Genomic DNA, 230,686 nt, shown 5'->3' with positions numbered 1-230,686 from the left:
ACGAATATCAGCCTCACGTGCTTTATTCATAATGGTCTCCATCAACACACTCCCTACCCCTTGCCTTTGTGATTGATGGTGACAATAGAAATGATCTATCAGTCCATCGTCTTGTAAATCACTATAACCCAGTATCTGAGTTTGGTTTGTCACCACAAAAGGCTTACATCGAGCAATATACGTTTCGAAAGCGGATGTCTCTAACTCATCACGAGCCCATGCTCTAATCTGCATCTCATTGTAATCATTGCGATTTACAGTGCGAATTGTTTGCCGATATAATTCCAATAACTCATTTGCATCGTCTTGCGTCGCTGCTCTAACCGACAATCGCATATCTAGACTCCTTTATGTGACCGTTAATTCTCGCAATTAATAGTAGCAAGCTAAAGATGTTTAACGGGGTTCAATGTTAAGGTTACTAGACGGTAACCAATTGAAAAATATCTTTTTGTGTACTAGATATTAAAACTCATAGATGAAGCTATCCGGAAGCCATTATGCCCGAAAAAAATAACAAAGTGCTGGTGCTGTACGCACATCCATCTCAGAGACGCTCAGAGGTCAATGCTCCGATGTTTAGAGATGCCCAATCCATTAAAGGAGTCACCGCGGTCGATCTGTATTATGAGTACCCAACTTACAACATTAATATCGACAGAGAACAACAACGATTAATTGATCACGATATTGTTATTTTTCAATTCCCTCTCTATTGGTACTCAACGCCTTCTATCCTTAAAGAATGGCAAGACTTGGTATTAGAGTATGGGTTTGCCTATGGGCAAGATGGCACGGCATTGCATGGTAAGACTTTTTTATGTGCAATCTCTGCTGGCGGTAAGGCAGATGCTTATCAAACAGATGGCTACAACCATTTCACTATTAGAGAACTACTCCAACCATTAGAACAGACTGCCAGTTTGACGGGCATGACCTATTTACCGCCTTTCTGCCTTTTTGGTTCACGTACCGCTCAAGAAGAGAGACGTATACCGGAGCACAGAGAGCGTTGGAAAACGCTTTTAAACCTGCTTGTTACCAGCGAATTCGATATCGAACGAGCAAAACCTCTCGAAAAACTTAACCATTATTGGCCACAAGAACAGACTGTCGAATCAGATAAGGACGCATCATGACCGGTTACTTTCTCCAGGCTTTTGTTTATCTTATAGCCGCCGTCATCGCAGTACCTATTGCTAAGCGCTTAGGTTTAGGCTCCGTACTTGGTTACCTCATTGCCGGGGTGGTTATTGGGCCTATTATTGGTCTCGTGGGCGAAGAAACTACTACCATTCAGCATTTTGCTGAGTTTGGTGTCGTTATGATGCTGTTCTTGGTTGGCCTAGAGCTAGAACCTAAGATGCTTTGGGGCATGCGTCATAAACTTATCGGTCTTGGTGGAATTCAAGTTGGTGGCACAGCAGCGGTGGTTATGGGAATAGCGCTAATGCTCGGACAAAGCTGGAGCATTGCCGTGACTATTGGCCTTATTTTCGCTCTTTCTTCGACAGCAATTGTTCTGCAAACCTTTAATGAAAAAGGACTGTCGAAAACAGAAGGTGGTCAGAGTGCATTTTCAGTCTTGCTATTTCAAGACATTGCCGTAATTCCAATGTTGGCGTTCATTCCCTTGCTCGCCTTACCAGAACTAGTTGAGCAAGCGCAAAGTGCCGCGGCCCAGGCTGCTGAGCATCATGACGAATTAAGCTTGGTGGCCGGACTTTCAGGGTGGGCTTATGGCCTAATCATTACTGCTTCAATTGCAGTGGTCGTCGTTGGCGGGCATTTCCTGAGTCGACCTTTGTTTAGGTTCGTCGCATCATCTGGATTGAGAGAGATCTTTACTGCTACTGCGCTTATGCTTGTTATTGGTATTGCAGCCTTGATGAGCTTGGTCGGCCTATCTCCTGCCCTTGGTACATTCTTAGCCGGTGTCGTATTGGCAAACAGTGAGTTTAGGCATGAACTGGAGTCAAATATCGATCCTTTTAAAGGGCTTCTCTTAGGGCTATTCTTTATTACCGTTGGCGCAGGTATTAACTTTGGTATCCTATTTGACGATTTTTTTGTCATTGTTGGTCTAACTTTGGGTGTCATGCTACTTAAGGCCGCAGTGCTGTACGCACTCGCGATGATTTTCAAAATCAAAGATAGTGCCCGATGGTTATTTACCTTGAGTCTTGCTCAAGCCGGTGAGTTCGGTTTTGTTCTCTTAAGTTTCTCAGTTCAGAATCATGTACTGCCTACCGATATTGCGCAAACGCTATCATTAGTTGTTGCGTTATCTATGTTCTTAACTCCTGGTCTGTTTATTCTGTTTGATAAAGTCATCTTGCCTAAATTTGAGAAAGACAGTAATGACCGTGAGGCCGACACAGTTGAAGAACGAGGCACGATCTTGATTGCGGGTATTGGCCGCTTTGGGCAAATCGTCAATCGTCTTTTGGTCGCCAATGATGTAAAGACGGTGGTACTAGACGTACGTGCTGAACAAGTCGATAACATGCGCCAAATTGGCACCAAAGCTTATTTTGGTGACGCGTCTAAGCCAGACATCTTGCATACTGCAGGAATCGAAGATGTGAAACTACTTGTTATCGCTATTGATAACCAAGAAACCAATGTTGAGCTTGTAAAATATGTTAAACATACGTACCCTCACGTCAAAATTCTTACTCGGGCATTCGACAGAGGGCACGGTTACCAACTAAGGCAAGCCGGTGCAGATTATATAGAGTCTGAAACCTACCATTCAGCCTTAGAACTTGGAGCTAAGACCATGAAGTGCCTTGGTTTTCACCCATTCTTTATTGAACAGCAGAAATCTATCTATAAGACGATTGAAGATAAACAATCCGACCGTCTATACAAAGCGTGGGCGGACGGTGCTGATGGTGAAGAACGCTACGATAACAACTACCGAGACTTATTCATCGAATTGGAAGGGTTCATAAAGGATGCCATGCAAGTCGATCGAAATGACAAACATTCTCGCGAGCGTGGATGGACTCCACCTCCAAAAGGATATGCAGATAAGTTAGAGGAATAAAGCGTAAGTAGCATTGATCTTTGCTTTGTTCAGTCCCCTGTAACTAATGGACTCATAAGCTATGATGTGAACAGAGACGGGCATTTAGCCCGTCTCTCCTTTTTCACAACAACACAATGATAAGTAAATCAGCACAAATAAAGAGAACAACGTGGATAAAGATTCAAGACAGTTAGCCAAACAATTGTTCAACATGACCCTTCCTATGGTGCTGGGTGTGTTATCCCTCATGAGCTTTCAATTAGTCGATAGTGCCTTTATAGGACAATTAGGCGTCCTACCTCTCGCTGCTCAAGGTTTTACCTTGCCGATGCAAATGGTCATTATTGGTATCCAAGTAGGTCTTGGTATAGCCACAACAGCAATCATTTCTCGCGCTTTGGGGGCCAATGACGAGTCTTACGCAAAGCAATTAGGCGGATTGATCCTTGTTTTCGGTAGTCTAGGTGTTGCGGCAATTGGCGTACTCATTTGGCTTATTCGACACCCAATCCTCGCCATGCTGAGTGCACCTGAATCCGTCTATCCCGTAATTGATAGCTATTGGCCTTATTGGCTTCTAAGCTCTTGGGTTGGTGCGGTGCTGTACTTCTACTACAGCGTCTGTCGCGCTAATGGGAATACGGTTCTACCAGGAATGATGATGGTCGCAACGAGTATCATTAACTTAATTCTCGATCCATTGTTTATCTTTACTTTTGACTTAGGTATCAATGGTGCGGCGATAGCCACGATCGTCGCCTTTGGTATTGGTATCGCTTTTGTCGCCCCAAAGGTGGTCAGCAAGAACTGGGCATCATTTGACTGGAAAGATGTCAATGTTGTAAACAGTTTGAAGTCGATTTGGAAAATTATGGCGCCCGCGATGGTCAGTCAGTTACTTCCACCGCTCTCCTCCATGTTGGCTACTAAACTACTCGCAACATTTGGCACCGCTGCAGTAGCTGCATGGGCACTGGGCTCTCGTTACGAGTTTTTTGCCATTGTAACCGTATTAGCGTTGACCATGTCTATGCCGCCTATGGTTGGTAAGCTATTGGGGGCTAAAAACCTTACGGATATCAAAAAACTCGTTAACCTTGCCGTAAGTTATATTCTTGCGTTCCAACTCTTAGTCGCCATTATTACTTACTTGTTTGCCGGCCACTTATCAATACTGATGACCAGTGAAGACAATGTACAACAGATCCTCAATTATCATCTTATTTTAGTCCCTTTCAGCCTTGGGCCTTTGGGCATCTGTATGTTAATGGTGTCTATATCTAATGCGCTTGGCAAAGCAAAAACTGCTTTGACCATTTCAGCGCTTCGTTTATTTGCCTTCTTCTTGCCTTGCTTGTGGTTAGGGTCACAGTTTGGAGGAATCGAAGGACTCTTTTGGGGCGCTTTGGTCGGAAATGTCCTTGCGGGTCTAAGCGCTTGGTTCACATACAGTTATTCTCTAACGCAATTAGAAAAGTCCCTTTCTAGATAAGGCTCAATTTCTATTCCACTTGTACTAACTAATTTTGTCAAAACAGCCCTCCTTTGCTACGTTTAAAAGACGTAGTGAAAGGAGAGGTACAATTAATGAAAATAAACGTTCAGACCCACCACGTTTCAATTGGCGAAGAGTCTCGTCAAGAGATTGAAAACAAATTTGACAAAGTATCAGCTCACTTTCCTCAGTTGATCAGCTGTGACATCATTATCAAGAAAGAACATGGCCAACACGAAGTGGAGGTTTTCACCAATTATGAGGGTGTGAGAGTATCAGCTAAAGCCACTCACGATATTATGTACCCAGCCATTTCCGCAGCGTTGAAGAAGCTTGAAACAGGTTTGCGAAACCGAAAAGGACAACTAAAAACTGACTTGCATGCCAAACCGACGAGCACCAAACCAGAGATCGCGTCAGACATCATTCAAGAAATGAAACTCACTTAGCCTACCCTTTAAATACAACCTAAAAAGCCGGCTCTTAGCCGGCTTTTACTCGAAGGCTTATTGCAATTCAATAACTTATTTATTCTCATTCATAAATTCTTACACTGACTTTTCTAATCTAAATATCTGCTTTATTGCTAACAATATCGAACTCAGCCGAGCATTTCTCTAAAGTTCGCTCCTTTCTAACCATAGTGGCGCAAAATGACAAATTTAATAATGCGTTGTCATTACTATGTGCTTAACGCTTTAGGAGGCACGATATGACATATAGAGAATTTCAACACACCGATACTTACAAACTGATGATTGGCACAGGGGAGTTAATCTCATCTATTGCTTCCTTCCTTTTGACACTAATCACAACGATGACCAAAGCCGGAGTATGGCTTACTAAAAAGACCTACTCATGGATCGCTAAGCGATAATCCAACATCAACTCAACCAGAGACAGCGAATGAAAAGCAAAATAACTCTTGTTTTAGCATTGGCAATTGGATGTGCCTCTCCTGTTACGCTAGCTGCAAATAGCCAAGGAACATCGATAACAAATTCGAACCCACTCTTCCAGCAGATGAAGGCACTTCAGCAGGACATAAATACATTACAAAAGCAGGCTGAACTTAACCGTTTTGAAGAAAGCATTATCGACCGAAAAAACGACGCGTTAAGACAATCACTTGCAGAACAGTTGAAGCATACAAATCAGGTGGATGAGAACAAGCAGCTTGTCACACAACAAATTCACCTATTACAAAGCTTACTCTCGGCAAACAACCAAGACCTTAAACGACTTTCCGATACATCCAAAGTTGCCAGCGACACAGAAAAAGACGCCGTTCAGTTTGCAATGCAAAAACGTATTACGGCGATGGACGAGTATTATGCGGATCTATCCACTACGTTATCTTGGGCCGCTGAATTAGGGATCGACATTTCAAAAGCGGAAAATCAATTAGAGCAAGACTTACAGAAACGTGCTGACTTTTTATATAACTCTGTTCTTTTCTTAGATAGCCAACTAAGTGACATTAATGACCGACTTGCTTATGTTCCAGAAGAAGGTAAAGCAGCATTACAAGAAGATGGCATCCGAATTACTGGTCAGATTAATTTACTTATTCTTAGCCTAGAATCGAGTATTGCCCTGCTGGAAAATTACGGCGTTGATACTACAGAGTATAAACAGCTGCTATTTACAGTAACGGGTGATATTAGCACTGATGTACTCGATTTCAGCGTTATCATCGGGCTCATGAAAGAGTGGTTAGGCGCCTTCAAGGATTGGGCGATGGAGCATACTCCGTCACTAATTGTGAAGATATTCGTCTTTGGTGTCATCCTCTGGTTGTCACGTTCATTCGCTAAAATTGTTGGTAAAGCGGTAAGAAAGAGCGTCAGCCACTCAACAATGAAATTTAGTGTATTGATGCAAGACTTCTTTGTTTCAATGGCACAAAAAGGAGTAACAGCCCTAGGACTGCTTATAGCCTTATCACAGCTTGGTATAGAGCTAGGCCCGCTGTTGACTGGTTTTGGAGTGGCAGGTGTAATTATTGGTTTTGCATTACAAGACACCTTGTCTAACTTCGCTTCAGGCATGATGATACTCATCTACCGTCCTTTTGATGTAGGAGATCTAGTCAAGGTTGCCGGCATATCAGGAACAGTAAGCCACATGAGCTTAGTATCAACAACCATACGTACTGTTGATAATCAAAGGTTAGTCATTCCGAATAATAAGATTTGGGGCGATACTATCAATAATATCACTGCGGAAAAAACTCGACGTGTGGATATGACCTTTGGTATCGGCTACGGCGACGATATAGACCAAGCGAAACAGGTCTTTTCAGATATCTTGCAACAGCACCCGAAAGTGCTTAAGTCTCCCGAGCCGATGATCTATGTACATACGCTTAATGAAAGCTCTGTCGATTTTATTGTTCGACCTTGGGTACGAACAGAAGACTATTGGGATGTCTATTGGGAAGTGACCGAAGAGGTGAAGAAACAACTGGACCGCAATGGGATCAGCATTCCGTTCCCACAAAGAGACGTTCACGTATATCAACATGACCTCTCTCAAAATACTACATTAGATCTAGTCACGCAGGTCGCAAGCAAATAACCACTAATGCGAACTTCACCCGAAGTTCGCATTAGTTTTAATTATGAAAAATTAAAATATTTATCGTGATTATCATCACACTTTTCTATTGATTGATTCTATTTCAAACTCTAATATCTGCGCCCTACCGCCCATAGTGGCGAATTTGAACAACAAAAAGCACGAACCACGCAGAGACGAGACAAAAACGAAATGGCATCCAAATATCCATTAGCTAAGCTGACCTTTTTAATCGCAATTTTGACAGCCGTTGGTCAAATGACGCAGACAATGTACGTGCCGTCAATTGGGCAAATGGCGCAAGAGTTCCGCGTTAATCCAGCGATGCTACAGGCAGTAATGGCGTGCTACTTGATTCCTTATGGTTTGTCTCAGTTCATCTATGGCCCACTGTCGGATCGATTAGGTCGCAAGCCAATTATTATCGTTGGCCTTGTTATCTATCTAATCGGAGCGCTCATAAGCTTGTTCGCCCATTCTTTTGAGCTCTTTCTTCTGGGCAGCTTCATTCAAGGAGCGGGAATTGGTAGTGGCGGTGCTATGTCACGAACTCTTTCTCGAGACTGCTTTTCAGGCGAAGAGCTACACAGAGCCAACAGCATCATTAGCATGTGCGTAATCTTTTCGCCATTGCTCGCGCCCGTGCTTGGTGGCGTGTTAACTGAAACTATGGGTTGGCGCTCTAGCTACCTGTTTTTGACTCTGTTTGCCGTTGCTGTTGTCATAGTAATGGTTTCTAAATTGGTCGAAACTCTACCAGTTGAGAGACGTAGTCAAAGTTCAGCGATGGATAACTATCGATTTGTGCTTTCTGATAAGCGTTTTCAAGGCTATGTCATTTGCCTAGTTGCTACCTTTGCAGGCGTTGCCGTGTTTGAAGCGGCTGCTGGAGTGTTGTTTGGTGGCGTTCTAAAGCTTTCGGCCCTGACGGTAAGCATCCTGTTTGTGTTACCAATTCCGGGTTATTTACTCGGTGCTGGATTCTCTTCCATCATCGCAAAACGTTATAGCAACAACGCAGCGTTTAAGTTTGGTTTAGTTTCGATAATAGTAGGGGCAGCGGTCGTGCTTGTGCCTGGGTTACAAGGCTCGACCGACGCTTGGACACTTACTATAGGCTCTACCATTTACTTCCTTGGCGCAGGTGTTTTATTCCCTGCTGCGACTACCGGAGCCTTAACCCCTTTTCCAAACCACGCAGGAACAGGTGGTGCTGTGTTAGGGGGGATGCAAAACCTTGGTGCAGGTTTAGCAACCTTAGGCGCATCTGTCATACCCGCTACTAGCCAGCTACCACTAGGCGTAATCATGTTGATCATGGCGTTGTTAGCTATGTGGGGCTTGCATATCGCTAAGCGCGACAATGGTCCAGACAATGCTGACAACCCAGTAATGGTTTGATGTAGAGAAGAAACAAAGGCTATCTCACTTCTAAGGTAGCCTTTGCTTAACCCCTTCATTCACCAGACGTCCCTCTCAAAACGAACACTTAATCAATCTCAGCTCTCTTCACATCATCCTGAACTCAATCAAAGAGCAACACGCCCCTCTCAGTTTTCGAAAATAAACCAGCTTTTATTTTTAATTCAGCCAGTTAACCTTGTATTCTACATTTCTAATATTAAACTAGGTCTGTATCTCTGATTCACCCCAAGGAAGGAGTTATTGGAGTTGAAACTGAATTGCGTGCTCACTTTTAAAACTATGCTCACTCGCATGGTTGTTCTGATCATATTACTAGGAGCCACGCACGCTACTCTAGCTCAGTCAGATACCTATACTGTCGCAGCTCATGAACAAGACTTTATCGCCCGTTTTATTTTCTCTACCATTGAAAAACAATCCAATATTTCTTTTCAATACGCCGACTACCCTGTATTTAGTGAACGATTAGAGGCTGTTGAAGACGGCAAAATAGACTTTGTCGCTAACATTACCTACACCAAGAGTCGAGCTTCACGATTCATCTTCTCGGAACCCATCAACATTGAACCGACCTATTTATTTAATAGAGACGGCGAGTCGTTTGATGAAATGCATGTCATTGGAACGACAATGGGAACAGCGTTTAACGACATAATACAGAGATACTACCCTGATAAACGTGTATTGGGGTTCAATGACAATAAAGTTGCATATGAGAGCTTATTGGCCGGTAACATTGATGGCTACATTGGTACTTTCCTACAATTAGAAAACTTTTTATCAGCGGGCTTTAAAGCAACATCGATCAACGACCAAGTCTCTATTCCACCTGTATCGATTATTACTAACAAACAACAGAACAAACCACTATTAGCGCTTTTTAGTGACATTATTGCAAAAGACTCTGTCCAAAAAGAAATTCGTCGTTACATCGACAGTTACATTACCGAAATCGCCATTAAACAGCTCAGAGATAAAGTTAAATCCAGTGGACTAGACCTTGACTCTGTTATTGAGATTTATCTTAACCCTCGCCCACCGTATGTGTTTTCAGACTCAAATGGACTACCTGTGGGTATTTCGGTTGAGTTTGCTAAGCAAATTTGCAGTCTCAACCAACTAAAATGCCGGATGGTCTACGACCCTACAGAAACGTGGTCAGCCTCTTTACAGAAGCTCACTTTAGGTGAACGTGACGTTACTAGCCCTATTGCTGATATAAAACACCGTCAACGTATACTTAACTTCAGCCGTCCCTACGCTTCCATTCATGGTGTTATTGCCAAACGCGTTGGCTATAAAGAAGAAGTCTATCGGCATATCTCCGAATTATTCGCGGAAAAAGTTGGAGTGGTTGAAAACGATGTATTTGCATCCATTACGCGACGTTCGTTACCCAACAAAACTCTTGTTTACTATGGTGATACTAAAAAGCTTATTAGCGGACTCAATACCGGAGAAGTCGATTACGCCATTACCAGCCAAGTCACCTTAGATACATTGTTGTACGAACAAAATATTACCAATGTGACTCAAGACCGTTACTTTCGCCCTTTTTATCAATCTGAATTGAGTTTTGGATTTCCTAAAACTGAGCGTGGCGAGATTCTCGCTCAGTTGTTTAATAGAACCTTAGACTTTATCGATGCCAACTCAATCAACCGCCGTTATCAACCACCAGCAAACTGGCGTGAACTGAATGAAAAAGAGAGTGACAAACGTCGCTTGAATATCATCAATGCGCTGTTAGCACTGCTAGTGCTAGTGACGTTTTTCTTCGGTTACATTACCAATCATCGAGCCAATCATGATGCACTGACTAAACTCAAAAATCGCCATGCTTTAAACCGTATCCGTAAACAAGCTCTCGAAAAAGGCCATGGATTGATTTACATCGACCTTAATCGCTTTAAACACATTAACGACACTTATGGTCATACTGTAGGTGACCAAGTATTGCGTTGCTACGCCAAACGCTTAAAAGAAACCATTGATGGTCAAATTTACCGTATTGGTGGTGACGAATTCGTTGCTATTACAGAGTTCGACCCTAATGAACTTAACTCGATACTAAACCAACTAGAAAGCTATCCATTTATAGTACGCGGCTCTGGGGTTGTATTGACGCTTTATGCCTCTGTTGGAGTTTTCTTGCCAGACACCAGTGAACTCAGTATAAAGCAGTTACTTATCTACACCGACTTCGCAATGTACGAAGCCAAACGTAATGACAAGGTCCGTAGTGTCATTATTGACGAGGATAAACTCCGAGATCTCGTTGCCGTCCATGACCCTAAAAAACGCTCACACCGTGATGTCCCTGAAGGATAAATGACACCTCATAACCTCGATTTCATCATGCATCTTGGTAGGAGATAAGTCCTTAAAAACACAATTACTAACAGAAAACTATACTCATAACCTTATGATTTGATGTCATTTATAACACTTAATACCAGATTGCGAATATAATAGTGTAAGTGAAATAAACAATAACAGGAGACCTTATGACTGCAAAACAAAATGCTAGCCAATTCGTGTCTATAATCTCAACCATACTTGTCATCGGACTCGCTATCTATCTTGGTACTCTAGTGAAGTCTGTTGATACGATAGAAGAGAAGCTTAGCCATCAGGCGCAACAAATCGAAAGAACTTCCCTTAAAGCAACAAATGGTAGCGTTGGTGATACCGTGCGTTCCTATGTCCCTGTTTATTCGCACATTTATACCGATGGTGGTAAAGCTGTATTGTTGGAAAGCACCTTGGTTGTACGTAATACTGACCCTAGCTCAAGTATTAACATCCATAGCATCAATTACTATGACACCAACGGCCAACTTGTTCGTCAGTTTGTCTCTGAAGGGTACAAGCTTGAGGCGATGTCCAGTTCTGAATACTTGGTTGAGAAACGAGAAGTCAGTGGAGGCGCAGGGGCCAATTTCTTAATCGAATGGTCGAATCCAAACCAAGCGTCAGCCCCTATTTTTGAAGCGGTCATGATTGGCTCTGGCCATGGAAAGGATATTTCATTCACTAGTCGAGCTCCGCTATAAAAAAACACCCCGCATACTGCGGGGTGTTTTCTTTCAATCAAACCACTGTAACTAGTTGGCCTGTTCGTTTAGATAAGCTTGAAGTGAGATGTTCGTCCATTCGCGCATCTTCACTAGATAATTGGCTTGTGAATCAAGAATCTCTTTCGCCAATTTATCGTTAGCCGCCTGTTGCTGAAGCAGTTCCTCATTTGCTGCTTTTAGAGCATTGATTACTTCTGGCGGGAAAGAACGGACTTTAATATTCGGATACTCTGAACTCATCTTAGACCAACTGTTCGCGTTCTCATGCAAAGCTTGGGTATACATATCAAACGCCGCAACGCGGAACGAAGTTTCTAAAATGATTTGGAGATCTGCTGGCAGAGATTCCCACACTTTCTTGTTGACTAAGAATTGAGTCTCAGAGCCTGGCTCATGCCATGCTGTGTAGTAATAAGGTGCGATTTTTTGAAAACCCATTCGTAGATCAAAGGCAGGCCCTACCCACTCTAATGCGTCAATTGTTCCTCGCTCTAATGAGGTATACAGTTCGCCCGGCGCGATGTTGGTTGGTTTCGCGCCAACTTTCGCTAACACCTCACCTGCAAACCCAGGGATACGCATCTTCAACCCTTGCAGATCTTCAACGGTGTTGATCTCTTTTTTAAACCAACCTCCCATTTGAATATCTGAATTACCGCCTGGAAAAGACAGTAGGTTGTGCGGCGCATAAACTTGTTGCATGAGTTCAAGACCATCTCCATGGTAGAACCACGAATACTGCTCCATCGTTGTCATACCAAATGGCATCGATGAGAAATACAGCGTATTAGGTACCTTACCTTTCCAGTAGTATGAACTTGAATGACCAAGGTCATATTGACCCGACTTAACCATATCAAACACACCTAAAGGTGCTTTGTGTTTGTTGGCTGAGTCGATTCGAATGATCAAGCGTCCATTCGACATTTCTTTGGCTAACTTCGCCATATTCTTGCTCGCATCACCCAGAATTGGCGTATTAGGCCCCCAGGTTTCTGCCAGTTTTAAGCGGTAAACTTTATCGTCAGCTTGCACTTGAAAGGTTGCCACAGCAGTGAGAGATGCAATGACGATAGTACTCAGTCGACGAATGGTTTTTTTGAATTCCATTTCTTAGATTCCTATGTACGTTATTGGATAGCTCAACAACAATGGATGTAAACATTATGTATGTCAAAGTGTTATGATTTAGGTGCCTTTGGCTTTAGTGGTCAATACGTCTAATATTTAACCATATATCCAAATTTTATCCTTCACGTTACCTAACGACTCTATTTAACTCCAACCTTTCTCTAGCCCAAAATATTCCATTCTGTTTAACAAATTGATAGTTCTGTCACGAAATCTCTGTTATTAATAGCTAAATTGTTAAATATTCTAAAAAGCATCACTATGGACTGGGCAACGCTCTCAATATTCATCCCCACTTTTTTCTTTGTTTCCATTACGCCAGGTATGTGCATGACACTGGCTCTTACAATGGGCATGAGTATTGGCTACCGACGTACGCTGTGGATGATGGTCGGTGAGTTGCTCGGTGTTGCCGCCGTCTCTCTTGCCGCTATCTTAGGTATCGCTGCCGTCATGTTGAAATACCCAGAAGTATTCACTGTCTTTAAAGCCATCGGCGCGACTTATCTGTTCTACCTTGGTATCCAAATGTGGCGTTCACGCGGCAAACTAGCCATCACTTCTGACGTTGAACAACAAACCGAGCACAAAGATTGGGATCTAGTCGTTCAAGGCTTTGTTACCGCTATTGCCAATCCCAAAGGTTGGGCATTTATGATTTCGCTGCTTCCCCCATTTATCGACCAGTCAAAGCCAATGTTTGGACAAGTATCGATCATGCTCGGAATTATTTTGGTCAGTGAGTTTGTTTGTATGACGATCTACGCGACTGGCGGAAAAGGATTGAAACGAACATTGGGTAATGCAAACAACGTACGGACCATGAACCGCATTGCGGGAACACTCATGTGTGGCGTTGGGGTTTGGTTGTTTATTGGATAAAAATGGGCTCCGATTTGGAGCCCATTTATTTTATTGCGTTACACCTGCAATCACTGAAGGCTCTCCTGTCACCTCAGGCATACTACCGATATCGGCACTACCCGTGACAGAAGTTGGTACCGCAACGGCAGGGTCTTGCAAGGTTAATGCGTTGCACTCAGACGTTGCCAAAGGTTTCATCAACTCTTCAATTTCACGAGCCTTTATAACGTATTGACTGCTTCCTCCCATAACTACACCATCACCGATTGAAAAGGCAGCACGGTAGTGGTCATCTTCGTTATTTTTGATGCTTGGAATACCCCACAGATCACCATTCCCTCCATAATTAAGCATAAAGGTTTGGTTCGCATAGTTACCAGCATCACCATTTCGATCATTGTTAGTAGTATGAACATAACTAAACTGAATTGGGCGGTCGAAACTGACGATATCCCCCGATTCATCACGCACTGTAGTCAATCGATTCCACTCATTGACCCCTGTTTCCCACACATAAAATTCTTGCACAACGTTAGGATCGTAGATTTCCCATGGATTAGAAATAGACTGCGACGATAGAACCATTGGTCCTGTTCTCAATCCCCAATGGTGAGGTGTAGATTCAAGACTTGATGAGGTAACAGACGAATCGAAATGAACCGCTTCGCCACTGGTTACGCTAACGAGCGTCAGTGCGTTAACACCATCAATCGAGAACGTAAATTGATAAGCAGTGCCATGTACAGTTTCAAATGGGCTATTCTCTCCCCAGTACTGGGCGATATGTTGGTCATCAATGGTGCCTATAGGGCAATTATCGTAACAAGTTAGCGTAATGGTGCCGTTGTTAGGTAGTGCAGCATCACCGCTTTGTGACCCATCAATAAAGGTTTGAACATAGTAAGTTATGCTATCCTCTCCGTTGAGATACTTCACCTCTCCGCCGAGCTGCTCAGAATACATATATAGACTGTCGTAATCGCTAAGCGATATCACGATTGGTGTCTCTAACTGCGTCACACTCGGACCATTATCCGTCCAGGACAACTTACCAACTTTAACGAACTGTTGGTTGCTATAGTTCACGACCCACTGATCGAAAGAATTGTCCTGATAGACATCATCATCCCAATAGTTAAAGTCGATCCCTGATAATTCAGTGAGCGCTAACGAGTTCACTGTGTTCTTTATTAAACGACCTGGCGCTGTAACGATAGTCAGAGTTTCCTGCTGTTCGTCGTTATCTTTCACTACGGTGTCACCATTACTGAACTGATGGCCGCTTTCGGTCCAAAGCCCCCAGTAACCTATAAATCCATAGCTATCGTTATTTCCATTATCCGTAGAATCATAGCGAATAGGAAAACCACTATTGAGTTCGACAGCGGCCCCTGTCGCTGAATCAAATAGGTCATATCGATGTACGTGTGATGTAAATTCTGTGCGACTCAGACATTGAGAGCCAGTTGCAAAGTCTCCCGACTTATAGGGCAAATCATCAAAACCGCCATTGGTACTCTGAACCAATACACGATTTTCATTGAACGCAAGTGCAAACGTCTGTCCTCCACTACCATATTGACCTGAGTATTCCATCCCCGTTAACGCAACACCCGAGGTTCTATCTTCTGACATGACAACACTGGCACATTGTTTGTAGCTTTCATTACCGCCATGGCTACCCTGCTCATAAAGCGTGAAACCAATTTGTCCATCAAGATCGGAAATCGTTTTGACTTCACCTCCTCCTGATTGATTGTTTTGGTCGAAGTTATCAAAGAAGTCAAAGTTAAAGGTGAAGTCTCCAAAGGGGTTGGCATCAGTAGCGCCATTGCGGATTTCCGCTTTGAACTTGATCGCTTGTTCCCCTTCGTCACTTTGTCCCATATCTGGAAGCCAAACACTGACGAGTAGAGGGTCTGAGTCAGACTCTCGAACCACCGTACTTACCGCCTTCATTAACTGGGTTTGATTACTCGCGCCTGATGATTGTCCGCTATCACCGGATTTATCTTCATCAAAACACAGCGATTCATCAGCTAACACCAAATAAGGGCCTTGGTTAGCAAACTCAACACTGTTGAACTGCGCCGTAAAGCACAGGATGCTGTTCACGAGTTCAATGGGTTCCAATGCTTCATTCCAGACATGTGTACGCTGCTCTGCGAGCGTATAATCTGTGCCCGCGTCATTGTATTCGGCTTGAATAGTGAGAGGGGCTATCGCCAATACAAGGGGGATTAGTTTAATCGTTTTCATTGGTCACTACCTCCAATTGTTCAGGCAGCGAAAGCTGAGATGTCGGAATGGTTTGAGTCTGATTACCTGAGCTGGAGTCTCCTCCACTTCCATTACAACCGAAGAGTAGTCCTAGGACAAAGGTAGCGATTACTGCTTGGATATGAAGTCGTTTCATATCTCCTCCTTGTAATTCAAATTACGAACGTAATTCCCGCCAACTAACCTTATTTATAATGTGGTTATAAATACCCTAGGATAATGTGAACATAAGTTTATAGAACAAAATTCCATATAGATATGGCATTTGCTTATAAACCATACAGTTTTCATGGTTTATGTAGGTAAATTACAGAATATGTAAAAACAGCACTATTGTATTACAAATAAACCTATACTAACGTGCGCTCTCCCCTGTTGCAAAACGATTGCTATTCTTTTCTCCTATAAATAGCCTCTTCTACTATTAACTTGTTGATTAGTTAATCACCCGACCTACCCCTTTAGAGTAGTTTAAAAGTGTAATTGATTTACATCATGTTTTAATTTTCTTTCACATTTAACAATGCGCGAAGATTCGAAGAACTAACACTTAGGTATTAATATGAGCAAGATGAAGCTTGTCGTGATAGGAAACGGCATGGTTGGTCATCGTTATCTCGAGGACTTAGTCGAGAAAACTGATATGGCCAACTATGAAGTCACCGTTTTCTGCGAAGAACCACGTGTCGCGTATGACCGTGTCCACCTCTCCTCTTACTTTTCACACCACACTGCAGACGAACTTTCCCTAGTTAAAGAAGGTTTCTATGAGAAGCACGGCATCAATGTTCTTATTGGTGAGCGCGCAATCAACGTTAACCGCGAAAACAAAATCGTTTATTCAAGTACTGGTCGTGAAATTAAGTACGACAAGCTTATTCTCGCAACAGGTTCCTACCCATTTGTACCACCTATTAAAGGTAACGAGAGCAAAGACTGTTTTGTTTATCGTACTATCGAAGACCTTAAAGCTATTGAAGCAACGGCGAAAAAGAGTAAACGAGGCGTTGTTGTTGGTGGCGGTCTACTAGGTTTAGAAGCAGCCGGGGCACTTAAAGCACTGGGCGTCGAAACACACGTTGTGGAATTCGCTCCAGTATTAATGGCGGAACAGTTAGACCTTCAAGGCGGTTTGCAACTTCGCAACAAGATTGAGCGCATGGGCGTTCAAGTTCATACAAGTAAAAATACGCTTGAAATCAAAGCTGAGGGTAATGAAGCGCGCAACACTATGGTGTTTGCTGACGGCACTGACCTTGAAGTGGATTTCATCGTATTCTCTGCTGGTATCCGTCCACAAGACAAGCTTGCTCGTCAGATGGGCTTGGGTGTTGCACCTCGTGGCGGTATCGAAATTAACAACTTCGCTCAAACTACTGACCAAGATATCTATGCTATTGGTGAGTGCGCTTCATGGAACCGTACTTTCTATGGTCTAGTTGCTCCTGGTTATAAAATGGCGACGGTTGCGGTTGACCACCTAGTAGGTAACGACAGCCAGTTTGAAGGCGCAGACATGAGCGCTAAGTTAAAACTACTTGGCGTGAAAGTGGGCTCTATTGGCGATGCAAACGGCCGTACCCCTGGTTGTAAGAGCTTCGTATACCAAAACGAAGAACAAGAAGTTTACAAGCGTCTGATTGTTTCTGAAGACGGCAAGAAGTTACTTGGCGCAGTAATGGTTGGCGATACGTCTGATTACGGCGATCTACTTCAACTTAAGCTCAATGACATCGAACTTCCAGAGCACCCTGATACTTTGATTCTGCCCGCGCATGCCGGAGCTGAAAAGCCGACACTCGGTGCAGATTCTCTACCTGAGTCAGCGGTTATCTGTTCTTGTTTCGATGTTACTAAGGGCAAGATCGCACAAGCCGTTGCTGACGGTCACCACACGATTGGCGATATTAAAGCAGTGACTGGTGCAGGTACTGGCTGTGGCGGTTGTATCCCTCTTGTTACCTCTGTCCTAAACGCTGAACTAGCAAAATCAGGCATCGAAGTTAAAAACGACGTATGTGAACACTTTGCTTACTCTCGCCAAGAATTGTTCCACTTAATTCGTATCGAAGAGATCAAGACGTTCGAAGAACTGCTTGAGAAACATGGTAAAGGTTACGGCTGTGAAGTGTGTAAACCACTTGCAGGCTCTATTTTAGCGTCTTGCTGGGGCGAGCATATTCTTAAGCCTGAGCTTGTGAAACTGCACGATACCAACGACAACTTCCTCGGTAATATTCAAAAAGACGGTACTTACTCTGTCATTCCTCGTATGGCGGGTGGTGAAGTTACTCCTGAAGCACTAAAAGTGCTTGCTGAAGTAGCAGCAGAGTACAACCTATACACCAAAGTCACTGGCGCCCAGCGCATCGGTCTGTTTGGTGCGCAAAAAGACGATCTTCCTGCTATCTGGAAAAAACTGATTGAGGCTGGCTACGAGACTGGTCAAGCGTATGCAAAAGCACTTCGCATGGCGAAGACCTGCGTGGGTTCAACATGGTGTCGTTATGGTGTTCAGGATTCTGTTGGTCTGGGGTCACGCATCGAGAACCGTTACAAAGGTATTCGTACTCCGCATAAGATGAAGTTTGGCGTTTCAGGCTGCACTCGTGAGTGTGCTGAAGCTCAAGGTAAAGACTTAGGAATTATCGCGACAGATGCTGGCTGGAACATGTATGTATGTGGTAACGGTGGTATGAAACCACGTCACGCAGACCTACTTGCTTCTGACCTAGACGAGGCAACGCTAATTCAATACATCGACCGTTTCATGATGTTCTATATCCGTACTGCAGCGCCGCTACAACGTACCTCAGTTTGGATGGAAAACATGGAAGGTGGCGTCGACTATCTACGTGAAGTGATCGTTGATAACAAACTTGGAATCAACGAACAGCTAGAAGCCGATGTGCAACGTCTAGTGGGTGATTACAGCTGCGAATGGAAGAACACGATTGAAGATGAGTCTCAGCTTAAACGCTTCTCTCACTTCATCAACAGCGATCTTCGCGATGACAATGTGGTTTTCGTTCAAGAGCGTGAGCAACACCGTCCAGCGACATTTACAGAGAAGCACCCTGAAGCTAAGGGTGACATCCTACACGTTGAGTTGGAGAAGTAATCATGGCATTTCAAAAAGTATGTGATATCCAAGACATCATCCCTGGCACTGGCGTATGTGCTTTGGTGGATGGCCAACAGGTTGCTATTTTCCGCCCAACGGCTGCTGAAGAAGTGATGGCGATCAGCAACATGGACCCATTCTACCAATCTAACGTGCTATCACGTGGATTAATTGTTGAGCACCAAGGTGAGCTTTGGGTAGCAAGCCCTCTGAAGAAACAACGCTTCAACCTAGCAACAGGTATTTGTATGGAAGATGAGCGCTTTACCGTGAAAGCATACAAAACTCGTATTGCCAAAGGTGCAGTAGAAGTTTCGGCGTAAGCCAAGAGACTGAATAGCCTATAGGGGTTAGAAGCCCTAGCCCCTATCACTATTCAATCTTTACTTTTTAACTTTAACTTTTAATAGGTACAATTCTATGTCTGCTGATTTTAAACCTGCGCAATTTGTGCAAACCATGATCGACGTTGGCGAAGCGAAAACAAAAACAAGCACTCGCGACCTCCTCCTTCGTGGCACAATGGCTGGTATCATCCTGTCTTTGGCGGTAGTTGTTGCAATCACAACCATCGTTCAAACGGGCATCGGTATCGTGGGTGCGCTCGTCTTCCCCGTTGGTTTCGTTATTCTAAGTGTGATGGGCTATGACCTTGTAACGGGTGTATTCGGTCTTGCACCATTGGCTAAATTTGCTAACCGTCCTGGTATTACTTGGAACCGTATTTTCCGTTGTTGGGGACTTGTAGGTTTGGGCAACCTAATTGGTTCTCTTATCGTTGCTTACCTTGTAGCAGTCTCGCTAACTGGTAACTTCTCTCTTGAACTTAATGCGGTTGCTAAGAAGTTTGTAGCGGTATCGACAGCTCGTAGCCTTGGTTTTGAAAACATGGGTATGGACGGATGGATCACCTGTTTCGTACGCGGTATCTTTTGTAACCTGATGGTATGCCTTGGCGTTATCGGCAACATGACAGCACGTTCTGTATCGGGTCGTGTAGCGATGATGTGGTTCCCTATCTTCATCTTCTTCGCACTAGTCTTTGAGCATACTGTAGTAAACATGTTCCTATTCCCACTAGGTATGATTCTTGGTGCTGATTTTGGTATCGCAACTTGGTTGAACTTCAACCTAATCCCAACCATTCTTGGTAACATCGTTGGCGGTCTTATCATGACTTGTCTCCCGCTTTACCTAACTCACGCTAAAACTGCACCATCTCTAGATGCACAAGCAGACGCAGAAGTGTCAGTGAACGCTGAACCAGCACTGAGCAAATAAGCTTATTGGGCCTCGTACTATGTGCGAGGCCTTGTTGATAGCTTCTTTGGCTATAAACAGTATTAACTTTGCCATTATCTGAGTTTTACTTTTTATATCCAAAATTTGAAATTGATAGGCATAACTATGACCACTCATCAAACATCTTTAAACACTGGCTTCGTTTCTCTAGTCGGTGCAGGGCCGGGAGACCCTGATTTGTTGACAGTGAAAGGATATCGCGTAATTCAATCGGCTGATGTTGTCGTTTTTGACCGTTTAGTCTCTAAAGAAATTCTTGCACTTGCCAAACCAGATGCTGAGATGATTTATGTGGGCAAAAAGCTCGATTACCACTGTGTGCCTCAAGATCAAATTAACCAGATCTTAGTTGAACAAGCACAGTTAGGACTCAAAGTGGTGCGCCTCAAAGGCGGCGACTCCTTCATCTTTGGTCGTGGCGGCGAGGAGCTGGAAACACTGGCAGAAAATGGTATTAGTTTTGAAGTGGTTCCAGGCATTACCGCAGCGGCTGGTGCCACAGCCTATGCTGGCATCCCCCTCACCCACCGCGACCACGCTCAAAGCGTACAGTTTATTACCGGACATGTTCAAAAGGACGGCCGAGAAATTGAGTGGAGTTCACTGGCTCAATCAAACAATACACTTGTGTTCTACATGGGTCTGAAGCAAAGCGGCCGTATCACTGATAAACTAATTACCCATGGTCTTGACGAAAATACGCCGTGCGCAGTGATTGAAAACGGTACACGCAAAGAACAGCGCGTTTTCCAAGGGCCACTTAACACGCTGCCTACAATGGCAAGTGAGGCTGAAAGTCCTGCATTGATCGTGGTTGGAAATGTTACTCAACTACACGATAAACTAAAATGGTTCTAATCAAACGTTCTTGAACCTTTCAGGCCAGCTCAGAGTAGCTGGCCTTTTTATGCGTCCATACTAATAAGCTCCGCTATCTCTTGTGGTAAGCTGTCTCATTTCTGCTATCAATTGACATTATCCTTTCTCACCATCGACTAGCTCTGACATATCTTTACTAAACTTAACTAACCTATACACGACATTCATGTCCCTAACTGCAACAGGTTGGTTCATTATGAATAAGACTTCTGTTTTTTTACTTGTGAGTTGTTTAATCCCTTTCTCATCTGCTTATGCCGACTTGACGATTAAAAGCGATCGAATGGAGATCAGCGAAGACTGTCGTCAAATTGAGGGAGACGTTGTTACCTTGCGCTCTGAGGACTGTGGAGATAACAAAGGGGGAAAAGACAAAGGCGATAAGGAAAATCGCAGTATTCATGGTGATGATAATCCAGGTAAGGGACACGATAAGAACAAAAAAGGGAAAGATAAAGATGATGACTAAGTCATCTGTCCTTTCATCGCAGTGAATATAGGATTTAAGTTATGAAACATGCTGGACTTACAGTATTAGCGAGCTTTATCTCGCTTACTCTTGTTGGTTGTGGAGGTGATTCGGGGTCTTCATCGTCCACTACTCCAATAACGTTAAGCGTCACAGATGCGCCAGTTGATGATGCAAAAGAAGTCGTTGTAACCTTCGGAAAGGTTGCACTACTACCGCAAGGCAGTGGCTCACCACTTGAATATGATGTATATCTAACCGATGAGAATGGTAATCCCATCGATGAAAATGGCAACCTCATACCAGATGGAGAAGAGCGAGTTCCTCTGAGTGTAAACTTACTTGATTACCAAGGTAGCGCATCACTGCCACTAATAAAAAATGAAGTTGTTCCTGTCGGTAGCTACAAACTGTGCGTGTTTGCCAACGATGGTGATCACCCAGAGTACCCGTCATACGTGGTAGAAAATGAAGCCGACCTTGTCCACCCTGAATTAACTGTAAAAGGTGAAGGTTCTTGCCCGCAAGGCGTTGGAAAAATAGATAATGCAGGCGTGCTTTACTTCAATAATGCCTTTACTGTGAACGCAGATAATAACGACTTTGCTTTGGAGTTTGATTTAAGACGAGGTTTACGTGAAGACCCTCAGTCTGCAGGAGACTATGTTATTCAAAGAACTTCCGTCAGCCTGATCAATACGGTAACAACCGGTAATATTGAAGGCACGGTGTCTTTGGATACCTTCACGAACTGTAACTCACCTACCGTAGATCCAGCTGTTCAAGCCGTGTATCTATATGATGGAAGTGTTACTCAAGACAATATGGCACCAATATACGGCACCGATGAGACTAAACCATTATCCTCAGCCGCAGTTACTTTAAGCGACGATCAAAGTATCTATCAATTTTCATTTGGTTTTTTAGAGTCCGGCACATACAACTTAGGTTATACATGTACCGCTCAGCATGATGATGACGTTGACAACGCTGATCCAGTTGCTGCCGGTTTCAGCATTTATCAAGTAGAGGCGGCTAGTGTCGCAGTGGGTTCTGATAGCAACGTGACATTCGCCGTACCCTAGTTGCTCCGGTCTTTGTTTAAGAGGGCTTTATGTCCTCTTTTTTATGCACTTCATCCTGATATGACCTAAGATCTTATAAATCCATACTACTTGGTGTTCTCAAGGCTTGTGTTCAAAGGTTATATAAAAACAAACAACCAATACGACTTGGCATTTTTGCTATTGCTTGCCACCCTGATCGGCCTCTTTTGGGTCTTTCAATATCCGGCTATTGTCGATGGCCCGCAGCACGCCTCACAATTAAAAATATTAGATCGGCTGTTGCAAAATCAATCGTTTTACCAAGATCGATTTTGGATAAACTGGTTCACGCCTTATGTGCTACCTAACCTTTTAATGCTTCCAATTGCACACTTATTTGGTCCTATTATCGCTATAAAAGTCGCGATAACGGTATACCTTCTGGTGTTTGCCTTTGTAGGACGAGCACTTGTGTTACATTTTAAAAGACCACGACAAGTTCAGTTGCTCAGCTTATGTTTTCTATACTCACCAGCGCTCTACTGGGGATTTATCCCATTTTTACTCACTCTATCTATTGGAACAATCTGGTTATATTTCGTCATTATCCGAAGAATAAAGATACAATCCATGGCAAGTCTCATTTTTTCGTTCTCTCTTATTTTTGGCCATGCCATTGCCTGGGCTCTCATCGTTTTCAATATCATGGTCTTACATTTTACTCGTAATCACTTTTCCTCCAAAACGGTGCTTCAGGTTATTCCAATTATTAGCCCGATATTCCTAGTGTTACTTTGGACCATTTTCTCAGTTAGTACTGAGTCATCCTCAAATGAGATTTCGGAATTAATCTTTGGTACGCCAATAGATAAATTAGGTACAATGACACTCGTTGTTCTTGGCGACAACACAAAATATCTATCAATCGTAAAGGTTTTATTATTGGTGTTTATTTTTACTCGATTTGTTTTTGTGGACAAGAATAACAAGGTGCTTAATGCACTAATTGCAGCCAATATTTTACTATTCTTTATTTCACCATATATTGCCTTCTCAACCGCTTATATTGCTGATCGACTGTTACAAGTGAGCATACTTTTCATACCTCTCTTCATTTCTAATATAAAATCGACTCGAGCCTTTAACTTAAGTATCCTGATCATGGTTATGTTTTCAATTATGGCCGTGTTTACTAATCAGCTTGCAGTTAACCGAGAAAACAAGGATTATCACAAAATAATCCGTACCATTCGCAACACATCGGACATATTCTATATATCTAAGTTTGATGATCTAGGCTACTTTAATATCACTTCTCGTCCATTACCATTGTTCCTTCACACTCCACACTGGCTTTCCAATACCCTTGATATAAATATTGACTACAGTTTCGCTTATGTACATAACATTATGATCAGAACAAAACATGGGGATTACCCCTGGACAGGACAAGTGAGTTACAACTATGACAATTTAGATTGGGAGAAGGTGCAAGCACTCAATTACGATTATATTATCATCCGCAACTGCACATTAACGGAAGAGGAAATTCTCACCATCCAAGATCAAAGTCAATACGGTTTGCGAGTATCAGCGAAGTGTTGGCATTTGTTAGAAGCCCCCAACAGGAAATAGTGGCAAAAAAAAGCGGCCAAGCATCCATACTCGAACCGCTTTGAAATGTCGCGAGTAAGACTAATTACTTGTGACAATTACCTCTTTCGCCCTAACCTCAGCTAAGGCTCTATCCAAATTATCATTCGCCAATTTATAGTATGAGGGTTTCGAATCTATGGCTTGTTGGAAATAAGGAATGGCTTTCTCTGGCCTCCCTTTTAACATTAGAAAATAACCTACGTTATTTAGCGCCTCGAAGCGTTCCATATGACGAGAGAACATATTTAAGGCTTGATTTTCTTGTCCTTGTGCCAGATAAATCAAAGCCATGTTATTCTGCGCCTTTTCATTCGAAGGTTCACGTTTCAGCGCATTTTGTGTATATCGAGCTGCCTTGGTATAGTCACCTGACATGTAATACGAGTAACCTTGATTTATAAGAACTTTTGTCATTTGAGGCGCTGCAATGGATGCCTTATCATATAATACTCTTGCAATATCATACTTATTTTCCACGTCAGCAATAATGCCTAGCCCCATATAAGATACAGCGGGAGATTGTGAATCAACAACAAGCGCCTCAACACTTTGTTTATTCAAACTGTTGTAATCGATCATCGCTTTTGAACCTAGGCGTATTTGATCTGCATTTACCGAGCGTAAAAAGTAACTCTCTCCTTCTTCTACTCTCCCAAGTTGGGTATACAGATTCCCGAGCTGTTGCAGCGCCATAACATTATTTGGGTTTTCCTTAACTGACATCAAGAATGCTTTTTCAGCAAGTTCATTATTGCCTCGTGACAGGTGAATTTGCCCAATGGTATATAGCGTTTTGTCTTTGTAGTCTAGAGGAGAAAACGACATTGAACGGATATACTCATAGAGCGCTAAGTCGATATTGCCCGCATTGAGTGCGGCATCACCGCGTTGAATGGCTTCAACTTCAGAGACGGGAGGAGGCCCTTGGGTTAACGTCTCTATAGGTCGCCCTTGATATAACGATGTGTCATAATTTGGTTTGTTACTGCTTGATGAGCATGCTTGCAATAGCAGCAAGGTTATCATCAGCAAAGCCCATTTGATTCCCTTCATGTTGCGCTCCTTACTCGAAATTTTTGAGTATGATAAGTATAGACGGCCCTATTGCCACAATGAAAAAGCATGGCCAGATAAACAGGAACATCGGAAACATCATTTTAGTTGGGATTTTAGCAGCAATCTCTTCTGCAGCTTGGTTTCTCTTATCTCGATAATCTTCCGTATACTCTCTTAAGGTATCCGAAATTGATCCACCTATTCTTGATGCATGTGACAGCATACTCACCAAGCCTGCAAGTTCCGTTAGACCCGTACGAGTTATCATCTCTTCAAATGCAGTGGGAATTTCAACACCAGTTTTAACCTTTACACAAATAGTTTCCAGCTCATCGCCCAGTTCTGGATGAGAGATATAGATCTCGTCGGCAACTCGTCGCAATGCCGCCAAGAAACCCAAGCCAGACTCAGTACAAACGACCAAGAGGTCAAGCGCATCCGGAATACCGCGTCGAATCTTATTCTGTCTAGCTTTACCTTTTTTTCTAAGAATAATGTTAGGCAAAAATAACCCAGCGAACACAACACAGGCTAGGTAGAAGTTGAGCATGGATGAATCGTTTAACGTGAGATACAAAACACCAGCAACAACGAGTGACACGACAAATGACAGTAATTTCAATGCATAAAAGTTAGCAATTGCGCTTTTTTGATGGAGTCCCGCGTGCATCAATTGATGTCTTATATTCTCGCGCTCTTTGCCACTTTTCGGCATATACAACGGTGATATCGATTCCAACGTATCTTTTACTTTACTGCCTTGTCTCTTAACCTCTGGGTCCGATAAATCATCCACTCTTCGATTGATATTGGATCGTACTCCACTCAAAACGAATCCCAAGGAGAAAACGGATAATGTTACGGCAATTAGTATGCCGACGAGCATTAGTTGACCTCTGGTAATGCTAATTCCGGTAAGGTTCGAAAGTAGCTCTTCCATGACTACACCTCCACATTAACCACTTTGCGTATCCAAAAAGCACCGATAACGAGGCTAACCATACCAAAACCGATGATCTTTAATCCTCTTGGATCCGTGTATAAGGGCTCTACGTATTCTGGATTTACAAAAGATAACCCACCAAATAAGACAAAAGGAGCGAGAACCAGAATCCACGCAGACAGTCGACTCTCTGCAGATAGTGTTTTGATTTTTCTTGCTAGTTTGAATCTCGCCCTTAGCACTTCTGATACTTTATGTAGATTCTCAGATAAGTTGCCCCCTGTGTCTTTCTGTAATAGTACAGCAGAGGAAAATGCCAACATAGATACGGTAGGAACTCGATCCGCCATATTCAAAATGGCGACTTTGGTGTCATAACCAAAGTTAAGCAAGTTAAAAGTATTGGTAAACTCTTCACCTGCTGGTGCGGGCAATTCTTCCCCAACCTCTCTAAACGCCTGAGTAAGCGGTTGCCCTGCTTGCAACATGCGTCGAATAATATCAAGCGCTTCCGGCAATTGTTCTTCGAACTTGGTTAATCGCCTAGTTATTTTCCAGTTAACAAAAAACACAACTGACATTACGATGAGTACAAACCCAATCACTAAGAAGTACCAAAGTACGGAAAAATACAGTCCAATAACGGCTAGAAAAAGACAGGCTAACGATGTTCTTGCAGCGATATCACTTAACGCAATAGAGATCCCTGCAAGTTCTAACATTTTTTTCAAATTAGCAAAGTAAGGAATAGCAACAAGTCTCCGATCTAATGGAGAAAGCGACTTGTTGTAATGCTCTTTTAGTAAGTTAATACTTTCCGTGTCTATATTTGACTTAGTCTTGTTTAGTCGTTTTGCAAGCTCCTGGTGCTTTGCTCTTTGACCCGCAGCGGGCAAAATTAACGCCTGGGAAATTAGGAAAATGGAAACAAACAGCAAGATGAAGAACAACGTTATATCAACAGTCATACGTCCTCCTAACCTTGGTTATTTTTTAATTCATTAAACAATTCAAATGGTAAATCAATACCTCGCTTCACTAAGCCTGAGTGACACTCAGGAACTACGCCAGTAGCTTTATATTCGCCGATGACGTTACCTTGTTTATCTACCCCTTGACGTTCAAACCTAAAAATCTCAGACATGGTGATGACCTCACCTTCCATACCATTGATTTCCTGAATACTGACCATACGACGTTTACCATCTTCTTGACGCTCCATCTGAACAACAAGATGAATAGCAGAAGCTATTTGCGACCGTAAGTTCTTGGTTGAAATATTCCATCCAGCCATTGAGAACATATTCTCGACCCGACTCAAGGCATCCCTCGGTGTATTGGCGTGAATAGTCGCGAGAGAACCATCGTGACCTGTATTCATAGCAGATAACATATCAACCGCTTCGCTCCCCCGCACCTCACCGACAACTATACGGTCGGGGCGCATACGCAAGGAGTTTTTAACTAATTCTCGTTGAGTAATTTCCCCTTTCCCCTCTAAGTTTGATGGGCGAGTCTCTAGACGGATAACATGAGGTTGTTGAAGTTGCAGCTCCGCAGAGTCTTCTATCGTAATGATCCGTTGGTCTTCAGGAATAAATCCGGAGAAAATATTTAGAGTGGTCGTTTTACCCGAACCAGTTCCTCCCGATATAAGAATGTTCATCTCTCCTTTTACCGCTCCCTTAATAAACTGAGACATCTGCGGCGAAAGAGAATTTAATTCCAGCAAATTATCCATTGTTAGACGATCGACGGCAAAACGACGAATGGAGACAGAAGGGCCATCGATAGCAAGAGGAGGAATAATGGCATTGACGCGCGAACCGTCCTGTAAACGAGCATCAACCATAGGGGAGGCCTCGTCGATTCTGCGTCCTACCAAACTAACAATTCGATCAATGATGTTTCTAAGGTGTCTATCATCTAAAAACGTATAGGGCGTGCGCTCCAGTTTACCTCGACGCTCAACGTAGACATTTTTGCTACCATTAACCAATATATCTGAGACCGAGCTGTCTTTAAGCAATGGTTCTAATGGTCCTAAGCCAAACACCTCGTCCTCAATTTGCCCCAATACACGTTTACGCCCTTCATGACTGAGTGGATGATGATTGTCATCGTTCATTAGAGTTTGTACAGCGAGATGAAGTTCCTTCTTTGCCGTCTCTTCATCCAAACTCGACAGCAGCCCCAAATCGAGAGTTTCTAGAAGCTTCTTGTGGAAATAGTGCTTAATCTCTAAATCCTGCTCTAGTTGCTTTCGAGTTTCATCAACAGCTCGCTGTTTAACCGCCTTTTCCTCAGACTCGGCATTAGTGTTAGTCTCGCTGCTTAACGTTACGACACTCTCATCGGAAGCAAATTGCGGTTCCTCATCCAGCGCGTTAGCTCTTTTTTCGAAATCTGGATTGATGTTTTTTCTACGAAATAACATGGTATACCCTTTCCTTAGGTTTCCTATTTAAACAACTTGGACAACCACCCCTTATTTGTGGATTCTTCGGGTTGAAGCGAACCACTGAATTTTTGCAGCGCTTTGCTTATCGCACTGCGTTTCTTGAAATTCATAACTGGCTTACCCAAATTGGCACTTTCATTAGCAACCTTAAAATCATTGGGAATAAGTTGGATATCTAGCTTCGGTATTGTGTTTTCGATGTCTTTGATGGTAATAGACTGTCCCTTTTCATAGCGATTAACGATGAGTTCAATTGATTTTTCATCATGACCAAAATCGAACTTTAACGAACGCACTAGTTGATTGGCGTTTTTAAGGGACATATAGTTTTGTTGTATCACTAAGAAAACACGTGTGGCTGGCGTCACTAAGTTCGCAAACGCGGGCTCTATCCCACGCGAATAGTCAATAACGATATATTTGTAAAATTGCCTAAATAAAGGCACGATTTTCTGAATTTCTTCCATATGGTCAATCGCGGCACTGCCTTGTCCGGTAGCAAAGCCTATTGTGTGCAATTTGTTGTCATACTCAGTGACAAAGCCACTTAGAGATGCTTCATCTAATTCCGATAAGCTATCTATCGCATCTAACATGCCATATTTAGGTGACAGATCTAGATATTCAGCTAGCAGTCCAAACTGCGTATCTATATCGATAAGTAGAACTTCACCAGGATGGTTATCAGCCAACTCGATCGCGACATTCATCGCAATCGTAGATGCACCATTACCGCCCTTAGTATTAACAAATAAGAAGAGCTCCCCCATCTTACGACGTACGATCTTTTGCTCGGCAATTTGTCTCAAAAGAGGTAGTAAATCAGCCATGGAGCAGTTGTCACTCAAATAATCTGAAGCCCCTACTCGCAATGCGATTCGAAGCGCCGAACTGTCTGTTTCATCTCCAAAAACAATGAGTGACGTGTCCATATCACCAAATGGTAGAGTATAATTTTGCATCTCTGCTACCTTCGACGACCATCCTTGTTTAGCTTCCACAAATATAGCATCGGGCGCATGCAGTAATGACAGTGATTCTTGGCTCACCAAACTAAGGCTTAAAGTCTCAACAACGGTATTAATGCTCTTCGATAACTCTCCCACAATATGCTGTTTAAACTCGTCCGTGACATTAAATACCCATACTGTTAGATTCGTTCTCAAAGAAAACTGAATACTTTCCGCACTCATTCTATTGATTGGTACTGGTTCACCCATTTCGCTCTCCTAGCAATCTTCAACGACACCTGCCGTTTCGCCTGTATTCGGTCGCACAATCCCTAAGCTTTCAACTGGCAATATTGTGGGAAAGCTTGGTGTGCTTATCGCTCCCGCTGTGCCGATGAATGACAACAAAGGGAAGAATTGGAATTGATACCCCGTAATTTCAGCCCTGACAAACCTAACTTGTGACATGACAAAATTCTGGTCGTCTTCAGACAGGGTCGAGAAATTGTCTACATTGACCGCTGCACCAGTGCTATCAACATAATCAATAGATAGATTTGTCGCCACGAAACCTACAGGCCTATTTTCGGATACCTCTGGAAGATCTGCGATATCATCGCGGTCAGAAATAGAGCAGACCACAGCTAAACGTGCAGCTTTTCTCGACATTTCATTTAGCATCTGCATCGAAAATACGTAACGGCCAAACTCAAATGCTGCAAACATCAGGATTAAAGCCCCTAGTAACACGAGGCTGAATTCGATAATTGTTATCCCTGATTGAGATTTTTTATCATTACTCATAATCCAGTCTCCATTACTGCTGAAGCTGAAAAATCTACTGACATATCAACACCTAAAAACGGTATCGTTGCAAAGTAAGGGACGTAGCTATAATCAGCAGTTACCGTGACTACGTCACTAACATGGGTGACGGAGACGCCATCAACAACAAGCCCCGGCAACAGAGCATCGCCAACCGCTGGATTGCGACCATAAACGACCATGTTTTTTATTTCGTCGACAGGCGCAATTTGTTGTGTGGTTGCCGTTCCGTAAATACTGGTTACCGCAAAACGTGCCCCGTTCCTAACCGCTTTATTGAGCGTTTGGTAGTCCACAAACATGCTGCCGATCTCGATGTACAAAGCCATAAATACAATGATTAATGGAGTAATCAGAGCAAACTCTACCGCAGCAAGGCCATTTTGTTTCTTGAGTCCTTTCATATCATGACTCTCCACTCAATGGGTCACGGTACAACTGTATCTTGAATATGCCCTCGCTACTTGGTGTTACACCGGTCGTACCATTTGTGATGGTGCAATCTTCAATAAACTCGCCATAAACGCCATCTTTAGCACCGTTATTATTTGGCGCTTTCTGCAAGAGGAAAAAGCACCCAACAGCAAGCAATGGTAATTCAGTGGTACCTCCACTCGCGCCATCGCAATCTACCATCGGAACTGGCAAAATACGTCGTCCGTTTTCACCACTTGTGCAACTGCCACTGGCACTTCCACTACATGACGCCGATTCGGTTTCATAGTCGGCGTGCATCCACGAGTTGTCATAAACCACATCACCATTAGCGTCTGTTTCCGCGAGCGTAGTTGGCTCTTTAACATAAATATCTGGTGGATATGCTGAAGAGTTCATTCCGCCGCCCGAGTAGTCACCAAACCTTGTGTTTAACCCTTGGCCTACCGGACCAATACTTGCCCCCGGTTTCGTCGTAACAGTGCTAGTAATATCTACGCAACCAACAAATCCACCCGCTAAATATTCGCGTACCGAAGAGCCACCACTACCGAAATCAAGTAGCTGAAAGTTACCAGGCCCCATATCTGTTGAATTCTTGTCGGCGACTTTCAATTCATATACCGTTTGAAATGTATAACCCAGAAAGTCATTGGCTCCACTTACAGGAGCAGCGCACACGGCCATTGGGACAACATTACAAGCGTAGATAATTGTTGAACTAGGTCCTGCGACAGCGCTCGCAGCACCCGCTTTGTCAAAACCAAAATAACCAAGAAAATAGGAATTAAGAGGAACGTCAGCTACCGAAACCCTTATATAAGTATCTAAGCTATCATCGTAAGTACTTCCAAAATCCTGTGGGTCATTGGAAAATTGAACACTGATCGATTCGGCTGGTATGTCTATTTCTGTGTTCCCGCTTGCGGCGTACATAGTTGTTAGAGTTTGTATCGCTATAGATTGAGCGACAGCGTCGGTTTCACCGGCACTCACCTTAACGGCACTCGCTAACGCAGCTGCATCAACTCCATTTTGTAATCTTGTCTTGCTGAGCAGAGCATGGTTTACATCCACCGCAAAAGCGGCGAAGACTAGAAAGACGACTAAAACCATAGTGATCAACACCAAAGTTAGTCCTTTTTGATTTCGTCTAGAACGATATCGAATTCTATGTTTAAACATGCTGAACCTCCTCATCTCGCAAGATTAGTCAGCAGTAGTTCGTTCCTTTACGAGGTCTTTCCCGAGTACTTTCTCAGCTTCACCATCGTAAGCGGATTGATCGACATATGCATCGTAAGCAACTTGCATACGAGCCCCTGTTCCTGTTGGGATAACATCTTTGTTACGCGCCGTTGCGCCATGGTCGTAAGTTTGGGCATGACGTACCTTCGCGACGGAATGCCCTAGAGGTGCGTCATTTGCACATCCAACAATGACCAAACAACAAATTGTTAAAAATGCAGTTTTCATAGTGGTTATCCTTATCCCTAGAGGTCATGACCAAAAGAACCTTCAGACCCGCCTTGGGTAGAGGGAATCTCTTGTTGATTAGCAGGTTCATAAGCCGTAGTCGCTTCGTCCATATCAGCGATATAAGAGCCTTTACCAAGTAGATAGAACTCCCAATCATTAGGTTTAACGAAAGCATCTGTCGGCAAGACAACCTTGCTTCTATCGATTGGCCTTGCCAATCTTGGTGTAACCAATATGACGAGTTCCGTTTCGCCCGAAATAAACTCTTGGCTGTTGAATAATTGTCCCAATACAGGTATCTCACCTACTCCAGGCATTTTGGATGAAACATCTCGTACGTTTTCACTCAAAAGCCCAGCTATCCCAATGGTTTGTCCATCTGCCAACTCTAAGGTTGATGCCGCTGTTCGTTTGGTAATGGGTGGAATCACGTAAGTGGCATTTGTCTCGATCGGGTCTAGTGTCAAAGATCCTGAGTTGGCGATTTCACTCACATCTACAGATAACACTAAGTTGATTTTCTGATCGGTAAGAATGGTCGGCACAAACTTCAGCCCTACACCATATTCTTTATATTCAACAGTGATACCGTCTCGATTAGGAACTGGAATAGGAAATTCCCCGCCCGCTAAAAACTCCGCTTTTGAACCACTAAGAGCGGTTAGATTTGGCTCAGCGAGCACCTTCGCCACACCATTTTCTTTCGCTATATCAAGAGCAAGTGTGAAGAGCGTATTTCCATCCAAAAATGTGGCAAGTAATCCCGTTTCATCGATTGATGGCGAACCGAAAATTGGGCCAATTCCGCCACCAACATCATCGATAATTGCACCGCCGCTAGTTGCACCCCAACCAAAATTCCCGTTCTGATTAAAGAAATGGAAGTCTGAATCAAACCGGCGAACCAAGCTGCGCTGAACTTCAGCAACAGTCACTTCTAGCATTACCTGCTGGGCACCGCCAATTGACATAAGGTTGATTACTTTAGTTTCATCAACCACCGCATCAGATGAACTAGTCCCAGCATCAGCAGCCTCACCAGCTGTAAAGGTTTCAGCCACTTTTACTGCACGATTCATTACCTCTTGGCTACTGACTTGACCACTCAAAATGAGTTTTTCTTGTGAACTGTGTACTTCAATGGTTTCATTGGGCAAAAACTCATAGAGCTTTGATTTAACGCCATTTAAATCGTGTGTTACTTCAACATCAATGGACTCAATTAGACGTCCTCTACTGTCCCACGCCATCAGGTTGGTGGATCCCAGTTTTTTACCAATCAGAAATACCTCGTTGGAGCGCAACATCACAATGTCTAAGACTTCAGGGTCGCCAAGAGATACCCTTTTTGCTTTACCTGCCAAAATCACGTTTTTTGACTTATGGTGAGGTACTTTGACATATTTGCCACTTTGCGTTGCAGCGCTTAAATTTAGCGTGAATACTATCGCCGCTATTAGGAGCAAAATCCGTTTCATAATTTCTCCTTAGTCTCTAACTCTAATATTGGAAGACTGCGTCCCTTTAATAATGGTGACACTAGGAGGGGCGACATAACGCGTCTTGGCAATGGGTTTGTCTTGCTGTTGGGGGTTTCTCAAGGCCAGCTGTATCTCACCGCTACTTTTCGCAGTCAGTAATTTCTCAGCTTCCTTAGGGGTGACTTCCAACGTCACCGCTCTTACGATTACGGGCTTGTTATCTTTTGTACGAGCGGTTTGGTCGACAGCTAACACCTTGATATTTTTGAGTACCGTCGAGGTTCTAGCTCTTGTTTTACCTTGTTTTACGGTGTTCATTACATCCACTTTATTGCCTGGTAATAGGAAGCCCGCAACACCGATTACATCATTAACACGAATGGTAATTGCGCGTTTGTCCTCTGCAATAACGGAAGCTAATGTGGAACCTTCTCCGGGCAAAGCGATACGATAATTATGAAGAATTTCGCCTTGATACAACGGCGAGTTAGCTATCTTGCCAATGACTTCTTCAAGGGTTACAAAATGATGCTCATCACTCTTCCAATCTTTTTCAAGCAACTTGATAGACAAATGCTTTGCTTCAATTACCGTACCTGCTGGAATATCTTGTTCAACAAACACAACAGGCTCACGTTCAACAACTTCAGTGACGACCTCCGGTTTAATCTGATCATCCATCCATTGTTTAGCAAAGAAGACGGCGGCTAAGCCCAGCGCTAGGGAAAACATCATTAACAAAAATACTTGACTACGACTCATCTAAATTCCCTCCAATCCATCGGAAGTAAAGTAGAGTCTCCAAGACGCCTCTAACACATTGGGCGTTATCTCAGGCTCTCTCTCTTCAAACTTAATAATGTCCCGACATATACCAATAATGTCCTTAGGTATGCAGGGATAAAATGGCACCCGAAACTGGCGATGCAGTAGTAACAAGTGCTCAATAGTTAACGTACTAACTGAATAGTCATCCCTCTCAATAATCGAGTGAAACAATTCTAAATAGGTTTCTTCAGTAAGCGGTCGGAATTCAATTTTGTAGCCTAATCTACGTAAGAAGGCTGGATCGGCAATTTCCAACGGACTTAGATTAGTCGAAAAGGCCAATGTCAGAACAAAAGGAATAGAGAACTGTTGGCCATTAGGAAGAACTAAATAATCCACACTGTACTCCATTGGAACTATCCAACGATTGAGTAGTGTATCGACAGGAACGGTTTGTCGACCTAAATCATCAATAATTAGCAGCCCATTATTCGCTAACATTTGGAGGGGAGCCATCCACACTCTATTACTCTCAGAGTGGTTAATCTCCAGCATATCCATTGTAAGTTCTCCACCAACCTGGATATTTGGTCTCTCACATAGCGCCCAACGTCTGTCGTATTGCTTACTAAAACTAATTGTTTGTGCCGTTGAGTTGTTGTCTAGACGCGTATGATGTAATTCCGAAAATACTTTTATGACACTACCAGATGCGTACACTGAGTAAGGAATATATACTGACGTATCGAATGCATTCAGTAGTTGAGCCGCAACGTAGCTCTTACCGGTGCCCGAATTACCATACAACAACAGTGCCCTACCCGAATTAAGAGCAGGCCCTAGTACATGCACCATGTACTCAGCACCATGAACACCTGTTAAAGCATGTATCACATTATTATATGAAATATTATTTTTTCTAATATCTTGCATCGAGACAATATGGTAGTAATCCCCTAAAGATACAGGTGCTGGGCCAATATAAGCATCTTTTAAGAACGCTAATTCCGCTTCCTGCAAACCTTGTCCAGAAAGACCATACAAAATACGACTGGTGGAAACGACTTCGCCTTGGTTCAATGACCCATCAGAACCCGGTTGATAGACTTCGATTAGAGAACGCTTTCTTAAAACATCAAGCAACTCTTGTACTAAGTGAGTACTCAAACCGATTAATCCCGATAAGCCTAATAAGTCAATTTTGGTTTCATGCGATAAATGCTTTATTAATAAATTTTCTAAAACGACTTGCGGAATACCCAGTTCTTCAATTGACACAGGTACTGTTGGAGGCTCTATTTGTGGTGATAGCTGTGGTTTATTTTCAACGGATGTTATTGCGTTCATTCGTTATTCCTCTAGCCAATAATTGGGTACACAGCGAGTGCGACTACAATTGCCGGAGCAAAGGGAATTCTCATTTCGATAGCATCAATTGGTGCACGAGTTAAGCGCCCATAAATGTTGTGTGCTAGATATTGATTAACGTGTTGTTTTATATCTAGTTGAGAAATAGCCAGTTTCTGTGCCAAATAGAATATACTTTGAACTGCACCCATTAGGATTATCGCACTAGCAAACGGAAGCAGGCTTTCAAGCCCTACCCAAAAACCAAGTGCACCAATTAACTTGACATCACCAGCTCCCATTAACCTACCAAGATATAGTGCAAAGCATACTAAAAATGCGACTACGCCGCCTAACCAATACTGCGAAGGAATATTAAGCAACCCATCATGGATAATATAGAGGTCGCCGAAAACAACAGCGAGTAGCAAAACCACTAACTTATTTGGGATTCGACACTCCTTTGCATCAAAGACAACAATAGCAAACAGAACACTCCATATTCCGATGTACATAATTAACTTCCTAGAATAGTGCAGGTGATACAAGAACCACCTGCGTTATAATGATTTTAATATGAACTTTACTGTTTAAGCTTCTTAACCACCTGACTCAGCATCAGAGATAACATTATCAAGCGCTGTTTTTAGAGCATTCCAAGGTGATGCAGCGGCGAACGCTAAAATAATCAGAGCTGCCCCTAGTAAATATTCAATTAAAGTAAGACCCTCTTCGTCGCTCAGAAAGTCCTTAACAAGCGTTTTTATAGATGACATGGTGTTCTCCTTCATAATGTCTCGCTTTAAGCCCTTTGAAGTTAGTTAACTGTCATTTAAATAGTTAGGATAATTATGATTAAAAGTAGGATTTTTATGAGACCTTTGAAAAACCAAATAAATACAAAATCGATATTTAAGTTTATACGGACCTAAACTTTCGTATTAATTATTAATATCACCAATCTAGATATGAATTAGTTTTTACATAAGATATTGAAACAATCGTTGATAATATTTTGCCATACCAAAGTAAAGGTAGTGCATTCCTAATTTGAGTTTCAGATTGCAAAATAATAGAAAAACAACAAGTTAACGAACATAAGTGTTTCATTAATGAGAAAGGAAATATGATTAAGTGGTATTTTTATGCTCTAAACTGGATTTTTTTGCGGTTGCTAATAGACTAAACGTATAGTTTACCGACATTGTCGCAAATATGAGAGTGGAATATGACCTATTGGATTGGAAAATCAACCTTGTTTCTACCAAAAGTCATACGTACGTTTCTCGCAGAGAGATTAAATTTAGTTGACGTGGAGGTAGATATTTCTGTGCTTACCGAGCCTAGAGAAATCGTTTTTTTCTTTTATTGCGACTCAGAGATGGATGAATCAACACTATTGATGTCTCTAAAAATATGTAGAAACCTTTCGAAATCTCTAGTCCTTTTCCATGATGGAAATTTGCCTGACGCCTATTTGGAGAGTGATTTAGTATATGCACATATAGACTTAGGGTCGGAGCATGCCCTAAAAAAGACATCAATTGTTATTCAAAACTTAGAGAAAGAGACTGGCATAAGTTTGGTCAACAGTAGTACCAATACTTCCCCTCAAAATACGTCTAACAACGTTGGAGACCGCGTTAGCAAAGAGTCCAACGCGATTCATAATGCTATCGATTTTATTGAAGCAAATTTCACCGATAACCTAAAAGAGGTCGATGTAGCTGAGCACTGCCACCTTTCAACACAACATTTTTCTCGTACTTTTCATAAAGTAGTTGGCAGTAGTTTCCGTGACTATCTTGCCGAGAAACGCCTAGTTCACGCAAAAAGCCTGCTTTTGGAGAGCCCACAAGTTCAGATTTCCGCTATTGCTTACCAATGCGGATACAAAGACGTATCCTATTTTTCTCGTGTGTTTAAGAAAAAGACTGGGATGAGTCCAGGCACCTTTAGGAATTTCCGTGGCGAACTGAAAATCAATTAGTGTGAACCCGTTCTATCTGCCTTCCTCCCCTACTTCGCTACCAACGGCTTTCTAACTTTTAAGACTCTTTGATAGTTTCCTTTTCTGGTTTTTGCGTGCCTGTGAGTCGCTTCCTAAACTTGAATAACAACACGAAGCCAGTGCTTACTTGTTTATTATTAAGGGATTAAAAATGACAAGCCAACACGTTGCAGTACTAATACCATGTTTCAATGAACAAGGAGCTATTGGTCAAACGATTGATGAGTTTCGAATAGCGCTGCCTGATGCGCAAATCATCGTGTACGATAATAACTCTAATGACGAAACCGTCACAGAAGCCAAACAACACGGCGCTTTAGTCTTCCACGAGCCTCGTCAAGGTAAGGGAGAAGTCGTTAGACGAATGCTAGCTGACATCGAAGCTGATATTTACATCATGATTGACGGCGACAACACCTACGATGCAACCATTGCACCCACTCTAGTCAATACTCTCGTTACTGAAAAGTTGGATATGGTCATAGGAACTCGAAGTTATGTCGAATCTTCTTTCCCACAAGGACATATACTCGGCAATAGAGTCTTTTCGTCACTCATTAATACTTTTTTCAACGCTGAGTTAACGGATGTTTTTACTGGTTATCGTGTGATGAGCCGACGGTTTGTAAAATCAATGCCTCTTGTAAGTCTAGGCTTTGAGATCGAGACGGAGATTACTGTACATGCACTGCAAACGCGCGTTGCATTAAAAGAAATTCCTACCGAGTACCGTGCCAGACCTGAAGGGACCACCAGCAAACTGCGAACATTTAGTGACGGTTTCAAAATCTTAGGCTTTATCTTTTTTCTTCTGCGCGATGTTAAGCCGCTACTGTTTTTTAGTCTCTTATCCTTTGTCTCAGTCGTCATAAGTTTATCTTTAGGCATACCCGTGATTTTAGAGTTTCTGGAGATTGGATTGGTACCTAGGTTTCCTACAGCTATCCTAGCCAGTGCATTTGCCTTGATTGCCGTAATTTGTTTGGTGGTAGGAATCGTACTAGATAACGTTAGTAGAGGTCGACTAGAAGCTAAGCAACTTCGATATTTGAATGTATCTAAACCTTCTTGAACGAACCATAAACAGAGCCCGCCGTTAATCTCTTCTAATTTGGCTCTTTTATTTAACCTCATATAAGAACAAGTTGGCGCCATCACTAGACACCAACCTCAGCCAATCTGGGGGATGCCTGGAAAGAAGACGCATGACAAGACTGCCTGTCAAAGCATCGCGCTTTAAGTAAGGGATTTGACGATCTGACGCATCAAATAAGACATAGTCAATCTGTTCACCGCTTAAGATTTGATGGCTTCCCTTCATATCATCTGAAAGTAACACATTTAAGTACAGCACATTTCCTCTAGTGTTCCTATGGTACGGGCCAGCAATCACCGAATGGTCCGTCAAGCTCAATATCTGTGCCCCTTGTTCCATCGGAGCAAACACTTTACTCGACGGTAATTCTTGTTGTTGAATAAAAGGAACAACTTGCATTCTTTCTAGATCACTGACTTTCTTCTCATCTAATTGCTGCTGATTAATAAACATTTGAGCAGTCAACGCAGCTACCATCGGAGAGATCATCAGTACCAATACTAGCCTCAACACTGGGACGTTGATTCTAGACAATAGCCAATAACCTAATGCTGCCTGTAGTGGAATCGCCACCAACGAGCTAAACGCCAAAGTCCTTACTTGCCAAAACAAAGCGGGTAGCAAAGTCGCAATAAATACCCCCCACAGCAGCCTTTGGGTTGTTGATTTGAGACAAAAGAAGCTCAGTAGTACCGGTAAGATGCTGACCGCATAGACGACATTTTGCTGAGTAAATTTCTGCGCGAGCGTCGTATCTCGCCAGCGCAACGGATCGATTAGCGGTTCCGCTTCAATGACATGATTAAGCCAATAGACCTTCAAAATCTCCGGATAGTTCGCATAAGGGGAACGTAGTGGTTCTGAGTTCCAGATAAGCATCAGACCAAATACCGCGAATGCAGCAGCAAACAATGTAATGACTGTCGCCCTGCGACTTACAACGCTCAGAACGACACTGGCAGCGAGAAAGTAACTTAGCAATCCTATGGACACAACATCATATTTGGGTTGGGAAAATTGAGAACTACCGTAAAAGACGCCCACACCTATACAACCTAAGACGAAGATAGCGAATGAGGAGTCACGTAACCAAGTCAGCCTCTCTGGCTGTTTATTAATATTTACCAGACAAAAGACACCTAATAACAAAACGAAAAAAGGCAGTACTTCCAACCCAATTGCTAGAGACAATGAAACACTAACACTTGTTAAAAAGATAAATGCCCTTCGTCCTATAACAGGGGAAGCAAATGCGTACATAAACAACGAGAACATGACAAGTTGGATATTGTGGTGATCAATTTGTCCCGGAAAGCATTTGGCAGCGGCCAATGAAGTGGATGAGAATACCAAAGACAGAAACGCTTGCGGTTTTCCAAACAACTCAAATGTCAATTTCCCCCAAACAATCATAATGACCAGTAGATAACCTAGAGGAACGAAAGTGATGGCAAGATGCATCGCTGCCGTATCGCCAAACACAATAACAGTCAGATAATAAACCAACAGAAGAGGGATATCTGGCAATCTAGACCAGTGGATAATGATGCCATCTTGAGGGTTAAAGTCTTGAAGTGGTCTTATGTACCATGACGGAGACGCAATAAAGGTTTGAAGTTGATGTAGCCGTAGAAAGTTATCGTTATCACCCAAGTTCCATTGAGTAACCTCGGGCCAGAATTTGATGCTTAATGCGATGACCACAAGCACGCATAAAAGAGTGAATAGGTTAGAGTCACTGATTGTTTTTTGAGTTGAACTCTCATCTAACACGGGCATCTACCTAAGCATCTGATAGTTATAGTAAGCTTAGTAGAAGAAAAAAGGCACGCAAGCGCGCACCTCAGTAGATCACGAAATCAATAATCGTTGTGTTACTTTCATGCTAGTTCAGCATACTCACCATACAAACAAATTGGTTTCGATCGAATGTCTTATCAAATTCTTCGTGCTTTTGAGAGGAATAGACCTTACCTTCAGCGGTCCAATAATCTCCCTTCGCTAAATCTGCATACAGTTCCAAATATTGATAGGCGGTTTTACTCGGTAATTTGGAAGATAGCTTCTTCTCGCAATACTCCGTAGCCTCGTTGCGGGTAAGGAAGACTTTTTGAGCCGTTTTGTTACCTCTATAAACCGGATAGAGATAAGTAAAAGCCTGGTCTTTGTAGACCACCGTATTGGTATAGAGCGAATCACTTCCTACAAGACTTTTCTGTCGCGCTGAAGTAATAACCGCTTGAGCTTGTCGAGCGACCTGATGGTTTGTAGCGGGTGTTTTTGACTTCGCAACTGCCTTAGGAGAGAGGTTGGAAACCTTTTTTGAGAACGGAAAAAAGTAGTCCCCCCCGTTTTCAACATGTATGCGTAGTGACTGCACCTGCCCTTTGTTGGTTGCCTTGATATTGTATATCCCCGAATAATCGCCATCGATGTCTACCAACTCTCCACTACCGACGTTTTGGTCGTTAATGTAAAATTCGGTTTGTTTCGAATTAGAGCGTAATACGAATCTGACTTTCTCCAGCCCCAGCGCCTTTCTTAGTTCAACTTCAATATTTTTACTGTAGAGTCGTTTATAGCTTGCATCAACATTATAGGTTACATCACCATTCAATTTTTGAGTGGCGTCTACTACTTTGAAATTCACCAGTTTGATTCTCGATAAGCCACCTTTACTCAAAGTAAAAGCGTTTTTCATTGACGGCAAATTGCGATTTACACAGGAAGACATGCTATCAGCGACATTACATGACAGCTTACCTGTGTACGTGTCATCTATAACATGACGAGATTCATTAATATGACGAGCTTTAATTTTCTCATACAGTGACAAAAGCTCTTCATTCTTGGTTCTTGCCAATCGTCCAACCAGTTGCTGCCCCTGTGAAAGGTTCTGCTCAGTTTCAGCCAATGACTTTTCAAATGAAGACAGCTGATGCTTCAATGTCGAAATATTGGCTGACGAACTGCGGAGAGTCAGCATTAGAGATTCGTCGTAATTGCCATTGATCAGACCGTTTTGCAGTTGAACGGTATCTGATTTAATCATCTCAATATTATTCGCTATCTTAGTTTTTGCCGATTCTATATCAGAGTTTAATTGATTGTACTTACTGATACTCTCATCAACTCCAGCAGCCTTATATTGGTCTTCATAAGCGGCATTGATATTATTGATCTTAGTCTGTTCCTCAAAATCAATAAGCTCCGATGACGCGACGACACTGCTCCAAGTCATCACGACCATAATGGCTATCGTTGTTTTGTATTTATCCACTGCCACTCTATTGCTATCCACCATGACTCCATTCTGTTTGATGTGCCACCTCGCCTAAAAAGACAAGATGACCACTTAGTTATTGAATCATTTGTCCACTGATTTGACCGTGCTATCGGAAGTAACCCAGATCTCTGAACGTCGGTTTTGCGCTCGGCCTTCTGTCGTTGAGTTCGTAGCAATCGGCTTGGTTTCGCCAAAGGAACGCACAACAATATGACTCTTATCCACGCCTTTTGAAATTAGGCCATCAGAGGTTGTTAACGCTCTTTGCAGCCCAAGTGCTTGGTTATACCCTTCAGGTCCAGTACTGTCAGTGTGTCCATCTATAGTGATATTGCTAGCTTGTTTCCCTAGCGAATCTGCTAAACGATTTAATGCTTCACTACCCATGGAAGTGAGATTGGATTGGTCAAAACCAAAATGAAGACGTGCCACTAAGCCTCCTTGTTCTGCCTTTCCACGCTCATCACCTATCCAAGTTGCGCAATCTGACTGATTTAAAGCAAAATTAGATTCCCCTTCCAAAAGCATTTTAAGGTCACTATCATCTGACTTTTGTTCTATTTGCAAAAAGCCCTGTCGATGCTGCGCAATACCTGTGATATTCCCGACTGTGACACTGTGTTGATATTCACTAAAGGTGTTGTCGCAATAAACGCTTTGCCCCTCTCCTGCCTTTGCGGCCAGACTGTATGGCAACGTCGACATGACAAGTGCACCAATCACTAACTTTTTCATATTTTCCTCTAGTACAACTTAGTTATTCCGCTTGTTTTAGAGCCCTTGCGGATGAGTTCTTCTATCTTTTTAATCAATTCATCGAGGTTGGATACGTCGATAATGTCTTCGTTGGGGTCAACAACACAGTCTTGAAAACCACTTTGTTGAGAAGCTTGAAAGTTAATACCTATCACACCTATGTATAAGCCGGGTATTTGCTGCCTTGCTTTATTACACATGCCAGCATTCACTAGTCCCCTCAAAATGCCGTTGTTAGGGCTCTCTTGACCATCGCTTAATATGAGCAGCATTTTTATTTTCTTTGTATAGGCTTGCTGCTTATCTTGATCGGAACTATTGGGGTCGCCTTGCTTAAGAATTTGTGCTCCCCTCAATATTCCTTGGAATGCAGCGGTGCTTCCGTTCGCCCACATTGGTGAAATGGCATTGAGATTGGATAGTTTGTTAGTTAACGCAATATTGTGAAACTGTGTGGAGCTTTGGTCACCAAAACCCGCGAACAATTGGACGCCGTTAATTCGATAATAGTTAGATGACAACCCTGACTTGTCGCTAAACATAGTGGATACTGTCTGATTGAAATCAACATAATTGTAGTCATCTGGATAGTAGTAACTTCTCGACAGAACATCATTTATTCGTTTTGCATATTGCTGGTTATTCAGCGCTTCTTGCGGGCAATAACGGGCATTGTAGTAGCAGTTTTGACGACGATTCCAACTCCAGTTTCTTACAGGTTTACAGTTCCCCGGATTATTGGCACAGCTTGATACTTGATTCCACGACTCACCGCGCCAGGCATCCCATGGTACTTGGTTGTAGGTGTATGTAGAACGATTAGCGTGAGTATCGTTTCTGTAGCTAAGTTGACTCGTTGACCTAGCATTTTGAGAAGATATGACTTCTCTAGTGCGAATATTGAACGGAACGAAACCTACACGGTTAAGCAGTTTATTTGCTGTCGAGTCTTGTCCTTGTTCATCGCATACATCTTCCACATTGCCGTTTACTTGGTCACGGCGAATTGATGTACAAAGAATTTTGTCTGATATCTGATTAATGGCTGTTTTTAGGTCATCGATCTTTCTATTTCGATTAGTACCCCATCGGCTATTCATTGAACCAGAAAAGTCGGAAACAAACACGATATCGATATTATTATCCCCCAGATAAACTGGGTATTTTCTCGCTAAGGAGCGTCCTGCTAGATCTTGCTGGTCACCGAACGATGGTATAAAACTACTCGCAAACCAAGAATCATGTGTCGTTTTAGCGTTAACCGTATATTGGATATACTCCAGAACACCTGCATTTTGGTTCTCTGCCTGATGAAATCGTTGCGCGGTCAGCGCCGTTGACTTGATATCGCGTACATAGTTTTCAATATATTTAGTCGCAAGATTGTTAGCGAGCGTTGGCTGATCTTCAATTGTTACGGCTAAAGCGGCTGCTTCAGCAGCATCCCTCAGACGACTAGTTTCTTGAACATAACGTGTCCCTTCAACTGCCCAAAACGTAAAGCCCATAATAGGTACAAGCATCAATCCCATCCAGATCGCGGCGACCCCTTTCTGACGACGGAGACTTCGATGCTGATAACGCTGCATTCTCATTACACTATCTCCCAGGCATTATTGAAGACGAAACAATCTTAACGGTGGTACTGGTACCGCCATTAATAAAGGGTTCAAACCAAGAATGTTGCTGCTGACATATGCTCACTCTATAGAGCGGAAAGATAACCCCTTTTTCCACAGGAGCTAAATCAGCGTGATCTTGGAGTGAGTCAGTCTGGCAATTTAAGCTATTAAATTTGTTACTAGTAAACCCAACCACGGTCGTTTTATTAGTCAGCGATTCAATTTTAAGTGCTACGTTTCCAGGCGCTGTATTTAGCATTCGACTCGCAACTTGAGTAAGGTTGACTAAATCAGAACTGGTTACTGTTAGATTCTTTCCGGCAGCAACATCGGCATCGAAATAGCGAGTACGTTCTTTGATTACGTTGGCGAGCGCGAAACTAGACCGATCCAACTTGGCTCGAACCAGAAGCTGATGACTCAAATCAGTTGAAAAAAGATAGACAGCACACAGTGCCATCATGACGAACGCCAATTCGATCGCGAAAGCTCCTCTTTGGCGACGTTTGGAACATATACCGTGATTATGGAGCGTCATCTTTCCACCCCTCATGTTCTAAATTGAGCACCATGGTACGAGAGATGGTGCTATCAGACGTTCCCCAAAACTTGAGCATTGGAGAATAATGATAAGTAACGGTGATTTCTGCCAAATCATAGTTGAAGTTCAGCCCTTGGCTCGAATGCCCTCGGTTAGCAATGAAATCGTCATAGGTTTTGAAGTACTTACCATCTATAGAAAATCTCGAGCTATCGATTAAGAAGTGCCATAAGTTTTTATCGTCTTCGATAAGCGTCTTGAATTTTGCTTCGTATTGTTGATTTATGCCCTTTCCTTCATAGATTTTGGTGTTCCGAATCGTTTCTCTCAGTGAATACTCGGTCATATTGACGACGTAGATTTGGTAACTAGATTCGAAAATAGCAAATGTAGCGAAGATGAGTACGATGGCTCCCAAAGCAAACTCAACTGTTGTAACCCCTTTTTGCTTGTACAGGCGATTCATTGTTAACTCCGGTACTGAGTAAGTTCGGCGCTGATATCACGCAATTCTTGGTCGGAAAACTCACCCTTTAGCAGTTTTCTCGCAGCTTCCACACGCTGCACTTTCATAAGTGCAATGGCTAAGTTCGCTTTGATAATCTTATTACTCGGATTTTCTTTGAGAATTGGAGTGAGCGTTTCTACCGCCTTTTGGTAATCACCATTCGCCATATGAATCATCGCTAGATTGTTCTTAATGACAACATCGTCATAACCACGCAGCCTTGCTTCATTCAACTGCTTATAGGCTTCTTTGTAGCTACCAGCCTTGGTATACGATACGCCTAACAACACGTGAACTTGACCGGATTGATTGCCCGATTTAATAGAGTCTAAATAGGCATTAATCGCATTATCGGTGTCGTTCTTTGCATCAAAAACCTGTCCCTCTAGCTGGTACAAACTTGGATTTTTGACGCCTTCTTGCTGTAAGTGCTGGACGTAAAAATCGGCAGACTCTAAGTCCCCCTTATGAAAGTAGGCCCAAGCTAACTTTTCTTTTACTTGAGGATCTTTCGATCCTTTTTCCAACTCAGACTTGTAATAACTGATCAAACCGTCATAGTTTTTCACCTTTTCCATACTGGCAATTTGATCTTGTTGCTCACTCTCTGGAGATGGAGCAGACTGACATCCGACTAATGAAATCAGTAATACTAAGACGATATAGAACGGTTTTCTAATCACGCGTTACCCTCCTATATTTATGGACATTTGCATAATTCCCGGCGCAAGAATTAGAATTACGATTGGAAACATAATGAATAGAATCAGTGGGATACTCATTTTTGCGGACAATTTCCCCACTTTTTCTTCCACGGTAAGAATTTGTACTTTTCGCATGTCTTCTGCCAGATCACTCAGTACCTGCGCCACGGACGTACCGTATTGCAGGTTTTGAATAATAGTCAGTACAAAACTTCGCACGGCAGGCGTAGGTATGCGATCACTGAGGTCATTCAGTGCTTTTTCTAGACCATGTATTTTGGCGGAATCAGAAGTGCGCTTAACCTGATAGCAGAGATCAGAGTCAAACTCTGCAAGCTCTTTTCCTAAATAGATCAATGCGGCTTCGGTGGTCATACCGGTTTGTACACACACTGACATCATGTCCAGCAAATAAGGAAGCTGAGCGGACGTTTTTCCGATGAGTATCTTGCGTCGCATCTGCAACAGCATGTCAGGAACGACAATCACCGCGACAAGAGATACCAACACCGCTAATAACTTGTTACTGGCTGTCATATCCGTCACTAACACTAAAACCGACAACACGACGAGAACCGCTAACTTGGCTGGGAAGTAAAATCTTGCCCACTCAGTGTTGTAATAGCCTGCTTCGATGAGCTTCTGCTCAAGCTCATGTCGGTGCTCTTTACCAAACCGAACAAAAAAACGATTAACACGAGAGGAAGAGTTTAAAGTCTGTCCGCCAATATAGTCCTCTACCTTCTTACGCCTCTGTTCTGCTCGCAAAGACTCAAAAATCAGAAATAATAGGGAAACAAACAGAATAATAAGCGCCGTCAACAGCATCATGCGCGCACTCCCCTTACCAATAACCAGACGATAGACAAGCCGATGAGTTCACTACCAAGAACATAAAAAAGGACGTACTGACCTTGCGGATCATTTAAAACAAAGTCGACGTTCGCTGGGTTTACGTAATTTAGAATAACGGTAAAAATAAGCGGAATAGCCGCGACAATTTTCGCAGAAATCCTCGCTTCTGAAGTCATGGCCATTTTCTTTTTCTCTAGCGTCCTAGAATCAACCAATACTCTTATGAGGCGAGCTAATACCCCTTTAAGTTGTCCTCCACGAGCAATGTTTGCCCTAATAGTCACGGTGAAAAATAGAAACTCAGGATAAGGGTAATTTTTACAAGAACGTTGCAAGACGACTTCCGGTGATTCGCCCAGCTTCAGCCTATCGCCCATTAACTTAAATTCACGGCCTATCGGATTGTTCATTGCTTCACCGACATAACTAATCGCTTGCATCAAGCTATCACCCGCCGTTACTGCACTCATCAGAATATTCAGAGCATCAGGAAAGGTATTTTCAAAATCACGTCGCCGTCTTCCCACCAAAAAGCGATAACCGAAAACAGTGAAAATGAGGGAAAGACTAAGCACTAACCAAAAATTGGTCATGGATAACAATTCAATGACGATATACCACGATGCGATAATGCTGCCTGTAATATAAAGAGCAATATAAAGCGAAGAACGTGGCCCCAATATGGTGAGCGTCGGTGAAATCGACTCCTTAAATTTTTGCCAATTCTGCTTTCTTACCAAGGATTTAACGTTAATAGCATTTAAGTTTTCCGCTTCAGCTTCTTCGATATTGAAAAACTGATCGACTTTTTTGACTTTAGAGTCTCTCAAAAGAATGATGACTAAGGCAAAGAGGACTAGCGACAACCAAAGCATGTTATTGCCCCTTAAACGATGCCATTAGGTCATCATACAACCCGAAAAACTGTGCTTTCTTCACCAGTTCCGAGCGCTGCATAATGCCGTTAGTAACGAAATCACCCTTAACTGCCTCACCATAATGCGCATCGTCATAGCGAAAACGGTAAATTTCTTCCATCACCACACTGTCGCCTTCAAGCCCTACAATCTCAGAAATGCTGGTAACTTTACGGGAACCATCACGTAAACGGTTAACCTGTACCACCATTTGAACTGCACTGACTATGGTTCTCCTAATAGCGTCCAAAGGCTGATTTAAGTTCGCCATCATGACCATAGATTCAACACGAGCAATAGCATCGCGTGGTGTGTTGGCGTGCAACGTTGACATCGAACCATCATGTCCCGTGTTCATCGCTTGTAGCATTTCAAACGCTTCCGAGCCACGACACTCACCGAGAATAATACGATCTGGTCTCATACGAAGTGCGTTGATCACCAAGTCGCGTTGCGTGACGGCACCGGTTTGCTCAATACTCGAGGTTCTTGTTTCCAATCGAACTAAGTTAGGCTGTTGAAGGCGCAGTTCAGCGGCATCTTCTATGGTTATAATGCGTTCATCTTCGGCAATGTACTGAGACAAGGCATTAAGTAAGGTGGTTTTGCCTGAGCCCGTACCACCAGAAATTAATACATTAATTCGACAACGAGAAGCAATCATCAGCACTCGCGCCATGTCTAAAGACATAGAGCCAAAACCAATCAAATCCTCAAAACCAATGTTCTGCTCGCGGAATTTACGTATTGAAATAGACGTGCCGTCTAGTGCTATAGGAGGAATAACAACATTGACACGACTACCATCTTCTAGCCTGGCATCCACCGTAGGAGAAAGTTCGTCAACACGACGCCCAACACGCGATGCAATACGTTTTGCAATCGCCAACACCTGCTCTTCGTTGACAAATGTCACCTCAGACTTCTGCACTTTACCGTGTCTTTCAAAAAAGATGTTGTTAGGACCGTTCACCATAATATCGGTAATCGACTGATCCTCTACCAAAGGCTGCAAAGGACCTAGGCCAAACAACTCATCCATTAAGCTCTTTACTAAGCCTGATTTCATCATGGATGTGATAGGTCTTTGATAGCTATTGGCAAGAAGATCCACAGCACTTTGTATCTGAGACTCTAGGTCTCGACGACTCATTTTCTGAACCGCCTCTGCATCTAAGGCTTCAAAAATCTGACCACGAAATGCGAGATATAAGTCTTTGTTAGAACTCATTTAGCGCGCACCTTCTTTAACCAAGAGCCCATGCCTTTAGTATCCACTGGCTGACCATTAATTAGTTTCACCAGTTGCTCTATAGAACGACTGATGTGGCGGTCGTGTTTGTGTCCACGTTTGCCGTCAATAATGATGTGAGACAGCGACTTACAGTAGGCTACTTCCAAGTCGACATCCGCACCTAGATACTTCGTTAGATCTGGCTTTTGCAGCACATACGCGTTTTCAGGTCGGTGATAGTTCACCACCGTAATAACGCGGGTACGCGAAGATAGTGTGAGTTGTAAGTTAGCGACTTTCTCAAAAAGTCGCTTTGCACTTCGGACCGATGATACCGAGGCGTCTAGTACCAATACGACGACATCGAAGTTTTCAACAAGCAACTGAGGCTCCACTTTAAAATCGACGCTTCCGGAGAAGTCTTCGATAATAAAGTTGGTATTTCGCGCGAGTAACTCACACAGCGTCTGGTTGTAGGTGAGAATATCGTTTTGATTCATATCACCATCAATGGCCAGCAAGCGAAGGTTTTTTCTAGCGCTAAACAGATAACTTAGTGCCCCCTCTTCATCCATCTCATGCAAAGGTGCGGTAAACTCGTCAATCGCTCGAGGCTTAAAATCCTTGAGTGCAAGCAAAACATCAATATTGGTACCGGAATATTGGTGGTCCACAAGAATGGTGTCGGTCCCATGAGAAGAAAGCAGAGAGCTCAGTTCTGTCGCCAAAAATGATGCGCCGACACCACCTTTGGAGCCGACTACAGCCACGCGCTTAGCTTTTCGCTTTTGACTAACACCGGAAAACGTTTTGAGGTTCTTGCTCACGTGAGTTAAGAAATCAGCAAATTCCTGCTTGTTAACTGGCCAAAAAACGTAGTAAAAGCCCATATCTTTAAGTGAACGTAAAGTAGAAATAGCATCTTCTTTACCGATAACGATCACACCTTTATGCGTAGGCAGTTTACTAGCAAACGCTTTCGCATCTTCTACGACATTATTCGATTCATTTAGCTCAAGAATAACGATGTGACTACTTTGTTGCTCAGTTAACTTCGTCAGTCCAGCTGTGGTTTTCACACATGCCGGGTCATTCCAGCCTTCAAATCGGAATACTTCTTGTACAAGATTCAAACACTCCTGCGATTGATAAAACAATGTACAACCCGCAACCCCTGTTGGTGTTTTCGGAACCGGCTTTGCCTTTGTGGTTAGTGCTTTAGTAAGGTCAAACATCTTATTCTCCTACCAATCGAGACTTGTAGGACACTTGCTTCAAACGCATTGACTCAACAAAACAGTCGGGCTGTCCAATCTGGTGTTGTATCTGCGCGGGTGCGCAATATTGCGTTTTCAGTCGAGTTAACGCGACTTGAATCTTGAGATCACTACGCATGGTGCGAACGTGTTTGAACTCCACTCTTTGCGGCGCAACTTTGTGAGACGGATACTGGTCAAAGATCTTCTCTAACATCTTTTTGCTGCGAGTGTCTTTATAGTCGATTACGTAAGTAGCCTCTTTATCGGTCGACTCAATGTCCTTTACCAATGCGCTAATTTGTTTAGCCGTTTCATCATAATTTTTAATTGCAAAGTCGAAATTATGATGTTCTTGGTAGGTAATAGCCTCTGCACCATTCCCACCAAAATAGCGTTCAGAGGCACAGCCTAATAAAGTTGATACAAGGAAGACGATTATGATTAGCTTCTTCATTGAATGAATCCTCCTTGCGATAACAGGCGAATAGTGGCATCTGAAGACGCTACAGATTTTCCATCTGAGTCAACATTTAGCCAACGCGCCAAGGTCGAAGTTTTCTTAATGTATGGCAGTTGGATATCTTTCGGTTTCATAGGCTCTACCAAGTTCACGGTAGCAACAATGATGAGCTCGGTTCGTTTTCGTTGAGTGGTTGCTTTTCGAAACGCAGCACCGAGTACAGGCACATCACCGATAAATGGGATTTTCTGCATTTTTTCTAGGTCACTACTACTCATCAGCCCACCTAAAATGAAGCTGTCACCATCCGCTAATTCAACCGTCGTCATGGCTCGTCTGGAAGCTAATTGAGGTACCTTGACACCAGCCGCTTCAACATAACTTTCCACTTCACTAACTTCTGGAGAAAGCTGCATACGAATTTTGTCTTGGCTGAGCACCTTCGCGGTTAGATCGAGCTTGATACCAAACTCTTTAAACGTAATGTTCACGTTGTTGCTTGTTGACACTATTACGGGAACTTCTCCACCGACGAGAAAACTCGCCGACTCTCCAGACAACACGGTTAGATTCGGTTCTGCAAGCACTTCTGCAATGCTGTCATTACCTAGTGCAGTGATAAGCGTACTAAGATTTGCGGCATCAAATTGGTCAAAGACAAACTCTCCCACACTTGAGCCTACTGAGCTCCAATCTACACCGACCGTTTTACCAAACGATTCAGTTACCTGAGCAACGGATATTTTGACGTTAACTTGTTGGGTAGTGGCGACCTCAATACGTTCAAGAATCCCTTCCCAAGTCATATTGCGAGCAAAGACCATACTTTCCGGCTCTTTGCGTTCCATATGTTCAGATTTAAATTCCAACTTTTCCGTTTTATCCCACTTCTCGATTTTTTCACGTCCAAGAAGCGTTGCCACTAGACGGTAGATATCGTCTCGAGTTTGCTCCGAGTCCACAACACCACTAACCGCAACCTGCTCACCTACCGACTGAACCTTGACCTTCGCGTCGGGAAAGTGGAACTTGAGCTGACGGCGTACCTCGGTTAAATCGAGATCAACAATAATGCGGTCTGAAAGCAGAACATCATTGTTTGTACCGTAAACGATTAGCCTTGATTGCCCTACACCATTGGCAAAGACCACAAGCGTGTTGTCATTGATAATTTTGTAGTCTGCGATTGCGGGGTTACTAATGAAAACCTTGCCAATAGGCATTTTCAATTGAATATGTTGGCCATCGTTAAGAGTAATTGAGCGATCCGCCGCGTAAGCGTGTTTCACCCAAAGTAAACCTATGAGCAAGGATGTAATGTAAACCCACAGTACTTGCTTGAGTCGATGTTGCATCATCATTACAAAGCCTCTCTCGGATTTTTTTCGTTACCACGTAACTCTTCAATCCCTGTATAATTGTCAATAATGTTACGCACTTCCACGTACTCTGGTTGCTTATAGGTCTGGCTTCGATAGATTTCGATATGCATGGTTCGTTGCGCTAGCGCAAGCTTTGCTAAATCGTCGGGCTTTACTTCAATCACCACGGTAGTAAGCCCATTTTCCTTTGTTGGAGACCGAGCGGTAACAGAACTATCATCGCCTTCGTCATCACCCAAGTTAAGCACTTTGACATGCTTTAGAAACATCGAAGCTTTCACTCCTCTGAAGCGTTTTGGTTTATCAACATTTCCAGCTAAGTTATCGTTTGGCGAGCTTACAGTTAGAACATCAATGAACGAACCGGGGCGAATGTAATCATTGATAAGGTTTTTATCACTGACTTCGAGTGGATATAACGTCATTCCCTCAGTGACCAGCAAGTCGATATAACCCGATTGACCTGGGGAAACCTGATATTCTGGTAGCACGATCTCGCCCGGTGTTAGACTCCGGTTTAATAGCACAGATGGGGAAAAACTAATTTTCGCGTCCTCTCTAACGCCAAGGCTTAGTGCCTCACTTAGAGGTAGCTGCTTTTTTACCACCCCTTGAGCAGTGATTGCATGACCCTTTTCGTAGGCTTCTTTGGCCATCCAAACAGCAACATGCTCTTCGTCTTTGTTTTCCGCCACTTCAGTGACAGTAGTCGGTTGAGGTTTACTTTTGAATAAGTCGACAACGCCTAGCGCACCTACTACCAACGCTACAACAGCGACAAGTAATACCAGTCTAGATCTCATAACTTCCCCATTCTTCGAGATTTAAATATGCTGCGCACTTTGAGTAAAAATGACTAAATAAAATCCGACACTAATTGCTATCCCATAAGGGATACCCTCTTGTTTATGATATTTGTTGCCTAATATTTTTTTGCTTGTCCAATAAACCATGGCTATTATCCCACCTACAAAACCTGTAATAATGTACGCCCATGGTAGATAATTAAGTGGAATTGCAAGAGATAAGATTGCAGCATATTTGATATCACCGGCACCAATCCATATCAAAGAATAAACCAACAGTCCAATACCCAGCACAAGCAGAAAAGTCGTAAATTGAATATCTGAAGGAGACAAAAAGCACTGAACTAAGAGTAATACCAGTAGCATATAATTATGTATTTTTCTGTAATGAAAATCGACAATAGCGATAACCAAACATACAAACATCAATACTAAGAGATACATTGCATTACTCGAATTTTGTGATTTTTAGACTTTTGGCCGCGAATTTCCTATGAGATTCGTGATATTCCTTACCAGACTAATGATAGTCACTAGTCTGGTAAGGAATGTAGTTATAATAACCACAAAGCACGCGACAGCGTTACGGAGTCGTTTTACCCGCATTTTTAATTGTAGTTGCTATATTTGCAAAGGCTGTTTTCAGTTCACCGATAAAGCCCGTCGAACCTAGCGCCACGGATAGTAACACAGCCATAGCTACACCAATCAATCCATACTCAATTGCAGTTACACCGCGTTGGTCATTTTTAAATTGTGATAAAAACAAGCTTGTTTTTACATATAGTTTGGTAATCATTTTAACTTCCTTTAAGTCGATTTACAAAAGCTTGCTCATTCTAATTAATACTTACATCCAACGAAAAATACCCCCTATCGATAAAGTCGATAGACTTAACAAACAATGTTCAAAATGAGAAATCAAACAACAACAAAGAAAACAAACAAACACTTAGATAACATATAGTTAGGAATAAATGTTATACTTTTATTACAACTTAAGTACAGATAACATATTTCATACTGTGAGATGTAGATCATTAATAGAGCCATTACTTTATTGTTGATTATAATTATTCTTAGCACAAAAAGAGATAGATGCGATGATAATTTATGCAATATAGGAATATATCCATAACGTAGTTAATATTATTAATTACTAATGCTTTATAAAACGAGTTGAAATACGGGTATCATCACGCTATTGTGTTGCAAATATACAATTTACATAATTATAATCTGCTTGCTTTATAAAGGTTGGTTGAATCATGAAACTGCAATTCGAAAATATTGTTTCGTTCGTAGCTGTAGTTGACGAAGGTTCATTTAGCTCCGCTGCTCGTAAGCTTGGTAAATCCCAATCTACTGTTAGCACTGCTGTTCAGAATCTAGAGTCAGACTTAGGCTTCAATTTATTTAATAGACAACACTCTAAAGTCTGGTTAACTGAAAAAGGGAAACGCCTATTCCATTTATCGACACCGGTCGTGTCGAAGTATCGTGAGTTGATTACAACTGCGAAGCAAATGAATATATCAGAGCAAATTGTCTACCGTGTGGGTATTGACCCTTTGGTGTTCAATAAAGAAGTGAAGAAAACACTGTTGGATTTCTCTGAAGCATTTCCCAACGTCGATTTGGTCGTTGTTACTAAACCAAGTTTTGTTTTGGGTAACTACATTAATGAGGGGAAAATAGATCTTGCGTTAGGGAACCCTTATCACAAGACTGATAATGACTTTAACATTGACGAACTCTTTCACGTGAACTGTTGGTGGGTCGCTCATGAAGACTTAAAATCCGTTGATAGTCATCCTTCCCAACGAGTGCTGTTAATGGATGGCATTGAAGAGTTACTCAATCTCTCAAACATAGCCTCATACAACTTATGGAGGCTAGATGACTTAGGAACCATTATCGATCTGTGCAAAGCTCAGCGCGGCATTGCTTTTTTACCTGAGTTCCTTATCGAAAAAAACATGAAAGACAGCAAACTAAAAGTGATTACCGACCACCCCGATTTCTTTGGCAAAAAAGTTGTTGCCTCCCTTTTCTGGCCGGTACATTCTGACTTCAGTTTGTTTAATCAATGGATCAAAGGAAAACTACAAACTAGTGTAAGTCGAAAACAATCATTCATTGCAGATTTAGCCCAATAAGTCCCCCCCACGCTCAGTATACATCACACTCTGGTCAGCAGCATTGCACGCTCAGAGTGTGATAATGATGCTTTGTTCTCGTAAGCCTTAGAGCCAGTCAAAGATAAAGCTTTAGGCATAAAAAAGCCGTCACCTAGCGATGACGGCAATATCTAACAGTGGATATGGAATTTACACAACAGCTGGGTAAGTTTTGTACTTCACACCCATCATCTGTTCCATGCAATGTACAACTTGGCAACTGTAGCCAAATTCATTGTCGTACCAAATGTACAATACGCAGCGATTATCTTGTGCGATTGTTGTTTGGCCGTCAACGATACCCGGATGACGAGCGCCAACTAAATCAGTCGAGACAATCTCTGTTGAATCGGTATAGTCAATTTGTGCCGATAGAGATGAGGTGAGAGAGATTTCACGCAAGTACGCATTGAGCTCATCTTTTGTGGTTTCTTTTTCAAGATTTAAGTTCGCCACCGCCATCGAAACATTAGGTGTTGGGACACGAATAGCGTTACCACTTAGTTTACCTGCCAGTTCCGGAAGCGCTTTAGCAACGGCTTTTGCTGCACCCGTTGATGTTAAAACCATATTCAAAGAAGCAGAACGTCCGCGACGGTCACCTTTATGATAGTTATCAATAAGGTTCTGGTCATTCGTATATGAGTGAACCGTCTCAATGTGACCCGAAATAATGCCATACTTATCGTTAACCGCTTTTAAAGTCGGGGTAATCGCGTTGGTAGTACAGCTCGCTGCCGATACAATAGTATCATCCTCTAGAATCGACTCATGGTTCACACCAAATACGATATTTTTGATGTCACCCTTGCCTGGAGCAGTCAGCAACACTTTATTTGCGCCATTGCACGCTACATGCTGACTTAAACCTTCAGCGTCACGCCACACACCAGTATTATCGACAACCAGTGCATTGTTGATTCCGTATTCGGTATAGTCCACGTCAGAAGGGCTGTTGGCATAGATAATTTGAATATAATTACCGTTGACAATCAGCGCTTTATTCTCTTCATCAACCACTATGCTGCCATTGAACTGGCCATGCACAGAATCGCGACGCAAAAGGCTAGCGCGTTTTTGTAAGTCACCGTCACGACCACCACGAACTACAATCGCTCTGAGAGTCAGTGGGTAACCTGGACCACTTTTCTCGACCAAGATACGAGTTAGTAAACGACCAATACGACCAAAGCCATATAAGACGACATCACGAGACTCAAGTGCACCATTGCTCTCAATGCTCTCAACTAATGCTGTCATTAAGAAATCATCGATGTTTTGTTCATTATCGTTATTCGCCCAATACTGTTGAGCTAGTTGGCCGATATCGATGCAGCATGGAGACAGGTTTAATTGAGACAGTTTTTCGATGAGAGGAGCAGTTTGAACAATGTTGATGGCTTGAGGGGAATAGTGGCGTGATACGCGATGAGTTTTAATAATGTCGATGGTCGTTGCATTGACGAGGGTTTTGCCGAACAACAGTATTTCAACGCCCTTCTCTCTATACAGTCGACCTAAGATAGGTAGCATGGACTCAGCGAGTGTTTGGTTTAGTTGCCACTGATTCTGGTGAATTTCAGTTTGCGAGATGTTGCTATTACTCATAGTAACTGGGGGACCTCTATAAGTTAAAGGCTCGTTACTCTTGAATGTAGGGTACAAGAGATAAGGAGCTGTTTTGGGGATGTAATTGTGTTGTTATTTTTTATGCGCGGAAGTGTAACAAACAGAGACTTAATCTGCTAGTAAAAATAATTGGCAGAATATATAAAGAAAAGTGTGACTTAAGTAGAATTAATGCTGGGTCGATACCGACCTTAGTCGTAAAAGAACCTAACTAAAGTTGAGCTTATTTTTCGCATTCAATCAAGAAGAGAAATAGCTAATTCAACACTATTCCCCTCATTAATGCGTTAATAGGGAATCTGGTGGTTAGTTGGACTCGAACTCCTCGTGATCTTGCTTTTTGATCACTTTGTGACCATCTTCTGCCACCCCTCGCTTCCAATAGCTACTGATATAGATGTCTTGCCTTGGAATCTCTTTTTCGTTGCGGAAATAACGGCGAAGTGCTCTCATTTCATCAAACTCACAAGCGCACCAAACGAAAGGCAAACCTGTTAACCAATCTAAATTTTCTGACGTTTTAGACAGAGAGTCAGTCGTCCAAATCAGTCTGATGCCCTCTGGGGCTTCCAACGTTTGTTCATCAGCGCTATCTTCTAGTTGAATCACAGCATATCCTTTTGCATCGCTTGGGAGCAGTTTCAGCTTAACCGCCAACGCTGGTAAGGAGGTCATGTCTGCATTAAAGAAAAACCAGTCTTTACTAGTATCAACATCTTGAAGAGTTCCTGGCCCCATGATGGATATCATATCGCCCTCTTTCGCAGAATTCGCCCAACGAGCGCCAAATCCACACAACTTGTCTTCAGTAATGTGAGTGACGAAATCGACATCCATTTCACCTGACTCGACATTAAGGCTTCTTATGGTATAGGTACGTAATTTGGGGCGATTATCTTCCGAAAGTCCGGTGATATCTGTACCACCATGTTCATTAAACAAGAACTTAATATAGCCACCGACACTATCCGATGGAAAGGCCTTCAGTTCTTCTGAATAAAAAGAAATACGTAGCATGTTAGGAGAAAGTGGATGCACTTTAGTGACTTTGAGAGTCTTAGGACGTGGCTTTTTCATGATTTTCTCTTAATGATTATTGTTTTCATTTAAGTCTATCATAACAATTCCAATTATTACGTTCTATTTTCGTTGCTTTACACTTTGCGCTCTTTAACTAACGAGTTTCATCGACTCAAATACCTCCCAAACTTCGCGTTTAACATCATTTCATATGGAATGCTATAAAACACTGCTCATTATTTGACCAGCTTCAAATTTACTCCTATGTTTGATAAACCGCTCACGGCAAAGGAGGTAAAACATGAAGAAAATGAGCAAGGCATATCGCATGCAAATCATCAAGGAAGTAGCTGAGAAAAAACGCCGCAACCAGTTCGATGATCCTATGGCGGTCTACATCAACCATCTATTAGATGAAAGACCACAAGCGGATAATGTCGTTGAATATAAACAAGAATTCAGTGGAAATTACTTTGATGAGAGCATAGGGGGATGGATCAGTAAAACTTGGCAGAGCAAATAACATATTCGCTTCACTCAACCACATGATTAATCTAATCTGAAAACTTGGGACTGAGCAGACAAGCTCACTATGAGGCGCCAGAATCTAGCGGCGCCCCCCAGAGCTTACTTCTTATATCACTATCCTTTTCTAACCGCTATTACCTCGATCTCTACTTTCGCATCCATAGGAAGACGCGCGACTTCTACACAAGATCTTGCTGGGAAAGGAGCATTGTGGGCGTTAAAGAATGCTTCATAAGCGGCGTTGACTAAAGCAAAATCGTTGAGGTCCTTAACAAACACGGTCGTTTTTACAATATTACTTGCTTCTAAGCCAGCTTCCTTAACGATAGCTAATGCATTGGTTAATGACTGAGTCGCCTGCTCTGCCACATCTTCAACCATTGCTTTAGTTTCAGGGTCAATTGGCAACTGGCCAGAAGTAATGACCATATCACCAAATGTAACGCCTTGAACATAAGGGCCGATAGCAGCTGGTGCGTTATTTGTAGCTATTGCTGTCATAGTTTTCTCCTCTTGTTTTTATCTAGTTAAGCTAGCTCGTCTTTTGCAAACACAAGCTAGCTGCGAATAGTTGTTTGTGGATTAACCAACAAACGTCGGCAACAGACCCATCATAGAAAGGATGTGGAATACCGCGGTCAGGACACCAAAAGTAATCACTAGAGTAATCATCACCTGACCACCTGGTGCTTTAAACCCTTCAGCTCCTGCATGCACTTCACGTGTTTTCTTCGCCAATAATGCTGGGATAATACATGCCCATACCGTTGCCGCTGCACCTGCGTAACCAATAGCGATAACGAAACCAAATGGGAATAGTAGAGACATAACAAGTGGTGGTAGGAAGGTAACTAGCCATGTTTTGGTACGACCTTGTTTTGTATCTTCGAACTTAAAGAAGTCTGCTAGGAAATCAAAAACACCCAGACCAACCCCAATAAATGAGGACAAGATCGCTGCCATTGAGAAAGTATTGATTGCGTTAGCGACTTTATCCGACTCGATTACTGAACCGAGAGCCTTTAGCAATGCATCGACATTACCACCCTGCTCGATAACTGGGCCGAAGTTTGCTCTAGGAAGGTTGCCGAAAATACTAAACAGCCAGAGGAAATAAAGACTAAGTGCGATAACGGTACCGCCAAGAATGGCGTATTTGGCTTTTGTCTCTTCACCGTAATAAGCGCGCATTGAAGACACTGAGTGATGGTATCCAAATGAGGTCAATGCTACAGGCAGCATTGCCATTGCGTATGGCGCATAAGCATTCTCTTCACTAATAGTATCGAAAAGTACCGCCATATTTACTTTCACCGCTAGGCCTGACACACCAAACACAAAGCTTAGAATCATGAAAGCAATTAACACAACAGAAATTCGGTCTACCGCACGAGTTGAATGCCAAACAAACGCAGAAAAAATTAAGACAAAAAGAACGGATGCGATTTTAGCATTAAAACCGAGTACATCCTGTAATATAAGTCCTGAAGAAGTGATGTAGGCGTAGAGTAAAATACCACCCACGAAATAAACGGTAATGTTGTTAATAAGATTAATCTTATCGCCTAATAAGTCCTTTGTAACTGTGTCAAAAGACACTTTTAATTCGTAGTGTTTGAATGCTTCTAATAGCATCCAACCAGAAATCGTCATGACCACCATCGTTATTGCGATGGCTAACATCGACCAAACAGTCCAAGCGCCAGCACCTGCACTCGGTAGGCCTAACATACCAGCACCTACACAGACACTCGCTATAATACAGGCACCACCTATAAGAGACGGATTCTTTTTCATCATTCTGTTCTCATCAAATTCACGTTATTAGATTAGGGAGACTTCCCTACTTCTCTGCTTTTATTTTTTTGTATTGCTAGAGAAAAAGAGCGCAGCCAAATGACTGCGCTCTGAAGTGATTATGCTTCTTCGAGCACTTTCGCTTCTGCTGAATTAACTACGGGTTCAACTTCTTCTAATCGAGCAGTAAAGTGGCGTAAAACTTCAGGTTCATAAGTGAAATCCAATCCTTTAACTTTATGCGCGTTCTCTTTCACTTTCTCAAATGCTTCAATAACGTAATCCATATGCGTTTGAGTATAAGTGGCACGTGGAATTGTTAAGCGAAGCAATTCTGCTGGACATGGATGCTGTTTACCAGTTGCAGGGTCACGACCTAGAAGTAGTGAACCGATTTCCACTGCACGGATGCCAGCTACTTTATAAAGCTCACAAGCAAGAGCGTGTGCAGGGAATTGGTCTGCTGGAATATGAGGTAGCAATTTACCTGCATCAACGAACGCAGCGTGACCACCCGCTTGCTGACAGACGACACCTATCGCTTCTAGACCATCGACTAGGTATTGGATTTGGTTGATGCGGTACTCTAACCAGTCTTGACGCATACCGTCGTAAAGACCGACTGCTAGACGCTCCATAGCGCCACCTTCTAAACCACCGTATGTAGGAAAACCTTCTTGAACCACACATAGAGTACGACAGTCAGTATATACATCCATGAAAGATTCATCTTTGAAGCACAATAAGCCGCCCATTTGAACCATCGCGTCTTTCTTCGCAGACATTGCTAAGCCATCAGCATACTTGTAAGACTCACGAGTGATCTCTTCGATAGTCCAATCTTTATATTCAGGTTCACGTTGTTGGACAAAGTATGCGTTTTCAGCATAACGAGCAGAGTCCATAATTACCGGAATATCGTATTTTTGTGCGATCTCATATACCGCTTTTAAGTTAGCGATAGAGACTGGCTGACCACCCGCAGAGTTACACGTGATTGTACTTACGATATAAGGTACGTTAGCTGGACCAGCTTCGATGATGGCTTCTTCTAGCTTCTCTAAGTCAAAGTTACCTTTAAAGTCTGCATTTACTGCTGTATCAAACGCGTCTTTTGTATAAACGTTCTTCGCTACGCAACAGTTCACTTGAGTATGACCTTGCGTGGTGTCAAAGAAGTAGTTAGACAGTGCTACCATCTTCGAACGGTCCAAACCTTTCTCTTTTTCACGCTTTTTAATTAGTACTGGGATGTAAATCTGTTCAGCACCACGACCTTGGTGAGTAGGAATGGTCAGTTCATAACCAAAGATATCTTTTACCGCATTAGCTAGAGCGTAGTAACTGCGACTACCGCTGTATGCTTCATCACCGCGCAGCATTGCTGCTTGCATATCTTGAGTAATTGAACCTGTTCCACTGTCTGTCAGTAAATCAATAAATACATCTTCACTATCTAGTAGGAATGGGTTCATGCCCGCTTTAATAATTGCTTCTTCACGGTACTCACGTGTAGTACGTTTTACTGGCTCAACAACGCGAATACGGAACGGTTCTGGTAGATGTTTGAAGTTTTCCATTTTAATTTACCTAATATATTTATTTCTTATCTAATATTTAATTAACTAACAGCAAGACAAGAAATATATTTAAAGAGAACCCTATCCAGAATATATCCAGATACGATTTAATTTTGTTTCTATATTTAATCTATGAACGTATTTAAACCATTACGATGCAAATGCACGTTATTGCATATTAATTCGTTAGGTATAGCTGCACATAGGCTATGCGCACTGGACAGTGCGAGAGACAGGGTTATCTCGAAGGGAAGAAGAAAGCGATTTTGTAATCTAGAGTAATCCAGATACTTGTGATGTTGAACTTTTCCATTTGTTTACCTACTTGATATGTTCAATACCTTGCTGAGTGAGGTATATTCCAAAGTAACTAAGTTAATTATCTATAACTAACAGCATCTGTCATCACTATAGAATATAATTTGAGAAGTCGCTAACAAAAAAACTGTACTTGAAGGATATATAGCTGTTTTATAGAGATTATTTTTGACGGTGATCAATACAGCGTACTAGTAAATAAAAACACCACAGAATAAATTAATTTAACTTTATAAAAGTAATTATTATTGATTCATAAATTCGATAACTCGCGCCATCATAGGGTCAAAGTAAGGATTCCAACTCAATCTTGCACTGATAGTATCTTCATCAAACAATCCCCAGGCTGAATAAGACAAAGTTGGCATCTTAGCGCAATCGACCATATAGACCTCTCCTTCTTGAGAACCACCGCATTGTCTCATCCACCCTCTGCGCCCATACAGGATATTATCATTACGATATAGCACAGAAATGTGTGAACCACTCTGTATGTTGGAATCCGGTAGTTTCATACTAAATTGCACGAAGCGCGGATCTGAGTAGTTCTGTTCACCGAACCAAATAAGTGAACTATTCTCGTTACTAAATCGTGTTTTAAAGAGGTCGTAGATAACCTTGGAGTTTATCAACTCATCCGTTTCGGTCACTAACAGCAGCGCTGGCAATTCAAAAGGTTTCTCCTTTAGCGCGTCTTGAACATCAACCGCAGTTTGGTAATACAGCGCTGCCCCATTCATTGCCAATGAATCATAACGGGTAAAGTTCTGCTCTTTCTCGAGACTTACCCAGTCGACAAAATGACGCGCAAAACTCGCCATTGAAACTAGTGGGTCTTTTGGCGCAAATGCTGGCGAAAATAGCACAAGCCCCTGAATTGCTTTAGGATGAGCCAAAGCGTATTCAGTCACCAAATTGGTGCCTGTTGAAAAACCGCCCAACCATATTTTGTCGACGTCATCACGCAGCAGGTTTACTTGATGTTCCACCGCTAAACGCCAGTCTTCATTGGTTGGGTTCATGAGATCAGCAGGTCGAGAGCCGTGACCCGGTAACAGCATGACATGAACTAAGTAACCATGTTTTACTAAGTACGGCGCTATGTCGACAAAGGAGTAAGGCGAGTCTCCTAGTCCATGGACCAGCAATATCCCTTCCCCATTCGGATTGTCAGGTATCAGCCGATAAGGGCTAACAACATCCATTTCGACTTGGTAACCGGCTCCGTGAAATACGCGAGTCTCATCAAGCCAGGTTCTAGTCTCATCAACATATTCTTCAAAACTGGATTGTGTATAGGGGGCAATAGAGCCCGAACTGGTATACATTTCGGGCTCTTGTTGGATAATTTGATTACTGCAACCAACCATGACGAGTGCAACGATGGAAACGAAAAAACTTGTTACTCTACTATTTTGCACTATACCGTCCTTGTTGTTGGCAGCGATACGAACTTAGCTGCTCGTGGATTGATGATCTCTGAAGTAACTTTCTGCATCCATAACTTTACCATCCGGGAGCGCACATTTACTGGAATCTTGCATATAGACACCACCTGTCGATTCACAATATCTTGCCGCCTCGTTTGGCGTTTCTTTGTGGTTCTCTCGGTAATAATCCCATGCGTCAACCGTCTCACCCGATGTTAATGTACATTGACCAGTTTGAAGATCATAAGAACCATGCTCTTCACAATATACTGCTGCAGGATTAGCCATCCCGATAGGTTGCTCTTTGTCAGTCTGGTCGCTGCTTGAACATCCAGCTAATGCCAGCGTAGATACCGCAATAAGACCAGCAAGGTATTTTAAGCTATTCTTTTTCATATTATTTCCTCTTACTTACCTTAGATAAAGTTAGATGAATCTAATCAAACTTCAACCTTTTCCGCACATTGTGTGGGTAATCTAAGTTCTAGTACCTTCAAAGAATATTTGAAACTGCATCAAATTCCACGATGTTTTTACTTGCGGCTGGTTTCGCTATCCTCCGGGTAACACCCGTTAAGTAGAGACACGTTTATGAACATTGCTGACAACGCTAAAAACCGCTATTCAACCAAAGTATTCGACCCATCTTTTAAGCTATCTTCCCAGCAGGTAAATGCGATTAAAACACTCCTCCGATTCAGTCCATCCAGTGTGAACTCTCAACCATGGCACTTTATCATTGCCAGTACTGACGAGGCCAAGCAGCGTGTTGCTACTGCCACACAAGACCGATACAGTTTCAATGCTCCTAAAGTGCTTAACGCTTCTCATGTCATCGTATTCTGTACAAGAACAGAAATTGATGACAACTACTTACAGTTGTTGCTAGAAAATGAAGAGAAGGACGGCCGCTTTGCTACCCCAGATGCAAAACAAGGACAACAGAATGGCCGACACTACTTCGTTGATATGCACCGCTCCGACTTGAAAGATGCTCAGCATTGGATGGAGAAGCAAGTGTACCTGAATGTAGGCACGCTCCTACTTGGCGCTTCGACTCTGGGCATTGATGCCGTGCCTATCGAAGGGTTTGACAGCGCTGTTCTTGATAAAGAATTCAACTTAGCCGCGCAAGGATACCGTAGCTCAGTTATCGTACCGCTCGGAAAACATAGTGAGCAGGACTTCAATGCAAAACTTCCAAAGTCGAGACACAGCTCAGACTACTTGTTCAGTGAATGTTAGCTATTTAAACGAGGTAAACAATAACTAGCCTTATACGATTAGGGCTAGTTATTTAAAATATGACTGACCTTATCAAACTGACTTTGACACTTCTCTTTCAAGAACTTTTGGAATTCTCGAATAATTGGTCTTAACTGCCTCTTATCAGCACATACCATATACAGCGGCACCGACTCACCTTGCCAGTCAGGCAGAACTTTTCTCAGTTTCCCCTCAATAATGTCCTGACTAGCGTCGATTAACGACTTATTTACGATTCCTCTGCCTTTTAACCCCAAACGCCTCACGACATCACCATCATTAGCTGATATCGCTCCTTTAGTCTCTATAACAACTTGCTGAGAATCGTAGGATAATGGCCAATGGTTATGTACTGAGCCCGCCACCATAAAGCTGATGCAGTTATGTTGATTCAAATCGTTTGGATGTAGCACTGGAGAGTGATGACGAATGTAGTCTGGGCTAGCACAAAGCACTCGAACATTCTGCGGACATAGCGGTATTGCTACCATATTGGAATCTGGAAGTTCGCCATATCGAATAGCAACATCAATTGGTTTGCTATACATATCTACCAACTGATCAGATAACTCAAGACGAACTGTGACGTTTTCATGTAAGTCAGTGAACTCATTAATCCAATCAAGCAGTAAGTTTCGTCCAAAGTCAGACGGTGCAGACACATAAATGTTACCTGTTAGCGCACCACGAGCATTTGCGATCTCCTCGACACCTTCATTCAAAGTTGCAAGAGCGCAATTAACTTTAGTTAGGAATAACTCCCCCTCTCCAGTTAAGCTCAATCTTCGTGTTGTTCGAACAAACAACGGGAAGCCAACTTGCTCTTCTAAACGCTTTATTGATGCACTAACGGCTGCAGGCGTCATATCCATTTGATTCGCTACTTTAGAAAAACTACCTTGTTTGGCCGTTTCGGCAAACAAAGTCAGTTCGTTCAGTGCTTTCATGTTACTTTCACCATATTCACTACAATCCTTTCCATCATATACAAAAAATACCTCGACTCATAAAAGAAGAGGTATTTTTAACTAACATGTTGATTGTTTAATCAAAGTTGATGGCAAGCTTACCGATCATTGCGCCACTTTCCATCAACCGGTGCCCTTGCTTTAAGGACTCGGCATTGAAGCCATTGATCTCTTTGGTCAAGGTTGATTGGATTCGTCCAGAATCAATAAGATTAGCGACTTGTTTTAAAATATCACCTTGTTTGTACATATCCTGTGTTTTGTATATTGAGCGTGTAAACATAAGCTCCCAAACAAAACCGACTGATTTACCTTGAAGCTTACTAAGATCAATACCGCTATCAAATTCAACGATTGAACCGATCATGCCTTGAGGTGCAATAAGTTCTGCCATTGCATCCCAATGACCTACCGTGTCAGCGACGTTGAAAATATAATCTACCGTTTCAAACCCTAGGTCATGAACAGATTCAACCAAGTTTCTATGATTAGCCACATAGTCTGCGCCCATCTCTTTTACCCAAGCTTCAGTCTCTGGGCGTGATGCTGTCGCAATAACCGTTAAGTTAGTAAGTTGTTTTGCAATTTGAGTAGTAATGGAGCCAACACCACCAGCGCCACCGATAATTAATAGCGTCTTACGCTCTGACGAGTCTACACGAAGACGATCAAACAGAGCCTCCCACCCTGTTAGCGCAGTCAACGGGACTACAGCCGCTTCTGCGTCAGTAAGTCCTTTTGGGGCTCTCGCCACAATTCTAGAATCAACAGCATGATATTGTGCATTGGTGCCTGGGCGAGTGACATCACCCGCGTAATACACTCTATCGCCCTCAGTGAAGTTTGTAACCTTACTGCCCACTGATACCACTTCTCCCACGGCATCAAAACCCAGAACACGTGGACTTTCTAATGTTTTATTCACTGCTGAACGAACACGTATTTTTGCATCTGCAGGGTTAACGGAAACGGCCGCAACTTTTACAAGTAGGTCAAATTCGCTGATTTCAGGCATAGCCATTTCAAACTCATACAAGCTGTTTTCTTCATCAATAGTTTTTGATTCATTAAAACCGATTGCTTTCATCATTGTTGCCATAACGTGTTCCTCTATAGTGTCTAGCTGCAAGTGTTCTTGCTCAATGACTTAACTATAGGTTGAGAGAAGGAAGCTAAAAACCACCAAAGACTTGAAACACTTTCAAATAAAAACCGATATATCTATCGGACTCTAAAACCCAGATGATAAGTATTCTTATCTTTACTTAACTTTACACACGTGCATGTAGAACAAAAAAAGAGCATAAGGAATAATTACCGCCATAATCCCACAGAAAAAATACGGACTAATATGCTCAACAATAAACTTAGTAAACCTACCATGGTGTTTCATTGGCTAACTGCTGTTTTCTTCATTGCGACGCTTGCCATAGGGCTTTATCTCGGCGAGATGGTTAATGGCCCGGACAAAAATGAGCTAAGGAATCTTCATAAATCACTCGGAGTGTTTGTGATGTTTGCAGCGTCAATCAGGCTACTTTGGCGCCTGAAAGAAGGCATGATCGGTACCGTCAAACAGCTACCTGCGTGGCAAGAGAGATCTGCCCACTTTGTTCATTGGTTTTTACTGCTAGCTACAATAATGATGCCTCTCTCTGGAATCACTATGAGTATCGGTGGAGGACGTTCGGTCGAGTTTTTTGGTGTAAGTCTTATCTCAGCGGGAGAAAAAATCGAATGGCTACAACAAATTAGCTCTACCATTCACTTCTCATCGGTGAACATTGTAATCGCTATACTTGTATTGCACATTCTGGCGGCCCTAAAACACCAACTAGTAGATAGAGATGGCACACTCTCACGTATGTTAGGTAGAAGCTAAAATCATAATTTCAAATGATGAAAGCACCACTTCTTGGTCTTTCATCATTTGGTGTCATTAGAAGACGGGGCGTAATTATTCGATTGTGAGAAGGTAACGGGGAGTATGTTACTTGTTTCTCTTTCCAATTCCTTGAAAATTCATGAGTAAATTATTAATAGAGGTTCTCACTCATGAATGGCATTCGACTGTGGCATTTCGCACAAGCTTCTCTTGGTATTGTCCAATGGGTTGGTATCGCAATTCTTCTCAACCCAATCATTATTGAAAGAACATCTAGTGGCGCACTACTAGGCCAAGTCATGGCGCTCATTGGGGGAGCGGGTTTGTTAGCACCGCTGATTGGCGGGATGGCTGATCGTTATTGCTGTCATCGTCTGCTACAACGAATGGCCTTGTTTATTCATTTTATTGCTCTGTTAATTCTTTACTTCGCTGAGACAACCGCAGCGATCTACTGGACAGTGGGTATACTGATAGGCATTGGTAGCGTCGCATTGTTAGTACTGAATCCGACCTTCGTCATTGCGTCTAGCAAAAACCAAAATGATGAAGGCCGCGGTCTGGCCAGTTTGTATCAATGTCAGTTCTTTGGTGTTGTCGTAACTGGTTTACTTATTTCTATTGCAGATTTCTACCATGTGCCAAGTGACGATCAACTGCTCATACTAATGTCTTTGGTCATCATCGTGCTTTGTTTGGTTTCTGTTTGCCCTCCTCCATCCATTGAAACAGATAAATCCTACGTTGAGGGTGCTGATAGGAAATCAGGTAATGTTGCCACTTCACAACAAGGTGCAGCACCTTGGTTCCTCTTTTTGTTGGCAGTCTTCTTCTCAATGTTTCTCTCTTCTAACCTGATGGAACTGGGTCCTTTGCTAATCAAAGAGGTGTATCAAGTCAACATCGGCAATTCCGCTCTTGGTATGGCCATCTCTGCCATTATCAGCATTTTTATGCTCGAATCGGCAGGGAGATGGATGCAAAGAAGTGGGCCATTTAAAGTTTGGTATGCCGCTCAAGTGATTTATCTAGTGGTCGGCACACTATTTTGGTTAACCGCTGGAAATGATGTTCACGCTTTCGTGCCTATCGCACTGTTAGTGTTACTCATGCAAGCTATGTCTTGGAATGACATGATCATTCCATCCATCGCAGGACGTTTGAGCCCTAACTCTCCAGCGCTGACTCAAGGTCTTTTGATGTTATGCATGGCGGGTGGTTTTGGTGTCGGAGCAATGCTCGCCGGTTTATCCATTGATAAGTTCGGCTACGCATCAGTATTCACCTTGTCATTAATCGGGATTATCATTGCACTCTTGTGTATCGGATTACTTACCCTATCTACCCAAAAAAATCGACGTACCATTTCTGCCTCTTAAAGCGCCTTTCCTCTACATTCCCAAAGCACAGTAACTCGATACTGTGCTTTGATATTGCTCACATTCTTCCTTAACTACCTATACTCTTTAGTATCTAGTGCTAATCTTAGAATATTATCAAGGGCTTAGTTCAAGGAAGACACAATGGCCGATCTATACTTGGCATCGACCAGTGAGTTCACTGCCAAAGATTATAAGAACAATGAGTACCTAGTGACTCATGCGACAATACAAGAGCGGTTCTTTGAACCTTTTGAGATCAACCTACAACTGGTAGCAAAAGGACTCTCTGCCTCTGATCAACTCGGTCAGACAATGACACTCAATCGTTACACTTTTGAGTCAGGCTCACAAAGCCTAGTGCGTAGCTTTCATGGCTACATCGCAAAGATCGTTTGCACAGGTTTCGATGAAACCCAACAATATGCGTTTTACAACATCACTTTACGGCCTTGGCTATGGTTACTTAACTTTTCTAAGAAAAGCCGTGTTTTCCAAAACCAATCAACCAAAGATATTGTTTCTTCTGTGTTTAGTGATGCCGGTTTCTCAAGCCTGTTTACGGCGAAATCTCTACCAAGTACCAAGCGTGAGTACTGCATACAGTTCAATGAAACGGATTATGACTTTGTCTGTCGGTTGCTTGCTCAGGAAGGGGTTCAATTTCACTTTGAACACACATCAAGCAGCCACAAACTGATATTACAAGACGCAGAGAAACCTTACAGTAAAGCGGATATCAATAAGTTCGATATGGCTAACCTGCCGTCTGGTAGTAACCCACTCATTCAATCTTGGCATTCTGATCTTCAGTTTCATGGAACAAGTTTGGAGCTCACTGATTACGACTACAGTCAATCTAAGTTGCTCTCCAGTAAAGCGAGTAAGTCAAGCAACAAAATCGCCAATAACACCAAACTTGCCGCAACACATTTTTCTAACGATAGTGTTTCTGGAGACATGACTGATCTGTCCACTCTGGTCAAACGTCGAGTGGAAGCGATAGAAAGTCGGTACAGTACAATGCAGGCATCCAGTGATGTAGACGCGTTTTATGTGGGACAATACTTTTCCCTGGCCAGTCACACAGACAACGCGCAGTTGGGTGAATACTTAGTGGTCTCGCAAACTGTTCAATATGATGGGCAGTCAAGCGGCCAGTCGAATTGTCAAACTCAACTCACTGTAGTGCCCAATTCCACTCCCTATTTACCGGTCGTCATTGACAAACCCACTATTCAAGGCGTTCACAACGCCGTAGTTGCAGGAAAAACAAGTGGTGATATTAGTCAAGATGACCAGGGAAGAGTAAAGATCCAATTTTTGTGGGACAACGAAACAAGCGGCGATGATACCAGTTGCTACGTTCGCGTTGCTCAATTAATGGCGGGGAAAGGTTATGGGACACAGTTTATCCCACGAGTTGGCCAAGAAGTGCTTGTCACTTTCATTAACGGCGATGCGGATAAGCCAATTATTACTGGCTCGGTATACAACAGTCAAAATGCCCCTCCATATAAGACAGCAAACTCTACTCAAACTGGTATTAAGACCATGCTTAAAGGTCAGAGTAACGAATGGTACTTCGACGATAAAAAAGATAACGAATTGTTTTATCAACATGCCGCTAAAGACTTTACCTTAGAAGTAGAAAACAATGTCACCACGACCATCAAAGGTGAAGTCGCTTATAAAGCGACCAAAGCTATTACCTATACCGCTGAGGATGCGATGACGATGAGCGTTGCTAAAGCGTTTAGTGGCAAAGCCAAGACCGTCAGCATTGAGGGCGAAGACTCTCTAGAGCTAAAAGTGGGCTCAAGCAAAATCACCATCAGCTCTTCCTCTATCAAGATTGAATCTAGTGCAATCGAAATTAAAGCTTCTAATGCACTTAAACTTCAAGGCATGACGTTGGATGCCAAAGGCTCAACGTCTGCCAAACTGTCAGCTGCGTCTGTAACTGTTGACGCCTCGGGAAGTGGGACTATAAAAGGGACGAGCTTGACATTAGACGCCCAGACGACATTAACCGCTCAAGGAAAGCTCTCAGCCGATCTCAAGTCAAACCTAAAAGCATCCATTAACGGTGCGGTCATGTCCGAAGTCAAAGGCGCTATAGTGAAGGTAAATTAATGATGACTCAACAACTTCAATATCGAAAGATACCCTACGTAAACCCTGAGCAAATAACGCCTTTGTTTAGCGCTTCGGAGGACCTCAGCGAGATACTGGTTCAATCGCAAAGCATTGAAGATTTTATAGCGACATTGCAAGAGAAAGAGCTCTATTTCGATCTGGTTCAGTTTCTTGCACATGCTCTACCGGTAAGGGAAGCCATCCTTTGGGCTTACTTATGTCTAGAGATTCGGATGCCGGACTGGAACAAAACACAACAAACCTGTCTTGCAAGCTGCAAACAATGGGTATTTGAACCAAGTGAAGAGGGAAGACGGCGCTGCGAACTCTATGCAACTCGATTAGAGTTAAAGTGCGCACCATCTTGGTTAGCACAAGCGGTATTCTGGAACGGTGCTGGTAGTATTGTGTCGCCTGAACTCCCCAGTGTACTCCCCGACCCCAAGCTATACGCCAAAGCCTGCGCTGGCGCCATTAACACCGCTGCTGCGATACCTGAATGGGACAAGCATGACGACTATTATCAACAATCCATCGCAATCGCTCTTAACATAGCTAATGGAGGCCTAGGAAACTCATGACGTTGCCAGCAGCTCGTTCAACAGACATGCATGTCTGCCCAATGCAAACCCCAGCAGTCCCCCCTATTCCACACGTAGGAGGGCCAATTATTGGGCCTGGCGTACCAACCGTTTTAATCGGTAACATGCCTGCCTCAGTTATGGGAGACATGTGCACATGCGTAGGACCACCGGACAGCATTATTAAGGGCAGCGCTACCGTGCTTATTTGCAATCGGCCAGCAGCGAGATTAGGCGACACAACAGCACATGGTGGTACCATTGTTGCGGGAATGCCCACAGTACTAATAGGGGGATAAGCCCCTAATTTTATTATAGTTAATTGGCTATCGTGTGTGACATAGTTCCAATATTCCTACCGAAAAATGAAAAAATGACAAAATTTCACTAATTTCCGAGACTTTCTGAAAAACGCTTCTAATATTAAAGCAATGTAATCATGTTGTTAAGCTATTGACACTTTCAAAAGTAAATAATTTTGTTAATTGCTTTGATATGCATAAATGAAATAAACCAAGGATTGGTATGTACAGTTTCGATGACCTCTCAGGCGCTCTATCGGAAGACGCTCCCAGTGGACAATACTTAAAGCTTGATCGTGGCGAATATAGAGCGATCAGAAATGGATATAACACTGCACTTTCATCTTTCAGGCAAATGCTAGAAGCTCCAGATGCATTTGCTGACGAAGAGAAGTCTGAACTCAATGCTCAAAACTGGCAGCAGTTTAGAGAACAGCTCAACGAAGCACTCGGTTCAAAAACAAAAGATACGGAACTTTGGAGCTGGTACATCACTAGCTTGTCATTTGACCGAGAACCTATACCGAAGCTGATTGAAGGTTTTAAACTTCTTCAAAACTACATTGATAACTTCTGGGATACCTTGCACCCAACCCTGCCTGACAATAAGGTCAAGGCGACGGATGAGCCTGGAAAACAGAAGGAACTAGTAGAGTTTCGCATCAAACCGTTATCCCAGTTCATCGGTGATGCACCCGAAGCCTCCGCGCTATTTATGCCCACACAGTTCATTCCCCTTGTTGGCGACATCACTTATTCTCGCTATTTCCAAGCAGAGCGTAGCGGCACATTAAGTGATCTGCAAAACGAAGCTAACGATGCTTTTAGCCTTGAATGTACCGACTTGATTCTCAGCCTCGGGCAATTGGTAGAACAGGTAAATCAGGTAGAAATTGTGCTTTCAGAACGTTGCCAAAGCGATGGCGTACAAGCACTCAGCTTTAAGTTCGTCCGAGAAATCTTCGAAAGTCATTTAACGGCACTGCGAACATTAGTCGGTAACCAATATAATCAGTGGCCATTAGACGAAAAGCACTCTGAAGCAGCTTCTGACGAGACTCAATCTAAACCAGACAACTCTGAGCCGTCAGACGCTAACGATAATATTGACTCAGTCAGTTCTAATCCTGATACCGTTAGTCTTCCCGATGCGACGCCGAATAAAGCACCGGTATCTCCACCCCCAATTTCAGCGACAGTTTCAACTATCTCTACACAGCCTCTAACAAGAGACGCCGCTTATAATCAATTGAGAACTCTAGCGGACTTTTTTAAGCAAACTGAACCACATAACCCCACTAGTTACCTACTTGAACGGGCAATTGTTTGGGGACAACTACCCTTACCAGAGCTGATGAAAATTCTGGTGGGAAACAATTCCAATGCACTTAATCAGATCGATTCACTGATTGGAATGAATGACACCCCTATAAACATGGAAAACAACTCACTATCAACTCAGTCTGGTGGTCACTCTCAGCAGTACACAGAGTCTCCTACTAGCAACTCGGATGATGCCGAATCCTCGGCATCAAACCAATCCAACAACAATGAAGTAACTCAAGCTACCGCAAATTCAGACGTTTCTGATTTTGAATGGTAACGGTTTAACGCGATACGCGAAGGAGAAAACTGATGGCTTCTATTTTTATGAGAATTGACGGAACCAAACCTAAAGGTGCAGCAACCGTTGAGAAAATTGGTGGTAAAGATGGGTTCTTTGCCATTGATAATGTGTCTTGGAGCGCCGTTCGTGGCGTAGGTATAGATGTTGGTAACGCCAATAATGCTGACCAAGGTATGGTGGCTCTAGGGGAAATCACTATTGGCCGTGGCTGTGATGGTGCCTCACCTTATCTAACGACTTTCTTATATGCGCCTGGTGCTGAAGGTAAAACCATTGAAGTGGTAATGACTAAACCAAATCGCGAAGGCTCTGGTGCTGATCCGTACCTTATCTTAACGCTGAAAAACGCACGTATGTCTAACTACACAATGACCGGAACAAACGGCTCATTACCAAGTGAGAGCTTTGCGCTGACCTACACCGAAATTTCTAAAGCTTACTATATCGAAGGAGAAGGCGGAAAAATCGAGAAAGGCCCAGAAGTCGGCTTTGACGCAACTGAAGCGAAAGTCACTTCAACCGCTAGCTAATTAATCAAGGAGAGATGTTGTGGCACTAAATTCTCAGCACAAACGCGTAAGTAAGAACCGCGTTAGCATCACATATGATGTGGAAACCAATGGAGCAGTGGAAACAAAAGAGCTGCCTTTTGTTGTGGGTGTAATCGGTGATTATTCTGGTCATAAACAAGACAAAGAAGATGTTGAAGATCGCACATTCTATAACCTAGACAAAGATAACTTCGATCATGTTATGAAACGCGTTGGTCCTGAGTTATCTATGAAAGTAGACAATGTTCTTGCCGAAGATGATAGTCAATTTGAAGCAAGCCTTAAGTTTAATTCTATGAAGGACTTCGAACCTGAAGCCATCATCGACCAAGTTGAGCCTTTAAAAAAGCTCGTAGAGACTCGCAACCAGTTGAAGGTATTACTTTCTAAAGCTGACCGTTCTCGTGATCTAGAGAAGCTATTGAAAGAAGTGCTGCAAAGCGCAGACACCATCAACGCTTTGTCTCAAGAACTTGGTATTGAACAGAAAGGAGCAGAAGAATGAGCACTGAATCAGACGTACAAGGCCAATCGTCCGTTGAGGAAGGCTCACTGAGTTTCCTTGACAGAGCGATTGAAGCCACAACACAAACTCCTGCGGATACAACTAAAGAGCTGTTTTCAGTACTTGCTGAACAGGCCCTTTCAGGCACCGTAACGTGGGATAAAAACTTAACTAAAACCATTGAAAGTGCTATCGGCGAAATCGATAAGAAGCTGTCAAAGCAGCTTTCTGCGGTGATGCAACAAGACGACTTTCAAAAGCTTGAAGGCTCTTGGCGTGGTCTACAAAAACTCGTCAAAGAGAGCGATACTGGGCGTTCATTGAAAATCAAAATGGTTGATTTCTCACAAGACGAACTACTTGAACAATTTGAAGATGCACCGGCGATCGACCGCAGCCCTCTTTTTAATGCTTTGTACCAAGATGAATATGGTACTGCAGGTGGCGAACCATACGGTACATTCATTGGTGACTATGAGTTCAGTGCAAAAGATGAAGATGTAGCACTTCTTCGCTATATGGGCGAAGTAGCTGCGGCTTGCCACGCTCCATTCATTGCCGCAGCCAATGCACAAATGTTTGAGTTCAATGACTTTTCTACATTTGAAGAAGGCAAACCTGTCGCAGCAGGCTTTGACTCTCCTGCATACGCTGCTTGGAACTCGTTCAGAGAAAGTGATGATGCGCGTTATGTCACTCTAACACTTCCTCGTACTATGGCTCGCTTACCATATGGACAAAAAGGGCTGAGCACAGACGTCTTCGCTTATGAAGAGCTGGATGTGGATATGGATGGTAATCCGAATCCGAAAAATAACGATGAACTTGTCTGGTCTAATGCGGCGTATGACTTAGGTCTTAAAATGACTCAAGCATTCACTGCCTACGGCTGGTGTACTGCTATTCGAGGCCTTGATAACGGCGGTAAAGTAGAGAACCTACCTAACCTAACCTACAAGACTGAGGCTGGCGATTTAGTCCAGCAATGTCCAACAGAAGTGAATCTCACCGACGAACGAGAGAAAGAACTCAGCGACCTTGGTTTCCTTCCTCTAGTCCATTATAAGAACACCAACTATGGCGTTTTTATCGGCGGACAAACCACCCAGAAACCGAAAACCTATACCGATCCCGATGCAACGGCTAACGCTGCTATATCTGCACGACTGCCATACATCATGGCAAGTGGTCGAATTGCCCACTATTTGAAAGTAATGGGACGTGATCGTTTGGGTTCGAACATTGAAGCACCCGATATTCAACGTGAACTTCAACTTTGGATCGACCAATACACCAATGCTGGTGCGATTGGTAACGATTCTCGAGCTCGTACGCCACTGGCAGAGTCTCGTATTGAAGTGGTTGAACAACCAGGTAAACCAGGGGCTTATTCTGCGATTGCACACCTAAGACCATGGCTTCAACTCGAAGAACTCACCACCTCTGTTCGCATGGTTGCGAAGATTCCTGGTTAATTGTGATAAGCCGCAACCCTTGTGGTTGCGGCTAAATGCTGCGGTAGTTGATGTAGATGTTTAGTACAGACTGGCAAAAACAATTTAACGCGCTCGACCCCAAACAAGACTCATACTTGTTTGATGCACTCGCAATGATGGTCGAACTTGCTAAAGAAGAACACCACCACTCTACTTATTCAGCAGAGCGTCTTATTGCGCAAATTACTCAACTCATTCTTGCCTTAGATGAGCGTCTTTCCAAACAAATGGATCTCATTCTGCACAATGACGACTTTCAAGCTCTAGAGGCCAGTTGGCGTCAAGCGCTTTATCTCGCAACACAACCCGTCAGCAGGCAAAGAACCAAACTCAAAATTCTTGATATGAGCTGGGAAGAGATATCAAACGACCTCAATCAGTCATATTCCATCAAACAGACTTTTTTGTTCAATACCATTGGCAATAAAGAACTGAATACACTGGGTGGACAACCCTTTGGTTGTATCGCCTTCACACACCCTATTTCCATGGACCTAGATGTCAATAGCGAATTTGACGACATCTACACATTGGGTCTAATTGGTCAGTTGGGCGAACAAACTTTATGTACCATGCTCGCTTCCCCTGATTCACTTTTTTTCGCTGACTCTGGCGCCGACTGGCTTTCCAATACTCAAAGAATAGAAAAAGTCTTAAACGGCCCCGATTACACTGCTTGGCAAGCTCTGCGCAAGCAACCTAGTGCTCGTTTTCTTGGCTTAGCGATGCCACGCATCAAATTGCGTCAGCCGTACAAAGATCATCGCTGTGGATTCCTTTACCAAGAAAAAGGCGCCACGTTATGGGGATACGCCAATATTGCTTTCTTATCAACGGTTATGAAAGAACACCATCGTATCGGTTGGTTTGGCTTCTTAAAAGCTCGTTGGAGTGATAAAGAACAAGGGGCTCTTCTGGCTTGGAAACATAAAACATCTGAGCTTACCTACAGCGAATGTGACAGCTATTTGTTTGGCAGAATCGCTAGCTTCTATTCCAATCAAGGTTTTATCTCTCTCGCGAGAAACGCATTAACGGGCAAGCTCTACTTCTCTGGTAACAATTCTGTGTGGGCACCATCAGATAGTGACAACGATAAAGTTTTGGCTCAACTACAAACGACACTGATGTGTTGCCGTGTCGCCCATTTTCTCAAAGTTCAAGTACGCGAAATGATTGGTAGCTTCAGTGATGCGCGCGAATGCGAACAGTTTCTCCGTAACTGGATTGAGAAATTCTCCAGTAACGTGAACTACGCCAACGAAGAGACCTTGGCAAAATACCCGCTCAGCAAAGCACACATTGCCGTTAACGAGATAGAGTCCCTTCCCGGCCATTTCTCTTGCACGTTACGAATGGTTCCCCAATATCAATTCGACCATTTCAACGGTGAAGTGGTATTAACTACGGAACTTGGGGAGGTGGGCCAGTGAGTTTCTACAATGCTTTTATTCAATCATCTCGCCAAGACGATGAGATTGACGATATTCGCTACCATCTGACTCGATTGTTAGAGTCTGAAGCACCGTTAATTGCTGTTGAAAACAGTCTTTCTGAAGTCAAACGTTCTAGCTTTACCTTCGGTATTACCGATGTTCAGCTACTGACCGCTAACCTCGACCAAACACAGTTGGCAAGAAAAATAGAAACATGGCTTACCACATACGAGCCGCGATTATCCGATGTTTCCGTAGAAATGCTAGAGCGCCGTGAAGGTCAAAACTGTATTCAATTTACTATTTTGGCCAAGCATCTATCTCAGGATGGTGAACAAACCCTCGTCTTTGACTCGAAAATAGCGCTTGGTGACTTCAGTGCCAACATATCAGAGGAAGAATATGACTGATCCTTTGCTTCGATATTATGAAAGAGAGTTAGCTTTAGTAAAGCGTTCCTTAGGATTCTATGCCGAGGAGCACTCTCATATTGCCTCGCTACTAGATATGCATCAGGGGCAAATCGAAGATCCCAGCCTAGCTCGTTTGCTGGACGGCGTAGCCCTGCTCAATGCCAAAACAGAAATGGAATTGGAGACCCAATATTCTCAAGTTATCGATAGCTTGATAGACGTGATATACCCTTCCATCAATCAACGAGTTCCAAGTATTGGTTACGCAGAGCTGAATGCACCGGATGGTATTACAGAGCATGCGAATATTCCAATGGGCAGTCAATTCTCAAATATGATTGGGGAGCAAGAGTGCTTGTTTCAAACGGTTGATAACTTAGCAATCAACCCATTCACCATAACAGATATTTCAGCAACCACAGCACCGTTCCTAGTCCATAAGCCAGAAGAGGCGGAGCTGGCCAATGCTGCACTTCAGATTCAATTATCAACGGGGGATGAAGGCGTCCACTTTTCCTCGCTAGCTTGTTCTGACTTAAACTTCTTTGTAAAAGGTTTTGCTAACAACGCAGATTTATTAGTAGAACTTCTGCTTTCAAACTGTCTTGCTATCTCTTTGTCAGACAGTGAAAACAACACTATTTCTGAGTTAAGCGGTGTGCAATTACAAAGCCGTGTCGGCGATCCTGAGTTCAAGTTTTTACCCGCAAAAGGTAATCAGTTTGATGGTTTTCAAATCATAAGAGAGTTTTTCTTATTCAAAGAAAAGCGACAGTTTTTCGTTATAAGAAACTTTGCGAGCGCTATTAGCAAGGTTAACGACCATCAATGTACTTTGAATATCTTCCTTAATGACATTCCTTCTGAGTTTTTACGTTTATTTGATACCGACGTCATTCGTCTTAATGTTGTACCGGTAATTAATACTTTCGAGCACATTAGCGAACCGATTACTGTAGACGGACGTCGCCTCGCTTATCCTATTCAACCTAATAGTGCTAATGATTCTGTCATCGACATCATCAAGATCCAATCAGTCAAACAAATCACCGCGTACGGCGATGTCGAACTTGTGCCTATTCTAGGGGACAAATACAAACACAGCAAAAAGACTCTCGGTACAAGTACCGCTTATTGGGAAGCGAAAATGAACTTAGAGCGACAGTTTGAAGTCGTCGTTTCGGAGTCTCTTTATCAATCGGAAAATGCCACGCTAATTGCCCGCTTATTGTGCTGCAATGATAAATTAGCCTGTAGCGCGTCTGGTGAACTTGAATGCCGAGAGAGCATTGATCTTCCCGGTGTCATGACACTGATGTATCCACCATCCGCGCCTCAAGATGTGCAAAATAGTGAAAAGTCATTAAGCCAGCTGATTGGACTTTTAACATGTAACTTTAACTCCTTGCTGCAAAGCGATGATCCTGCCTCCATGCTAAAAGGGATTTTTAAGCTATTCGCTCATGATGCAAAAAACCTCGATGAAATAAACACCATCAACAATGTGAAATTTCAAACGCAAGTCTCTACGCTACGGGTTCACAATAAGAATGTCTTTGTTCCAGGAACAGAAATCACTGTAGAGCTCAACTCTGAGATGCCCTACCACTCGTTCTCAATGGTCATGAACGAGTTTTTCAAACAATTCTGCAGCTTTGACCGCTATATACAGCTTAATGTCAACTTATATGGCAAACCACAAAGCGGGCTCTGTTTTGCTAAAGTTCACGGGAATCAACTATGTCTTTAAACCTGTCTAGTTCACCTATGAACCGCCTCCGCAATCAGCCCGATGATTTTGAGTTTGCTCAAGCGATTCGTGTTCTTCAGTCATATTGTGCTGACCATCCTCAGAACCGCACTCGATTGAAACTAGAATCAGAAGCCATTCCCAGTGGGGACTTAAGTGACATTAGTAAGATAGAGGTTACCAATAGACAGATACGTTTATCTATCGCAAAGACTGCCTTGTCCGGCGTATATGGTGTCATCCCTGATTACATCTATGAAGAACTGCTTGAAGCATTACATCAGGAAGACGAAGGATTAAAAGCCTTTCTTGACGTCTTCAACCAACGTCAGTTTGAGCTTACTTACAAGCAAGAGACACGCGCTTGGTTACTGCTTCAAAGTGAGCAAAATAATAAGTTAAGTACCACACTTTATCATTTGTCAGGCTTAGAAAATAGCAATCGACATTTGATTCAATACACCATGTTGCTCGGTCAAAATAGCCGAAACATTCGTACGTTAGAGCAACTATTAAACGACTACTACGAACTGAAGATATCGGTACAAGTCACTCCATACGAGACTCGAAAGCTACCTGAAGCCGCAACCAGTAATATTGGTAAATCTGTTAGGTCTAGGAAAAACAATAAATTAGGTCACGGTTTATTAATAGGAAGTCGCTGTGATGTTCCTAGTGCCAGCATTAAAGTTTATATCGAGCCTCAGAATAGACGCGAAGTCGAACAGCTCAAACGGGATTCAAGATTAGCAAACGATGTGAAATCAACGGTTCAACATTATCTCAAAGATGACACTCCAGTAACGATCTATCTACTCATTCTTAGGCAGCATCTAAATGCGCCAGTTCTTAGCTCCAACGCTTTAACCTCTGCGAAGCTGGGAGAAGTCGACTGCTTAGCTCCTGAGCGTTTTCCACAATCCAAGGTACGAATAAGGCTACGCTGATCTAGCTTTAGGACTCTAGGGATATCAAAAAAGGGAATTTATACATGGCACAAGTAACACTCACTAATTTAGTTAGCAAGCTCTCACCCGAGTTAAAGCAGGCTCTAGAAGTATCGGCTGGAGCAGCAATGAACCAAGGGGTGCCCGCTATCGAAGTAGAGCATTGGGTTTTGCAGCTCATCTCGCAGAAAGACAAAGGTCTAGAAAATCTCTGTCGTTCTCAAAACATTGCTCAAGATGCTTTGGTTAGTGAACTCACGGATAAAATCACTCGTCTTCCTAAAGGAAGTGAAGGACAACCAACTTTAAGCCATGAGCTCACTGAATTGATTAAAGATGCGTGGATGATTGCCTCGGTAAACTACGGACATAGTGAAATAATCAGCCTGCACCTTATTCAGTCCATGCTTCAACAAAACGTGATGGGTGTTTCCACGTTGAAGCTTGAGAGCTTGAAAGATGTTTCCACTGAATCTTTACAGGGTCTTATTCGAAAAAGTGGTGCTTCGACTTCTACCACCTCCTCTGGCACTAGCACTGGCGGCGAGTCATCTAGCGGTGGCGATGCGCTCTCAAAGTACACTATCAACCTGACCCAACAAGCTCAAGATGGCAAGATCGACCCCATTTCTGGACGCAACAGCGAAGTGCGCAAAGCCATTGATATTTTGTGCCGTAAGAGACAAAACAACCCTATCTTCGTAGGAGAACCCGGCGTCGGTAAGACCGCAGTGGTTGAAGGCTTAGCACTTCGAATTGCAACTGGCGAGGTGCCAGCGGCGATTCAAGGTGTTCAAATTCATTCTCTCGACCTTGGGCTCCTCCAAGCGGGTGCGAGCGTTAAGGGTGAATTTGAAAACCGACTAAAAGATGTCATTAACGAAGTTAAAAACTCCGAGGAACCCATTATCGTCTTTATTGACGAAGCACACACGTTAATTGGTGCTGGCGGTGCAGCCGGACAAAATGACGCCGCTAACCTGCTGAAACCGGCCTTGGCTCGTGGTGAGTTCAAAACCATCGCAGCAACAACTTGGGCGGAATACAAAAAGTACTTTGAGAAAGATCCTGCTTTAACCCGAAGATTCCAAGTTGTCACCATTGAAGAACCAAACGCAGAAGATGCAATGCAGATGCTAAGAGGGGTTGCCGACTCACTTCAAGGACATCACGGTGCATTCATTACCGAATCAGCCATTGCAGCCGCCGTTAATCTATCAATACGCTATTTACCATCACGACAACTTCCAGACAAAGCCATTAGCTTGCTCGACACTGCAAGTGCTCGAATTGCCTTAACTCAAGGCGCAAAGCCAGAAATTATCGAGTCTTTAGAACAGATGATTCGCTATCAAGAAAACGAATTAATGGCATTAGCTAAAGAGCAAGCTCTATTCGGTGGCAATGAAGCCGATATTGCAGAAGTTACGCAGCAAAAAGAGCAAAACCAAAACAAACTCGATGCGTTAAATGTCCAGTGGAATCAAGAAGTTGAACTGGTTGATAAAATTAAAGCAATACAATCTGATATCAGCAACGCGAGCAAAGAAACCGAAAACCCTGAGCAACATACTGCAGAACTGAACAAACTGCGAGACGAGCTGGCAGAACTACAAGGTGAGACGCCTCTGGTTCACGCATTAGTTGATGAAGGAACGATTGCTGAAGTGATTGCAAACTGGACCGGAATTCCCGTTGGAAGCATGCTGAGTGATGAAATTAAGAAGCTGCTTACTCTGGAATCCGAGCTCGATAAGCGTGTGATTGGGCAGAATGTAGCAAAACAAGAGCTCGCTAAAGCAATTCGTATTTCTAGAGCAGGCTTGACCGACAACCGTAAACCTATCGGCGTGTTCTTGATGTGCGGCCCAAGTGGTGTTGGTAAGACTGAAACCGCCATGGCACTTGCAGAACAACTCTATGGTGGTAGCAACGACATGACCATCATTAACATGACGGAGTTTAAAGAAGAACACAAAATATCAATGTTGCTCGGTAGCCCAGCGGGCTACGTGGGCTTTGGTGAAGGCGGAGTGTTAACCGAAGCGATTAGACGTAATCCATACTCTGTTCTGTTACTTGATGAGATGGAGAAAGCCCACCCCGGTGTCCATGACCTGTTTTATCAGATCTTCGATAAAGGACATATCAAGGACAGTGAGGGCCGCAGTGTCGATTTCAAAAATACCATTATTATCATGACGTCAAATGCGGCTGACCAAGCTATTTGCGATGCTTGCGACGAAGCTGAATCCCAGCTTGATAACAGCACGCTGCTAGAAATGATTCGACCTGATCTTCAACGTTACTTTAAACCCGCATTCTTAGGCCGCACAACTATTGTGCCTTACTACCCACTTAACGATAGTGAGTTAGGCAAGATAACCGAAATATCACTGAATCGTATTAAGAAAAAACTGGCTGAGCAATACCAAGCATCATTCCGATGGGATGAGTCATTCATTAACTATGTTGTGGAGAAAAACAACGATCCAACAACTGGCGGTCGCGCGGTAGAACAGATCATTAATCGCTCACTCATGCCCAAGTTAGCTGAAGAGTGTATTAATCGCTTGAGCAGACAAGAAGCCATAAATCATGTAGAGGTCTCCGGCGATGACAAAAATGGTTTCTCTTTAAGTATTAGCTAACAAAGAGGCGATAGTGATGAGTCGACAAAAAACGAACAATAAGAGTGAAAATACAAACAGCAAGTCTCGCGGTATGTTACCGGGGCTTAGCTTCAAGCTTTCTTTCGCTATTTTTGTCGTCTTGTCACTGTCTATTTTCCTGACCGCCAGCCTAAACTACCTTAATTTTGATAAGCGTTTAACTGAGACGACTGACTCCAAATATAAGGTGGTGATGCAAGAAACGTTGTCCGACATCAACAATGCTATTGCCTTCGGTGTTCCTCTGCATGGCATCAGCAATGTGCAGTCTTTATTGGAGCGTCATTTAGCCAGCGTTTCTGGCCTTATCGCTCTTGAAGTTACCGATAGACAAACTGAGCGACTCTACTTTGCCAACCAAGCTGAGGTCTCGATCACTGAGAGCCAAACTAAACAGTTACGCACACCTATTTACAATGCATTCGGTCAGTTGGACGGCGAGATCTCACTCACATACTCCCTCGAACATTTAGGCTCGTTGCGCAGTGGGCTCATTTCAAAAAGTGCGTTCTACGCTGTAATTTGGATAGCTATTGCAACACTGTGTAATTTAATTTTCATTCACGGTATCACAAAGCACATGTTGCGCCGAACCTCGGAGATCGATCAATGCTTGTCTTCGAAGGAAATTGCAGGATGTAAATTTGAACTTGCGAGCCAAATTATGGAGGGCAACCAACAACACTTGACCCGTTGGCAAAAATTCAGACAAAGACACACCACTATGTTGATTCTAGTGTTGGCGTTCACCACCACTTTTGTTGCCAACTTTATGACTTCATTACAAATGATGGACTACTTCGCGGATATCTATCAACAAGAATTAAATGAAAAAGCCTCCATTATTGCCTACTCACTCGTACAATTGCTAGATTACCTCATAGCAAACGGCTTTGATGTCGCTAATCTACGTGGCCTTGGTAATGAATTAGCCAACTATTTGGCCAATCACAACGACATTATCGCGATGTCTATCGTCCAAGAGTCACAAACATTAGTGAACGCTGGTGCTCAATTAGATGAGTTGCAACTCAACACCCATTTGTTTCCACTCAATAACCACGACACCATCGCCTTAACCATATCCTCTGACAAGAATCTCGTTGCCACTCTCCTCAAAGAGAACTTGCTCGATATGTTATCCATCTTGGTTGCCTCTTTGCTAGTCGTTACTGAAGTGATTCTTTTCCTATGTAACTATATGATCATGTCACCGTGGCACCAATTAAAACAGTTAGTTGCTCGGCTCAGTAAGGGCTTTTCGGACACAACAGCCAAGGTCACAAGCCGCGATGAAATCAGCTCGCTGCTTGAGAAAATAAACCGAGCAACCCTAACATCGAACACCCCGCAAACATCTGTAATTGAACATCAGAACTATCGCTTTGTCCGCCTGCCCTTATTTTTGTTTGTCTTTGCCGAAGCGGCGTCTCTGTCTTTCTTTCCAAATTATGTATCGACTTTAGTCATGGATGTCTCTTGGATACCATTAAGTATGCAAGCGAGTTTTCCAATCTCGTTATTCATGTTGGTCTGGGCGATTTCTCTACCCTTTGCGGGATACTGGTCGGATAAATTGGGACGACGTAAGGCGCTTATCATTGGTGGTTTGGTTATTACTGTTGGCATGGTTTCCACCAGTTTGTGCAATACATTATCCGCGATGCTTCTCAGCCGAACGATTACCGCATTAGGTTATGGATTAGTGTTTATTTCAGCGCAAGGTTTTGTCAGTGACTATACCGACAACTCAAATAGAACCAAAGGCATGGCGACATTCTTGTCTTCGTTCTTCTCGGGCTCTTTATGCGGAGCAGCAATAGGAGGCTTACTTGCTGACCGTATTGGATATAGTGGCACCTTCTTCTTGGCTTCGGGGATCAGCATCGTTGGCGTGTTGTTAGTTTGGAGCTTCTTCGAACAAGGCGACAATAACCAGTCTTCAGTGCCAATTAAGCTATCCGACTTTAGTGATCTGTTGAGCAATAAACACTTTGCTGTTATCAGCTTTTGTAGCGCTATTCCAGCCAAAGTAGTTCTAACAGGCTTTCTCTATTATTTATGCCCCGTTTATCTGCAGCACCTTGGCGAGAGCAATGCCATGTCTGGACGTATTTTGATGATCTATGGGTTAGCCATTGTGGTTATCTCTCCCTTAACCGCGATATGGATAGACAGGTTTAAAAACAAGCTTGTCTTCGTAGTGATTGGCGGGCTGTTGTCCTCATTTGCTTTGCTCAACATCTATTACTCTAATGGCACCCTTGGATTACTAGTTGTTGTTCTCGTTGTTGGTGTCGCTCACAGCATCGGTATTTCACCACAGATCCCTTTGGTGATGAGTCTAATGAAAGTCTCCACCAGTGAACGAGGTAAAGCGATTGGTATCTTCAGACTAACAGAGAGAATCGGTAATGTGACAGGCCCTGTATTAACCGGCGCATTACTTGGCATTTATGGGTTTATTAACACCGTAATGATCCTCGGCGGACTGCTATTTTTCAGCACCATAAGCCTCGTATTGGCCTATTACTTTTGGCAAAAGAAAGACAAATTATTTAGTGACGTTGAAGGGGCTTCCGCATGATTAAATCGCTTCAATCCATCGTCTTAATCGTAACCTTGCTGCTTTCGTCGGTAGTCACGGCCACCAATGAAGATATTCCTGCATCTAAATTACAGGACTCCAAACATGTCGTCATGCTGCTTTGGCGAGGAGTGACACAAGCAGAGCAAGGCTTTATTGATGAAATGAATAAGAATGATAACGTCCGAATCACTATTTTAGATGCAGATAAGAACCGAGAAACTTTGGCTAAGCACATCGACTCCCTTGAAGGTCTTAGACCTGATCTTGTTTATACCTTTGGGACGACCATTACCTTGTCACTTTTGGGTAGTACTAATGCCCCTACAAAGTTTAAAAATAGCGGTGAAATTCCGGTTGTCTTTAATATAGTGAGCGACCCAATAGGTTCAAAAATAGTAGACAGTGTAGATAGTACACAAAGAACCCGAAACTATACCGGGGTTAGTCATATTGTCCCCTATGAAGTGCAGCTTAATGTCATCAAGGAACTGGGAAACATTCGTACTGTTGGTATTTTGTTTAATCCATTAGAAAACAATTCGCAAATAGCGGCGAACACTTTGCTGGCCGTAGCGACACAAAACGGTATTAACGTCAAACGCTACCCAGTCCAGAAAAGGGCTAACGGCATAGACGAGAGCAATATTCAATCTTTGGTCGCTGAAATGAAGAACGATAACGTGGATTTAGTGTACCTACCAGCGGACTCACTACTGATATCGAATGCTAAAGTCATTACGGATATTGTCCACAGTGCGGGGCTACCTACTTTCTCAGCCACAGAATCACCAATACGTAATAGCGGCGCGCTTGTTGGTGTTGTTAGCCGTTATTACTATGCTGGTCAATTTGCAGCCTTTAAAGCGCAGCAAATACTCACCGAAGATACTTTTGCTGGAGATATACCCATTGAGACACTCCAACAGTTTTCGTATATCGTTAATGCCGATACCGCAAACCTAATTGGGTATTTCCCCCCCGTTTCTATGTTGAAAATTTCAGAGTTAGTAAGGAATAAGGATGTTCTTGAAACCCCATAACATGACAAGTTATCTATCTTTTTCAAGGCGATGTACCTTGTTGCTAGCTAGTACCATAATTTCACATGGTGCTGCGGCCAATACCATAGGCCCATCTAGATTGATGTTAACAACCCAAGACTGGCCCCCCTATCAATATTATGAACATGCCGAGATGAAAGGTGTCGCGATTACTACAGTGAAGTGCGCACTTGGCTCAATGAGTCAACCATACCAATTTACTATGACCAGTTGGTCTGATGCCCAAATGCGAGTCCAAAATGGCAATCAACATGGTTTTTTTGTCGCGACTGAAACACTGGAACGAAATGAGTATGCAGCAGTTTCAACCCCGATTGCCGAACAGAAGATTAACTGGTACTTCGGAGCGGGTGTTGAACCCAAAATCACCGAATTGAATAAACTCAACCTCAAATTTTCTGCAAAATTTGGGTCAAATAAGTGGTTTTGGCTTAAAAGACAGGGATTTAACGTAGTGAAGCAGCCAAGAGATGCTAAAGTTTTATTAAAGCTGTTAAAACAACGTGAAATAGACATTGCACTTGAAGACCAACTGGTTTTTGAAAACGAGTTAGACGTAGCTGGATTATCCAAAGACTACTTTCGCTCACAGCATATGGAAACAAAGAAGATGGGGGTCTACTTTTCAAATCGATTCCTCAAAGAATACTCCGGGTTCTTAACAAGCTTTAATCGTGCAGTGGAAAAGTGTAAGGGGTAACCATGGCCATTAGTATTCATTTAGTGTCAATTCCGGAGCAGGAAGCCGTCGCATCCCGAATTGTCCACCTTCCAGAAGAAGGTGGTGTGATTGGCCGCAGCCCAGATTGTGATGTAGTTCTGCCAGACCACTCCAGTCGAATATCGCGTAAGCATGCTGCCATCACGCTCACCAGTGACGGTTACTTTATTCAAGACTTAAGTCGCAATGGCATTAATCTAAATGATAAATCTGTCCAAGGCGGGCTGCAGCTGCCCGTTAGCGACGGCGATATCATTACAATAGCGGACTATAGCCTTCTCGTCAGCACCTTGACGGCTTCTAAAGCCCCTGCTGCTAACAAAGAAGTCGATGTGCTTGATACTCTTAGTTTCAACATAGACGCCAGCGACGATGTTGATTTTCTTGAAACCAGTTCACTTAGCTCAATACAAGTCGAACCTATGGCCAACGAGTTTTCTACTCAGAATGTACTGGCCGAAGACCCATTTTCAACTGATCCTTTCGAAGGTTTTGAGCAAGAAGAGATTTCTCGATTTGAAGAGCCAGTAAACAACGTACAGCACGTCAACTTTAGCGAAGAAACAGTACCCTCTTCGACCATTGAATTCGTTCCCATGAATAGAGAAAACGATGACATTACTTCATCGTTACAGCAGCTCATTGCGCTATCAAAAGAAAACCAAAGCCTGTTGCAAAACCCATCATTCCAACACGACCAGCTTTTTACAGCCTTGGAACAAACAATAGAGCAATTTTTAGATGAGTTCTGCCCTGAGCAACTGGAGTCTCAGTTTAATGAATATGTAGGCAATAGTCTGTTTGTTAACAAAGAGAAGCGTTACTGGCGTATTTACAGAAAGACCTTCGAGCGCAGACAGAAAAATGGCGATTTTCGCCGCCAATTTAAGGCGCTGTTTATCGAAAATATGCAGCGTGGAGGAGAAGACTAATGCGGTTTTCAATGCTACCGAGCACTTTGTTAGTACTCAGCATTACAGCATGTTCTTCCGATCCTGTCCCTGTGACCACGGCCTATAGCATGACTGTTAATGCGGACGATACCATTAATAAATATCAATCTGACTCGGCTAACCCTGTCGTAGTGAGATTATATCAACTCGCGAGTAAAGAGAGCTTCGAACAAAGCAGCTTTATTACTTTATATAACACTGACCACCAAGCACTTGGAAGTAGCTTGGTGGTCAAACAAGTTTTACCGTCAGTGATGCCCGATAGCAACCAAACTATCTCGCTAGATATCAACAAAAATACCCAATACATCGCCGCATTAGTCGAGTATGCCAACTACCGTGAAAGTAATGGTAAAGCAGTAACTGCTGTACCCACTGATGGAGAAAGTAGCATCGCGCTTAGACTATCTGGACTTAATGTAGAGCTTGACATAGTTGCTCCAGAGTCCAGTTGGTGGCAGATATTCTGATAGAACGATAAAAAGGATTTTTCGTGGACGCGCATAAGAAAGTAGTATGGAAAGAAGGCATGTTTATTGCCCCTCAACATTTTCAACAGCAGGATAGATTTGTCCAAAACTATGTGAGACAAAACGTCGACACACTCTCACACTTTGCCCCGTTTTTTGGTCTAACAGAGCTCTCCATCAACACTGACCTACTAAAGATTGGGAAATTAGCCATCACTCAATGCTCAGGAATTTTTCCTGACGGCACGCAGTTCAATACCGTCAAAGAGGTGGCCATAAATATCCCTGTTGGTACCGTGGATAACACGATTTATCTTGCTCTCCCTCTAGCTCTGCAAGGCAACAACGATTATTGCGAGGATGAGAGCGGGACGAATCGCTATGTCACCAAATCCATCAATGTATTTGACTCAGCAACTCATGAAAACACCAGCCTTGAAGTGGATGTCGCAAGATTAAACGTTCAACTTCTGTCTGACCATGATGACCACTCAGGTCACTCGTTGATTCCAGTCGCTCGCATACTTGAATGTACTGAGGCAGGCGAGGTTATTTTAGACCGAGCATTTATCGCAGCGTGCCTTCACTACGGCGCTTCACGTTATTTGACGGATAAAGTCAAAGAAACTCACGCTCTACTGGTCAGTCGAACACAAAACTTATTTAAGCGTATTCAAGCGGGTCAGAGCCAAAAAAGTGACCAATCGTTGATGCTTGATTACCTATGGCTGCAAACTTTGAATAGTTGGATGCCTTGGTTTGATTTGACGTCACAAAATGAGCGATACAGCACTTATGATTTATACGTCCACCTCAATCGTTTTCGTGCTGAGTTGATGGCATTAAGTCCTGAACTCGCACCAAAAGCGAGCGCGCTAAAAGTAGATAAGTTGTACAGTAACTTCAGTCCACTTTTCGCCGACTTACGTAACCTATTGACGCTTGTTCAACAAGACTCCGTGATAGAGTTCACTTGGGATACCGCATTGTTTGAGAAACGCCGACTACTTCGAACAATTATTAAAGACCCACTATCTGTCCAATCAAGGCGCTTCGTACTCAGCGTGACCTCGTCATTATCAGCAGGTGAACTCAGTGACACCTTTATAGCAGCGGCTAAATTAAGCAGTAATACTCGCATTGTTGAATTGGTTCGCAACTCTCTCTCGGGTATCAGCCTCACCGCTCTTCCTGTCGCACCAAGCGAACTTAAACCCGTTCAAGGTACTACCTATTTTGAACTCAATACTTCAGACCCCATGTGGCAAGAGATGTTAACGATGAGGGATGCTTTGGCACTTCACGTCGATACTCGCGTGCCTGATCTTGAAGTACATTTATATGCGCTGAGGTAATCCATGCTCGACTACTTGGATGAAGAGACCGTCATTTGGGAACAAGACCCAAAGAAGAAACTGTCAGAAGTTAGCTCTGATAAGCCTGCGGTATTTCGAACGCCAGATGCTACGCAAATAGAGTTTCTTAAGCACTTCGACAAATCAGAAAATCAGCTTATTAATATCAGTGCTGAGCTCTTGGCGGTGACATTAAAAATCGACAGTATTCCCGAACCAGATGATATAGCCGAGCTAAGAGAACAATTGGTAACGAGGATTAGTGATCTCAAGGACAAGGCGAGTCACCTCAATTATCCTGTGGCTGTCATCGATAAGCTGTGTTTCTTATTTGCTGTAGTTCTTGACGAATTTATCGTCTACACCGATTGGGGTGAAAAACGCGGTTGGGAAAACAAAACTCTTCTCAGCGAGCTGTTTGGAATGAGAAACGGTGGTGAGCTGTTCTTCTCTGTGGCAGAAAAAGCCGTAAGACAACCCAATAAAATGATCGACCTTATCGAGATCATCTATCTTTTCTTGAGTATTGGATTCAAAGGGCAGTATCACTCACAAGGTTCTGAACAGCTTAAACGCTTTATCCACCAGCTAGAACAGATATTAAGTCAATACCGCCAATCGACTCGCATTCACTGTCAAACTCGCGTGGCCCACCCTAAAGTCCGCCGCCCTAGCCGCAAAAAGCGCTATGCCGTTATCAGCTTGCTGTTCGCTACACTTATCGGCTCAACGTTAACCCTCACCTACTTCTGGTATAGTAAAACGCTACCACAACGATCCCGAGATTTTACTTATCTGCCAGATTTCAGCCAGCGATATATTCTGTCTGGGCAAGTTAACGATATTGTGTTTATTTCAAGCGATAGCGACCTTTCGTCCCCTCCTATTAGAGGGAGCCGAGTAGAAGCTCAACAGAGTCCACGTGTTGCCGCCTCTCCAATCAGTAAAGACTCTAAGCTTTGGTTAGTTCAGCTCGCTACCTTCTCAAATGAACAAAATGCACAACTGTTTATTGAGCGTTTGAGCGCTAGCAAGTACGAGCCCCGAGTCGATAGTTACAAACAGTATTTTAGAGTAGTCGTTGATGTTGATGATCGTTCGCAAGCGATTGAAACCCAGAAATGGCTCAAAGATAACCAAAATATCGATTCAATTGTGATCAAGACAAACAAAAAACAATAACGATCTAAAGACAGTTTTCAGGGAAGAAAATAGACATGGCAGATGGAAAAAAAAAGAAGACAACTGCAAAGCCATTAATTAGCGGTATTTCCTCCGGATTTTTGCTTTGTATATTACTGTTGGTAACCGTGTGGCTTACGCCAGCACTTAAGACCTACCTCGTCATAGCGATTGCTCTTTGCATCATTCTATCTGGCATCCTCGGTTTCTTCGTCTATTGGTTTAGCCGAAAGAACAGTAAGCCTAACGACCCTGATGAGAACAAAAAGAAAGAGCTTGTTACTAGACGATGTCAGTTGCTACAAAAGCACTTTCAAAACGTACTTAAAGTTCAGAAGACAAACAAAAGACTACAGAGTCGTTATGATTTACCCGTTTACCTTTGGTTCAGTGATAAACCTCAAAACGATTTCAATGTCATCACTCAAATGGGCTACGAAGCCTACCAAGTAGACGAGTTTGGCAATGATATCGAGTTTCCTATCCTTTTCTGGCTCAGTGAACACTCGTTAGTTATATCGGTCAGCCAAGGAGATGACCAACACCCAGAATACCTCAAGACGCTCTACAATTGTTTAAAGAAATGGCGTCCTAGGCAGGCTCTCAATGGTTTACTACTAGCAACCAGTGCCGACGCACTACTGGGACAAAAAGAAGCCATAAAGATGAGAGCGGATCAGATAAAAGCCGATTTAACGCGATTAAATAGAACCTTTGGTTTGTCTATTCCGGTGTACAGTATTATTACTCACAGCAGCAGCATCAGTGACTTCTGCCAATACTTCTCTGGTTTTGAAGACGCGAGGCGTGAAGATGCATTTGGCTCTATGATGCCCTTTCGAGAACACGGTGGTATTGACGCGGACTGGTATGATCATGCTTATGATGCCTTGATAGGTCAATTAATTGCTAATATGACTAGTGCCCTTTCAGGACAGCTCAACCTAGACTACCGCAAGTCTATCGCCGCTGCTCCACTTCAATTTGGACTGTTAAAACAAAACTTGTGGCTGCAACTAAATCGTATATTTGGCGTCAATCAACTGGGTGATGGGTTGATGTTCCGTGGCTTTTTCTTCACTCACGAAGGAAGTGATAGTAAGAACGTCGATGCACTAGCCGCAACAATCAGCAACGACTTAGGTCACGAGTTCTATCATCCAAAATCTAGTCAGCCAGTTCAGCAAGTACTTTTTGCCCAGCATCTTATGACTCATGCATTGATCCCTGAACAAATGCTTGTGGGAGTAAATAAGAAGAAAGAAAACTGGCTGCTGACCATGCAAACTACTTATACGCTTCTTTGCGCCTTATTGTTAATTGCCATACTCGCCATCATCAAATTTGATTTCGATTTCCAAAGCCAGCGGGAAGCTCGCGCAGATGCTCTTCTAGAGCGCTACAAAGAAGCCATTACCGCGTCACCTTATGACGTGGAAAATCTTGCAGACAATATTCCTAACCTTTATTCACTTCGCAAGATCTACGAACTTTATAATAAGCCCGAACCTTGGTACGTCTTACCGTTCATGCCTTCTTACACTATTAAGCCAGAAGTCGAAGTAGCCTATATCACTGAGTTACAAGCCGTGTTGATGCCTTCTTTAGAAAAGTCGTTGGCCAATGACTTATTCGTATACGTAAATCTTGAAGAGCAAGCGACAACACTTTCATTACTCAATAGTTATCGTCTGCTATTTACTCCTAACAAAAACAATACCGAGGAACTTAGAGCCTATTTTGTTCAATCTCTGGAGGATCAAGGAGTAGGTACAACGAGTACTCTCAATCAATTGACCAGTTTACTTGATGATGCCTTCTCCAATCATTTGATACCTGAAGAATCTAATACTGACTTGGAGCAACTGGCTCGTAAAGTCATTAATCAAACAGGTATTGAAACGCTGCTGTATCAGCATATTAAGAGTCAAACCAAATACGCCAATCGAATAGATATTCGCTCAGAGCTTGGTAGCAACTACTCTCAAGTCTATTCATTTTCTTCTGGCTATGTGGGTTACCTTGTTCCCCATATTTATACCCCGAGTGGATTTACCGAGTTAGATCTTTCCGTAGACTCCCCTATTATCAAGGAAGCTTTATCAGCCTACGCAGGTGTTGCCGGCGAAGCACCGAGCGCATTGGAAATGTATCGGATTAGTCGAGACCTACGCCAACTCTATAAAAATGACTACATCAACTATTGGAAAGACTTCACCAATAACATCGTCGTCAATCCGGTTAAAGATGACACTGAACTCAGTCGCCTTCTAACGTTGTTGACCAACGCGGGAGATAACCCGATCCAAAATTATTACAATACAGTCAGTAAATATACGACGATAAACCTAGAGCCAGTAGAACCTACTAAAGACGAGAAAGCTGCCGAAAAAGAACAAACACCAATTGACCAAGACCAAATGGAAGCGATGAGACTGATTAATGTCAGTTTTTCCGACTTTCATAGCTATGTCAGTTCAGTAAACGACGCACCAAAACCAGTAGACCAATGGCTAGCTGCAGTCAAAGCCGCGAAAACTTACCTTGATACTTTCTATCAAGCTGAAGATGCACGCAAACTCGCTTATGACACGTTGGCAAAGCCATTACAAAGCTCCAACCCTATAGCCGCTATACAGCTCATCGCCTCAACACAACCCACTATGACTAAGAGTTTGTCTGATGCGATTACTCAACTTAGCAATGATGCCGTGTTATCGCTGGCGCATCAGCATTTGAACCTGCAGTGGAAAAATTCAGTACTAACCACATTCCAGTCGAGCTTAGCCAGTTACTACCCATTCAGCAAAAATGCAGAAACCGACGCAAGTGTTGCTGACGTAAAAGCTTTCTTTTCTTCAAGTGGCGCTTTTGAGGCTTTCAATAAAAAATACTTAAACTCATTCTTACAAGGCACGGAAGGAAGTCCTTACCTTCCAGGTCTGCTTCCTCGTTCTGGGTTAGAGATCACACAAGAAGTCTGGGATATGGTTGATGTTGCTAATCAAATACGCAGCGCGCTATTTCTGGCATCACCAGACAATGTTTCGGTTAAATTCCAAATGAAAGCCTTAACAATGAGTCCAAAAGCGACAGAATTTATGATTTATAGCGATCAACCACTGTTCACCTACCGACATGGGCCAACCTTGTGGAAGTCTATCAGTTGGGATGGAGAGCAACAGGCAGAAGATAACCTCAATATTGAACTTAAAGATAGCGTAACATCATTGTCCCAATCCAATTTCAGCGGTAACTGGAACTGGTTTAAGCTTATCAACTCACAACTGGTTAAGGCGGATAATCAAGGCGCGGAGATTTCAGTTGGCAACAAAGGCGAGCAAATTCGCCTTTCGGTGAAGACGCAGGGTCAAGTAAACCCATTTACACCCAATTTCTTTACTCAATTTAAGTTACCTGAAAATATCTAACGATGTTTCGAGTTGACTTTAGACATGATCAACAAGGGCTGTCGCTAATAGCGTCAGCCCTTGAAGCTCAATCTGGAGATATTCAATGGCATTCAGACCATGTTTTTGAGTACCACTCTGCTAAATTCGGTCATTTGAAAGGTCGCTTAGGTCGAGGCATGACCGCTAAAAAACAGCTACAACTTGAAGCCGAACTAACTGCGCTCATTTCCCCCAAGGATGTGTCGCCTCGACAGTCCTTGGCTTCACTCGGTGAGACTCACTTACTCCTAAATACTTGGATAGAAGGTGAAACGCTGAGTCAACTCGTGCGAAGCAATTCTCCACCGGTAAGTTGGCATCATGATATCGAGCAGCAACTCCAAGTTCTTCATCGTGCTGGTTACGTGCACGGTGACATTAAGCCCGGCAATATCGTAATTGGATCAGATGGGCACGCGACACTAATTGATCTTTCAATGGCTATCAGAATTGGCTGTTCGTTGGAAACACTACCTTTTCATCACTACTCACCGTCATACTCTCCACCACAGCAAATAGACGCTGTCGGTAACATAGTGCCGCTGTTGGATTGGTATGCATTAGCCATCTGCTACTGTGCCGCCCATCGTGCGCATCCTTACGAGGGCTTAGATATTACTCAGCATCAAACAAGCAAAAAGTTGACGTTTTTTTCACACTGCCGGACCAGTTATCAGAGAATTATTACTCACACGCTAGCTGAGTTTCAGAAAGAAAAGCAAAATTCGTGTCATATCACATACTGGATGGACCATTAAAGCCGATTACTCATATATAATTCGTGACAATTGAGTTTAATCTAAGAGTATTATGTTTCTAGCTCCTTACGTTTCTACTAACAGCGAACAATTCGAGTTCACACGCCAACAAGCTAGCCACTTTGCGAAAAAAGTAGCGGGCGACTTTAACCCTATCCATGACGAAGACAACAAGCGTTTCTGTGTTCCTGGCGATCTACTGTTTGCAGTATTACTGCAAAAAGAAGGAATCAGTCAAAAAATGCGCTTCGACTTCTCAGGAATGGTCAGCGATGGCGTCGCTCTAAACGTTGTAGAAAAGGGCGAAACAGAAAGTACCGTTGTCGATCAAACTGGCAAAGAATACCTTCAGATGACTCACGATGGTGAGACAAGCCACAACCAGGAGTTTATCGAACACGTAGTCACTAACTACGTTCAGTTCTCTGGTATGAATTTCCCTCACATCATGGTTCCGCTCATGCAAGAGCAACAGATGATGATCAACTGCCAGCGCCCTCTAGTTATTTACGAGAGCATGGAAGTGGAATTTGAGCACCTGAACCTCACCCACCCTGAAGTTGAGTTTACTGGCGCGACTTTTGATGTAGAAGGTAAGCGCGGTGTGGTCACGTTGAACTTTGCATTTAAAGAAGACGGGGTTGTTGTGGGCAAAGGCATTAAGCGAATGGTTGCTAGTGGTCTTAAACCTTATGACAACGATGCAGTTGATGACCTAGTATCACGTTTCAACGAAAGAAAGACCTATTTTCTTGAGCAGTTCAACAACGCGGCCTAATCAAAATTAAAAGCAAAAATGAACATTCAAAGCCTCGACTTATGTCGAGGCTTTTTGGTTTGTTATGCACGCATTTTCCACTAGTTGAGCGTTATAGAAGCCGATTGAATATCTCGGTATTGCTTTAAGCTATCGAAATAGTAATGTGCTTTCTGCACATGCTCGAGTTCTAGCATCCAAGTGGCGTTTCTTTGGCAGCAACAAAACTTAGCGATTTTGTCGAGCAGTGCATTGCTTTGTTTGTCCAATACTTCTCTGACACTATGTATCAGAGAAGTTTGCTCAATTGAAAGGAATTGAAAGGTAGCATGAGCATTGTTTAGTACACCAAACGCTTGGTGTTGCTTACCTAATTGATTAAAAATAGCAGACTGTGATACCGCTGCGTCATAAAAACCGGTCAACATGCAGGCAAACTGGCAAGGCTTTATACTTGTATCATCAAGAGCAGCATAAATATGTTGAGGAAGGTGGTGCAAAACTTCATCAAAAAGATGGTACGCCTCTGGCCAATGACCTTGTTCTACTAATTGTTCTGCTTTTAAAAACCGATTCCAACACGCCTCAATATTCATCGCTAAATAGTTCCAGTCCACAATACCGGCAACTATTTAAATGCAAATCAGAATCAATTGCAAATAAATATCATTTGCAATTCTATATCCAACGCCTCACTTTCGCTTTATACGAAAGATAATCATCACCAAATATTTTTTCCAATGCCCGCTCCTCGGGTTTAATCTGAAAACGGTTCATATACGGTACAAAAAACATCGACAAGAGCAGGCTCAACCCATCTTCTAACCAAAAACCCCAAGACAATAACAACGTAAATAAAGCAACATACATCGGGTTTCGAGTTTTCGAAAAAATACCAGTGTCGACCACTCTGCTTGCTTTACTCGGCTTAGTCGGATCAACCGTTGTTTTAGCCTTCTTAAACTCAAGTACGCCTGAAATACCCATGTAGCCACTAAAAACAAACAGTGCTGTAACCCAAATCGATTTAAGCGGAATATGCATATATAGCCAACCATTATCAATAGCGGCTAGTGCATACATCGAAACAGCAAACAGGATAAACAGGAGTACTGGGGGGATTTTTAGTTCAAGCGCTTTCATTGATTATTCCTTTATCAATAATAGAAGCGCCCCAATTTGGGGCGCTTCAAACAGTTAGTTCAGTAGTTGTAGCAGAGCCTGTACAGGATGCTTGACCTTCACATCTTCAAACCTTTTTACCTGACTTCGACAAGAATAACCTGTGACTAGGCAGCGATCTTTTGGCAACTTGTCCAAATTTGGTTGCCAACTTAAGCCATAAATATCTTTCGACATTTGCAGCTTGTCCGATTCATGCCCAAACGTTCCTGCCATACCACAACAACCTACAGGTACTGTTGTAAGTCGACCGCCAAAATGTTGGAAAATAGCACCCCACTCTTTTTCCGCATTAGGCATTTTGGTTTTCTCTGTACAGTGCGCGAACAAATACCAATCCGCTTCATCCACCATCTCAAGAGCGTTTTTGTCTTGTACCAAAGGCATGAGCCATTCGTGAGCGGTTAACACATCAAATGTCCCACGTTCGTCTTTAAGAATCTCTACATATTCATCGCGGTAGCACAACACGAGGGCGGGATCGACTCCAACCAATGGAATGTTCAACTGAGCCACCTGTGTTAAGAAATCCGCCGTTGATTTTGCCCCTTTTGCAAACTGACTCAAAAAACCTTTAATGTGAGCTGCTTTGCCATTGGGCTTAAAAGGTAACAACACCGGTTTCTTACCCATTTTGAGTATTAGCTTGGCAAAATCTTCGACCACTTCAGCATCGTAGAAACTGGTAAAAGGGTCTTGGACGATGCATACATAGTCACTGCGTTGACTCGCAGGAATGCCCTGTAACTGCTCCAGGCTAAACTGAGCAACAGGTTGCGATTTCAAACGTTGTTTGAGAGTAGGAACAGAAAGAAGCGGCGCGTCAATGTAGCCAACTGTTTTCTCCGTGAGCGTCTGTACAACTCTCTGATTCAATCCGAAATTAACCACCTTGGGGAATTTGGCCATATATGGCAGTAGTGTCTCGATATTTGCCACTAAATAATCTTTAGCAGGTCTTTGATATCTTGAATAATAAAGGTTTAGGAATCGAGCTCTGAAGCTTGGTACATCAACCTTAATTGGACATTGGCTAGCACACGCTTTGCAAGCGAGGCAGCCATTCATGGCATCATATACTTCGTGGGAAAAATCATATTCATGACGTTTATTAAACGTGTTACGCCACTTCTCAATTAACCCTTTCGCACTATTTGAGCGATTAATATTGGTTTCTAACTCAAGGACATCGAAGCCCTGTTCCGATAGCTGTCTTAACCACTCGCGCACTAAGCCAGCCCTACCCTTTGGTGAATGACGTCGGTCTGCAGTAACTTTCATAGAAGGACACATAGGCGAAGCGGTGTCATAGTTAAAGCACAGACCATTACCGTTACATTCCATTGCTTGGGCAAAACTATCACGAACTTCAATAGGGATCTGTCTGTCAAATGTTCCTCGCTTGGCATCCGAGACTTTAACAAGCTCATCCGTACTCTCTAACGGAGTACATATCTTACCAGGGTTCATTTTGTTCAACGGATCACACGCGGCTTTAATGCGTCTGAGTTCATTAAACAGTTGCTCACCGAAGAAGTCAGGGCCATATTCAGAACGGAAACCTTTCCCGTGCTCCCCCCACATAAGGCCACCGTACTTGGCGACAAGCTTGACAACTTCATCCGAAATTTGATGCATCAGCGACTCTTGTTCAGGGTCGCACATATCAAGCGCGGGCCTTACATGGAGGACACCTGCATCCACGTGACCAAACATGCCATAGTTCAAACCGTGCCCATCGAGTAAATCGCGAAACTCGGCAATAAAGTCAGCCAAGTTCTCCGGTGGCACACAAGTATCCTCAGCAAACGCGATTGGTTTCGCGCTTCCTTTCACGGCGCCCAAGAGGCCAACCGCTTTCTTACGCATGTTATAAATACGTCCAAGACTAGCAACATCACTGGTCACTTGGTAACCAATGATACCATCCTGCTCTGTCTTTAGTTTTTCATCTAGGCTTTTAGTTAAAGCAGCTACCGCTCGGGTCACTTCCTCTTCATCTTGTCCCGCATACTCAACCATATTGATGCCCTGCATTTCTTTGCCTGGAACATCACTAATTAGGTCGCTCACTGTATGCCAAACAATGTCCTGCTTGGCCAGATTCAATACGCGAGAATCAACCGTTTCCACAGATAATGCATTCGCTTCAACCATGAAGGGAGCATTTCTCAATGCAGCGTCAAAACTGTTGTACTTTACATTGATGAGAGTACGAGCTTTAGGTATTGGTGTAAGATTCAGCTTAGCTTCAGTGATAAATGCCAGTGAACCTTCTGCACCACAAAGAATTCGCGTAGCATTGAAACTCTCTGTCTTTGGATCATAAGCGTTTTTTAGATCATAGCCGGTTAAGAAGCGATTTAATGGTGGAAACTTTTCGTCAATCAGTACTCGGTTTTGCTTACATACCTGTTCAGCAACCTGCAATGCATTGGCAGCGAAACTGTCTTGCTCTAGCTGATTCAATGAACCGTCACTTTCCAAAAGCGAACCGTCAGCAAACACCGCTTGCAGCGATAGCACGTGATCCGATGTTTTACCGTACTTTAATGAGCCTTGACCGGACGCATCGGTATTGACCATTCCACCCAGCGTCGCCCTATTACTGGTAGAAAGATCTGGGGAAAAGAAAAAACCATAAGGGCGCACTGCATCATTTAGCGCATCCTTTACAATACCAGTTTGAACTCTCACCCACCCTTCTTGTTCGTTAATCTCAAGAACCTGATTCATATGTCGGGATAAATCGACAACAATGCCTGACGTCAAGGACTGGCCATTAGTTCCTGTACCCCCACCTCGCGGAGAAAAGGCAATAGCCGCGAATTTTTCTTGATTAGCAAGTTTACCTATAAGCTGTACATCTGCTGTTGTTTTTGGATGTACTACCGCTTGCGGCAATTTTTGGTAAACGCTATTGTCCGTTGCAACGGCAAGGCGACTCGAATACTGGGTTTCAATATCCCCGGTAAACCCTTCAGCTTCTAGCTGTTTCAGATAAACCACTACGGCGGGATTAATATCGGTTTGAGAGTGTAATCTTGGTAACATTTAGCTTCCTGCCCCTAATTCTGCTGATCCGCTCAGCAAAGGAGTGTATGTAAAATAAAAAGTTCACCTACTTAGTCGCATGGTCGTTTAAATAAACGCGCTTTAATTGTTGTACGTAGCTGAAACCGAATAGATTTTATAGGTACTGGACACTTTACAACAATTAAAAATGTGATCAAATCGGAAAGTCATAGCGATTGACTATGGTTTATGCCTTTTCAAGAGGTTTGCTTCGTGACACACTCCTTTAACCACGGAAGAAATGATTAAACGAAGTAATCAATAATGAAAAAAACCAAAGTAATCACCACCGAAGATATTCTGTTAAAACTCTGTCAGTCCGTTTCAACTGTTTTGACCTCTGCTACACAATCAAGTGTGACATACTCTGCAATGGTTCAGAAAATCACCAAAACCACGTTAAAACCAGACTTTGGCTGCTTCGTCCTCTTTGATGGCGGTTTCTCGGGTTTAGTGGTTATTAATTTCACTTCACAAGCAGCTCTTGAAGTTTACAGCAATTATATGCGTCACATGGGTATGCCTGAGGAAGAGCTCGCAATCCACCACAATGCAGATGAAGTTGGCGATGTCCTCGGCGAACTCATGAATCAGCTTGTCGGCGACTTCACCAACAAAGTTCGCAAAGAACTGCAAACCAACATTACCCAAAACCAACCGAAAATGTTGTCGATCAACAAGCAAGTGGTTCTGTCAGTCGACACCAACTTAGAACGACCTCAAGCCCGTCGAGTTACTTTCTCTACTGCTAACAACAACATTTTTTATCTTGAATTTGCTATGGACAAAACCGAGTTTATTCAAATGGAAGAGTTTGAGGTTCAACCAGATGAATGCCCAGATGCCATTATTGAACAAGCCATCGCAGCCAAAAAACTGCGTACAGATACCAAACCAGAAAACGACAATCAAGATTTGCTCGATGAACTAGGTATTTAAGCGGCGGCTCTACTATTTCTTTTGGGACTCGAGTTACCGCTCAGAGTCCCACCCAGCACCTTCTACCCTTCCCCTTTTAGCTGAAAATCGTTAAAATAGTGCCCTTTTTCTTTCGCGGTACAGAGAACTCAGATTGTCGATGGATAAACAGAAAGCCCTTAAAAAGATTGCTAAGTGCTTAGAATTAGGTAACTCAGCGAACGTCAATGAAGCAGCCAATGCCATAAAAATGGCACACCGCCTCATGCTCAAATACGGCCTAGATAAGGACGATATTGAGTTTATTAAGATGGGTAAAACACAATCGACGCACTTACTGCCTACAACGATAAGTTCTACATTGCTGCGCGTGATCCGAGGCATCAATACCAAATTTGGTGTCGAAGCTGTTTTACTCAACCATAAAGGTCTAAAGCGAGTTGAGTTTATCGGCGAAGCCGACCGGGCCATCTTTGCTGCTTTTGCTTTTGATATCATTTATCGTGAGATGAATGAGCAAACGGGTCAGTTTAGAAATAGCTTCGCAGGCTCTGGTACTTCAAATACAGAAGTGACAAAACGAGTTAATTCGTTTGTCTCCGGGTGGATAGAAGGCGCGCTAGAAAAACTGCCTGTCATTGCCCCTGATGATGAGTCGGCAAATAAAATTAACAACTATATCGATAAAGAGTTCAAAAACATCGATAGAGAGACATTCAAACAGCAGCTAAAAGAAGCGATGAAAAATATCACCGCTGACTACGAAGTTGGGCTGAAAAAAGGTCGAAAAGTATCGGTTAATCGCCCGATTGACGGCGCTCAAGCACCAAAGATGCTGAAATAGAAAGACCACACAACAAGGAGAGCGATAAATATGAGGATCAACTTGGCAAAGACATGCTCCAAGTTACTGTTTGCTTTTATCGTTCTGTTACTTTCATTCTCCTCACTTGCCTCCATTGCGCAGCTTGAACAACAAGCGCAACTTAACAATGCTGAAGCTCAGTACCGTCTAGGACTGGCATATGAGACTGGTGAAGGCGTGCGTAGAGATCTCAGTTTAGCGGCTCACTGGTATCAACAAGCGAGCGAAAACGGACATCACGCAGCAACCTATAATTACGCACAAGCACTAGAATATGGACGCGGTATAAAATCCAATCCTGCAAAAGCCGTTTTACTCTATACTAAGCTCGCCGCTGAAGGCGACTCTTCTACTTACGGAAAAATCGCTCGGCTTTACCGCGATTTTAATATCGATATTGCCAACGAAGATCAAGCCGTGCTTTGGTATGACCTCGCAAGAACCCAATCAACCGAGTTTGACGCCGAATACGCGCTCGCTTTGAAAAAACAATTCGATGCTCATCAGTTAAAGCAAATTGCCGCACTTAAGCAGCAAGAGCAATCAGTCATAGACACACAGAAGAGCCTAACAACATCTAACTCAGTATCAGCTAACTCAAACATAAACTGGTCATTACACCTAATCTATATCTCAATGTTGTTGAGCGCTTGCTTCGCCGCATTGATCTTTTTCAAGAGATTTAATACAGCAAGCCAACACCGGCACTCATCTATTCAAGAAATGAAAACAAGGCTCTCTCAACAACAAGACCTGATCACTAAGCTCAAATTACAACTTAAGAACGCCGCAAATCTTCAGAAAAGAGCATCATCCACAGCCTCTAGTTCAACAACTTCTGCACTTAATGATGCTTACCTTCGTTTTGGCTTCACTCAAGGACAAATTAACAACTTAACACCGAAGCAAGTAAAAGCACGCTATAAGCAGTTGTGTCGTATTTATCACCCTGATGCTCAGGGTAGTGATGATGAAATGAGGCAATTAAACCTTGCTTTCAAAGCCATTGTGGAGCATCTAAAAGCCACTCAAAAGATCCATTGATATCCCAATTTCTCAGAAAATCGCGATCTTGAAAAACATTTGAAACAAATTAAGAAACATTTATTTAACATTGCATGCAATTTTATGTCATAATACGTCCCGATAATAACACCCGTACAAATAAGGGTGGGGAGTAAAAATGCATACATTCACTATCGAAGGTTTCTGTGATTGGTGCCAAACGCCAAGTTTTGTGACCAAGCATGAGTATATAGACGGTCTATGTCACCACTCATGTGAAAAGTGTCTGAGTTTCGCCATTATGGACGTTAAGCAGTTCAATCAAGCAGAAATCGAATTTAGAAACCGATCGTCAGCTCAATCCTAAAGGAACCGCGCCTCTCTTAGAGAGGCGTTTTTGTTTCTCAATATCCTTATCTATTGTCACCCAGTAAAAACCATTGCTCTATACCGTGTTCTTATACAGTAGTTGTTGGCTTATAACTGTGTAAAACAAAAAAGTATGAGATTGTCGACCATTCCATTCGAAATTTTAACTATTTAATATCAATAACTTAAAATTTTCCGTCGTTTTTTTATGCAGAAAGTGCTTGATCTTTTTACTCTCAATAACTACTGTATACACATACAGCATGTATAAAGGAACAGGGTTATGTTGCTCAACAATACAATTCACTCACAATACAATGTCCCAAACCAATACCGAGTTTTTGATGATCAAGGAACGTCACAACAGCTTCGTCGAATTCAGGATGATGTACTTGAAAAGGTTTCGCAACTGGCCTCTAAGCCACAGTGGATTTTGTTGACGGCAGAATGTCCTCGCCCTTCAATGGGACAAATCATGCACTTTCATAAGCTAGGTAATCATATGGTTCAGATGAAGGCTTCATTACATTTGTCGCAGTATCAGGTTGTCAAAAAAGCCATCCGCTCAGGTAACGCGTGTGCTGTTATCGCAAATGGTGACTTCTCAGTAACAGAACAGAATCAACTTCAAGAATTAGCCGCTGACCATCAATGCGAAGTCATCTTTCTGGGTAAAGACAGTTATTTACATTGATCCATATTCCGACCACTCGTTAAGTTAATCATGTAATCCACTTTTTAATAACGGTAAGTACTTGTTCAATAGTACTTACCGTATTTTTTGTCCTCTCTTTAGACAACTTATATAAAAATTGCGCAAACGTTTGCTATTTTTCTGGCAGCTTCGAATAGTTCTGGTATGATGCGTGCAGCAAAGAGTACTACCACTCCCCACAATCGTCGCACCTTGTACGACACAACATTAGATAGGAATGTCTCCATGAGTCTCGCTGATCAAGTTCTAGCTGTAAACGATGATCTACCAATCCGCACTGATAAGCCTGTTCATAGCGGCAAGGTTCGTTCGGTTTATTGGTTGACCGAAGAGGATAGCCGCCGCCTAATCAAGGACAAAGGCTACGATGTTGCAGAAGATGCACCGTTAGCCATTATGGTTATCAGTGATCGAATTTCTGCCTTTGATTGTATCTGGCGAGGTGAAGGTAACTTAAGGGGTGTTCCTGGCAAAGGCGCCGCACTCAACGCGATTTCTAATCACTGGTTCCAATTGTTTAAAGATAATGGTTTAGCGGATAGTCATATTCTAGATATTCCTCATCCATTTGTTTGGATCGTTCAAAAAGCAAAACCAGTAATGATCGAAGCTATCTGTCGCCAATACATTACCGGTTCTATGTGGCGTGCTTATGAGAAGGGTGAGCGCGAATTCTGCGGTATCACTTTACCTGAAGGCTTAAAGAAAGACTCCAAACTGGATAATGTCCTCATTACTCCTTCAACAAAAGGTATATTACGTGGTATCCCTGGTGTCCCTGAAGCAGATGATGTAAACATCACACGCGATAATATTAGCGACAACTTTGCAGCGTTTAATTTTACGAATGCAGCCGACATCGATGGCTACGAAAAACTTCTTAAAGAAGGCTTCTCCGTCATCAGTGATGCTTTAGAAGCTATCGATCAAACGTTTGTGGATACCAAATTTGAATTCGGCTACGTTACCGATTCAAAAGGCGAAGAAAAGCTCATCTATATGGACGAGGTTGGAACTCCGGATTCTTCCCGCATTTGGGATACTAAAGCGTATCAAGAAGGCGACATTGTAGAGAACTCAAAAGAAGGCTTCCGCCAGTTCCTGCTAAACCACTTCCCTGACCCTGATATCCTTTTAAACAAAGAGCGTATGTCAGAACGCGAAGCTCTTGCAGCCGATAACGAACTTCCCCTATCTGCGCTTATGGATGTATCCAAAACTTATGTTGGTATCGCTGAGAAGATCACTGGTCGTAAGATTGAATTGAGCAGCAATCCAAAGCAAGAAATCATAGATATTCTTCGTACCAACTACGACCTCATAACAGACTAGATCTCTGGTCACAACACACATCAAAAAGGGAGCTTAAAGCTCCCTTTTTGGTTAAACGGCACAACGTGATTTAGTGAAATTCAGCGATTAATATATCTTCGTTAGGTATCACGACAATTTTCACGTTACCTTTATCTTGAATAAGCTGAATCTGTTCAGATTCTAGTGAGTAAGGCATAACAACCTTAAGACACGCGATATTTTCTTTGCGAGCGATTTTCATCAGCGCGACCAAATTCGACTCGTCACTTCGTCGACTCGATAATACACTCAGCGCTTTCTCCCAAAGACGGCTATCTGGATCAATATTCTGATTTTTTGTACTCTCTTTCCACGCTTCGCCAAACACTGGCGCTACAGAAGTCAGCGCTTCAAGGAACGTCCATTTTTTACTACAAGATGCACCGAGGAAACTGGTGTAATCAAATTCTACCGGCGATATTTTCTTGTCACACATAACCACTCCCAATTACAGAATGCTATGCAACTACTATTATTCAAACTTTCTTATATAGCAATAGGATATATAAAAATCATCTTTTATACCCTACTTAGGCATCAAAAGGTGATATAAAAATCCAAATAGCAACATAATGTGAACAAAAGTACATCACCACAATGCCACTTGGTTAACTATGTCTGGAACATCTATCAATAGCAGCATTCATCCATCTTTTATTGAGTAAAACATCACGGACTCAACGAAGATCTAACACTCGACTCGCCTTCTTGTACTTTACTTTCCATCCAGACCAAGCGGGCAGTTCTTTGCGTTTAGGATCGTCTTTTCGAGAACCTGAATGGAAGTGAACGTGTATAAGCTTGCCTTTGCCAAAATACTCGACAGTTAAACGCAGACCACTTAACTGAATGACCAATGGGTACTTAGCTGCAAAATCTGAATACTCCCAATCTGGAACACCGTTAAACACAAAATCTTGCTCATCAATAAGCTCAAGATCTTCAAATGAACTTACACCGAGCAATGACAATTGTTCAGCTATCCAAGACTCCAACGTTATGTCATATACCGACTCGGTTTGGTCAGATAGACCTAGTTCAACATACAGCTTCCAATGCAGCATACGTTCGGTAAGCTGTTCTGCCAACGTGGGAAAGATAGCTCCTTCAATGATCGATTTAGCGATGGCTTTCAAAGCGACATCGCCTTCAGGTGCAATCCTGCGCTCCGCCAGCTTGCGACCTGCATACATCAGATGTTCGCAATGTTGAAGACCCTCGTCGGTCTCGATAGTTTCTCCGCTCACCCATTCCCCAACATTAAGTTCTTTAAGCTGAGTTATGTCCACTGGTAAAAGTAATGTGGCCAGTGTCATCGTCTGTTTAACGCCTCGGCCAGGTAAACTATGAGTGGCTAATACCAGCCCTGCTTCTGTTTTCGGTTTAATTCGATTCTGTCTTCCTAACAGCACTTCGACAAAACCGTTACCAAAAGCGTCACGTCGCCGCTCTCTTCTCACATACAGCAAGGCGTTGTTCGTTTGGATAATTTGCTTTATCAATTCATCACGTTGATATCGAGAAGCCACTTCCAGACTCGGCAATTCAAATACACTACGCATCTGCTCCGATAACCCTTGTGCTTCACGCAAACAATCTTGGTCGACCGATAGACCTGAGTATTGTTTGCCTCTTACTAGGCCAATTAGAATACTAGCGTCACAACCTAACGGCTCTTCTAGGTCAAGCTTGACAAGTAGCTCTTCATTACTAGTGATCTGAAACAGCTTACCTGTTGCACATAGTGCGGCAGTTAGGTCAATCATAGCTTCTTTCAGTGCTCGTGAAGGCATCTTAGTGACCAAATCAGCGTAAATAGTATCAATCGGTAACGGGTATAGCTTTTTACCATGCTCGGTTATGCCATTGTCATCTATCGCACCAAGTTGTAATAGTTGTTCATTGGCGGCTAAAAGTGATTTTTCAGGTATCGCATCAATGAATTCAAGATCGTTAAGAGCTAACCCACATGTCGCAGCAGCCAACATAGGCTCTACAATAGATTCACGTTGAAGTTCTGGTGGGGTGACCAAATCAAGAGCAGCATGCTCGCCATAAAGACGGATACATATCCCTGCCATTACTCGTCCTGCTCGGCCGGAGCGCTGAGCAGCACTAGCCTTAGAAATATGAGCCAACATTAACGTAGTTTGCCCGTTACGCTGTACATTTCTTCTTTCCAACCCTGAATCCACAACCACTGCGATATTAGGAATCGTCAAAGAGGTTTCCGCAACATTTGTTGCAATCACGACCTTGCGCTTATCTTGAACTGACATCGCAACAGAACGCTGTTGCTCGGTCACTGAAGCATGCAGCGGCGCGAGAATAAGGTCGTACTGCTCCGCAAGGGGTTTTAGCGAGGATACTACCTGCTGAATTTCCTTTCGCCCAGGAACAAACACCAAGATATCTGCTGCAAGGTCGTCTAACAATGGCTCAATCGCACTTTTTACACGTGTTTCTAGATGCCTTGCATCAGGCAGTTGTCGACTGTCGTTTCGATGGTGCTGAACTGCCACATCAAACACTCTTCCTTGTGCAACCAAGCGCTCGGCATCAAAGTAGTCAGCTAGCTTTTGACCTTCAATGGTAGCCGAAGTAATCACTGTTTTATGGGTTTGATTGCGCTTTAACATTGAAACCAGTAAGTCGGTGTCCCACCGTCGCTCATGAAACTCATCCACAATAACCACATCAAAGCTTTTCAGGCGGTCTTCCGCATACCATCTCAAGGCGACACCTGGCGTGACAAACACCACTTTTGACGCCTCGGTATAACAGTTTTCAAGCTTGATAGCATAACCAACGCTTTCTCCAACCTTTTCACCAAGTCCATGCGCAACAAAACTTGCCAGTGATGTACAGGCAATTCGTCTCGGCTCTACCACCAGCACTCGTCCTTGCTCCATCGACCAAAGAGGCAGTCTCGTCGATTTTCCTGAACCCGTTTCAGCTTCAACGATAAGGTGTGATTGTTTCAGGGCTTGCTTAAATTCTTGTTCAATAGAATCAATAGGTAAGACTGTCATTTTGCTTTGCTATTCAAGGTCGTTGTGAAGGAGTATACCCATAGCAAGATTAACATTCGACTCACTTCGCGTTTTACCGCAAACCGAATACAAATAGTTAACATTTCGTCATCGCTTAGAGTGTGTAATTGTGTTAAATTAACCCGCAAATTGTTCCCAATCCCAAATGACTGTTCCTAGACAGGTAACCTAATGAACAACAACAAAAGACCGCTCTATATCCCGTACGCGGGCCCTGCACTTCTCAGTACCCCACTTTTGAACAAAGGCAGTGCATTTTCTGCTGAAGAAAGAATGTCCTTTAACCTTGAAGGGCTTCTACCTGAAACAACAGAAACAATTCAAGAACAGGTAGATCGCGCATACAAGCAATACACCAGCTTTGAAAGCGATATGGATAAGCATATTTATCTGCGTAACATCCAAGATACTAACGAAACTTTGTTCTATCGCTTAGTACAGAACCATATCTCTGAAATGATGCCGATTATCTATACGCCTACTGTGGGCGCTGCGTGTGAGAACTTCTCCAACATCTATCGCCGTGGTCGTGGTCTTTTCATTTCTTACCCAAATCGTGATCGCATTGACGATTTGCTAAACAATGCACGTAACCACAACGTAAAAGTAATCGTTGTAACCGATGGGGAGCGTATTCTAGGACTGGGCGACCAAGGGATTGGTGGTATGGGCATTCCTATCGGTAAACTGGCTTTGTACACAGCATGTGGCGGCATCAGCCCAGCTTATACACTGCCTATTGTTCTTGATGTTGGTACGAATAATCCACAACGTCTCGCGGATCCAATGTACATGGGCTGGCGCCATCCGCGTATTACTGGCGATGAATACCGAGCGTTTGTAGAAGACTTTATTCAAGCGGTTCAACGTCGTTGGCCAGATGCACTCGTTCAGTTTGAAGATTTTGCACAGAAAAATGCAATGCCGTTACTTGAACGTTATAAGGATCGTATCTGCTGTTTCAACGATGACATTCAAGGTACGGCAGCGGTGACTGTAGGCTCTCTACTTGCAGCATGTAAAGCAGCAGGTAGCAAGCTTTCAGAACAGCGAGTCACCTTCTTAGGCGCAGGTTCTGCAGGTTGTGGTATTGCTGAAGCGATCATCGCGCAGATGGTGTCTGAGGGCATCAGTGATGCACAAGCACGCTCTCAAGTATTCATGGTTGACCGTTGGGGGCTCCTACAAGAAGGCATGCCTAACCTACTCGACTTCCAACAACGTCTGGTACAAAAACACGAACAAACCAAAGAATGGACATCAGAGAACTCAGGCTTCTCATTACATGATGTCATTCGTAATGGCAAACCTACGGTTCTTATTGGTGTGTCAGGTGCGCCTGGTCTATTCAGCAAGGAGATCATCCAAGAGATGCATCAACATTGCGACCGTCCAATCGTATTCCCGCTATCTAACCCAACTAGCCGTGTTGAAGCGACACCAAATGACATCTTACGTTGGACAAATGGCCAGGCATTGGTTGCTACAGGCAGCCCATTCGACCCAGTTGTTGTTGAAGGTAAAACCTACCCTATCGCGCAATGCAACAACAGCTACATCTTCCCTGGTATTGGTCTAGGTGTACTTGCAGCGCAAGCATCACGCGTTACAGACGAAATGTTGATGGAATCGAGTCGTGCTCTTGCAGAGTGTTCTCCTCTTGCACAGAAAGGCTCAGGTCAATTGTTACCACCACTTGAAGAGATTCACTTAGTGTCTAAGAAAATTGCTTACGCAGTGGCGAAAAAAGCTATTGAACAAGGAGTGGCTAAAGAACGCTCAGATGAAACTCTGCGTGAAGCTATTGACGACAACTTCTGGCAGCCGGTTTACCGTAAATACAAACGTTCAGCATTCTAATCTGAATCGACATCACATTTAGGCTCTTGTTTACAAGAGCCTTTTTTTTGTTTAATAGTCAGCTCATTTCTATCGTTATACTGCAGCAAGGGACATTGACATGCTCGATTTTTTCGCTCCGGGAGGACGCTTTATTGCTCCTTATCTTTTTGAAGTTTCTACGGCACTAATCGCATGTTCTCTTGTCGTACTAGGTGCGGATATCAACCGCCTTTTGAGAAACGCATTGCGAGATACAAATTTCGTAATTCGGACGGTCTGCTTTATACTACTCAATGCATTTGGCTATGGGTTGATCATTATTAAAGCCACCCCATTGTTAAAGAACGTATTAGTTAATACAGAACCAGGCTTGATGTTCGCCATCGTGGTTCTAAGCTTTGTGAGTATAGGTATTTGGGCTCAAAGGAATCGTCAGATTTAGTGACCTTTAGATTTAACAAGGAAACGTTGTTATCCAGCACCGTGCTTTCTTTCTTCAAGAGAGCACTTCGTATCGCTTGTTATACACTTGTTTTGTTCGTCGTATTCATCGCGTCTATTGACCGCTGGGTGAGTTGGCAGGCGGAAGATCGTATTCTCACCTCTATCGACGATATTGATAATGTTCAGGTCGCAGTCGTTCTTGGCACGAGTAAGTATCTAGGTCGAACTCTCAACGAATACTATTCCCATCGTATTGAGGCGGCGATTGACCTTTACAACGAAGGTAAAGTGTCCCATTTCCTACTCAGTGGCGATAACGCCCACCGTTCATACAATGAACCATGGACAATGAAGCGCGATTTGTTGAGAGCAGAAGTTCCTGAGCCTGCTATCCACTTGGACTACGCCGGATTTAGAACGCTGGATTCTATTGTTCGCGCCAAAAAGATCTTTGATACTGATGACTTCTTAATCATCACGCAGAAGTTTCACTGTGAACGTGCTTTGTTTATCGCACGATCATACGATATCAATGCAACGTGTTTAGCGGTGTCTGGACCGACATCCAAGTCAGGGTTTTCAGTAAGGTTGAGAGAAGTATTTGCCAGAACCAAGGCGTTTTTGGATTTGTATATTATGAATACTCAGCCGAAGTTTTTGGGGCCGAAAGAACCGATTGTTTCTTTGAACAGGACTCTAGATTCAGCTAATGAGTCACAGTAAAAGTCCACGTTCCTTTTGACAACTTTACAAGTATCTCCATTAAAAAGGGCCCTGATAAAATATCTAGGGCCCATACGACACTCTTTAAACTAGAGCTTTATAGGATATCAATATAGCCATCGTTACCGTGAACTTGTTCCACATTTTTAACGATGGTAAATATATCGTTATCAATATCCGTATCATTGTTCACAACTAGAGAGCTATCATAAACCTTATATTCCTGCTTATAGGCAGGGCCATTCGCTTCAACATGAATATGCGCCGTAGCTGCATCGAACAATAACTTATCCTGACCGTGTCCACCGTCAACGTAATCTTGACCGTTACTGGCATAAACCGTGTCATCACCATGCATGACTTTAATAATGTCATTGTAATCGGAACCTGTAACCTCATCTTGTCCCGCTCCACTCGACTTGTCGTTGTAGGTCATTCCATGCCCTAGCCCGCTAAAGTCAATCACATCATCTCCACGAGTACCGTATAGTACTTCTACACTGGTAACCGTGTCTGTTGACGTAACGCTGCCAGCCAACATGGTGTCAACGCTAAAGGTATCTTCATCAACAACCTTTACGTTTAGCGAATCTGCATTCTTGAAAGTATCGTTGTACCAAAGCGTATCTACACCATCACCACCGTTGATTACGTCACTTTCTGCATGGATAGCAAGATGAGCTGGAGCATATTCATCCGCTCGAATGTAGTCATCACCACCGCCAGCAAGAATGATGTCGCTCCCAGCACCACCATCTAGAGTATCATTCCCGGCATTGTAGGTGTCCTCAATACTGTTATCACCAATTAGGACATCATTTCCAGTTCCACCGGTAAGCTTGTCATCGCCATCAGCACCAACCAATAAAGTATCAACACCATCTTGCGCCACTAAATTGTCATAAGCGTTGTGCCCAATTTTAAGGGCATAAGTGCCGTCGGAAAATGCTGCATTTTCAATCTCTTTAAGTTGATCTGTACCATCTCGATCAGAGACTTTATCGACTACAGTCAAGCGATTCATGAAGTGGTATTCAGTTACCGAGCCGCTGAAAGCAGCAGTATCTTCCCCTTCCCCACCATTGAGCGTATCGTTACCTGCGCCTCCGACTAAAATGTCATTGCCAGCACCGCCATTCAGTACGTCATTTCCTCCCTGATAGTGGAAATTCGTACCATTGTCGCCAAGAAGAACATCGTTACCAGTGCCACCATTCAGCGTGTCATGACCATGCATGCCAACCATTATAGTATCAACACCATCATGCGCGGTCAGATTGTCACCAGCGTTGTGACCACGCATCCAAGTGAACGTGCCTTCATCAAAGGCAAGTTTCTCAAAGTTAGAAAGGTGATCAACACCATCTCGCTCGTTTACAGTATCCGTTACCTTTATAAATCCATAAGTCTGGAAGTTATAATCTAGGACTGAACCACTGAAACCTACGGTATCTATACCTTCGCCGCCGTTGATTTTATCGTTACCTCCAGCGCCAAATATAACATCATCACCCGCTAAAGCATCGATGCAATCGTCCTCAGAAGTCCCCTGTAATTCGTCCGCAATACTTGTTCCATAAGTACAACTAGGGTCGGTGAGTCGAGCGATAATTGCCGCATTATCAGGTTGACCATCTAACAGCGTCAGTAGATTTTGAATAGATGGATCCGCAGCTAAGCCGTTGAGTGTAATACTTGTTCCTAAATTAGTATCACCTAAAAACGTAAGTACCAAATCACTGCCATTCGATGTTATCGTCATGTGATTTTGAATAGACTCTTCAACAAAGCTATTCGCATCTGTTACCTTTTCTGAATCAAAACCAATCTTCTTATCGAGTTTATCCGTTATTCTCGATACTTGACTATCTAGCTTAGCCTCTATTTTGCCCTCACGAGCTTCTACCTTGCTCTCAAGAACATCGCCGTCGAACTTGGAAGACAGCTTTGCTTCTACGATATCATTCTCCAAAACAAAATGTCGTCTGTTGAAGACCAGTTGGAGCGAATCTTCACCTAACTCGAAATCCTTAATTACGTTATCACCTCCTCGAAGTATTCTCATAGAGAACACGTCTGCGCCACTACCTCCCGAAACGGTATCATTGCCTACACCACCAAAAATAAGGTCATCACCGCCTTCACCGTTTACCTTGTCATCGCCACGATTTCCTTCAAGAATATCGTTTCCCCGTTGGCCATTGACAGTGTCATTTCCTTGTTTACCTAAGATATGATCGTCTCCGAGACCGCCTGTCTTGAAGTTGTTCCTGTGATCGAGAACGATAGTGTTATATCCGTCCGATGCCATTTTTTGCCTTCCTTTGTTGTTATGTGCACTTATCTCTGTTTGAGATATCCATGTAATCTATGATGGTTTACTCATTAGATCTCTCTCATCCCTTTCTCCATACTCTGTATCAGCGGAGAAAGTAGATAATCGAGAACAGTGCGTTCCTCTAGTACTATTTGTGCTTCTACCGGCATACCCGGTTTCAGATCTAAGCCGAGATCCAGAAGCTCCGTTGCATCGAGGGCTATCTTTCCTTGATAGAAATGACCGCCTAGCCGCTCATCTACGATGCTGTCCGCGGAGAGGTGTATAAGCTCACCTGTGACCGCTGGGACTTGTCGAAAGCTGTATGAAGTCAGGCGGATGTTTGCCGACAAACCTTCATACACCGATTCGATATCCTTGGGTTGAATGTTGACACTTGCGACCACTCGGGTGTTATTGGGGACGATCTCCAGTATCGTACTCGTTGGAGCAACAACACCACCTTGAGTGTGAATAACGAGATTAATCACATCGCCTCCAACTGGAGCGCGTACTTCTATGCGGTCGTTTAACGTATTAGACGCTTTTAGCTGTTTTAAGATTGCTTGCTCTTCCGAAACTAGCTCTTGCTTTTTCTCTTGAGCGGTACGCATAAAGTCTATTTTTAGTGCGTCCACTTGGGATTCAAGCTCAGCAACTTTGTTATTGGTTCTTTTGATTCGAGTACGATGCTCAGCTATTTTTGCCACCAAGCTTGAGTACTCTCTCTTTAGTTCAAGAAAGGCAACTTTCGATACATACCCTTTTTCTAATAGAGCAGAGTTCGCTTCGATTTCTTCGTTGAGCAATGTCAGAGAATGTTCATCGCTTGAAAGCCAAGCCTTGTAGCTGTCTCTGTCATTCTCTGATTGAGCCATTTGCTGGCGAAGTGACATCATTTGTTCTTTATGAATCAGACGATTCTGGTTCAATAGTGATGCTTGATCACGACGTATCTGACTTTGAATCGGAGTCAGGTTCTCCTCGTTCCCCCAATTAAGCGCCTCTCCTGAAAGCTCTGCGTCAATTCGAGCTAGGCGAGCTTGGACGATAAAACGTTTTTGATTCAGTTGTTCGAGTTGGCTAACAAGCAATGGATCCGAGAGCACCAGTAACAAGTCGCCTTTTTCAACACGCTGACCCTCTTTGACGAGAAGCGTTTCGACTACCCCTCCGGTATGATGTTGCACTTTCTGATTCTCGAGCTCTGTCACCAATTTCCCCGGTGCCAACGAGGCTGAACTTAATGGTGCGCTATAGCTCCAATAGCCAATTCCAATAAAGCAAACCAACAATACCAGCCAACCAAACAGAATGAAGTTGGTCAAAGAGAGATTGAACGAACGAGATGTCTCTGAATGATTTAGTTTCATGACACACTCCCTATGCTGTTTGCTGACGATGTAGGAATTTTTAAGATCTCGGTCGTTTTACCGTATTGCTGGAGGCGTCCTTCACCTAACATCATGCATAAGCTGGTATGCTGAATAATCGACATACGGTGTGAAATGACAATGACGGTAATTTGCTTGTGATGTGCATGAGCAATGAAATCGATCAGTGCCGCCTGCCCTGGATGGTCAAGATTAGAATCGGGCTCATCCAATATAAGTAAGGCTGGTTTTGTATAAAGCGCACGAGCCAAGGCAATTCGTTGCTGTTGTCCGCCAGACAATCGGATTCCTAGTGCACCAACCAGTGTTTGATAGCCATTTGGGAGTGACAGAATCATCTCGTGAACACCAGCTAATTTGGCTGCATCGACGATGTCCTTCGCCTCAACATTCTCGTCGAATCGGCAAATATTTTGCGCAATCGTGCCCGATAGCAACTGACTATTTTGGGAAACATAGCCAACTTGCCTCCCTAATTCTGATACTTGGCGCTGGTTAAGTGTTGCGCCATCAATGCGTACCTCACCGCTTACCGGTTTAACCAAACCTAGAACAGCTTTGACCAATGTTGATTTGCCTACACCGCTACCTCCAACAATAGCTACCGATGCACCAGCAGGAATGGAAAAAGTAACATCTTCGAGCAACGGCTTCTCACTGCCTTGGTGACCTAAGAAAACTTTGTCGAATCCGACTGCGCCTTTAATCTTTGGTAATTCGACGACTTCTTTTGGTTGTTCGAGATAAGACTTGCGTAATCTTTGATGTGCTTTCCAACCTTCTAGCCAGCTTTGCCAGTTATGGATCGCCTGCTCAACTGGCGCTAAAACTCGGCTCATAATCATCGAAGCGGCAATCAATACACCCGCACCAACTTCGTTCTCTAATACCAGAATGACCGAAACGCATAGCACACCAATTTGCAACAGCATCCGAGCATACTTAGCAAGTGCTAAAATCGCTCGAGAAATTCTGTCTGCGTTCGCTTTATCTACTGTGGGGTTTATTGATTCCTTACGCCACTTCGCGACCAAGTTGTCATTCATACCTAATGCTTGAACAATCTCAGCGTTTTTAAGCCAATCACTAGTTAATGTATTGAACGTACTCGCATGTTGGCTTGCATTATTCTGCAAGCGCTTCGTCACTATCATACTTATGATCGATATAACAAAGAGAACCGTTGCGCCTGCTAACGCAAAGTGTCCAAGCAGCGGGTGCATGAGATACATGACCGCTAAAAAAACGGGTGCAAATGGAGCATCAAATAACGCAAAGATCCCAGGAGAAGTGAGAGTTTCTTTAACTCGAGATAAATCAGTTAGAGATTGACTGAATATTCCATTGCTTTGCTGTGACTTGAGCATAGAAACATTAAAGGCGAAGTCTGCGGATTGTTGCTCAACACCATATCCATAACGCAACATTACTTGCCCGCGAACCCAATCGAGTAGTGCTTGAATAGATAAGAGGAACAATGCAACTATTGCAAGCATTACAAGCGTTTCGCGACTTTCGGAAGAAAGAACACGATCAAAAACTTGCATCGAAAATAAAGGAAGCACAAGAAAAAGGACATTTACCGCAATAGAAACTACGGTAATAAAAATAAGAACTTTCTTGTTTATTTTAAAGTACTGCGTATTATTAAAACTACCAGCATCCTTGCTTAAAGTAGACATCATGTTAACCTCAGACGGTTATTTATCCTGTCATTAATTTAATAAATAAGAATGGCAAAGGGATTATTTAAATATTGCCGACTTCGATATTAGACCTATTTCTGACACTTTATTTACAAAATGCTCGGCTAACCCCAACCAACCACACTTGTTCCACTTTTTGAGACCAATTGCATAAAAATTGCATAGTTTATATGCAATATATCACAAAAATAGGCAGATTTGTGATGCAAATCGCATTTTGATAACTATATTAATAAACTTTCGTTTAATACCAGACTAATAATTTGAAATTAGAACTGACTGATTCATATAATCTTGAAAGTTAATTAACCTAGGCATTCTCATGAGACACATTTATATTGCACTAATTTTGTGCATAGGCTTGTTCAGTCATATTGTTTACGGAAAAGGAATTTTAAAAATATTATCTTGGCATGGATATACCGACACAGATATTGTATCTATTTTCGAAAATAATAATAACATCGACATTGAAGTAACTTATGTAAATAATGACAAACAGTTAAGAGAGAAACTTGATGATAGAAATCAAGATTATGACCTAGTTGCCCTAAATTCCTCTGAGCTACAACGATATATCAAATTACGAAAATTTATTCCAATCGACATATCCAAAATAGAAAATAGTAAATGGATTAGCAATCAATTCGCTCCACTGTCAACAAACCCAGAAATCACCTTTAACGGTAAGGTCTACGGCCTCCCTTATACCTACTCATCAATGGGAATCATCTACAATGCCGATCGTGTAAAATCTGCTCCAACTTCTTGGCAAGATTTCTGGTCACCGGAATACCATCACAAAGCGCTAGGATATGATGGCGGGACACATAATGTGAGTTTAGCAGCACTGGCATTGAAGCTACCCGATCCTTTTCAGATTCCAAAGTCAGACGACGAGCTCATTGCTAAAAAGCTGATATCGCTGAGAGAAAATACGTTAACGTTCTACCGTTCACTAGAGGAAGCAACAGAGTTATTTAATCGCTTTGAACTATCAATCATGTTTGCGAATTTTGGCCATCAACAAGTTGATTCGCTGAAAAAGACGGGGGCCAATATTGAATATACAGTTCCAAAAGAGGGAGCATTGGCTTGGTTAGATTGTTGGGCCATCTTGTCTACATCAAAACAGACTGAGCTTGCTCACCGCTGGATCGATTTTGTGCTAGAACCATGGGTTCAACTTGAACTAACTAAGCGCCATGGACTACAGAGTCCTCTTAACCAGTTTTCAAAAAACGATAATAAGGAAAAGTTGATATGGCTGTCACCAGTAGAGTCGCCAGAAAAACGTGAAGCCATGTGGGATTCAGTGTACAGCGGTAAACCACTTCCCAAGGTAATGGAACATACCAAGAGAACGAGGCAATGAAGCTTTCCACGAAAATTACACTGATGTTCACATGTACGTTGTTAATTTCATTTTCAATTCTAGCTTGGCTAAGCTATCAAGGCTCTAAGGCACTGCTTGCCGATAATATCAAAGCCAAAATGGTGCAAACCACAGGAATTGCCACTCGCGCTTTACAGGAGAAACTGCAAGATATTGAGCGAACCAATGATATGTTAGCGATGTTGGTCAAAGATAAGCTCGACAAACAGTATGCTAAAACTGAGCTTGCAGCAGCCATCATTCCATTTCTTCAAAACAACTCAACCTATAACAGCGTCTCGATTATCCACCAAAACACTGCACTGAGAGAAATACTCAGAATTCAAACAGGGTCTAACCAAAATATACATACCGTAGAACCAAATGAGCTCAACAACCTTACTCATATTCCATTGTTTGTCGAAGCCACAAAAATTCATACGGGAGAAATCTACGTCTCTCCGGTTTCAACCCATTATGACCGTATCGTTCACCATGAATCTACGCCTTACGTATTTATTGTTTATCCTCTCAATCTCAAGAGTGATGAAAGTACATCTTTATTGTTCACTATTGATATCAAAGCCTTAATGGAAAAAGCGACCTCTTTAATGGACGACCCGACAATGTTCATGATCGCTAACACCAATGGAGATTACTTGCTTCACCCAGACAGAGACAAGCAGTTTAGTTTTATGAGAGGAAAAGTTGAACAAGTCCAGAATGACTATCCAAATACATTGATAACCGTTAATCACGGACATTCAAGCTTCTTTGAACTAAAAACGAACACTAAAGATAACAGCTTGTATTACGCAAGCTTCGCGTTAGCAGAGTTTCAGATCCATCAGACTTCGAGTGCCTATATTTTGGGCCACGTCAGACAAGATTCCATCGGTAGCCTATGGCGGGAAAACACAATCAAAAGCGTACTGATTACCACTATGGTATTGCTGTCAATCGCATCTGTACTTTCATTTTCTCTATTTCGATACGTTACGCTGCCCCTCACTCATATTGCCTACTTTGCACAAAGAATTACCTTAGGAAAGAAAACCACTCCTTATCAATATAACCACCGAGACGAGATTGGAGATGTTGCCCAAGCACTCAATTACCTTCAAAACAATCTCAACGTCCAGTATGAAAAGCTCAAGGACTCGGAACAAAAGTTTCAAGAACTTGCGCGCAAGGATGATTTAACAGGCCTGCCCAACAGAAAAGATTTTTCTGTTCGGTTAGAGAACGAAATCCAACACCATCGAATCAATCAACTTCACTTTGCATTGCTGTTTGTTGATGTTAATAACTTTAAACTGGTCAACGACAACATCGGACACCACGCCGGAGATGAACTCTTAAAGAAAATAGCTCATGTCCTGGCTGGAGAACTGCGTAGCAGTGACCTGGTATGTCGACATGGTGGTGACGAGTTCATCATCTTGCTTTCAAATCTTAGACAGTTGACTATCATACATACGATTTGCGACAAGCTGCATCAGTCGATGGAGAGACTCGTTGGCTGTGAAGGGTTACACCATCAAAATCTATCACTTAGTATAGGCGTTGCCATTTACCCAGAATCTTCTAATCAGCCCATAGAACTCATTCAATTGGCTGATAAAGCTATGTATGAAGCAAAGAAAAATGGCCATGCTCAAACTTATTGGCACACTCCCTTTCGATAGTTTTTTCGACAGATTCTAACTCTTGTTTTTGCTACACTGGGCAAAACAACTAAAAGAGTAATGTCATGTCACTATTAGCCTCAGGTACGCTGTCCAAAATGCGTGCCTCTCTAGATTCGCAAGTTCAATACCGTTTACCCGTTGGTGAACAAGAAGTAGAACTCACATCGTTTATTGGAAAGACGCTGACCCTTACCCATACTGGTAACATTTTCTGTAGCTCTTGTGGCAAAAAAACAAAGAAGAGCTATTCACAAGGCCATTGTTTCGTTTGCATGAAAAAGCTAGCAAGCTGCGATATGTGCATTATGAAGCCTGAAACTTGCCATTATGACCAGGGTACTTGTCGCGAGCCTGAGTGGGGCGAAGCCAATTGCATGGTTGATCATTTCGTCTACTTATCTAATACCTCGAGCTTAAAAGTAGGTATTACACGACACACGCAAATTCCAACACGTTGGATTGACCAAGGAGCAACTCAAGGTTTACCAATTCTGAAAGTTAAAACGCGTCAGATATCCGGCTTAATCGAAGTTGAACTTGCCAAGCATATTGCCGATAAAACCAACTGGAGAACTTTATTAAAGCAAGATGGTGACCCGATGAAGTTGGCAGAAAAAGCGCAAGAACTATTACCACTTGTCGCCGACAAAATTGCAGAGATTAAAGCTCAATATGGTGACGATTCGATAGAAATACTGAGCGAAGTGATTACGCCTATCAGCTATCCAGTTGAAGTTTATCCAACCAAGATTAAGTCGCATAACTTTGATAAAGAGCCCGTGGTGACAGGAACGTTACAAGGTATCAAAGGACAGTATTTAATCTTTGATACTGGCGTGATCAATATTCGTAAGTTCACCTCCTATGAAGTTGAAGTTTCCAACTAACGCAAAAAATCTAAAGAAAAGCCCGCAAACGCGGGCTTTTCTATCACTAGATATTTTCTATGACATCGAAAAATCGATCAACTTCTTCGAGAGTGTTGTAATGCATAAAACCAACCCGCAATACACCCCCCTTGTCCTCTAGTCCGAGTTGCTTTACTAATCCTAGTGCGTAGAAGTGACCATTCCATACGCAGATATTTTGTTCACCAAGAGATTTTGCCATCAATTCTGGTGAGTGCTTTCTTGAACGAAGGGCAAACGTTGGTGTGCGCCTTCTATGAGCCGAATCAGCAATTCCATAAAGGCTTAACGAATCACATCGCGATAATCGCTCCAAAAAGTAGCGACTTATTTGTTCTTCATGGTAACCAATATCCTTAAACGCGGACACCAGTTGTTGCCGTAAACTCTGCCCTTTACCCCAGCTTGCTAGATAACGAACCGCCTCAATGAAGCCAGCCATCGCTTCAAAGTTTTGCGTGCCAGTTTCAAAGCGCCCTGGGCCAATATCTGTTGCAGGTTCGACTTTATATGGTTTCAATGACTGCAGCCACGTCGGTGAGATATAGGCTAAACCTAAATGAGGTCCAAAGAACTTGTATGCAGAACAGACCAAAAAATCACACTCTAGGTCTTGTACGTCAATCAGTGCATGTGGCGCAAAGTGAACCGCATCGACATAGACCAATGCCCCCACTCGTTTTGCCAGCTCCACGATACGCTTGATATCAGTTATAGAACCAGTGGTATTGGATGCATAAGTTACGGCGATCAATCTGGTTTTTTCAGAAATTAGACTCTCTAAATGTTCAAAATCCAAAGTGCAGTCACTTTCATCGACTTTAACCTGCTTGACCACCGCACCTCTGTCTTCTGCAGCTTGTTGCCAGCTTGATACGTTTGAGTAATGGTCCAGCGCCGTAACGATGACTTCATCATTAAACTGCCAGTTTCTCGCAATCGCTCTACTCAACTGGAATGTCAACGATGTCATGTTGGCGCCAAACACGATGTTGTCCACTTCTTCGGCATTAAGTAGTGCTTTTCCATGGTGGCGGGCTTTTGCAACAAGCTCCACTGTTTCTTTGCTAGAAAAGTAGTGACCACCTAAATTGGAATTGTATTGGCCAAGGTAATCCGTCATGGCTTTAAGAACTGAGCCTGGTACTTGAGAACCTCCGGGGCCATCAAGGAATACTACTGACTGGTCGTTATACGATTGATGAAGAGCAAAAAAGTGCTCTCGAGCAGAACTAGGAGTGAAGTGCATTGCGCGTATCCTTAGCGGTTAACACAAACACGTCCATATACCCGGCATTTTGATTATCAATGCAACGGATTGGCTGAGCATTATGCCAAAGCTTAGAGTCATCAAGGATGGCCACCTCCCCATTTTCCAGTACTTTTCTGAAAAATGGAGCTTCGCCATTATCGTTGTAGAGCATGATCTCACCACCTACGATATTTTCTCGACCAATACCGACTAAGGCGATATGGTCAAATCCATCTTGATGCACGCCTTCTGGAGCAACCTCGGTTTCATCGTAAACCGCTGCGATCCTCATTTGATGAATTTCAATTTCCTGCCCGTCAGGTAAGGCATTAGTGTTTACAAAAAGCGTAACCAGTTCCAACATCGCAGAGCTCTGCAGAGTCGATTCTAAAACAGGTTCAAACTGTCTAATCACATCGCCTTGAAAGTGGTTAAAATGCTCAGACTGAACAAAGTAATTATCACCTTTGTCTACAATTTGACCTTTTTCAAAACGCACCACCGAATAACGACGTAAGCGATATTTGCCGTCAGCATGTTCCGTGTTAGGTAGCGTTGCAAAAGATGGGGCCAGTTGCTCAGTGGAACGACCACTCAGACTAGTAAGATGTAATGTACTTTCAACACTATGTAGCATCATTAACTCCTTTCAATGTTATGCCAAAAACAATGTGTTTCACATTTTATTTACAAACCATTAAATATTAACAATTCTGCAAGATCAACATTTCACAGCCTTTTAAACCATACACTAGAACAAAATAACATGATCCACTACATATTAATAACAAATTAGCAATATATTCTAATTATCGATTTCAACCTACTTAAAACCTAGCATTGTTAACTATCCAAGAAAATATCACGTTATTTAACAACAGGTTATAATAAAAAGAACTATTAAATCATCATCTTTGCAAAGGTGAATCGTTAAAGTGTTAGCCACCATCTAGATTATCAATCCTAGTATTTATCTCTAATCGGACGAAACAAATGGAGAATATGCATTTGATGCGTTCGATTAACAACTAACTGCTCAAAATGACATCAGTTATCACAAATCTAGTATTGATTAATTCACCGTAACCCCAATATATTAGGTAATTAAGATGCGCCGTTGGAAGGTGCAATAAGAATGACTGAAGTGAGACAACAAAATGGCTGACACAAAACACTGTAAATTGCTTATCTTAGGTTCTGGCCCTGCCGGTTATACCGCGGCTGTCTATGCAGCACGTGCCAACCTCGATCCTGTTCTGGTGACTGGTATGCAACAAGGTGGGCAGCTTACAACTACAACGGAAGTGGAAAACTGGCCAGGTGATGCTGAAGGATTGACGGGGCCTGCTCTAATGGATCGTATGAAAGAGCACGCAGAGAAATTTGAGACCGAGATGATCTTCGATCACATCAATAAAGTCGATTTCAGTACTCGCCCGTTTAAGTTGTTTGGCGACTCTCAGAGCTATACTGCCGATACAGTTATCATCTCAACGGGCGCATCAGCCAAATACCTTGGCCTAGAATCTGAAGAAGCGTTCAAAGGACGTGGCGTTTCAGCTTGTGCGACATGTGACGGTTTCTTCTATCGCAACCAGAAAGTTGCGGTTGTTGGCGGCGGCAATACCGCTGTTGAAGAGGCCCTTTATCTATCGAATATCGCTTCAGAGGTTCACCTCATCCACCGTAGAGACACATTCCGTGCGGAAAAGATTCTCGTTAAGCGTTTGATGGACAAAGTAGAGTCAGGCAACATTGTCCTGCATACCGACCGCACGTTGGAAGAAGTCGTTGGTGATGATATGGGCGTCACTGGCGTTCGAATTAAAGACACGCAGTCAGAACAAATTGAACACATCGATGTTATGGGTGCATTTATCGCCATTGGTCATCAGCCGAATACTGACTTGTTCGAAGGTCAGCTTGAAATGAACAACGGTTATATTGTTGTGAAATCCGGCCTAGAAGGCAATGCTACGCAAACAAGCATTCCCGGTATTTACGCTGCTGGCGACGTGATGGACCATAACTACCGTCAGGCGATTACTTCAGCCGGAACAGGATGTATGGCAGCGTTAGATGCTGAGCGTTTCCTTGACGCACAGTCGTAAATTTAACATTTCGTCTCATTATTTTTGAAAACAAGAAACCCATAGGTATGCCCTGTGGGTTTCTTTTTGTATAATCGCCGTTTCTTCTAATAATAATACTCATTAAGCCTTCTACATGGATAAGAAAAAACAACGGAGCTTGAATAATTGGCTCAAGACGCAAAGTAAGCTTGCTAAACGCTGGCTCGCTATTGCGATTGGCCTTGGCGTTCTTTCAAGCCTGTTTTTGCTAGCGCAAGCTGCGCTTATCGCCACTATACTGCACCAACTCATTATTGAGCATGCCGACAAATATGAACTCATTCCGCACTTCTTAGGGTTACTAGTAGCCGTTGCCGGTCGTGCCGGATGTGCTTGGGGGCGCGAAATCGCTGGATTCAAATGTGGCGAGCAGATACGTTGTTACATAAGGCAGCTCATCCTTGATAAGTTACGAGAGCTTGGGCCAACTTATATAAAAGGCAAACCTGCTGGCACATGGGCAACGCTAGTTCTGGAACAGGTGGAGGAAATGCAAGATTTCTTCGCGAAGTACTTGCCTCAAATGTCCCTCGCTGTTGCTGTCCCTATTATCATCCTTATTGTTGTATTTCCTATCAACTGGGCTGCTGGTCTGATTTTCCTTGTCACCGCTCCACTTGTTCCTCTGTTTATGGCATTCGTCGGAATGAAGGCTGCCGATGCTAACCGTAAAAACTTCAAGGCTTTGCAACGTCTTTCTGGTCACTTTTATGACCGATTGCAATCTATGACCACAATTCGTCTCTTCAATCGCACCGAAACTGAGACAGAAGTCCTACGTGGTGCGTCTGAAGTATTTCGTAAACGCACGATGGATGTATTGCGACTTGCCTTCCTATCGTCTGCGGTTTTAGAGTTCTTCACATCGATCTCTATCGCCATCACTGCGGTCTATTTTGGCTTCAGCTATATTGGTGAGCTTAACTTTGGCCATTATGGTGTCGGCGTTACTTTGTTCGCTGGCTTATTCATTTTGATTTTGGCGCCGGAGTTTTATCAACCACTGCGCGACTTGGGTACTTTCTACCATGCCAAAGCACAAGCCGTCGGTGCTGCTGAGAGTATTGTCGAGTTCTTGGATACAGAGGTTACCGCATTACCACAGGGCAGTCAGAACATTTCTCACCCTCACAACATCTCTATCGAAGCAATAGATTTAGAAGTTTTCAGCCCTGAGGGGACTCGCCTTGTCGGTCCTATTAGCTTCAAAATCAACGCCAACGAAGCAGCGGCGTTAGTCGGCCCGAGCGGCGCAGGTAAAACCAGTCTGGTCAACGCCATTTTAGGATTTATGCCGTATCAAGGTTCACTAAAAGTCGCAGGTATTGAACTTAAAGATCTCGACCAAAACGACTGGCGTAAAAACATCAGCTGGGTCGGCCAAAACCCACTGCTACTTCACGGAACCATTCGCGACAACATCACCCTAGGCAATAATGATGTTAACCAAGAGCAGATCAACAATGCTCTGCTGGCGTCGTTCTCGGCTGAGTTTGTCGAAAAACATGGTTTGGATTATCAAGTTACCGATCGTTCTGGAGGCCTTTCGGTCGGTCAAGCTCAGCGTATCGCGCTAGCAAGAGCAATGGTACAAAACGGAAACTTCTGGTTACTAGATGAACCGACTGCGAGTCTGGACGCTAAAAGTGAACGTCTTGTTACTCAAGGTATCCACACCAGTACCGCTGGTAAAACGACATTGATGGTGACCCACCAACTCTCTCAACTAAAGAATGTAGATACCATTTTAGTGATGGATCACGGCCGTCTGGAACAACAAGGCTGTTATGATTCGCTGTCAAACTCAGATGGCTTATTCAGCACCATGCTATCTGCCCATCAATCATCCGTTGCTCAAGATAAGGGGAATTTAGATGCGTGATTTACTCCCTTACTTAAAACTGTATAAAAAGCACTGGTTTGGTCTGTCTTTAGGTATGCTCCTCTCCTTTGCAACGCTTTTTGCGTCCATTGGCCTGCTCACTCTTTCGGGCTGGTTTATTTCTGCTGCTGCGGTCGCAGGCTTAACCATTGCTCGCGAAACCTTTAACTATATGTTGCCAGGTGCCGGTGTGCGTGGAGCGGCAATGGCGCGTACCGCTGGACGTTGGGGTGAACGAGTAGTCAGCCACAACGCTACCTTCAAACTACTCACCGATCTTCGAATCTTCTTTTTCACCAAGTTAGCACCGCTTATTCCTGGTAAAGCCGTCAACATTCGCGATGCGGATATGCTCAACCGTCTTGTGGCAGATGTTGATGCCATGGACCACGTCTATTTGCGTCTTGTTAGCCCTATTGTCGTCGGTGTATTTGGCATCTTATGTCTGACCGCCATTCTTTGTTGGTTTGACATGACGCTTGGCCTCACGCTTGGCGCAATTCTAATGCTGCTGCTTATCACGTGGCCTGTCGTGTTCTACCGCTTGGGAAGCAAGAATGGGGAAGCACTAACACTAAACAAAGCAGAGCTTCGCATTCGTACCTTAGACTGGTTACAAGGTTATAGTGAACTTACTCTTTTTGGCGCTGAATCTCGCTACCGAAAAGCGATTGTGACTGCGCAAGACAAGTTGATTACCAATCAATTAGTTCATGCAAAAGTATCTGGTATGGCTCAGGGTCTGCTGATCCTTGCGAATGGTTGGCTGCTAATACTGATGCTGTGGCTAGCAGCGGATGGCGTGGGCGGAAATCAACCAGACCCACTAATCGCATTGATGGCCTTTGCGACCATGGCAAGCTTTGAGCTGCTTATGCCTATTGCAGGTGCATTCCAATATCTAGGTCAAACGCTAACCTCCGCCAAAAGACTCAATGAGGTAATTCTAGCAACGCCAGAAGTCACCTTCCCTGATGAGCCAGTAACGCATTCGAACGAGTACTCCATCGATATTGATAACGTTTGTTTTAGCTACCCAGACGCTAACGAAAAAGCACTTCGCGACGTGTCGCTTTCTGTGAAGGGTGGACATCGTTTGGCTATTGTTGGTCAAACTGGTTCAGGTAAGTCAACGTTGTTACAGCTCATTTCACGTTACTGGGATGTCGACCAAGGGAAGATTACCCTTGCCGGTGCTCAGATTCAAAACTGGAGTGAACGTCAACTTCGTGAAGCAACTAGCATTGTTAGCCAGAAAGTCGATATATTGAATGGCACACTACGTGACAACTTATCTATGGCGAAACCGTCTGCTTCTGATGAGGAGCTTATCGCGGCTCTAGATAAAGTAGATCTGGCACATTTGACTGAAGACAATGGCTTGGACGCATGGTTGGGTGATGGCGGACGTCAACTTTCCGGTGGCGAGAAGCGCCGTATTGGTATCGCACGAGCACTGCTACACAATGCGCCGATATTATTGCTTGATGAGCCTACTGAAGGTTTAGATAAAAAGACTGAGCAACAAATCATGCAGCTATTTGACCAACACTTTAACGGTAAAACGGTTATTTTCATCACTCACCGTTTAGTGCACTTAGAAACATTTGATGCCATCTGCTTGCTCGAAGACGGAGAAATATTGGAGTACGGCCAGCACCAAGTGCTTCTTAACGAGAAAGGTCGATACTACGAACTGCATCAAACGCTTTAACGACTAACTTTCACCATACTATAAGCCCGCTTCTCTATGCCACTAACATATTGACGCGGGCTTATTCATCCACTGTATTTTAGTGGAAATAATTTTCTATCTATCCTGTTCATCTGTATCTTGAGTTCCACACACTCTGCGTGCTCTTACTTGGGTGATGCGGTTATTCTTGACCTTCAGTACTTCAAAATCCCATTGTTGATAACAAATGTGTGTCCCGGCTTTTGCAACACTCCCTACCCGCCAAGACAGAAAACCATTTAAGGTTTGGAAGCCCTCATCAAGCTCTCCCTCTAGTTCTTGAATATCCAGCTTATGTTTAAGCTCGTTGGTTGGGATTAATCCATCAATAATCCAACTTCCATCAGCAAGCAACTTAGCCCAAACTTGTTGCGGAGCCATCCCTAACTCTCCAGCAATGGACTTGAGCAAGTCATAATGAGTAACTAACCCTTGGACGTCACCATACTCATCAACTAAAAACACCATCTCAGAGCTGATTTGCTGCATGTGGTTGAGAAGAGCTAACCCTTTCATTGATTCAGGAACAAATCTTGGCTTACGTAACATTTTCGCGAGTTTGCCCGTCGAAAGCACCTCATACTCATCCAGTAGATTCTTAGAAGATACCGTACCAATGATGTTATCAAGACCACCACGACACACCGGCCATACTGAATGCTTGGTTTGTCTAAGCTCTTTGAGTGCTTGTTCAATTGGTTTATCTATATCAAGATGATGTATATCACTACGGGGCGTCATAAGTGACGTTACCGCCCTATCGTTTAGATACAGTAAATTGTGAATCATCACCAATTCTTGCTGCTCTATAGCGCCCGTTTCTGAACCTTCTCGCACTAAAGAAATGATGTCTTCTTCGGTCACGCAATCACTTTGCCCTTTCTTTTGACCAAGGAGACGAAGCACCGCATCAGTGGATACCGACAACAATTTAACAAAAGGGCTGGTTAACAATGATAGCCAATGTATTGGATAGGCAACGAGAATGGCAATTCGCTCTGCGTTGTTTTGGGCGAGCCGCTTTGGTACCAGCTCTCCGACGACGATCGCGAAATAGGTAATCGATATAACTACGCTCGCCGTAGCCAAGATATTCGCAAGTTCAGGGTCTATGCCTTTTGAGTGCAACCAGACTGACAACGGCGCAGATAAAACTGCCTCACCAAATATCCCGCTGAGGATACCAATTGCAGTAATACCGATTTGAATAGTAGAGAGGAATAATGTGGGGTTATTTTTAAGCTTTAATGCAAGTTGCGCCGATTTTTGTCGTTCTGCCATTTTTCGCAGTCGACCACTTTTCGCTGCCACTAATGCGATTTCTGACATGGCAAATAAACCATTCAGCCCAATTAAACCTGCTAATAAGATAATGTCCATAAACCAATCCAGTGCTGCACACATAGCAAGCATAAACGAGTTGTCAGCGACGAAGCTGTGAATCAGTGCATAATTACTGAGTTCTGTTTATTGGGTTATTTATGGACACAATAGATAATATTAATAAAAGAGAAAATTGCCATTTACCCAAAAGAAAAGCCGAGCTTAACAGCTCGGCTCTATCATGAATGGTCAATATCGTTTAAGCGAATTGCTCTTCAAACTCTTTCATGAAATCCACTAACGCCTGTACGCCTTCTATCGGCATCGCATTGTAGATTGATGCGCGCATACCACCTACGGCGCGGTGACCTTTCAGGGCTCGCAAACCACGTTCATCTGCTAGTTCCAAGAATTTAGCATCTAGTTCAGGCTTTGATAGCTGGAACGGCACGTTCATTAGCGAACGATTGTTCTCGTGTACGTTGTTGTGGTAGAAGTCAGAAGCATCAATGTGATTGTAAAGAATCGCCGCTTTATCTCGGTTAATCTTCTCAATTGCAGCAACACCACCCTGCTCTTTCAGCCACTTAAACACTAAACCAGACAAATACCATGCAAAAGTTGGCGGCGTGTTGTACATAGAGTCTTTTTCAGCGAGCACTTTGTAATTTAAAAATGTCGGTAGGACATCATTGGCTAGATCAAGCAAATCATCACGTACAATCGCAATACAGATACCGGCAGGTCCAATGTTCTTTTGCGCGCCCGCATAAATAACGCCGTACTTCGCCACATCGATTTGACGTGAAAGAATCGTCGAAGACATATCCGCTACAATTGGTAGCTCAGTCTGCGGTAGTTCATTGATTTCAATGCCATCGATGGTTTCATTTGGACAGAAGTGAACGTATGCCGAGTCGGCATCAATGACCCATTCACTCACAGGTTGAACCGCAACTTTTCCATCTATTTCTGTCTTGGCTTTATGCACGACAGGTGTACAGTATTTTTCCGCTTCATCAATCGCACTTTCAGCCCAGTAGCCAGCGTCAATGTAAGTTGCTTTGGTCTTTGAACCCAATAAGTTAAGTGGTACTGCAGAGAATTGAGCTCTAGCACCACCTTGGCAGAAAAGTACTTTATAGTTAGAAGGAATATTTAGCAGGTCTCTTAAATCTTGTTCAGCCTCATCCGCTACCTTGATAAACGGTTTACTTCTATGGCTGATTTCCATCACCGACGTACCCAAATCATTCCAATCAAGCAACTCAGTTTGTGCCTTTTGTAGTACCGCTCGAGGTAACCCTGCGGGACCAGCACTGAAATTGAATACGTTATGTGAAATCGGCTCCATGACCTTTATACTCCTGACTAAATACATAAAGAAGTGCCAGTAATATCACGTTTTTACGGAGATAAAAAGCAAGAAAAGAGGCCGTCAGACCTCTTTTCTAATCACGAGTGTAATTTGTACTCACTTAGCGATTATTGCCCCATTGATTGCCCCATCAAAAGCGGCAAGAAAAGTGCAACTAGTGGAATTTTCTGGCCATTGGCAAATACTAGTTGACCACCTTCAATATCAGCCTTCATTTGATAGCCCGCATCTTGTTGCGTCACCATCTCCATCACTACCAGTTCATCAATACCTTGAGCAAGCATCGGGTTAACATTCACCATGCCTTCTGACATATACGCATTCATGTTACCAGTCAGTGCTGGCATCACCACACTTGGATCACGTGATACATTTTCAGTCCCTTCAGGTACTTTTAGTAGCCAGTTAGATTTGAACTCATCGTCCGCTACCTTGAAGTGCATGTCGTTCATCGCAACGTTAAAGCCACGCGCAAACAAGGTCTCTATCAAAGGGGCTAAAGTAGTAATATCTGCTTGCGCGATAGTTGGATTAGTTTGATACAAGTCGACCAGTCCTTCGAATGACTCTCTATCTAGCGAAGTTAACGCAAAGTCGACCTTGAGGTCGCTCAGTTGACCACCATCCGGATAGGTCATATTACTCATGCTGAATATGTGCTGGGTATCAATGCGATCCGCTTCGGAATCAAAAGACGATTTGAAGGTGTAGCCAAGGTCATCAATATTCAAAATGCTAGTATGCATTTCATCTAGAATGGTGAAGTTTTTTAACGTCACACTCTGATCACCAAGCCAAAAACCTTGCTCTTTTTTCCCCACACCATTTGCAGATAAGTCTGTTAATGTCAGTTGTTCACCGTTTTCAAAATCCAATTGAATAGAAGGGATATTAGCATTGAACGTCAACTGACCTAGAACGGTTGCAGTACCTGTCACCACCGACGGAGAAATAGACATGCTAACTTTCTGTGCATCATCTCCTTGATAACTCCAACTATCGAGTGACAATGCAAATTCAGTATTGCCATTCAGCTGCGTCACTGTTTTTAACGCGAGAGGGAAATCAGGATAATTCTGGATATGCGAGTTCGCTGTTAAGCTGAATAGGCCGTGGCTAATTTCACTTTGAACCACAACTTCTGTCGGCAAACCATCCACTTCTAACTGTTCTTTCAGAACAGGATCGTTAACTTGGTAGCGTGTTTCTACGTTAGAAGAGAGGTAACCACGGTCGTAGCTTACAATCTCTGCTGTAACACCTTCGTTGTTTAGTTGCTCTACACCATCCTCAACAACTTGTTGCCCGATATGTCCAACAGCCAGTGGCCAACATAAAACAAGCGCTACTGCACCGCCGATTGCGCCATATTTTTTCAATTGATTCATAGAGTTTTTAAGACATTTTGTGAAGTATATTTCATTCAGTCTAACTCAAGTCGCTAGGATCTCCAATCTCATACCTAGTTCTCATAACCCCATGCTTTTTATTGATATATTAAAATTACTGTTGAGAGAATCGAATAGCGCAGGTTCATGACAAAGCGAAATCAATACGCCGTACTCTGTTTAGACAATGATCTGATTAACTTGGACACTCTGGATACCGAGCTGTCTCTCTATCAGTCGCACTTTGATATTCATCTGGTGACGTCCATCAGTGAGGGTCACGAACTGTTGCAATATATCGGCGCTCAGGGGCAACAACTGGCGATGGTAATTGCCAGACATAGTCGTCTTTTCGATGGTGGGGAGTTTCTTATTCAGCTAGAACAAACACTTCATGCTCAATCAGCGCGAAAGATACTGGTGAGCCGAACTAACTTCCAAGACGTTCAAGCGATTTTAAATGCAGTCAACGAAGGACGACTAGACCACTGCCTTACTCTGCCCTTAGAGCAAAAAGAGTTGCACAAAACAGTCGTCAAAGAGCTCACTCAATTCGTTATTACTCACGAGAAAGACAACCTACTCCATTACGGCAAAGTACTCGATCAACAGAAAATTCTCCGCGCCCACATTGACCAAAAAATGCATTCCTATCGGGCCAGTTTTATTCACGACTTTCATGAACTATCAGACAAAGAACTCGCCGCCCAAGTCATTGAATCTCTCTTGGGATTTTTTGCCGAAAAAGATGAAACTCGTGCGGTAAGAGAGTATTCGCCCGAACACCTGCTAACCGTTGAAGGCCAACCTAACGAATTTCTGTGGTTTATCGTCGAAGGTCAGGTGACACTGTATAAAAAAGATGAGTTAGGTCAACAACGTGAAGTAGTACGACACAGTCGAGGCGGTATTGTCGGCGGCATGTCTTTTGTGACTGGCGAATGCTCGTTCTCAACTGCCATGACATTGACCGGCACGCAAGTTATTAAATTAGATAGAAAAGTATTCACTCAAGTAATGCATTCTAATACCGACTTACTGCCACTCTTTACTAACCTGTTGCTGCGACATTTTAACCGACGATTACAACGTAGCATTGATACTAAGCTCGAGTTGCAGAAGACATTGGAATCGTTGGAATCGGCCCATCAACAGCTTATAGAACAAGAAAAAATGGCGATGTTAGGGCAGCTTGTCGCAGGTGTTGCTCATGAACTAAACAACCCAGTTTCTGCGATTTTAAGAGGTGCAGAGACCGTTTCAGAGAAAATTGATTCTATACTTAAACAAAACCATGACCCATCCACTTTTGAACTCGGATTGAATGTCCTTGAGCAAGCTAGACACTCCACACCACTGTCCACTTCAGAGATAAGAGCAAGAACTAAAAAGCTACAAGAGACGCTCAAAGAGCGCCGACTAGCGAAACGACTGGTCAATCTCAACTTACAGGGTAATGAGCAGCTTTTGGCGCAAGCAACGCTGTCACCAAATAAGCTGACGAGTGAGCTAGATAAACTTGAGAATTTTCAGGTAACCGGCACCACCCTGCGCTCCATTCAAGTGTGTGCCCAACGAATTGCCGACATGGTCAAGAGCCTAAAAGGCTATGCGAGGCCAGATAATGAATCTTACGAATGTGTCGACTTGCATGAAGGTATCGAAGATACGTTAGTCATTTTTGAGAACCGACTAAAACGGCACTCTCTCGTTAAAGAGTATGGAGAGCTCCAACCGGTACTTTGCAAACCCATTGCCTTGCAGCAAGTTTGGACCAATCTTATTTCTAACTCACTAGACGCTCTCCCTGAAAAAGGGCAGCTGACGATTCGAACAGACTGCGTCGCTCGGGAAGGTTCGCTATATAACATGTATCAGTTTATCGACAATGGTGCTGGCATTCCTAGCGATCAACTTGACTCGATATTTGAACTTAATTTCACGACCAAGAAAGAAGGCAACTTCGGTTTGGGTATTGGTCTTTCCGTTTGCCAACAAATTTTGAACCAACATAAAGGCTGGATAGAAGTCGACTCTAAAGTTGGTGTTTATACCAATATGTCTGTACTCATCCCTGTCGACAACGATGACAAATTATAAGGAGTATTACGATGAGCGAATACCTAATCCTATGTGTAGATGATGAACGAGAAGTGTTGGACAGTGTTCTACAGGACCTCGATGATTATGAGGAACATTTTGTTGTCGAAGGTGCTGAATCTGTTGATGAAGCAAGAGAGGTGATTCAAGAACACGCTAAAGATGGTACAAGACTGGCACTAATCCTCTGCGATCACATCATGCCGGAACAAACAGGCGTCAGCTTCCTTATCGAGCTTAGTGAAAATGAAGAGTTCAAGCATTGTCGTAAAGTGCTACTCACAGGGCAAGCAGGCCACGAAGATACTATAGAAGCGGTCAATCACGCCTGTCTCGATTTCTACATTAGCAAACCATGGAAAGGCGATCACCTGAGGGAAGTAGTTAAACAGCAACTTACTGATTTTGTGATAGAACACGATAAGAACCTCGCCCCTTGGGGACGAATCTTAGATACAGAACGGATTTTTAAGGCCCTATCAGATAATCGAATGAGCTTTGGCGAATAACCGAGTTTCATCCCAAGTGCCAATTCTGTGAACTATAACTTCATAACAGACTGTAGTTGTAGGAATTATAGGGTGGCTACTCACAGGTTTTCTGTTACTAATTCCTTACAGAATGCGGACGTTTTGATTGAAATCTGTATGACAATGTAAATTTTTGGGAATTTGCCCCCGTTAAAGACACTTTTTATTGGTGAATCAATCACAAATTGGATTATCATACTCCGATAATGATTGTCGCCATAAGCTTGATGCGACGCGCGTGCTTCTTATGGGCAAGGAATTAATTTCAACAAAAAGGTTTAGAGACACTATGCGCAAAACTCTATTAGCCGCTCTGATGGTAATCACTTCTCAGCAGGCGTTTGCAAACCAAGAAGAACCACGAGCTACAATGAGTAACTTCAACTATGATTATGCTGAAGCTCGAATTGGTGCAAGTCCGATGACATTCGGTGCTGCAATTAGCAAGTCAATCCACCCTAACGCTCATATCGTTGGTAGCATTGATTCTAAGTTTGAAGGCGATTACGACTTTTCTGGTGGTGTTGGCTTCCACGCTCCGGTAAACAACTGGGCGGACTTTACTGGTGAAATGCTTGCTCACATCCATGACAGCGGTGACCATCACAAAACAGATACTGGTATGGAAGTAAACCTAGGTGTGCGCCAATGGTTGGGTCCCCAGCTTGAGATCGGTGGTAAAGCAGGTTACCTAAACGTTGGTGATAAAGATCGTTGGATGGGTAGCGTATATGGTCGCTTCCACTCAACTGAACTCTTCTCACTAGGCTTAGAGGGTCGTATCAACCATATCTATGGTGATCAACTTATGTTTACTGCTCGCTTTGCATTCTAAGGTTATAAGCGAGAGGTTCAAAAAAGGTCGTGCTTAGCACGACCTTTTTTATTTAATCGATTTCTGAGCAGTACTGTAGCAACTGCTGTTTACGGGGATCTTGAATCAACTTCCAGTGTATTCCTTCAACCGCCCCTGCGAATTTCCAAAGCAATTTTACATCCACATCATTGCCATAGGTTCTTTTTACTTTATTGAACACTTGCGGCGCACCCAACTCCAAAAATGTTTTTACATCTTCAATGCCGGACTTCTTCACCATCCGCTCAAGCGTCAGCTGCATATTCGGAAGATCTCTAAGTCTTCTATTTTCTACAGATTTCTTACTCGAATGTTGTTCAACAGAATTAGTAATAGAACGTTGTAATAAGTCACTTAACATCGGTGCGCTTTCATTAAACAACGCCGTAATATCATAGTAATTAACGGTTGCTGTAGATTGCTTTTTAACATGCCTAAATTTTTCACAATTTAGGTTTTGTAGCGTCTCATCTAAAGCACAGCCACCACGAATAAAGACTCTATCATTACTGATAAGCGCATACATAGCACCGTCTTTAAACAGCCCTGTACCACCAAACATGGAGCGCTTTTGAGAGATACCGAATTGAATTGTGTAGTCGTAAAAAGATTGCTCTATCATTTCCTTTGATCCTTAATCTTTTACCCCGATTAATACGATCACCAGAAATAGCAGCGGATAAATGCGAAAAAATATTATTTAGAGTCAGTCGAGATAAGCAGCAACTGCCCTATTTGTTTTATATGTAATTATAATAGTTCACAATGCAAAATAAGTCTGGCTCAACGTCACAAATGTGCGACTTAAAAGCAAAAGCTTTGCGAGTCACTTCACACGATCTTCATTATACAACCAATCTCATTAACAATTTTCTAATTGAATGGTGTTTCAAACGTCAAACAATTGACCTAAGACTACATTTTGGCATTTAGGTTATTGTCAATTGTAAAGCCTGACAGGTAAACTGACCTTCTATCTCCAGCTGTCGAAATCTTATGAACCACTTATCCTTTTACTGGCTACCAGACAACCAACAATTATTTATTGAGAGCTTAGAAACAGAATTTGCTGAGCTCGTAGAACAATCTATTAATACCGGAAAAATATCTCTTCCTCCAATTTCCGAAGTTGTTCTAAAGATTCAAAAACTTTGCACGTTAGAGTCCACTGGGATTTCGGACATCGCAAATTGCCTATTAGAAGACCCCGGACTTGCGGCTATCGTGCTCAAAGTCGCCAACTCTGTCATCTTTAATCGTGGTAATGTGACCTGTAAGGACCTAAATACCGCGGTCTCTCGTTTAGGTATCCTTCGCGTTCGTGACATTGTGACGGCCCAATCAATCGAACTTCTTAAGCACTCCGTCAATCTGACTGAAGAATGTAAGGATGTTTTAGTACAAAGTGCTGCAGTATCAAGAGAGCTCGCTGCGACCATGGTCATGGTTACCCAAGCTTTCCAATATCAATCACCGACGACCTATCAATATCTCGAGCAAGAAAAAGCGCTACTTGTGGGCTTCCTAGCGGACATTGGACTGTTTTGCCTAGTTAACGAATATCACCTCTATTTAGAGAAAGGGAACTACCTCGATTCCAATCTCGCTATGCAAATATTCCACTCGCGCTGCCCTATTACCAGTGAGCAAGTGTTAAAAACTTGGGGCTTCGACAATGACTTTATCGAAGTAGCCTCGAATCAACCGAAGTCTCTTGAGCGACCGGAAGTGTCTTATCTCGATATCGCAAGAATCGCCAATCATGTGCTGTTGTATCGAAAGCAAGATCACGAAGCATTAGAAGAACATGAAGTAGAAATAAACGTAGATGGTGCGGAAGTACTTTATAAGTTAACGACGATGTCTGATCAGGATTTCAGAACCAAGACATCAGAAATTATCCGTTCAGCAGGAATGTAGGAGAGCAATCTCCTATCTCACTCTTGTTTTTGTGAAGTAAACCTCTCACAATACCGCATACGCTAACAATAACGAAGGATCGTCGCGTCAATGTTTTCAGGGATGCTGTATATTTTTACGCCGCTAGTCATCGGTTATTTTTTCTCTATTAATAATAAATCATTGCTTGAGGCGTTAAATAAAGCGACCTCATGGCTGATTTACATCATTTTATTCCTAATGGGACTGAGCCTAGCCGCATTAGATAACTTCGGAAGCAACCTTAAGACCATTGTTACCATGACATTGGTGTTCTTTGTGTCAATCGGTGCCTGCAATTTGCTGTCTTTACCTTTGGTCGACCGTATTCTGCCACTAAAGACCGAAAATCTGACAAGTAACCTACCCCTTTCAGCTATGGCGTTAGAGTCACTAAAGCTTATATTAGTGGTCGGTTCAGGCTTAGTAGCTGGTCTATTGCTGCCAATAGGTTTAGGCTGGGTAGAAACTGCCAGTGAATGGATTTTGCTCGCTCTGCTATTTTTTATCGGTATTCAATTAAGAAACAGCGGACTCACGCTAAAACAGATTCTGGTAAATAAGCAAGGTATGGCGATCGCACTCATTATTGTCGTGAGTTCTCTCGTGGGCGGTGCAATTGCTGCAATGTTGCTTGATATCTCGGTCTACAAAGGTCTTGCTATGGCGTCAGGCTTTGGGTGGTATTCACTAGCAGGAATTCTAATGGGCGATGCGTTTGGACCGGTTTACGGTGGCGCATCTTTTATGATCGAGCTGTTAAGAGAGCTGGTTGCACTTGTCTTTATCCCATTGTTAATCACCAGAAAGCCCTGTACCGCCATAGGTTATGCAGGAGCAACGGCGATGGACTTTACCCTACCCGTCATTCAAAGCACTGGTGGCGTAAGATGTGTCCCTGTAGCCATCGTTAGTGGTTTTATTTTGAGTCTATTGGTACCAGTGATGATGTTATTTTTTGTATCACTTGCTGGTTAGATCGCATGAAAATAGCGATTTTTCAGATATGCTTCGCTATCAAAACAACAATAAAGACGTATTAGTAATTTAGTTAGCCCAATTCAAAGGACAATATAATGAAAAAATGGCTTATCGCAGCAATGCTCGTCGGAACTTCTTTTTCCTCATTTTCTGCTGACACGCAATGCCTAGAGAAGAAATACGATGCCTATATCGATGCATCTATCCAATGGTATGATGATCTCGTTCAATTGACGACCCAACAATACCCAGAACTTGAAAGCGTTGGGCAATGGTTTCTAGATGGCCGTAAAAACCACTTTGAACTCAATCGTGAAGCCGTTCATTACTACTTAAAGAACGAACCAACCAAAGTGGCAACTGAGCGCTCTATTGAAAGTTGGCTGCAACTAGAACAACAAGATGTAAAAGCGCTAGCACAGCGTAACGACATGTTAGGTAAAGCTGCTGCTAAGAGCTTCGCCGATCGTCAAGCTAAACCTCATGAACAGAACTACGATCTACGTAGCGCGTTTGCTGATTTACTCAGCCACCCAAAGAAGATCGATACTGCACTTAATAAATACAACTCGGCTATCCAAAAGGTAGAAAAAACCGAGTGTAAATAGTGGATTAAAGACATTTAAAAAAGCTGGCAAACTGCCAGTTTTTTGCGTTTTATTTGACCACTCACACAGTGCTTCGCACGCAACTCCATGAAAATTAAGTTCCCATTCCAATTTTTGCGAGACTTTCACCGCTAATTGGTTTAGATTGTGCCGCTTGCAGTAACGGAATAATAGTAGATCACGGTATGGTATCTGAGCAGAAAATTGCTGATGTCAGCTTCGAAAGCCTTCTTCGAATCTTCACTATCCCTGAAGGACCAGATTCAACTCTGACCCAAATAGAAGAAGGATTGTCCAAGAACTTAAACCAGTTTTTGCGCGAGCATATAGTGGCAGAAGAAAAGCCTTTACATGAAATTGAAAAGGACTTTTCTAGTGCTGTTATTCCAGAACAACCAGCGTTTGTTTCGGACCATACTGAACACCTTCTTGATACGCTTGTATCACACTCGGTACACACCTCTTCACCAAGTTTTATCGGTCATATGACCTCGGCCTTACCTTATTTCTTGATGCCGTTGTCTAAAATTATGATCGCGTTAAATCAGAACTTGGTAAAGATTGAAACCTCTAAGGCATTTACGCCTTTAGAACGCCAAGTTCTGGGCATGCTTCATAAACTGATTTATGGTGAGTCCGACTCTTTCTATAGTCGATGGATGCATAGTGCTAACCATTCTCTTGGTGCATTTTGCTCGGGAGGCACCATTGCCAATATCACTGCACTTTGGGTGGCACGCAACAACGCTTTGAAAGCGCAAGGTGATTTCCTTGGTGTGGAAAAAGAAGGGTTGTTTAAGGCAATGAAGCATTACGGTTATGAAGGTCTAGCCGTGCTTGTCTCTGAACGTGGGCATTATTCTCTGAAAAAAGCTGCAGATGTTCTTGGCATTGGTCAACAAGGTCTGGTCGCAGTTAAAACGGATAGTTCTAACCGAATCTGCCCTGAAGATCTAAAAGCCAAATTTGCTCAGCTCAAAGAAGACAAAATCAAACCTTTTGCGGTCATTGGCGTTGCTGGAACAACCGAAACTGGTAACGTTGATCCATTAAGAGAAATCGCTCAAATCTGCCAACAAGAATCTTGTCACTTTCACGTTGATGCGGCATGGGGAGGCGCTACTTTGATGTCGGCTAAATATCGCTCTCTACTAGATGGTGTGGAACTGGCGGATTCAGTGACAATTGATGCGCATAAGCAGCTTTATATCCCTATGGGTGCTGGTATGGTGTTGTTCAAGCAACCTGATGCCATGAAGAGCATCGAACACCACGCTCAGTATATTTTGCGCAAAGGGTCGAAAGACTTGGGCAGTCACACACTAGAAGGCTCACGCTCAGGCATGGCAATGCTCGTGTATGCCGCAATGCATATAATTAGTCGTCCTGGTTATGAGTTGCTGATTAATCAAAGCATAGAAAAAGCTCGTTACTTTGCTGACCTCATTAAACAACAAGACGATTTCGAGCTCGTAAGTGAACCAGAATTGTGTCTCCTGACCTATCGCTACGTTCCAAAATATGTTCATGATGCGCTGACTATTGCTTCAACCGAGCAGACAACCGAGATCCATAACTTGCTAAATGAACTGACCAAAGTCATTCAGAAAAAACAGCGAGAAACCGGACTCTCCTTCGTATCTCGCACACAACTCAATCCAATTCAATGGGCACTACGCGACACTATTGTGTTTAGGGTCGTTTTAGCCAATCCTTTAACTACAAAGGATGTATTGAGTTCAGTGCTTGAAGAACAAAGAGATATTGCTACGACAGCGCCTAGCTTAATGGCAAGACTTGAGCAAGTCTCTCACGAGATCCTTCAAACAAAAGACTAGACGTGAAATCAATTTCATTCTCGCAGTTATGAAAATTTCTTTCTGTTTTGTGGGAGTAATACGGTAAAAACGAGCTAGAAACTGGCGATTTCTGGCTGTTTTTTCTTCAATTGTTTTTTTCTTCCATTTTTTTGTTTGATGCCTGTCATATTCTAAAGATTTCATGTGAGCTTTTATTACAGCTCGTATGCTGCTTCGTTTATACTGAGGACATGGAGTTGGCGTATTTCTAACGTACTATAAGAACTCAATGTTAGATTGAGATTTGCGAAATTACCTTTTGCTCTTCACTAATAGAATCGCCAGCAAGTTGTTCTCTTTACCCTGTGAACACTATGAATACACTAGAGAAAGTCCAAAAAAATTTAGAGAACTTCAGTAAATCTGAACGTAAGGTTGCTGAAGTTATTATGGCATCCCCCCAGACTGCCATACACTCGAGTATCGCGACACTCGCTAAGATGGCGGATGTTAGTGAGCCAACTGTTAACCGCTTCTGCCGTCGTTTAGACACCAAAGGTTTCCCAGACTTTAAACTGCACCTCGCACAAAGTTTGGCGAATGGTACACCTTATGTGAATCGTAACGTCGAAGAAGACGACGGCCCAGATGCCTATACTCACAAGATTTTTGAGTCGACAATGGCATGCTTGGACGTTGCTAAAAACAGCCTAGATCCGATGCAAATCAACCGTGCGGTTGACTTGCTGACTCAAGCAAAGCGAATCTCTTTCTTTGGTCTAGGTGCTTCCTCATCGGTTGCTCGAGATGCTCAAAACAAGTTTATCCGTTTCAACATTCCTATCTCTTGTTACGAAGACGTAGTAATGCAACGTATGAGCTGCATCAACTGTTCTGACAACGATGTTATCGTACTGATTTCTCATACAGGTCGTACTAAGAGCCAAGTTGAAATTGCTCACCTTGCAAGAGAGAACGGTGCAACGGTTATCGCCGTTACCGCAAAAGACTCGCCGTTAGATAAGGCCAGTTCATTATCTATCACTGTCGACGTACCAGAAGACACTGACGTTTACATGCCGATGGCTAGCCGTGTCGTACAGATGACCATCATCGATGTCTTAGCTACAGGCTTTACATTGCGTCGTGGCTCTGGCTTCAGAGACAATCTAAAGCGCGTGAAAGAAGCATTAAAGGATTCTCGCTACAACAAAATGCCTAATTACTAGTAATAGAAAATTTGTTAAAAAAAGAGGCCAATGGCCTCTTTTTTATTGCTCGTTAATCTGTTTCAACGGGATTATTGCGAATTTCTACTTGGTTTGCGTCTTCATGGGTTGGCGGATGTCCATCGCACTGGCATTGACACACTTGATTCAGGATAAAAATAAGTCTGTCTTCGGTTAATGGTATAGGGTTACCTTTAATAGCTACAGACTTCATCGCATCAGCAGCGACCTGCTCGAAAGACGTATTACAAACGCCAAACTCGGACAATTGTGGCAGCTCAAGCCTTTCGAGAATCATATTCACCCATAACACGCTGTCTTCAATACTGGCATTGGTTCGTCCAGTAAGAATTTGAGCCATATTTCGGTATCGATTCAACACGTCACTGCGCCCTGCCCTTTTCGCTGCTTTAATGTTTTCAGTCATAACATGTGGAGCAAGTCGCGCGGTAATCACGCTATGCGGCGCGGTGATTTTTCCACCAAGCGCTGAGGCAAGACCATGAGCGGCCCCCAATTTAGCATTAGTTATCGCCATCCCACCGAGCATAGCGGCAAAGGACAGATCCGCACGTGATTTGGGATTATCTTGTTTGCAACCCGAAATAATGGAATAACTAAGGCGTCTCAAACCTTCTTCACATACCATATCGGTCAATGGATTGGGTTCACCACAAACGTACGCTTCCATCAAGTGAGTAAACGCATCCATTGCGCCCCGACCCGAAGTGTAAGCATCGGTACCGTAGGTTAGAATAGGGTCGACAATCGCCACATCAGGCAACATATCCGGACTTCGTAGACTCACTTTGACCTTATCTTGCCCAGATTTAAGTACCGCATTCTTGGTCACTTCAGCTCCGGTACTGGCGGTTGTTGGAATCGCGATCATGGGAATAGGTTTGGTTTTTAATGGCACATTTCGACCTACAACTTCAACATAGTCGTACACATCACCCTGATTAGGAATGATCGCAGCCAGTGCCTTTCCCATATCTAAAACACTACCACCACCAATAGCAACCACCATGTCAGGCTTAAAACGCCTGCCCATGATTGCCGTTTCCTCGACCATGGTAATGTTAGGCTCACCACGAATGGCGACATGCTGATAACGCATGTTTTGGCTATGAAGGTAATGAATCACAGGGTCGGCTCTTTGACGCTCCTGCCCTGTCACCAGCAACACACTGTATCCAAATTGATTGATGATTGAGAGGGAAGATTGAAGCGCGCCCTCTCCGAAGATAATACGACTAGACGTCATGAACTGAAACATACCAATATCCTTTAGGTATACCATGCGACTCACTAATCAAACCATTGCCTATGAAACTAGCAATACAAATACTCTAGGTGTGAGTCTTATTGGTAGTGCAAACATAGAAAAGAAAAGCTTCGATAAGCATGCAGTTTCCTTTGCTGCAAAAACTTGATTTAAACCAAGCTACTTAGTTTTTGCTCTATTTTATATCGACAACTTTGCCATAAATCACACTCCGTTATGTTCAACTTTGCATCTAACTGAGTAAATTGTGCTCTGATAGTTTTCACCTATTAGAGCAAGTGGGATTTGCCACTTTATTTCCTTTTCATCTTGAGGCATAGTGGTTTCCAACAATATGCAAGAGCTGAGACTTGGTCTCTTTAGATGCTCAGAAAAAGTTTAATCTTCAAGGAGAAAGTCAATGTTCGTAGTGATTTTTGGTCGCCCAGGTTGTCCATTCTGTGTTCGTGCAAAAGAGCACGCTGAAAAGCTAAAAGAAAAACGTGACGATTTTAACTACCGTTACGTTGATATCCATGCAGAAGGTATCTCAAAAGCAGATTTAGAGAAAACTGTAGGTAAACCTGTTGAAACAGTACCTCAAATCTTCATTGACCAAGAGCACATTGGCGGCTGTACTGAATTCGAAGCCTACGCTAAAGAAAATCTTGGCCTTTTTGACGAATAATCGTCTGCACTATCAATAGTATAGTTGAAAAAAGAGTCTCAATAGCCAGCTGATATCAGCTGGCTTTTTTATTTGCGAGCTGCATCCGTTTTCATCAAGACTGTCATCGAATGTCAGGCTTTGTCTGGATTAGGATAGAAATACGTAATCTAATAGTAAAACATAAAAAAAATCACTTATCTTTTTGATTATTTCGGCTACAATCGCCACACTTTATTAATCTCAACTTAAGCCTCTTCGAGCAGCTACATACAGTGAATATCGACGTAGTAAATTTGCTAGATCAAAACCCGATTCTTCTCATCTTTGTCGCCTTAGCGATTGGCCTTGCTTTTGGCAAAATTCGCTTTGGTAATCTTCAACTCGGCAACTCTATTGGTGTTTTAATTGCCTCTCTCGTCATGGGACATTTAGGTTTCAGTTTTAATGCAGAAGCCCTGACCATCGGCTTTATGCTGTTTATCTACTGTGTGGGTATTGAAGCTGGTCCAAACTTCTTTGGCATCTTTTTCCGTGACGGAAAACATTATCTGATTCTCAGTCTTGTGGTGTTGGTCACCGCACTGACAGTGACCTACTTTGCTAGCCACTACTTAGGACTTGATTACGGTCTTTCCGCAGGTGTGATGGCCGGAGCCTTAACCGCAACACCAGTACTAGTAGGTGCTCAAGACGCCTTGAATTCAGGACTTGCGACGATTCCGCGTGGAATGGACTTCTCTTTGGTTATAGAGAATCTTTCTGTAGGTTATGCAATGGCTTATCTGATCGGCCTTATCAGTATGATCATGCTTGCCAAGTTACTACCTAAATTGCAAAAACAAAACCTGCACGACTCTGCTCAACAGATCGCGCAAGAACGGGGGTTAGGCGGTTCAGGCCAGAGAAAAGTCTATCTACCTATTATTCGTGCTTACCGTGTCGGACAAGAGCTTATCGACTGGACGGACGGGAAAAACTTGCGTGAGTTGGGTATTTATCGCCAAACTGGCTGCTATATAGAGCGAATTCGCCGTAACGGTATCTTGGCTCACCCAGATGGCGATGCTATTTTGCAAGAAGGCGATGAAATTGCCTTAGTTGGCTTCCCAGATAGTCACGCTCGTCTAGACCCTAGCTTCCGCAACGGTAAAGAAGTATTCGACCGCAATTTGCTAGACCTACGAATCGTTGAAGAAGAGATCGTAGTAAAAAGTGACAACATTGCTGGAAAGAGCTTATCTAACCTAAATCTTTCCGAGTATGGCTGTTTCCTCAACCGAGTCGTTCGAGCGCAAATTGAAATGCCAATGGATGCCAATATCGTGCTCGCAAAAGGGGACATTCTTCAAGTTAGTGGTGAAAAGAGTCGTGTACATGGCCTTGCAGAGAAAATTGGTTTCATCTCGATCCACAGTCAAATGGCCGACCTGCTTGCGTTTTGTAGCTTCTTTATTCTCGGCATTATGTTTGGGTTGATTACCATGACCTTTGGACAAGTTTCGTTTGGTCTAGGTAACGCTGTAGGTCTTTTGCTTGCAGGGATCACGCTCGGTTTCTTAAGAGCCAACCACCCTACCTTTGGTTACGTTCCTCAGGGGGCCTTGAACATGGTCAAAGATCTCGGCTTGATGTTCTTTATGGTTGGTATTGGCTTGAGCGCGGGCGGTAAGATGTTTGAGCACTTAACTCAAGTCGGTCCTCAGGTCATAGCGATAGCTTTCTTAGTTAGCGTTGTACCTGTTGTTTTGGCTTACCTTGTTGGAGCGTACATTCTGAAAATGAACCGAGCGTTGTTGATAGGTGCGATTGTGGGTGCACGAACTTGCGCACCAGCTATGGATGTTGTTAATGAACACGCACGCTCAACTATACCGGCTCTTGGTTATGCGGGCACTTATGCTATTGCTAATATACTGATGACACTAGCAGGTACCATACTTATCATCTTGTCCTAGTCTTTTGTAACAAAAGCTCTAGGACAACGGTTCTATAGAAGCTGCTGTTTCTATTACAACAAACAGCAAAAAGGGGCGCATAAAGCGCCCCTTTTCATCATCAGCGAATGCCCCGATTATAGGTCGATAACATCAAACTCTACGAGTGGTGATACATCTGCATCGTAGTCCACACCGTCAACACCGAAACCAAACAGCTTCAAGAACTCTTCTTTGTACTCAACGTAGTCAGTTAGCTCTTTCAGATTTTCAGTTGTGATTTGTGGCCAAAGCTCTGCACAGTGCTTCTGGATGTCATCACGCAGTTCCCAGTCATCTAGACGTAGACGATTCTTTTCATCGACCTCTGCAGCGCTACCGTCGGCTTTGTAAAGACGCTGAGAGAACATACGGAAGATCTGCTCCATACAGCCCTCGTGGATACCCTCTTCACGCATCTTCTTAAATACCATTGCGATATAAAGAGGCATAACAGGAATTGCCGAGCTTGCTTGAGTCACAACAGACTTAAGAACCGCTACATTCGCACTACCACCCGTTTTAGCCAACTTGTCGTTAAGCTCAGTAGCTGCACGATCTAGGTCCATTTTTGCTTTACCTAATGCGCCTTCCCAATAGATAGGCCATGTCAGCTCAGTACCAATGTATGAGTACGCCACCGTCTTACATCCGTCTGCAAGTACGCCGGCATCTGATAGCGCGTTAACCCATAGCTCCCAATCTTGGCCGCCCATTACAGTAACAGTATCTTCAATCTCCTGTTCTGTCGCAGGCTCAACACTTGCTTCAATGATACTATCTGAGTTTGTGTCTACCGCTGTAGAAGTGTAAGTCTCACCAATTGGTTTTAGCGATGAACGAATTAGCTCACCCGTTTCTGGAAGCTTACGTACTGGAGAAGCCAATGAGTAAACCACCATGTCGATTTGACCAAGATCTTCTTTGATTAAATCAATAACTTTTTGTTTTGCTTCATTAGAGAAAGCATCACCGTTGATGCTCTTCGAGTACAAGCCTTCTTCTTTTGCTAGCTTGTCAAAAGCAGCAGAGTTATAGAAACCTGCTGTACCAGGCTTACGCTCTGTGCCTGGTTTTTCGAAAAATACGCCGATTGTCGCCGCACCACCACCGAATGCCGCAGCGATACGAGAAGACAGGCCATAACCACTAGAAGAACCAACAACAAGTACACGCTTTGGCGCGTTTGCAATTGGGCCTTGAGCTTTGGTATAAGCGATTTGTTCTTTTACGTTTGCTTCACAACCTACTGGGTGAGTAGTGGTACAAATAAATCCACGAATTCTTGGTTTGATGATCATATTCAGTTCCTCAAAAAATCCCTAGTAGGATAAGAGTTTCAATCCCAGTTCGCATCTTATTTCTGTCAATTTCCTTGAATTTTCTAAGTGGTTGGAGCACTTTCGGCGCCTAATCCTCGATTTCTAAAAAAAAAGCGCCCTATAAAAAGGCGCTTTTTGCTGTTAACAAGAATAGTTTTTGTCCTAGTTAGGCAACACTATTCAACTTTGGCTTGGACTCTGAGTGCGTTCTTACTTCAGACATATCATGGCTAAAGTGGTCAACTTGAATCGCTTTGTAGCGAAGTGCATCCGCTTCACGAATTCTAGCTACTTCTTCTTCAGTCAGAACATTAGCTTCAATCGCTTGATTCAATCGCTCTTCCAACAGACCTTTCTTCGCTACTTTGCCTTCTTTCACACCAACAAATAGCTTTTTCTCTAGGTCACGAATGTTGTACATCGCGATAAAGGCGTTTTCCATAAGACCGACATTATCGTCCTCTTTAGGCCCGATGTAACATAGGTGAGTCAGGCGATCACGATGCGCACCCGGTACCATCATGCTTTTCGCGAGTTTCAACGCTAGGTTGTCAGATGGTTTCTCGAAATGGTTGCCAATTGGGAATAGCAGCCCTTTCAAAGTCACCCCAGCCCATCTTGCCGGGAAGTTACGATACGCCTCGTTCAGTGACTTCGCCGCATGGTAGAAACAGTGTTGAACCGAGTAATGAACGTAATCTAAATCTGCTTGTTGACGACCATCGTCTTCATATTTCTTCAAAGCTGCGGAAGCCATGAACAGGTAAGCAAGACCATCACCTAAACGTGCTGAGATCATCTCTTTACGTTTCAGATCACCGCCTAGTGTCAACATGGCAAAGTCTGCACTTACTGCTAGGGCTTTACTTAGTCGAGTTAGGTCTTTGTAGTAACGTTTCGTTGGACCACTCATATGAGCACCGACAAATGCCGAACCTGTTAATGCTGCGGTAAAGGCACCCAAGGTGTTTTTAGTTGCATGGCCAACATGTTTGAACAATAACTTATCAAAGTCCTCAGCAGCCTGCTTCTCATCTGGGTTGGCTGCTGCCTCCATCTCTTTGAGGACATATGGATGACAACGTGTTGCGCCCTGACCAAAGATCATCAAGTTACGAGTGAGGATGTTCGCACCTTCTACTGTGATTGCTACCGGGATACCCAAATAGCTCGAAGCAAGGTAGTTCATAGGACCATCTTGGATGGCACGTCCAGCGTGAATATCCATAGAGTCATTGAGAATAGTACGTGCCATCTCAGTCATATGGTATTTGGCAATCGCGGTAACGATTCCTGGTTTTTCACCCATATCCAGCGAGGTAGTCGTTAACGTTCGAGTTGCTTCAAGTAGATAGGTTAGGCCACCAATACGGCCCATAGCTTCTGCTACACCCTCAAACTTACCGATAGACATACCAAACTGTTTACGAACATAAGCGTAAGCACCCGTTGTTCGTGTTGTTAGGTGTCCAATAGCGGTACCTAGTGCTGGAAGTGAGATACCTCGACCTGCGGACAGACATTCAACCAACATTCTCCATCCACGACCAGCATACTCTTGACCACCAATCAGCCAATCCATTGGGATAAATACATCTTTACCACGTGTCGGACCGTTCATGAATGCCAAATGCAATGGGTCATGACGCTCACCGATCTCAACACCTTTATGGTCTGCTGGAATCAGTGCACAAGTGATACCGATATCTTCTTTGTCACCCATAAGTTTGTCGGGATCGTGCAATTTGAAAGCGAGACCCAACACAGTCGCAACTGGTGCAAGCGTGATATAACGCTTATTCCAATTAAGGCGAATCCCTAATACTTCTTTGCCTTCATGCTCGCCATAACACACGATACCTTTATCTGGGATACCGCCAGCGTCAGAACCCGCTTCAGGGCCCGTCAATGCGAAACATGGGATATCAGTACCGTCAGCCAAGCGTGGCAACCAATAATCTTTCTGCTCTTGCGTTCCGTAGTGAGACAGAAGCTCACCCGGGCCTAGTGAGTTTGGAACCATCACGGATACGGCAGCACTAATACTGCGAGTCGCAATTTTAGTTACAATGGTAGAGTTCGCTAGTGGCGAGAACTCTCTACCGCCAAACTTTTTAGAGATAATGAGAGAAAAGAAACGCTCTTTACGCAAGTATTCCCATACTTCTTTCGGTAAATCGCGGTCTTCTTTCACGATTTTGTTGTCATCTAGCATCTCTAGCAGTGTTTCAAGCTCATTGTCCATAAAGGACTGCTCTTCTGCTGACAGCGTCGGCTTAGGGTACTGGTGCAGTGTTTTAAAGTTAGGCGTTCCAGAGAATAACTCTCCATCCCACCATACGCTCCCTGCTTCCATTGCTTCTTTCTCGGTTGCCGATAGTGGTGGCAATACCTTCTTAAACATTTTGAATGCAGGGTCACTTATCCATTTTCTTCTCAGAGAGCTCATGATACCTATCCTTTTGTTCAGATTATTTCTTGTTATTATTTGGGTTATTAGTTTGATTAAGGTTTTAGCTTGGTAGTCATTATTCCGCCGCTACACCTGCAGCGAGATAGGGAATTATTTGGTTGATGATTGCTTCTGCGTCTACTTCTTTATCAAAGGAACTCAAAGCAATTTCTGATAATGCTTGACTCGATGCCATAGTGAATACGCATGTACCCAGTGTTAGGTGCAAACGCCAAAACAGGGTTTCTGCATCTAACTTTGGATTCGCTTTCATCACAGATTGAGTGAACATCGCTAGCGCTTCGGTGTACCGAGTAGTGATAAACCAGCGCAAGTGGCCTTGAACATCAGTATAGCCACGTCCAACTAGCGACATGAATCTGCTCGCTCCTCCCGGCTTCACTTGGTTCAAGCTAAGCAAAGGTGACTTCAGCGCACCAAATACATCGGCCATTGTGTAGTGCTCACGCTCATTCAGTTCGTAGAGCGCCGCTTCTACAGCCGGCATAAACGCTTCTAGATAACGATTAAGTACTGCTCGAACCAGAGTTTTTTTATCGCCAAAATGATAGTTCACGGAGGCTAAATTCACGTTAGCCTTGCTAGTGATAGTTCGTAGAGAGGTATCGTTGAATCCATGCTCAGCGAACAGTATCTCTGCGACATCGAGAATCTTATCCTTGGTAGTTACTCTATTGGTCATTTCAATCATCCGTATCAAACACATGTTTGAATATACTCTCGCAACAGCAAGATAACAAGTGATTAACATCAAACTTTTTAATAAATACGCAAGACTGGTCAGACAAGGTTTATAACCACCTGTTTTCATTAAACTTTGAAAATTTTCTAAAAAAAACGTGTTTTTTTAATGAACTAACTCATCGTTATCGGGTCTATTTAAGTGTTATCAACAATGACTTGTTTTACCGACATGACACTGATTTCCATTGTTATTGTTGATGACATATGCTGCTTTTTCTTATTAACTCCTATTTTTGTATCCGCCCAAACCAACATTGGTTTGGGCTTTTTTTATCCGTTTTTCAAACATAAAAAAACCCAGCCTAAGCTGGGTTTGTGTAATCATAGTTTCTGGCAGTTAGTATTGAACCTTAGGCTCTGGTGCCTCCTCCTTCGGAAGCGAGAAGTTAAGCAGCATATATCCAAGAACAGCTGCTGTTGTTGAGCCCATCAAAATACCCAATCTAGCGTATGTATCGAACTCAGGACTCACCCCTGTAAACGCCAGAGATGAGATGAAAATCGACATCGTGAAGCCAATGCCACATAAGACAGACACCGCAAACACTTGCTTAAAGTCCACACCTTCAGGTAGTTTTGCTACACCAAGTTTCACAGCGAACCAACTAAAGCTGAAGATACCTAGTGGTTTACCTACCAACAGACCTAGCGCAATACCTAGTGGTAACATCGACGTTAGGCCCGACATTGACACGCCTTCCAGCGAGATACCAGCATTGGCAAATGCGAAGATAGGTAAAATTAAGAATGCGACGTACGGATGAAGCGCATGTTCTATATGTTTCAGCGGTGACTTTTCACCTTCATTACCTTTAAGGGGAATAGCAAAGCCTAATACCACACCAGCCAAGGTTGCGTGTACCCCAGAGGCCAATACGCTCACCCAGAGCACCGCACCAACCAAGAGGTAGACGGGTATACTTGTCACCTTCTTCGCGTTCAACATGAACAAAACGGCAGTCATGATAAAGCCAATAGTTAACGCCAACGTAGACAGATCGCTGCTGTAAAACAACGCAATAATAACGATAACGCCTAAATCGTCAATGATAGCAAGTGCGAGTAGGAATACTTTTAAGGCTACAGGGACACGCTTACCGAGCAACGCCATAATACCTAAAGCAAACGCGATATCCGTTGCTGCTGGGATCGCCCAGCCACTCATCGCTTCAGGATCGCCCATGTTGAACAGTACATAAATAAGTGCCGGAGCCAGCATGCCGCCGACCGCTGCAATTGCAGGGAAGATAGCAGTCTCTTTAGACTTCAATGCACCTTCGAGTAGCTCACGTTTTACTTCCAAACCGATCAGGAAGAAGAAGATCGCCATCAAACCATCGTTGATCCAGTGTGAGATAGACAGACCAAACACGTAGGTATGAAGCACGCCTTGATACATTTCATTTAATGGAGAGTTTGCGACGAACATAGCAATCGCAGCAGCGATAACGAGGATGATACCTCCAGCTGACTCCATCTTGAAAAAATTACGAATGACGTCATTCATGTTGTAAAGCCCTTAATAGTTATTCATCTTGTCAGAATGTTAAAAATTGTATATCTAGTTAATTTTCAGAAAAAATCGATTCTACGGAGTTTATACTAAGGAATTTCCGAAGTATAAAACTAAACCGTTCGAGATATCCTCACAAGTAATGGCCATGTTAGATAGAAGTATAGTGCATAGATGAGCAGCTAGTCATTGATAAATTCAATCACTTAGCTGTAGTCAATATCATTTGAGAGTTGAAGGCTGAAGAGAATCAGTAACAGATTGTTACTTGTAACTATATAACAACAAAAAGGTTTTTCTTACCTAATAACCACTAAGTTGCATAAAGCCAATAGCAGAATCTGAACCTTTAGCCGTAACCGACCCCTGCCATTGTGGTACGACGAAATTCACCCAATTTTCTCGCTTACGAGCATTAATAACCAAGTCGATATTTTGACTGGAAATTTGTAAGTTCCAAGATAGAGGCACACGAGTTCCTGACGCAAATTCCGTATAGCTGAGCGCCTTAAGTATGATATCCTCCGATGGGATATTAATGATGTTACCATTAATATCAATCAAAGAAGCTGTGGTATAGGGCATATTGTCTTTGTAACGATATTGGCTCACTTGTAGCGCTTCAGTATCGCTCAGCCAAAGAAGAAAGTTATCTTCGCCGACATAATTAGCACCAACAAGCTCACTACCCCACTCTTTACTTAGCCACGCACGGCCAGTCACTTTCAACGTCTTACCATCTGGTAGGGTCAACTCTCCTATTGATGCAACAAATGGCGATTCAAAGGTGTAAGATGCGCGAGGGAGTAGATCATGTTTAGCGTGGTAGCCATTTTCACCAATTAGAGCATATGGGCCGGTTTGTTTTAACTTAAGATTCACACTAAATTTATCGCTGGATAAACGTAGATTCCCAGGCAGTGGCTGATTAGACAGAGAACGCCAAGACCACTCATCAATCCAAACTCGAAATGGACGGCTAAGACCTCCCGCCTGACCAATACCACCGCGAGCGATGCGCTGATCGGTAAACATTCCTAAATGGCTATTCATCACTAAATTTGCGATGTAGATTTGTGGATCTTGCCAACCCGTTGCAATACGGTCATCACTGGCATAGCGAAAAAAGCGCCATCTTAGCCAGTATGCCTGACCAGATTCGTCTTTAAGTTGCACCACCATCTGCCACCATTCATGTTGGAACTCAGGATGGAAACGGAAGTCTCTTGGTAGTTCAACGTCTCGGTCGGGTAAAACAGGTTCAAATACTTTACGACCTGGAGAACCAAATACGGTATTGATATAGCTCGCTTTAGTCACACTAGGCTTTGACTCGCGTGATTCCGTTAGCCAAATTGAAGTGCTGGCGATCACCACCACCAGCAAGCATGAGAAAATAAGCTTCTGCATACGATTCATCTATAACGCATCCCTTAACGAATGAATCGGTGTATTACGTATCAACTTCAGCACTGGTAGCGCTCCTGCAACTACCAAGGCCAACAGGGACCACAAACATGTGGTGAGATACTGCCATGGGACAATCTGCAGTTGTAAAGACCAACCGAACGATTGCTTGATCACAATATCCACGATCAGTTGCGCTAGTGCAATGCCGAGTGGCATAGCAATAATGGCAGAGATAAGCCCAAACACCAGCAACTGTAACCCCCCCATTAACACCAGCTCTTTTGCGGAAATACCCAAACAGCGCAGCAATGAGGTATGACGTTGTCTAGAGATCTCCCCTGCTATTGTTGCAAAGAAGATACCAAATACAGCAATCACCAAGGTGATATTGCCCAAGGTGTCAGCAATCGCAAAAGTACGGTCAAAGGTTGTCATCGCTTTAGCGTGAATAGACGTGTTGTCGTAAATCCGTTCACTGTTTAACCTAAATGTCGATTGCAGGCGTCTTTCAACAAACAGCGATTGCGACTTATCATTAAGCACCGCGCCTAACGCCACATCACCAGATCCCTCTAAGTTAGCTAACCAACGATTCTGCGATAGCAATACCTGATGATACGGGTTTCCGTAATCATAGTAGACACCAATCACGTGCCAGTTCCCACCTAATGGTGGCCCTAAATCGACGTAATCGCCCGGACGAATATCTAACTTAAGCGCCATAGATTCGCTGATCATGACACTGCGAGAGTGGTGAAGGTTATACCAATAGTTAGGCACGGCAATTTTAACGGTCAACGCGTCGCGCTCACCTTCTGAGTCACCCGAACTTACCACTTGCATCATGCCATGCTCTGTAGGTATCTCTTCTTCCCAACGCCACCAAACGCGATCAACCTCGGGCTGAGCTTCCAACCATTTACTCATGCGAACCGCATTATTGTTGGTTGGATAGACGTAAATATCTGCCGCTAGCCTTTGGGTTAACCATCGGTCAGTGGTATCTCTAAAGCTGCCGACCATGGTCTCAACCCCCATATTAGCAGCCATAGCTAACATGAAGGCCATATTGGCAACACCGCGATAGCTCATACTGGCTGCCGCGTCAGCAAAGAACCAACGGACTTTCACCCAGCGGAGAGAGTACGAGAATAACGTGAAGATTTTCCATGTGATAAACGGCGTAATCAATGCGACACTTAGCAACATCAAAACAATGATGGCATAACCTGAGTTCTGCGACTTAGGCGCTTGATAAATTGCGACTGCAGCCACACAAAATCCGCACGCTACAAACGCTTGCCATGTAAACTCTGCCCCGGTAAATCGCATTAACGATAGACGAGCAGAAAGTCGAATAGGTTGAGATTTCAAAAGTCGGACTAACGGCCAGCCACACGAGACCACAGCCCCAGTGAACGCTAATAAGAAGCTATAAAGGCTCCACTGCCAGCTCCACTCAATGCTCAAACCGATGTTCGCATCGTACAGATCATTCAAGCTCTGTGAGACCGCTGGAATCAATTGATTTGCCAATGCTAAGCCAAATAGGTTGCCACCGAGCCAGCTCAAGAATACTAAAGCGGCCAGTTCAAGACACAAGGCTTGAGTCAACTGCCACCCCGAGACGCCGACTTGGCGCAGACTACCAACCAAAGGCTGACGCTGAGCTAAAGACAACGACATTGCTTGGTAGAAGATAAAAAGGCCGACAACGAAGGACAGCATACTCATCGCAGATAAGTTGGTGTGGAATGCCTTAGTGAGAGATTCCAGTTCTGATTGTGAGCTGCGTGATAACGTCATACCATTTGGAATCATCTTACGAAGATTCTCAAGTTTGGCTGCACTCATCTCACCACAAGCAATTACAGACAACCCAGACGATTTTTTCATCGCACGGACTAAAGACATATCCGCTAAGATACGCGTTCCGCGAATGCCTTTCTTCGAATCAATCTTGATAGGGCCTAACTGAATTCCATTATTGAGCGTCAACGTATCGCCATTTTGCCAGCCTTTAAGCTCGGCAAGATCATGACTCACAATAATTGTCGTTGGGACTTTTATCATATCTTGCGATGCGATATCGCCAATGGTGACGACATTACGCAGCTGCAATAAAGAAATTGGATCTACGCCAACTAAGTTAAGCTCTAAACCATCAGCTGTGGTTACTTTTTGAATGTCAAAAGGCACACATTGCTTGAACCCTTCGCGGCGCAGTTGGATATAGAAGCCCTGCGGAATTTTGGTTTCTGCGTGCTTAGGGCGAATGCGGTATGGAACGGGATTAGCGAAAAGTTTTTCACCGCTTGCGTAAGCCTGTTTAGCGTGGTGGTTTATAGCCGTAACGCCAACTAATAGCGATACACCAAGCGTTAAACCAAGCCAGACGAGAAGAATTTGTAACGGGTGGCGACGATAATGGCCAAGTAGTGCTTTAACTACGGGCCATAACATGAAGTTGCCCCCCTTGAAGGCGGATAGAACCGTCCATGTGAGAGGCGACTTTTTCACTATGGGTGACAACAAGCAAGGTGCACTCTAGATGTCGTGTCAGTGAAGTAAGAAGTCGCATTACCGCTTCAGCGTTACGCTCATCCAAGCTACCCGTTGGCTCATCGGCTAGCAGAATTTTGGGCTCCATATAGAGTGCACGGGCGATAGCCGCACGTTGCTGTTGTCCCCCAGACAGTTCTTCTGGATAACGACCAAGCAACGCCATTAAATCTAAAGCGGATAAAATCTGACGCCAAAGCCCTCGATCTTCTGGCAGTCCTTTAATCTGTCTGCAGAATCGAATGTTGTCGGCAATATTAAGAGTTGGTAGCAAATTGAACTGCTGAAAGATATGACCAATATTATTTCTTCGATAAGCCGTTCTAAGACTTTCTTTTGCATCATGCATAGCAAAATCGGGGTACCAGATTTCCCCAGAATCTACCTTATCGATGCCAGCGATTAAGTTCAGAAGTGTACTCTTACCTGAGCCACTTTCACCCATCAATGCCAGTTGTTCACCTTGCGACAGCGTTAGCTCTGCACTTTGCAATACAGGATGGAATTCTCCACCGTCAATATAGCCTTTACAAAGGTCTGACAACTTAAGCATTCAATCTCTTCAATCACTGGTAAATTTGGAGTGTGAATCTACACTAAATTTGCAGTTCTAGGAAGCAAATTTGGCCATAAAGCCCCTACATTGAGTCGGTTTAGCTCAATTTCGATTCAAGATATCGTTTTTTAAAAGAATTGGAATTTGGAACATATACGCGTGAAAACATCATAATCAGCCATCATGTATTGTAAACAAATGAAGATAAACTAGAAAAATGTGTTAAATTTTATAGAGATAACAATTAAGAGAGATAACGGAATATGAAGCGCGTATTGGTATTGGGGGCGTCGGGTTATGTCGGTTCTCAGCTCATTCCTATCCTACTAGCTCAAGGATACGAAGTAACAGCTGCGGCTCGTCAAATAGACTACTTAAAAAGCCGCGTTGTCCCCCACTCGATGCTTAAGTTTGAATATCTTGACCTCGCTAATCGAGACGCCACAATGGCACTCATTCCTAAGTTCGATATCGTTTATTTCTTAGTACACGGTATGGCTCATGGCCATGACTTTTTGGACTATGAGCTTTCTCTTGCTCAAAACTTCAAGGATGCACTCGATATCAGTCATGTTGAACACGTCATCTATCTCAGCGCAATACAACCTCAAACTGGTAATTCCGAGCATCTCGCAGCAAGAAAAGCAACCGGCAAGCTTCTTCGTACTAGTAAAGTGCCGATTACCGAACTGCGTGCAGGTGTTATTATCGGCCCCGGTTCTGCCGCCTACGAAATCATGAGAGATTTCGTCTATAATCTACCTATCTTAATCGCCCCCAAATGGGTGGACTCCAAAGCTAACCCTATCGCTTTGCAAAACCTCAATCATTACCTAATCGAACTGGCTAAAGAGACATCACCCGAGTCGATTATTTATGAGGTTGGTGGCCCCGACACCTTGTCCTACCGCGAGCAGTTCGCCGTTATTTGCAGCAAAATAAACAAACCACTGCGACTCTGGTCAACGCGATTTCTCACACCTAAACTCGCCTCATACTGGCTCGGCGTTGTGACCTCGGTTCCTTCAAGCATTGGTAAAGCATTATTGGCGGGGCTAGAACATGACTTTATCGCCGATTCTCACGCAATCAGAACTTGTTACCCACAAGATATGGTTTCCTACTCCGATTCAGTATCAGAGACCATAGAAAAAGAAGGCATCTTTATTCGTAGCAATGTTTGGGGCTACGACCCGGCGGCATTAACACGTTGGCAAGCAGGATTTGGCTATTACCCAAAGAAGACTGGAGCCAGCTATTTCACTGATAAATCCACCGAGCAGCTTTGGGAGGTCGTCAAACAAATAGGCAGTCCGAAAGAAGGCTACTTCTTTGCTAATGCACTATGGCGCACTCGAGAATGGTTAGATGTACTGTTTGGTGCAGGAAGACCAATAAGGCGCTCGCCAGAAGGACCAGAACTAAAAGTGGGTGACTTTATCGATTCATGGAAAGTCATTCGATGCGACAAGCCACATTTTCTGTCACTACTATTTGGAATGAAAGGCCCTGGATTGGGGCGACTAGAATTCACCATTACTGATCATGGCGACAAAAGAGAAATCAACGTGACTGCGTGGTGGCACCCGCAAGGATTCAAAGGGCTGCTTTATTGGTTTGCAATGATGCCTGCACACTTATTCATTTTTAAAGGAATGGTAAGGGCGATCTGCCGCAAAGCCTAGTCGTTACAAATAACTTCAACCTCTATGCTTTGCGACAATAATGCTCTAAGACAAATTGTGTTCTAAGACAACTATACTCTAATACCATTAAGCTTTAACTTAAGCTTTAAATGACAGTGGGATTTCAGCCAGCTGTGTCCCTTTGTTCATTGGATAAATCAGATATTCGCCGTGATACTTCACTTTCGATTTATAATCAGTGCGTTTGTGGAGCATAAAACCAGCCTCGTAGGCTTTAGTCACAAACTCCGCATGATTACCACGTACAAACCAACTCATCGGCTTCACCAGGTTTTCTGCATCAAAACAGTCATCACATTGATTCGCGCATAGCGCAAACGAGTTATGACCATCGGTGAAGAATTGAACTTTACTTCCATCAGTCAGAATCTCTGAGGTGCAGACACCCCAACCCGCCGCTTCCATATCTTCAATGAACTGCTCGATTTTTGCATCAGTTACTGGTTGTACGTCACCAGAAAAAAACTCAGCATAATAAGCAGAAATGCGCTTAAACAAAGGTTCAAGCATTGAATCATTACCCTTGGAACGCCCAGATTTCTGCCATTGAATTAGGTTAGCACTGGTCGTTTTCCCAAAACGCTGAGTTTTTATCGCTTTTGTTACCCATCGAACAAGAAAGTGATTGTTAGTCACTGGAGAATTAATCAATTTGCCTGAAGCATGCTCATTCGCCAATTCTTCAAGTGCACTGTTTACGACTTTTTGTATCTCTGAATAGTAGTCAGACATTATGCTTTTTTCCCAAACGTCCAATATAAGGCGGCGGATAATACCGAACAAATAGCCATTAATGCAATCATAGGCCAAACTGTTCCACCCGGAAGCATTGCCACAATCGCCCCAATGACTGAGCCAGTGCCAAATCGCAATGTTCCTGCCAGTGAAGAAGCCGTGCCGGCCATCGTTGGATAACCGCTTAACAACAAGCCCATTGAATTACTGCCGATGGTCGACAACGTCCCAATAAATAGCATAACGAAAGGAACCGTACCCCAGATCCCAAGATCTAAAATACCACTCGCTAACAGTCCTAGACCTGCGAATAACTGAATACTTAGCCCAAAACGAAGCATGCCATGTAAGCCAACTTTCTTCACCATGCGGCCATTAATACTGGTCATGATGATCATTGTGACAATGTTCAGGCCAAACAGATATCCAAACTGATCTGGCGTTACACCATAGATATCAATATAGACAAACGAGCCCGCCGTGAGAAAGGCAAACATACCTGCGAACGAAAACGCCCCAGAGAACATCAGTCCCATCGCAACCGGATTCTTGCATAACCTCAGGTAATTTCTGATCGTGGTTCGAAAACGAAGTGGCTGTCTATTTTCTGGCGCTAAAGTCTCAGGAATTTTCCAAAGTACCGCTGCTATTACCACACCAGAAAATGCGGTCAGCACCCAAAATATCGAACGCCACCCAAACCAGACTGCCAAGTGGCCCCCTATCATAGGTGCCACTAACGGAGCTAAGGTAATGACCAAGGTGACAAAAGACATGGTACGTGCGAAATCTTCTTTATCGAACATGTCTCGAACTACAGCTTGGATAATGACCGCTGCCGCTGCACCCGCAAAGCCTTGGGCAGTACGAATATAGGTCAAAGATTCAATCGTCGTTGCGGTCGCTGATATCGCCGAAGCAACACCAAAAAAGAACACGCCAAACAGCAGGATCGGCCGGCGACCAAAACTATCAGCAAGAGGACCATGTAAAAGTTGGCCGATAGCAAATCCGGCAGTGTATACCGTTAATGTAATCTGAACAGCACCGGCTGTTACCCCTAAATCTTGTGCGATAGTCGGCATCGCGGGCAAGTACATATCGATAGCAAGAGGCGTTAAAGCGCCTATGGCTCCGAGAACTAGGAAAAGAACCAAACCTAGTTGAGGTATGTCGGGCTGCGATACTGGTTTAGAACTCATATCGCTCCTAATGAAATCTTTATTTGTTTGCGATCCGTGCCAACAAATAAACAACCTAGACTCAATTTATCCCATTGAGTGATGTGAGATAGCGCAATAAAAGCGCGCTACCTTCGGGGTAACCGTAATATATGGAAGGTTCTCAGAATACGAGAGTAGTGATTCATTACGGGTATTACTTTTACTCTGGAGGAGTAGACGTTTTATCTATCAAAACAGTTTATTAGTATTACTTTTTCCAGACAGAGTCAATTTCTTCTTGAGTAAGATATCGATACTCTCCTGGCTCAAGCATTTCATCAAGAACGATGTCACCGACGCTTTCACGATGTAGACCTTCAACTTTATTACCTAGCGCCGCAAACATACGCTTAACTTGGTGATATTTGCCTTCATGAATGGTCAATAACACTTCTTTATCATCAATAATTTCAAGTTGAGCTGGCAGAGTTGGCGCTTTCTCATTTCTTAGCTCAATGCCTTCTTCGAATGCCTTGATGTAATTATCTTGCACAGGGTCAGCCAACCATACACGATAAGTTTTTGCACATTTATGTTTTGGTGAGGTAATTCGATGAGACCATTGACCATCATCTGTAATCAACACCAGACCCGTCGTATCAACATCTAAGCGACCTGCAAAATGTAGGTTCTCCATTTTGACTTCATCGAGCAACACAAACGCAGTGTGGTTAAAGCCATCTTCATGAGAACAAACAAAGCCATCTGGTTTGAACAACATGATATAACGCGGCCCCTGCATGCGGACCTCTCTATCTTGCCATTCGACACTGTTATCTTCAGTGACTTTAAATGCACCGCTCTTTTGTACTACGCCATCAACGGTAACATCACCGGATTTAATGATTTTTGTTGCTTCTTTACGTGTTGCGCCTAAAGCGTCACACAAAAACTTATCTAAACGCATGAATACCTCGTTTTCATTTCGTGAGGTATTATAGAGCGGTTTTTTGAAATGTAGAGTAAAACTGAGCCGTATGTACACGCTTCGCCCCTACCAAGCCGATTCTGTTAAAGCCGTAATCCACTATTTTCGCAAAAACGATACCCCTGCGGTGATCGTATTGCCCACAGGAGCGGGAAAAAGCTTAGTTATTGCCGAACTTGCAAGGCTAGCGCGAGGTCGTGTTTTGGTTCTAGCGCACGTTAAAGAGCTCGTAGAACAAAATCACGCAAAATACGAAGGCTATGGACTCAAAGGCTCTATTTTCTCTGCCGGCTTAGGTAGAAAAGAGACATCCGAGCAAGTGGTGTTCGCCTCCGTTCAATCAGTAGTGAGAAATTTGGATGCATTTGCCAATCAATTTTCACTGCTTGTTATCGACGAATGTCACCGCGTACCAGAAACCAAAACATCAAGCTATCAAAAAGTGATCAGCCACCTATGCGAGATTAATCCAGGAATTAAGATCCTTGGTTTAACCGCAACCCCTTATCGTTTGGGGGTTGGTTGGATCTATCAATATCACACCAAAGGATTAGTTCGCAGCGACGAAGCTCGTTTCTTTAAAGATTGTATCTTCGAACTACCTATCCAATACTTGCTCGATGAAGGCTTTTTAACACCTGCGAAACTTATCGATGCTCCGGTCCTTAGTTACGACTTTTCGCAGCTCAAACCTACCAGTATGGGTAAATACAAAGAATCTGAAATGGATCTTGTTATTGAGCAATCAAAGCGTGCAACACCGCAAATTGTGGAGCAAATCAAACGCTATAGTGAAGACAAACAAGGTGTCATGATTTTCGCTGCGACGGTTCGTCACGCGCAAGAAATACTGTCACTGCTACCGAGTGAAAGCAGCCAAATTGTCATTGGTGATACTCCAACACCTGAACGCGACGCTATCATCAGTGATTTCAAAAATCGCAAGATCAAGTTCTTGGTTAACGTTTCGGTTTTAACTACTGGATTCGATGCTCCCCATGTTGATCTGATTGCGATTCTGCGCCCAACCGAATCCGTCAGTTTGTATCAGCAAATCGTCGGCCGCGGCTTACGATTGTCAGAGGGCAAGTCAGAGTGTCTCGTTCTAGACTATGCGGGCAACACGTACGATTTGTATCAACCTGAAGTCGGTAACCCTAAACCTGATTCAGATTCCGAAATCATCACCATCCCCTGCCCTGCGTGCGGGTTCAACAATGACTTCTGGGGCAAACTCGATGCCAATGGTTTTTTAATTGAGCACTTTGGTCGCAAATGTCAGGGTTATTTCACCGACGAAGAAACCGGTGAACGTGAACACTGCGACTATCGCTTTAGAGCCAAGTACTGCTCTGAGTGTGGCGCTGATAATGATATCGCCGCGCGAATCTGCCACGAATGCGACGCCACTTTGGTAGACCCAGATAAAAAACTCAAAGAGGCCCTTAACCTCAAAGATGCGCTCGTCTTCGAATGCACCGACATGAACCTTGTCGTTCATAAAGATGAAAAAGGTAAAAACAGTCTAAGAGTTAACTATATTGGAGAAAACGATACCCAAGTCAGTGAGTTTTGGTCATTAAATACTAAAAAGCAGAAAGAATCGTTTCTCGCTAAGTTTGTGCGCCCACATTTGGCCGACAAACATCGAGAATTTGATGCCACTTCGCCAACAAAAGTCGTGAACAATCAACATCGTTTCCGCTTACCCGCGTTTGTCATAGCCAGAAAAAGTGGTCGATTTTGGAAGATGAGAGACAAAGTTTTTGACGACGAACTGAACTAATCACTGTTCAGCTTTCATTCATGTTTACAAATGTATATTTTAACTATGTTGAAAATATTGGGTCTCCGCCATGCTAAATAAAACCAAACAGACAATATCCATCGTCTCGCTCTCCCTATTATTGGCAGTACCGCTTAGCGCCCATGCCGAATTTTTCTCAGACTCAAGCAAGCCAAGTGGTCACGACCTCGTGCAGGATGTGCAACCGGATGGTGCTCGCATTGAGTTTGAAGAGGACCAAGACGAGGTCTATGACGCTGTACAGCAAGGGCTTATCAAACCGTTTTCCGAGTTGTTTGCGACGGTAGAACGCGATCTCAATGGTCGAGTGATCAAAGTCGAACTAGAAGAAGACGACGATGAGTGGATTTACGAGCTAAAATTGCTTCATGAACAAGATGTTATTAAAGTCGAATATAACGCCACCACACTGGAGATGATGGAAATCAAAGGCCATAATCTTCAAAGAGTCATAAGAAAATAAAATAGAGAACAATAATGAAAATTCTTGTCGTGGAAGATGACCCAAGACTGGGTGAACAAATATTAGAAACTCTAGAAAGTGCAGGTTGGGTGCCAGAACTTGCCCAAGACGGCATCGATGCGCTTTACCGCGCTACGTCAGAAGAGTGGGATGCCATTGTTCTAGACTTAGGACTTCCTAAAATTGATGGTTTGACGGTACTTAAAGGCATTCGAGACGAGAACATTAATACACCTGTCGTCATTCTCAGCGCACGTGACACCTTAAGTCAACGTGTCGAAGGCCTTAATGCTGGTGCAGATGATTACCTGACCAAGCCATTTGAGATGATTGAACTTATTGCACGTATCCGAGCGCAGCTACGACGCGCTTCAGGTAACGCCTCCCCGTTGATGCAAGTCGGTGACTTAAGTCTAGACACACGAACTTCAAAAGTAATGTGGCAAGGTAACGCTGTAAGCTTAACCGCACTGGAATATAAGGTCGTTGCTTACTTTATGCATAATGCCGACAAAGTCATTTCTCGCACTGAGTTAGTCGAGCATATCTATAAACAAGACTTTGATAGAGACTCCAACACCATTGAAGTGTTTATCGGTAGAATCCGTAAAAAGATCGCTCCTAAAATCATCAAAACCGTACGTGGTTTAGGGTATCAACTTAATGCCTGATATTAGCGCGACTCGGCTCAAAACAGAGTTCAAGCGACTCAGTCTGAAAACGCGATTATTACTGGCAGCCACCTTGTGGTTGTCAGCCATGATGATCGCCGCCGGTATTCTCATTCCCGGTCTAGTCCGTGATTACCTTAGTCAAGACTTAGAAACTAAGCTTGGACTGACTATGGATGAAATCGCCGCTAATCTAGAAGTGAATAAACAAGGACAACTGGTTCTACAAACTCGTCTTTCAGACCCACGCTTTAATCAGCCATACAGTGGTATGTACTGGAGCGTCGACAGTGGTTCAGACAAACTACGCTCTCGCTCCTTATGGGACCGCACCATTCGAATAAAGAATGAGAAACACAAAGCGACTTACTTCGGTGCCAAAGACGAGAAACTTATTGCCATAAAGCGAACAGTCTTCTTACCCGACATAAGTGACGGCGTCACAATAATTATTGGCCAAGATGAAGATCGTATCGATGACACCCTAAATTTGCTGACAGGCCAACTTTGGTTGATCCTAGGTGTTCTTTCCATTGGTATTCTGACTTTAGTGGTGGTTCAAGTCAGCTGGTCACTCAGACCTTTAGGGAAGATGCAGAAAGAACTGAAACTATTAAAAACGGGTGAGCAACAAACACTCGACGAACAATATCCAAAAGAAATTGCGCCACTCGTAAGCGACCTCAATGCCCTATTGTTCCACTATCAAGAGTTATTAGCGCGCGCACGTAATCACGCAGGTAACCTATCGCACGCACTCAAAACACCGCTCTCCGTGTTAAAGAATGAGTTACACCAACTTTCAGAGCAAGACCGACAGAGGCTGCAACCCTCGATAGAGCAAATTCAAGCACATATCGATTACCATTTGGGTCGAACTCGAATGGCAGGCGCAATGAATATTCTCTCAGTTAAGTCGTCACCGAGTGAACGCGTCGATGCTATTTCACTGGCTTTCGATAAGGTTTACGCTCAGCGCGATATCGCTTTGGTGAGCGAACTGGATACCGATCAATACGTCGCTGTAGAAAAAGCGGACCTCGACGAGATGCTTGGTAACCTGCTGGAAAATGCCTACAAATGGGGTAACAGCTTCATCCGCGTATATTCCGAACTGCTCGATAATCACGAGATCGCTATCATCGTCGAAGACGATGGTCCTGGTATCCCCCAAGAAAAGTTAAAGGAAGTGCTGAAACGTGGAGTTCGCCTTGATGAAACGACCCCCGGCACCGGTTTAGGGCTCAATATAGTCAATGAGATGGCGCATAGCTATCGAGGTGATTTAGCTTTGGAATCGAGCAAATTGGGCGGTTTACGAGCAGTCCTTAAACTGCAGCGTGCAAAAGAGTAAAAATTGTAACGTTATAAGCGATTTGCTATTGCTCAGCCTAGATTTGAATGTTAGTATCCGCGCTCGTTTTGAATGTATCGATTCGATACTTCGGAACGACTATAGTTTTGACTAGGTCGCTACGTCAAAACAGTTACTTTAATTTTACTATTTTGAGAGTAAATACTATGAAATTCGAAGCAGTAGTACGTACTGAACTAGGTAAGGGTGCGAGCCGCCGCCTACGTCACGCTGGCCAATTCCCAGCAATCGTTTACGGTGGTGAAGCAGCACCTGTTTCTATCGCTCTAAACCACGATGACGTGATCAACCAAATGGACAAGCCAGCATTCTACGAAGGCATCACTCTAGTGATCGACGGCGCAGAAGTTAAGGTTAAGCCACAAGACGTTCAACGTCACGCGTTCAAGCCAAAAGTTGAGCACATGGACTTCATCCGTATCTAATTCCCCACCAAGGAATTATTCGGATTAAATCCAAACCTTTTGCATAAAAAAGATTCTCGGCTTTACCAACCAAGAATTCTTGAAAAATTCGAAACCCCGATGCTACCAACATCGGGGTTTCAGCGTTTTTGAGAGTTTAAACAGACTCATATCAAAGCTGGTAGGTGCTCAGCAATCAAATTAACCATACCTTTAAGTGCTTTTTGCAACTCTACTTACGTAAACTATTTAGTGTTCTTGGAGACAATCGGTCGCAACCTTCTTCCTCCACCTTCAAGATGGGTTTCATATTTAAGTACAATAAACATCAATAAGAACGTTGAGATTAGATTATTACATTTAGATCAATACATTATACTCTAGAAAATTCTTTAGCACTTAATTGCAGCTTTTATCTACCTATGTCATTCAATAAGTTTGGTACCTCATTATTTATAGACTATCTTATATAAGAAATTAGATTGTTGAGAGGTGAAAATCATGTCAGATAAAATGCAAAAAACCAAACACTCTACCGAAGAAAAGATGCAGCATAAGTATGGCACTGAAACGGAACACAAACATAACAAAGATCATTTAGAGTTTCACGATAAAGAGAAGAGTCATCCTCATAACAAACATGGTGGTAGCAATGATGGCCATAAGCACTCTGTAAACCACCACCCAGATGGACACCATGACAAACATCATCATGACAAAAAACATGACCACAAACACTCCTCCAGAAACCACCACAAAACTGGAAGTGAAGAATAATATCATGATTTTCAAACAGTAAAATAGTCACATTTGAACTTTGATAGGAGAGAAAACTGTTCGAATAGTCGCTTATTATACTGCCTAACCAAATTAGTATTTAGTAGATTGCTTTTCTTCTGGCTTCAATGGACTAGTTATTATTAATAGTTATCTTTTAGCAGTTATATTTTTAGTAGACATTAGTACAAGTCATTTGAAAAGCATTCATCCTACTATATAGAAATTCTCAATCGCTAGAAAAATATAATATACTTCCTTCTCCTCATTAATAATGATTATTAAATCATGCACTTAATAACCAGATGCTGTGTTTTTTATCGCTAGATATTGGAAGTAATTTTATCAGCTTGGTTAATATAAGCTGCTTAACTTCTAATATATTCTTCCATTTTCTAAGAAGTTAAACTCATAGTCTGAGCGTGCTATCAAGTACCGTACACCCTTCACCTTCATTACAATTGACTAGATAGACTTTTTTCTTGCCACAACCTTTAACACCTATTTGATACTGCGGCCTTTCAAAGCGATAAGCTTCGATACGCTTCTCTGAAATCAAGGTTGTAGATACATCCTTACAGTCGAATTCGAACTCGGCTTTACGCTTGGATGCCGCCTCTGCTTCGGCTTGATATTCAGCTAGATAGTCTTGCGTAGACTCACAGGCTACCAATACAAACGAAGCTACTATTATAATTATAGATTTCATAGTTTATCTTCCTGTTACCCCTCAAACAACCAATTTTGCCAGCTCTGCATTCTCAAAATAACCTTTCTCACAACTGAAAACATTTCCCATTCCGGTGAATATACCGCAACATGTGCATCTGTCCCCGCAGGTATGGGCTGGCCTTTTAATAACTCGGGCTCGTTAAGTTCAACACGCACTAATACGCGACCTCCGACTCTGGCTAGCGGGTCATTCAACACTCCTGAAGGAGCGACAGCACCTTCCTTAGTAATATCCAAGACACTCATTACCTTAGCCTTGTACGCGTGACCAGGAATGGTTTTGAATGTCACTTCTGCTTCATAACCTTTTTTTATGTAGCGAGCAGGATTCTGCTTAAATGCAGCGAAGATTACTTTGTCTTCTTTGTGAACAAACGTTAAGTTACCTTGGAAAGGCACAACACGGCTTTTCATACCTGGTCTCAAGGCCACTTGAGTGACAAACCCATCTGTTGGCGCTCTTACCACTGTGCTATCAAGATTGAACTGAGCTTTATCCAAGGCTGCTTGATAAAGAGAGTTGTTGGCATTTTGCTCATCAACTTGAGCGTCTAGGACATCAAGCTGAATGTGATTTTGGTTTTGAACGGCCGTAAGTTCGTTCACTGTATCGGTAAATTTATCCACTTGTTGCTGAGCACTGAAATCTTTCTTAGCAAGCTTATTGAAACGTGCCAATTCCTTTTTATTGAAGTCGATACTTGCCTGTGTTTTGGCGATAGCTTGTTCAACATTCGACTTTGACAAAGACAGTTGCGTAATCTTAGCGCTCACTCCGAGCAACTGAGCCTTAACCTTATCCACTTCTGCTTGGAATGGAACCGGATCAATTTTATAGAGCGGTTCCCCTTTTTTTAGCGGAGTGTTGCCCTTTATATATACTTCTTTCACTATACCTGACACTTGAGAAGTTATAGGAGTTGTTATGCTGTAAACGCCTGCGACACGGGCGACAGGTTGATACATAGCCATATATAAGAAAATCCACCCAACCAAAAACATCCCGATAACGCCGGCTGTGGTGATAGTCCATTTGTTTTTAGGAACTTTAAACACGCGAAACACAATGACACATAGTGCGACATAACTGAGCGTAATAAGCGTTTCCATAGCTACTCCCTGTCTTTATCCTGCATTTGCTTTTCTAGTTGGTTAAGGCGAGCCAACAACGCGTCATATCCTTCTTGCTCACGCTGTCCCGCCCAGTTTTGTTTCACAGGGTCATACATCATGGCCCATACCCATAAAATAGGCCAAAGCACATGGAGGAAAAACAAACTTATCCACCCCGCTACATGAATAGCATCTTGATGGGGATGTTGACGCTTAACCGCTATTTCATAGGGGATGTCATGAACGACTATTAAGCCATAGATAAAAATCAAAATGACTATAAACAAAATCGCCAGTGACGCATAATCTAAAATCAAATTCATCATTACCTCAGTAGAATATTATTGGTTTTCATCGCTAATAGTCGTAATCTAACTGCACAGCAAAAAACTGATTATTTTGCTCATACCTGCCCTGAACACCAATTAAGTTTTTACTTTGTTCGATGTTTCTCGAACCATAGTCGTTATATTGATAAGCCACATTAACGGCAAGAGCTGCATTAATTTGATAATTCAAACCAACGCCAACATTGAAGATATCGTTAACAGGTAAATCAGGGTACAGTTTAGTATCGTCCGACTGTGGGTTAGTCGCGTAGCTCGTCCCAAAGTCTAGGCGATAACGTTCGTTTATGTGGTACCTTCCACCTAGAGCAAACGTGTAAACATTGTCAAACTCTCGATTATAGACGCCCTTTGGTATACCAGAGTCTACTTCCACATAAGTAACGTTATAATCACCCCAAAACTCCATTCCCACACTCCAAGCTAAATCGAACTTGGCGGTTAACTGATGAAACCCTGACAAATCAAGCTGAGCTGCATTGGGAATGTTCAAGCCCACGCTCCCCGAAGACCCATTAATACGAGTGTAATCTCCAGCTAAATCGTGTTTAATCTCTGAGCGATAAGCAAATCCGAATTGATCTTTCTCAGTAGGTTTAAATAAAAGCCCAGCATTAAATCCTGCATTCCAATCATCGGCGGAAATATTGATACGCTTGTTTAATACGTGCTCTTCTACCGTCATATATTCCACAGCTATACCAAGACCTACCGCCCATTGAGATGAAATTCGATAGGAAAATGAAGGATTCAGTTGCACAGACGTTAGGCTCACGTCGTTAAGCTGAGCACTCCCTTCCCAATTTGTTCCATAGTCCAACGATGCACCACCTGGGGCGGTAAGAGAAAATCCGATAGCTGTACCTTGTTGCAGTTGCTTAACAATGAAGAAATTACCATTGGGCATCACTGACCCTGAATCGGGAGCATTGCCAATCCCAGATTGTGAATAATAGTCCGCATCGTAAGCCATTACACCAAGAGAGGCGCTCAACGCATCTTTGCCTAATACGCTCATTCCTGCAGGGTTGGTATAAGCAATTGTCGCATTATCCGCAATCGCAGCACTCCCTGCTCCTGAGAGCGCCAAATTTCCATCACTTAATGCAGGGACGAGGATTACTGCTGATTTAGACGTCGCAGTTAAAACTAGTCCTGTCAGAGCCAAGCTAATTTGCTTCACCTTCATAAGCACATCCATATGAATCGTTGTAACTCTAAACTAGTAGAGATCTTCACGATCTCAACTCATAACTTCAATATCGTAGATATTTGCTCTACTTGGGCACTGTCCATGTCTTAGGAATAATATTATTGCTTAATATGATTAACACCCTAGCAGGGGTTTTACTCACTTGGCCACTCCTCAAAAGAGATGGAGGTAAATCAATTCAATATGGCATTTCAAATAACAATAAAAATTAAGTAGCCAGATTTTCACTAGCACCTATACTCACTTTGTCTATGATTTTATTTCAGTCAAAACGCAGCAAACAATTAGCAATGAGAGGTTTTACATGTATAAATCTAATCTTATGTACTTAACTTGTTTATCACTATCCTTATTATCAACAGCATGCACAACAGGGCAGTCTGCAGACGAGAAAACAATGGACTCATCTATGAGTTCGCTACAACAGGAAACATTAGTCGTCAACGACTTTGGTTATGAGATTCAAACAGGTGATGACATTAGAACGCAGTTTGATGCCTACCTAACGCCTGTATACAGAGAAACATACATTACCTCGGAACAAGCAAAAAAGATGAATCTAAAACCAGGCTATACATTTCATGTATATGATTTTCAATCCGTTGATAAGTTAGACAAAAAAATCGCTGACAAAGTAAAAAAAGACAAACCCATTTATTTTACGGTTGACTACTATAAAAATGTTGTCGGTGATGATGACCATACAGAATATAACGCAAAAGTGACATTTTATTAGAGCAGTTATTATTGCTAGAATTTATGCAACATTAGTTATAGGTATTTCTTTTTAGCCAATATTGAAGGTACCTATAACCTCTCTCAGATATATTCACCTACACTATTGTCATGTAAATGACGGATATCGTTGAGTGCTGTTCAATTTTGGATTGTTGACCCTAATTCAACATCTAAAACCCAGTCCCTACTTGAAAATAGATTGCATTGTCATCTCTACTGGTAGCAATATCAACCCCCGAATGCAAGCCATATCGCCTTGCTATCAGGTATCGAAAACCAACCCCGTAAGCATATTGAATTTCATCAGAAAAGAGCCCACTGGTTGATGATGCCGCCGCTCCCCCTCCTCCAAAGGTAAGTAACGACCAACGAGGTGTCATTTTCCAAGTTAACTGAGCCTCGACGCTTGCCGTGACATTGCCTTGATATCGATTACGAGGGATCCCTCTTAAATCAATGAATGGGTATGCTGGAGGCGGTAAGAAACGCTCATCAGTGAATACTTCATTAAACAGACCTTTAAACCCTAAATTAAAAGAATCTCCCAAAGGGAAGTAGTGTATTCCACTTGCGGCTAGAAGGTTGAAGTCATAATCACTACCCACTACGCCATTAAACATCGTATATTCAAGAGTATAGTCTCCCCCTTCTGTTGGATAAAGAAAAGCATTCTTTGTATCATAATCTAAAATCAATCCGAGCCCCGACACAAAAGGCGATGTATTGACCCATCGTTTAAGAATATCTGAGGCGCGATTTGGCTCACCCACTTTGAATGTGGGGCTGAAAAGCCGCTGCGCAGCACCAATGAATAAGGGAGAGTCACTGACTCTAAACTGCAATTTTTGCATCACACCATACCCCTGCATCTCCAATTCAACGCCTTGTGCGTTACTTTGAGAAAAAGGAGCATAAAAGTTCATATAGACATCCCCATAAAACAACGCGCCCTGGTAACGAATAGAGTCTTTCCCCCAAGTATGACGGTGAGCCAGCATGCCCGCTTTTGTTCCATTATCGGTAGCGATAGCGCCCACCAAGGTTATTGCAGGGGTCAACAGTTTAGCTCCACCATCAACCGATTTTAGCGCTAACGCTTTACGTTTTTCTTTGGCCTCTTCTGATTCATGAAGAAAAAGTCCTACGACACCACCGCCATAACCAACCGCAGGCTCAGTGATCAAAACAGGAACAGGAAGAAACCCATACGCGTTTTCTGCAAGATAGTCACCGACATCAAATTTTCCATCAATAGGATCGACGAAAGAGGCCGCCCATGTATAGGATGAAAAAGTACACACCATTACCACTATTAGTTTGTAAAAACGATATCGCATTGTCGAAAATCCTTTCGTTACGATTATGTTTAGAAACGAAGTGAGATAGCTAACTACTGCACCATCGTTACAGGTCTTAGCATCAAGTGGTGGATTAATTTAAATGCCTAAGAATGCAATCATGATAAGGACTGTTTTCATGCTTACAGAGCTCCACCCACCTCTGTGGCCAAAACACACGAGTCGTTTGATTAATCTCAATACACTCCATTGAGATGTTTTGAAACACTAAGCTAGCTCCAACCTCAAACGAGTCTTGACTATTTAAATAGCATCTTTGTTGCAATTGACCTGACTCAGCTAGCTGATAAACCCAGTTCTTTTCTCTAGGTAGATTAAATGCCTCAAAAAAGCCCCGATTCACCTCAAGCGTCGTCTTTTTTTCGAGTTCCGTCGCCTTTTGTTCATCAGGCACTGCGGAAGATAGACATGACCAAAGGGTCACTAACGCCACCACTATCGTGTTATAAATGTTCAAACGTTGGCGCTCCTAGCTATCTGGTTTAAACCAAATGAAATATTCGTTATTTGGATCTTGCTTCAATACCCAATTCATATACTCTAACCAGATATCGGGCTGTTTTTCATAAGCCGCCATTGTCGCAATATAAAAGGCCACTAATTTATCTTGCTCCAGTTTGGCCTGAGCGGCTCGTTCCTCTTTAACCGTTGGCACTAGGGTAAACAAATTAATCAATTCAGGCATAACTTCTGTAATAACAAGCTCATTTGTCCACTCGTCAAACTCCAATAATGGGTAGTCATCCGTAATTAGCGGTGTATCAGTGTGCACGAACTGTTCAAGTTCCTTTCGGCTTCCCACATAGGTCGCTAAAAGAGACTCGTAACTACTGACGCCCACCTCTAACAAAGAAGCTTCAATTTTAGGGTTAGAGGAGAAAAAGTTTGAGGCTTGATCAAAAGAGAGGGTTTGAGGTTCGTCGGAGCCAACCAACAACATTTCATGAACCTCAGTACTCCACAGCGTGACATATTTAAAGTTGTTAAGCATAGTTGCGACAATTGACCTTGACGCTTCAACACTTTGTGTAGCGATAGGCCACCACTGTGCCAACACTCCAGAGTCGGATAGACGCTTTTTCGCCAGTTTATAAAAATCATCTGAGTACAGGTTAGACACTCCCGATGCGGTGGGTGGTGGTGGCTCCAATGTAATGAGGTCGTATTCAGCGCCGCTCCGACTTAACTGGTGTCGCCCATCCCCAATAAACACATCGATGTCCGATGGCTGATTTGTTGCTAAGTAGTTTCCTTTGAACAAACGAGTCGCATCTTGGACTTCTGGCAACAATTCAAAAACGTGTCTTACTTCTAGGGACTCTATATTGGTTAATGCACCAGCGGTAATACCTGTCCCTAAGCCTATCACCAACGCTTTTCTTGGCGGCTGAGGTGCGACTAAGGCAGGGATGTAACTTTGAAGCCGCATGTACCGTAGTGAAGCCATGACATCGCCTGTATTCGATACACCTTGGATGTAAAGACGACGAAACTTGCGCTTTCCTTCACCCTGTTCAATCACGGCGACGGTGTTTCCTATCCCCTCTTCAAACCACAGGAGATTTCCACCTTCCTTCGCCACAAGCATTTCTGATAGACGATTCTTAGGAAGCACAACGGTGACAACAACAAGGAGTGCACATGTCGTCATAACTAATAAACGATGTTGAGAAAAATAGGTGGCACAAACCACCACCAATAGGATAAGCCCACTTAAGACTTTAACTGTATTTATCGCCCCAATTAAAGGCACCAACCAAAATCCAACCACAAAGGTCGCAATTACCCCCGCAATAGTATTGAAACCAAGTAATTCACCTGAAAAGCGTGCTTGTGACTGCTCATTTTGCTGAACTTTCAACGCTAGAACAAAAACACACCCAAAGAAAAAAGCGCCAAAAAACACAAAGAAAAACGCAATGAAGATAAATGATATGGCATTCGACGCCATTGCCTGTCCAACACTTTCAAAAACGAAGGATTTTAGTGACAATTGCGCCATCCATACTGACTCATTAATAAGTAAGTACGGGAGAATCGTGGCTATCATAGCGCTCAGCATCACAAATAGTAACGCAGCATAACTTTTCTCTGACGACAGTTTCAGTCGGTTAGCAGTGAAGTTTCCTGCCATTAAGCCCAATAGCAAAACACTCAATATCGTGGCATAAGCAAACGCGCGGGTGTTCATATATTGAACCACAGTTTGTATCCATATGATTTCCATTCCGATAGCAACAAACCCTGACGTCGCATAGAGTGCTATTAGTGTTTTTCTATACACAATATGCCCCTGCTTATCAGCAGAAGTATCTGCGACTGATGCACGCGTCTGAGTGATAAAGAAGTAGGAGGTCATTGCCAACATTAAGTTGACTGCAACAACAAGCCAAATGGAATGAATTATTCCAAACAATGGCATCAGTATGGTCGGGGCGCTAAGTGCACCAATGACGGCACCTAGGATGTTCATGCCATACAAAGTACCTGCAATCGTCTTCTTTAGCTCTATCTCTAACCAACGAATTAACAGTAAAAGCGTGCCGCCCATAAAAAAAGGTGGGACCGCCAACAGCAATGAATAAACCAGAAGTGCCTTATCACCCATTATGGCTTCAAGAGACAGGTAGGGGTCGATGCCCAAATACAACACACTACTTACAATTAGCGCGCTCAGAGCAACGCATGCCTCAAGGGAGGCATACGCAAGTGTTAAGTTCGTAATTCGATTGACATACCGAGAAAAGCACAAAGAACCAAGGCCGACCCCTAATAAGAAACCACCGATGACAATACTCGTGGCATACACATCAATTCCAATTACCAGTGCCAACTGCTTATACCAAAGGGTCTGAAAAGCTAAAGAGCAAAACCCTGATACCGCGGCAAATACACTACCCACTACTATTGGCTTCATACTAGAATCATCCTGATCACTTATTATCTGTTTGTTATTGTTATCTATTTTTAAGTTTAGAGCAGGTAAAGAAAAACGCCACCCGTTCTTTGGTTTTCACTCTCTGATTGTCACTGAAAGCGTGCTCCATCACCTTCTTTCTCAGCGCATCATTACTACACACTTCCGTATATAAATTAATATTCTTAGTGTGACGAGTTTTATGGTGATACAACAGACTCAACCATCCCAGGCCGCCGCTAAATAAATAACGAACGACATTCCTTACTATGGTAATAACAGCTTTGTGGTAATGATAGCCCACAAGGATAATAGCAGTGACGGCAATGAGGATGGCCCAGTGATTCAGTAGAAATTGCTGTAGACTAAAACCAGCATCCACTTGCAGTGGCTTAAACTGATAGCTTTCCAGTTCCTGTGTGGAAGGCTTCCACCATCTCAGCGTTTCTCCTCCCAAGTGGTAGCGACCACTTTCTTTGATGGTGTACGTTAAAGTCTGCTGCAGCTCTGCAAAGTTATCATTACGACTGTTCACATCCTGCAATTGAGGACTGCCTATTTGAACGGTGTAATGAACGCTCTTATTAGGGACAAAGTCGGGAAATATGAGACTCGTACTGTCTTCAGCACGTATGACTATCTTTCTTGTTACAATATCGCCAACCTTATAATTTGGCTTTTGACCACCCCAAGTCTCATTGACATCCACGTTGTCCGACACCAAAATATCCCCCAATTGTTGGGTTTCAGTGGGCTGTGACACGACTAACGTAAAAGCTTGCGTTTCAAGTTTACTATCCTTGCCCTCGACTTGAGTGGTGATGCTCAGTGATGGGATGGTCAACACGCCAACGTGAGTTGGATAGATATCGACAGTAAACGTTTGACTAACGTACTTAACACCTTGGTAATCGGTGAACGACGACACCACGTCTTTATCTTGCTGTAACACAAGCGCATGATTAATTGCGGGAAGCCTATATACAGGCCCGTTCGTGAAATACGAATCCGTTAGTACACTCACGGACATAGCGACCCGTTGATTGACCGCAACCATCTCCTTGTTATCTAAATGAGTCAACACCAATGTACTTGACTGCCCCAGCGATGAAAAAAAGAACAGCAACAGGCACAACCGCATCTTTACTTTATTCACTGGACTTTCCTCGGTTAAATTCGTTTAAAAACTTTCTTCGAATAAAGTCTTCAGGATCTTTGCTGACGTCTCTCAACCATTTGTCGGTGGCCGCTTTATTCGCCAACACATCCTGCGCTTTGAGTGAAGACACGGGGCGAACCCCTATGACCGTCTGTTTCTTGCCATTTGCAATTTCATCTTCATCAGGAGGCGGCTTGGATTCATTTTGTTGTGGGGGACGACTATCATCATAAGACTGACTGAGGCGATCAATTTTCTTGATAATACCCTCGACTATTTTAAGGTTATGTTGAGCCTCTTTATTGTTCGGCTCTATGGCTAACACCGCTTGATAATAACTCTGTGCTTTCTTATATATGCCTCTCTGAGCCAAAGCGTTCGCCGCATTGTAAGTACCCTCTACCGAACCCACATTGACAAAGCGCTTTTCTGCACATTGGAATTTTTCTTGGTAATAACAACTGACCGCTCGCCACTCTTCATTTGCAAAAAGGGATTCTGCACTTTTGTAATCCCCCAAGTACATATAAATCATGGCCTGCTGGTCTTTAGTTAAAAATACGTCTTTTATGTTAGCTTCAACATACGGTGTCCAAAGAAAGGGAACCACAAAAAACCACGAGAACCTTAATGCCCACCCTTTTCGAAACCACAATGCGCTCAAAGCAACAATGAACACCAATAGCCAGTGTGATTCATCCGCCAACCCTTCTGACAAAGAATGACCTTTCGTTATAAGTTCAAACAGGCTGGCCCTGAGCGTTAGAATGTCAAAGTTTGACGAACCTCCATCATAACGGTTAGAAGAGAGCGTCTTAGCGACTTGCTCTCCCAGAGGGCCAAAATAGATCACATGGCTTGTCATTTTTTGCTGATTTAAATAAGTCTTCAGCGCTTTTGGATCGTCTAGGCCGCCGTCGGTCAAAAATAGCATATCGATAGACTCAGAGCCTTTAGGCAGTGTTGTTGACATCAGCCTTTCCAAAGATGTGACATCCCCCCCATTTAACGGCATAACTGATGGAGACAAATAAGACAGGTAAAGTAAGTCCATCTTTGCATCGTCGGTGAAGGGCACCAGTTGATGTGAGGATCCTGAAAATGCCACAATACTGACAGGTCTTGAGACACCTGATTGCAATAACTGCTCAAGCAGCAATTTTGCTTTATCCAGACGTGAAGGCTGCACGTCCGTTTTTCGCATACTGTTAGACACATCAAGAACAATATACAGGGGCGAATTCGGATAATAAGTTGAGGATTTTGGCGCCCAAACAGGTCGAGCAAGTACGAATGCCAACAAAAGCATCACTACCAAGACCACAAAGGAGGGCGTCAACATTGAAGTTCGCCTTGAAGCCTTAACAGTCAGTAGCTTCAGTAAATGCGGAGCAATAGCGTTACTTTTTTCACGTCCAACGCGTGCCCGCCAAAACAAATAGCAAGCCAGTAGCGCTATCGGGATAAGGAACCACAAGAACGCAGGCGAAAGAAAGTAAATTGTGGTGCCAAAAAGTGTTAACGCCATTATGGTTTTCTCCATGCACTTACAATCAAATACACCCACATCAACAAGTTAAAGCTCATCACCAAGGTCAAAATATAGGGATACAAATAAAGGTAGTTTGGTGTGGTAGAAATTTGAAATTGACTTGGTGCGATGCTGTTGATTTGAGATAAAACATTCGACAGAGCATCGTTATCCTCGGCCTTAAATGCGCTTCCTTGTGTCACGCTTGCGACAGACTGTAGCGTTTTAAAATCCACTCTATCTTGGCCTTGCTGTTGTTCAACATTGCCAATAGCCAACGTATAGATTTTTATCCCTCTACTTTTTGCCACTTTAGCAGCTTCTGCTGGCGGCAGTACGCTGGCGTTATCACTGCCATCGGTCACCAAAAGCAGCGCCTTTTCTTGTACTTTCGAATGTTCAAATGCTTTGATAGACAGTCCTATGGCATCTCCAATCGCCGTTGCAGAGCCTGCTATCTCAACGTCCATACTGTCAAGGATTTCGCGCCAAGAGTTTAGCTGGTCAGTAAACGGCACCATCAGATATGCGCCACTACCAAATACAATGAGCCCTAATCGGTCCCCTTCTCGTTGCTTAGAAAAACTATCCATCAAGGACTTTAATCCCTCCCACCGAGACACCAGTTTACTAGGGGCTAGCTCAAAGTCTTTTTTGTTCATTGACTTTGACATGTCTATCGCCACCATTAAGTCTCGCCCTGACTTCTTCTCGGTGGTCGGCTTGCCCACTAACACAGGCTCAGAAACACAAAGAACAAGCAACGCCCAGGTTAACAACAACGACCATTTTTGAAGACGCTTTCTTTTGTCAACTTTGGCGATACTGGAGCCTTTACCACCATTAATCTTGATGACCTGTTCATAGAACGGCGCTTTTATGACGGAGCGGCTTCGGCGATAAGGAGGAATAAAGTAGTACACCGCAACGGGCAGAAAAAACAGCATCAACCACCAGGGTTGCAATAACATCATGAGCCTTTCTCCTCACGATGGTGCTTCACCCACTGGATGGCCACTAATCGACATTCTTGCCGTATTTCTATATCACCACGGTTCAACGACACACCCGCATATTGCTCTCGCTCTAAAAACTGGACCATTTCCGCTGTGAACTTCGCTTTATTTGAGTTCATTGTTTGGTTTAAGAATTGCCGCCAAGCTTCACCATATAAAGCCCCTCTGGCGCGTTTAGGAAAGGCACTGATGGCTGTCTGTTTCAGGATGTGGTTGAGCTGTCCATTCATAGATTCATCATTAATGTGTTTCAGCTGAAACAGAGCGGCTCTTCGATACGCATTTCGTTTCCAAGCTTTGTAACATCGAACTATCACAAAGCACGTTATCAACACAAAACCCAGCACTAACAGCTTAGCCCCTATGGTTTGCGGCGCTAAACTCACCACGTCGGGCAAGACAATAGTGTTAAATCCTTCAGATTTGAGTAGATAGTTTCCAAAATTCTCTGGTTGAGGTACATCCAATGTCACCATCACGCTTTCCCTGTTATAAGTTTTGAAAGCTGCTTATAGGGCTCGTCGATCGTATCCAACATAGCAAACGAGAGCCCACTTCCACTTAATAGCTTTTGGATCTGTTCTATTTTTGCTTCGTTTTCTTTGCGAAATGACTCCATTGCTTTTTTTGACGTTGACAACGACACTTGAGTAATACCATCACTGATCGCCAAGTCAGTTGCTTGGCTGTAGTCAATCTCTAACGGATCATACACGAGGGAAAAGAGGACATTGTGTTTATGAGTGAGCAGCTTCAGCGTATCGAGCATGGCAAGGTCGATGCCTTCTAGATCGCTAATCACCACCAAAGTTCCATTGCTACCTAGCAGGCGAGTCGCGTCACTCACGACCTGTTTGAAGCGCTGATTCGCATCGGCTTTCTCAATCGAGTTGGCGTTGTTAACGTCAAGCAAAGCTTGGTTAGATTTGACTATCACATCGAGATAGCGAGTAAACGGTTTGACCCCTCGTTTAGGAGGCACAACATGATGCCCTTGCTTGTCGACTACGATGCCACCTACTCGCTCGCCCTGCTCTAAAAAATGAAAGCCGAGTAGCGCGGCTAAATGTGCCGCCACAACCGACTTGGTATAAACCTTGGAACCAAATAGCATGCCTTCATTTTGGTTGCAGAGGATGACGGTCGGTTTATCCGTTTCTTGTGTGAACACTTTGACAATTTGCTTACCTGAGCGAGACGAGGCTTTCCAATCAATATCTCTTGGATTATCTCCAAAACGAAACGGTCGCAGCTCATCGAAGTTATACCCTTGCCCCTTGAGTTTGGATTGAGCTCGCCCAGAGAACATTCCTCCACCTCTATAACGCTCATCAATCCTCAGTTTTTTACTTTTGTTTCTTAAGTGGCGTAAACTATCCAAAGTGATGTGCAAACGTTCATCCATCATTTAATCACCGTAACGAAACCCATTGCGTAAGCTCTTTAATGACCTCTTTGGACGTAATGCCGTCAGCAATAGCATCATAGGTCAGTATGAGTCGATGCCCTAAAACGGAATCAATTACCGACAACACATCGTCTGGCTCAACATAATCCCGTCCTTCAAGAAGCGCTTTAACACGAGCGGCCTTATCTAATGCAATAGAGCCTCGAGGACTAATACCAATGTCTATCCATTTCGATAATGAAGAATCTGGGAACAGCGTCAAGTCGCGTGTTGCGTTGATCAAATCAACAATATAGTGCTCAATGGACTCAGAGGTCCGAATGGAGGTTAACTGATGACGAGCACTGTATATCAGCTCTGGCGAGACTTTTGATGGGGCTGTTGTTTGATTTTCTTCACCCTTGACCAATTGTAAAATCTTCAGCTCATTTTCAGGTGTGGGATAATCGACAACGACTTTCATCAAAAACCGATCTAATTGAGCCTCTGGAAGTGGATAAGTCCCTTCCTGCTCGACGGGATTTTGCGTGGCCAGTACCAAAAAAATATCGGGAAGTGAATGAGAGGTTCCGTTAATGGTGACTTGCCTTTCTTCCATAGCCTCTAGAAGCGCAGACTGCACTTTAGGAGGTGCTCTGTTGATTTCATCGGCCAGAAGAATGTTGGTAAACACGGGCCCTGAGTTAAAAGTCATCTGGTTATCACTACTGAGCGTCTCGTACCCTACTACATCAGAAGGCATGAGGTCGGGAGTGAACTGAATTCGATTTAAATCGACGGATAAACTCTCTGCTAAAGAACGCACGGAGCGCGTTTTAGCCGTGCCAGGCATGCCTTCCAGTAATATGTGCCCATTCGCAATAAGACCAATTAACATGGACTCAACAACGTGTTGTTGTCCAATAATCTGCTTACCAAGGGAGTGAGATAGGGATTGTAGTTCTGATGCAATGCTTTTCGTGTCCATACGCTACCAATTAACTTAATCAATGATGCTCCTTGAGGTACAAGGAGCATCGAGTTAGGCTCTATTTGTCTTTGTTCTCACCCATAGCTTCAAGCTTATAGGCATTGTCTTTCAAGTCTTTAAGTGACCATGAGCCTGGTTTTTGCGAGGCAGGGAACTCCTTAAATGTCATCACATACTCTTGCATGTGGGCCATCATGGAATACATGAATGGAATTTGATTCACCCACCAGTCGCCATAGGTGGTCGAATCGTAAGAGGCTCGTTCAAACGGATCCATTTTCAAATCTACTGGCATCGGTGTACGAAGCCAGGTGAACGGTTCAGCCCATAGTTCGAGGCCATTTCTATAGCCCCTCTGCTCAGCAAATGTCCATTTCAGGGACATTTCTTGGTCACCCGCTGTCACGTCATTGCGAACCGCGACTGGCTCTGCTTCTGACGTATGATAGATAAACCATTTTCGTGGTGATTCATCCACTTTACCTTGCAAATATGGAAGCACGTTATAGCCGTCTAGGTGGACTTTAAACTCTTTGTTGTTGGCCTTATAACCCCCTTTTAAGAGTTTGTCTTTAATATCTGGTTCACCTGCTGCGGCAAGAAGCGTTGGCATCCAATCAAGGTGTGCCACCATACCATCTAACACTTTACCGCCTTTAATGCCTCCATCAGTCCAGCGGATCATAAATGGAACTCGGTATGCACCTTCATATTGCGTCTCTTTTTCTGCTCGGTATGGCGAAATACCACCATCAGGCCAAGTATTGGTTTGAGGGCCATTGTCCGTGCCATAGATAACAATGGTGTTATCTGCTATCCCTTTTTTATCAAGATAATCAAGAAGGGTAGCGACATGATTTGAGTGTTCGACCATACCATCGTTATAAAAGCCTCTTCCTGAAAGGCCCTTTGACTCAGGTTTGATATGTGTGCGGAAGTGCATTTTCGCTGCATTCCACCAAACGAAGAACGGCTTACCATCGGCTTGCGCTTTATCCATGAACTTCATCGCACGTTCAGTGATATCATCATCGATGGTTTGAATACGTTTGACCGTTAATGGCCCCGTATCAACAACCTTGCCATCTGCGGTCGCATGAAGTACCCCACGTGGCCCAAATTTCTTTTTAAATTCAGCGGATTTAGGGTAGTTCGGGTACTCAGGCTCTTCCATCGCATTTAAGTGATAAAGAAAACCATAGAACTCATCGAAACCATGCTTATTAGGCAACATGTGGTCTTGGTCACCTAAATGGTTTTTACCAAATTGACCCGTTGCATAACCGTGGTTTTTTAGCGCTTCCGCGATAGTAATGTCATCGTCTGTCTGACCTTGAGGAAAGCCAGGCATTCCTACTTTTGTCATCCCTGTCCGAAGACCGCTTTGCCCTGTAATAAAGGAGGAGCGTCCTGCCGTACAAGACTGCTCACCATAGTAATCCGTAAACTTTATTCCCTCATTTGCAATACGATCAATACCATCGGTGGTGTACCCCATTTGACCACCACTGTATGCACTGACATTCCAAAGACCAATATCATCCCCCCACATTACAAGAATGTTGGGCTTTTCAGCGGCATGTGCTGCTCCCAACATACTGGTAGCAAGGAGACCTGCCAAAATAACTCTCTTCATAGATAAACTCCATTTCAGCTAATAGAACCAGTTTAAGAGTAATTTCTTAATCACCAGTTAACTGAAACCTAGGACATGAAGTTGATAATTGCTAGAAAAAAGCTCAAGACAAAGACACTCATTCTGACTTCAAGTTCGTCTAAAGAGAATACGCATTAATTTCGATATGAACTTGCAAATTCAGTCATACTGTACAATATTTCCACTTGGTTAAGTGATTAAGGGGAATTGGTTTTGAAATTAATAAAAATAATATTAAGCCTTCTGTCTATGATTATAATTTCAATCCCTTTAGCACAGGCTGAGCAATCCTTAGCTAATTGGAATGATACCGCTCTTAAGCAACATATTATGGATTTTGTTGCCGATACAGTCGATGAATCCAGTGCTCAGTATAGACCACCGGAAGAGCGTATCGCGGTCTTTGATAATGACGGTACTCTTTGGAACGAAAAGCCTACTTACATTCATTTTCAAGCAGTCTTTCATACCTTAGGCGAGCAGCTTAAAAGAGATAAAAGTCTCGCGACAAGGCAGCCCTGGGCAACGATTGCAAGTGGTAAACCAGACCTTTCTCATTACGGTCAGTTATTTGATATAGAGAGTTTTGGCTTAGATAGCATCGTCGAACAATTGCTTGGTGTTCCCTATTCCGGGATGACGAGCAGTGCCTTCACGAAACACAACGAGCAGTTTCTAAAAACATGGAAACACTCTAAATATGATGTGGGATATCAAGATTTAACTTACGCACCAATGAAGGAGCTGATAGATTACTTACATCAAAACCAGTTCAAAGTATTTATATTCACTGCAGATGAAGTTGATTTCTTGAGGCCGCTTAGCCAACAACTTTACGGTATTCCACCAGAAAGAGTATTTGGGACTTCTATTAAACACGACTTAACCTTTGAAAATGGAATTGGCGTATTAACTCGCTCTGCGCAGCCACTTTGGATTAATAACTGGGCACATAAATCTGAACTCATCCAGCATACATTTGGTGAGTTAGTCCCAATAATTGCTGTTGGCAATTCGAACGGAGACCAACAAATGCTTCATTATACCGCTAGCCATGGCGGCTTATCTTTGTGGCTACATCATGACGACCCAGAACGTGAAGATAAATACGACAAGCACACAGATGAATTGCAGAAACTAACAAGCAAAGGAATAATAAAGCCGATTAATATGAGTACAGAATGGAAAATAGTATTTTGATTAAGGTTAAGCACTCCTGTAATAGCTATTACACTTATTTTATATTTACATAGCGTTCATTAACCCCGGTTGTCATTTAGAGCAACTGGGGGCAGTAACGGACTCTTTATAACGTCATGTATGCTTTAAATCTTTGCCATTTCCCAACGGGCTTTTCTCGCATAAACTGTTCTTTTAATACATCTTTTAAAACTCGTTCATCACTCGAAGCATCGAGGAGTAACATAAAAGATTTATCACTTGCTCTCGAATAGCAACTATTAATCAAGTGGCATTCTGTCCTAAAAACAATCGTATTAACCTTAGTATTAGGTTCACTACTAACAGGAATGCAATTGTTTTCATAAACAGAGTGGCTTAGTGTATGTGGTGAATGGTATGCAAATAAATTTTCGGAACGATTAGATTTGAATATACTCCCATTACCATTTTCTGCGAAGAAAGTTTCCATATATATGACATGGCATCAATCACAAAAGAAAGATAAAGGTCATGAGTGGCTTCGTGAAACGATTAAAACTATATTTAAGAGCATTGGATAGTACTCTATGACTGTATTCACATTGAATGTTTGAACTAGCACACTTTGACACTTAGTTAAAACATCATATTGATACTGTTATCCTTCTACAAAATACCTGATCTGTAGTGCAATGTGTTTACATACGCTTGAACCACGATAGACACCATGGCAGCAGCACAATCATGAGTGTACCCAACCCCCAAATAACGCCCATATTCGCAGCTCGTCGAATAAATGGACCAATATCGAATCCAGTTGAATGAGTGTAAAGCGTAAACGGTGTCAGCGTAGCTGCCAGGAGTCCAATTTCAAAGTTTGGTATTTTCTTAGAGACTTTCTCCGAACTATGAGCAAAGTAAAATACAACAATAGAGAAGCCAAATATCACTAGCGATAGCATCAGTATATTTTGGCCATGACCGGCCACAAGCATATGTAATACTAGCGCAATGAAACAGCCGGATACCTGCAGCGGTAAGATACTTTTTAGGCCTTTTATGATCGAAGCATAATCTGGTCTACAAACAATACTTATGATCACTGAAAGGCAGAATATGGCCTTGCCAACTTCAATCGATAGAAAGTAAACCAAGGATAGAGATATGATGATGGTGGATATCACATTCAGAGTCTTAGAACGCTTGGCGACTTTTTGATTTTGTTTAGATGACATTTGGTTAGTTGAAGTCGGCAAAATCCAAAAAATAGCTTTTGCTAGTAGTAGCATCATGAACGCGACATGTAGAAGTTGGTAAAAATACAACTCCATCGAAACTCCATATGTTGTATTGATAACCCCATAACAATATAAAAATAACGGCGCCGTTGAAAATGATGCAAGTTTCTCAATTCGCAAATAACTATATATAACGAAAATCGAGATTACTATTAAAGCCCACTGGTTATGATCGAGTATCGTCGCGGCCAAGGATCCTGAAATAAAATAAATGCTAACTAAAGATATGAACACTAATGATTTATTCAAGCTAAACTTATCTCGTAAGATCAAAGCTGGACCTAAAAAAACACTAAATACTGGCATTCCTAAATGCAACATATCTGTGATAACAATCGATAGAGTAAAAAACAGTGCACTTCTTATCATTGGTGCTTTTATGTTAAACATAGGATATATCTTTCATTAGTATAGGTAACGAAACAATGCAATAATATGCATCGTCATATATGAAAACGAATTCCAGTATTTGCTATCGTCACGAACTACCATTACTGTTGCTCGAGAACCTGAAATTAGACTGCTATCAACATCTGGCATATTTAGAGTAGAGCGAACGTATTGGCTTTTGCGTACCCATCTATCTCCCTGAGCTACCGTAGCGGTCTCTCCTAACTTTTGATCGCCAATCCCAGTTACAGTTATCGCTTGGTCTATGCTTGTTACTTGTGTCTTGAATATTCTGCCGGGTATAGCATCAAACACAACCAAGCAATCCGCATTGGGTAAAAGATCTAAACCTTTTTCGTTAAAATCAGCGACGAGCTGTCTCTGTGATTGAGAGGTTATGACGATTTGCGGTGAGCTCTTTGATACAAAATGACCTTTTACGAGCTGCATATTGGTGATTACTCCGTCAAATGGAGCATGTACTGTAGCTTTATTAAGGTTTTTCCTAGCTTTTTCTAATATAGCTTTCCCTAACATCAGCCCACCGTTTCCACCTTGTTCTGAGCCAAGCTTAACGTGGTTAATCTGTAACTTGATTTTAAGTTGTTCTATTTCTCTTATTTCATCAACGTACGCTGTGTAAGCATTATCATATTGTTGCTGGTTAATAGCTTTATTACGTAAAAGGGTTTTCATCCTGACATAGTGCTGTTTTTTATTACTGGAAATTTCTGTTTTTTGCTTTATTTCGCTTTCAATCAAACCCATTTCAAGTTCAATCTTCTTAAAGTTCTGTTCTAGAATAATCAAATTTGCATAAGCAGTATCGTACTTAGATTGAAGTTCATCAGTTTCAATTTTAAAAAGAGGGTCACCTTTCTTAACAAATTGACCATTTTTTACGTATATGTGCTCTACCACACCGTCAATATCAGTAGATATTTTCGATATATCACTTACCACGTAACTATCCGTAGTAAATGGAGAGTACAAGTCACTAAGAATCATGCTAACAGCAGAGATTACCAATAGAACAATGGCAGCTAAAGTTAGAGGTTTCGAAAGATTATGGAGAGTTAAATTCATCTTAGAATGTCCTTCATTCGGTACTATTAACGTCAATACCTAGAAAGAGCAAACTACAATCAGATACTGTGTATTGATTTCATATTATCTACATATAGACTTATGGTTAAATGGCTCAAAATCAGGAACAGTTTTGCACAGAAACAATAATCGCTTTGACTTAAATACACTTGTCATCTTTCGGCGTGTAGTAGACCTAAACTCGTTGTCTAAAACCGCTGAAGAGCTAGGAATCAATGCCTCTACCGTAAGCCGTAAGATATCAGAAATAGAAGCATACTACGGCGTCAAACTCCTCATACGTTCAACACGAGCACTTGACCTAACTGAGGAGGGAAAAGCACTCTACCGCTACTGTCAAAATGTGGACGATGTGTTAAGTCGTTCAGAAGATGAAATAATGCACCACCAACTTGAGCCCACAGGCATTTTGAAAGTTGTTGTACCTGTTGACCTTGGTAACCTCCTACTTCAAGACGCCCTCGTGAGTTTTTCCCGAAAGTACCCTAAAGTTTTGCTCGATCTTGATTTTTCTAATCGGCAAGTCGATATGCTTGAAGAAGGCATCGACATTTGGTTTTGTATTGGAGAAGTAAGTAATAAGAGCTTGATTTCAAGTGAGTTATTATCATATAAACGATACCTTATGGCATCAAAGACATATCTTTCAGAATATGGCGACATTAGCTCTATTGCTGACCTAAAAGCACCTCATAGACAGCTCAAATCTAAAAATCCATTCATTTATCAAGAGTCAGATAAGTCAGTACTTAAACAGCTACCTGTGGTATTGACAGTCAATAGCGGCTATACCATTTTCAAAGCTTGTGCTTCAGGCCTAGGACTAGCTTTCATCATGCCTAACCTAGTAGAAAAATACGATACCGATCAAACGCTAGTGCCTGTCCTTCCAAACGAAATCTATCAGCAATCGTCTGTTAACATGGTATACAAAGAGCGAAAACTAAAGCCAATGCGCGTTGAATACTTCCTAGCTCACATGAAGAGTTACTTTCTTTAATGAGGTAAAATTACTTCGATTAACTGTTTTTGGTCAAACCATAAATAAACGCCAACTCAGCCACCGTTTTTGCTCTGAATTTTCTCAATAAACTAGCTCTATGAACTTCCACCGTCCGCATAGCGATACAAAGTTCATCAGCAATACGAATGTTGCGATTTCCGGCTATGATTAAGCGCAGAATATCTTTTTCTCGAGGTGTTAACGACGCATACGCGTTTTTTGCTTCCATTGTACCTAGTTTGGCAGATGACTGCGCCAATCCCTGGATTATCGCTTGAGCTAACTCTGCACCTTTTACTGGCTTTTGGAAGAAGTTGACGGCTCCAGACTGTAAGGCATCTACAGCCATTGGGACATCACCATGTCCCGTCAGATAAATAACCGCGAGTGGACTGTGTGCTTCTGTCAGGATTTGATGTACTTGTTGGCCGCGAAGCTTTGGCATACGACTATCTAAAATCACACAACCCGCTTGTTGGATATCAGCGCTATTTAAAAAAGTCACACCATCAGGAAAGCTGGTTACATTAAAGTCGTGCTCTTCAAGCATAAACGCCAATGAATCTCTGACAGATTCGTCATCATCAACGACGTATACAGGCAGTTGGTTATCACACAATTTATACACTCCTTGGCTACTCGTCGGTGAGCATAGTGTCTGCTGGTAGATGGTATGGCAAAGTAATCATGACTAAACAGCCATGCGGCTGCGTTGATTGTATTTGTAACTCTCCGTTGTGCATCTCCACAACATCGCGGCATATTGCCAAGCCTAACCCTAGGCCATCTTTTTTACTGCTTATAAAAGCTTGCGTCGGGTTATCTTGCTCCAAACCCGTGCCGTTGTCTGCGATTCGAATAGATAACATTTGAAATTGATACTCAGTATGAAGAGCTATCGTTCCTTTATAGTCACGTTGTTTTTCAGCAAGCTTTGAGCAGGCCTCAATAGCATTGTTGATCACGTTAACAAGTACTTGTTGTATACCCACCGCGTCAACATTGACGAGTCGTTGTTGCCCTTCTGTACTCCGAACCGTCTCAATACCATTTTTGTCTAATCGATATTTAAGTAGCTCGATGCTATCGCCTAATAACTGTTCAACATCACATTCTGTCTTCGCGATGGTACGTTTCTTTATGAGATCTCTTAGTCGACTGATAATTGCATCGGCGCGCTCAACTTGGTCTTGGATTTTTTCCAACACTGGCACAATGTCTTCTGGAGGACGCTTTTTGGCAAGACGCAGCAAGCCACCTTCACTGTAGTTTCGAATCGCAGCTAATGGTTGGTTAATTTCATGTGCCAAACTACTGCCTAATTCACCAATAATCGCAACTCTCTGTGTATGTTCTAACATCTCACTTTTTTCTTTGAGACGCAGCAATGTCTGCTCTAAGTCGTGTTTACTCTTGCTAAAGCGATATTCAAGCCAAAAGTGATACGCGTTCAATACAATCACGAACAAAAACAGTGTCCATGCCCATTCTTGATGCAACCTTAACCAACGAATAGCTTCCTTCCACCAAGGTTGCTGGAGCGGATGTAAATCCATGGCCTGAAACAGTTTATCAATGGAGAGTAAACTAACCGGAGAGGTCCAGCCTGACGCTTTTGAAGCAATCGCTGCCAGGCTGTCAGCAGGCATAGCAAGCAAAGCTCGACTGATTTCTTTGGCGAGTTGGGATGAGCCACGTTCCGTTTTTGCAAACGACCAGTTCGGATACAGAGGTGTAGAAACAGCACATGATGAATGCGTTTGTTCAAGAGGGTTCAGCACACGCAACAACCCTTTATCTATCAATCCTTCCTTCTCCATTTGCTCCAACAAACACGCTGGTACAACCGCCGCTTCTACCGCCTTATCACGAAGCTGATATAGGTTGGCATCAATTGGAAACCCCAAGTAGCGCACATCGGAGAAGAAACTATTAGGATCGCCTCCATCGGTTAGAACTTGGTATCGCATCGTTAGATATCCGCCAAAAGCATCTTTAGAGACAGCAGCGATAGATAAACCTGCAACGTCACTTGGTGTCTTATATAGAGAGGCAGACCGAACAACCAAAGCCGAACCAATGCCGTAGTTTGAGCGTTCGGGTGCTTGATTTACTATCGTCGCTATCCACGATAATGGGTACTGACGTCCTAATTGAACTGCTTGTCCTGGATTCGTTAAAACGAAATCCATACGCTGTTCTCTAACCGATTGCGCCATTCCATCAAGATCTAACGGATGCAGCACAAAATGCACCGCAGGGATCTGTTGATTTAACCAATCAATAGTCGGCTGCCAACGTTGCTGAGCATATAAATGTCCTCTGATAGCTAAGACCCCTACATCCACTTGTGCCTTAGTTGTTGAATCTATCTTCGTCCCTTGGTCTTGCTGCCCTGCATAGGCAAATCCAGTTATCGTGCCAACGATAACCATCAATAAACGAACCCAACGTAGCGTGCTTCTCACCATGAATTGTTTTTAATCCTTAAGATTTAGAGCACCAGAATAGCAGCAATAGAGGCACTTCGGCATTTGTCTTAGATCAACTTTGAGCGTGGTATGTGGAAATCCACTATATCGACAGCGAGTAACAATTCTGACAATACCAACAGGCTTTCATTAATCTTAGCAGGTGAGTTATGGATTCCACCAAACGTCGCTTTCTCAGCGCCATTACAGCTGGCGCTGCACTCATCCCTGTTGCAGGCGTTGGTACAGCTACCGCCAGTACAGTTATAAGGAACAATCAGGAACCCGACCGAAAAGGCCTAACTGGAAAACGATTTGCCATGGTTGTCGATCTTCGCAAATGCGTAGGGTGCCAAGCATGCACAGTCGGTTGCAGTATCGAAAATCAAGCTCCAATTGGTCAGTTCCGAACCACGGTAAAACAGTATGAAGTCACTTTGGATGACGGTTCAACCGCTACCAAAGAAGTGAAATCATTCATGCTGCCGCGCCTTTGCAACCATTGCGATAACCCGCCTTGCGTAGCAGTTTGCCCAGTTCAAGCTACTTTTCAACGTGAAGATGGCATCGTCATGGTTGATAACAGTCGTTGTGTTGCCTGTGCTTACTGCGTACAAGCGTGTCCGTACGACGCCCGTTTTATCAATGAAGACACTTTGACCGCAGATAAATGTACATTCTGTGCGCATAGACTGGAGCAAGGCTTACTACCCGCCTGTGTCGAGACCTGTGTTGGAGGTGCACGTGTCATTGGTGACCTGAATGACCCCCACAGCGAAGTTCGACGCTTAATGAGCGAGCATAGTGATGATATTAAGGTGTTAAAACCGGAAGAAGGAACCGATCCTCACGTGTTTTATATCGGCATGCATGAGCGTTTTACTCAGCACATTGATGGTCAGCCAGCTATTTACGACCCACAAGGAGAGCAAGTATGAACATTACTGAAGTTCTAGTTCAACCTCAGGCTATCGCATGGCTCCCGTGGGCGGTACAGTACTTTTTTTACATTGGTTCAGCCTATGCCGCAGCTATTTTGTTTTTGATTGCTCTCACGTTTCAATCTCACACTAGCCATCATCTGCGCGCTGCTTTAGCACTGACCTTGGCCATCGGTGCGATTGTTGGCCCACTTGCCTTAACTGGAGATTTACATCAACCAGGTAGAGCTTGGCAGTTTTACGCACACTTCACACCTTGGTCTTGGATGTCTTTAGGTTCGATTTTTCTACCTCTATTTTCGTTATTGGCGATAGCGACTGCTTGGCTTTATCTTCGAAATGACCTGATGGCGCTGCAACATCAGAACAATAAACTGCTTCGACTCTTTGCTAAGTTATCACTAGGTCAATGGACCACCAGCCGTAAACTAATGATGAGCGCAGCCATTACCACCGTGATTTCTGGTTTGACAATTGCACTCTATACCGGTGCAGAGATTGCCGTTGTTCAGTCTCGTCCATTATGGAATCAACCTGCCTCACCACTCATTTGGTTCGTCACAGCTTTCTCAGCAGCAATTGGCTTCACTCTGCTAATTCTGCTCCTTATTCCCTCAAAACCGAAAGCACTGTCATTGGGAGATACCCGTCTAGTGAAACAGACTATGATATTGAGTAGCGTATTAGCCCTCATATTAATCCCTCTTTGGGCATCGAATAATTCCGCGTTTTCACTTTATGCCAACTCGCAGTGGGTTAATAAAATTGCACTGCTTACCGTACTGCTTGTAGCCAACATACTGTTGTCACTGTTCTACCTACGCGACAACAAAACACATTTTTTCTATTTGTTTATCGTGTCCTTTATCTGCCTTGCCAGCGCATGGAGTGTTCGCTGGGTCACCATGATGGAAGTACAAACCATCGCGAAATTTGATGTTGGTCCTTACCCTTATCACCTTCCTGTGGGCAGCAATGGCTTGCTCGGCATTGTGGGTATGTTTGGCCTATGGATTGCTCTTGCTTTACTTTGCTCTGAGCTTGTTCAGCCTAAACATAACATCAACTCCACTACCCTAAACCAACACTGATTTAAGAGGATTTCATTATGGATAACAAACGTCGTCAGTTTCTGAAATCTGGCCTAGCTGTCGGTGGTCTCGGTGCTTTTTCAGCTGGCTATTCAACTACTACTAAGCATATGGTCGATGGAGTCGTTGAAGGCACTGCAGGACAGAAAACCCGTAATATTCACCATGGAAACTCACTCGAACCTGAATACAAAGTGACCCCAACGGGCGACCTAATACCAAACCCGAACCAGCGTGTGGCACCTTCTATGTGTTTTGGATGTTGGACCTTATGTGGTTTACGTGTACGTATCGACAATCGCAATGACGAAATACTGCGTATTGCAGGTAACCCATACCATCCACTCTCTCACCAACAGCATATTCCATTCAATACGCCTGTTAAGGATGCTTATCTAGGCATGGCAGGCGAACCTGGCCTCGAAGGGCGCTCTACAGCTTGTGCTCGCGGCAACGGCATGATGGAGATTCGCAATAGTCCCTATCGAATTACCCAACCATTGAAACGTGTGGGCAAGCGAGGTGATGGGAAATGGCAACCCATCAGTTATGAGCAATTGATTCAAGAAGTCGTACACGGCGGAGACTTATTCGGTGAGGGGCATGTTGAAGGACTCAAAGATATTCGAGATCTTGTGACTCCTGTCGATGCAGATAACCCAGAATATGGACCTAAAGCCAATCAACTTTTGATGACCAACGCCGGTAATGAAGGTAGAGATGACATCTTTAAACGATTTGCCTTCAACAGTTTTGGAACCAGAAACTTCGGCCATCACGGTTCATATTGCGGTTATGCGTTCCGAGCAGGCAGCGGTGCATTTATGAATGACCTAGACAAATTTGCCCATCTTAAACCTGACTTCGACAACGCTGAGTACATCATTTTCATCGGCATGTCTCCCGCTCAAGCTGGTAATCCGTTCAAACGTCAAGCACGTCAACTTGCTAAAGCACGAACAGAAGGCAAGCTTACCTACACCATAGTAACTCCGAGCTTGCCAGCAGGCTCTTCTAGTCTCGCAGCAGCCGATACCAACCATTGGCTACCTATCAAACCAGGGGCAGATTCCGCATTAGTGCTAGGAATGATTCAATGGATCATCAAAAACAAGCGCTACAATGAGACTTTCCTAAGCCAACCTGGTGTGAATGCCATGCAACACGCGGGTACCGCACATTGGTGTAATGCTACGCACTTGGTGATTAGTGACGAGAGTCATCCGCGCTATGGCACCTTTTTACGCGCCTCCGATTTAAACCAACCATTCGAAGGTGAAGCACTATCTGACAACGACCCTTATGTGATTATTGATGCGCAATCTGGGCAATTTGGCTTAAATACTCAAACGGGCTCAGCGGAGTTGTTTGTTGACCAAACCGTCGAGCTATCTTCAGGCAAAGTCCGAGTTAAATCGTCTCTGCAGCGATTAAAAGAAGAAGCTTTTAAACATGATTTAAACTTCTACAGCAAACAGTGTGAAGTCCCCGTTAAAGAAATCACTGCTTTGGCTAAGAAATTCACAAGCTATGGCACTAAGGCGGTGGTCGATACACACGGCGGCAACATGCACACCAACGGATTCTATAACGCGTTTACCATAATGATGCTCAATGCGCTCATCGGTAATATCAACATGAAAGGAGGCGCAATGGCGAAAGCCGGCGGCTATCCTACATCTGCTGCTGGCCCACGTTATGACTTTACGAAGTTCCCTGGCAAAACTGCACCGAAAGGCGTTTTCTTGTCACGCAGCAAATTTCCATATGAAAACACCAATGAGTACAAACGTCGTGTTGCAGCTGGAGAATCCCCATACCCTACGCGAGCACCGTGGTATCCGTTTGCAGCACCTTTACTGACTGAGCACTTATCCGCGGCCATTGATGGTTACCCGTATCGTATTAAGGCATGGATTAACCATATGGCAAACCCTATTTACGGTGTACCAGGACTAAAGACATTATTAGAGGACAAACTAAGAGATCCGAAGCAACTCGGATTAATCGTCTCTGTCGATGCTTTTATCAACGAAACCACGGCATTATCTGATTACATCGTACCTGATACTGTCACCTACGAAAGTTGGGGGATGGCAACACCTTGGCATGATGTTCCAGTAAAAACTGTAACTGCACGTTGGCCTATCGTCGAAGCTCGAACAGAAAAATCTGCCGACGGTCGCTCTATCTGTTTAGAAAACTTCTTAATCGATGTCGCTAAAGAAATGGAATTGGGAGGTTTCGGTGAAAAAGCAATTCGAGATACCAATGGTCAATGGCATGGGATCCATTCTGCGGACGACTATTATTTGCGCTCAGCCGCTAACCTAGCTTATGTGAAAGGTGGAGTACCTGACGTCAATGCAGAAGACATCGCCTGGTCAGGCTTAGAACGACTGCTACCAAGTATGCAAAAGACATTAACACCAGAGGAAGTGAGTCGCGTCGCTTACATTTTCGCTCGAGGAGGACGATTTGAAAATGCTACCGAGGCTTATAAAGGCGAACAGATGAAGCACAAGTGGTCTCGTCCGGTTGCTGTTTGGAACGAGCGTGTGGGCAGCTCAAGAAACACGATGACTGGCGAATACTATAGTGGCTGCCCTACATGGCACCCGCAGAAGCTAGCAGATGGAACACCATTAGAAGATCGCTATCCAAAAGACAAATGGCCATTTAGCCTGACAAACTTCAAATCCAATATTCATAGTGCCGTCTCCAACCTGTCACCAAGGTTAAACTCAATTAAAGGTATCAATCCGGTCTATATCCATCCAGATGACGCCAGCAACGCAGGAATTAAGACAGGTGATAAGTTTATCATCGAAACGCCAGGAGCGAGCACCAGCGCCCTTGCGATGGTTGTGCCAGGAATCCTTCAAGGCGCACTTGGATTCGAGCATGGTTTTGGGCATACGGAATTAGGACAACGAGCTCACTGGATCGGTGACAAGCAGCAACCTATCAAAAGTCGTCAAATGGATGGAGTAAATATTAATGACATCGGCTTAATCGACCCTACCCGAGAGGGTAAAGGCGTCATGCTGGATTGGGTTGTTGGCGCTGCTGCTCGCCAATCATTACCCGCGAAGATTCGCAAAGCTTAATCTACCTCTACTAATTCTTCAGGGCTTCTTTCAATTTTGTAAGAAGCCTTTTTTGTTATCTTTATTTACGTTCAAATCATCAACAACTCGCACACAAAAGAGTCAAAGTGATACATATTAATCATTGTCTTTTTGATAAAAATAAAACAAACAAAAACCATAAATTACTGTAATAAAACAAAAATACAACATGGCACAGATAATGAAATAGGTGAGAGTAGTAATAAAAAAACAATACCCTAGTGAGGTAACTTATGACTGCTCAACATAATAAATTTAACTTCGACCGCCTACTCACTTTCTCAAACGTCGCGTTGGTTACCACCTTTGTCGCCATGATCGTGAGTATTCTAGTGTCTTACCCCTATGCACACCTGTTCACACTACCTCAACAAATCGCTGCGCACATTAGTACTATCATCATCGCAGGCTTGCTGAAAGTGAGTTATGTTACACGCTGTCTCGCTCAGTACAATTTAGGATTGGAAGTTCGCTAGGGAGACGACAAGTTGGCGTTGAATACTTAGCGCCAACTTATTTACCCAACACTCCCGTTAACTTAAACATCTAACAGTCGACGTTGCGACTGATTAAGCCTCATTGAGGTCTCTGCCGTTAACCACTTCCTCTGGTCTTGTTGCTGAACCCCGTCTTTAGCGACATACAACCCATGCAATACACGACGACGCATACCCAGCGTATTGACCGTACCTCCGTGCCAGGTGTGGGCATTAAAAATCATAATGCTGCCAGCCGGACACTCCAGGTAGACTTCATCTGGATGCGTTGCTTCGGTATCTTCTAAAACATCTTCTGGTAGCTCTGGACGTAAATGAGTACCAGGAATAATCCGAGGGGCACCATTGTCTCTACAAAGATCATCAAGTGCCCAGATAGAATTCACTAAATGTACTTTGGGGAAATCGGGCCTTGGTTTCTTCCAATCGCCATGCAGCGGTTGCAAACCACCACCCGGATGAGCCTCACGACCATTCAGACTCGACAGCTTAAATTCGCCATTAAAGATATGCTCACAAGCATCAAGCACTAACGGATGACACCAGATTTTTTCCCAAACGGTGCCTTTATTAATCAAGTTAGCAATTCGAGTCACCGTCTCTTCTTGGTGGTGCTCAATGGCTAAGTTATCCCCCTCTTTCTCTACAAGGTAGTCAAACTTTGCTCTGAGTTCTTGAAGCCACTCTGGGTCAATCACATCATGAATTATGGTGAAGCCATGAGTGTCTAAATCATCATATTGATGCGGTGTTAATCCCTCTACAGAATAGAGGCTAGTTATTGTAGATTCGTGACTCATTTTATTATCCTTCTCGGCTGACTTTTCCCTTATCAATCTACTGTTAAAGCCGTAATAATCCTGTAGGCAATATCTACGATAAACTGGATATTTGTAAGATAGTTTACTAATTGTGAAGCAACGCAAATAGACTAGATATGCTTGTCGCGTATACTGGATTCTCATTAAGATTCGCCACCGCCACCTAGAAGAATGTTATAAAAGCATGTTAGATAGAACCTACCTCATCGAAGCCTTAGAACATTACGCAACGCATACAGAGCAAATCCACTCTTTGCTATTTGCAGGTAACCTACCAAGCCCACCGCCGCTTGCGTATCAAGTTCACTTTCCTCGTATTGAAATGGTGTTAATTGGCGAGTTGGAGATGGATGTTGGCAATAGCATAGGAACAGATACGGAAGTCACTCTCAAACAAGGTGATGTTCTCTACTTACCAGCCGAAAGTTGGAATAAACCTAACTGGGATAAACCTGTGGTCACCATGTCAGTCCTTGTAGGTAAGCAAAGCTTTGGGATGAGTCTTTTGAGTTGGGATGGTGAAAAGTTCGATTCGGCAATAAAAGAGAATGTCGCAAGACGCGGACCAAGAACGGGCTCCTTCATTCTTCAAGCCATTGAGGAATTATCATGGCACTCTCAAGATCAGAATACGTTGCACCTTTTGGCTAGCAGTCTCTTTAGTCATATCCATGATCTGATCCATAACCCGCCCGAAACGCCATCTAAAAGTAAAGCTCTATTCGATGCTGTTAGAGAGTACTTAGAGCAAAACTACCATGAACCGTTGACACGAGAGTCCGTCGCTAAACATTTCTACGTCTCACCGAACTACCTGTCGCAACTGTTTAACAAAGAAGGAAAAGTGAAGTTCAATGAGTATTTAACGCATATTCGCTTAGAGAGGGCAAAGTACTTACTTAAACAGTACGACACGAAAGTGAAAGAGATTGCTCATCGCTGCGGTTTCAACGACAGCAACTATTTCTGCAGAGTCTTTAAACAGCAGACAGATCGCTCCCCTTCTGAATATCGGGCGCATTACCAAAGCGGAACGATAGAATAAAACTAAACGCTAATAACAGTCCCTGCTGGGGCTACTTTAGCACGCTCGATCGCGTTAATCGCCAGCTCTGGACTACGCAAAAAATCTGAAATCGACATCTTAATTAAGCGTGACTGCTCGAACCTCTCAGCCCCTTCAATGTTGATCTCTGAAATGATAAATGCGACGTCTGCGGCATCGATTGCTGCTTGCTCTAAGGAATTCTCAGCACCTAATGCTCCCTGTGTCTCTACCTGGATTTTATAGCCCGCTTTTTTGGCTGCTTTCTCCAGCAACTCAGCAGCCATATAGGTATGCGCAACGCCACTGATACAAGCCGTAACTCCAACTAACTTCATTATTATCCTAAGATCTTCCTATAGCAAAAAGCCTAGTGAGTATAATCTCACTAGGCATCCGTGTCTTTGTCTATCCTAGCTAAACTTGTTCTTAATCATGTTCATAACAGATCAAGAACCGTTTTGCCTTCACCGTAAGCGCCATGCCAATCACTCATAAAGCCAGCAACACCAGAATCGGTTAACGGATGAACAAGCAATTGGTCAAACACATCTGGTGCAATCGTAACGGACTGAACCCCTGCTTTTGCCACTTCATGGACTTGTTGAACGTTTTTAAATGAAGCAGCAAGTACTTTTGCATCTAGATTATAAACATCGATTAGATGGGCCATTTCAGCCGCGACCAACGTACCATCACCACAGATGTTGTCCAAGCGGTTCACATAAGGTGCAAGGAACTCAGCGCCCGCTATCGCAGCCATCAATGCTTGCTGCGGAGTCAAAATCGCCGTTGCAGTAATTCGAATACCTTCAGCGCTGATCAGCTTCATCGCTTTAATACCCTGCGGTGTCACCGGCACTTTAATAATGATTTCAGGGTCAAGCTTACGCAGTGCCTTTGCTTCTTCCAGCATCACCTCAGCAGTGTCACCCACCACCTGAGCATGAAGCATACGCTCAGACCCAATTAACTCACGAATATCCAAAATGATATCGCGCAGTGAGCGGTTTTCTTTTGCGATGATCGTTGGATTGGTCGTCACCCCAGCAATCGGATACAGGTCTACCGCTTTCTTAATTGCATCTAAATTGGCGGTATCTAACATATAAATCATGGTACATCTCCAATAACTTTCACTAGTCACGACGCCCTATCATTTCGGTTCGTCGTTTACTTTTTTAATAACCAAATTCCTTTAAACACTGAGTAATGGCTTGTTTACTTTCAGTAAAACAGATGCCCTGTGCTGCGAGCTTACTCGTATCTAAGCGAACATCACGCGTCTTAGCCGCATCGCATTGCACCAATATCTCCGGCAAACGCTGCTCTAATTTGAGTTCCGTCAGAATATGCTCGGCAATGCCATAACGACTCGCATCATTGTGCGCGCCGGTATGATAGGTGCCATAAGGGATTTCAAAGATCTTAGGAAATTGCTCGATAAGCTCGTGCACATAGGTTAAACCTCGGAACTCATTACCACGTTCGTGCATCGTTTCCCCTTTGAATAGCGCTTGAACGGCATTCCAAACCACATTGGGATTGATCGTGGTGTTTCTTTCAGGCAACCCAAACAACCACGTGAACCTCAACACCCACATTTCTGGCAGAATGCTCGCTAACTCTCTCTCCGCTTCTAGTTTGTTCTGACCATAAACGGTGTCAGGAACCGGGATTGATTGTTCTGTGTAAGGGCCAGCTTCAGAGTTTCCATTGAAAACTTGCTCAGTCGATATGAATACCAGCTTCGCGCCAACTTGCTTACATGCTTTGGCGACATTGATTGCACCTTGGACATTCACTTTATGAGCAACTTCAGGATGCTCATTACAAAAGTCCGTTACTGCAATAGCAGCGGCGTGAATCACGAAATCAGGCTGAAATTCGGTAAGTATCTGGTTAACGGCGCTTTTATCAGTGATATCCAGTTGCGCAACATCCGTCCCTTTAATCTCAAATTCACCTTGGTAACGATGGATAAATCGAGTGCCAAAAAAACCACCCGCTCCTGTAATCAAAATTCGTTTCTTGCTCATGTCTAGCCTCCTATGACGACTTTATATCCATGCGCTTCGACATGGCGCTGAATCGCATCAATTTCCTGTTTTGTCGGCACTGGGATGTCTTTCATGGTGTAGTGCACCCCTAATGTGTCGTATTTGCTTGAGCCAAATTGATGAAATGGCAGTAAGTGGACCTCTTCAATATCGTAAGGGGCAATAAAGCCAAGTACCCTATCAACATTAATGAGATCGAGGGTGTAGCCTGGTATTAGCGGTAATCTGGGGATGATCTTGCAAGGTTTAGCCATTAACGTCTTAAAGCTTTCGAGTACCTTATCCAGATTAATACCGATGACCTCCTTAGCTCTGAGCTGATCCATCATCTTGAAATCAAATAGAATCTCATCGCAGTATTGAGCCATTTCGCTCAATTGCTTACCATTACCGTGTCCTGAGGTTTCAATTGCCGTTTTGTAACCCAGTCTTCTCAACTGCTTTAGAAGCTCAATGCAAAATCTACCATGCACCAGAATCTCACCACCAGATAAGGTGACGCCACCGCCTGATGTTTGATAGAACACGTCGTCTTTAGCAATTTCTTTTAGCAACTCATCAACGGTGACGTCATAACCGACTTGCTCAAACGCACCACTTGGACACTCATCAACGTCCTGCTCGCAAACATCACAGTGTAAGCACTTGGCTTCCCTACGAATGTTTACCAAATCAATCGAACGTGACTCTGGATTAGCACACCAAGGACACTTCAAAGGACAACCTTTAAAAAAGACCACGGTACGAATACCTTCACCATCATTTAACGAGTATCGTTGGATGTTAAATACTCGCGCTTTGAGCTGGGGCGTACTTAGCTCCCCAGACTCTGAACAACTTGTTTTGCTCGCTTGGCAATCACAGCTCATGAGCGGTTCTTCGGATAATGTCATCTTGAATTTCTTTTGACAGTTCAACGAAGAAAGCGCTATAGCCGGCTACTCGCACCACCAATCCTGCGTAATCTTCGGGCTTTTCTTGCGCCTTACGTAACGTGTCTGCATTTAATACATTGAACTGAATGTGTTGCAGCTTGAGCTTCATAAATGCTCGTAAGAAATCCCCTAGCTTGGTAATGCCCTGCTCTCCCTCTAGGGTTGATGGCGTGAACTTCACATTGAGCAAGCTACCATTCGACAGTAAGTAGTTATCCAGCTTACTGACCGATTTCAGTACCGCAGTCGGACCGTGCTGATCTTTGCCCAACATAGGAGATAGGCCACCATCAGCTAATTGCTCACCAGCCAATCTTCCATCTGGTGTCGCACCAACCACAGCACCAAGGGGAACATGGGCAGAGACCGTGTAAGACCCTGGAGTAAAATAGCCACCACGCGGGTTTTCGTAGGTTTCGACTTCTTTACAGAACAGTCTTAACAAGTCCGCACCCAACGCATCCACTTCATCGATATCGTTGCCATATTTTTCGTAGCGGTTCATTAGACGAGCACGAACTCGCTCGCCCTCTTTACCTTCGAAGTTAGATTCAAGAACCGCGATAAACTCCTCAAAGTTCATGCGATTTTCTTCAAATACAAAACGCTTTAACGCCATTAACGAATCAGAAAGGTTGGCGATCCCAATCCCTTGCACACCCGAGAAATTATAACGACTACCACCATAGGTAATGTCCTTCCCATTCTCGATACAGTCGTTAATGAACGAGGACAATAGTGGAACAGGAGCCCAATCACGATGACCAACATCACATATGTTTGACCCTTCAACCATTAGCTTCACATACTGGCAAATGTCGGTGCGAATCTCAGCGAGTAATGTTTCAAAACTAACGTCTTGGTTGCCCTTATTGCGCTTAAGTACCAATTCCATGACCTTAAGCAGGTTAAACATCGCTATGTCATGCAGCCCATAGGTTTTCCCCGGAATCGACAGCTCCACACAGCCCACGACAGAATAATCACGCGCATCTTCCAAAGAGACACCACGATTCAAAAACGCCGGCACCACCACTTCATCATTGAATATTTGCGGAATACCTGTGCCTAAACGAATGGTTTCTGCAGTTTTATTGAGAAACGCACGGTCAATGAATTCGTTTACTCTAACACCAAGGTTTGGCTGCGGTAGTTGCACGCTTTGGTACGCATCAAGACAGAGTGTTGACAGTGTATTGACCGCGCTACGCCCACTTTCAGTCAGACCGCCAAGCAATATGGTATAACCGGTTGGAAAGCCTGCAAAAAACTTAGCACTGCTGGATGAACGCAGTAGGACGATGTCGTTTGTTTTGACCCACAAACTCTCAAGTAACTCTTGCAAAAACGCAGGAGATTCACCGTTGGCGATAGAGTCCTGATAAAACGGCATCATATATTGATCAAAACGCCCAAGAGATAGTGAACTCGCATTCGACTCATACTGAAGAATGATATTCATATACCAGAACAGCTGACACGCTTCATAAAAACCTTGCGGTTTTTGTGTGGCGACTTTGCCAGAGATACCTGCAATACGAATTAACTCTGCCGCCCTAACGGGGCACTCGCACTCAGCGGCCATCTGTTTGGCTAACGCTTCGTAACGACGAATATGTCTAGTTGAGGCTTGCAGTAGAATCAGTACCGATTGATAAAACTCGTTGTCACTATTAACGGTCGCTAGCGTAGACATGTCATCGGTCAATGCACCTAGCCCGTTTTCAAGTAAACGATCAAAGTCGATAATGATGTGGCCTTGACCTTTATCGGTTTGGTTAACACTGAATACTTTCTCGGACACCGCTTGTTTGACGTTTTCAGGAATTTGAGCGTTGATAAAATCTTTCATAGAACGCTCGGACCAGTAACTCAGCAGCGTCTCTTTATAGACCGCTTTATCTTCTTCAGAGATATAGAATTTATCCTGTGGGCGTGACTCAAAGATATCTAACTCTTTATCTATCCAATAAGGATCCATTTCTGGTGAGACAATACCAGCACGCGGCTTGATGGTGCGGTTTCCGGCAATCAGTTCATCATCACGAATCGATATCGCTACATTATCCAAAACATGTGCCGTTGCCTTTGCTCGGCGGATAAGAGTATGTTCCCCTTCCGTCTGCTGGTGGCTCTCGGTATACAGTAGCGCACGTTCTAGAGAGATTTCACGTTGAGCTTCAAACAGGGCGGACTTTAATCGAGTAATTCTTTCGGTGCTCACAATAGGCTCCATTATTATTGTCTATTGCCACTGATGGGCATTTTCTTGATTCATAACAGAGTCACTTTCGATAACGCTTGAAGAAAGTAACTGTGGTATGAAGGCTCCCTCGTGTTAAGGGAGCCTGACTGGTTATGCTGTCGCTTTCTCTATGTGAGCTTCAATCTTGCTCATCACAGCATCAGCACGCTTGACGGCATCACTCACGCCGATACGAACAATAGTTTTACCCTTGAATCGATCCTCATTCTTGATACCGATATCCTTAGTTAGAATCACGATGTCAGCTTGAGCGACCTCTTCTGCTGTCAGCTCATTTTCAATACCAATTGAGCCCTGAGTTTCAACTTTGCAATTCCAACCTTTTGCTTTTGCTGCTGCTTCTACGGCTTCCGCCGCCATGTAGGTATGCGCTACGCCAGATGGGCACGCTGTAACTGCTACGATATTAGTCATAATTCTCACCTTTATTTTAATGTTCTGTTTTTATTGGATAATATTTAATTCAAAGACTTAGAGTTAACCGATTGAGATGTCTAGATCTAAATCATCAGATTCTTCTTTCTGCGGCTGTTCTACTTTACGACGAGCTTTAAGAAAGTTAACTAGTAGTGCGGTCACTAAAGAGCCAACACCAAGTGCAATTAGGAAACCGAATCGACCGTCTACAACTGGTAGTACAATCAAACCACCCCATGCCGCGAAACACTCAACACCAAGAATCGCCGCAGTCGCCGCACCTACTGCGGTGCCAATCATGATGGAAGGAAGCACACGAAGTGGATCGGCTGCCGCGAATGGAATAGCACCTTCAGTAATACCCATTGTTCCCATTAGAATGGACGCGCGGCCAGCTTCCTGTTCGTCAGCAGCGTAAAGCTTCTTGTTCAAGAATGTCGCTAGACCCATGCCCACAGACGGTGTTGCTACCGCAACTGCACTAATACCCGCAACGTTGTAAATACCTTCACCGACACAAAGGATGACGAATGCATACGCAACTTTGTTAACTGGACCACCCATATCAAAGGCAATCATTAGGCCCATGATGATAGCGAGTACAACGATACTTGAGTCCTGCATACCTTTAAGGAAACCAGTGAGCGCTTCTGTTGCCGCGCCAATTGGCTCACCGATGCCCCAAACGATGGCACCTGCGGTAATAAATGTACCTATAATTGGAATCACGAAGATTGGCATAATTGAACGAGCAAACGCTGGCACTTTTATCTTCTTCAGATAGAAAACAACAATGCCGCCTAATAGACCCGCGAAGATCGCACCGAAGAAACCAGTGTTGTACATGTTTGCGCCAATGAACGCTGCAATTGCAGAAGGCGCAAGCGCTGAGCGGTCAGCAATCGAATAACCGATGTAAGCAGCTAGAATGGGAACCATAAGTTGGAAGCCGGCTACACCGATAAAGAATAGGTCGTGCAGCCACGTTCCTTCTTCAGGCACAGCACCTTCCCCATATAACATGACGGAAGCCGCCAGTAGGATCCCCCCCGCAACTACGAAAGGAATCATGTGAGATACACCTGTCATTAGATGTTGTCTCGTATTTTTAAGAATTGAGATTAAGTCATTCATTGACCTCTCCTTTGAGTACATAAGTATTAAAATTTTTATTAAAGGAAGTACTTCTTTTATATTTATTGGCTCACGTTTCTGATTAAGCTTCAGAGAAACTCCATCTCTACAGCACAGGGTTATAATAGTGAGCAAATGTGCTAACCAGTTAGAGGACAAAACTGCTTTTTACTGGATATTTGTTAGATGCTGTGTGAATATTGATCTTGAGCACACTTTACTAGTACTTTTATCAAAAGATTCAACAAAATCAATTAAGTAACTGTTATTAAGGGATTAGTTAAACATCAAACACTGGCATGCCTTTTATAAATCTTGATTAAAGTCACATAATAAACTGTATTTTTGAACGGTATCACAAACAGCCCACCACCTTACAAATATCCAGTTTTTAGCACTTTTATCCAATAGTCCACACGGTGCTTTTTGTTAAAGTTGTAGACATAAACGCTAATAACAAATTCGAAACTAAGGACTAAACCCCTATGAGAAGTTTTACCTTTTCTTGTGAGCTACCCAATGGTGTTCACGCTAGACCAGCGGGTCATGTAGAAACCCTTTGTAATCAATACCTATCTAACATTGAGTGGCAAAACGAACGTACTGGTCTATCTGGAAATGCAAAAAGTGTGTTGTCCTTAATAGGGACAGACACGCTGCTCGGTGACACATGTATGATCACCATAGACGGAGAGGATGAAGAGACTGCTCTGGAAGCTTTACAGAGCTTTATTACTAATGAGTTTCCACATTGCGATTCCCCACTAGAAAAAACACAAGCTAATGAAGAACAGCAACCGCTACCACGTAACCTATCAAACCTCACGAAAAGTGCGATTCGTGCCACTTCCGTGAGTAGTGGCGTTGGCCGTGGCGTCGTGGTTAAAGTAGGTGCAATCAACTTCGATCAACTTCCCTACCTTCCTGAAATAAGAGCAATTGAAGAAGAAAAGTCTGAACTAAAAAGCGGTCTCGCTCAGCTTTCCAAGACCATTGAAGTACAAGCCAACACATCAGTAGATACCGAAAGCGAAGTGCTTGCCGCGCATCTATCTATATTGAAGGACGAGTCTTTCGCACAACAACTGAATACTAATCTAGTAGAAGGAAGAAGCTGTGCTCAGGCAGTGGTCGCCACCGCAAAACACTATGCAGAGCAACTACAGAAATCTTCCAGCCAGTACCTTCGTGAACGTGAACTCGACATTCGAGATGTTTGCTTCCAATTACTGCAAACAATCTACGGTGACGAACATTACACCAGCCAACTCGCGCTGACTGAACCATCTATCTGTATGGCTGAGGACCTCACCCCTAGTCAGTTCTTAGAGCTGGATAAGTCACTGCTAAAAGGTTTGGTTTTGACCCATGGTGGCAGCACATCTCACACAGTTATTCTTGCTCGCTCTTTTGGTATTCCAACAGTCGTTGGAATGAAAGATGGTGCATTGGAGGCCGACATCGGCCAAGAGGTTTATCTTGATGCCAATTTAGGTGCAATCGTCACCGACCTAACTGAACCTGTGGTTCGTTACTACGAACAAGAAAACCGAATCATCAATACGGTTCGAGAGCGCCAGGCTGCGTTCAAAGATACACCGGGTATGACACAAGATGGAAAAAAACTTGAAGTTGCAGCGAACATCGCCCATTCCGTAGAAGCAAAATCAGCATTTGACTCGGGAGCAGAAGCCATCGGTTTATTCCGTACCGAGATGCTATACATGGATCGCAAAAGTGCACCGAAAGAAGATGAGCTCTACAACATCTTCTGCCAAGCACTGGATGCAGCTTCAGGTCGTGCGATCATCGTTCGTACTATCGACATCGGCGGCGATAAACCAGTTGACTACCTCAATATCCCTAAAGAAAACAACCCATTCCTTGGCTACCGTGCAGTACGTATCTACGAAGAGTTTATTGACCTATTTAAAACCCAATTACGAGCTATTCTGCGTGCTTCGGCACATGGTCCGCTGAAGATAATGATTCCAATGATTTCTTCGATGGAGGAGATTTTATGGGTCAAAGACATTCTTGCTGAGATTCGCCAAGAACTCCGTAAAGAACAGGTTCCGTTCGATGAAAAAATCCCGCTTGGCATTATGATGGAAGTTCCTTCTGTGGCCTTTATCATCGATCAATGTTGTGAAGAAGTGGATTTCTTCTCCATCGGCTCTAACGACCTAACTCAATATTTGATGGCCGTTGATCGTGACAATGCAAAAGTAACGAAACACTACAACAGTCTAAATCCAGCATTCTTGAGAACGCTAGACCACGTCGTCAATGAAGTGCATCGTCATGGTAAATGGATTGGGCTGTGTGGGGAGCTTGGCGCTAAAGGCTCAGTATTGCCCCTGCTCGTTGGTCTAGGGCTTGATGAAATCAGCATGAGCGCACCAAGCATTGCTGCGACCAAGGAACGCATTTCCAAACTAGATAGCCGAGAATGTCGACAGTTGTTAAACAAAGCAATGCAATGTCGTACACCATTGGAAGTAGAGCATCTACTTGCGCAGTTCCGCATGGCACAAACCGAAGCGCCACTGATTTCAGAAGATTGTATCAAGCTTGATCTCGACCTGCGTAGCAAAGAGGAAGTGATTAAGACACTCGCTGACAACCTATTCCTAACAGGACGTTGCCGTTATCCGAACAAATTGGCGGACGATCTTTGGGCTCGAGAAGATGTGTTCTCAACCGGTCTAGGCTTTGGCTTTGCTATCCCTCATACCAAGAGTGAACACATTGAGCAATCAGCGGTGAGCGTATGCCGTCTAGCGAAGCCTATTCAATGGGGCGATGAAGAGGCGCAATTTGTCATCATGTTGACGCTGAACAAACACGCAGCCGGCGACCAACATATGAAGATCTTCTCTAAGTTGGCACGTAAAATTATGCATGCCGAATTTCGTGATGCCTTGTTTAACGCCCAATCGAGCAGTGAAATAGAACAGAAACTCATGACGGAGCTAGAGCTATAGTCCCCAATTCCAAATGGAAGTAAGAAGGATTCAAAACCTTCTCACCTCGGACTTGGACTGACTAACTTGTTCGGTTCCAAGTTTTTGGCGAAGTAACCATCATTCGTGTCCAGTGTTACTTCGCCCTTTTTGTTTTAGAAAGGAGCGGAATATGCCCGCCACTACGACATCAAACACTCAAACAAGACTCGACACCCTTATTGCGGAAGAAAACCTGTTGCAGTTCCCCTATTTCAATCAGCAAGTCGCTTGGGATATCGGTAGTGAACTGCGTGCCAACGCCATCGAAAAGCACGCTAAGGTTGCCATCAATATTTCGGTTGGCGAGCAGTGCCTTTTCCACTGTGCACTCGACGGAGCAACGTTAGACAATCAAGAATGGGTGAGAAGAAAATCAAACGTTACCAAGCATTTTCAGCGCAGTTCTTGGTATATGAAGCATTACCTAGAAATGAAAGGAAAGAATATAGAACAAGCTTCCTTCATTGATGAGAAAGATTACAGCCCATTTGGCGGTTGTTTTCCTATTCGAGTTAAAAACACAGGTATGATAGGAACGATTACGGTTTCAGGTTTGCCTCAACACGAAGACCACCAGCTAATCGTAGATGTGCTCTCACAGTATTTGAAAAAGGAATAGTTATCGTGACGACGCTTTCATTTAAAGGTCTGTTATTCGACCTAGACGGTACATTAGTCGACTCAATCCCAGCAGTGACACGTGCATGGTCACGCTGGGGAGAATCTAAAGGTCTCGAGCCTAGCTACGTGATGTCGAGGATTCACGGAAGGCCTGCTATCGAATCAATCGCTGAGCTGCTTAATGCATCAGTCGATACACCAGAAGTTCAAGCCGAATTTGACTATCTAGAACGCTATGAAGCCACCCACACCGAAGGTACCACTGCGCTACCTGGCGCCGTTGAGCTACTAAACAGCTTAAATGAGCTCGGTATCCCGTGGGCTATCGTTACCTCCGGCACATTGCCAGTAGCAACAGCTAGAATGAAAACCGCAAACCTCCCTCAGCCCAAAATCCTTGTTACACCCGAGTTGCTCTCCCAAGGCAAACCACACCCCGAGCCTTATTTGAGAGGAGCGAAAGAACTGAACCTGAATCCTGAAGAATGCATATGCTTTGAAGATGCGGTCGCTGGCCTCAACTCAGGGCTCGCAGCAGGTTGCCAGAGCATTGCGGTGCTCAGTCATAGCTCAAGAAGTGAATTGCCTGACGCGGATGGCTATATATTCAAGCCTTCTGATATTCAGATTGAAAAGACAGAACACGGATTTACCCTGACGTTGTAAGCCGAAAAGGAGGCATACGCCTAGCCTGTTCAGAAATTGTCTATTAGTGCTTCTATGTATAGGAAACCTATACCATTGAGCAACCTAGAGTCTGGCAACTCACCATATCGCACCGATGCCCTTTGCTCCTTTAGGGCATTAGTGTTAGCTTCAAACGTACTGAATAGCGCTGGTTCTGCTTCTGTACCTCTCGCCACCTAAGACGCTGTCCGCACAACATCAATAGTTCAACTGATCATCAACAAACATACCATTCCCTGTTCTCTTTACTACACTACTATAAGCAACTCCAACTAGTGACACATTTGTTAATAGCACTGGAAGAGATCATTTGAACAATAATAATAGATCAGTTACCACTGATTCCCTCAGCAAACAAGGCCGTCCATTATCGTCCTTTGATTTACGCTATGTGAGTTTGTTTTTTCTATACATAGTATCTTCATTTCTTTTCTCAATGCTCAGCCCTCAAACTTTAGTTGCATCATTGTGGCCATCAGCTGGTATTGCACTTGCGGGTTGTTTTTTATGGCAGAGACACTTCTTACCTGCAATCTTAGCTGGCTCACTAATATTTAGTATTGGGATTCAATTATTCGATGGGAATGCAATTGACCTCTCTTTAATAGTAACGTCAATTGGAATCAGCTTCGCTTCTACAGTTCAAGCTTGGATAAATTACCGCGTTTTAAGACATCTCTCCCTAAATGTCATTAGCTTAGCCAGCTTTACCAAAGTGACTCTATTTATAGGAGTAGCATTTATATGCTCTCTAATCGGTAGTTTGATAGCAAACCTGCTCATAGAGCCCGCTCATATATTACGCTTTAGCGGGAGCTACTGGGCAAATGTTGTCATTCAATGCGTAGGTGACTTTTTAGGTATTATCATTATTACACCTATCGTTGTTATCTTATTTAAATCGCGCGACCGACTAGCCAACAGACTAAAGCACTCTAGGGCCCTAATATTTCCACTTTCTATTGTTTTTATTACACTTATTATCATTCAAAATTACAGTGATAGAACGCTCAAATCCGACAGCCTCAATGAGGTCCAAGTCCGTTCTCAATTGATTGAAAAAAACCTTAATCATCAAGTAGAAAACTATTTAAAGTCTTTATCAACTCTAGCTAGAAGTCTTTCTGGGAATGGCGACATTACACAAGAAGAGTTTAGAGAGATAACCTTGCCCCTTATCGACAAAACTCCTGGGATTCGAGGGTTTTCTTGGAATCCACTTGTAGAGCAGCGCCATGTAAGTAAGTTTGAAATAGAGACCAATAACCAAAGCTCTTCGGTGTTTAAAGTTCGGGGCACCCCATTGAATGAGTATGATCCTCTCGTTGTTGTAAAATGGATCGAGCCATTTCTTTCCAATGAAAAAGCATTTGGCTTCAATGTGTTCTCTAATGCAGCACGGCGAGAAGCAATGATTCTCGCGCAGAACAATAACTATCCAGTCGCTACAGAAATTATTCAACTTGTCCAACTTGAGACCAAAGAGCCTGGATTTTTAATATTTACTCCGATAAATGATGGACCTTCTCTTGATACCTCAGTTATTACGCGCTCTTTCAATCTATCTGGTTTTGCCGTTGGCGTTTTTGTCGTTGGGGATATTGTTAAAGCAAGTGTGAACAATAGCTCTGCACACTATATGGACGTAGAAATTCTCGACTCTAGTGCTGGAGATGAAGTGATTTACCACTACTTCTCACCAGACAATTTAGCCCCATCTGAGGGCGCAGTAGAGTTTTCTTTTTCTCAACAAGTGACTACTCGAGAGTGGACCGTCGTTTTATCTGTATCACAACAAGTACTCCTTTCTTTAACCGCTCAAAAATCCGTAACATTTCTCATTTATGAGTCTGTGTTTGGTGCTTTAAGTGTACTGCTTATCATGACGGTGTTTAACAATCATAAGGTCTTATTAAGGCGTGTAAAAAGTCGAACTAAAGAACTGGAAGCGTCAAGAGATCAGCTTAAGCATTACGCGTTTAATGATGCACTAACCAACTTACCTAACAGACGCATGTTTATCGAGCAAACTAACCATGCTTTGAGATTGGCCGAACGGAATCGTTCGATCACAGCCGTTCTTTTTCTTGACCTCAATCGTTTTAAACACGTAAACGATAGCCTAGGGCATGACTTTGGCGACAAGTTACTCGTCGAAGTTTCTAAAAGGTTAAGTGGTTGCTTGAGAAGTAGCGACGTATTAGCTCGTTTTGGCGGTGACGAGTTCACAATTCTTATCGAAAACCTTACCAACATAGAACAAACAATCGCTCTATCCAAAAAGATCATTAATGGGTTGCGAAAGCCCATTCAAATTGGGAGAGAATCCCTAACGATTTCAACTAGTATAGGCATTGCCGCTTACCCTAAAGATGGTCAAAATGTCGACGATCTTCTTCGAGCCGCCGATACCGCCATGTATAAAGCAAAAGAGTCATCGGTTGGTTATTTTTGTTACGCGAACACTTTAAGAAAACAAGCACAACACAAACTATTTATTGAATCAGAACTGCCGCGAGCCTTGGAGAAAGGACAATTTGAATTATACTACCAACCTATTATCGAGCTACGCTCTGGGAAGCATCTTGGTTGCGAGTGCTTGCTAAGATGGAACCACCCTACCTATGGAGTAATTTCACCCGATTCATTTATACCTATTGCGGAGGTCTCTGGAGAGATCATTCCTATTGGCGCGTGGGTCATCGAGCAAGCCTGCAAACAGATCAGAGTGTGGCAAGACCACAATATTTACCATAAAAAAGTATCAGTAAACGTATCAGTAGTGCAGCTAGTTTCGGGTCAACTAATTGACGATGTGGTGGATCCACTTCAACGCTACGGGATTTCACCTGAAGCCCTTGAACTTGAAATTACTGAGAGTGTATTAGTACAAAATATGGGCCAAGCCATCAGGTTCATCACAGAGTTGAAGAAGATTGGGGTAAATATAGCTATCGACGACTATGGAACCGGCTATTCCTCGTTAAGTTATTTGAAGCAACTTCCTGTTGATAGCTTAAAAATCGACAGAATTTTCATAGACCAACTTCACCCAGAAGACATGACGATAGTAAGTTCGACGTTACAAATGGCTAATGAGCTTGGTATTAATGTCATTGCGGAAGGGATACAAACCGCAGAACAAATGAAAATCTTGATAGATCACGATTGTCAGTGGGGTCAAGGTTTTCTATTTAGCAAACCACTCCCCCAATCATCCTACACAGCGTTCTGCCAAAACAGCAAACTTAGCCGTTCAGCTCGCTCCAATTGACTCTAGGTCCATTTTAGACACTAAAATCACACAACCGAAGACTAGCGACCGATCGATGATTAAATAGAAAAACCGCGCATACACAGCGCGGTTTTATTTTTTAGCAGTTTGTAAGTGAGCTAGCCAAGCTAATAAGCGAAACAAAAACCTAATTTGTAATCTTCACCACTCTTCGCTGTATATTCCTTGTCTTCATTACTCGCCGTTGGGCGACATTTTTCATCGCCTTTCACCAAGCTTACCCAGTGACGAAGACCCGTGGTTTGATGGCCTTCAGACTGACCAAACGTAGTACACGTTTCTAATTGAATATCAGCAATTTGAACCAGCTGTAGAAACCCGTTGCCTTGACGGCGAGCGAACGTAACTTCTACGTGAGTGCCACTTTCGTCGCGGAATAGAATCGAATCCGGAGAACACTTGTCGCCAGTATAAGCAACAAACTGTTTGGCATGGCGCAGGCCGCTATGTTGACCATTTTTGAAATACGCTTGAACGTGGCGATAGTCAATTTCATAACTTACTACATCTTCGTGAGAACCATTCTCTAGCGGGAACAAGGTATCAAGAAGTTGCTTAGTCATTTGTTGTTTTTGAGTTGGCTTATCAGCGTTGACCATTTCCACGGCAAACACGGCTTCAGCGATAAAATTTTGTGGGTTATGTAGTTCTGTTTTATCGAATGTCTGCATATTCATAGTCTATTCCTTCAGAGGCAATTAATAACAGCTTAAGCAAATACCCTTAACACCTTGATGGTTTGTCTCGTTATTGCTTGATTATTAGAATAGCGCTTTTTTGACAACAATTTCACAACGAAATTTTCACACTGTCAATTTTACAAAATCACTCTGTGTAAAATTCGATAAGGCACTCTTGGAAATCATATTTACTCTTTATTTTTCAATGCGTTAATAAAATAAGACATGCAAAAAACACAAAACCCGCTAAAAGCGAGTTTTGTAAAATTCACTGTGTGAACGAGTAAAAAAGGGGATTTTTACAAACCTCTTTGCCACTCTTGGCGGAGCGAAATTTGTTCTGGATGGTGAATTGCGAGCTCAACTTGTTGCAATAATGCCTCTTTATCTTTACCCAGCACCCCCTTGAGCACTAGATAGTTAGAAGCATGATCTGAGCGGAATATTGTCTTGTCTAACTGTAAGTGTTCAAGCAATAGTTTTATTTCTTTGAATAATTCGGGTTGAGTCAATTGGCGAAAGTCACCGTTATATTCTGCCGCGACGCGCTCTTCACCAAATGGAAAAGACACTACTAAGGTTGAGAGATAGTCTGGCTGAGCGGCATTCATTAGCTTGGCCGAATTCAATGCATGCTGCTCACTCAAAATAGGGCCGCCTAGACCATTTAGGATCATGACAGAACTTTTCATGCCCGCCGCTTTTATCTTGTTTAGCGCGGCCAACGATGATTCAAACGTCTCACCTTTTTTCACTTTAGCTAGTACTTCGTCATCTCCGCTTTCACAACCGATATACATCAAACTCAACCCAAGCTCTCTAAGCTCTGCGAGTTGCTCCGATGTCTTATTGGTTAAATTTCGTGGTAAACAGTAGCTTGAGATACGTTGAATGTTGGGAAGGTAGCGGTGAATTAACTCACAGATCGCTTTAAGGCGATGAAATGGTAATGTCATCGCATCACCATCCGCAAGGAAAACTCGGTGAACTCGTGCACCAGACGCGGCCACTTGCTGCAATTCTTGCTCTAGTTCTTCTAGCTTCTTAGGACGAAACTTCTTCTGAGACTGAGTATACATATCGCAGAAAGTGCATTGATTATGGCTACAACCATTGGTTACTTGTAATATCAGCGACTTCCACTCTGACGGTGGTCTAAAAACCGGTTCAATGTAATTGAGCATCCGATATCCTGTTAAGTAAGTGCGTTAGCGAAATCGTAACGCACTTTGACCTCTCGTCCAACGAACAAGATGAGCTAGAACTACATAAATATGAACTGCCTATATAAACTATCCAGTTCCGCTCGTATTTGACGAATTTGTGCATCATTTTGCGCGGATACCGCTTCAAGCAGTCCTTTCTCGCGCGCGGTGATTTGTTGACAAAGACTAGCAAGAGTGTCGCAAAACGCGACATTATGACAAGCCTGCTGCTGCGCCTCTTCCATTGCTGATGCCACTTTACGACGCGATGTCGCGGGCACAATGGCATTTGCTTGATTATAAACTTGTTGTCTTTTACGTCTTTGTAGCGATTCGTCTATCGCTTGCTTCATGGCGGGTGTGATTCTATCGGCATACAAAATCGCCTTACCATTGGCATTTCGTGCTGCTCGACCAATGATCTGAATCAGCGCTTCTACCGAACGTAGAAATCCTGCGTGGTCCGCGTCGAGAATGGCAACCAAGGAAGCTTCTGGAATATCCAGCCCTTCTCTGAGTAGGTTGATACCAATCAAGACATCAAACTCCCCAGCCCTTAATCCATTGATAATATCGACTCTTTCTGAGGTTTTAATATCGGAATGTAAATAACGAACGCGTATTCCCTGCTCCGCCATATAGTCGTTTAACGACTCCGCACTTACCTTAGTTAAAGTGGTCACGAGCACTCGTTCATTATTATTGGTACGCTGACGTATCTCCTTTAACAGGTCTTCCATATTGTTAGCTGATGGGCGCACCTCAACCTCAGGATCAAGCAAACCTGTTGGTCGAATAATTTGTTCAACCACCACTCCACCTGAACGCTGAACTTCGTATTTTCCTGGCGTCGCAGAAACGAAAATGGTCTGCGGTTTTGCCTTTTCAAATTCACTGAACGTCAGTGGGCGATTATTTAAGGCTGAAGGAAGACGAAACCCGTAATCAATAAGGGTATCTTTACGACTTCGGTCTGATTTCGACATTGCTGAAATCTGAGGAACCATCACGTGAGACTCGTCGATAAACACCAGCCCATCCTTAGGTAGGTAATCCATTAATGTCGTCGGCGGTAGCTCAGGATCTCGTTCATTAAGATAGCAGGCATAGTTTTCGATACCGGAGCAATAACCGTATTGCTGCATCATTTCAATATCATGCATACACCGTTCGTAAAGCCTTGCCGCCTCGGTTAATCGGTTTTCTTCGTTGAGCTGTCTAACTCTTTGTTCCATTTCAATACGGATCAACTCACTGGCTTTACGGACTTTTTGTGGTGACGACGCATAGAGTGTTTTAGGTGAAATCTTGTACTCTGTGCAAGATTTTAAGAGTGTACCCGCGATAGGGTCAACCCAATCAAGATGCTGAATAACTCCGTTATTTAAAGTAATGCGAATAGCATCTTGGGCAGAATCAGCTGGAAACACATCTATTTCGTCGCCACGAATGCGAAAACCAGCGCGCTCTAATTTGGGCTCGGTAAGGGTATATTGTAAGCGTGTTAATCGTTCAGCTAAGTCAGCTTTATCTAGCGCCTCACCTACTGCGAGCGAAATTTGTAAGTCTCGATAAGCTTGCGGATCGCCTAACCCGTAGACAGAAGAAACGGAAGCCACCACGATAACGTCTCTTCTCTCAATCAGTGACTTGGTTGCCGAGAGCCTGAGTCGCTCTAGCTGTTCATTAATCGCGGAGTCTTTGCGAATAAAACGGTCGCTGCCGGGAATGTAGACTTCTGGCTGAAAGTAATCGTAATAGGAAACAAAATACTCAACGGCATTCTCGGGAAAGAAGTGACACATCTCACTATATAACTGGGCAGCTAATGTTTTGTTATGAGCAAGAATCAACGTGGGTCGTTTCAGGCGATGGATAATATTTGCCATCGTGAATGTTTTACCCGACCCCGTTACGCCTTGTAATGTTTGATGGCTTTTACCACCTTCGATGCCTGAGATTAAACGAGCGATGGCTTCAGGCTGGTCTCCTGAAGGTGGATATGCGGAATGAAGAATGAATTTGTTTTTAGACATATACTCGCCCTCTGAAGAACAGTACTAAAGTATATGCCTATAATCGTCAAAGTGACTAAGCGAAGCTTGCTCGAATCATATAGCTTCAGCAGAATCGACCTTACTTGTGTCCCTTGTCGACTCACTTAACAACCCTGCATAGATGCCATTAATAGACACCAATTGTCGATGATTGCCCTGTTCGACTATTCGACCCTTTTCTAATACTAGAATTTGATCCGAGTGTTTGATGGTACTTAAACGGTGAGCAATAGCGATAACCGTTTTTTCCTCAAATAAACGCTGCATGGCTTTCTGAATAAGATCTTCAGTAATCGAATCTACAGAGCTTGTCGCTTCATCAAGCATCATAATCTGTCCGCCTTGAGCAACTGCTCGAGCAAACGAAATAAGCTGCGTCTGCCCCACCGATAAGTTCGAACAATTCTTATCTAAAACCGAGTCATAACTTCGAGGTAACTGTTCTATAAATCGATCAGCATAGACATAGCGTGCGGCTTGCTCAACTTGTTCACGCTCAATCCCCGGTTTACCAAGGGCGATATTGAACTCGATACTTTCTTCAAACAAATGAACATCTTGCATCATCATCGAAAATAGGTGTGCCGAGTCATCCACTGAAATCTTCGATAACTCAATGCCATTTAACAGAATACTGCCCTCATAATCTTGATAGGTTTTTGAAATCAATCTCATGATGGTTGATTTTCCAGAGCCAGTAGAACCTACCAAGGCAATTTGATGGCCTTTTTTAAGTACGAAAGAGACATCTTTCAGTACATACGGAGCATCTTGCTTATATCGGAAACTAACATTAATGAATTCTAAGCTCACAAACTCTTGCAATGGTTGTTGGACCTGATGACTCGGTAACAAGGTTCGACCTTGTTCCTCGGTCGGCTCAACAAACAGTTCTTCGATATGATCAAACGCCGCAAACGAGCTTTGAATAGAGGCAATTTGAGAGGTGAAATCACGAATCGGCACAAACACTTTTTCTAGCGTATTAATAAAGGCAATCAGTACACCTAAAGTCAGCGTTCCGGCTAGCACTTGTTCAGAGCCATACCAAATCATGAGACCAATGGTTACCGACGTCACACCAGAAATGAAAGAGAATAAGATAGCGTCATACTTATTGATTTTCTTTTGAGCAACCAAAAACTCGTCAATATGGCCATTGTATTTCGCTTCTACTTTCTCTTCAGCGCGATACATTTGAATGGTACTCATACCAAACAACAATTCTTGTAGATAACCGATACCTCTTGCCAAGGAAGCGCGCGTTATCTTATGTAAAGCTCTTAGACGATGACGTACATACACCGTTAAATACATAACCGGAGGCATGACTACTAATACGATCAAAGTCAGCTTCCAATCGATAAATAGCATCATTACCAACAAGGCAATGGTGTTTATTGAATCCTTTACCAACCCGACAACCGATTGCACAAACGTTTCACCGATAGTCTCTAAATCACTCGTCAAACGTGACAACGTGACGCCTGCTGGCGTATTGTCGAAATAGCTGCGCGGAAGTCTGAGTACGCGTTCAAACAACACTGCGCGCATGTCGGTAATCGTTAGCTGACCAGTTTTTCTTAAATTGTAAGCATAAGTGGTGTCCACCACGTACCCGGCAATAAGGACTAGAACCAAATACGCCACATATTGCATTAACCCAGCGAAGTCATTTTGTCCTAACTGAACATCAATCACTTGGATAATTAACCAGGGGAATAACAAGCTGGTTGCGACCGACAAAGGAAGCATAGCAATACCAATCAGAGCGGTTTTCTTGTATTTCTTAGCGAACTTGAAGAAGTGCTTGAGATACTTTAAGTCGACACCTTTTAACATGCGCTCGCCTCCGCTTCATTTTGCTGAAGCTGCCACGTTTCCAAATAGTACGGGCATGTTTTCAGTAACGTTTTATGGTCACCTTTCGCAATTATCTTGCCTTCATTAAGTACGATGATCTCATCCATATATTCTAAAGCGTTAACACGGTGCGATACCACGAGCACCGACTGGTGTTTGAGTCGCTCAAACAACCCATTCAATATTTTACGTTCAGTTTCGTAATCAACCGCAGAGAGTACATTATCCATAATGACAAGGTCGGCAGGCTCTAAGAGTGCTCGTGCAATGCTCAATCTCTGCTTTTGCCCACCAGAGAGCATAATGCCTTTTTCACCTACCAGTGTTTGATCACCATCCTCAAACCTAGTCACATCGTTTGCGAGCTGGCTCAGCGAGAGCACTTCGTCCACTTGCTCCTTAGTTGCATCATTATTAGCACTACCAAATCGAATATTCTCTTCTACCGTGGCCGAGAACAGATAAGGATCTTGGGTGACGGTTTTAACATAGCGACGTAAGTCACTGCGGGCAAAATCCGTAATATCTTTACCACCTAAGAAAATCGCATTAGTGGGAACATCTAAATGATGATTCAAGCAGTTCACCAAGGTCGTTTTGCCTGAGCCGATTCCACCAAGTACCCCTACTTTTTTCCCCGCTGGAATGTCAAAGCTGATATTGTCCAAAATCAGCCGTTCATCATTTGGATAATGAAAACTCAAATTTCTTACCGATAACGACTCCCCTTTCAACTGTTCAACATCCTCATCAGCGAGACGAGTTTGATCAGTTTCAGGGATTTTAGCATTGAGGATAGTTTGAGCACTTTGAATACCAACAATACCTCGCTGGTAGATGGTCGCGATTCGACCAAGCTGCATCAATGGCATAGCCAGTAATACAGAATAAGTAAGAAATGCGGTAATTTCGCCAAGAGTTAACTCTTGATTCATCAGCATGTAACCGCCTAGACCGAGAATTAGTATCTTCATTAAGTCATTGGCGTAATCAAGTACCGGTAAAAAGAACACCTGAATCCGAGTAATCTGCATTCGGCAACGCAACAGTTGCTGATTAAGCTTCTCTATTTCTGTAGTTACCCAAGGTGACATACGTTGATTCTTAATCAAGTCGATACCTGACAAGTAACTCATAAGCTGAGCAGACAAACTTTGTAGTCGATTCATATGCTCAGTGTGCAACACTTTCATTCGCTTAAATCCAATGCGGAAAATCACAAAAGCAATGGAGATTGGAATGACTGAATACATAGTCAGTTCTGGAGAGATACGCCACATCCAAATTGGTGTCAGAGAAAGAGCAAACATGGTGTTGAAGAACTGAAGAAAGCCAATCCCAAACATCAGTCGAACCCCCATCACATCGTTATTCATGATAGAAATAAGTCGACCTGACGCAAACTTCTCATGGTAGCTATTTGGTAGCCGATTGAGCTGTTTTAACAATCTATTTTTAAGTGCAGCTTCCGCAATCCTTCCGGGATTAAGCGCATACACTCGAGACAGAATACGTACCACAACCATAGCTACAGACATACCCACTACGATGGCGACGTAGGTTTGCAATTGTTGATGACCGTCATTCGACGCATCATCAATCAGATCTATCGCCAGTTGGATATAGCGTGGAATTTCTACTTGCAGCCAGTTTACGAGAAAAATAAAAATGATCGCGAAAATATAGGATTTACGATTCATATACAAATAGTGCGAAATCAACTGCCTAGTGTTCATAAAGCTCTTTATTTGGAAAGATTTAGGGGCGTACTAGTCGATGCTGATATGACCAGATTGTGTCAGTAGCATAGGATTAGCTTTAGAATATGGTTGATAATATCAACTTTAATTAGTCTTGTGAATGGATTCATAAAATTTATCCCGAACTAAACTCACTAATACTTGTTCTGCTCCTTCTAAGTTGTAGCAGGGTGTTTATGCGTCGTCCTGCCTAAAATCAAACAAGACATGATCTTAGTCATAAGAAACTCACTTTTTATCCAGTATCATCGAAACGCACTGGACTTACTTTTTTCTAGTAAAAACTATATAAGTGACCTATCCGATGACACAAAATATAAACTCTATTACCTTCGATATGGTCGACACAGCAATCACAAGAGTGGAACACGCTAACCATATCAATTTGGAAGCACTCAAGAACACACTGAGTGTTAATCCTGATCAGGCAGTAGAGATGTTCAACTCTTTGATTTGCATAGACTCTATCGATGACAAATTTAAGCAAATCATGAATAGTTACCCACAGCTACTAGATAACGCTCAGCACCTTTTAGAAACCTCTATTTTGCTGAGTTAATAATTTGCATTTTGAAATCATGAAAAAGCTCTCTATTCAGAGAGCTTTTTTGTGGCCGCTATTTGAAACTATCGTATCGTAGAGCACTCGAAACGCACAGTTATCTAATTAACCGAACAAGCAGTGAACCCGGTGCTCTTACCGACTCTACATTGTGACTAATCACCACGCCGTCTGAAGATGACAAGTACTCTTCTATAACATCACCGAAACTGTTGTATTGCGTCGCTACCTTTTGACCTTCTGATATCTTATCGAGCAACTCAACATGGCTGATCACAAACCCGCCTTGATTCGCTCGAATACTGACAATTTGCTCGCCCTCAGTACAAGGTAAAGTTTGCGGCACCACTTCACCATCAATTAACTGATACGAGCGCAGAATATTCAGCACCCCATCTACCGCACGTTGCACCATGTTTAGGTCAGAATAGCGCCCTACGCCAACTTCAATCGTAATTGAGGGAATGTCTGCTCGGTTATACGCAGTTTCAAGAATGCCAGGATCCCCTGGGTCGTTTAAAATAATATCGGGGTTCAGCAGACGCGCCATTCGAATGGCGTCATCAAGTCGATAATCAGCAAACACATACAGTGGATACGCTGCGCCAGAAGTCTGGGAATGTAGATCAACGGCTAGATCTGCGTTGGGCTGAAGAAGGTTGGTCCAAAGGCTGTGCGAAAAACGATTCGCATCATCGCCGTCTGGGCTGCCGGGGAAAACGCGATTCAAATTAGAAGTGGAACTATCCGGAGCAGCGGAGTGGTAATCTCGACTGTGGCGTGCGATCCCAGACAGGTTCACTGTCGGCACAATGGTGACGGTACCGGCATTCATTTTACCAATTAGCTCTCTAGCCAACTGCTGAGCCGTTAGGATCCCATTTTGCTCATCACCATGAATACCAGCGGTAATCATAATTCGTTTTCCAGGGCGAGCGCCCTTGAACACACGAACGGGCAACGTCTGGGGATGACCTATGGCGTCGGTAGCAACCGCAAACCAAAATTTATGCTCACCCGGTTCTAAACCTTCTACATCCAGAGCCTGTATCGTTGGATACATAGGCACAATACATTCGTTAAGTGGTTTAGACATAGTATCTCCGGCGCTAACACAAAGTGTCATCATAACATTGATATAACACCAGTACAGTGCTGAATCACCGAGTTACATCCTACCCGTACTATCGGAACAATAGTGGTAGAACTGATTGATAAGACTGAGTTTAAGTTAAGTATGAAGGCGATAAAAAGTTTCATAAAGGCGGCAGGGTAACTGCCGCCGTTTTCTTATGCTAAAAGGCAAGATACCGAGTGCACTTCGTCACCAGTTAATATCGGCTTTTCCTTGGCGCAGGTTTCATTGGCTAGTGGACAGCGGGTGCGGAAAACACAACCTGAAGGAGGGTTGATTGGAGAAGGCAAATCCCCTTCCAACATCTCGATGGTTTTCGAGCGCTCAATGTGAGGATCTGGTATTGGTACCGCTGACATCAAGGCTCGAGTATAAGGATGCTTTGGCTCATCAAACAACGCCTCTGCCTCTCCCAACTCTACCGCGTTCCCTAAGTACATCACCAACACGCGGTCTGAAATGTGTTTGACTACTGACAGATCGTGAGCAATAAAGACCAAACTCAGTCCTAGCTCCTTTTGTAGCGCTTTCAATAAATTCACCACCTGCGCTTGAATCGATACATCCAATGCTGATACTGGCTCATCGCAGATGATCATTTTGGGACGCAAAATCAGTGCTCGGGCAATACCGATACGCTGACACTGGCCACCAGAAAACTCATGGGGGTAGCGGTTAATCACATTGGGTAATAAACCTACTTTCGCCATCATTTCTTTAACGCGTTGCTTCACTTCTTGTTTGCCAAGCTCTGGATAAAATGTCTCTAGGGGCTCAGCAATGATATCTCCTACTGTCATGCGAGGATTGAGAGACGCCAGCGGATCTTGGAAAATCATCTGGATTTCCTTGCGCGTCTCCCTGCGCTGCACAGAGTGCATTTTAGTAAGGTCATTCCCAAGCCAGACCACCTCACCATCGGTAGCTTCAACTAAACCAATTATCGCTCGTGCGAATGTGGATTTACCGCAACCTGACTCACCTACTACTCCGAGTGTTTCTCCTTCATAAAGACGGACATTGACTCCATCGACCGCTTTCAACTGAGAAGCCTTACTCCATGGCCATGCGGATTTCGAAGCAATGCTGAAGTGTACTTTGAGCTGTTTTACATCTAAAAGCAGGTTTTTGTTATCTTTCATAGCATTCATTTGGTCCAAGTCTCCCAATCAGAGAAGCAGGCACGCTGGCGATTATCGGCAAAGTTCTCTAACGCTGGCGCCGTAACGCTGCACTGCGGAATAGCACGGTGGCAACGTTCTTGATACGGACAGCCCGGTGGTAAGCGAAGCAAGTTAGGTGGATTGCCGGGAATAGTAGGAAGTATCTCCCCTTCCGTGTCCAATCGAGGAATAGCCTTAAGCAGCCCCTCTGCATAAGGATGACTTGGGTTATAAAAAATATCATCCACAGTCCCATACTCCATGGTACGGCCTGCATACATGACCAATACCTTGTCGCAGGAACCAGCGACTACACCCAAATCATGGGTAATCATAATGATCGCCGTATTGAACTCAGTTTTAAGCTCATTCAATAGGTCCATGATCTGCGCCTGAACAGTTACGTCCAACGCAGTGGTGGGCTCATCAGCGATCAACAGCTTAGGGCGACATAAAAGAGCCATGGCGATCATCACGCGTTGGCGCATGCCTCCTGAAAATTCATGAGGGTACATGGAGATACGAGTACGGGCTTCAGGAATCTTCACCGCCTCCAGCATACGCACAGATTCTTCCAGCGCCTCCGCTTTACCCATCCCTTTGTGCAGCATCAGGACTTCCATCAATTGGTCACTGACCTTCATGTATGGATTGAGAGAAGTCATTGGGTCTTGGAAGATCATTGCAATCTGTTCTGCACGAACTTTATTCAGTTCTTTTTCAGACAGATTAAGAATTTCACGACCTTCAAATTTAGCACTACCGGAGACAATGCCATTCTTTGCCAGTAAACCCATAATCGAGAAAACGGTTTGTGACTTACCGGAACCAGACTCGCCGACGATCCCCAACGTTTCGCCTTGGTTTAACGCGAAATTGAGGTCATTCACGGCCGTTACTAAGCCATCCTGCGTCTTAAACTCAACTCGCAGATCTTTTACATCTAATAAACTCATTATTTTTCCTTAGTCACGACTATCTGTCTTTTGGATCCAGCGCGTCACGAAGACCATCGCCAACGTAGTTAAAGCAAAATAGTGTGACCACCATGAAAATAGCAGGGAAAGCCAGTTGCCAAATAGCCACTTCCATTGTCTGGGACCCTTCCTGCAGCAGCGCGCCCCAACTTGTCATTGGCTCTTGCACGCCTAATCCAAGAAACGATAAAAACGACTCGGTTAAAATCATGCTCGGAATAAGTAGCGTCGAATAAACCGCAACAATACCCAATACATTCGGCACAATATGCCGTGTAATGATTCGCCAGTTGCTCACACCACTGACATGAGCCGCCTCGATAAACTCTTTACTACGAAGACTTAACGTTTGGCCACGTACAATTCGAGCCATGTCCAACCAGGCAATTGCGCCGATAGCGACAAAAATCAGCACGATGTTGCGACCAAAGAAGGTTACTAACACGATCACCAGAAACATAAATGGCACTGCATAGAGAATTTCAAGCACACGCATCATAACGCGGTCCACTCTGCCGCCAATAAATCCAGAGGTCGCCCCATACAAAGTCCCAATGAGCACAGCAACCAGTGCACCGAGCACACCAACCATCAATGAAATACGTCCACCGATTAGCGTTCGCACATAGAGATCTCGCCCTAAGCTATCCGTCCCAAACCAGTGCTCTGCACTTGGTGCAGCGTGCATGGCATACCAATCCGTATCATCAAAGGTGTAACTTGCAACCATAGGAAGGAAAATCACTGCCATGGTCATTACAAACAGAATCAACAAACTCACCATCGCAGCTTTGTTGCGCATAAAACGAATTCGCGCGTCTTGCCACAAGCTTCGACCTTCAATTTCTAAACTTTCTGAAAACTTCTCGACAGCTTCCAAGTTTTCTTTTTTCGTTAGCATCACTCACTTCCTCAGTAACGAATTTTCGGGTCGATCATCGCAAGCAAAATATCCACGATGGCGTTGAATAGAATGAAGAGGAAACCAATCAGAATGGTCACCCCCATCACTAACGAATAGTCTCGGTTAAAAGCCGCGTTAACAAACAGCTTGCCGATACCCGGTAAGCCAAAAATAGTTTCGATAACAACGGAGCCAGTAATAATACCGACAAAAGCAGGCCCCATATACGACACTACAGGCAGTAAAGCAGGCTTTAACGCATGCTTAAGAACGATGTAGGAATAACTCAGCCCTTTGGCTCGCGCTGTACGAATGAAATTACTGTTGAGCGTTTCTATCATGCTGCCTCTAGTGATACGAGCGAAGGTCGCCACATACAAAAGCGACATCCCGATAACGGGTAGTACAATGTACTTCAGACCACCGTCGTGCCACCCCCCTGCTGGAAACAGGTGCCAGTGCAGTGAGAACAAGTAAATCAGTGCCGGAGCTAACACGAAGGATGGCATCACGACACCTAACATCGCGGTCGACATAATGGTGTAATCGACCCAGGTATTTTGCTTTAAGGCGGCAATCGTACCGACTGTGACTCCCATAATGAGGGTAAAGATAAACGCGACTAACCCCACTTTCGCCGATACCGGCAGTGCCACAGCGATCAATTCGTTAACCGTGTAATCTTGATACTTGAATGAGGGACCAAAATCTCCATGGAGGACATTAGATAGGTAGGTCGTGTACTGCTCAAATACTGGCTTGTCTAGGCCATATTTAGCTTCAATATTTGCCATGACTTCAGGGGGAAGTGGGCGTTCACTTGAAAAAGGGTTACCCGGTGCAAAACGCATCAGAAAAAAAGATACGGTGATCAACACCAATAACGTTGGTATTGCTTCCAATATCCGCTTCATGATGAACTTAATCATAAACGTGTCCAGTTTGAAATTATGAATAACAGAAGGACACTGCATGTACGATCACATACAGAGTCCTTGCTGACTTTTTAACAATGATTACTTAGCTTTGATGTAAAGGTCTTTTGCGTAGATCTTGTCTTCCGCGTTCCCTTCGGGATAACCGCCAAGTTGAGGTGAAACGAGACGTGTCGTCACGTATTGATAGATTGGAGCTAAAGGCATGTCTTTCGACAGCTGTGCCTCTGCGTCATAGTAGAGCTGAGTGCGCTCAGACTCGGATTTTGAGTTGAGGGCTTTGTCGATAATGGCATCATAAGCTGGACTCTTATAATGAACACCACCATTGACGTTATCGCTCATCATCAAAGTTAAGAAGGTCGATGCTTCGTTGTAGTCTCCACACCACGCAGCACGCGTGACGTCAAAGTTGCCTTGGTCCCTACTCGCTAGGTAAGACTTCCATTCTTGGTTCTCCAGGTGAACATTAACCCCGAGTTTTTTCTTCCACATCGACGAAATAGCCACCGCAATTTTCTTATGATTTCCCGACGTGTTATACAGCAGGCTGAAATCTAGCGGGTGGTCTTTATCGTAACCAGCCTCTGCCAGCAACGCCCGCGCTTTCTCATCTCTTTGTTTTTGCGTTAGCTTGCCGTATTCCGGCAATTGTGGCGAAAATCCCGCGGTGATTTCTGGCGTTAGGAAGTAGGCGGGTTTCTGTCCCTGCCCTAAAATGGCTTTAGTGATAATGTCACGGTCAATAGCATAAGACAGTGCTTTACGGACTCTTACATCGTTAAACGGTGCTTTCATTGCGTTGAACTGATAGTAATAACTGCATAAGTTGCCCTTGATGGCGACATCCTGCGGATACTCTTTTTGAAGGCGATGGAAATGCTCGTTTGGCACCTCGTTAGTCATCTGAATTTCACCCGACAGGAAACGGTTCATTTCAGCAACTTGATCCTCAATAGGCAAGAAAGTGACTTTGTTGATCACTGTATGTTCATTGTCCCAGTAATTAGGATTTCGCTTCAGCTCTAAACGCTCATTCACCACCCATTTTTCCGGAAGGTATGCGCCATTGCCAACAAAGTGCTCCGGTTTAGTCCACTTCTCGCCCCATTTTTCAATTGTCGCTTTATGTACTGGCATCATAGTGGTGTGAGCCAGCATCTTAACGAAATACGGAACTTCGGTATCCAGTGTCACTTTCAGTGTGTAGTCGTCAACGGCCTCAACACCTAATTCAGATATATCTTTCTTACCTTCAATAATATCTTGCGCGTTTTTCATCTTGGTTGAAGAGAGATACCAAGCGTAAGGAGACGCTGTTTTCGGATCCACAGCTCGACGGAAACTGTAGACGAAATCTCCCGCAGTCACAGGATCGCCGTTGGACCATTTTGCATTGTGGCGTAAGTGGAAAGTGAAGGTCTTATTGTCAGGAGTATCCCAAGATTCGGCCACACCAGGAATGGTTTCACCATTGGCATCCTGTGTCACCAGACCTTCCAACAGATCACGAATGACGTTTGACTCTGGAACACCTTCTGACTTTTGAGGGTCAATGGTTGCTACTTCTGTGCCATTGCCTCGTACGAATTCTTGTTTTTTCGCTAGTTTAGTTCCTGCTGGGACGTTAGCTGCATAGGATGACTGAACAATAGTAGGGCTAAGTATGCCCGTACTAATTAGTAGTGCTATTTTCGTTTTATTAATAGTTAACATGTTGTGCCTGCATCTTTTAATTGTGATTAAACTGGAGAATTAACTCCGTTTGATTCAAAAGTATTTTTTACGCAAAGATGTAACACAAAAAGATAAATCTTATTCACATTAAAGAAATTTGATAGATAGGTAACGTTTTTATCACATTATATTAATGTCAATCAGTACCTATAAATCATTCTATTATCATAGAAATTGTTTTACTTTATCTATATCTGTTTGGAACGTATCAGCGCCGACAATAGTGACCACTTGCTCAATAACTTTGATTTCTTCAGTGTCAAATTTATGATGTGGATCGACTAAGTTCCATACATGAAGAGGACTTGGAGACCATCGTTTGAACAAGGAATTTAAAGCTCGATCTTGGCTTCGGGTGAGTTGTTTATGGATATTTTTGGCACCTTTAAGTCTCAAAGGACCGTTTATGTAGACATCTGCCATATGAAGCATCAATCTTATTCGTGTTGTTTCGAACATTATATTTAGTTTCCTGCAGTGCTCTACGACTTATTACACACAACAAAATATCGTTATTCTCCATTTATAGTGAACCATGTCTAGATAACATACTTTCTCAGAAGGATTAATGTGAAGCACTGATAAATTATTCGCAGTTATTTTCTGATATACAGTAATTAATTAGGCAAGAGATGAAATATTTCCATCGAAATATAGCCTTATTTAAAAACTGACCATTCTAGGTGTACATGAACAGTTAAATAATATTAACACTCTGAGGGTAAATATGGCTCAATAGATCACATTATGTAATGTGTATTGATGAAAGGGATGGTTCTCGATTCTTGAGGCAGGTTGTACGACATAAAGGAAACTTGTCACTTCTTATGCCGTACAAGGTCACCTATGCCAATAGCGATTTCGCGATCGCCACAACGTTTTCAGTCGTGAAGCCGAACATTTTGAATAGCTCGCCTGCTGGTGCAGACTCACCAAATGTCGTCATACCGATGATCTTGCCACCGAAGCCAACATACTTGTACCAGTAATCGGCAATCCCTGCTTCAACCGCGATACGCTTAGTCACAGCCGCTGGAAGAACTGCTTCACGGTATGCTTCATCTTGCGCGTCAAATACGTCAGTAGAAGGAAGAGACACTACGCGTACTTTCTTACCTTCAGCCGTTAGCTCAGCGTAAGCGTTTGTTGCTAGCTCAACTTCAGAACCTGTCGCAATAAGGATTAGCTCAGGCGTGCCTTCGCAATCTTTCAGGATGTAGCCACCTTTAGCAACGTTTGCTAGCTGCTCAGCGTCACGATCTTGCTGCGTTAGGTTTTGACGAGAGAAGATCAGCGATGTTGGGCCGTCTTTACGCTCAATCGCGTATTTCCAAGCAACCGCAGACTCAACCTGGTCACATGGGCGCCATGTGCTCATGTTTGGTGTCACGCGCAGTGATGCGATTTGCTCAACCGGTTGGTGTGTCGGACCATCTTCACCCAGACCGATAGAATCGTGAGTGTAAACTTGGATGTTTTGCACTTTCATCAATGCAGCCATGCGCATTGCGTTACGAGCGTATTCCATGAACATTAGGAATGTTGCTCCGTAAGGGACGAAACCACCGTGCAAAGCAATACCATTAATGATCGCCGTCATACCGAATTCACGTACGCCGTAGTGGATGTAGTTACCAGACGCATCGTCAGCCGTTAGCGACTGAGAGCCAGACCACATGGTGAGGTTTGATGGCGCTAGGTCAGCAGAGCCGCCCATGAATTCTGGAAGCATCTTACCGAATGCTTCTAGAGCATTTTGAGACGCTTTACGTGAGGCAATGTTTGCTGGGTTAGCTTGAAGCTCAGCAATGATCTTGCTTGTTTCTGCTTCCCATACAGCAGGAAGCTCACCGTTCACACGGCGCTTAAACTCAGCTGCAAGTTCTGGGTAAGCCGCTTCATAAGCCGCTAGCTTCTCGTTCCAAGCTGCTTCTTTTGCACTACCCGCTTCGTTTGCATCCCACTGTGCTTTGATATCAGCTGGGATTTCGAATGGACCGTGTTCCCAACCTAGGAATTCGCGTGCCGCTGCAATTTCGTCGTGACCTAGTGGTGCACCGTGACAATCGTGCGAGCCTGCTTTGTTTGGTGAACCAAAACCGATGATGGTTTTAGTACAGATAAGTGTTGGACGTGGATCCGCTTTTGCCGCTTCAATCGCTGCATTGATTGCATCAGCATCGTGACCATCTACTGCAGGGATTACGTGCCAGCCGTATGCTTCGAAACGCTTAGGTGTATCGTCAGAGAACCAACCTTCCACTTCACCGTCAATAGAGA

At 43.3% G+C, this 230,686-nt stretch carries 198 protein-coding genes (1 of these 198 cut by a window edge); 91 read left to right on the top strand and 107 right to left on the bottom strand.

The genetic code is table 11. The features are described 5' to 3' along the window. Positions 1-336 carry the 5' portion of a GNAT family N-acetyltransferase gene (locus AWH66_RS16030; protein ID WP_063606314.1) on the bottom strand. Its footprint begins 153 nt before the window's first position, so 336 of the gene's 489 nt are visible here — the first part of the coding sequence; the start codon lies at positions 334-336; the stop codon falls past the left edge of the window. A gap of 164 nt (positions 337-500) precedes the next feature. Here AWH66_RS16030 and AWH66_RS16025 point away from each other — a divergent pair, with 164 nt between their 5' ends. From AWH66_RS16025 to AWH66_RS15990, 9 genes are all read left to right on the top strand, one after another. Beyond that, positions 501-1,139, top strand: a complete 639-nt coding sequence (locus AWH66_RS16025; protein ID WP_063606313.1) for an NAD(P)H-dependent oxidoreductase — start codon at positions 501-503, stop codon at positions 1,137-1,139. Further along, complete coding sequence (locus AWH66_RS16020; RefSeq protein WP_063606312.1) at positions 1,136-3,052, top strand: monovalent cation:proton antiporter-2 (CPA2) family protein; 1,917 nt, start codon at positions 1,136-1,138, stop codon at positions 3,050-3,052. The genes AWH66_RS16025 and AWH66_RS16020 overlap by 4 nt, the downstream gene beginning before the upstream one ends. Before the next feature lie 193 nt (positions 3,053-3,245). Further along, complete coding sequence (locus AWH66_RS16015) at positions 3,246-4,526, top strand: MATE family efflux transporter (RefSeq protein ID WP_063606402.1); 1,281 nt, start codon at positions 3,246-3,248, stop codon at positions 4,524-4,526. 95 nt (positions 4,527-4,621) lie between these two features. Continuing rightward, a complete protein-coding gene (gene hpf / locus AWH66_RS16010) occupies positions 4,622-4,978 on the top strand; it encodes a ribosome hibernation-promoting factor, HPF/YfiA family (protein WP_063606311.1) in 357 nt (118 codons plus the stop codon). A 263-nt stretch (positions 4,979-5,241) separates the two neighbouring features. Beyond that, a complete protein-coding gene (locus AWH66_RS25965) occupies positions 5,242-5,406 on the top strand; it encodes a hypothetical protein (RefSeq protein WP_167360965.1) in 165 nt (54 codons plus the stop codon). A 29-nt stretch (positions 5,407-5,435) separates the two neighbouring features. Next, complete coding sequence (locus tag AWH66_RS16005) at positions 5,436-7,109, top strand: mechanosensitive ion channel domain-containing protein (protein WP_063606310.1); 1,674 nt, start codon at positions 5,436-5,438, stop codon at positions 7,107-7,109. A 192-nt stretch (positions 7,110-7,301) separates the two neighbouring features. Further along, positions 7,302-8,510: a multidrug efflux MFS transporter EmrD gene (emrD, locus tag AWH66_RS16000; RefSeq protein WP_063606309.1), complete on the top strand. Its 1,209-nt coding sequence runs from the start codon at positions 7,302-7,304 to the stop codon at positions 8,508-8,510. Positions 8,511-8,780: 270 nt separating this feature from the next. Further along, on the top strand, positions 8,781-10,865 hold the full coding sequence (locus AWH66_RS15995) for a transporter substrate-binding domain-containing diguanylate cyclase (RefSeq protein WP_143081523.1): 2,085 nt from the start codon (positions 8,781-8,783) through the stop codon (positions 10,863-10,865). Positions 10,866-11,041: 176 nt separating this feature from the next. Further along, on the top strand, positions 11,042-11,590 hold the full coding sequence (locus AWH66_RS15990; protein WP_063606307.1) for a DUF3124 domain-containing protein: 549 nt from the start codon (positions 11,042-11,044) through the stop codon (positions 11,588-11,590). A 51-nt stretch (positions 11,591-11,641) separates the two neighbouring features. Here the strand turns inward: AWH66_RS15990 and AWH66_RS15985 are convergent, their stop codons facing one another. Continuing rightward, positions 11,642-12,724, bottom strand: coding sequence for a TRAP transporter substrate-binding protein (locus AWH66_RS15985; RefSeq protein ID WP_063606306.1), 1,083 nt, complete (start codon positions 12,722-12,724; stop codon positions 11,642-11,644). 282 nt (positions 12,725-13,006) lie between these two features. On the opposite strand from AWH66_RS15985, the gene AWH66_RS15980 reads away from it, so the two are divergent. After that, a complete protein-coding gene (locus tag AWH66_RS15980) occupies positions 13,007-13,627 on the top strand; it encodes a LysE family translocator (protein ID WP_063606305.1) in 621 nt (206 codons plus the stop codon). A gap of 30 nt (positions 13,628-13,657) precedes the next feature. Here the strand turns inward: AWH66_RS15980 and AWH66_RS15975 are convergent, their stop codons facing one another. Beyond that, positions 13,658-15,868 (bottom strand): hypothetical protein, encoded by a 2,211-nt coding sequence (locus AWH66_RS15975; RefSeq protein WP_063606304.1) that lies wholly within the window; start codon positions 15,866-15,868, stop codon positions 13,658-13,660. Further along, complete coding sequence (locus AWH66_RS25960; RefSeq protein WP_167360964.1) at positions 15,855-16,025, bottom strand: hypothetical protein; 171 nt, start codon at positions 16,023-16,025, stop codon at positions 15,855-15,857. The genes AWH66_RS15975 and AWH66_RS25960 overlap by 14 nt, the downstream gene beginning before the upstream one ends. A 426-nt stretch (positions 16,026-16,451) precedes the next feature. On the opposite strand from AWH66_RS25960, the gene nirB reads away from it, so the two are divergent. The 7 genes from nirB to AWH66_RS15940 all read left to right on the top strand — a co-directional run bounded on the left by nirB (position 16,452) and on the right by AWH66_RS15940 (position 24,344). Further along, positions 16,452-19,010, top strand: coding sequence for a nitrite reductase large subunit NirB (gene nirB, locus AWH66_RS15970; protein WP_063606303.1), 2,559 nt, complete (start codon positions 16,452-16,454; stop codon positions 19,008-19,010). Between the two features lie 2 nt (positions 19,011-19,012). After that, positions 19,013-19,336: a nitrite reductase small subunit NirD gene (nirD, locus tag AWH66_RS15965; protein ID WP_063606302.1), complete on the top strand. Its 324-nt coding sequence runs from the start codon at positions 19,013-19,015 to the stop codon at positions 19,334-19,336. Between the two features lie 97 nt (positions 19,337-19,433). Next, a complete protein-coding gene (locus tag AWH66_RS15960; protein ID WP_006070704.1) occupies positions 19,434-20,294 on the top strand; it encodes a formate/nitrite transporter family protein in 861 nt (286 codons plus the stop codon). A 126-nt stretch (positions 20,295-20,420) separates the two neighbouring features. Next, positions 20,421-21,173, top strand: a complete 753-nt coding sequence (cobA, locus tag AWH66_RS15955) for a uroporphyrinogen-III C-methyltransferase (RefSeq protein ID WP_063606301.1) — start codon at positions 20,421-20,423, stop codon at positions 21,171-21,173. A 217-nt stretch (positions 21,174-21,390) separates the two neighbouring features. After that, positions 21,391-21,663 carry a hypothetical protein gene (locus AWH66_RS15950; RefSeq protein WP_063606300.1) on the top strand — a complete coding sequence of 91 codons (273 nt, stop codon included), beginning with the start codon at positions 21,391-21,393 and terminating at the stop codon, positions 21,661-21,663. A 41-nt stretch (positions 21,664-21,704) separates the two neighbouring features. Then, positions 21,705-22,748, top strand: coding sequence for a DUF4382 domain-containing protein (locus tag AWH66_RS15945; protein WP_063606299.1), 1,044 nt, complete (start codon positions 21,705-21,707; stop codon positions 22,746-22,748). Positions 22,749-22,856: 108 nt separating this feature from the next. Continuing rightward, positions 22,857-24,344, top strand: coding sequence for a hypothetical protein (locus AWH66_RS15940; RefSeq protein ID WP_063606298.1), 1,488 nt, complete (start codon positions 22,857-22,859; stop codon positions 24,342-24,344). A gap of 60 nt (positions 24,345-24,404) precedes the next feature. Here the strand turns inward: AWH66_RS15940 and AWH66_RS15935 are convergent, their stop codons facing one another. From AWH66_RS15935 to AWH66_RS25955, 14 genes are all read right to left on the bottom strand, one after another. Next, positions 24,405-25,418: a tetratricopeptide repeat protein gene (locus AWH66_RS15935; RefSeq protein ID WP_063606297.1), complete on the bottom strand. Its 1,014-nt coding sequence runs from the start codon at positions 25,416-25,418 to the stop codon at positions 24,405-24,407. 10 nt (positions 25,419-25,428) lie between these two features. After that, a complete protein-coding gene (locus tag AWH66_RS15930; RefSeq protein ID WP_063606296.1) occupies positions 25,429-26,361 on the bottom strand; it encodes a type II secretion system F family protein in 933 nt (310 codons plus the stop codon). A gap of 2 nt (positions 26,362-26,363) precedes the next feature. Beyond that, positions 26,364-27,332, bottom strand: a complete 969-nt coding sequence (locus AWH66_RS15925) for a type II secretion system F family protein (protein WP_063606295.1) — start codon at positions 27,330-27,332, stop codon at positions 26,364-26,366. 8 nt (positions 27,333-27,340) lie between these two features. Next, complete coding sequence (locus tag AWH66_RS15920) at positions 27,341-28,801, bottom strand: TadA family conjugal transfer-associated ATPase (protein WP_063606294.1); 1,461 nt, start codon at positions 28,799-28,801, stop codon at positions 27,341-27,343. A 23-nt stretch (positions 28,802-28,824) separates the two neighbouring features. Continuing rightward, complete coding sequence (locus AWH66_RS15915) at positions 28,825-30,045, bottom strand: CpaE/TadZ family protein (protein ID WP_063606293.1); 1,221 nt, start codon at positions 30,043-30,045, stop codon at positions 28,825-28,827. A 9-nt stretch (positions 30,046-30,054) separates the two neighbouring features. Further along, positions 30,055-30,579: a TadE/TadG family type IV pilus assembly protein gene (locus AWH66_RS15910; protein WP_063606292.1), complete on the bottom strand. Its 525-nt coding sequence runs from the start codon at positions 30,577-30,579 to the stop codon at positions 30,055-30,057. Then, positions 30,576-31,004, bottom strand: coding sequence for a TadE/TadG family type IV pilus assembly protein (locus AWH66_RS15905; RefSeq protein WP_063606291.1), 429 nt, complete (start codon positions 31,002-31,004; stop codon positions 30,576-30,578). The genes AWH66_RS15910 and AWH66_RS15905 overlap by 4 nt, the downstream gene beginning before the upstream one ends. A gap of 1 nt (position 31,005) precedes the next feature. Beyond that, complete coding sequence (locus tag AWH66_RS15900) at positions 31,006-32,220, bottom strand: TadE/TadG family type IV pilus assembly protein (RefSeq protein WP_063606290.1); 1,215 nt, start codon at positions 32,218-32,220, stop codon at positions 31,006-31,008. A gap of 24 nt (positions 32,221-32,244) precedes the next feature. Further along, entirely contained in the window at positions 32,245-32,511 is a 267-nt protein-coding gene (locus tag AWH66_RS15895; protein ID WP_063606289.1) for a hypothetical protein, read from the bottom strand. A 17-nt stretch (positions 32,512-32,528) separates the two neighbouring features. After that, positions 32,529-33,992 (bottom strand): type II and III secretion system protein family protein, encoded by a 1,464-nt coding sequence (locus tag AWH66_RS15890; protein WP_063606288.1) that lies wholly within the window; start codon positions 33,990-33,992, stop codon positions 32,529-32,531. Between the two features lie 9 nt (positions 33,993-34,001). Further along, on the bottom strand, positions 34,002-34,757 hold the full coding sequence (gene cpaB, locus AWH66_RS15885) for a Flp pilus assembly protein CpaB (RefSeq protein WP_063606287.1): 756 nt from the start codon (positions 34,755-34,757) through the stop codon (positions 34,002-34,004). Beyond that, on the bottom strand, positions 34,758-36,110 hold the full coding sequence (locus tag AWH66_RS15880; protein ID WP_063606286.1) for an ATP-binding protein: 1,353 nt from the start codon (positions 36,108-36,110) through the stop codon (positions 34,758-34,760). Positions 36,111-36,121: 11 nt separating this feature from the next. Then, positions 36,122-36,625: an A24 family peptidase gene (locus tag AWH66_RS15875; RefSeq protein WP_063606285.1), complete on the bottom strand. Its 504-nt coding sequence runs from the start codon at positions 36,623-36,625 to the stop codon at positions 36,122-36,124. An 84-nt stretch (positions 36,626-36,709) separates the two neighbouring features. Then, positions 36,710-36,886 carry a Flp family type IVb pilin gene (locus AWH66_RS25955; RefSeq protein ID WP_167360963.1) on the bottom strand — a complete coding sequence of 59 codons (177 nt, stop codon included), beginning with the start codon at positions 36,884-36,886 and terminating at the stop codon, positions 36,710-36,712. A 452-nt stretch (positions 36,887-37,338) separates the two neighbouring features. Between AWH66_RS25955 and AWH66_RS15870 the strand changes: the two genes are divergently transcribed. Both AWH66_RS15870 and AWH66_RS15865 read left to right on the top strand, forming a co-directional pair. After that, the gene (locus AWH66_RS15870; protein WP_063606284.1) at positions 37,339-38,100 is read left to right on the top strand and encodes a helix-turn-helix domain-containing protein; all 762 of its coding nucleotides are present in this window, start codon (positions 37,339-37,341) and stop codon (positions 38,098-38,100) included. A gap of 172 nt (positions 38,101-38,272) precedes the next feature. Then, entirely contained in the window at positions 38,273-39,193 is a 921-nt protein-coding gene (locus AWH66_RS15865) for a glycosyltransferase family 2 protein (RefSeq protein WP_071487859.1), read from the top strand. A 48-nt stretch (positions 39,194-39,241) separates the two neighbouring features. On the opposite strand, the gene AWH66_RS15860 is transcribed toward AWH66_RS15865, so the two are convergent. The 16 genes from AWH66_RS15860 to AWH66_RS15785 all read right to left on the bottom strand — a co-directional run bounded on the left by AWH66_RS15860 (position 39,242) and on the right by AWH66_RS15785 (position 54,346). Continuing rightward, complete coding sequence (locus AWH66_RS15860; RefSeq protein WP_063606282.1) at positions 39,242-40,990, bottom strand: hypothetical protein; 1,749 nt, start codon at positions 40,988-40,990, stop codon at positions 39,242-39,244. A 112-nt stretch (positions 40,991-41,102) separates the two neighbouring features. Further along, positions 41,103-42,497, bottom strand: coding sequence for a hypothetical protein (locus AWH66_RS15855; protein WP_420882867.1), 1,395 nt, complete (start codon positions 42,495-42,497; stop codon positions 41,103-41,105). An 87-nt stretch (positions 42,498-42,584) separates the two neighbouring features. Beyond that, positions 42,585-43,238: an OmpA family protein gene (locus AWH66_RS15850; protein ID WP_063606280.1), complete on the bottom strand. Its 654-nt coding sequence runs from the start codon at positions 43,236-43,238 to the stop codon at positions 42,585-42,587. Between the two features lie 8 nt (positions 43,239-43,246). Further along, on the bottom strand, positions 43,247-44,854 hold the full coding sequence (locus tag AWH66_RS15845; protein ID WP_063606279.1) for a pilus assembly protein: 1,608 nt from the start codon (positions 44,852-44,854) through the stop codon (positions 43,247-43,249). 4 nt (positions 44,855-44,858) lie between these two features. Next, the gene (tadF, locus tag AWH66_RS15840; protein WP_063606278.1) at positions 44,859-45,419 is read right to left on the bottom strand and encodes a tight adherence pilus pseudopilin TadF; all 561 of its coding nucleotides are present in this window, start codon (positions 45,417-45,419) and stop codon (positions 44,859-44,861) included. Further along, positions 45,406-45,888, bottom strand: coding sequence for a TadE/TadG family type IV pilus assembly protein (locus tag AWH66_RS15835; RefSeq protein WP_063606277.1), 483 nt, complete (start codon positions 45,886-45,888; stop codon positions 45,406-45,408). Before AWH66_RS15835 ends, tadF begins: the two co-directional genes overlap by 14 nt. A 2-nt stretch (positions 45,889-45,890) precedes the next feature. Further along, the gene (locus AWH66_RS15830) at positions 45,891-46,613 is read right to left on the bottom strand and encodes a tetratricopeptide repeat protein (protein WP_063606276.1); all 723 of its coding nucleotides are present in this window, start codon (positions 46,611-46,613) and stop codon (positions 45,891-45,893) included. Between the two features lie 3 nt (positions 46,614-46,616). After that, positions 46,617-47,465: a type II secretion system F family protein gene (locus AWH66_RS15825; protein ID WP_063606275.1), complete on the bottom strand. Its 849-nt coding sequence runs from the start codon at positions 47,463-47,465 to the stop codon at positions 46,617-46,619. Then, entirely contained in the window at positions 47,462-48,364 is a 903-nt protein-coding gene (locus AWH66_RS15820; RefSeq protein WP_063606274.1) for a type II secretion system F family protein, read from the bottom strand. Before AWH66_RS15820 ends, AWH66_RS15825 begins: the two co-directional genes overlap by 4 nt. Position 48,365: 1 nt before the next feature. After that, positions 48,366-49,637, bottom strand: a complete 1,272-nt coding sequence (locus tag AWH66_RS15815) for a TadA family conjugal transfer-associated ATPase (protein ID WP_063606273.1) — start codon at positions 49,635-49,637, stop codon at positions 48,366-48,368. Further along, positions 49,634-50,875, bottom strand: a complete 1,242-nt coding sequence (locus AWH66_RS15810) for a CpaE/TadZ family protein (protein WP_063606272.1) — start codon at positions 50,873-50,875, stop codon at positions 49,634-49,636. Before AWH66_RS15810 ends, AWH66_RS15815 begins: the two co-directional genes overlap by 4 nt. 1 nt (position 50,876) lies before the next feature. Continuing rightward, entirely contained in the window at positions 50,877-51,353 is a 477-nt protein-coding gene (locus AWH66_RS15805; RefSeq protein ID WP_063606271.1) for a hypothetical protein, read from the bottom strand. Next, entirely contained in the window at positions 51,350-52,720 is a 1,371-nt protein-coding gene (locus tag AWH66_RS15800; RefSeq protein WP_063606270.1) for a type II and III secretion system protein family protein, read from the bottom strand. The genes AWH66_RS15805 and AWH66_RS15800 overlap by 4 nt, the downstream gene beginning before the upstream one ends. Further along, positions 52,720-53,544, bottom strand: a complete 825-nt coding sequence (gene cpaB / locus AWH66_RS15795) for a Flp pilus assembly protein CpaB (RefSeq protein ID WP_063606269.1) — start codon at positions 53,542-53,544, stop codon at positions 52,720-52,722. Before cpaB (AWH66_RS15795) ends, AWH66_RS15800 begins: the two co-directional genes overlap by 1 nt. Positions 53,545-53,565: 21 nt before the next feature. Further along, on the bottom strand, positions 53,566-53,991 hold the full coding sequence (locus AWH66_RS15790; RefSeq protein ID WP_063606268.1) for a prepilin peptidase: 426 nt from the start codon (positions 53,989-53,991) through the stop codon (positions 53,566-53,568). Between the two features lie 139 nt (positions 53,992-54,130). After that, complete coding sequence (locus AWH66_RS15785) at positions 54,131-54,346, bottom strand: Flp family type IVb pilin (protein WP_063606267.1); 216 nt, start codon at positions 54,344-54,346, stop codon at positions 54,131-54,133. A 469-nt stretch (positions 54,347-54,815) separates the two neighbouring features. Between AWH66_RS15785 and AWH66_RS15780 the strand changes: the two genes are divergently transcribed. Beyond that, a complete protein-coding gene (locus AWH66_RS15780; protein ID WP_063606266.1) occupies positions 54,816-55,706 on the top strand; it encodes a LysR family transcriptional regulator in 891 nt (296 codons plus the stop codon). A gap of 171 nt (positions 55,707-55,877) precedes the next feature. Here the strand turns inward: AWH66_RS15780 and AWH66_RS15775 are convergent, their stop codons facing one another. Both AWH66_RS15775 and AWH66_RS15770 read right to left on the bottom strand, forming a co-directional pair. Continuing rightward, entirely contained in the window at positions 55,878-57,335 is a 1,458-nt protein-coding gene (locus AWH66_RS15775) for a glyceraldehyde-3-phosphate dehydrogenase (RefSeq protein ID WP_063606265.1), read from the bottom strand. Positions 57,336-57,662: 327 nt separating this feature from the next. Beyond that, on the bottom strand, positions 57,663-58,436 hold the full coding sequence (locus tag AWH66_RS15770; protein ID WP_206360055.1) for a siderophore-interacting protein: 774 nt from the start codon (positions 58,434-58,436) through the stop codon (positions 57,663-57,665). A 241-nt stretch (positions 58,437-58,677) separates the two neighbouring features. On the opposite strand from AWH66_RS15770, the gene AWH66_RS15765 reads away from it, so the two are divergent. Continuing rightward, positions 58,678-58,899: a hypothetical protein gene (locus AWH66_RS15765; RefSeq protein WP_063606263.1), complete on the top strand. Its 222-nt coding sequence runs from the start codon at positions 58,678-58,680 to the stop codon at positions 58,897-58,899. Between the two features lie 119 nt (positions 58,900-59,018). Here AWH66_RS15765 and AWH66_RS15760 read toward each other — a convergent pair whose 3' ends face one another. The 6 genes from AWH66_RS15760 to AWH66_RS15740 form a co-directional block, all read right to left on the bottom strand. After that, positions 59,019-59,405 carry a RidA family protein gene (locus tag AWH66_RS15760; protein WP_031494818.1) on the bottom strand — a complete coding sequence of 129 codons (387 nt, stop codon included), beginning with the start codon at positions 59,403-59,405 and terminating at the stop codon, positions 59,019-59,021. Between the two features lie 81 nt (positions 59,406-59,486). Then, positions 59,487-60,701 (bottom strand): aromatic amino acid transporter, encoded by a 1,215-nt coding sequence (locus AWH66_RS15755; RefSeq protein ID WP_063606401.1) that lies wholly within the window; start codon positions 60,699-60,701, stop codon positions 59,487-59,489. Between the two features lie 119 nt (positions 60,702-60,820). Further along, a complete protein-coding gene (gene tnaA, locus AWH66_RS15750; RefSeq protein WP_063606262.1) occupies positions 60,821-62,281 on the bottom strand; it encodes a tryptophanase in 1,461 nt (486 codons plus the stop codon). A gap of 238 nt (positions 62,282-62,519) precedes the next feature. After that, positions 62,520-62,594: a tryptophanase leader peptide gene (gene tnaC, locus AWH66_RS26295; RefSeq protein ID WP_081411542.1), complete on the bottom strand. Its 75-nt coding sequence runs from the start codon at positions 62,592-62,594 to the stop codon at positions 62,520-62,522. A 250-nt stretch (positions 62,595-62,844) separates the two neighbouring features. Continuing rightward, positions 62,845-64,020 (bottom strand): alpha/beta fold hydrolase, encoded by a 1,176-nt coding sequence (locus AWH66_RS15745; RefSeq protein ID WP_083400049.1) that lies wholly within the window; start codon positions 64,018-64,020, stop codon positions 62,845-62,847. Between the two features lie 33 nt (positions 64,021-64,053). Further along, positions 64,054-64,425, bottom strand: coding sequence for a DUF333 domain-containing protein (locus AWH66_RS15740; RefSeq protein WP_063606260.1), 372 nt, complete (start codon positions 64,423-64,425; stop codon positions 64,054-64,056). Between the two features lie 195 nt (positions 64,426-64,620). Between AWH66_RS15740 and nfsB the strand changes: the two genes are divergently transcribed. Then, entirely contained in the window at positions 64,621-65,274 is a 654-nt protein-coding gene (gene nfsB, locus AWH66_RS15735; protein ID WP_063606259.1) for an oxygen-insensitive NAD(P)H nitroreductase, read from the top strand. Positions 65,275-65,318: 44 nt separating this feature from the next. Here nfsB and AWH66_RS15730 read toward each other — a convergent pair whose 3' ends face one another. Both AWH66_RS15730 and AWH66_RS15725 read right to left on the bottom strand, forming a co-directional pair. Continuing rightward, on the bottom strand, positions 65,319-66,242 hold the full coding sequence (locus AWH66_RS15730) for a LysR family transcriptional regulator (RefSeq protein ID WP_063606258.1): 924 nt from the start codon (positions 66,240-66,242) through the stop codon (positions 65,319-65,321). A 97-nt stretch (positions 66,243-66,339) separates the two neighbouring features. Then, the gene (locus AWH66_RS15725) at positions 66,340-67,362 is read right to left on the bottom strand and encodes a zinc-binding alcohol dehydrogenase family protein (protein WP_063606257.1); all 1,023 of its coding nucleotides are present in this window, start codon (positions 67,360-67,362) and stop codon (positions 66,340-66,342) included. Positions 67,363-67,614: 252 nt separating this feature from the next. Here AWH66_RS15725 and AWH66_RS15720 point away from each other — a divergent pair, with 252 nt between their 5' ends. The 24 genes from AWH66_RS15720 to AWH66_RS15605 all read left to right on the top strand — a co-directional run bounded on the left by AWH66_RS15720 (position 67,615) and on the right by AWH66_RS15605 (position 97,266). After that, a complete protein-coding gene (locus AWH66_RS15720; protein ID WP_063606256.1) occupies positions 67,615-68,145 on the top strand; it encodes a cytochrome b in 531 nt (176 codons plus the stop codon). 173 nt (positions 68,146-68,318) lie between these two features. After that, a complete protein-coding gene (locus tag AWH66_RS15715) occupies positions 68,319-69,527 on the top strand; it encodes an MFS transporter (RefSeq protein ID WP_063606255.1) in 1,209 nt (402 codons plus the stop codon). Positions 69,528-69,671: 144 nt separating this feature from the next. Then, positions 69,672-71,663, top strand: a complete 1,992-nt coding sequence (locus AWH66_RS15710; RefSeq protein ID WP_063606254.1) for a type VI secretion system Vgr family protein — start codon at positions 69,672-69,674, stop codon at positions 71,661-71,663. Continuing rightward, on the top strand, positions 71,663-72,247 hold the full coding sequence (locus AWH66_RS15705; protein WP_063606253.1) for a DUF6931 family protein: 585 nt from the start codon (positions 71,663-71,665) through the stop codon (positions 72,245-72,247). Before AWH66_RS15710 ends, AWH66_RS15705 begins: the two co-directional genes overlap by 1 nt. Further along, positions 72,244-72,546, top strand: a complete 303-nt coding sequence (locus AWH66_RS15700) for a PAAR domain-containing protein (protein WP_038230304.1) — start codon at positions 72,244-72,246, stop codon at positions 72,544-72,546. Before AWH66_RS15705 ends, AWH66_RS15700 begins: the two co-directional genes overlap by 4 nt. 226 nt (positions 72,547-72,772) lie before the next feature. Further along, entirely contained in the window at positions 72,773-74,152 is a 1,380-nt protein-coding gene (locus AWH66_RS15695; protein WP_063606252.1) for a type VI secretion system protein TssA, read from the top strand. 32 nt (positions 74,153-74,184) lie between these two features. Continuing rightward, positions 74,185-74,706 (top strand): type VI secretion system tube protein Hcp, encoded by a 522-nt coding sequence (locus tag AWH66_RS15690; protein ID WP_006070756.1) that lies wholly within the window; start codon positions 74,185-74,187, stop codon positions 74,704-74,706. Between the two features lie 19 nt (positions 74,707-74,725). Then, positions 74,726-75,232: a type VI secretion system contractile sheath small subunit gene (tssB, locus tag AWH66_RS15685; RefSeq protein ID WP_006070757.1), complete on the top strand. Its 507-nt coding sequence runs from the start codon at positions 74,726-74,728 to the stop codon at positions 75,230-75,232. Beyond that, positions 75,229-76,707, top strand: coding sequence for a type VI secretion system contractile sheath large subunit (gene tssC, locus AWH66_RS15680; protein ID WP_063606251.1), 1,479 nt, complete (start codon positions 75,229-75,231; stop codon positions 76,705-76,707). Before tssB ends, tssC begins: the two co-directional genes overlap by 4 nt. Before the next feature lie 56 nt (positions 76,708-76,763). Continuing rightward, a complete protein-coding gene (locus tag AWH66_RS15675) occupies positions 76,764-78,161 on the top strand; it encodes a type VI secretion system contractile sheath domain-containing protein (RefSeq protein ID WP_063606250.1) in 1,398 nt (465 codons plus the stop codon). After that, complete coding sequence (gene tssE, locus AWH66_RS15670) at positions 78,158-78,574, top strand: type VI secretion system baseplate subunit TssE (RefSeq protein WP_063606249.1); 417 nt, start codon at positions 78,158-78,160, stop codon at positions 78,572-78,574. Before AWH66_RS15675 ends, tssE begins: the two co-directional genes overlap by 4 nt. Beyond that, positions 78,567-80,327, top strand: coding sequence for a type VI secretion system baseplate subunit TssF (tssF, locus tag AWH66_RS15665; RefSeq protein WP_063606248.1), 1,761 nt, complete (start codon positions 78,567-78,569; stop codon positions 80,325-80,327). Before tssE ends, tssF begins: the two co-directional genes overlap by 8 nt. Then, positions 80,318-81,274 carry a type VI secretion system baseplate subunit TssG gene (locus tag AWH66_RS15660; RefSeq protein ID WP_083400048.1) on the top strand — a complete coding sequence of 319 codons (957 nt, stop codon included), beginning with the start codon at positions 80,318-80,320 and terminating at the stop codon, positions 81,272-81,274. Before tssF ends, AWH66_RS15660 begins: the two co-directional genes overlap by 10 nt. Positions 81,275-81,318: 44 nt before the next feature. After that, on the top strand, positions 81,319-83,925 hold the full coding sequence (gene tssH / locus AWH66_RS15655) for a type VI secretion system ATPase TssH (RefSeq protein WP_063606247.1): 2,607 nt from the start codon (positions 81,319-81,321) through the stop codon (positions 83,923-83,925). A gap of 16 nt (positions 83,926-83,941) precedes the next feature. Beyond that, complete coding sequence (locus tag AWH66_RS15650; protein ID WP_063606246.1) at positions 83,942-86,533, top strand: MFS transporter; 2,592 nt, start codon at positions 83,942-83,944, stop codon at positions 86,531-86,533. Further along, positions 86,530-87,576 (top strand): ABC transporter substrate-binding protein, encoded by a 1,047-nt coding sequence (locus AWH66_RS15645; protein ID WP_063606245.1) that lies wholly within the window; start codon positions 86,530-86,532, stop codon positions 87,574-87,576. Before AWH66_RS15650 ends, AWH66_RS15645 begins: the two co-directional genes overlap by 4 nt. A 1-nt stretch (position 87,577) precedes the next feature. Further along, positions 87,578-88,297, top strand: coding sequence for a type 2 periplasmic-binding domain-containing protein (locus AWH66_RS15640; RefSeq protein ID WP_063606399.1), 720 nt, complete (start codon positions 87,578-87,580; stop codon positions 88,295-88,297). Between the two features lie 2 nt (positions 88,298-88,299). Continuing rightward, the gene (locus tag AWH66_RS15635) at positions 88,300-89,250 is read left to right on the top strand and encodes an FHA domain-containing protein (RefSeq protein WP_063606244.1); all 951 of its coding nucleotides are present in this window, start codon (positions 88,300-88,302) and stop codon (positions 89,248-89,250) included. Then, the gene (gene tssJ / locus AWH66_RS15630; protein ID WP_063606243.1) at positions 89,250-89,741 is read left to right on the top strand and encodes a type VI secretion system lipoprotein TssJ; all 492 of its coding nucleotides are present in this window, start codon (positions 89,250-89,252) and stop codon (positions 89,739-89,741) included. Before AWH66_RS15635 ends, tssJ begins: the two co-directional genes overlap by 1 nt. 23 nt (positions 89,742-89,764) lie before the next feature. Then, positions 89,765-91,096, top strand: coding sequence for a type VI secretion system baseplate subunit TssK (gene tssK, locus AWH66_RS15625; RefSeq protein WP_063606242.1), 1,332 nt, complete (start codon positions 89,765-89,767; stop codon positions 91,094-91,096). Between the two features lie 3 nt (positions 91,097-91,099). Then, positions 91,100-92,278, top strand: a complete 1,179-nt coding sequence (gene icmH, locus AWH66_RS15620; RefSeq protein ID WP_063606241.1) for a type IVB secretion system protein IcmH/DotU — start codon at positions 91,100-91,102, stop codon at positions 92,276-92,278. Between the two features lie 35 nt (positions 92,279-92,313). Further along, entirely contained in the window at positions 92,314-95,709 is a 3,396-nt protein-coding gene (gene tssM, locus AWH66_RS15615; RefSeq protein WP_063606240.1) for a type VI secretion system membrane subunit TssM, read from the top strand. Positions 95,710-95,711: 2 nt separating this feature from the next. Continuing rightward, on the top strand, positions 95,712-96,488 hold the full coding sequence (locus AWH66_RS15610) for a protein kinase domain-containing protein (RefSeq protein ID WP_063606239.1): 777 nt from the start codon (positions 95,712-95,714) through the stop codon (positions 96,486-96,488). Positions 96,489-96,540: 52 nt separating this feature from the next. Further along, positions 96,541-97,266, top strand: coding sequence for a DUF3581 domain-containing protein (locus tag AWH66_RS15605; RefSeq protein WP_063606238.1), 726 nt, complete (start codon positions 96,541-96,543; stop codon positions 97,264-97,266). An 80-nt stretch (positions 97,267-97,346) separates the two neighbouring features. On the opposite strand, the gene AWH66_RS15600 is transcribed toward AWH66_RS15605, so the two are convergent. The 3 genes from AWH66_RS15600 to ydiJ form a co-directional block, all read right to left on the bottom strand. Next, on the bottom strand, positions 97,347-97,841 hold the full coding sequence (locus AWH66_RS15600; RefSeq protein WP_031494171.1) for a hypothetical protein: 495 nt from the start codon (positions 97,839-97,841) through the stop codon (positions 97,347-97,349). A gap of 82 nt (positions 97,842-97,923) precedes the next feature. Beyond that, positions 97,924-98,388 (bottom strand): methyltransferase family protein, encoded by a 465-nt coding sequence (locus AWH66_RS15595; protein WP_063606237.1) that lies wholly within the window; start codon positions 98,386-98,388, stop codon positions 97,924-97,926. A 54-nt stretch (positions 98,389-98,442) separates the two neighbouring features. After that, positions 98,443-101,481, bottom strand: a complete 3,039-nt coding sequence (gene ydiJ / locus AWH66_RS15590; protein ID WP_063606236.1) for a D-2-hydroxyglutarate dehydrogenase YdiJ — start codon at positions 101,479-101,481, stop codon at positions 98,443-98,445. Between the two features lie 285 nt (positions 101,482-101,766). Between ydiJ and AWH66_RS15585 the strand changes: the two genes are divergently transcribed. From AWH66_RS15585 to AWH66_RS15565, 6 genes are all read left to right on the top strand, one after another. Beyond that, positions 101,767-102,441, top strand: a complete 675-nt coding sequence (locus AWH66_RS15585; RefSeq protein WP_063606235.1) for a DUF3334 family protein — start codon at positions 101,767-101,769, stop codon at positions 102,439-102,441. A 139-nt stretch (positions 102,442-102,580) separates the two neighbouring features. Then, the gene (locus tag AWH66_RS15580; RefSeq protein WP_038230272.1) at positions 102,581-103,264 is read left to right on the top strand and encodes a DUF2786 domain-containing protein; all 684 of its coding nucleotides are present in this window, start codon (positions 102,581-102,583) and stop codon (positions 103,262-103,264) included. Positions 103,265-103,294: 30 nt separating this feature from the next. Next, on the top strand, positions 103,295-104,329 hold the full coding sequence (locus AWH66_RS15575; RefSeq protein ID WP_063606234.1) for a J domain-containing protein: 1,035 nt from the start codon (positions 103,295-103,297) through the stop codon (positions 104,327-104,329). Positions 104,330-104,468: 139 nt separating this feature from the next. Further along, positions 104,469-104,657 (top strand): hypothetical protein, encoded by a 189-nt coding sequence (locus AWH66_RS25455; protein ID WP_006070780.1) that lies wholly within the window; start codon positions 104,469-104,471, stop codon positions 104,655-104,657. A 285-nt stretch (positions 104,658-104,942) separates the two neighbouring features. Then, complete coding sequence (locus tag AWH66_RS15570; RefSeq protein WP_063606233.1) at positions 104,943-105,353, top strand: hypothetical protein; 411 nt, start codon at positions 104,943-104,945, stop codon at positions 105,351-105,353. Positions 105,354-105,599: 246 nt separating this feature from the next. Further along, a complete protein-coding gene (locus tag AWH66_RS15565; protein WP_063606232.1) occupies positions 105,600-106,706 on the top strand; it encodes a phosphoribosylaminoimidazolesuccinocarboxamide synthase in 1,107 nt (368 codons plus the stop codon). A 70-nt stretch (positions 106,707-106,776) separates the two neighbouring features. Here AWH66_RS15565 and AWH66_RS15560 read toward each other — a convergent pair whose 3' ends face one another. Continuing rightward, on the bottom strand, positions 106,777-107,163 hold the full coding sequence (locus AWH66_RS15560) for a hypothetical protein (RefSeq protein WP_063606231.1): 387 nt from the start codon (positions 107,161-107,163) through the stop codon (positions 106,777-106,779). A gap of 241 nt (positions 107,164-107,404) precedes the next feature. Continuing rightward, entirely contained in the window at positions 107,405-109,759 is a 2,355-nt protein-coding gene (locus tag AWH66_RS15555) for a DEAD/DEAH box helicase (protein ID WP_063606230.1), read from the bottom strand. 192 nt (positions 109,760-109,951) lie between these two features. Here AWH66_RS15555 and AWH66_RS15550 point away from each other — a divergent pair, with 192 nt between their 5' ends. From AWH66_RS15550 to AWH66_RS15540, 3 genes are all read left to right on the top strand, one after another. Beyond that, on the top strand, positions 109,952-111,640 hold the full coding sequence (locus tag AWH66_RS15550) for an NAD-dependent malic enzyme (RefSeq protein ID WP_006070785.1): 1,689 nt from the start codon (positions 109,952-109,954) through the stop codon (positions 111,638-111,640). Between the two features lie 100 nt (positions 111,641-111,740). Then, positions 111,741-112,064, top strand: a complete 324-nt coding sequence (locus tag AWH66_RS15545) for a DUF3392 domain-containing protein (protein ID WP_063606229.1) — start codon at positions 111,741-111,743, stop codon at positions 112,062-112,064. Continuing rightward, a complete protein-coding gene (locus tag AWH66_RS15540; RefSeq protein WP_394629107.1) occupies positions 112,037-112,789 on the top strand; it encodes a SanA/YdcF family protein in 753 nt (250 codons plus the stop codon). Before AWH66_RS15545 ends, AWH66_RS15540 begins: the two co-directional genes overlap by 28 nt. A gap of 97 nt (positions 112,790-112,886) precedes the next feature. Here AWH66_RS15540 and AWH66_RS15535 read toward each other — a convergent pair whose 3' ends face one another. From AWH66_RS15535 to AWH66_RS15525, 3 genes are all read right to left on the bottom strand, one after another. After that, positions 112,887-115,100: a calcium-binding protein gene (locus AWH66_RS15535; RefSeq protein ID WP_063606228.1), complete on the bottom strand. Its 2,214-nt coding sequence runs from the start codon at positions 115,098-115,100 to the stop codon at positions 112,887-112,889. A gap of 74 nt (positions 115,101-115,174) precedes the next feature. After that, on the bottom strand, positions 115,175-116,479 hold the full coding sequence (locus AWH66_RS15530) for an HlyD family type I secretion periplasmic adaptor subunit (RefSeq protein WP_063606227.1): 1,305 nt from the start codon (positions 116,477-116,479) through the stop codon (positions 115,175-115,177). After that, positions 116,476-118,185: a type I secretion system permease/ATPase gene (locus AWH66_RS15525; RefSeq protein WP_063606226.1), complete on the bottom strand. Its 1,710-nt coding sequence runs from the start codon at positions 118,183-118,185 to the stop codon at positions 116,476-116,478. Before AWH66_RS15525 ends, AWH66_RS15530 begins: the two co-directional genes overlap by 4 nt. 343 nt (positions 118,186-118,528) lie before the next feature. Here AWH66_RS15525 and AWH66_RS15520 point away from each other — a divergent pair, with 343 nt between their 5' ends. From AWH66_RS15520 to AWH66_RS15510, 3 genes are all read left to right on the top strand, one after another. Then, positions 118,529-119,581: an extracellular solute-binding protein gene (locus AWH66_RS15520; protein WP_063606225.1), complete on the top strand. Its 1,053-nt coding sequence runs from the start codon at positions 118,529-118,531 to the stop codon at positions 119,579-119,581. After that, on the top strand, positions 119,578-121,269 hold the full coding sequence (locus AWH66_RS15515) for a GGDEF domain-containing protein (protein WP_063606224.1): 1,692 nt from the start codon (positions 119,578-119,580) through the stop codon (positions 121,267-121,269). The genes AWH66_RS15520 and AWH66_RS15515 overlap by 4 nt, the downstream gene beginning before the upstream one ends. A 65-nt stretch (positions 121,270-121,334) precedes the next feature. Next, positions 121,335-122,159, top strand: coding sequence for a DUF2797 domain-containing protein (locus AWH66_RS15510; protein WP_063606223.1), 825 nt, complete (start codon positions 121,335-121,337; stop codon positions 122,157-122,159). Positions 122,160-122,205: 46 nt separating this feature from the next. On the opposite strand, the gene AWH66_RS15505 is transcribed toward AWH66_RS15510, so the two are convergent. Further along, positions 122,206-123,429 (bottom strand): cysteine desulfurase-like protein, encoded by a 1,224-nt coding sequence (locus tag AWH66_RS15505; RefSeq protein WP_063606222.1) that lies wholly within the window; start codon positions 123,427-123,429, stop codon positions 122,206-122,208. Then, on the bottom strand, positions 123,413-124,072 hold the full coding sequence (locus tag AWH66_RS15500) for a 2OG-Fe dioxygenase family protein (RefSeq protein ID WP_206360053.1): 660 nt from the start codon (positions 124,070-124,072) through the stop codon (positions 123,413-123,415). The genes AWH66_RS15505 and AWH66_RS15500 overlap by 17 nt, the downstream gene beginning before the upstream one ends. A 517-nt stretch (positions 124,073-124,589) precedes the next feature. Between AWH66_RS15500 and trxB the strand changes: the two genes are divergently transcribed. The 3 genes from trxB to cydC all read left to right on the top strand — a co-directional run bounded on the left by trxB (position 124,590) and on the right by cydC (position 129,160). After that, positions 124,590-125,543, top strand: a complete 954-nt coding sequence (gene trxB, locus AWH66_RS15495; protein ID WP_063606220.1) for a thioredoxin-disulfide reductase — start codon at positions 124,590-124,592, stop codon at positions 125,541-125,543. Between the two features lie 115 nt (positions 125,544-125,658). Continuing rightward, positions 125,659-127,446, top strand: coding sequence for a heme ABC transporter permease/ATP-binding protein CydD (gene cydD, locus AWH66_RS15490; protein ID WP_063606219.1), 1,788 nt, complete (start codon positions 125,659-125,661; stop codon positions 127,444-127,446). Beyond that, complete coding sequence (cydC, locus tag AWH66_RS15485; RefSeq protein ID WP_063606218.1) at positions 127,439-129,160, top strand: heme ABC transporter ATP-binding protein/permease CydC; 1,722 nt, start codon at positions 127,439-127,441, stop codon at positions 129,158-129,160. Before cydD ends, cydC begins: the two co-directional genes overlap by 8 nt. Before the next feature lie 96 nt (positions 129,161-129,256). Here the strand turns inward: cydC and AWH66_RS15480 are convergent, their stop codons facing one another. The 3 genes from AWH66_RS15480 to AWH66_RS15470 all read right to left on the bottom strand — a co-directional run bounded on the left by AWH66_RS15480 (position 129,257) and on the right by AWH66_RS15470 (position 133,270). Then, positions 129,257-130,561 carry a hemolysin family protein gene (locus tag AWH66_RS15480; RefSeq protein WP_063606217.1) on the bottom strand — a complete coding sequence of 435 codons (1,305 nt, stop codon included), beginning with the start codon at positions 130,559-130,561 and terminating at the stop codon, positions 129,257-129,259. 202 nt (positions 130,562-130,763) lie between these two features. After that, positions 130,764-131,858 carry a 3-phosphoserine/phosphohydroxythreonine transaminase gene (gene serC, locus AWH66_RS15475; RefSeq protein WP_063606216.1) on the bottom strand — a complete coding sequence of 365 codons (1,095 nt, stop codon included), beginning with the start codon at positions 131,856-131,858 and terminating at the stop codon, positions 130,764-130,766. A gap of 131 nt (positions 131,859-131,989) precedes the next feature. Then, positions 131,990-133,270: a DUF945 family protein gene (locus AWH66_RS15470; protein ID WP_063606215.1), complete on the bottom strand. Its 1,281-nt coding sequence runs from the start codon at positions 133,268-133,270 to the stop codon at positions 131,990-131,992. A 147-nt stretch (positions 133,271-133,417) separates the two neighbouring features. On the opposite strand from AWH66_RS15470, the gene AWH66_RS15465 reads away from it, so the two are divergent. From AWH66_RS15465 to AWH66_RS15455, 3 genes are all read left to right on the top strand, one after another. Continuing rightward, positions 133,418-135,370: an ATP-binding protein gene (locus AWH66_RS15465; RefSeq protein WP_063606214.1), complete on the top strand. Its 1,953-nt coding sequence runs from the start codon at positions 133,418-133,420 to the stop codon at positions 135,368-135,370. Positions 135,371-135,381: 11 nt separating this feature from the next. Continuing rightward, positions 135,382-135,879, top strand: a complete 498-nt coding sequence (locus AWH66_RS15460) for a response regulator (RefSeq protein ID WP_062459398.1) — start codon at positions 135,382-135,384, stop codon at positions 135,877-135,879. Positions 135,880-136,189: 310 nt separating this feature from the next. Further along, entirely contained in the window at positions 136,190-136,735 is a 546-nt protein-coding gene (locus AWH66_RS15455) for a hypothetical protein (RefSeq protein ID WP_063606213.1), read from the top strand. A 52-nt stretch (positions 136,736-136,787) separates the two neighbouring features. Here AWH66_RS15455 and AWH66_RS15450 read toward each other — a convergent pair whose 3' ends face one another. Then, positions 136,788-137,378, bottom strand: a complete 591-nt coding sequence (locus AWH66_RS15450) for a TfoX/Sxy family DNA transformation protein (protein ID WP_063606212.1) — start codon at positions 137,376-137,378, stop codon at positions 136,788-136,790. Between the two features lie 374 nt (positions 137,379-137,752). On the opposite strand from AWH66_RS15450, the gene AWH66_RS15445 reads away from it, so the two are divergent. The 5 genes from AWH66_RS15445 to AWH66_RS15425 all read left to right on the top strand — a co-directional run bounded on the left by AWH66_RS15445 (position 137,753) and on the right by AWH66_RS15425 (position 143,311). Next, complete coding sequence (locus AWH66_RS15445) at positions 137,753-138,676, top strand: HDOD domain-containing protein (RefSeq protein ID WP_063606211.1); 924 nt, start codon at positions 137,753-137,755, stop codon at positions 138,674-138,676. A 90-nt stretch (positions 138,677-138,766) separates the two neighbouring features. Continuing rightward, positions 138,767-139,672: a LysO family transporter gene (locus AWH66_RS15440; RefSeq protein WP_063606210.1), complete on the top strand. Its 906-nt coding sequence runs from the start codon at positions 138,767-138,769 to the stop codon at positions 139,670-139,672. 98 nt (positions 139,673-139,770) lie between these two features. Continuing rightward, complete coding sequence (locus tag AWH66_RS15435; protein WP_006074733.1) at positions 139,771-140,283, top strand: hypothetical protein; 513 nt, start codon at positions 139,771-139,773, stop codon at positions 140,281-140,283. Between the two features lie 185 nt (positions 140,284-140,468). Next, a complete protein-coding gene (gene panP, locus AWH66_RS15430) occupies positions 140,469-142,121 on the top strand; it encodes a pyridoxal-dependent aspartate 1-decarboxylase PanP (protein ID WP_063606209.1) in 1,653 nt (550 codons plus the stop codon). A gap of 335 nt (positions 142,122-142,456) precedes the next feature. After that, positions 142,457-143,311, top strand: a complete 855-nt coding sequence (locus tag AWH66_RS15425) for a MurR/RpiR family transcriptional regulator (protein ID WP_006074735.1) — start codon at positions 142,457-142,459, stop codon at positions 143,309-143,311. Between the two features lie 52 nt (positions 143,312-143,363). Here AWH66_RS15425 and AWH66_RS15420 read toward each other — a convergent pair whose 3' ends face one another. Beyond that, entirely contained in the window at positions 143,364-144,590 is a 1,227-nt protein-coding gene (locus AWH66_RS15420; protein ID WP_063606397.1) for an iron-containing alcohol dehydrogenase, read from the bottom strand. 409 nt (positions 144,591-144,999) lie between these two features. On the opposite strand from AWH66_RS15420, the gene AWH66_RS15415 reads away from it, so the two are divergent. Both AWH66_RS15415 and AWH66_RS15410 read left to right on the top strand, forming a co-directional pair. Continuing rightward, positions 145,000-145,266, top strand: coding sequence for a GrxA family glutaredoxin (locus AWH66_RS15415; RefSeq protein ID WP_006074737.1), 267 nt, complete (start codon positions 145,000-145,002; stop codon positions 145,264-145,266). Positions 145,267-145,520: 254 nt separating this feature from the next. Continuing rightward, positions 145,521-147,203: an aspartate:alanine antiporter gene (locus tag AWH66_RS15410; RefSeq protein ID WP_063606208.1), complete on the top strand. Its 1,683-nt coding sequence runs from the start codon at positions 145,521-145,523 to the stop codon at positions 147,201-147,203. Positions 147,204-147,319: 116 nt separating this feature from the next. Here AWH66_RS15410 and fabV read toward each other — a convergent pair whose 3' ends face one another. From fabV to AWH66_RS15375, 7 genes are all read right to left on the bottom strand, one after another. Next, on the bottom strand, positions 147,320-148,522 hold the full coding sequence (fabV, locus tag AWH66_RS15405) for an enoyl-ACP reductase FabV (RefSeq protein ID WP_063606207.1): 1,203 nt from the start codon (positions 148,520-148,522) through the stop codon (positions 147,320-147,322). 187 nt (positions 148,523-148,709) lie between these two features. Beyond that, complete coding sequence (locus AWH66_RS15400) at positions 148,710-150,992, bottom strand: acyl-CoA dehydrogenase (RefSeq protein WP_063606206.1); 2,283 nt, start codon at positions 150,990-150,992, stop codon at positions 148,710-148,712. Positions 150,993-151,071: 79 nt separating this feature from the next. Further along, positions 151,072-151,707 (bottom strand): TetR family transcriptional repressor PsrA, encoded by a 636-nt coding sequence (psrA, locus tag AWH66_RS15395; protein WP_081411584.1) that lies wholly within the window; start codon positions 151,705-151,707, stop codon positions 151,072-151,074. Positions 151,708-152,097: 390 nt separating this feature from the next. Beyond that, positions 152,098-153,267, bottom strand: coding sequence for a Na+/H+ antiporter NhaA (nhaA, locus tag AWH66_RS15390; RefSeq protein ID WP_063606205.1), 1,170 nt, complete (start codon positions 153,265-153,267; stop codon positions 152,098-152,100). A 309-nt stretch (positions 153,268-153,576) separates the two neighbouring features. Further along, positions 153,577-154,692 (bottom strand): lipocalin-like domain-containing protein, encoded by a 1,116-nt coding sequence (locus tag AWH66_RS15385; protein ID WP_063606204.1) that lies wholly within the window; start codon positions 154,690-154,692, stop codon positions 153,577-153,579. Further along, a complete protein-coding gene (locus AWH66_RS15380) occupies positions 154,693-157,146 on the bottom strand; it encodes an ABC transporter permease (RefSeq protein ID WP_063606203.1) in 2,454 nt (817 codons plus the stop codon). Further along, positions 157,127-157,798 carry an ABC transporter ATP-binding protein gene (locus AWH66_RS15375; RefSeq protein ID WP_006074745.1) on the bottom strand — a complete coding sequence of 224 codons (672 nt, stop codon included), beginning with the start codon at positions 157,796-157,798 and terminating at the stop codon, positions 157,127-157,129. The genes AWH66_RS15380 and AWH66_RS15375 overlap by 20 nt, the downstream gene beginning before the upstream one ends. Positions 157,799-158,064: 266 nt before the next feature. Between AWH66_RS15375 and AWH66_RS15370 the strand changes: the two genes are divergently transcribed. Further along, on the top strand, positions 158,065-159,486 hold the full coding sequence (locus AWH66_RS15370) for a DUF2867 domain-containing protein (protein WP_063606202.1): 1,422 nt from the start codon (positions 158,065-158,067) through the stop codon (positions 159,484-159,486). 99 nt (positions 159,487-159,585) lie between these two features. Here AWH66_RS15370 and AWH66_RS15365 read toward each other — a convergent pair whose 3' ends face one another. The 3 genes from AWH66_RS15365 to rsuA all read right to left on the bottom strand — a co-directional run bounded on the left by AWH66_RS15365 (position 159,586) and on the right by rsuA (position 162,372). After that, positions 159,586-160,239, bottom strand: coding sequence for a DUF2913 family protein (locus AWH66_RS15365; protein ID WP_062459382.1), 654 nt, complete (start codon positions 160,237-160,239; stop codon positions 159,586-159,588). After that, positions 160,239-161,444, bottom strand: coding sequence for a Bcr/CflA family multidrug efflux MFS transporter (locus AWH66_RS15360; protein WP_062459378.1), 1,206 nt, complete (start codon positions 161,442-161,444; stop codon positions 160,239-160,241). The genes AWH66_RS15365 and AWH66_RS15360 overlap by 1 nt, the downstream gene beginning before the upstream one ends. A gap of 229 nt (positions 161,445-161,673) precedes the next feature. Further along, positions 161,674-162,372 (bottom strand): 16S rRNA pseudouridine(516) synthase RsuA, encoded by a 699-nt coding sequence (rsuA, locus tag AWH66_RS15355; protein ID WP_063606201.1) that lies wholly within the window; start codon positions 162,370-162,372, stop codon positions 161,674-161,676. A gap of 70 nt (positions 162,373-162,442) precedes the next feature. On the opposite strand from rsuA, the gene radD reads away from it, so the two are divergent. The 6 genes from radD (at position 162,443) to AWH66_RS15325 (ending at position 167,890) form a co-directional block, all read left to right on the top strand. Then, positions 162,443-164,179 carry a DNA repair helicase RadD gene (gene radD, locus AWH66_RS15350; RefSeq protein WP_063606200.1) on the top strand — a complete coding sequence of 579 codons (1,737 nt, stop codon included), beginning with the start codon at positions 162,443-162,445 and terminating at the stop codon, positions 164,177-164,179. A 70-nt stretch (positions 164,180-164,249) separates the two neighbouring features. Further along, positions 164,250-164,663, top strand: a complete 414-nt coding sequence (locus tag AWH66_RS15345) for a PepSY domain-containing protein (RefSeq protein WP_031497177.1) — start codon at positions 164,250-164,252, stop codon at positions 164,661-164,663. 14 nt (positions 164,664-164,677) lie between these two features. Next, positions 164,678-165,334 carry a response regulator transcription factor gene (locus AWH66_RS15340; RefSeq protein WP_038230203.1) on the top strand — a complete coding sequence of 219 codons (657 nt, stop codon included), beginning with the start codon at positions 164,678-164,680 and terminating at the stop codon, positions 165,332-165,334. Then, positions 165,327-166,688 (top strand): ATP-binding protein, encoded by a 1,362-nt coding sequence (locus tag AWH66_RS15335; protein WP_063606199.1) that lies wholly within the window; start codon positions 165,327-165,329, stop codon positions 166,686-166,688. Before AWH66_RS15340 ends, AWH66_RS15335 begins: the two co-directional genes overlap by 8 nt. Positions 166,689-166,855: 167 nt before the next feature. Next, a complete protein-coding gene (gene rplY, locus AWH66_RS15330; protein ID WP_006071740.1) occupies positions 166,856-167,134 on the top strand; it encodes a 50S ribosomal protein L25 in 279 nt (92 codons plus the stop codon). Positions 167,135-167,614: 480 nt separating this feature from the next. After that, positions 167,615-167,890: a hypothetical protein gene (locus AWH66_RS15325; protein ID WP_063606198.1), complete on the top strand. Its 276-nt coding sequence runs from the start codon at positions 167,615-167,617 to the stop codon at positions 167,888-167,890. Positions 167,891-168,299: 409 nt separating this feature from the next. Here the strand turns inward: AWH66_RS15325 and AWH66_RS15320 are convergent, their stop codons facing one another. Genes AWH66_RS15320 through AWH66_RS15305 form a run of 4 tightly spaced genes read right to left on the bottom strand, consistent with a single transcriptional unit; the run spans position 168,300 to position 171,271 of the window. Then, positions 168,300-168,599, bottom strand: a complete 300-nt coding sequence (locus AWH66_RS15320) for a hypothetical protein (protein ID WP_063606197.1) — start codon at positions 168,597-168,599, stop codon at positions 168,300-168,302. Positions 168,600-168,613: 14 nt separating this feature from the next. Next, positions 168,614-169,732, bottom strand: coding sequence for an HlyD family secretion protein (locus AWH66_RS15315; RefSeq protein ID WP_063606196.1), 1,119 nt, complete (start codon positions 169,730-169,732; stop codon positions 168,614-168,616). A gap of 2 nt (positions 169,733-169,734) precedes the next feature. After that, positions 169,735-170,058, bottom strand: coding sequence for a DUF3302 domain-containing protein (locus AWH66_RS15310; RefSeq protein WP_063606195.1), 324 nt, complete (start codon positions 170,056-170,058; stop codon positions 169,735-169,737). A gap of 34 nt (positions 170,059-170,092) precedes the next feature. Then, the gene (locus tag AWH66_RS15305) at positions 170,093-171,271 is read right to left on the bottom strand and encodes an OmpP1/FadL family transporter (protein ID WP_063606194.1); all 1,179 of its coding nucleotides are present in this window, start codon (positions 171,269-171,271) and stop codon (positions 170,093-170,095) included. A gap of 433 nt (positions 171,272-171,704) precedes the next feature. Between AWH66_RS15305 and AWH66_RS15300 the strand changes: the two genes are divergently transcribed. Then, the gene (locus AWH66_RS15300) at positions 171,705-172,031 is read left to right on the top strand and encodes a hypothetical protein (RefSeq protein WP_063606193.1); all 327 of its coding nucleotides are present in this window, start codon (positions 171,705-171,707) and stop codon (positions 172,029-172,031) included. Positions 172,032-172,203: 172 nt separating this feature from the next. Here the strand turns inward: AWH66_RS15300 and AWH66_RS15295 are convergent, their stop codons facing one another. The 9 genes from AWH66_RS15295 to AWH66_RS15250 form a co-directional block, all read right to left on the bottom strand. After that, on the bottom strand, positions 172,204-173,370 hold the full coding sequence (locus AWH66_RS15295; RefSeq protein ID WP_063606192.1) for a BamA/TamA family outer membrane protein: 1,167 nt from the start codon (positions 173,368-173,370) through the stop codon (positions 172,204-172,206). Between the two features lie 490 nt (positions 173,371-173,860). Then, complete coding sequence (locus tag AWH66_RS15285) at positions 173,861-176,308, bottom strand: fused MFS/spermidine synthase (RefSeq protein ID WP_063606190.1); 2,448 nt, start codon at positions 176,306-176,308, stop codon at positions 173,861-173,863. A gap of 40 nt (positions 176,309-176,348) precedes the next feature. Further along, a complete protein-coding gene (locus AWH66_RS15280) occupies positions 176,349-177,392 on the bottom strand; it encodes a BatD family protein (RefSeq protein WP_167360962.1) in 1,044 nt (347 codons plus the stop codon). A gap of 64 nt (positions 177,393-177,456) precedes the next feature. Continuing rightward, positions 177,457-178,995, bottom strand: a complete 1,539-nt coding sequence (locus tag AWH66_RS15275; RefSeq protein ID WP_063606188.1) for a vWA domain-containing protein — start codon at positions 178,993-178,995, stop codon at positions 177,457-177,459. Continuing rightward, a complete protein-coding gene (locus tag AWH66_RS15270; RefSeq protein WP_063606187.1) occupies positions 178,995-179,972 on the bottom strand; it encodes a VWA domain-containing protein in 978 nt (325 codons plus the stop codon). Before AWH66_RS15270 ends, AWH66_RS15275 begins: the two co-directional genes overlap by 1 nt. Next, positions 179,969-180,490, bottom strand: a complete 522-nt coding sequence (locus tag AWH66_RS15265) for a DUF4381 domain-containing protein (protein ID WP_063606186.1) — start codon at positions 180,488-180,490, stop codon at positions 179,969-179,971. Before AWH66_RS15265 ends, AWH66_RS15270 begins: the two co-directional genes overlap by 4 nt. Next, positions 180,490-181,422 carry a DUF58 domain-containing protein gene (locus AWH66_RS15260; RefSeq protein ID WP_063606185.1) on the bottom strand — a complete coding sequence of 311 codons (933 nt, stop codon included), beginning with the start codon at positions 181,420-181,422 and terminating at the stop codon, positions 180,490-180,492. The genes AWH66_RS15265 and AWH66_RS15260 overlap by 1 nt, the downstream gene beginning before the upstream one ends. A gap of 4 nt (positions 181,423-181,426) precedes the next feature. Continuing rightward, positions 181,427-182,389: an AAA family ATPase gene (locus tag AWH66_RS15255; RefSeq protein ID WP_063606184.1), complete on the bottom strand. Its 963-nt coding sequence runs from the start codon at positions 182,387-182,389 to the stop codon at positions 181,427-181,429. Positions 182,390-182,450: 61 nt separating this feature from the next. After that, positions 182,451-184,028, bottom strand: coding sequence for an arylsulfatase (locus tag AWH66_RS15250; protein WP_063606183.1), 1,578 nt, complete (start codon positions 184,026-184,028; stop codon positions 182,451-182,453). Between the two features lie 270 nt (positions 184,029-184,298). On the opposite strand from AWH66_RS15250, the gene AWH66_RS15245 reads away from it, so the two are divergent. Then, positions 184,299-185,249, top strand: a complete 951-nt coding sequence (locus tag AWH66_RS15245; protein WP_063606182.1) for an HAD family hydrolase — start codon at positions 184,299-184,301, stop codon at positions 185,247-185,249. Between the two features lie 659 nt (positions 185,250-185,908). Here the strand turns inward: AWH66_RS15245 and AWH66_RS15240 are convergent. Both AWH66_RS15240 and AWH66_RS15230 read right to left on the bottom strand, forming a co-directional pair. Further along, positions 185,909-186,541 carry a hypothetical protein gene (locus tag AWH66_RS15240; RefSeq protein WP_063606181.1) on the bottom strand — a complete coding sequence of 211 codons (633 nt, stop codon included), beginning with the start codon at positions 186,539-186,541 and terminating at the stop codon, positions 185,909-185,911. A 372-nt stretch (positions 186,542-186,913) separates the two neighbouring features. Further along, positions 186,914-187,984: an HlyD family secretion protein gene (locus AWH66_RS15230; protein WP_063606179.1), complete on the bottom strand. Its 1,071-nt coding sequence runs from the start codon at positions 187,982-187,984 to the stop codon at positions 186,914-186,916. A gap of 133 nt (positions 187,985-188,117) precedes the next feature. Here AWH66_RS15230 and AWH66_RS15225 point away from each other — a divergent pair, with 133 nt between their 5' ends. Next, a complete protein-coding gene (locus AWH66_RS15225) occupies positions 188,118-189,005 on the top strand; it encodes a LysR family transcriptional regulator (RefSeq protein ID WP_240495627.1) in 888 nt (295 codons plus the stop codon). 19 nt (positions 189,006-189,024) lie between these two features. Here AWH66_RS15225 and AWH66_RS15220 read toward each other — a convergent pair whose 3' ends face one another. Together AWH66_RS15220 and AWH66_RS15215 are read right to left on the bottom strand one after the other, a co-directional pair. Then, positions 189,025-189,627, bottom strand: a complete 603-nt coding sequence (locus AWH66_RS15220) for a response regulator transcription factor (RefSeq protein WP_063606178.1) — start codon at positions 189,625-189,627, stop codon at positions 189,025-189,027. Positions 189,628-189,643: 16 nt separating this feature from the next. Further along, positions 189,644-191,479 (bottom strand): sensor histidine kinase, encoded by a 1,836-nt coding sequence (locus AWH66_RS15215; protein WP_063606177.1) that lies wholly within the window; start codon positions 191,477-191,479, stop codon positions 189,644-189,646. Between the two features lie 170 nt (positions 191,480-191,649). Between AWH66_RS15215 and dsrO the strand changes: the two genes are divergently transcribed. From dsrO to AWH66_RS15195, 4 genes are all read left to right on the top strand, one after another. Beyond that, complete coding sequence (gene dsrO / locus AWH66_RS15210; RefSeq protein WP_063606176.1) at positions 191,650-192,417, top strand: sulfate reduction electron transfer complex DsrMKJOP subunit DsrO; 768 nt, start codon at positions 191,650-191,652, stop codon at positions 192,415-192,417. After that, on the top strand, positions 192,414-193,511 hold the full coding sequence (gene nrfD / locus AWH66_RS15205; RefSeq protein ID WP_063606175.1) for an NrfD/PsrC family molybdoenzyme membrane anchor subunit: 1,098 nt from the start codon (positions 192,414-192,416) through the stop codon (positions 193,509-193,511). The genes dsrO and nrfD overlap by 4 nt, the downstream gene beginning before the upstream one ends. A 17-nt stretch (positions 193,512-193,528) precedes the next feature. Next, positions 193,529-196,621 (top strand): tetrathionate reductase subunit A, encoded by a 3,093-nt coding sequence (locus AWH66_RS15200; RefSeq protein WP_063606174.1) that lies wholly within the window; start codon positions 193,529-193,531, stop codon positions 196,619-196,621. 254 nt (positions 196,622-196,875) lie between these two features. Further along, complete coding sequence (locus tag AWH66_RS15195; protein WP_063606173.1) at positions 196,876-197,118, top strand: hypothetical protein; 243 nt, start codon at positions 196,876-196,878, stop codon at positions 197,116-197,118. 62 nt (positions 197,119-197,180) lie between these two features. Here AWH66_RS15195 and AWH66_RS15190 read toward each other — a convergent pair whose 3' ends face one another. Then, positions 197,181-197,939 (bottom strand): phytanoyl-CoA dioxygenase family protein, encoded by a 759-nt coding sequence (locus tag AWH66_RS15190; protein WP_063606172.1) that lies wholly within the window; start codon positions 197,937-197,939, stop codon positions 197,181-197,183. Positions 197,940-198,144: 205 nt separating this feature from the next. Here AWH66_RS15190 and AWH66_RS15185 point away from each other — a divergent pair, with 205 nt between their 5' ends. Next, entirely contained in the window at positions 198,145-199,005 is an 861-nt protein-coding gene (locus AWH66_RS15185) for a helix-turn-helix domain-containing protein (protein WP_063606171.1), read from the top strand. Positions 199,006-199,007: 2 nt separating this feature from the next. Here the strand turns inward: AWH66_RS15185 and AWH66_RS15180 are convergent, their stop codons facing one another. From AWH66_RS15180 to AWH66_RS15150, 7 genes are all read right to left on the bottom strand, one after another. Then, complete coding sequence (locus tag AWH66_RS15180) at positions 199,008-199,343, bottom strand: PTS fructose transporter subunit IIB (RefSeq protein ID WP_006071772.1); 336 nt, start codon at positions 199,341-199,343, stop codon at positions 199,008-199,010. A gap of 101 nt (positions 199,344-199,444) precedes the next feature. Beyond that, positions 199,445-200,122, bottom strand: a complete 678-nt coding sequence (locus AWH66_RS15175) for a fructose-6-phosphate aldolase (protein ID WP_063606169.1) — start codon at positions 200,120-200,122, stop codon at positions 199,445-199,447. Between the two features lie 64 nt (positions 200,123-200,186). Then, the gene (locus AWH66_RS15170; protein ID WP_063606168.1) at positions 200,187-201,044 is read right to left on the bottom strand and encodes an SDR family oxidoreductase; all 858 of its coding nucleotides are present in this window, start codon (positions 201,042-201,044) and stop codon (positions 200,187-200,189) included. A gap of 2 nt (positions 201,045-201,046) precedes the next feature. After that, entirely contained in the window at positions 201,047-201,958 is a 912-nt protein-coding gene (locus AWH66_RS15165; RefSeq protein WP_063606167.1) for a [formate-C-acetyltransferase]-activating enzyme, read from the bottom strand. Continuing rightward, a complete protein-coding gene (locus AWH66_RS15160; RefSeq protein WP_276204918.1) occupies positions 201,924-204,224 on the bottom strand; it encodes a formate C-acetyltransferase in 2,301 nt (766 codons plus the stop codon). Before AWH66_RS15160 ends, AWH66_RS15165 begins: the two co-directional genes overlap by 35 nt. Before the next feature lie 132 nt (positions 204,225-204,356). Further along, positions 204,357-204,680, bottom strand: a complete 324-nt coding sequence (locus AWH66_RS15155) for a PTS fructose-like transporter subunit IIB (protein WP_063606165.1) — start codon at positions 204,678-204,680, stop codon at positions 204,357-204,359. A 63-nt stretch (positions 204,681-204,743) separates the two neighbouring features. Beyond that, a complete protein-coding gene (locus AWH66_RS15150; RefSeq protein ID WP_038231172.1) occupies positions 204,744-205,817 on the bottom strand; it encodes a PTS fructose transporter subunit EIIC in 1,074 nt (357 codons plus the stop codon). A 485-nt stretch (positions 205,818-206,302) separates the two neighbouring features. Between AWH66_RS15150 and ptsP the strand changes: the two genes are divergently transcribed. From ptsP to AWH66_RS15130, 4 genes are all read left to right on the top strand, one after another. Further along, positions 206,303-208,804 carry a phosphoenolpyruvate--protein phosphotransferase gene (gene ptsP, locus AWH66_RS15145; protein WP_063606164.1) on the top strand — a complete coding sequence of 834 codons (2,502 nt, stop codon included), beginning with the start codon at positions 206,303-206,305 and terminating at the stop codon, positions 208,802-208,804. Between the two features lie 151 nt (positions 208,805-208,955). After that, positions 208,956-209,444 (top strand): heme-degrading domain-containing protein, encoded by a 489-nt coding sequence (locus AWH66_RS15140; protein ID WP_063606163.1) that lies wholly within the window; start codon positions 208,956-208,958, stop codon positions 209,442-209,444. Positions 209,445-209,449: 5 nt separating this feature from the next. Then, the gene (locus AWH66_RS15135; RefSeq protein WP_063606162.1) at positions 209,450-210,112 is read left to right on the top strand and encodes an HAD-IA family hydrolase; all 663 of its coding nucleotides are present in this window, start codon (positions 209,450-209,452) and stop codon (positions 210,110-210,112) included. 331 nt (positions 210,113-210,443) lie between these two features. Continuing rightward, positions 210,444-213,407: an EAL domain-containing protein gene (locus tag AWH66_RS15130; RefSeq protein WP_143081519.1), complete on the top strand. Its 2,964-nt coding sequence runs from the start codon at positions 210,444-210,446 to the stop codon at positions 213,405-213,407. Between the two features lie 128 nt (positions 213,408-213,535). Here the strand turns inward: AWH66_RS15130 and AWH66_RS15125 are convergent, their stop codons facing one another. The 5 genes from AWH66_RS15125 to AWH66_RS15105 form a co-directional block, all read right to left on the bottom strand. Continuing rightward, entirely contained in the window at positions 213,536-214,105 is a 570-nt protein-coding gene (locus AWH66_RS15125; protein WP_062457582.1) for an aldolase/citrate lyase/malate synthase family protein, read from the bottom strand. A gap of 302 nt (positions 214,106-214,407) precedes the next feature. Beyond that, positions 214,408-215,292 carry a radical SAM protein gene (locus AWH66_RS15120; protein ID WP_063606160.1) on the bottom strand — a complete coding sequence of 295 codons (885 nt, stop codon included), beginning with the start codon at positions 215,290-215,292 and terminating at the stop codon, positions 214,408-214,410. 80 nt (positions 215,293-215,372) lie between these two features. Next, on the bottom strand, positions 215,373-217,349 hold the full coding sequence (gene uvrB, locus AWH66_RS15115) for an excinuclease ABC subunit UvrB (protein WP_063606159.1): 1,977 nt from the start codon (positions 217,347-217,349) through the stop codon (positions 215,373-215,375). Positions 217,350-217,424: 75 nt separating this feature from the next. Further along, positions 217,425-219,212, bottom strand: a complete 1,788-nt coding sequence (locus AWH66_RS15110) for an ABC transporter ATP-binding protein (protein WP_063606158.1) — start codon at positions 219,210-219,212, stop codon at positions 217,425-217,427. After that, the gene (locus AWH66_RS15105) at positions 219,206-220,969 is read right to left on the bottom strand and encodes an ABC transporter ATP-binding protein (protein ID WP_063606157.1); all 1,764 of its coding nucleotides are present in this window, start codon (positions 220,967-220,969) and stop codon (positions 219,206-219,208) included. The genes AWH66_RS15110 and AWH66_RS15105 overlap by 7 nt, the downstream gene beginning before the upstream one ends. Before the next feature lie 328 nt (positions 220,970-221,297). Between AWH66_RS15105 and AWH66_RS15100 the strand changes: the two genes are divergently transcribed. Next, positions 221,298-221,552, top strand: a complete 255-nt coding sequence (locus AWH66_RS15100; protein ID WP_063606156.1) for a hypothetical protein — start codon at positions 221,298-221,300, stop codon at positions 221,550-221,552. A 100-nt stretch (positions 221,553-221,652) separates the two neighbouring features. On the opposite strand, the gene AWH66_RS15095 is transcribed toward AWH66_RS15100, so the two are convergent. The 8 genes from AWH66_RS15095 to AWH66_RS15060 all read right to left on the bottom strand — a co-directional run. After that, on the bottom strand, positions 221,653-222,651 hold the full coding sequence (locus AWH66_RS15095) for a succinylglutamate desuccinylase/aspartoacylase family protein (RefSeq protein ID WP_063606155.1): 999 nt from the start codon (positions 222,649-222,651) through the stop codon (positions 221,653-221,655). A 194-nt stretch (positions 222,652-222,845) separates the two neighbouring features. Continuing rightward, a complete protein-coding gene (gene oppF / locus AWH66_RS15090; RefSeq protein WP_167360961.1) occupies positions 222,846-223,841 on the bottom strand; it encodes a murein tripeptide/oligopeptide ABC transporter ATP binding protein OppF in 996 nt (331 codons plus the stop codon). Then, positions 223,838-224,809: an ABC transporter ATP-binding protein gene (oppD, locus tag AWH66_RS15085; RefSeq protein WP_063606154.1), complete on the bottom strand. Its 972-nt coding sequence runs from the start codon at positions 224,807-224,809 to the stop codon at positions 223,838-223,840. The genes oppF and oppD overlap by 4 nt, the downstream gene beginning before the upstream one ends. Before the next feature lie 19 nt (positions 224,810-224,828). Next, complete coding sequence (gene oppC / locus AWH66_RS15080) at positions 224,829-225,731, bottom strand: oligopeptide ABC transporter permease OppC (protein WP_006071809.1); 903 nt, start codon at positions 225,729-225,731, stop codon at positions 224,829-224,831. Positions 225,732-225,742: 11 nt separating this feature from the next. Next, a complete protein-coding gene (gene oppB / locus AWH66_RS15075) occupies positions 225,743-226,663 on the bottom strand; it encodes an oligopeptide ABC transporter permease OppB (RefSeq protein WP_031495785.1) in 921 nt (306 codons plus the stop codon). Positions 226,664-226,750: 87 nt separating this feature from the next. Continuing rightward, the gene (locus AWH66_RS15070; protein ID WP_143081517.1) at positions 226,751-228,385 is read right to left on the bottom strand and encodes an ABC transporter substrate-binding protein; all 1,635 of its coding nucleotides are present in this window, start codon (positions 228,383-228,385) and stop codon (positions 226,751-226,753) included. A gap of 186 nt (positions 228,386-228,571) precedes the next feature. Continuing rightward, positions 228,572-228,865, bottom strand: coding sequence for a hypothetical protein (locus AWH66_RS15065; protein WP_063606153.1), 294 nt, complete (start codon positions 228,863-228,865; stop codon positions 228,572-228,574). A 385-nt stretch (positions 228,866-229,250) separates the two neighbouring features. Then, positions 229,251-230,686: transketolase family protein (locus AWH66_RS15060; protein WP_071487858.1), on the bottom strand; the 1,436-nt coding region annotated here is incomplete at its 5' end.

The sequence above is a fragment of the Vibrio barjaei genome (genome assembly GCF_001639065.2).
Classification (GTDB): domain Bacteria; phylum Pseudomonadota; class Gammaproteobacteria; order Enterobacterales; family Vibrionaceae; genus Vibrio; species Vibrio barjaei.
The sequence above is the reverse complement of the archived record's forward strand: the minus strand, read 5'-3'. Positions and strand labels throughout refer to the sequence as shown.

Coding starts and splice junctions, on each gene's coding strand:
- AWH66_RS16005 (WP_063606310.1), top strand. CDS start 5,436: ATGAAAAGCAAAATAACTCTTGTTTTAGCATTGGCAATTGGATGTGCC.
- AWH66_RS15755 (WP_063606401.1), bottom strand. CDS start 60,701: ATGAAAAAGAATCCGTCTCTTATAGGTGGTGCCTGTATTATAGCGAGT.
- AWH66_RS15425 (WP_006074735.1), top strand. CDS start 142,457: ATGAATACACTAGAGAAAGTCCAAAAAAATTTAGAGAACTTCAGTAAA.
- AWH66_RS15845 (WP_063606279.1), bottom strand. CDS start 44,854: ATGAGAATGCAGCGTTATCAGCATCGAAGTCTCCGTCGTCAGAAAGGG.
- AWH66_RS15985 (WP_063606306.1), bottom strand. CDS start 12,724: ATGGAATTCAAAAAAACCATTCGTCGACTGAGTACTATCGTCATTGCA.
- AWH66_RS15820 (WP_063606274.1), bottom strand. CDS start 48,364: ATGCTTTGGTTGTCGCTAGTCCTCTTTGCCTTAGTCATCATTCTTTTG.
- AWH66_RS15345 (WP_031497177.1), top strand. CDS start 164,250: ATGCTAAATAAAACCAAACAGACAATATCCATCGTCTCGCTCTCCCTA.
- AWH66_RS15260 (WP_063606185.1), bottom strand. CDS start 181,422: ATGATGGATGAACGTTTGCACATCACTTTGGATAGTTTACGCCACTTA.
- AWH66_RS15175 (WP_063606169.1), bottom strand. CDS start 200,122: ATGATTTATATGTTAGATACCGCCAATTTAGATGCAATTAAGAAAGCG.
- AWH66_RS15610 (WP_063606239.1), top strand. CDS start 95,712: ATGTTTCGAGTTGACTTTAGACATGATCAACAAGGGCTGTCGCTAATA.
- AWH66_RS15325 (WP_063606198.1), top strand. CDS start 167,615: ATGTCAGATAAAATGCAAAAAACCAAACACTCTACCGAAGAAAAGATG.
- AWH66_RS15850 (WP_063606280.1), bottom strand. CDS start 43,238: ATGAAAAAGTTAGTGATTGGTGCACTTGTCATGTCGACGTTGCCATAC.
- AWH66_RS15600 (WP_031494171.1), bottom strand. CDS start 97,841: ATGAATATTGAGGCGTGTTGGAATCGGTTTTTAAAAGCAGAACAATTA.
- AWH66_RS15895 (WP_063606289.1), bottom strand. CDS start 32,511: ATGAAAACTGCATTTTTAACAATTTGTTGTTTGGTCATTGTTGGATGT.
- AWH66_RS15980 (WP_063606305.1), top strand. CDS start 13,007: ATGGACTGGGCAACGCTCTCAATATTCATCCCCACTTTTTTCTTTGTT.
- panP (WP_063606209.1), top strand. CDS start 140,469: ATGGTATCTGAGCAGAAAATTGCTGATGTCAGCTTCGAAAGCCTTCTT.
- AWH66_RS15930 (WP_063606296.1), bottom strand. CDS start 26,361: ATGGAAGAGCTACTTTCGAACCTTACCGGAATTAGCATTACCAGAGGT.
- nrfD (WP_063606175.1), top strand. CDS start 192,414: ATGAACATTACTGAAGTTCTAGTTCAACCTCAGGCTATCGCATGGCTC.
- AWH66_RS15295 (WP_063606192.1), bottom strand. CDS start 173,370: ATGCGATATCGTTTTTACAAACTAATAGTGGTAATGGTGTGTACTTTT.
- AWH66_RS15905 (WP_063606291.1), bottom strand. CDS start 31,004: ATGAAAGGACTCAAGAAACAAAATGGCCTTGCTGCGGTAGAGTTTGCT.
- nhaA (WP_063606205.1), bottom strand. CDS start 153,267: ATGAATGACGTCATTCGTAATTTTTTCAAGATGGAGTCAGCTGGAGGT.
- AWH66_RS16020 (WP_063606312.1), top strand. CDS start 1,136: ATGACCGGTTACTTTCTCCAGGCTTTTGTTTATCTTATAGCCGCCGTC.
- AWH66_RS15415 (WP_006074737.1), top strand. CDS start 145,000: ATGTTCGTAGTGATTTTTGGTCGCCCAGGTTGTCCATTCTGTGTTCGT.
- tssM (WP_063606240.1), top strand. CDS start 92,314: ATGGCAGATGGAAAAAAAAAGAAGACAACTGCAAAGCCATTAATTAGC.
- AWH66_RS15675 (WP_063606250.1), top strand. CDS start 76,764: ATGTTTAGTACAGACTGGCAAAAACAATTTAACGCGCTCGACCCCAAA.
- AWH66_RS15285 (WP_063606190.1), bottom strand. CDS start 176,308: ATGAAGCCAATAGTAGTGGGTAGTGTATTTGCCGCGGTATCAGGGTTT.
- oppD (WP_063606154.1), bottom strand. CDS start 224,809: ATGAGTTTATTAGATGTAAAAGATCTGCGAGTTGAGTTTAAGACGCAG.
- AWH66_RS15690 (WP_006070756.1), top strand. CDS start 74,185: ATGGCTTCTATTTTTATGAGAATTGACGGAACCAAACCTAAAGGTGCA.
- AWH66_RS15170 (WP_063606168.1), bottom strand. CDS start 201,044: ATGAGCAAGAAACGAATTTTGATTACAGGAGCGGGTGGTTTTTTTGGC.
- AWH66_RS15720 (WP_063606256.1), top strand. CDS start 67,615: ATGCTCAACAATAAACTTAGTAAACCTACCATGGTGTTTCATTGGCTA.
- AWH66_RS15915 (WP_063606293.1), bottom strand. CDS start 30,045: ATGGGTGAACCAGTACCAATCAATAGAATGAGTGCGGAAAGTATTCAG.
- dsrO (WP_063606176.1), top strand. CDS start 191,650: ATGGATTCCACCAAACGTCGCTTTCTCAGCGCCATTACAGCTGGCGCT.
- AWH66_RS15660 (WP_083400048.1), top strand. CDS start 80,318: ATGTCTTTAAACCTGTCTAGTTCACCTATGAACCGCCTCCGCAATCAG.
- cpaB (WP_063606269.1), bottom strand. CDS start 53,544: ATGAGATCTAGACTGGTATTACTTGTCGCTGTTGTAGCGTTGGTAGTA.
- AWH66_RS15535 (WP_063606228.1), bottom strand. CDS start 115,100: ATGGCATCGGACGGATATAACACTATCGTTCTCGATCACAGGAACAAC.
- AWH66_RS16015 (WP_063606402.1), top strand. CDS start 3,246: ATGACCCTTCCTATGGTGCTGGGTGTGTTATCCCTCATGAGCTTTCAA.
- cobA (WP_063606301.1), top strand. CDS start 20,421: ATGACCACTCATCAAACATCTTTAAACACTGGCTTCGTTTCTCTAGTC.
- AWH66_RS15560 (WP_063606231.1), bottom strand. CDS start 107,163: ATGTGTGACAAGAAAATATCGCCGGTAGAATTTGATTACACCAGTTTC.
- tssH (WP_063606247.1), top strand. CDS start 81,319: ATGGCACAAGTAACACTCACTAATTTAGTTAGCAAGCTCTCACCCGAG.
- AWH66_RS25955 (WP_167360963.1), bottom strand. CDS start 36,886: ATGTCATCTATAAAAACGCTTGTTAAGGACTTTCTGAGCGACGAAGAG.
- radD (WP_063606200.1), top strand. CDS start 162,443: ATGTACACGCTTCGCCCCTACCAAGCCGATTCTGTTAAAGCCGTAATC.
- AWH66_RS15705 (WP_063606253.1), top strand. CDS start 71,663: ATGATGACTCAACAACTTCAATATCGAAAGATACCCTACGTAAACCCT.
- AWH66_RS15565 (WP_063606232.1), top strand. CDS start 105,600: ATGAGTCTCGCTGATCAAGTTCTAGCTGTAAACGATGATCTACCAATC.
- AWH66_RS15070 (WP_143081517.1), bottom strand. CDS start 228,385: ATGTTAACTATTAATAAAACGAAAATAGCACTACTAATTAGTACGGGC.
- rplY (WP_006071740.1), top strand. CDS start 166,856: ATGAAATTCGAAGCAGTAGTACGTACTGAACTAGGTAAGGGTGCGAGC.
- AWH66_RS15695 (WP_063606252.1), top strand. CDS start 72,773: ATGTACAGTTTCGATGACCTCTCAGGCGCTCTATCGGAAGACGCTCCC.
- AWH66_RS15510 (WP_063606223.1), top strand. CDS start 121,335: ATGTCACTATTAGCCTCAGGTACGCTGTCCAAAATGCGTGCCTCTCTA.
- AWH66_RS15250 (WP_063606183.1), bottom strand. CDS start 184,028: ATGAAGAGAGTTATTTTGGCAGGTCTCCTTGCTACCAGTATGTTGGGA.
- AWH66_RS15460 (WP_062459398.1), top strand. CDS start 135,382: ATGAGCGAATACCTAATCCTATGTGTAGATGATGAACGAGAAGTGTTG.
- AWH66_RS15890 (WP_063606288.1), bottom strand. CDS start 33,992: ATGAAACGGATTTTGCTCCTAATAGCGGCGATAGTATTCACGCTAAAT.
- AWH66_RS15990 (WP_063606307.1), top strand. CDS start 11,042: ATGACTGCAAAACAAAATGCTAGCCAATTCGTGTCTATAATCTCAACC.
- AWH66_RS15440 (WP_063606210.1), top strand. CDS start 138,767: ATGTTTTCAGGGATGCTGTATATTTTTACGCCGCTAGTCATCGGTTAT.
- AWH66_RS15300 (WP_063606193.1), top strand. CDS start 171,705: ATGAGTTCGCTACAACAGGAAACATTAGTCGTCAACGACTTTGGTTAT.
- AWH66_RS15095 (WP_063606155.1), bottom strand. CDS start 222,651: ATGTCTAAACCACTTAACGAATGTATTGTGCCTATGTATCCAACGATA.
- nirD (WP_063606302.1), top strand. CDS start 19,013: ATGGCATTTCAAAAAGTATGTGATATCCAAGACATCATCCCTGGCACT.
- AWH66_RS15165 (WP_063606167.1), bottom strand. CDS start 201,958: ATGACATTATCCGAAGAACCGCTCATGAGCTGTGATTGCCAAGCGAGC.
- AWH66_RS15920 (WP_063606294.1), bottom strand. CDS start 28,801: ATGTTATTTCGTAGAAAAAACATCAATCCAGATTTCGAAAAAAGAGCT.
- AWH66_RS15575 (WP_063606234.1), top strand. CDS start 103,295: ATGAGGATCAACTTGGCAAAGACATGCTCCAAGTTACTGTTTGCTTTT.
- oppF (WP_167360961.1), bottom strand. CDS start 223,841: ATGAATGCTATGAAAGATAACAAAAACCTGCTTTTAGATGTAAAACAG.
- AWH66_RS15245 (WP_063606182.1), top strand. CDS start 184,299: ATGATTATAATTTCAATCCCTTTAGCACAGGCTGAGCAATCCTTAGCT.
- nfsB (WP_063606259.1), top strand. CDS start 64,621: ATGAACATTGCTGACAACGCTAAAAACCGCTATTCAACCAAAGTATTC.
- tssJ (WP_063606243.1), top strand. CDS start 89,250: ATGCGGTTTTCAATGCTACCGAGCACTTTGTTAGTACTCAGCATTACA.
- AWH66_RS15360 (WP_062459378.1), bottom strand. CDS start 161,444: ATGAGTTCTAAACCAGTATCGCAGCCCGACATACCTCAACTAGGTTTG.
- AWH66_RS15105 (WP_063606157.1), bottom strand. CDS start 220,969: ATGAACACTAGGCAGTTGATTTCGCACTATTTGTATATGAATCGTAAA.
- AWH66_RS15605 (WP_063606238.1), top strand. CDS start 96,541: ATGTTTCTAGCTCCTTACGTTTCTACTAACAGCGAACAATTCGAGTTC.
- AWH66_RS15725 (WP_063606257.1), bottom strand. CDS start 67,362: ATGGCAACAATGATGAAAGCAATCGGTTTTAATGAATCAAAAACTATT.
- AWH66_RS15815 (WP_063606273.1), bottom strand. CDS start 49,637: ATGAGTTCTAACAAAGACTTATATCTCGCATTTCGTGGTCAGATTTTT.
- AWH66_RS15810 (WP_063606272.1), bottom strand. CDS start 50,875: ATGTTTGACCTTACTAAAGCACTAACCACAAAGGCAAAGCCGGTTCCG.
- AWH66_RS15640 (WP_063606399.1), top strand. CDS start 87,578: ATGACAAGTTATCTATCTTTTTCAAGGCGATGTACCTTGTTGCTAGCT.
- AWH66_RS25960 (WP_167360964.1), bottom strand. CDS start 16,025: ATGAAACGACTTCATATCCAAGCAGTAATCGCTACCTTTGTCCTAGGA.
- AWH66_RS15805 (WP_063606271.1), bottom strand. CDS start 51,353: ATGAAGAAGCTAATCATAATCGTCTTCCTTGTATCAACTTTATTAGGC.
- AWH66_RS15925 (WP_063606295.1), bottom strand. CDS start 27,332: ATGACTGTTGATATAACGTTGTTCTTCATCTTGCTGTTTGTTTCCATT.
- AWH66_RS15875 (WP_063606285.1), bottom strand. CDS start 36,625: ATGTACATCGGAATATGGAGTGTTCTGTTTGCTATTGTTGTCTTTGAT.
- psrA (WP_081411584.1), bottom strand. CDS start 151,707: ATGATTGAAATGACCAATAGAGTAACTACCAAGGATAAGATTCTCGAT.
- oppC (WP_006071809.1), bottom strand. CDS start 225,731: ATGCTAACGAAAAAAGAAAACTTGGAAGCTGTCGAGAAGTTTTCAGAA.
- tnaA (WP_063606262.1), bottom strand. CDS start 62,281: ATGGAAAACTTCAAACATCTACCAGAACCGTTCCGTATTCGCGTTGTT.
- AWH66_RS15740 (WP_063606260.1), bottom strand. CDS start 64,425: ATGAAAAAGAATAGCTTAAAATACCTTGCTGGTCTTATTGCGGTATCT.
- AWH66_RS15465 (WP_063606214.1), top strand. CDS start 133,418: ATGACAAAGCGAAATCAATACGCCGTACTCTGTTTAGACAATGATCTG.
- hpf (WP_063606311.1), top strand. CDS start 4,622: ATGAAAATAAACGTTCAGACCCACCACGTTTCAATTGGCGAAGAGTCT.
- AWH66_RS15775 (WP_063606265.1), bottom strand. CDS start 57,335: ATGAGTAATAGCAACATCTCGCAAACTGAAATTCACCAGAATCAGTGG.
- AWH66_RS15960 (WP_006070704.1), top strand. CDS start 19,434: ATGTCTGCTGATTTTAAACCTGCGCAATTTGTGCAAACCATGATCGAC.
- AWH66_RS15435 (WP_006074733.1), top strand. CDS start 139,771: ATGAAAAAATGGCTTATCGCAGCAATGCTCGTCGGAACTTCTTTTTCC.
- cpaB (WP_063606287.1), bottom strand. CDS start 34,757: ATGAGTCGTAGTCAAGTATTTTTGTTAATGATGTTTTCCCTAGCGCTG.
- AWH66_RS15585 (WP_063606235.1), top strand. CDS start 101,767: ATGAAAAAAACCAAAGTAATCACCACCGAAGATATTCTGTTAAAACTC.
- nirB (WP_063606303.1), top strand. CDS start 16,452: ATGAGCAAGATGAAGCTTGTCGTGATAGGAAACGGCATGGTTGGTCAT.
- AWH66_RS15340 (WP_038230203.1), top strand. CDS start 164,678: ATGAAAATTCTTGTCGTGGAAGATGACCCAAGACTGGGTGAACAAATA.
- AWH66_RS15185 (WP_063606171.1), top strand. CDS start 198,145: ATGTTAGATAGAACCTACCTCATCGAAGCCTTAGAACATTACGCAACG.
- AWH66_RS15880 (WP_063606286.1), bottom strand. CDS start 36,110: ATGAACGCAATAACATCCGTTGAAAATAAACCACAGCTATCACCACAA.
- AWH66_RS15310 (WP_063606195.1), bottom strand. CDS start 170,058: ATGAATTTGATTTTAGATTATGCGTCACTGGCGATTTTGTTTATAGTC.
- AWH66_RS15635 (WP_063606244.1), top strand. CDS start 88,300: ATGGCCATTAGTATTCATTTAGTGTCAATTCCGGAGCAGGAAGCCGTC.
- AWH66_RS15710 (WP_063606254.1), top strand. CDS start 69,672: ATGGCCGATCTATACTTGGCATCGACCAGTGAGTTCACTGCCAAAGAT.
- AWH66_RS15505 (WP_063606222.1), bottom strand. CDS start 123,429: ATGCACTTCACTCCTAGTTCTGCTCGAGAGCACTTTTTTGCTCTTCAT.
- AWH66_RS15380 (WP_063606203.1), bottom strand. CDS start 157,146: ATGTTATGGCCCGTAGTTAAAGCACTACTTGGCCATTATCGTCGCCAC.
- AWH66_RS15555 (WP_063606230.1), bottom strand. CDS start 109,759: ATGACAGTCTTACCTATTGATTCTATTGAACAAGAATTTAAGCAAGCC.
- AWH66_RS15570 (WP_063606233.1), top strand. CDS start 104,943: ATGTTGCTCAACAATACAATTCACTCACAATACAATGTCCCAAACCAA.
- AWH66_RS15445 (WP_063606211.1), top strand. CDS start 137,753: ATGAACCACTTATCCTTTTACTGGCTACCAGACAACCAACAATTATTT.
- AWH66_RS15865 (WP_071487859.1), top strand. CDS start 38,273: ATGACAAGCCAACACGTTGCAGTACTAATACCATGTTTCAATGAACAA.
- AWH66_RS15480 (WP_063606217.1), bottom strand. CDS start 130,561: ATGGACATTATCTTATTAGCAGGTTTAATTGGGCTGAATGGTTTATTT.
- icmH (WP_063606241.1), top strand. CDS start 91,100: ATGCTCGACTACTTGGATGAAGAGACCGTCATTTGGGAACAAGACCCA.
- AWH66_RS15500 (WP_206360053.1), bottom strand. CDS start 124,072: ATGATGCTACATAGTGTTGAAAGTACATTACATCTTACTAGTCTGAGT.
- AWH66_RS15975 (WP_063606304.1), bottom strand. CDS start 15,868: ATGAAAACGATTAAACTAATCCCCCTTGTATTGGCGATAGCCCCTCTC.
- AWH66_RS15835 (WP_063606277.1), bottom strand. CDS start 45,888: ATGAATCGCCTGTACAAGCAAAAAGGGGTTACAACAGTTGAGTTTGCT.
- AWH66_RS15400 (WP_063606206.1), bottom strand. CDS start 150,992: ATGAGCTCTCTGAGAAGAAAATGGATAAGTGACCCTGCATTCAAAATG.
- AWH66_RS16025 (WP_063606313.1), top strand. CDS start 501: ATGCCCGAAAAAAATAACAAAGTGCTGGTGCTGTACGCACATCCATCT.
- ydiJ (WP_063606236.1), bottom strand. CDS start 101,481: ATGTTACCAAGATTACACTCTCAAACCGATATTAATCCCGCCGTAGTG.
- AWH66_RS15100 (WP_063606156.1), top strand. CDS start 221,298: ATGACACAAAATATAAACTCTATTACCTTCGATATGGTCGACACAGCA.
- AWH66_RS15730 (WP_063606258.1), bottom strand. CDS start 66,242: ATGAAAGCACTGAACGAACTGACTTTGTTTGCCGAAACGGCCAAACAA.
- AWH66_RS15785 (WP_063606267.1), bottom strand. CDS start 54,346: ATGATTACCAAACTATATGTAAAAACAAGCTTGTTTTTATCACAATTT.
- tssC (WP_063606251.1), top strand. CDS start 75,229: ATGAGCACTGAATCAGACGTACAAGGCCAATCGTCCGTTGAGGAAGGC.
- AWH66_RS15200 (WP_063606174.1), top strand. CDS start 193,529: ATGGATAACAAACGTCGTCAGTTTCTGAAATCTGGCCTAGCTGTCGGT.
- AWH66_RS15140 (WP_063606163.1), top strand. CDS start 208,956: ATGCCCGCCACTACGACATCAAACACTCAAACAAGACTCGACACCCTT.
- AWH66_RS15825 (WP_063606275.1), bottom strand. CDS start 47,465: ATGATGCTGTTGACGGCGCTTATTATTCTGTTTGTTTCCCTATTATTT.
- AWH66_RS15190 (WP_063606172.1), bottom strand. CDS start 197,939: ATGAGTCACGAATCTACAATAACTAGCCTCTATTCTGTAGAGGGATTA.
- AWH66_RS15110 (WP_063606158.1), bottom strand. CDS start 219,212: ATGTTAAAAGGTGTCGACTTAAAGTATCTCAAGCACTTCTTCAAGTTC.
- AWH66_RS15650 (WP_063606246.1), top strand. CDS start 83,942: ATGAGTCGACAAAAAACGAACAATAAGAGTGAAAATACAAACAGCAAG.
- AWH66_RS15765 (WP_063606263.1), top strand. CDS start 58,678: ATGAAGAAAATGAGCAAGGCATATCGCATGCAAATCATCAAGGAAGTA.
- AWH66_RS15515 (WP_063606224.1), top strand. CDS start 119,578: ATGAAGCTTTCCACGAAAATTACACTGATGTTCACATGTACGTTGTTA.
- uvrB (WP_063606159.1), bottom strand. CDS start 217,349: ATGTCTAAAAACAAATTCATTCTTCATTCCGCATATCCACCTTCAGGA.
- AWH66_RS15455 (WP_063606213.1), top strand. CDS start 136,190: ATGCGCAAAACTCTATTAGCCGCTCTGATGGTAATCACTTCTCAGCAG.
- AWH66_RS15065 (WP_063606153.1), bottom strand. CDS start 228,865: ATGTTCGAAACAACACGAATAAGATTGATGCTTCATATGGCAGATGTC.
- AWH66_RS15275 (WP_063606188.1), bottom strand. CDS start 178,995: ATGGCGTTAACACTTTTTGGCACCACAATTTACTTTCTTTCGCCTGCG.
- AWH66_RS15365 (WP_062459382.1), bottom strand. CDS start 160,239: ATGTCTGACTACTATTCAGAGATACAAAAAGTCGTAAACAGTGCACTT.
- AWH66_RS15215 (WP_063606177.1), bottom strand. CDS start 191,479: ATGGTGAGAAGCACGCTACGTTGGGTTCGTTTATTGATGGTTATCGTT.
- cydC (WP_063606218.1), top strand. CDS start 127,439: ATGCGTGATTTACTCCCTTACTTAAAACTGTATAAAAAGCACTGGTTT.
- AWH66_RS15760 (WP_031494818.1), bottom strand. CDS start 59,405: ATGACAGCAATAGCTACAAATAACGCACCAGCTGCTATCGGCCCTTAT.
- AWH66_RS15870 (WP_063606284.1), top strand. CDS start 37,339: ATGACCTATTGGATTGGAAAATCAACCTTGTTTCTACCAAAAGTCATA.
- AWH66_RS15270 (WP_063606187.1), bottom strand. CDS start 179,972: ATGATGTTATTGCAACCCTGGTGGTTGATGCTGTTTTTTCTGCCCGTT.
- fabV (WP_063606207.1), bottom strand. CDS start 148,522: ATGATCATCAAACCAAGAATTCGTGGATTTATTTGTACCACTACTCAC.
- AWH66_RS15800 (WP_063606270.1), bottom strand. CDS start 52,720: ATGATGATGCAACATCGACTCAAGCAAGTACTGTGGGTTTACATTACA.
- AWH66_RS15420 (WP_063606397.1), bottom strand. CDS start 144,590: ATGTTTCAGTTCATGACGTCTAGTCGTATTATCTTCGGAGAGGGCGCG.
- AWH66_RS15120 (WP_063606160.1), bottom strand. CDS start 215,292: ATGCTCAATTACATTGAACCGGTTTTTAGACCACCGTCAGAGTGGAAG.
- AWH66_RS15520 (WP_063606225.1), top strand. CDS start 118,529: ATGAGACACATTTATATTGCACTAATTTTGTGCATAGGCTTGTTCAGT.
- AWH66_RS15335 (WP_063606199.1), top strand. CDS start 165,327: ATGCCTGATATTAGCGCGACTCGGCTCAAAACAGAGTTCAAGCGACTC.
- AWH66_RS15125 (WP_062457582.1), bottom strand. CDS start 214,105: ATGAATATGCAGACATTCGATAAAACAGAACTACATAACCCACAAAAT.
- AWH66_RS15370 (WP_063606202.1), top strand. CDS start 158,065: ATGAAGCGCGTATTGGTATTGGGGGCGTCGGGTTATGTCGGTTCTCAG.
- AWH66_RS15155 (WP_063606165.1), bottom strand. CDS start 204,680: ATGACTAATATCGTAGCAGTTACAGCGTGCCCATCTGGCGTAGCGCAT.
- AWH66_RS15910 (WP_063606292.1), bottom strand. CDS start 30,579: ATGAGTAATGATAAAAAATCTCAATCAGGGATAACAATTATCGAATTC.
- AWH66_RS15790 (WP_063606268.1), bottom strand. CDS start 53,991: ATGTATCTCTTAGTATTGATGTTTGTATGTTTGGTTATCGCTATTGTC.
- oppB (WP_031495785.1), bottom strand. CDS start 226,663: ATGATTAAGTTCATCATGAAGCGGATATTGGAAGCAATACCAACGTTA.
- trxB (WP_063606220.1), top strand. CDS start 124,590: ATGGCTGACACAAAACACTGTAAATTGCTTATCTTAGGTTCTGGCCCT.
- AWH66_RS25455 (WP_006070780.1), top strand. CDS start 104,469: ATGCATACATTCACTATCGAAGGTTTCTGTGATTGGTGCCAAACGCCA.
- AWH66_RS15525 (WP_063606226.1), bottom strand. CDS start 118,185: ATGATGTCTACTTTAAGCAAGGATGCTGGTAGTTTTAATAATACGCAG.
- AWH66_RS15180 (WP_006071772.1), bottom strand. CDS start 199,343: ATGAAGTTAGTTGGAGTTACGGCTTGTATCAGTGGCGTTGCGCATACC.
- AWH66_RS15385 (WP_063606204.1), bottom strand. CDS start 154,692: ATGAATCGTATGCAGAAGCTTATTTTCTCATGCTTGCTGGTGGTGGTG.
- AWH66_RS15945 (WP_063606299.1), top strand. CDS start 21,705: ATGAAACATGCTGGACTTACAGTATTAGCGAGCTTTATCTCGCTTACT.
- AWH66_RS15315 (WP_063606196.1), bottom strand. CDS start 169,732: ATGGAAACGCTTATTACGCTCAGTTATGTCGCACTATGTGTCATTGTG.
- tssF (WP_063606248.1), top strand. CDS start 78,567: ATGACTGATCCTTTGCTTCGATATTATGAAAGAGAGTTAGCTTTAGTA.
- AWH66_RS15255 (WP_063606184.1), bottom strand. CDS start 182,389: ATGGACACGAAAAGCATTGCATCAGAACTACAATCCCTATCTCACTCC.
- AWH66_RS15545 (WP_063606229.1), top strand. CDS start 111,741: ATGCTCGATTTTTTCGCTCCGGGAGGACGCTTTATTGCTCCTTATCTT.
- AWH66_RS25965 (WP_167360965.1), top strand. CDS start 5,242: ATGACATATAGAGAATTTCAACACACCGATACTTACAAACTGATGATT.
- AWH66_RS15900 (WP_063606290.1), bottom strand. CDS start 32,220: ATGTTTAAACATAGAATTCGATATCGTTCTAGACGAAATCAAAAAGGA.
- AWH66_RS15700 (WP_038230304.1), top strand. CDS start 72,244: ATGACGTTGCCAGCAGCTCGTTCAACAGACATGCATGTCTGCCCAATG.
- AWH66_RS15265 (WP_063606186.1), bottom strand. CDS start 180,490: ATGGTGACATTGGATGTACCTCAACCAGAGAATTTTGGAAACTATCTA.
- AWH66_RS15320 (WP_063606197.1), bottom strand. CDS start 168,599: ATGAAATCTATAATTATAATAGTAGCTTCGTTTGTATTGGTAGCCTGT.
- AWH66_RS15450 (WP_063606212.1), bottom strand. CDS start 137,378: ATGATAGAGCAATCTTTTTACGACTACACAATTCAATTCGGTATCTCT.
- AWH66_RS15645 (WP_063606245.1), top strand. CDS start 86,530: ATGATTAAATCGCTTCAATCCATCGTCTTAATCGTAACCTTGCTGCTT.
- tadF (WP_063606278.1), bottom strand. CDS start 45,419: ATGACGCTCCATAATCACGGTATATGTTCCAAACGTCGCCAAAGAGGA.
- AWH66_RS15150 (WP_038231172.1), bottom strand. CDS start 205,817: ATGAATGACTTAATCTCAATTCTTAAAAATACGAGACAACATCTAATG.
- AWH66_RS15230 (WP_063606179.1), bottom strand. CDS start 187,984: ATGAATTTAACTCTCCATAATCTTTCGAAACCTCTAACTTTAGCTGCC.
- AWH66_RS15580 (WP_038230272.1), top strand. CDS start 102,581: ATGGATAAACAGAAAGCCCTTAAAAAGATTGCTAAGTGCTTAGAATTA.
- AWH66_RS15305 (WP_063606194.1), bottom strand. CDS start 171,271: ATGAAGGTGAAGCAAATTAGCTTGGCTCTGACAGGACTAGTTTTAACT.
- ptsP (WP_063606164.1), top strand. CDS start 206,303: ATGAGAAGTTTTACCTTTTCTTGTGAGCTACCCAATGGTGTTCACGCT.
- AWH66_RS15935 (WP_063606297.1), bottom strand. CDS start 25,418: ATGAAGGGAATCAAATGGGCTTTGCTGATGATAACCTTGCTGCTATTG.
- AWH66_RS15595 (WP_063606237.1), bottom strand. CDS start 98,388: ATGAAAGCGCTTGAACTAAAAATCCCCCCAGTACTCCTGTTTATCCTG.
- AWH66_RS15950 (WP_063606300.1), top strand. CDS start 21,391: ATGAATAAGACTTCTGTTTTTTTACTTGTGAGTTGTTTAATCCCTTTC.
- AWH66_RS15530 (WP_063606227.1), bottom strand. CDS start 116,479: ATGAAACTAAATCATTCAGAGACATCTCGTTCGTTCAATCTCTCTTTG.
- AWH66_RS15550 (WP_006070785.1), top strand. CDS start 109,952: ATGAACAACAACAAAAGACCGCTCTATATCCCGTACGCGGGCCCTGCA.
- AWH66_RS15375 (WP_006074745.1), bottom strand. CDS start 157,798: ATGCTTAAGTTGTCAGACCTTTGTAAAGGCTATATTGACGGTGGAGAA.
- rsuA (WP_063606201.1), bottom strand. CDS start 162,372: ATGCGTTTAGATAAGTTTTTGTGTGACGCTTTAGGCGCAACACGTAAA.
- AWH66_RS15780 (WP_063606266.1), top strand. CDS start 54,816: ATGAAACTGCAATTCGAAAATATTGTTTCGTTCGTAGCTGTAGTTGAC.
- cydD (WP_063606219.1), top strand. CDS start 125,659: ATGGATAAGAAAAAACAACGGAGCTTGAATAATTGGCTCAAGACGCAA.
- AWH66_RS15195 (WP_063606173.1), top strand. CDS start 196,876: ATGACTGCTCAACATAATAAATTTAACTTCGACCGCCTACTCACTTTC.
- AWH66_RS15715 (WP_063606255.1), top strand. CDS start 68,319: ATGAATGGCATTCGACTGTGGCATTTCGCACAAGCTTCTCTTGGTATT.
- emrD (WP_063606309.1), top strand. CDS start 7,302: ATGGCATCCAAATATCCATTAGCTAAGCTGACCTTTTTAATCGCAATT.
- serC (WP_063606216.1), bottom strand. CDS start 131,858: ATGGAGCCGATTTCACATAACGTATTCAATTTCAGTGCTGGTCCCGCA.
- AWH66_RS15240 (WP_063606181.1), bottom strand. CDS start 186,541: ATGGAGTTGTATTTTTACCAACTTCTACATGTCGCGTTCATGATGCTA.
- AWH66_RS15470 (WP_063606215.1), bottom strand. CDS start 133,270: ATGAATCAATTGAAAAAATATGGCGCAATCGGCGGTGCAGTAGCGCTT.